This is a genomic window from Arthrobacter sp. M71 S08 (assembly GCF_059089725.1).
This window is the reverse complement of the sequence record NZ_JBNHEY010000001.1, coordinates 340030-570715: the sequence shown is the minus strand read 5'-3', so window position 1 is coordinate 570715 and position 230686 is coordinate 340030. Positions and strand designations below refer to the sequence as shown.

Annotated in this window: 210 protein-coding genes and 2 tRNA genes (1 of these 212 cut by a window edge); 97 read left to right on the top strand and 115 right to left on the bottom strand. The window is 64.3% G+C overall.

The annotated features are described in order from the left end of the window. Window positions 1-679 precede the first annotated feature (679 nt). The 7 genes from AC5RTB_RS02665 to AC5RTB_RS02635 all read left to right on the top strand — a co-directional run bounded on the left by AC5RTB_RS02665 (window position 680) and on the right by AC5RTB_RS02635 (window position 9822). Complete coding sequence (locus AC5RTB_RS02665; protein WP_494059518.1) at window positions 680-1948, top strand: glycosyltransferase; 1269 nt, start codon at window positions 680-682, stop codon at window positions 1946-1948. Window positions 1949-1972: 24 nt separating this feature from the next. Beyond that, on the top strand, window positions 1973-3001 hold the full coding sequence (gene gmd / locus AC5RTB_RS02660) for a GDP-mannose 4,6-dehydratase (RefSeq protein ID WP_494059517.1): 1029 nt from the start codon (window positions 1973-1975) through the stop codon (window positions 2999-3001). Further along, window positions 3002-4006: a GDP-L-fucose synthase family protein gene (locus AC5RTB_RS02655; RefSeq protein ID WP_494059516.1), complete on the top strand. Its 1005-nt coding sequence runs from the start codon at window positions 3002-3004 to the stop codon at window positions 4004-4006. Between the two features lie 103 nt (window positions 4007-4109). Continuing rightward, window positions 4110-5573 (top strand): tyrosine-protein kinase domain-containing protein, encoded by a 1464-nt coding sequence (locus AC5RTB_RS02650; protein ID WP_494059515.1) that lies wholly within the window; start codon window positions 4110-4112, stop codon window positions 5571-5573. A gap of 21 nt (window positions 5574-5594) precedes the next feature. Beyond that, the gene (locus AC5RTB_RS02645) at window positions 5595-7064 is read left to right on the top strand and encodes a sugar transferase (RefSeq protein WP_494059514.1); all 1470 of its coding nucleotides are present in this window, start codon (window positions 5595-5597) and stop codon (window positions 7062-7064) included. A gap of 13 nt (window positions 7065-7077) precedes the next feature. After that, a complete protein-coding gene (locus AC5RTB_RS02640) occupies window positions 7078-8979 on the top strand; it encodes a DUF4012 domain-containing protein (RefSeq protein WP_494059513.1) in 1902 nt (633 codons plus the stop codon). A gap of 243 nt (window positions 8980-9222) precedes the next feature. Next, window positions 9223-9822, top strand: a complete 600-nt coding sequence (locus AC5RTB_RS02635; protein ID WP_494059512.1) for an LPXTG cell wall anchor domain-containing protein — start codon at window positions 9223-9225, stop codon at window positions 9820-9822. Window positions 9823-9965: 143 nt separating this feature from the next. On the opposite strand, the gene AC5RTB_RS02630 is transcribed toward AC5RTB_RS02635, so the two are convergent. From AC5RTB_RS02630 to AC5RTB_RS02620, 3 genes are all read right to left on the bottom strand, one after another. Continuing rightward, entirely contained in the window at window positions 9966-10946 is a 981-nt protein-coding gene (locus tag AC5RTB_RS02630; RefSeq protein WP_494059511.1) for a ribose-phosphate diphosphokinase, read from the bottom strand. Next, entirely contained in the window at window positions 10943-12352 is a 1410-nt protein-coding gene (gene glmU, locus AC5RTB_RS02625; RefSeq protein ID WP_494059510.1) for a bifunctional UDP-N-acetylglucosamine diphosphorylase/glucosamine-1-phosphate N-acetyltransferase GlmU, read from the bottom strand. Before glmU ends, AC5RTB_RS02630 begins: the two co-directional genes overlap by 4 nt. A 127-nt stretch (window positions 12353-12479) precedes the next feature. Then, a tRNA-Gln gene (locus AC5RTB_RS02620) sits at window positions 12480-12551 on the bottom strand. 175 nt (window positions 12552-12726) lie between these two features. On the opposite strand from AC5RTB_RS02620, the gene AC5RTB_RS02615 reads away from it, so the two are divergent. Both AC5RTB_RS02615 and AC5RTB_RS02610 read left to right on the top strand, forming a co-directional pair. Then, window positions 12727-12894, top strand: coding sequence for a hypothetical protein (locus tag AC5RTB_RS02615; RefSeq protein WP_494059509.1), 168 nt, complete (start codon window positions 12727-12729; stop codon window positions 12892-12894). Window positions 12895-13114: 220 nt separating this feature from the next. Further along, window positions 13115-13255 (top strand): hypothetical protein, encoded by a 141-nt coding sequence (locus AC5RTB_RS02610; protein ID WP_494059508.1) that lies wholly within the window; start codon window positions 13115-13117, stop codon window positions 13253-13255. 359 nt (window positions 13256-13614) lie between these two features. Here the strand turns inward: AC5RTB_RS02610 and AC5RTB_RS02605 are convergent, their stop codons facing one another. The 5 genes from AC5RTB_RS02605 to AC5RTB_RS02585 form a co-directional block, all read right to left on the bottom strand. Beyond that, window positions 13615-15642: an acyltransferase family protein gene (locus tag AC5RTB_RS02605; protein ID WP_494059507.1), complete on the bottom strand. Its 2028-nt coding sequence runs from the start codon at window positions 15640-15642 to the stop codon at window positions 13615-13617. Window positions 15643-15815: 173 nt separating this feature from the next. Beyond that, window positions 15816-17414 carry a gluconokinase gene (locus tag AC5RTB_RS02600; protein WP_494059506.1) on the bottom strand — a complete coding sequence of 533 codons (1599 nt, stop codon included), beginning with the start codon at window positions 17412-17414 and terminating at the stop codon, window positions 15816-15818. Then, a complete protein-coding gene (locus AC5RTB_RS02595; RefSeq protein WP_494059505.1) occupies window positions 17411-18430 on the bottom strand; it encodes an L-idonate 5-dehydrogenase in 1020 nt (339 codons plus the stop codon). The genes AC5RTB_RS02600 and AC5RTB_RS02595 overlap by 4 nt, the downstream gene beginning before the upstream one ends. 69 nt (window positions 18431-18499) lie before the next feature. Further along, on the bottom strand, window positions 18500-19270 hold the full coding sequence (locus AC5RTB_RS02590) for an SDR family oxidoreductase (protein WP_494059504.1): 771 nt from the start codon (window positions 19268-19270) through the stop codon (window positions 18500-18502). Then, window positions 19270-20652, bottom strand: a complete 1383-nt coding sequence (locus tag AC5RTB_RS02585; protein WP_494059503.1) for a GntP family permease — start codon at window positions 20650-20652, stop codon at window positions 19270-19272. Before AC5RTB_RS02585 ends, AC5RTB_RS02590 begins: the two co-directional genes overlap by 1 nt. A gap of 91 nt (window positions 20653-20743) precedes the next feature. Between AC5RTB_RS02585 and AC5RTB_RS02580 the strand changes: the two genes are divergently transcribed. Then, the gene (locus tag AC5RTB_RS02580) at window positions 20744-21502 is read left to right on the top strand and encodes a FadR/GntR family transcriptional regulator (RefSeq protein WP_494059502.1); all 759 of its coding nucleotides are present in this window, start codon (window positions 20744-20746) and stop codon (window positions 21500-21502) included. A gap of 4 nt (window positions 21503-21506) precedes the next feature. Here AC5RTB_RS02580 and AC5RTB_RS02575 read toward each other — a convergent pair whose 3' ends face one another. The 5 genes from AC5RTB_RS02575 to AC5RTB_RS02555 form a co-directional block, all read right to left on the bottom strand. Beyond that, window positions 21507-23300, bottom strand: a complete 1794-nt coding sequence (locus tag AC5RTB_RS02575) for an ABC-F family ATP-binding cassette domain-containing protein (protein WP_494059501.1) — start codon at window positions 23298-23300, stop codon at window positions 21507-21509. A 48-nt stretch (window positions 23301-23348) separates the two neighbouring features. Continuing rightward, window positions 23349-24299, bottom strand: a complete 951-nt coding sequence (locus AC5RTB_RS02570; protein ID WP_494059500.1) for a 4-(cytidine 5'-diphospho)-2-C-methyl-D-erythritol kinase — start codon at window positions 24297-24299, stop codon at window positions 23349-23351. A 110-nt stretch (window positions 24300-24409) separates the two neighbouring features. After that, on the bottom strand, window positions 24410-24538 hold the full coding sequence (locus tag AC5RTB_RS02565) for a hypothetical protein (protein WP_494059499.1): 129 nt from the start codon (window positions 24536-24538) through the stop codon (window positions 24410-24412). A 126-nt stretch (window positions 24539-24664) separates the two neighbouring features. Further along, window positions 24665-25420 (bottom strand): hypothetical protein, encoded by a 756-nt coding sequence (locus AC5RTB_RS02560; protein WP_494059498.1) that lies wholly within the window; start codon window positions 25418-25420, stop codon window positions 24665-24667. 183 nt (window positions 25421-25603) lie between these two features. Beyond that, window positions 25604-26056 (bottom strand): hypothetical protein, encoded by a 453-nt coding sequence (locus tag AC5RTB_RS02555; protein WP_494059497.1) that lies wholly within the window; start codon window positions 26054-26056, stop codon window positions 25604-25606. A gap of 221 nt (window positions 26057-26277) precedes the next feature. On the opposite strand from AC5RTB_RS02555, the gene AC5RTB_RS02550 reads away from it, so the two are divergent. Then, window positions 26278-27183, top strand: coding sequence for an SRPBCC family protein (locus AC5RTB_RS02550; protein WP_494059496.1), 906 nt, complete (start codon window positions 26278-26280; stop codon window positions 27181-27183). 83 nt (window positions 27184-27266) lie between these two features. Here AC5RTB_RS02550 and rsmA read toward each other — a convergent pair whose 3' ends face one another. The 4 genes from rsmA to AC5RTB_RS02530 form a co-directional block, all read right to left on the bottom strand. After that, complete coding sequence (gene rsmA, locus AC5RTB_RS02545; protein ID WP_494059495.1) at window positions 27267-28145, bottom strand: 16S rRNA (adenine(1518)-N(6)/adenine(1519)-N(6))-dimethyltransferase RsmA; 879 nt, start codon at window positions 28143-28145, stop codon at window positions 27267-27269. Window positions 28146-28181: 36 nt separating this feature from the next. Further along, window positions 28182-29333: a resuscitation-promoting factor gene (locus tag AC5RTB_RS02540; RefSeq protein ID WP_494059494.1), complete on the bottom strand. Its 1152-nt coding sequence runs from the start codon at window positions 29331-29333 to the stop codon at window positions 28182-28184. 394 nt (window positions 29334-29727) lie between these two features. Continuing rightward, on the bottom strand, window positions 29728-31332 hold the full coding sequence (locus AC5RTB_RS02535) for a peptide chain release factor 3 (protein WP_494059493.1): 1605 nt from the start codon (window positions 31330-31332) through the stop codon (window positions 29728-29730). A gap of 146 nt (window positions 31333-31478) precedes the next feature. Beyond that, window positions 31479-31871, bottom strand: coding sequence for a MerR family transcriptional regulator (locus AC5RTB_RS02530; RefSeq protein WP_494059492.1), 393 nt, complete (start codon window positions 31869-31871; stop codon window positions 31479-31481). Between the two features lie 175 nt (window positions 31872-32046). Here AC5RTB_RS02530 and AC5RTB_RS02525 point away from each other — a divergent pair, with 175 nt between their 5' ends. Further along, window positions 32047-33558, top strand: coding sequence for a SulP family inorganic anion transporter (locus AC5RTB_RS02525; protein ID WP_494059491.1), 1512 nt, complete (start codon window positions 32047-32049; stop codon window positions 33556-33558). Between the two features lie 19 nt (window positions 33559-33577). Here AC5RTB_RS02525 and AC5RTB_RS02520 read toward each other — a convergent pair whose 3' ends face one another. After that, complete coding sequence (locus AC5RTB_RS02520) at window positions 33578-34513, bottom strand: TatD family hydrolase (protein ID WP_494059490.1); 936 nt, start codon at window positions 34511-34513, stop codon at window positions 33578-33580. A 200-nt stretch (window positions 34514-34713) separates the two neighbouring features. On the opposite strand from AC5RTB_RS02520, the gene AC5RTB_RS02515 reads away from it, so the two are divergent. From AC5RTB_RS02515 to AC5RTB_RS02505, 3 genes are read left to right on the top strand one after another with little or no spacing between them, the layout of a single operon-like run. Further along, entirely contained in the window at window positions 34714-35757 is a 1044-nt protein-coding gene (locus AC5RTB_RS02515) for an AAA family ATPase (RefSeq protein WP_494059489.1), read from the top strand. Between the two features lie 4 nt (window positions 35758-35761). Then, window positions 35762-37228, top strand: coding sequence for a DUF58 domain-containing protein (locus AC5RTB_RS02510; RefSeq protein WP_494059488.1), 1467 nt, complete (start codon window positions 35762-35764; stop codon window positions 37226-37228). Then, window positions 37225-39600 carry a transglutaminase TgpA family protein gene (locus AC5RTB_RS02505; RefSeq protein WP_494059487.1) on the top strand — a complete coding sequence of 792 codons (2376 nt, stop codon included), beginning with the start codon at window positions 37225-37227 and terminating at the stop codon, window positions 39598-39600. The genes AC5RTB_RS02510 and AC5RTB_RS02505 overlap by 4 nt, the downstream gene beginning before the upstream one ends. 164 nt (window positions 39601-39764) lie before the next feature. Here AC5RTB_RS02505 and AC5RTB_RS02500 read toward each other — a convergent pair whose 3' ends face one another. Beyond that, window positions 39765-41246, bottom strand: a complete 1482-nt coding sequence (locus AC5RTB_RS02500) for an NAD-dependent succinate-semialdehyde dehydrogenase (RefSeq protein WP_494059486.1) — start codon at window positions 41244-41246, stop codon at window positions 39765-39767. A 142-nt stretch (window positions 41247-41388) separates the two neighbouring features. Then, the gene (gene rsmI, locus AC5RTB_RS02495) at window positions 41389-42282 is read right to left on the bottom strand and encodes a 16S rRNA (cytidine(1402)-2'-O)-methyltransferase (RefSeq protein WP_494059485.1); all 894 of its coding nucleotides are present in this window, start codon (window positions 42280-42282) and stop codon (window positions 41389-41391) included. Window positions 42283-42358: 76 nt separating this feature from the next. Between rsmI and AC5RTB_RS02490 the strand changes: the two genes are divergently transcribed. Further along, window positions 42359-43984, top strand: coding sequence for a dolichyl-phosphate-mannose--protein mannosyltransferase (locus AC5RTB_RS02490; RefSeq protein ID WP_494059484.1), 1626 nt, complete (start codon window positions 42359-42361; stop codon window positions 43982-43984). Window positions 43985-44013: 29 nt separating this feature from the next. Here AC5RTB_RS02490 and AC5RTB_RS02485 read toward each other — a convergent pair whose 3' ends face one another. Both AC5RTB_RS02485 and AC5RTB_RS02480 read right to left on the bottom strand, forming a co-directional pair. Further along, window positions 44014-45318, bottom strand: coding sequence for a DUF1461 domain-containing protein (locus AC5RTB_RS02485; RefSeq protein WP_494059483.1), 1305 nt, complete (start codon window positions 45316-45318; stop codon window positions 44014-44016). A gap of 101 nt (window positions 45319-45419) precedes the next feature. Next, window positions 45420-46412, bottom strand: a complete 993-nt coding sequence (locus AC5RTB_RS02480) for a stage II sporulation protein M (RefSeq protein WP_494059482.1) — start codon at window positions 46410-46412, stop codon at window positions 45420-45422. A gap of 73 nt (window positions 46413-46485) precedes the next feature. On the opposite strand from AC5RTB_RS02480, the gene AC5RTB_RS02475 reads away from it, so the two are divergent. Next, a complete protein-coding gene (locus AC5RTB_RS02475) occupies window positions 46486-47289 on the top strand; it encodes an RDD family protein (RefSeq protein ID WP_494059481.1) in 804 nt (267 codons plus the stop codon). Between the two features lie 7 nt (window positions 47290-47296). On the opposite strand, the gene AC5RTB_RS02470 is transcribed toward AC5RTB_RS02475, so the two are convergent. From AC5RTB_RS02470 to AC5RTB_RS02455, 4 genes are all read right to left on the bottom strand, one after another. Then, complete coding sequence (locus AC5RTB_RS02470) at window positions 47297-48565, bottom strand: L,D-transpeptidase (protein WP_494059480.1); 1269 nt, start codon at window positions 48563-48565, stop codon at window positions 47297-47299. Between the two features lie 188 nt (window positions 48566-48753). Continuing rightward, window positions 48754-50232, bottom strand: coding sequence for an adenosylhomocysteinase (gene ahcY, locus AC5RTB_RS02465; protein ID WP_494059479.1), 1479 nt, complete (start codon window positions 50230-50232; stop codon window positions 48754-48756). Continuing rightward, a complete protein-coding gene (locus AC5RTB_RS02460) occupies window positions 50229-50561 on the bottom strand; it encodes a Trm112 family protein (protein ID WP_494059478.1) in 333 nt (110 codons plus the stop codon). The genes ahcY and AC5RTB_RS02460 overlap by 4 nt, the downstream gene beginning before the upstream one ends. A gap of 52 nt (window positions 50562-50613) precedes the next feature. Further along, window positions 50614-50997: a DUF3499 domain-containing protein gene (locus AC5RTB_RS02455; protein WP_494059477.1), complete on the bottom strand. Its 384-nt coding sequence runs from the start codon at window positions 50995-50997 to the stop codon at window positions 50614-50616. A 155-nt stretch (window positions 50998-51152) separates the two neighbouring features. Between AC5RTB_RS02455 and AC5RTB_RS02450 the strand changes: the two genes are divergently transcribed. Continuing rightward, window positions 51153-51641 (top strand): metallopeptidase family protein, encoded by a 489-nt coding sequence (locus AC5RTB_RS02450; protein WP_494059476.1) that lies wholly within the window; start codon window positions 51153-51155, stop codon window positions 51639-51641. 9 nt (window positions 51642-51650) lie between these two features. On the opposite strand, the gene AC5RTB_RS02445 is transcribed toward AC5RTB_RS02450, so the two are convergent. From AC5RTB_RS02445 to AC5RTB_RS02435, 3 genes are read right to left on the bottom strand one after another with little or no spacing between them, the layout of a single operon-like run. After that, the gene (locus AC5RTB_RS02445) at window positions 51651-53258 is read right to left on the bottom strand and encodes a DUF5719 family protein (protein ID WP_494059475.1); all 1608 of its coding nucleotides are present in this window, start codon (window positions 53256-53258) and stop codon (window positions 51651-51653) included. A gap of 29 nt (window positions 53259-53287) precedes the next feature. Further along, window positions 53288-56758 carry a glycosyltransferase family 2 protein gene (locus tag AC5RTB_RS02440; protein ID WP_494059757.1) on the bottom strand — a complete coding sequence of 1157 codons (3471 nt, stop codon included), beginning with the start codon at window positions 56756-56758 and terminating at the stop codon, window positions 53288-53290. Continuing rightward, window positions 56758-57306 (bottom strand): WhiB family transcriptional regulator, encoded by a 549-nt coding sequence (locus AC5RTB_RS02435; RefSeq protein ID WP_494059474.1) that lies wholly within the window; start codon window positions 57304-57306, stop codon window positions 56758-56760. Before AC5RTB_RS02435 ends, AC5RTB_RS02440 begins: the two co-directional genes overlap by 1 nt. A gap of 263 nt (window positions 57307-57569) precedes the next feature. On the opposite strand from AC5RTB_RS02435, the gene AC5RTB_RS02430 reads away from it, so the two are divergent. Next, window positions 57570-58283 carry a TIGR03089 family protein gene (locus tag AC5RTB_RS02430; protein WP_494059473.1) on the top strand — a complete coding sequence of 238 codons (714 nt, stop codon included), beginning with the start codon at window positions 57570-57572 and terminating at the stop codon, window positions 58281-58283. On the opposite strand, the gene AC5RTB_RS02425 is transcribed toward AC5RTB_RS02430, so the two are convergent. Beyond that, complete coding sequence (locus AC5RTB_RS02425) at window positions 58261-58848, bottom strand: GtrA family protein (protein ID WP_494059472.1); 588 nt, start codon at window positions 58846-58848, stop codon at window positions 58261-58263. The genes AC5RTB_RS02430 and AC5RTB_RS02425 overlap by 23 nt on opposite strands. A 276-nt stretch (window positions 58849-59124) precedes the next feature. Between AC5RTB_RS02425 and AC5RTB_RS02420 the strand changes: the two genes are divergently transcribed. From AC5RTB_RS02420 to manA, 4 genes are read left to right on the top strand one after another with little or no spacing between them, the layout of a single operon-like run. Next, complete coding sequence (locus tag AC5RTB_RS02420; protein ID WP_494059471.1) at window positions 59125-60294, top strand: 5-(carboxyamino)imidazole ribonucleotide synthase; 1170 nt, start codon at window positions 59125-59127, stop codon at window positions 60292-60294. Window positions 60295-60332: 38 nt separating this feature from the next. After that, window positions 60333-60845: a 5-(carboxyamino)imidazole ribonucleotide mutase gene (purE, locus tag AC5RTB_RS02415; RefSeq protein ID WP_494059756.1), complete on the top strand. Its 513-nt coding sequence runs from the start codon at window positions 60333-60335 to the stop codon at window positions 60843-60845. Further along, the gene (locus tag AC5RTB_RS02410) at window positions 60842-62416 is read left to right on the top strand and encodes an LCP family protein (protein ID WP_494059470.1); all 1575 of its coding nucleotides are present in this window, start codon (window positions 60842-60844) and stop codon (window positions 62414-62416) included. The genes purE and AC5RTB_RS02410 overlap by 4 nt, the downstream gene beginning before the upstream one ends. 16 nt (window positions 62417-62432) lie before the next feature. Then, window positions 62433-63791 carry a mannose-6-phosphate isomerase, class I gene (gene manA / locus AC5RTB_RS02405; RefSeq protein ID WP_494059469.1) on the top strand — a complete coding sequence of 453 codons (1359 nt, stop codon included), beginning with the start codon at window positions 62433-62435 and terminating at the stop codon, window positions 63789-63791. Here the strand turns inward: manA and AC5RTB_RS02400 are convergent. From AC5RTB_RS02400 to glpX, 3 genes are all read right to left on the bottom strand, one after another. Then, window positions 63736-64824: a lipid II:glycine glycyltransferase FemX gene (locus AC5RTB_RS02400; protein WP_494059468.1), complete on the bottom strand. Its 1089-nt coding sequence runs from the start codon at window positions 64822-64824 to the stop codon at window positions 63736-63738. The genes manA and AC5RTB_RS02400 overlap by 56 nt on opposite strands. 10 nt (window positions 64825-64834) lie before the next feature. Beyond that, window positions 64835-65359: a hypothetical protein gene (locus AC5RTB_RS02395; protein WP_494059467.1), complete on the bottom strand. Its 525-nt coding sequence runs from the start codon at window positions 65357-65359 to the stop codon at window positions 64835-64837. 170 nt (window positions 65360-65529) lie between these two features. Further along, window positions 65530-66567 (bottom strand): class II fructose-bisphosphatase, encoded by a 1038-nt coding sequence (gene glpX, locus AC5RTB_RS02390; RefSeq protein WP_494059466.1) that lies wholly within the window; start codon window positions 66565-66567, stop codon window positions 65530-65532. 104 nt (window positions 66568-66671) lie between these two features. On the opposite strand from glpX, the gene AC5RTB_RS02385 reads away from it, so the two are divergent. The 3 genes from AC5RTB_RS02385 (at window position 66672) to AC5RTB_RS02375 (ending at window position 69422) form a co-directional block, all read left to right on the top strand. Continuing rightward, window positions 66672-67265: a DUF4245 domain-containing protein gene (locus AC5RTB_RS02385; RefSeq protein ID WP_494059465.1), complete on the top strand. Its 594-nt coding sequence runs from the start codon at window positions 66672-66674 to the stop codon at window positions 67263-67265. A 63-nt stretch (window positions 67266-67328) separates the two neighbouring features. Further along, entirely contained in the window at window positions 67329-67943 is a 615-nt protein-coding gene (locus AC5RTB_RS02380) for a carbonic anhydrase (protein ID WP_494059464.1), read from the top strand. 51 nt (window positions 67944-67994) lie between these two features. After that, entirely contained in the window at window positions 67995-69422 is a 1428-nt protein-coding gene (locus AC5RTB_RS02375; protein WP_494059463.1) for a class II fumarate hydratase, read from the top strand. A 149-nt stretch (window positions 69423-69571) separates the two neighbouring features. Here the strand turns inward: AC5RTB_RS02375 and AC5RTB_RS02370 are convergent, their stop codons facing one another. The 3 genes from AC5RTB_RS02370 to AC5RTB_RS02360 form a co-directional block, all read right to left on the bottom strand. Beyond that, window positions 69572-75055: a rhamnogalacturonan lyase family protein gene (locus AC5RTB_RS02370; protein WP_494059462.1), complete on the bottom strand. Its 5484-nt coding sequence runs from the start codon at window positions 75053-75055 to the stop codon at window positions 69572-69574. Between the two features lie 248 nt (window positions 75056-75303). Continuing rightward, complete coding sequence (locus AC5RTB_RS02365) at window positions 75304-75774, bottom strand: NUDIX hydrolase (protein ID WP_494059461.1); 471 nt, start codon at window positions 75772-75774, stop codon at window positions 75304-75306. 5 nt (window positions 75775-75779) lie between these two features. Then, entirely contained in the window at window positions 75780-76283 is a 504-nt protein-coding gene (locus AC5RTB_RS02360; RefSeq protein WP_494059460.1) for a prepilin peptidase, read from the bottom strand. A 58-nt stretch (window positions 76284-76341) separates the two neighbouring features. Between AC5RTB_RS02360 and AC5RTB_RS02355 the strand changes: the two genes are divergently transcribed. Then, the gene (locus AC5RTB_RS02355; RefSeq protein ID WP_494059459.1) at window positions 76342-77085 is read left to right on the top strand and encodes a hypothetical protein; all 744 of its coding nucleotides are present in this window, start codon (window positions 76342-76344) and stop codon (window positions 77083-77085) included. A gap of 4 nt (window positions 77086-77089) precedes the next feature. Here the strand turns inward: AC5RTB_RS02355 and phoH2 are convergent, their stop codons facing one another. Continuing rightward, on the bottom strand, window positions 77090-78361 hold the full coding sequence (phoH2, locus tag AC5RTB_RS02350) for an RNA 5'-3' helicase PhoH2 (RefSeq protein WP_494059755.1): 1272 nt from the start codon (window positions 78359-78361) through the stop codon (window positions 77090-77092). A gap of 386 nt (window positions 78362-78747) precedes the next feature. Further along, window positions 78748-79509 (bottom strand): isoprenyl transferase, encoded by a 762-nt coding sequence (locus AC5RTB_RS02345; RefSeq protein WP_494059458.1) that lies wholly within the window; start codon window positions 79507-79509, stop codon window positions 78748-78750. A gap of 132 nt (window positions 79510-79641) precedes the next feature. On the opposite strand from AC5RTB_RS02345, the gene trhA reads away from it, so the two are divergent. Further along, entirely contained in the window at window positions 79642-80394 is a 753-nt protein-coding gene (gene trhA, locus AC5RTB_RS02340) for a PAQR family membrane homeostasis protein TrhA (protein WP_494059457.1), read from the top strand. 10 nt (window positions 80395-80404) lie between these two features. On the opposite strand, the gene AC5RTB_RS02335 is transcribed toward trhA, so the two are convergent. The 3 genes from AC5RTB_RS02335 to mca all read right to left on the bottom strand — a co-directional run bounded on the left by AC5RTB_RS02335 (window position 80405) and on the right by mca (window position 83818). Then, a complete protein-coding gene (locus AC5RTB_RS02335; protein WP_494059456.1) occupies window positions 80405-82483 on the bottom strand; it encodes a thioredoxin domain-containing protein in 2079 nt (692 codons plus the stop codon). A 3-nt stretch (window positions 82484-82486) separates the two neighbouring features. Next, on the bottom strand, window positions 82487-82828 hold the full coding sequence (locus AC5RTB_RS02330; RefSeq protein ID WP_494059455.1) for a hypothetical protein: 342 nt from the start codon (window positions 82826-82828) through the stop codon (window positions 82487-82489). Between the two features lie 72 nt (window positions 82829-82900). Continuing rightward, window positions 82901-83818, bottom strand: coding sequence for a mycothiol conjugate amidase Mca (mca, locus tag AC5RTB_RS02325; RefSeq protein WP_494059754.1), 918 nt, complete (start codon window positions 83816-83818; stop codon window positions 82901-82903). A gap of 113 nt (window positions 83819-83931) precedes the next feature. Between mca and AC5RTB_RS02320 the strand changes: the two genes are divergently transcribed. Continuing rightward, complete coding sequence (locus AC5RTB_RS02320; protein ID WP_494059454.1) at window positions 83932-84369, top strand: DUF4307 domain-containing protein; 438 nt, start codon at window positions 83932-83934, stop codon at window positions 84367-84369. A gap of 215 nt (window positions 84370-84584) precedes the next feature. Further along, entirely contained in the window at window positions 84585-85079 is a 495-nt protein-coding gene (gene greA, locus AC5RTB_RS02315) for a transcription elongation factor GreA (protein ID WP_494059753.1), read from the top strand. A 12-nt stretch (window positions 85080-85091) separates the two neighbouring features. On the opposite strand, the gene AC5RTB_RS02310 is transcribed toward greA, so the two are convergent. Genes AC5RTB_RS02310 through AC5RTB_RS02300 form a run of 3 tightly spaced genes read right to left on the bottom strand, consistent with a single transcriptional unit; the run spans window position 85092 to window position 88178 of the window. Next, window positions 85092-85685, bottom strand: a complete 594-nt coding sequence (locus AC5RTB_RS02310; protein ID WP_494059453.1) for a rhomboid family intramembrane serine protease — start codon at window positions 85683-85685, stop codon at window positions 85092-85094. Window position 85686: 1 nt separating this feature from the next. Further along, window positions 85687-86883, bottom strand: a complete 1197-nt coding sequence (gene ilvA, locus AC5RTB_RS02305) for a threonine ammonia-lyase (RefSeq protein ID WP_494059752.1) — start codon at window positions 86881-86883, stop codon at window positions 85687-85689. A 56-nt stretch (window positions 86884-86939) separates the two neighbouring features. Further along, a complete protein-coding gene (locus tag AC5RTB_RS02300) occupies window positions 86940-88178 on the bottom strand; it encodes an AI-2E family transporter (protein WP_494059452.1) in 1239 nt (412 codons plus the stop codon). Between the two features lie 116 nt (window positions 88179-88294). Between AC5RTB_RS02300 and AC5RTB_RS02295 the strand changes: the two genes are divergently transcribed. Genes AC5RTB_RS02295 through galK form a run of 3 tightly spaced genes read left to right on the top strand, consistent with a single transcriptional unit; the run spans window position 88295 to window position 91345 of the window. Then, window positions 88295-89071 carry a DeoR/GlpR family DNA-binding transcription regulator gene (locus AC5RTB_RS02295; RefSeq protein ID WP_494059451.1) on the top strand — a complete coding sequence of 259 codons (777 nt, stop codon included), beginning with the start codon at window positions 88295-88297 and terminating at the stop codon, window positions 89069-89071. After that, entirely contained in the window at window positions 89068-90225 is a 1158-nt protein-coding gene (gene galT, locus AC5RTB_RS02290; RefSeq protein ID WP_494059450.1) for a galactose-1-phosphate uridylyltransferase, read from the top strand. Before AC5RTB_RS02295 ends, galT begins: the two co-directional genes overlap by 4 nt. Then, entirely contained in the window at window positions 90203-91345 is a 1143-nt protein-coding gene (galK, locus tag AC5RTB_RS02285; RefSeq protein ID WP_494059449.1) for a galactokinase, read from the top strand. The genes galT and galK overlap by 23 nt, the downstream gene beginning before the upstream one ends. 95 nt (window positions 91346-91440) lie before the next feature. Here the strand turns inward: galK and AC5RTB_RS02280 are convergent, their stop codons facing one another. Further along, window positions 91441-92292, bottom strand: coding sequence for a Bax inhibitor-1/YccA family protein (locus AC5RTB_RS02280; RefSeq protein ID WP_494059448.1), 852 nt, complete (start codon window positions 92290-92292; stop codon window positions 91441-91443). 179 nt (window positions 92293-92471) lie between these two features. On the opposite strand from AC5RTB_RS02280, the gene AC5RTB_RS02275 reads away from it, so the two are divergent. From AC5RTB_RS02275 to AC5RTB_RS02255, 5 genes are all read left to right on the top strand, one after another. After that, window positions 92472-92768 (top strand): GroES family chaperonin, encoded by a 297-nt coding sequence (locus tag AC5RTB_RS02275; protein WP_494059751.1) that lies wholly within the window; start codon window positions 92472-92474, stop codon window positions 92766-92768. A 281-nt stretch (window positions 92769-93049) separates the two neighbouring features. Continuing rightward, complete coding sequence (locus AC5RTB_RS02270) at window positions 93050-94327, top strand: branched-chain amino acid ABC transporter permease (RefSeq protein ID WP_494059750.1); 1278 nt, start codon at window positions 93050-93052, stop codon at window positions 94325-94327. A 12-nt stretch (window positions 94328-94339) separates the two neighbouring features. Continuing rightward, a complete protein-coding gene (locus AC5RTB_RS02265) occupies window positions 94340-95323 on the top strand; it encodes a branched-chain amino acid ABC transporter permease (RefSeq protein ID WP_494059447.1) in 984 nt (327 codons plus the stop codon). A gap of 122 nt (window positions 95324-95445) precedes the next feature. Then, window positions 95446-96426, top strand: a complete 981-nt coding sequence (locus AC5RTB_RS02260; protein ID WP_494059749.1) for an ABC transporter ATP-binding protein — start codon at window positions 95446-95448, stop codon at window positions 96424-96426. Further along, window positions 96423-97223, top strand: coding sequence for an ABC transporter ATP-binding protein (locus AC5RTB_RS02255; RefSeq protein WP_494059446.1), 801 nt, complete (start codon window positions 96423-96425; stop codon window positions 97221-97223). The genes AC5RTB_RS02260 and AC5RTB_RS02255 overlap by 4 nt, the downstream gene beginning before the upstream one ends. A 166-nt stretch (window positions 97224-97389) precedes the next feature. On the opposite strand, the gene AC5RTB_RS02250 is transcribed toward AC5RTB_RS02255, so the two are convergent. Then, entirely contained in the window at window positions 97390-98775 is a 1386-nt protein-coding gene (locus AC5RTB_RS02250; RefSeq protein ID WP_494059445.1) for an ABC transporter substrate-binding protein, read from the bottom strand. Between the two features lie 245 nt (window positions 98776-99020). Here AC5RTB_RS02250 and AC5RTB_RS02245 point away from each other — a divergent pair. Beyond that, window positions 99021-99096, top strand: a tRNA-Leu gene (locus tag AC5RTB_RS02245). A gap of 13 nt (window positions 99097-99109) precedes the next feature. Here the strand turns inward: AC5RTB_RS02245 and AC5RTB_RS02240 are convergent. The 19 genes from AC5RTB_RS02240 to AC5RTB_RS02150 all read right to left on the bottom strand — a co-directional run bounded on the left by AC5RTB_RS02240 (window position 99110) and on the right by AC5RTB_RS02150 (window position 120285). After that, entirely contained in the window at window positions 99110-99427 is a 318-nt protein-coding gene (locus AC5RTB_RS02240; RefSeq protein WP_494059444.1) for a CHY zinc finger protein, read from the bottom strand. Window positions 99428-99512: 85 nt separating this feature from the next. Then, complete coding sequence (locus tag AC5RTB_RS02235) at window positions 99513-100949, bottom strand: NAD(P)/FAD-dependent oxidoreductase (protein ID WP_494059443.1); 1437 nt, start codon at window positions 100947-100949, stop codon at window positions 99513-99515. 34 nt (window positions 100950-100983) lie between these two features. Beyond that, window positions 100984-102561: a S8 family serine peptidase gene (locus tag AC5RTB_RS02230; RefSeq protein WP_494059442.1), complete on the bottom strand. Its 1578-nt coding sequence runs from the start codon at window positions 102559-102561 to the stop codon at window positions 100984-100986. Window positions 102562-102565: 4 nt separating this feature from the next. After that, on the bottom strand, window positions 102566-103510 hold the full coding sequence (locus tag AC5RTB_RS02225) for a Ppx/GppA phosphatase family protein (RefSeq protein ID WP_494059441.1): 945 nt from the start codon (window positions 103508-103510) through the stop codon (window positions 102566-102568). A 1-nt stretch (window position 103511) separates the two neighbouring features. Then, window positions 103512-104162 carry a DUF501 domain-containing protein gene (locus AC5RTB_RS02220; protein WP_494059440.1) on the bottom strand — a complete coding sequence of 217 codons (651 nt, stop codon included), beginning with the start codon at window positions 104160-104162 and terminating at the stop codon, window positions 103512-103514. Between the two features lie 52 nt (window positions 104163-104214). After that, window positions 104215-104808 carry an FtsB family cell division protein gene (locus AC5RTB_RS02215; RefSeq protein ID WP_494059439.1) on the bottom strand — a complete coding sequence of 198 codons (594 nt, stop codon included), beginning with the start codon at window positions 104806-104808 and terminating at the stop codon, window positions 104215-104217. A 203-nt stretch (window positions 104809-105011) separates the two neighbouring features. After that, window positions 105012-106292: a phosphopyruvate hydratase gene (eno, locus tag AC5RTB_RS02210; RefSeq protein WP_494059438.1), complete on the bottom strand. Its 1281-nt coding sequence runs from the start codon at window positions 106290-106292 to the stop codon at window positions 105012-105014. Between the two features lie 177 nt (window positions 106293-106469). Further along, entirely contained in the window at window positions 106470-107189 is a 720-nt protein-coding gene (locus AC5RTB_RS02205) for a MazG nucleotide pyrophosphohydrolase domain-containing protein (RefSeq protein WP_494059437.1), read from the bottom strand. After that, window positions 107186-108328, bottom strand: a complete 1143-nt coding sequence (locus AC5RTB_RS02200) for an adenosine deaminase (RefSeq protein ID WP_494059436.1) — start codon at window positions 108326-108328, stop codon at window positions 107186-107188. The genes AC5RTB_RS02205 and AC5RTB_RS02200 overlap by 4 nt, the downstream gene beginning before the upstream one ends. Next, window positions 108325-109044, bottom strand: coding sequence for a DedA family protein (locus AC5RTB_RS02195; protein WP_494059435.1), 720 nt, complete (start codon window positions 109042-109044; stop codon window positions 108325-108327). Before AC5RTB_RS02195 ends, AC5RTB_RS02200 begins: the two co-directional genes overlap by 4 nt. A 261-nt stretch (window positions 109045-109305) precedes the next feature. Then, window positions 109306-110592 carry a thymidine phosphorylase gene (locus tag AC5RTB_RS02190; protein ID WP_494059434.1) on the bottom strand — a complete coding sequence of 429 codons (1287 nt, stop codon included), beginning with the start codon at window positions 110590-110592 and terminating at the stop codon, window positions 109306-109308. Then, a complete protein-coding gene (locus AC5RTB_RS02185; protein ID WP_494059433.1) occupies window positions 110589-111077 on the bottom strand; it encodes a cytidine deaminase in 489 nt (162 codons plus the stop codon). The genes AC5RTB_RS02190 and AC5RTB_RS02185 overlap by 4 nt, the downstream gene beginning before the upstream one ends. Before the next feature lie 4 nt (window positions 111078-111081). After that, window positions 111082-112365: an ABC transporter permease gene (locus tag AC5RTB_RS02180; protein WP_494059432.1), complete on the bottom strand. Its 1284-nt coding sequence runs from the start codon at window positions 112363-112365 to the stop codon at window positions 111082-111084. After that, complete coding sequence (locus AC5RTB_RS02175; RefSeq protein ID WP_494059431.1) at window positions 112362-113666, bottom strand: ABC transporter permease; 1305 nt, start codon at window positions 113664-113666, stop codon at window positions 112362-112364. The genes AC5RTB_RS02180 and AC5RTB_RS02175 overlap by 4 nt, the downstream gene beginning before the upstream one ends. Beyond that, window positions 113663-115249 carry an ABC transporter ATP-binding protein gene (locus AC5RTB_RS02170; protein ID WP_494059430.1) on the bottom strand — a complete coding sequence of 529 codons (1587 nt, stop codon included), beginning with the start codon at window positions 115247-115249 and terminating at the stop codon, window positions 113663-113665. Before AC5RTB_RS02170 ends, AC5RTB_RS02175 begins: the two co-directional genes overlap by 4 nt. 167 nt (window positions 115250-115416) lie before the next feature. Beyond that, window positions 115417-116502: a BMP family lipoprotein gene (locus tag AC5RTB_RS02165; protein WP_494059429.1), complete on the bottom strand. Its 1086-nt coding sequence runs from the start codon at window positions 116500-116502 to the stop codon at window positions 115417-115419. Between the two features lie 269 nt (window positions 116503-116771). Continuing rightward, window positions 116772-117830, bottom strand: a complete 1059-nt coding sequence (locus tag AC5RTB_RS02160) for an LLM class flavin-dependent oxidoreductase (protein ID WP_494059428.1) — start codon at window positions 117828-117830, stop codon at window positions 116772-116774. 49 nt (window positions 117831-117879) lie between these two features. Next, window positions 117880-119085, bottom strand: a complete 1206-nt coding sequence (locus tag AC5RTB_RS02155; RefSeq protein WP_494059427.1) for an amidohydrolase — start codon at window positions 119083-119085, stop codon at window positions 117880-117882. Between the two features lie 78 nt (window positions 119086-119163). Further along, window positions 119164-120285 carry a mannose-1-phosphate guanylyltransferase gene (locus AC5RTB_RS02150; RefSeq protein ID WP_494059426.1) on the bottom strand — a complete coding sequence of 374 codons (1122 nt, stop codon included), beginning with the start codon at window positions 120283-120285 and terminating at the stop codon, window positions 119164-119166. Window positions 120286-120558: 273 nt separating this feature from the next. Between AC5RTB_RS02150 and sdhC the strand changes: the two genes are divergently transcribed. The 4 genes from sdhC to AC5RTB_RS02130 all read left to right on the top strand — a co-directional run bounded on the left by sdhC (window position 120559) and on the right by AC5RTB_RS02130 (window position 124051). Further along, window positions 120559-120939 (top strand): succinate dehydrogenase, cytochrome b556 subunit, encoded by a 381-nt coding sequence (gene sdhC, locus AC5RTB_RS02145; protein WP_494059425.1) that lies wholly within the window; start codon window positions 120559-120561, stop codon window positions 120937-120939. 3 nt (window positions 120940-120942) lie between these two features. Then, window positions 120943-121410, top strand: a complete 468-nt coding sequence (locus tag AC5RTB_RS02140; RefSeq protein WP_494059424.1) for a succinate dehydrogenase hydrophobic membrane anchor subunit — start codon at window positions 120943-120945, stop codon at window positions 121408-121410. A gap of 74 nt (window positions 121411-121484) precedes the next feature. Continuing rightward, the gene (gene sdhA / locus AC5RTB_RS02135) at window positions 121485-123263 is read left to right on the top strand and encodes a succinate dehydrogenase flavoprotein subunit (RefSeq protein ID WP_494059423.1); all 1779 of its coding nucleotides are present in this window, start codon (window positions 121485-121487) and stop codon (window positions 123261-123263) included. After that, the gene (locus AC5RTB_RS02130) at window positions 123263-124051 is read left to right on the top strand and encodes a succinate dehydrogenase iron-sulfur subunit (RefSeq protein WP_494059422.1); all 789 of its coding nucleotides are present in this window, start codon (window positions 123263-123265) and stop codon (window positions 124049-124051) included. The genes sdhA and AC5RTB_RS02130 overlap by 1 nt, the downstream gene beginning before the upstream one ends. A gap of 123 nt (window positions 124052-124174) precedes the next feature. Here the strand turns inward: AC5RTB_RS02130 and AC5RTB_RS02125 are convergent, their stop codons facing one another. Genes AC5RTB_RS02125 through AC5RTB_RS02105 form a run of 5 tightly spaced genes read right to left on the bottom strand, consistent with a single transcriptional unit; the run spans window position 124175 to window position 128263 of the window. Next, on the bottom strand, window positions 124175-125284 hold the full coding sequence (locus AC5RTB_RS02125; protein WP_494059421.1) for a YihY/virulence factor BrkB family protein: 1110 nt from the start codon (window positions 125282-125284) through the stop codon (window positions 124175-124177). Further along, a complete protein-coding gene (locus tag AC5RTB_RS02120) occupies window positions 125244-125849 on the bottom strand; it encodes a 2'-5' RNA ligase family protein (RefSeq protein WP_494059420.1) in 606 nt (201 codons plus the stop codon). Before AC5RTB_RS02120 ends, AC5RTB_RS02125 begins: the two co-directional genes overlap by 41 nt. Window positions 125850-125853: 4 nt before the next feature. After that, window positions 125854-126897 (bottom strand): tryptophan--tRNA ligase, encoded by a 1044-nt coding sequence (trpS, locus tag AC5RTB_RS02115; protein ID WP_494059419.1) that lies wholly within the window; start codon window positions 126895-126897, stop codon window positions 125854-125856. Between the two features lies 1 nt (window position 126898). Then, the gene (locus AC5RTB_RS02110; protein WP_494059748.1) at window positions 126899-127729 is read right to left on the bottom strand and encodes an exodeoxyribonuclease III; all 831 of its coding nucleotides are present in this window, start codon (window positions 127727-127729) and stop codon (window positions 126899-126901) included. Window positions 127730-127771: 42 nt separating this feature from the next. Beyond that, window positions 127772-128263, bottom strand: coding sequence for a hypothetical protein (locus AC5RTB_RS02105; RefSeq protein ID WP_494059418.1), 492 nt, complete (start codon window positions 128261-128263; stop codon window positions 127772-127774). A 189-nt stretch (window positions 128264-128452) separates the two neighbouring features. On the opposite strand from AC5RTB_RS02105, the gene AC5RTB_RS02100 reads away from it, so the two are divergent. Together AC5RTB_RS02100 and AC5RTB_RS02095 are read left to right on the top strand one after the other, a co-directional pair. Further along, on the top strand, window positions 128453-129232 hold the full coding sequence (locus AC5RTB_RS02100; RefSeq protein WP_494059417.1) for a hypothetical protein: 780 nt from the start codon (window positions 128453-128455) through the stop codon (window positions 129230-129232). 16 nt (window positions 129233-129248) lie between these two features. Beyond that, window positions 129249-129953 (top strand): class F sortase, encoded by a 705-nt coding sequence (locus AC5RTB_RS02095; protein WP_494059416.1) that lies wholly within the window; start codon window positions 129249-129251, stop codon window positions 129951-129953. Between the two features lie 16 nt (window positions 129954-129969). Here AC5RTB_RS02095 and AC5RTB_RS02090 read toward each other — a convergent pair whose 3' ends face one another. The 6 genes from AC5RTB_RS02090 to glyA form a co-directional block, all read right to left on the bottom strand. Next, a complete protein-coding gene (locus tag AC5RTB_RS02090; RefSeq protein WP_494059415.1) occupies window positions 129970-130329 on the bottom strand; it encodes a VOC family protein in 360 nt (119 codons plus the stop codon). Between the two features lie 58 nt (window positions 130330-130387). Further along, the gene (locus AC5RTB_RS02085) at window positions 130388-131224 is read right to left on the bottom strand and encodes an ABC transporter permease (protein ID WP_494059414.1); all 837 of its coding nucleotides are present in this window, start codon (window positions 131222-131224) and stop codon (window positions 130388-130390) included. Beyond that, window positions 131221-132120, bottom strand: coding sequence for an ABC transporter permease (locus AC5RTB_RS02080; RefSeq protein WP_494059413.1), 900 nt, complete (start codon window positions 132118-132120; stop codon window positions 131221-131223). Before AC5RTB_RS02080 ends, AC5RTB_RS02085 begins: the two co-directional genes overlap by 4 nt. Beyond that, window positions 132113-133054 carry an ABC transporter ATP-binding protein gene (locus tag AC5RTB_RS02075; RefSeq protein ID WP_494059412.1) on the bottom strand — a complete coding sequence of 314 codons (942 nt, stop codon included), beginning with the start codon at window positions 133052-133054 and terminating at the stop codon, window positions 132113-132115. The genes AC5RTB_RS02080 and AC5RTB_RS02075 overlap by 8 nt, the downstream gene beginning before the upstream one ends. Before the next feature lie 162 nt (window positions 133055-133216). Further along, complete coding sequence (locus AC5RTB_RS02070; protein ID WP_494059411.1) at window positions 133217-134110, bottom strand: bifunctional methylenetetrahydrofolate dehydrogenase/methenyltetrahydrofolate cyclohydrolase; 894 nt, start codon at window positions 134108-134110, stop codon at window positions 133217-133219. Window positions 134111-134268: 158 nt separating this feature from the next. After that, complete coding sequence (glyA, locus tag AC5RTB_RS02065) at window positions 134269-135564, bottom strand: serine hydroxymethyltransferase (RefSeq protein ID WP_494059410.1); 1296 nt, start codon at window positions 135562-135564, stop codon at window positions 134269-134271. A gap of 330 nt (window positions 135565-135894) precedes the next feature. Between glyA and purU the strand changes: the two genes are divergently transcribed. The 8 genes from purU (at window position 135895) to AC5RTB_RS02025 (ending at window position 144108) form a co-directional block, all read left to right on the top strand. Then, window positions 135895-136776 carry a formyltetrahydrofolate deformylase gene (gene purU, locus AC5RTB_RS02060; protein ID WP_494059409.1) on the top strand — a complete coding sequence of 294 codons (882 nt, stop codon included), beginning with the start codon at window positions 135895-135897 and terminating at the stop codon, window positions 136774-136776. A gap of 28 nt (window positions 136777-136804) precedes the next feature. Continuing rightward, the gene (locus AC5RTB_RS02055; RefSeq protein WP_490890576.1) at window positions 136805-136978 is read left to right on the top strand and encodes a DUF1737 domain-containing protein; all 174 of its coding nucleotides are present in this window, start codon (window positions 136805-136807) and stop codon (window positions 136976-136978) included. A 26-nt stretch (window positions 136979-137004) separates the two neighbouring features. Beyond that, window positions 137005-137526 (top strand): gamma carbonic anhydrase family protein, encoded by a 522-nt coding sequence (locus AC5RTB_RS02050; protein ID WP_494059408.1) that lies wholly within the window; start codon window positions 137005-137007, stop codon window positions 137524-137526. A gap of 32 nt (window positions 137527-137558) precedes the next feature. After that, on the top strand, window positions 137559-138767 hold the full coding sequence (locus tag AC5RTB_RS02045) for an ROK family transcriptional regulator (RefSeq protein ID WP_494059407.1): 1209 nt from the start codon (window positions 137559-137561) through the stop codon (window positions 138765-138767). A 130-nt stretch (window positions 138768-138897) separates the two neighbouring features. Then, window positions 138898-140436, top strand: a complete 1539-nt coding sequence (gene mmsA / locus AC5RTB_RS02040; RefSeq protein WP_494059406.1) for a multiple monosaccharide ABC transporter ATP-binding protein — start codon at window positions 138898-138900, stop codon at window positions 140434-140436. 23 nt (window positions 140437-140459) lie between these two features. Then, window positions 140460-141749: a multiple monosaccharide ABC transporter permease gene (gene mmsB, locus AC5RTB_RS02035; RefSeq protein ID WP_494059405.1), complete on the top strand. Its 1290-nt coding sequence runs from the start codon at window positions 140460-140462 to the stop codon at window positions 141747-141749. A gap of 76 nt (window positions 141750-141825) precedes the next feature. Next, window positions 141826-142917: a substrate-binding domain-containing protein gene (locus AC5RTB_RS02030; protein WP_494059404.1), complete on the top strand. Its 1092-nt coding sequence runs from the start codon at window positions 141826-141828 to the stop codon at window positions 142915-142917. A gap of 114 nt (window positions 142918-143031) precedes the next feature. Beyond that, window positions 143032-144108, top strand: a complete 1077-nt coding sequence (locus AC5RTB_RS02025) for a Gfo/Idh/MocA family protein (protein WP_494059403.1) — start codon at window positions 143032-143034, stop codon at window positions 144106-144108. A gap of 32 nt (window positions 144109-144140) precedes the next feature. Here the strand turns inward: AC5RTB_RS02025 and AC5RTB_RS02020 are convergent, their stop codons facing one another. The 5 genes from AC5RTB_RS02020 to purH all read right to left on the bottom strand — a co-directional run bounded on the left by AC5RTB_RS02020 (window position 144141) and on the right by purH (window position 152544). After that, window positions 144141-145130 carry a bile acid:sodium symporter family protein gene (locus tag AC5RTB_RS02020; protein WP_494059402.1) on the bottom strand — a complete coding sequence of 330 codons (990 nt, stop codon included), beginning with the start codon at window positions 145128-145130 and terminating at the stop codon, window positions 144141-144143. 79 nt (window positions 145131-145209) lie between these two features. Beyond that, a complete protein-coding gene (locus tag AC5RTB_RS02015) occupies window positions 145210-147324 on the bottom strand; it encodes a beta strand repeat-containing protein (RefSeq protein WP_494059401.1) in 2115 nt (704 codons plus the stop codon). Between the two features lie 85 nt (window positions 147325-147409). Continuing rightward, complete coding sequence (locus AC5RTB_RS02010; RefSeq protein ID WP_494059400.1) at window positions 147410-148480, bottom strand: hypothetical protein; 1071 nt, start codon at window positions 148478-148480, stop codon at window positions 147410-147412. Between the two features lie 157 nt (window positions 148481-148637). Continuing rightward, complete coding sequence (locus AC5RTB_RS02005) at window positions 148638-150857, bottom strand: NADP-dependent isocitrate dehydrogenase (protein ID WP_494059399.1); 2220 nt, start codon at window positions 150855-150857, stop codon at window positions 148638-148640. A 70-nt stretch (window positions 150858-150927) separates the two neighbouring features. Further along, complete coding sequence (gene purH, locus AC5RTB_RS02000; protein ID WP_494059398.1) at window positions 150928-152544, bottom strand: bifunctional phosphoribosylaminoimidazolecarboxamide formyltransferase/IMP cyclohydrolase; 1617 nt, start codon at window positions 152542-152544, stop codon at window positions 150928-150930. A gap of 193 nt (window positions 152545-152737) precedes the next feature. Between purH and AC5RTB_RS01995 the strand changes: the two genes are divergently transcribed. Continuing rightward, window positions 152738-154087: an MFS transporter gene (locus AC5RTB_RS01995; protein ID WP_494059397.1), complete on the top strand. Its 1350-nt coding sequence runs from the start codon at window positions 152738-152740 to the stop codon at window positions 154085-154087. Window positions 154088-154149: 62 nt separating this feature from the next. After that, window positions 154150-156855, top strand: coding sequence for an alpha-amylase family glycosyl hydrolase (locus AC5RTB_RS01990; RefSeq protein WP_494059396.1), 2706 nt, complete (start codon window positions 154150-154152; stop codon window positions 156853-156855). Between the two features lie 60 nt (window positions 156856-156915). On the opposite strand, the gene purN is transcribed toward AC5RTB_RS01990, so the two are convergent. Next, window positions 156916-157497, bottom strand: a complete 582-nt coding sequence (gene purN / locus AC5RTB_RS01985) for a phosphoribosylglycinamide formyltransferase (RefSeq protein ID WP_494059395.1) — start codon at window positions 157495-157497, stop codon at window positions 156916-156918. 118 nt (window positions 157498-157615) lie between these two features. Here purN and AC5RTB_RS01980 point away from each other — a divergent pair, with 118 nt between their 5' ends. Next, window positions 157616-158098 (top strand): hypothetical protein, encoded by a 483-nt coding sequence (locus AC5RTB_RS01980; RefSeq protein ID WP_494059394.1) that lies wholly within the window; start codon window positions 157616-157618, stop codon window positions 158096-158098. Window positions 158099-158138: 40 nt separating this feature from the next. Here the strand turns inward: AC5RTB_RS01980 and AC5RTB_RS01975 are convergent, their stop codons facing one another. Together AC5RTB_RS01975 and AC5RTB_RS01970 are read right to left on the bottom strand one after the other, a co-directional pair. Continuing rightward, window positions 158139-159395: a cell division protein PerM gene (locus AC5RTB_RS01975; protein WP_494059393.1), complete on the bottom strand. Its 1257-nt coding sequence runs from the start codon at window positions 159393-159395 to the stop codon at window positions 158139-158141. Between the two features lie 87 nt (window positions 159396-159482). Beyond that, window positions 159483-160235 (bottom strand): TSUP family transporter, encoded by a 753-nt coding sequence (locus tag AC5RTB_RS01970; RefSeq protein WP_494059392.1) that lies wholly within the window; start codon window positions 160233-160235, stop codon window positions 159483-159485. A gap of 40 nt (window positions 160236-160275) precedes the next feature. Here AC5RTB_RS01970 and AC5RTB_RS01965 point away from each other — a divergent pair, with 40 nt between their 5' ends. The 3 genes from AC5RTB_RS01965 (at window position 160276) to AC5RTB_RS01955 (ending at window position 163075) form a co-directional block, all read left to right on the top strand. Continuing rightward, entirely contained in the window at window positions 160276-160905 is a 630-nt protein-coding gene (locus tag AC5RTB_RS01965) for a DUF1684 domain-containing protein (protein ID WP_494059391.1), read from the top strand. A 68-nt stretch (window positions 160906-160973) separates the two neighbouring features. Further along, the gene (locus AC5RTB_RS01960; protein WP_494059390.1) at window positions 160974-162164 is read left to right on the top strand and encodes a glycosyltransferase family 4 protein; all 1191 of its coding nucleotides are present in this window, start codon (window positions 160974-160976) and stop codon (window positions 162162-162164) included. A gap of 74 nt (window positions 162165-162238) precedes the next feature. Beyond that, window positions 162239-163075 carry an MSMEG_6728 family protein gene (locus AC5RTB_RS01955; protein ID WP_494059389.1) on the top strand — a complete coding sequence of 279 codons (837 nt, stop codon included), beginning with the start codon at window positions 162239-162241 and terminating at the stop codon, window positions 163073-163075. On the opposite strand, the gene AC5RTB_RS01950 is transcribed toward AC5RTB_RS01955, so the two are convergent. Continuing rightward, on the bottom strand, window positions 163072-163791 hold the full coding sequence (locus AC5RTB_RS01950; RefSeq protein WP_494059388.1) for a PIG-L deacetylase family protein: 720 nt from the start codon (window positions 163789-163791) through the stop codon (window positions 163072-163074). The genes AC5RTB_RS01955 and AC5RTB_RS01950 overlap by 4 nt on opposite strands. Beyond that, window positions 163788-164318, bottom strand: coding sequence for a ferritin (locus AC5RTB_RS01945; protein ID WP_494059387.1), 531 nt, complete (start codon window positions 164316-164318; stop codon window positions 163788-163790). Before AC5RTB_RS01945 ends, AC5RTB_RS01950 begins: the two co-directional genes overlap by 4 nt. A gap of 328 nt (window positions 164319-164646) precedes the next feature. Here AC5RTB_RS01945 and AC5RTB_RS01940 point away from each other — a divergent pair, with 328 nt between their 5' ends. Beyond that, complete coding sequence (locus tag AC5RTB_RS01940) at window positions 164647-166062, top strand: stealth family protein (RefSeq protein WP_494059747.1); 1416 nt, start codon at window positions 164647-164649, stop codon at window positions 166060-166062. Between the two features lie 13 nt (window positions 166063-166075). On the opposite strand, the gene AC5RTB_RS01935 is transcribed toward AC5RTB_RS01940, so the two are convergent. Then, complete coding sequence (locus AC5RTB_RS01935) at window positions 166076-166987, bottom strand: phosphodiesterase (RefSeq protein WP_494059746.1); 912 nt, start codon at window positions 166985-166987, stop codon at window positions 166076-166078. 180 nt (window positions 166988-167167) lie between these two features. Between AC5RTB_RS01935 and AC5RTB_RS01930 the strand changes: the two genes are divergently transcribed. The 3 genes from AC5RTB_RS01930 to glsA all read left to right on the top strand — a co-directional run bounded on the left by AC5RTB_RS01930 (window position 167168) and on the right by glsA (window position 170277). After that, window positions 167168-167914, top strand: coding sequence for a M50 family metallopeptidase (locus AC5RTB_RS01930; RefSeq protein ID WP_494059386.1), 747 nt, complete (start codon window positions 167168-167170; stop codon window positions 167912-167914). A gap of 86 nt (window positions 167915-168000) precedes the next feature. Continuing rightward, window positions 168001-168414, top strand: coding sequence for a hypothetical protein (locus tag AC5RTB_RS01925; protein ID WP_494059385.1), 414 nt, complete (start codon window positions 168001-168003; stop codon window positions 168412-168414). A gap of 48 nt (window positions 168415-168462) precedes the next feature. Further along, window positions 168463-170277, top strand: coding sequence for a glutaminase A (gene glsA / locus AC5RTB_RS01920; RefSeq protein WP_494059384.1), 1815 nt, complete (start codon window positions 168463-168465; stop codon window positions 170275-170277). 9 nt (window positions 170278-170286) lie between these two features. On the opposite strand, the gene AC5RTB_RS01915 is transcribed toward glsA, so the two are convergent. After that, window positions 170287-170835, bottom strand: a complete 549-nt coding sequence (locus tag AC5RTB_RS01915) for a GNAT family N-acetyltransferase (protein WP_494059383.1) — start codon at window positions 170833-170835, stop codon at window positions 170287-170289. A gap of 8 nt (window positions 170836-170843) precedes the next feature. After that, on the bottom strand, window positions 170844-172382 hold the full coding sequence (locus AC5RTB_RS01910; RefSeq protein ID WP_494059382.1) for an MDR family MFS transporter: 1539 nt from the start codon (window positions 172380-172382) through the stop codon (window positions 170844-170846). Between the two features lie 513 nt (window positions 172383-172895). Here AC5RTB_RS01910 and AC5RTB_RS01905 point away from each other — a divergent pair. Together AC5RTB_RS01905 and AC5RTB_RS01900 are read left to right on the top strand one after the other, a co-directional pair. Continuing rightward, window positions 172896-173756 (top strand): transposase, encoded by an 861-nt coding sequence (locus AC5RTB_RS01905; protein WP_494059381.1) that lies wholly within the window; start codon window positions 172896-172898, stop codon window positions 173754-173756. Window positions 173757-174036: 280 nt separating this feature from the next. After that, a complete protein-coding gene (locus AC5RTB_RS01900; protein ID WP_494059380.1) occupies window positions 174037-174261 on the top strand; it encodes a hypothetical protein in 225 nt (74 codons plus the stop codon). On the opposite strand, the gene AC5RTB_RS01895 is transcribed toward AC5RTB_RS01900, so the two are convergent. Further along, window positions 174248-174754, bottom strand: coding sequence for a metallophosphoesterase family protein (locus tag AC5RTB_RS01895; protein ID WP_494059379.1), 507 nt, complete (start codon window positions 174752-174754; stop codon window positions 174248-174250). The two genes, AC5RTB_RS01900 and AC5RTB_RS01895, sit on opposite strands and share 14 nt — an antisense overlap. A 54-nt stretch (window positions 174755-174808) precedes the next feature. Here AC5RTB_RS01895 and AC5RTB_RS01890 point away from each other — a divergent pair, with 54 nt between their 5' ends. From AC5RTB_RS01890 to AC5RTB_RS01855, 8 genes are all read left to right on the top strand, one after another. Next, complete coding sequence (locus AC5RTB_RS01890) at window positions 174809-175651, top strand: SDR family oxidoreductase (protein WP_494059378.1); 843 nt, start codon at window positions 174809-174811, stop codon at window positions 175649-175651. A 152-nt stretch (window positions 175652-175803) separates the two neighbouring features. After that, entirely contained in the window at window positions 175804-176604 is an 801-nt protein-coding gene (locus AC5RTB_RS01885) for a mechanosensitive ion channel family protein (protein WP_494059377.1), read from the top strand. Window positions 176605-176647: 43 nt separating this feature from the next. Further along, window positions 176648-176848: a hypothetical protein gene (locus AC5RTB_RS01880; RefSeq protein ID WP_494059376.1), complete on the top strand. Its 201-nt coding sequence runs from the start codon at window positions 176648-176650 to the stop codon at window positions 176846-176848. 180 nt (window positions 176849-177028) lie between these two features. Next, window positions 177029-178333 carry a serine/threonine-protein kinase gene (locus AC5RTB_RS01875; protein WP_494059375.1) on the top strand — a complete coding sequence of 435 codons (1305 nt, stop codon included), beginning with the start codon at window positions 177029-177031 and terminating at the stop codon, window positions 178331-178333. Next, window positions 178330-178884, top strand: a complete 555-nt coding sequence (locus tag AC5RTB_RS01870) for a hypothetical protein (protein WP_494059374.1) — start codon at window positions 178330-178332, stop codon at window positions 178882-178884. The genes AC5RTB_RS01875 and AC5RTB_RS01870 overlap by 4 nt, the downstream gene beginning before the upstream one ends. Before the next feature lie 20 nt (window positions 178885-178904). Then, window positions 178905-179549, top strand: a complete 645-nt coding sequence (locus tag AC5RTB_RS01865) for an MBL fold metallo-hydrolase (protein WP_494059373.1) — start codon at window positions 178905-178907, stop codon at window positions 179547-179549. A gap of 117 nt (window positions 179550-179666) precedes the next feature. Beyond that, the gene (locus tag AC5RTB_RS01860; protein ID WP_494059372.1) at window positions 179667-181106 is read left to right on the top strand and encodes an APC family permease; all 1440 of its coding nucleotides are present in this window, start codon (window positions 179667-179669) and stop codon (window positions 181104-181106) included. An 81-nt stretch (window positions 181107-181187) separates the two neighbouring features. Further along, entirely contained in the window at window positions 181188-182444 is a 1257-nt protein-coding gene (locus tag AC5RTB_RS01855; protein WP_494059371.1) for a phospholipase D-like domain-containing protein, read from the top strand. A gap of 30 nt (window positions 182445-182474) precedes the next feature. Here the strand turns inward: AC5RTB_RS01855 and AC5RTB_RS01850 are convergent, their stop codons facing one another. Both AC5RTB_RS01850 and AC5RTB_RS01845 read right to left on the bottom strand, forming a co-directional pair. Then, a complete protein-coding gene (locus AC5RTB_RS01850) occupies window positions 182475-184295 on the bottom strand; it encodes a gamma-glutamyltransferase family protein (RefSeq protein ID WP_494059370.1) in 1821 nt (606 codons plus the stop codon). 38 nt (window positions 184296-184333) lie between these two features. Further along, the gene (locus tag AC5RTB_RS01845) at window positions 184334-185071 is read right to left on the bottom strand and encodes a GAF and ANTAR domain-containing protein (RefSeq protein WP_494059369.1); all 738 of its coding nucleotides are present in this window, start codon (window positions 185069-185071) and stop codon (window positions 184334-184336) included. Window positions 185072-185224: 153 nt separating this feature from the next. On the opposite strand from AC5RTB_RS01845, the gene AC5RTB_RS01840 reads away from it, so the two are divergent. Continuing rightward, a complete protein-coding gene (locus tag AC5RTB_RS01840) occupies window positions 185225-185464 on the top strand; it encodes a hypothetical protein (RefSeq protein WP_494059368.1) in 240 nt (79 codons plus the stop codon). 10 nt (window positions 185465-185474) lie between these two features. Here the strand turns inward: AC5RTB_RS01840 and AC5RTB_RS01835 are convergent, their stop codons facing one another. The 3 genes from AC5RTB_RS01835 to AC5RTB_RS01825 all read right to left on the bottom strand — a co-directional run bounded on the left by AC5RTB_RS01835 (window position 185475) and on the right by AC5RTB_RS01825 (window position 188624). After that, on the bottom strand, window positions 185475-186062 hold the full coding sequence (locus AC5RTB_RS01835) for a DnaJ family domain-containing protein (protein ID WP_494059367.1): 588 nt from the start codon (window positions 186060-186062) through the stop codon (window positions 185475-185477). A 95-nt stretch (window positions 186063-186157) separates the two neighbouring features. Continuing rightward, window positions 186158-187171 (bottom strand): GTP pyrophosphokinase, encoded by a 1014-nt coding sequence (locus tag AC5RTB_RS01830; RefSeq protein ID WP_494059366.1) that lies wholly within the window; start codon window positions 187169-187171, stop codon window positions 186158-186160. A 79-nt stretch (window positions 187172-187250) separates the two neighbouring features. Next, window positions 187251-188624, bottom strand: coding sequence for a GmrSD restriction endonuclease domain-containing protein (locus AC5RTB_RS01825; RefSeq protein WP_494059365.1), 1374 nt, complete (start codon window positions 188622-188624; stop codon window positions 187251-187253). Window positions 188625-188792: 168 nt separating this feature from the next. Here AC5RTB_RS01825 and AC5RTB_RS01820 point away from each other — a divergent pair, with 168 nt between their 5' ends. From AC5RTB_RS01820 to AC5RTB_RS01810, 3 genes are read left to right on the top strand one after another with little or no spacing between them, the layout of a single operon-like run. Beyond that, on the top strand, window positions 188793-189191 hold the full coding sequence (locus AC5RTB_RS01820; protein ID WP_494059364.1) for an excalibur calcium-binding domain-containing protein: 399 nt from the start codon (window positions 188793-188795) through the stop codon (window positions 189189-189191). Window positions 189192-189213: 22 nt separating this feature from the next. Then, on the top strand, window positions 189214-189975 hold the full coding sequence (locus AC5RTB_RS01815) for a class F sortase (RefSeq protein ID WP_494059363.1): 762 nt from the start codon (window positions 189214-189216) through the stop codon (window positions 189973-189975). Between the two features lie 45 nt (window positions 189976-190020). Then, complete coding sequence (locus tag AC5RTB_RS01810; RefSeq protein WP_494059362.1) at window positions 190021-190695, top strand: NADPH-dependent F420 reductase; 675 nt, start codon at window positions 190021-190023, stop codon at window positions 190693-190695. 23 nt (window positions 190696-190718) lie between these two features. Here the strand turns inward: AC5RTB_RS01810 and AC5RTB_RS01805 are convergent, their stop codons facing one another. Continuing rightward, window positions 190719-191510 (bottom strand): nitrilase-related carbon-nitrogen hydrolase, encoded by a 792-nt coding sequence (locus AC5RTB_RS01805; RefSeq protein WP_494059361.1) that lies wholly within the window; start codon window positions 191508-191510, stop codon window positions 190719-190721. Between the two features lie 116 nt (window positions 191511-191626). Between AC5RTB_RS01805 and AC5RTB_RS01800 the strand changes: the two genes are divergently transcribed. The 4 genes from AC5RTB_RS01800 to AC5RTB_RS01785 are packed head-to-tail and all read left to right on the top strand — an operon-like array spanning window position 191627 to window position 195029. Beyond that, window positions 191627-191803: a hypothetical protein gene (locus AC5RTB_RS01800; RefSeq protein WP_494059360.1), complete on the top strand. Its 177-nt coding sequence runs from the start codon at window positions 191627-191629 to the stop codon at window positions 191801-191803. Beyond that, window positions 191800-193263: a purine-cytosine permease family protein gene (locus AC5RTB_RS01795; RefSeq protein WP_494059359.1), complete on the top strand. Its 1464-nt coding sequence runs from the start codon at window positions 191800-191802 to the stop codon at window positions 193261-193263. Before AC5RTB_RS01800 ends, AC5RTB_RS01795 begins: the two co-directional genes overlap by 4 nt. Beyond that, window positions 193260-194354 (top strand): alcohol dehydrogenase catalytic domain-containing protein, encoded by a 1095-nt coding sequence (locus AC5RTB_RS01790; RefSeq protein WP_494059358.1) that lies wholly within the window; start codon window positions 193260-193262, stop codon window positions 194352-194354. Before AC5RTB_RS01795 ends, AC5RTB_RS01790 begins: the two co-directional genes overlap by 4 nt. 24 nt (window positions 194355-194378) lie before the next feature. Beyond that, window positions 194379-195029: a TetR/AcrR family transcriptional regulator gene (locus AC5RTB_RS01785; RefSeq protein WP_494059357.1), complete on the top strand. Its 651-nt coding sequence runs from the start codon at window positions 194379-194381 to the stop codon at window positions 195027-195029. A gap of 24 nt (window positions 195030-195053) precedes the next feature. Here AC5RTB_RS01785 and AC5RTB_RS01780 read toward each other — a convergent pair whose 3' ends face one another. Together AC5RTB_RS01780 and AC5RTB_RS01775 are read right to left on the bottom strand one after the other, a co-directional pair. Then, on the bottom strand, window positions 195054-196202 hold the full coding sequence (locus AC5RTB_RS01780; protein ID WP_494059356.1) for a glutamate--cysteine ligase: 1149 nt from the start codon (window positions 196200-196202) through the stop codon (window positions 195054-195056). A gap of 122 nt (window positions 196203-196324) precedes the next feature. Beyond that, complete coding sequence (locus tag AC5RTB_RS01775; protein WP_494059355.1) at window positions 196325-197581, bottom strand: MFS transporter; 1257 nt, start codon at window positions 197579-197581, stop codon at window positions 196325-196327. Window positions 197582-197670: 89 nt separating this feature from the next. Between AC5RTB_RS01775 and AC5RTB_RS01770 the strand changes: the two genes are divergently transcribed. Continuing rightward, window positions 197671-198126, top strand: a complete 456-nt coding sequence (locus tag AC5RTB_RS01770; RefSeq protein WP_494059354.1) for a hypothetical protein — start codon at window positions 197671-197673, stop codon at window positions 198124-198126. Between the two features lie 23 nt (window positions 198127-198149). After that, window positions 198150-198404, top strand: a complete 255-nt coding sequence (locus AC5RTB_RS01765; protein WP_309071134.1) for a DUF3072 domain-containing protein — start codon at window positions 198150-198152, stop codon at window positions 198402-198404. Window positions 198405-198462: 58 nt separating this feature from the next. On the opposite strand, the gene AC5RTB_RS01760 is transcribed toward AC5RTB_RS01765, so the two are convergent. Genes AC5RTB_RS01760 through AC5RTB_RS01750 form a run of 3 tightly spaced genes read right to left on the bottom strand, consistent with a single transcriptional unit; the run spans window position 198463 to window position 204377 of the window. Beyond that, window positions 198463-199935: a GH1 family beta-glucosidase gene (locus AC5RTB_RS01760; protein ID WP_494059353.1), complete on the bottom strand. Its 1473-nt coding sequence runs from the start codon at window positions 199933-199935 to the stop codon at window positions 198463-198465. Between the two features lie 33 nt (window positions 199936-199968). Next, window positions 199969-202356, bottom strand: a complete 2388-nt coding sequence (locus AC5RTB_RS01755; RefSeq protein WP_494059352.1) for a glycosyl hydrolase family 95 catalytic domain-containing protein — start codon at window positions 202354-202356, stop codon at window positions 199969-199971. Beyond that, the gene (locus AC5RTB_RS01750) at window positions 202353-204377 is read right to left on the bottom strand and encodes a beta-galactosidase (protein WP_494059351.1); all 2025 of its coding nucleotides are present in this window, start codon (window positions 204375-204377) and stop codon (window positions 202353-202355) included. The genes AC5RTB_RS01755 and AC5RTB_RS01750 overlap by 4 nt, the downstream gene beginning before the upstream one ends. A gap of 165 nt (window positions 204378-204542) precedes the next feature. Here AC5RTB_RS01750 and AC5RTB_RS01745 point away from each other — a divergent pair, with 165 nt between their 5' ends. Together AC5RTB_RS01745 and AC5RTB_RS01740 are read left to right on the top strand one after the other, a co-directional pair. Continuing rightward, window positions 204543-205034, top strand: a complete 492-nt coding sequence (locus tag AC5RTB_RS01745) for an FBP domain-containing protein (protein WP_494059350.1) — start codon at window positions 204543-204545, stop codon at window positions 205032-205034. Between the two features lie 22 nt (window positions 205035-205056). Beyond that, window positions 205057-205611, top strand: a complete 555-nt coding sequence (locus AC5RTB_RS01740; RefSeq protein ID WP_494059349.1) for a hypothetical protein — start codon at window positions 205057-205059, stop codon at window positions 205609-205611. Here the strand turns inward: AC5RTB_RS01740 and AC5RTB_RS01735 are convergent. Together AC5RTB_RS01735 and AC5RTB_RS01730 are read right to left on the bottom strand one after the other, a co-directional pair. Further along, window positions 205608-206612, bottom strand: a complete 1005-nt coding sequence (locus AC5RTB_RS01735; RefSeq protein ID WP_494059348.1) for a threonine ammonia-lyase — start codon at window positions 206610-206612, stop codon at window positions 205608-205610. The genes AC5RTB_RS01740 and AC5RTB_RS01735 overlap by 4 nt on opposite strands. Before the next feature lie 17 nt (window positions 206613-206629). Continuing rightward, the gene (locus tag AC5RTB_RS01730; protein WP_494059347.1) at window positions 206630-207409 is read right to left on the bottom strand and encodes an AEC family transporter; all 780 of its coding nucleotides are present in this window, start codon (window positions 207407-207409) and stop codon (window positions 206630-206632) included. A 123-nt stretch (window positions 207410-207532) separates the two neighbouring features. On the opposite strand from AC5RTB_RS01730, the gene AC5RTB_RS01725 reads away from it, so the two are divergent. Then, window positions 207533-207664 (top strand): hypothetical protein, encoded by a 132-nt coding sequence (locus AC5RTB_RS01725; RefSeq protein WP_494059346.1) that lies wholly within the window; start codon window positions 207533-207535, stop codon window positions 207662-207664. A 493-nt stretch (window positions 207665-208157) separates the two neighbouring features. Here the strand turns inward: AC5RTB_RS01725 and AC5RTB_RS01720 are convergent, their stop codons facing one another. After that, entirely contained in the window at window positions 208158-209696 is a 1539-nt protein-coding gene (locus AC5RTB_RS01720; protein ID WP_494059345.1) for a GntP family permease, read from the bottom strand. Window positions 209697-209895: 199 nt separating this feature from the next. Here AC5RTB_RS01720 and AC5RTB_RS01715 point away from each other — a divergent pair, with 199 nt between their 5' ends. Both AC5RTB_RS01715 and AC5RTB_RS01710 read left to right on the top strand, forming a co-directional pair. Beyond that, window positions 209896-210618 (top strand): FadR/GntR family transcriptional regulator, encoded by a 723-nt coding sequence (locus AC5RTB_RS01715; protein WP_494059344.1) that lies wholly within the window; start codon window positions 209896-209898, stop codon window positions 210616-210618. Further along, window positions 210615-211391: an SDR family NAD(P)-dependent oxidoreductase gene (locus AC5RTB_RS01710; protein ID WP_494059343.1), complete on the top strand. Its 777-nt coding sequence runs from the start codon at window positions 210615-210617 to the stop codon at window positions 211389-211391. Before AC5RTB_RS01715 ends, AC5RTB_RS01710 begins: the two co-directional genes overlap by 4 nt. 73 nt (window positions 211392-211464) lie before the next feature. Here the strand turns inward: AC5RTB_RS01710 and AC5RTB_RS01705 are convergent, their stop codons facing one another. The 3 genes from AC5RTB_RS01705 to AC5RTB_RS01695 form a co-directional block, all read right to left on the bottom strand. Then, complete coding sequence (locus AC5RTB_RS01705; protein WP_494059342.1) at window positions 211465-211947, bottom strand: HNH endonuclease; 483 nt, start codon at window positions 211945-211947, stop codon at window positions 211465-211467. Between the two features lie 11 nt (window positions 211948-211958). Continuing rightward, window positions 211959-212891: a DUF222 domain-containing protein gene (locus tag AC5RTB_RS01700; RefSeq protein ID WP_494059341.1), complete on the bottom strand. Its 933-nt coding sequence runs from the start codon at window positions 212889-212891 to the stop codon at window positions 211959-211961. A gap of 121 nt (window positions 212892-213012) precedes the next feature. Continuing rightward, on the bottom strand, window positions 213013-213489 hold the full coding sequence (locus tag AC5RTB_RS01695; RefSeq protein ID WP_494059340.1) for a MarR family winged helix-turn-helix transcriptional regulator: 477 nt from the start codon (window positions 213487-213489) through the stop codon (window positions 213013-213015). 88 nt (window positions 213490-213577) lie between these two features. Here AC5RTB_RS01695 and AC5RTB_RS01690 point away from each other — a divergent pair, with 88 nt between their 5' ends. From AC5RTB_RS01690 to AC5RTB_RS01655, 8 genes are all read left to right on the top strand, one after another. Beyond that, entirely contained in the window at window positions 213578-214153 is a 576-nt protein-coding gene (locus AC5RTB_RS01690) for an NADPH-dependent F420 reductase (protein WP_494059339.1), read from the top strand. An 85-nt stretch (window positions 214154-214238) separates the two neighbouring features. Further along, window positions 214239-214673, top strand: coding sequence for a DoxX family protein (locus AC5RTB_RS01685; protein WP_494059338.1), 435 nt, complete (start codon window positions 214239-214241; stop codon window positions 214671-214673). Window positions 214674-214803: 130 nt separating this feature from the next. Beyond that, window positions 214804-215226, top strand: a complete 423-nt coding sequence (locus AC5RTB_RS01680; RefSeq protein ID WP_494059337.1) for a hypothetical protein — start codon at window positions 214804-214806, stop codon at window positions 215224-215226. Between the two features lie 191 nt (window positions 215227-215417). Continuing rightward, complete coding sequence (locus AC5RTB_RS01675) at window positions 215418-216176, top strand: LamB/YcsF family protein (protein ID WP_494059336.1); 759 nt, start codon at window positions 215418-215420, stop codon at window positions 216174-216176. Further along, complete coding sequence (locus AC5RTB_RS01670; protein WP_494059335.1) at window positions 216173-217768, top strand: 5-oxoprolinase subunit B/C family protein; 1596 nt, start codon at window positions 216173-216175, stop codon at window positions 217766-217768. Before AC5RTB_RS01675 ends, AC5RTB_RS01670 begins: the two co-directional genes overlap by 4 nt. Window positions 217769-217770: 2 nt before the next feature. Beyond that, window positions 217771-219522 (top strand): acetyl/propionyl/methylcrotonyl-CoA carboxylase subunit alpha, encoded by a 1752-nt coding sequence (locus tag AC5RTB_RS01665; protein ID WP_494059334.1) that lies wholly within the window; start codon window positions 217771-217773, stop codon window positions 219520-219522. Continuing rightward, the gene (locus AC5RTB_RS01660) at window positions 219519-220178 is read left to right on the top strand and encodes a GntR family transcriptional regulator (protein ID WP_494059333.1); all 660 of its coding nucleotides are present in this window, start codon (window positions 219519-219521) and stop codon (window positions 220176-220178) included. The genes AC5RTB_RS01665 and AC5RTB_RS01660 overlap by 4 nt, the downstream gene beginning before the upstream one ends. A gap of 80 nt (window positions 220179-220258) precedes the next feature. Then, window positions 220259-221443: an aminotransferase class V-fold PLP-dependent enzyme gene (locus AC5RTB_RS01655; RefSeq protein WP_494059332.1), complete on the top strand. Its 1185-nt coding sequence runs from the start codon at window positions 220259-220261 to the stop codon at window positions 221441-221443. Here AC5RTB_RS01655 and egtC read toward each other — a convergent pair. The 4 genes from egtC to egtD are packed head-to-tail and all read right to left on the bottom strand — an operon-like array spanning window position 221440 to window position 225822. Beyond that, on the bottom strand, window positions 221440-222177 hold the full coding sequence (egtC, locus tag AC5RTB_RS01650; RefSeq protein WP_494059331.1) for an ergothioneine biosynthesis protein EgtC: 738 nt from the start codon (window positions 222175-222177) through the stop codon (window positions 221440-221442). The genes AC5RTB_RS01655 and egtC overlap by 4 nt on opposite strands. A 1-nt stretch (window position 222178) precedes the next feature. Further along, window positions 222179-223525, bottom strand: a complete 1347-nt coding sequence (egtB, locus tag AC5RTB_RS01645; protein WP_494059330.1) for an ergothioneine biosynthesis protein EgtB — start codon at window positions 223523-223525, stop codon at window positions 222179-222181. Next, window positions 223512-224819 (bottom strand): ergothioneine biosynthesis glutamate--cysteine ligase EgtA, encoded by a 1308-nt coding sequence (gene egtA, locus AC5RTB_RS01640; protein WP_494059329.1) that lies wholly within the window; start codon window positions 224817-224819, stop codon window positions 223512-223514. Before egtA ends, egtB begins: the two co-directional genes overlap by 14 nt. A gap of 4 nt (window positions 224820-224823) precedes the next feature. Then, on the bottom strand, window positions 224824-225822 hold the full coding sequence (gene egtD, locus AC5RTB_RS01635; protein WP_494059328.1) for an L-histidine N(alpha)-methyltransferase: 999 nt from the start codon (window positions 225820-225822) through the stop codon (window positions 224824-224826). A 134-nt stretch (window positions 225823-225956) separates the two neighbouring features. On the opposite strand from egtD, the gene AC5RTB_RS01630 reads away from it, so the two are divergent. Continuing rightward, a complete protein-coding gene (locus tag AC5RTB_RS01630) occupies window positions 225957-227594 on the top strand; it encodes an ABC-F family ATP-binding cassette domain-containing protein (protein ID WP_494059327.1) in 1638 nt (545 codons plus the stop codon). A gap of 7 nt (window positions 227595-227601) precedes the next feature. On the opposite strand, the gene AC5RTB_RS01625 is transcribed toward AC5RTB_RS01630, so the two are convergent. The 4 genes in view from AC5RTB_RS01625 to AC5RTB_RS01610 are tightly spaced (at most 8 nt apart) and all read right to left on the bottom strand, a layout consistent with a single transcriptional unit that may run on beyond the window. Beyond that, the gene (locus AC5RTB_RS01625; protein WP_494059326.1) at window positions 227602-228840 is read right to left on the bottom strand and encodes a sensor histidine kinase; all 1239 of its coding nucleotides are present in this window, start codon (window positions 228838-228840) and stop codon (window positions 227602-227604) included. Further along, window positions 228833-229546 carry a response regulator transcription factor gene (locus AC5RTB_RS01620; protein ID WP_494059325.1) on the bottom strand — a complete coding sequence of 238 codons (714 nt, stop codon included), beginning with the start codon at window positions 229544-229546 and terminating at the stop codon, window positions 228833-228835. Before AC5RTB_RS01620 ends, AC5RTB_RS01625 begins: the two co-directional genes overlap by 8 nt. An 8-nt stretch (window positions 229547-229554) precedes the next feature. Beyond that, a complete protein-coding gene (locus AC5RTB_RS01615) occupies window positions 229555-229947 on the bottom strand; it encodes a hypothetical protein (protein ID WP_494059324.1) in 393 nt (130 codons plus the stop codon). Continuing rightward, on the bottom strand, window positions 229947-230686 hold the 3' end of the coding sequence (locus AC5RTB_RS01610; protein WP_494059323.1) for an Ig-like domain-containing protein. Its footprint extends 1048 nt past the window's final position; 740 of the gene's 1788 nt are visible here — the last part of the coding sequence; the start codon falls outside the window, past its right edge — the gene reads right to left on this strand; the stop codon is at window positions 229947-229949. The genes AC5RTB_RS01615 and AC5RTB_RS01610 overlap by 1 nt, the downstream gene beginning before the upstream one ends.

Below are 230686 nucleotides of genomic sequence, written 5' to 3'. Positions count from 1 at the left end.
GCGGCGGACACACCCCGCCCCTGCTCCATCAAAGCCCCTCATGTTTCTCGAAGCGCGCGCCTTGATCGGATGCTGGATTCCCTCTGTAGATACGATTAGCAGGAAGATCGCCATAAATAACGCTGCCAGGCGCTAGAAGGCAAGACTTGCCGAGGCGAGACCCTCCGAGAATTATGCACCGGGAGGTCACCCAAGCGCCTGCCCCGACGCTTATAGGCTTTGTGACGAGACGCATGTCAGTGCGATGTGCATGGCTGCCCGTAGTTATAAAAGTCTCTTGGGATATTACAACGTCATGTTCGATGTGGACGTAATCCTGATTGTGTATCCAAACGCCCTCCCCGATCCAGGTTCGGTCGCCAACATTGAGCTTCCAAGGAAATTTGACCCGAGTTCTCGGACGGAAAATGACACCCATGCCGATGTGGGCTCCGAACAGCCTCAACACGCGAACGCGAAGGCCTGAACTGATTTGCCATGGATTGAAGACGAACAGAAGCTCGCAGATGGCCCACAAGTAGATGATGATCGGCGACCGGTCCCAGGCCCCCTTTTCACCCGGCGCGTCTGAAAGATCGATCACAGGAGTTTCCCTGTGCCTGATCGGCTCGCTATTTCTGTCTTCAGTCATGTTCCCCGCACGGCAGTAGTCGCGATAGTTCGGTCTATTCTTGCATGTGTGAACGAACCACCGCTTCGGGTTTCTATCATCGGTATCAACTACGCTCCGGAACCGACCGGTATCGCTCCCTACACGACTCGGCTAGCCGAGCGCTTGGCAGCTGAAGGTCACCAGATCAGCGTTATTACTGGGTTTCCTCATTACCCAGAGTGGAAGGTGAAGGAGGGGTATATCGGGTGGAAACGGCATGAAGTTATAAGGAACGTCCGGGTAAAACGACTCCGCCACTTCGTCCCCAAGCGGACGAGCGAGTGGCAAAGGTTGCATCTCGAGCTCAGCTTCGGAGTACGACTGCTGTTCACGCGTTGGAACAGCCCCGATGTGGTGCTAGTCATCTCACCAGCATTGTTCTCTAGCGCCTTCGCCTTACTCCGCGCCCGCTACGGCATACGGCGTCCGGCCACAGGCATATGGGTACAGGACATTTACAGTCGCGGACTCGCTGAAATGAACAGCGAGGGATCACTAAGCGCCCAATTGATGAAAACCATCGAAGGGTTCATACTGCGATTGGCTACTAAGGTGACAGTCATTCACGACCGGTTCAAGAGATATCTCAGTTCCTCGTTAAACGTTCCCGAAGGAGACATCGGGGTTATACGCAACTGGACGCATCTTGAGCGGTCGCGACCAGTCGATCGAGTAGCAGTTCGCTCCCGCTGGGGTTGGAAGGATGACGAGGTTGTCGTTCTTCACGCGGGGAACATTGGCGTCAAACAATCACTAGGGAACGTGGTGGAAGCTGCCCGATTGGCTGATCTCCGAGGTTCCCGTGTCCGTTTTGTGCTAGTCGGAGATGGCAACCAGCGCCGGAAAATAGGAGAACTAGCAGAAGGAGTCGATCGCATGCAATTCATTGATCCGCTGCCCACTGAGGATTTCCAAGCCACTCTAGGATCAGCTGACGTATTGCTTGTGAACGAAATGGTAGGGCTTCGGGAAATGGCTGTTCCTAGCAAGTTGACCTCATACTTCTCGACTGGTTTGCCTGTCATAGCCGCAACTGAAAGCGACAGCACAACAGCCGGCGAGATCGAGTTCGCAGGCGGCGGCATCCGCATTGAGCCCGACGCACCTGCGGACCTTCTGGAGGCGGCCGAACGACTAGGCAACGACAAAGCACTAGCACAGAAATTTGGGCAGGCGGGCGTACATTACGCCGAGAAAACTCTGTCTCAAGACGCCGCTATAATCCAGTACGCAGCATGGTTACGAGAGCTTGCGGCGTTCAAGCGCAATGCGAAGGCTGTTGCGGACAAATTTTGATCCACACAATCAGGGGGACACGCGTTGACAAAGCGCGCTTTTATCACAGGAATCACCGGCCAAGATGGATCTTATCTCGCAGAGCTCCTGCTTCGAAAAGGCTATGAGGTGCACGGCTTGATCAGACGCGCGTCCACTTTCAATACAGCCAGGATTGACCACCTGTATGTGGATCCGCACGACCCGAAGGCGCGCTTGTTCCTACACTACGGCGACCTAAGCGATGGGGCGCGTCTAGTCACCCTGCTCGCAGAAATCAAGCCCCACGAGGTGTATAACCTGGCCGCCCAGTCACATGTGCGCGTGTCCTTCGAGGAACCTGAGCACACCGGGGACACGACGGGGATGGGCTCTATCCGATTGCTCGAGGCAGTCCGTATGGCAGGCATCGAAACGCGGTTCTACCAAGCATCCTCTTCGGAGATGTTCGGTGCTACTCCCCCACCACAGGATGAAGCTACTCCTTTTTACCCCCGCTCTCCTTACGGCGCCGCAAAGGTATACAGCTACTGGGTGACGAAGAACTATCGCGAAGCTTACGGTATGTTCGCTGTGAATGGCATCCTCTTCAACCACGAGTCGCCCCGCCGTGGTGAAACTTTCGTGACCCGGAAGATCACCCGTGCCGTAGCTGCTATTAAGGCCGGCAAACAAGATGCTCTGTACATGGGCAATTTGGACGCCGTCCGCGACTGGGGCTACGCCGCGGAGTACGTTGAAGGGATGTGGCGCATGCTGCAGGTTGATGAACCCGATGATTTCGTGCTCGCTACAGGTGTAGGATATTCCGTTCGCGATTTCCTCCAGGTTTCTTTTGAGCACGCAGGATTGAGCTGGGAGAATCACGTGAAGTTCGACGAACGATACTTGCGCCCCACAGAAGTAGACGCGCTCATCGGAGACGCTTCTAAGGCCCATAGCAAGTTGGGTTGGAAAGCGACGGTCGAAACCCCCGAGCTCGCCCGAATCATGGTCGACGCCGATATCGAAGCGCTGAGGCACGCCGGCAACCACTGGATTGATGACGTCAAGCTGGGAAGCTGGGAGAACTAGGTGTCCGTCACGAACTTCAGCAGCACCAGCGCCGGAGACGATGTTGACTTTACGCCGGCTCCGCTCGATCGGCACTCCGCATTCTACATAGCAGGCCATCGTGGCCTAGTCGGCTCGGCAATCTGGCGACGGTTGGAGAGCGAAGGCTTTACACAACTTGTCGGACGGGCATCGTCCGACCTTGATCTCAAGGATCGTGACGCCGTCTTTGCATTCTTCGCTGAGACGAAACCACGCTACGTAGTGCTCGCCGCTGCGAAGGTTGGCGGCATCCTAGCCAACAAGACCTACCCCGTTGACTTTCTGAGCGAGAACCTGCGGCTGCAGGTAAACGTGTTAGATGCCGCACGAGTCCACGGAGTCGAGCGTCTGCTCTTTCTCGGATCGTCGTGCATATATCCCAAGTTCGCTGAACAGCCGATCAAGGAGGAGTATCTCCTCACCGGTCATCTCGAACCGACCAACGATTCGTACGCGATAGCGAAGATCGCTGGCATCATGCAGGTGCAGGCAATTCGGCGTCAGTATGGGTTGCCGTGGATTTCGGCTATGCCAACGAACCTGTATGGGCCCGGAGACAACTTCTCTCCGAAAGGATCGCATGTACTGCCAGCGTTGATCAGGCGCTATGACAAGGCTGTTCAACAAGGAGCGCGTACCGTCACAAACTGGGGAACGGGTTCGCCGAGGCGGGAATTCCTCCACGTGGATGACATGGCAGCGGCTTGTCTTCATCTGCTCGAAAACTACGATGGCGCGGATCAAGTCAACGTGGGCACTGGAATCGACGTCACTATCGAAGAGCTAGCTAGGATCGTAGCAAAAGCCGTCGGTTATGATGGCGCGATGGAATGGGATACCTCCAAACCGGACGGTACACCTCAGAAGTTACTTGACGTATCGAGGCTGACCAAGGCCGGATGGAAGGCACAAATCGGTCTCCGCGAGGGCATTGAGCAAACGGTTGATTGGTTCCGTGCCAACTCCGGGGGAATTCGAGGATAAACCGCGCGCCGGACGCTTCCGAGATTAGGGAGGGGTTCCCCGCGGTCAGAATTAGAGTGCTGTCGAATCACAGCCACTTGTCTCCATTAGGAAGGTCTCAACGTTGGAGCTAACAGATTATCTCAGGGTGCTCCGCCGTAATTGGTTGCTGATTACGGCATGCACCGTACTCGGGGCATTAGCCGCGGCAGTGTTCTCGCTGAGTGTCACCCCCACTTATACGGCGCAAACCAAGCTTTTCGCCGCCACCCAGAACTCCGGATCAGCGACGGAGCTGCAGCAGGGGAACTCCTTCACACAGGCCCGAGTGCAGTCCTACGCCGAAACAGCCGCAACTCCTCTTGTCCTACAGCCGGTCGTTGACAGCCTGGGACTCGATATGACTCCAGCGGAGCTCGCGAAAAATATTGAGGCCACCACCGACGCTAATACCGTGCTGCTCACGATTACGACCTCTGATCCGTCCCCTGTTCAGGCGGCCGCTATAGCGCAAGCCGTAGCGGATAGCCTCGTGGAATCCATCGAAGATCTTGAAACTACCGCCGAAGACGGAGTATCTCCAGTGAAGCTTTCGGTGGTCACCCCAGCAACAGCTCCTGCCGTCCCGTCCGCACCGAATACACGACTGAACCTCGCTCTGGGGCTGGTGGTAGGACTGATGATTGGTTTGGCCGCAGCATTGCTCCGGACGACCCTCGACACCCGGCTAAGAGGAGAGGCTGATCTCCGCAGGGTCACTGAGGCGCCGATTCTGGGGGGAATATCGTTTGAAAGTGACGCAACAAAGAAGCCACTGCTGACTCAGGTTCCAGCGCAGAGCCCTCGCGCTGAATCTTTCCGTCAGATTCGCACTAACCTACAGTTCTCCCACGTCAGCCACGCTTCCAAGACCGTCTTAGTCACCTCTTCTCTGCCGGGCGAAGGAAAGAGCACGACGGCCGTCAACCTAGCTATAGCCATGGCTCAGTCGGGTCAGTCCGTTGTGTTGATCGATGCTGATCTTCGTCGTCCAAGAGTGGACGAGTATCTAGGCTTGGAGCGTAACGCGGGCCTCACCACAGCCCTTATTGGCAGGGCGGATGTCAGAGATTTGCTCCAGCCCTGGGGTGAAGACGAGTTGTACGTTCTAACTTCCGGACAAATTCCACCCAATCCGAGCGAACTTCTGGGATCGAAGGTTATGAAGCAGCTTATAGCTGGGCTGGAAGAGACATTTGATGCGGTTGTTATCGATGCGCCCCCGCTCCTTCCTGTGACTGACGCAGCGGTGCTGGCCCAACAAGTTGGTGGGGTGGTCATGGTCGTCGGGTCCTCTAAAGTGAAGGTTCCCGATGTGCAGAAGGCGCTAGCGTCGTTGGAGATGGTAGACGCCGATGTACTGGGTATCGTTCTGAATCTCCTGCCCACCAAGGGACCTGATGCTTACGCCCACAGTTACTATTCCTATGAATCGTCGCCGGCCAAGAGCGCTAGGGAATTAAGCAACGGGTCTAAAGCGAGGGGACGCGGTCGTATTAATTCCGACTTCGATGAAAAGGTGCTGCGGGTTCGCCCCACCCAATCGTGATTCAGACGGATGGGGGACTTCTTGTTCTATGAAAATGATGGTTTTAAGCTGGACAAGACCGGCAAGGAGAATTGGGCTTCTCGCTACTCCAGACGCCTCGCTATTGTCGACGCATGTGTTGTGTTGTGGGCGACGGTCGGGGCCCTGATTGTTCGCTTTGGTGTACCCGAGTCAGAAAGCCTAAGCTCCTCAGGCCAACCTTATCTGTTCCTTTCCCTCGCGCTTGCGGCAGCCTGGTGGTTCATGCTCTATCTTCTGGGGTCTCGGGAGCCACTGGTACTGGGACACGGGACCGAGGAATACAAACGCGTGTTAGAGGCTTCCCTGTGGCTTTTCGGTCTGGTAGCTATCGTTTCCTATGCCCTGCTACTCGACACCGCACGAGGATATGTGGGAGTTGCCCTCCCCGCAGGATTAATCTTCCTCCTCTTGTCCCGCGTGATTCTTCGAAAGTTTCTCCATCTCGAACGTGAAGCAGGTAAATGTAGCCAGAAGGTCCTCATCATCGGCGGGCCGAGCAGCGCAGAACATCTTGCACGTTCCCTGCGGGGACAGCCTATGGCGGGTTACAAACCCATAGGGGTTTACCTTCCCGGAACTCCGGCGACGACCGATCTCGCTCCAGACCTGGGCCTTCCCACCATCGGCCGTGCAACTGATGCCCAGGAGATTATCGATGCAGTGAGGGATTTCGGTCCCGACGCGGTGGCTTTGTCAGGCGGTGTCCAACTGCCACCAAAGACCATCCGCGCGCTTGGATGGGCCCTTGCAGACTTCAACATCCGGCTCATCATGGTTCCTGCTCTGACGGACGTCGCAGGACCACGTATTCACACGCAGCCCGTAGCCGGACTACCCCTCATTCATGTGTCCACGCCCAATCTCGAAAAGGGTCAGCAGTTCATGAAGAGGTTGTTCGACGTCGTCGGTGCCGGCCTAATGGTGGTATTGCTAGCACCGTTGTTGATCGCTGTAGGTCTTGCGGTTCGTCGTGACAGCACGGGCCCTATCCTGTTTCGACAGGAACGTGTCGGAGCTGAGGGCAACAGTTTCAAGATGTTGAAGTTCAGGTCGATGGTCGTGGACGCCGAACGACAATTGGAAAGACTGCGTGCCAACAGTGAAGGTAACCAAGTTCTGTTCAAGATGAAAAACGACCCCCGTGTGACCCGGGTTGGTACATTCATCCGCCGCTATAGCCTCGATGAGTTGCCGCAGCTGTTCAACGTGCTGGGTGGCTCAATGAGTTTGGTCGGCCCTCGGCCTCCCCTGCCCTCGGAAGTAGAGAAGTATGACACACACGCGCACAGGCGCCTGTTGGTGCGTCCCGGAATGACGGGGTTGTGGCAGGTCAGCGGACGGTCGTTGCTCTCCTGGGACGACACAGTCCGGCTGGACCTGTACTACGTGGAGAACTGGTCTCTCATTGGGGACGTGACCATCCTCCTGCGCACTTTCCGCGCAGTGTTCAGCCGCCATGGCGCTTACTAGGGAGTAAACCATTATGACCGAAAGTGCCAACTACGGCGCTTCACCAGAGCAGCCGCTCTATGGTGAAGCCTCTGCTCTTGAGCGAAGACGCCGCCGGGCCAAGGGTCGAAGCCGGCGCATACGTATCGGGCTTGCCTTCTCTGTGGTGGCGTTGGTCGTGGCGCTTATTGCTGCATGGCTTGCGTATCGTGCACAACAGATCCAAACTAGTCTGGTTGCGACCATGGAGCTCTTGCCGCAGTTGCAAAGCCAGCTGGTCGCGGGCGACGGTGAGACCGCGCAACATACGCTAGGGAAGCTGCAGGACCAAACTGCTCAGGCTCGAAACGCTGGGACTGATCCGGTGTGGAAGTTAGCCGGGATGTTTCCCATTGTCGGCGCGAACTTCTCAGCCGTATCTGAAGCGTCTGTATCGGCAGATGACGTGGTCAACCACGCGGTGGCGCCAATGCTTGATCACTTTGACTCCCTTGACTGGCACTCACTCGCGCCCGTAGATGGCCGAATCAACGTGGCCCCCCTGCGCGAGATTTCACCCAGCATCTCGGCAGCGGCCACAACCGTGCAGCTCTCCTATGATCGCCTCGCCGGAATCGACTCCTCCCGTTTGATCCCGCGCGTGGCCACCCCGCTTGCCCAAGCCACAAACTCACTGAATCAGGCGCGTCAAACACTCAACGCGGCGTCATCGGCGGCCGAAGTTCTACCCTCCATGCTTGGTGCCGATGGCCCGCGCAATTACCTCATCTTGGTTCAAAACAACGCTGAAGTTCGTGCCACCGGGGGTATCCCGGGCGCGCTTGCCGTCGTTACTGCGGCGGATGGCGAGCTGAAACTGGCCGCGCAGGGAAGCGGCGCGGGGCTGGGTGCTTTTAGACCGCCGCTCCCTGTAGACCCGGAGCAGGAGAAGATCTATTCCGAACGACTCGGCACGTTCATGCAGAGTGTCAACCTCACGCCGGACTTCCCAACCGCCGCGCAGACGGCAAAGGCGATGTGGGAGGAACGCAATGAGGGTCCGAACATTGATGGGGTTATTGCGCTCGATCCTATAGTCCTCGCTAACATCCTGGACTCCACAGGCCCCATTGAGCTTGGAGATCTTGAGAACCCCGTCATTGCCGAACAACTGTCCCGGACAAATCTTCCAACAGCGCTCACGGCAGAAAACGTTGTGTCGACGTTGTTGTCCGATATCTACGCGGAGATCGATGAGCCCAGTGTCCAGGACGAATACTTCGCTGCCGTCGCAGGGAAGGTTTTTCTGGCTCTCACTGGTGGCGCTGGGAACAACAACCAGTTGATGCAAGCGCTAATGAAAAGCTCCAGCGAAGGCCGTGTATATGTCTGGTCCAACGTCTCGGATGAGCAAAACATCATCGGAAAGACGCCCTTAGCTGGTGCCGTGACGGGATCCACAACGGGAGGCGCATCTTTCGGCGCGTACTTCAACGATGGAACTGGTGCCAAGATGGACTATTACGTGCGACGCACGGTCCAACTACAGAGAACCTGTACAGCTGAGGGCTACCTCCAGTACACCCTGACGGCGACCTTAACGAACACGGCACCCGCAGACGCTGCCAATGCCTTACCTGATTACGTCACCGGCGGAGGAGCGTTCGGGGTTTCACCGGGCACCGTGCAAACTAACTTCGTTGCCTACGGGCCCGATCGATCGAAACTTCAGAAAGCTCGAATCGACGGCGAGTCGGTCCCTCTTGGATCCTATCTTCACGGCGACCGCCCTGTGGGCATACTGACCACATCTATCGCTCCAGGACAGAGCGCTACAGTCGAGCTGGACTTCACGAACGTTGTACAGTCCTCCGAGCCGGTGCTGGACGTCACCCCAACGATTCAACCGATGAACGAGGTCGTTCTGCCGCTACAAGGGGATACCGCATGTGACTAGCCACCGAAGATCAGGTTAACTTCGCGTTAGATGTCCGAATTTGTCACAGAAGTTTTAGAAGTCGAGGAAGTAATGAGGTAACGTCAACTGCGGAAACCCTTCGGAAGACCTGCGGGTTCGGTGTGCAGTGTGAACATCGGACGTTGATAGGGTTCTTTGTAGGGCAGTTGGGGCTGGGGGAATACATCTTCAGGTCGATCACCGCTAGAAGTCTGTCGCAAACACCTTAATTGGGGAGTCTCTATGAAAAAAGCTATCGCAGCCGTGGCAATCGCCGGCTCACTCACCTTCGTTGGAGTAGGCGCCGCGCAGGCCTATACGCCTGACAGCGCACCGGGTGTCGTCAGCGACGGAACCGTTGCTCCGGGCGAAACCGTCGTCTTCAGCAGCAACCAGGGTCTCTTCACCCCGGGCGAAATCATCGACATCACCGTTGACTTCGTCGCAGGCGAGCCAGCAGCCGGTGCTGCTGGCGGAGCAGGACGTGTCGGCGCCGCCCTCGGTGGCGCGATCCTCCCGATGGCAGTCGTCCTTACCGACACCGCAACCGCCGATGCAGAGGGTAACTTCTCCTACTCTGTCACGTTGAAGGAAGAGGGCACTTATACCCTCACCGCCACCGGTCGTCAGTCAGGCCAGACCGTTTCGTCCACCGTTGCAGTCGATGCTCCTGAAGCGTCTGTAAGCGGCGGTACGACCGGGGTTACAGGTGGCACCAGCGGCTTGGCCAACACCGGTATCGACTCCGCAATGCTCCTCTGGGGAGCAGCCGGCATCGGTGCTCTCGGCCTCGGCGCAGGAAGCATCTTCGTTGCACGCCGTCGCGTAGGCGCTGAAGCATAAGTAACACAGCAACAAACAAGAGAACCGGTTGGAGCAATGCTCCAACCGGTTCTCTTGTTTGTGGGCACTCATCCCTATGCGGGAGATAGGAAAAGCCGCTCAGTTCTGCCCACTGACCGACTTCCTCTAGTTGAATGCTGGACTCAGGTATTCCCGTCGAAGAGGCTCGTGACCGAACCGTCGTCGAACACCTCGCGGATGGCGCGCGCTATCAAGGGCGCGATAGACAGGACCGTGAGCTGCGGGAACCGCTTCTCCGGGCCGATGGGCAGCGTGTTAGTCACAACCACTTCGCGGGCACCAGACTCAGCCAGACGGCGCGCTGCAGGATCTGAGAATACCGCGTGCGTTGCCGCGATGATGACGTCCTTAGCGCCGGCGTTCTTCAGGACCGCAACCGCGCCCGAGATGGTCCCACCGGTGTCGATCATGTCGTCGATGAGCACGCAGGTACGGCCTTCAATCTGGCCAACCACGGTCTTAGATACCGCCTGGTTCGGGACGGTAAGGTCACGGCTCTTGTGCACGAATGCCAGCGGTGCTCCGCCAAGTCGCTCAGCCCACTGCTCTGCTACCCGTACGCGACCGGTATCCGGCGAGACAACGGTGACGTTATCGGCGTCAACACGTGTGCGGATGTAATCGGCGAGCAGGGGGATAGCCATGAGGTGGTCCACCGGACCGTCGAAGAACCCCTGGATCTGGGCGGTGTGGAGATCCACCGACATGAGCCGGTTCGCGCCTGCAGTCCTGTACAGATCAGCAACCAAGCGAGCGGAGATGGGTTCCCTGCCACGGCCCTTCTTATCCTGGCGGGCGTAAGGGTAGAACGGCGATACCACTGTGATGCGTTTGGCCGAAGCGCGCTTCAATGAGTCCACCATGATCAACTGCTCCATCAGCCAATTGTTCAGCGGTGCAGGGTGCGCCTGAATTACGAAGACGTCAGTGCCGCGGACGCTTTCGCCGGACCTCACGTAGATCTCACCGTTAGCGAAGTCGTAGGCCGAGATGGGTAGAAGCTCTGTGTCCAGAACCAGCGCGATCTCTTCCGCGAGCTCCGGATGGGCCCTGCCCGACGCGAGTACAAGTTTCTTTTCCCCGCGTGCCGTAATCTCGCTCATGAAGGATCGCTTTCTAACGTAGATGCAACTGAAGAGGAGGCTTTCGCGGCTGTGGCAGCCGCCGCTGTCCCGACGCGGTTCGTTTCGACCCAGCCATCCAGGTTGCGTTGCGCCGCAGCGAGGATGGCAAGCGCGCCGGCGGGCACGTTCTTGCGCACAACAGCGCCCGCCCCCGTATAGGCGCCGTCACCGATCGACACTGGTGCGACGAAGACGGTGTTCGAGCCGGTCCGGACTTCGCTGCCGATGACCGTGCGGTGCTTGTTCACACCGTCATAGTTGGCTGTTATGTTTCCGCACCCAATGTTGGTGTTCTCGCCAATCTCCGCGTCGCCGGCATAGCCGAGATGAGAGAGCTTGGACCCGCGACCGATCGTGACGTTCTTGGTTTCATAGAAGGCGCCGATCTTCCCCGACTCCCCCAGCACGGTGCCTGGACGTAGGTAGGTGAAGGGGCCCACAGAAGCTCCAGCGCCGATCCGAGTGCCGCTTCCGTGAGCGCGGATCACTTTCGCACCTTCCTCGATTACCACGTCGGTGAGCGTGCAGTCGGGGCCGACCACTGCGTCACGGGCAACCTGCGTTGCGCCGTGGAGCTGGGTTCCCGGGAGGATTGTCACATCCTCCTCGAGCTGAACATCAACATCGATCCATGTGCTGTTCGGGTCCACGATGGTCACACCGGCTCGCATCCATCGCTCGAGCGTGCGTCGGTTGAGCTCCCCGCCCAAGGCTGCGAGCTGCACCCGATCGTTCGCACCCTCAACCTGCCAGCGATCCGCTGAGATGACCGCTGCTACACGGCCACCAGCATTCCGTGCGATTGACGGAACGTCCGTCAGGTACATCTCGCCCTGCGCATTGTTCGAGTCAACACTGGTGAGGCTTTCGCGAAGCACAGCAGCGTCGAAGGCATATATACCGGAGTTGATTTCCTTGATCGCGCGCTGCTCTTCCGTGGCATCCTTGTGTTCCACGATGCCTGTTACGGTGCCGTCTTCGGCCCGAACAACACGTCCGTATCCGGTGGCGTCGTCGAGGACGGCAGTAAGGATCGTCACCGCGTTACCGTCCTGCTCGTGAGTATGCACGAGTTCCTGCAACGTTGCAGTGTCAAGCAGCGGAACATCGCCATAGGTAACCACTACTGTCCCTGCGACAGTAGATTGAGCGTCCAGGGCCTCGAGTGCAACCTGCACAGCGCGGCCGGTGCCAGGAACGTCATCCTGGTCGACGATAAGAGCCCCGGCGTCCAGTTCGGCGATGTGGGCGGCAACGCGGTCGCGCTCGTGCCGGACGACCACAGCAAGCTCCTGAGGGGCAAGCCCACGGGCGGCAGCGAGCGCGTGGCCAACCATGGAGGTGCCGCCAATGCGGTGGAGGATTTTGGGGGTCTGAGACTTCATTCGGGTCCCGGCTCCGGCTGCCAGAACTATCACTGCTGCAGGCGTTGAATTCGCCTGATGGGACTGGTTCTCGTGGCTCACGAAGGGGGCCGCTCCTTGCCTGTCTCTGACGCCTGATGGCATGCCGTTCCGCCCATAGGATTCGAACCTATACTCCACAGCTCCAAAGGCTGGGGTGCTGCCGTTACACCAGGGCGGACCGCGCGCACCCAGTTATCCCCATCAGTGCACGCGACTATCTAGTTTGCCATGACAGGACAGCATCCTGCGACTTGGCGCGCGCCTACCCGAAGGTCATCACCTCGACCAGCATTGTTGTCGGTTCGATACCGCTGAGACACCGTGGGAACGACAGGAATTGTCATACTGGATTGATGAAACCTTTGCTGATTGTCCTGGCCGTTGTCGCTCTCGTTCTTCTGGTTCTCGGAATTGCTGTGGAGACACTGAAGTTTCTTCTCTACCTCGGGCTCGCCATTCTGGTCGCGTCGGTTGTGATGCTTGTGCTCCAACGCGCCCGTTCAGGGGCCAACAGGCCGTAGTCGGCCACCGCTCAACCTCGATGCCCGCATAGACGGAGAACAGGGGCGAACCCATAGGTTCGCCCCTGTTCTGCACCTGCTGGTTGTAAGCCCGAGCTACACGAGCTGGCTCTCGTCGACGCTTCATGACGCCCCCGGAGGAGCAGCCCAAGCTAAACCCAAGCCTCTCGATGAACACTGGGGAACATCAACCCCGGTGGCGCTCGACGAGGAGCTTGACATGGGACATCTGAAGGAACGCATCCACACCTTCGTGGAGAAGCACATCATCGCTGACGACCCATGCCCGGAGTACTCGTGGCTCGACAGGCAAGAGGGAGATCTGAAACCTCCTGCAGAGGAACTTCCCGTAACTGTGTGAGAAGCGCCCGCTGTAGGAGGGAGGCGACCGGTTGGCCGGTCTTCTCGTTCGCTCGATTCCTACTCATCCAAGCACTTGGGCCGCTTCGAGCCACTGTTCCTCGAGCGACCCCGGCTCCGGCTGAAGCTCCTCGCGTCGAGACCGGCCACCTTCTCGAAATCGACCGTCGCCTTGCGGCCAGCGTCGCACATGTGCTGGTTGATCTTCTCGATCTGCGAACTCGTCTTCGTCATCTGCCGCTCAATGCGGATCAGATCCTTTTTCGCCTGACGGGCCTCCTCCGGTGACGGGCGCTAGCCGATCAGTTGAGCTGGACCTCCCCCGGAGGGGCGGCCTGGCCGGGTGAGCTGGTTGCGCTTCTAGGTTCCGGCAGCGTCGAGGGCTTGATGCAACCGGCCGGTGAGCGCCTCGGCCATCTTGTCGGTCAGGTGGTGGTTATCGCGGTACACGAGCCGGTTCCAGGCAATGGGGGAACAGACGTCCTGGCAGATCCAGTCGAGTGGTGACACATACCGGCCGCCCGCCGACTGACTTGCTTCCTGCTCGAGACGATGGACGCCGGAGTCAATTACCTCGTCCCTGGGCGCTGAGCAGTCGCTGACGTCCTCCAGATGGGTGGACAGGCACACGCTCGGTGCCACCTCCCACGCCGGAGTGTCGCCCAGAACCACGACGCGTGTGCTCGCCGGAAGAGCGTCGATTGTCTTGAGCAAACCCTTCCGCCATGTCTGTTCGAAATCACCTGTGTTCCGGCCCAGTTCACGATAGACGCTTCCATAGTTCGAGATAACCACGAGCTCGGGCTCCAGAGCGGTGATGCGTTCAAGGCTGTCTTGCCTCCACTCATCACACTGCGGATAGGTCTCGGAGATGGTGCCCTCGACGGGGATGTCCACTGAGGGACAGGAAGACTTGGTCAGACTGACGAGTTTCTTCCCCTCCGCTTTCGCGACCCCATCCATCGGCGTGAACCACTGGGCCGCATGAGAATCGCCGAATAGGACAATGCTTCCGGTACCGGCGTGGTCCCCGTACGTGCAGTCCCCGGAAGCAGTGGCGTTGTAGTCGGCATGGCACCCGTCCGCGTATATGCGAGGGGTACTGCCGGCAGCATCTTCAAGGGCCGGTGTCAGGTTGGAGGGAACGAAATCCTCAGAGACCGGGGCGGACATCAGTTCCAGGCCCTCCGGCGCCGCTACTGCCTTGCCGGAATCCAGGTCGGGCAGCTTTGTGGCACTCCAGCTGACAGCGAGGGCAACGATCGTCAGGCCGGCACCGAATGGATACGATCGCACCCCCTTGGCCCTCAATACGCGTGCATGTTGGAATTCTTGCTCAACGTGTCTGTAGGTGAGGTGGGCCAACACCAACGACAACAGGACAAGACCGGTCGCTACCCAGCCGTTGAAGTCCTCCCCAAGCCGGATTTTTGCAAGTGTGAGCAAGGGCCAGTGCCACAGGTACAGCGAGTAGGAGATGTTGCCCAGGTACTGAAGCAGTGGCGCGTGGAGAAACCGGAGCTCCTGGCCCTGCCCTCCACCGATCATCAGGGCAGCGCCGAGAACGGGTGCAAGAGCGAACCATCCCGGGAACGCGAGATCATGCGTGAAGAAGGCGATTGACATCAGCAGGATGGCCAGCCCGAGTAGTCCTGCCGCACGAGCCGTCCTTGCGTTCATCCGCACGAGGGCGGGGGCTGCCAGTGCCACCATCCCGCCGAGGCCGAGCTCCCACGCGCGGGTTGGGAGGGAAAAAAATGCCCAGGGCTGGTTGATGCCGGTAAGGACAACCCCGCCAACCAGGGACACCGCCGAGAGGGATCCGAGGACAATCGCCAGCCACGTCCTCCGCCGGGACGCGGCAAAGACCGCAACCAGCACCATGACCAACGGCCACACCAGATAAAACTGCTCCTCCAGAGCAAGCGACCAATAGTGCTGGAAGGGCGACGGCGAGGTACCTGCCAGGTAATCCGTCCCGGTCTGGGCAAAGCGCATGTTGGCCAGGAACAACGATGTGGCTACGGCGTCCTTCCCCATGTCGGGCAGCAACAGCGGTGGAACCAGAAGCTTGGCGCCCACAACCGTGGCAACCAGAACCAGAGCCGAAGCAGGAAGGAGACGCCGGATCCGCCGCGCGTAGAAGTCACTGAACGAGATGCGGCCCGAACGCTCGATCTCCCGAAGCAGCAGCCCGGTGATGAGGAAGCCCGAGATGACGAAGAAGATGTCGACGCCGATATATCCGCCCGGAAGGAACGGGACTCCTGCGTGATAAAGGACGACCGCCAGAACCGCGATTGCGCGCATGCCCTGAATGTCCGGGCGGAAGTGCTTCTTCTCCGCTATCGGTCCTGATGGGCGCGGACGGGCGAGATCAACGGACAAGGCAAAGCCTCCCAGGGTTTGTGCAGCCGGAACATTCTATCGGTACGGGCATCGGCTCCCGTCCGCGCGTCCGGAAACAGGGTCCCGGGTGGACTGAAGCCCCTACTCCCCCAGCACCTTGCACAGGCGGGCTCGCGCTCGAGTCAGCTGCCGCCGTCGTACTGGACTGCCGGTCACGCCTCCGGCGCGGCTAAATCCTCGTCGAGGTCCAGGTTGATCGGCAGCAGCGGGGAAAGCCGGCGCAGAGATGTGAAGGTCGGCACCAGCGCGTTATACAGCTCGGCGAAGACCGGCAGCAGCGAGGCATACACCGCGGCGGCGGCAGGCTGCGGCCGCACTGTTTCCTCGATCTGCACCATGTCTGTAACAACGTCGATTGACTCGATGAGGCCGAGAGCCTCCATACCCAGCAGTGCAGCACCGAAGCCGGAGCCCTCCTGCCCGCGCGCGAACTCAACCGGCATCCCGAACGTATCTGCCAGAAGCTGGCGCCACAGCGGGCTACGCATCACACCGCCGGTGGCCCGGATCCGATTCACCTCCAGCCCGGCCGACCGCATCGAATGCAACACCAGCGCCAATTGGAGACACACCCCTTCAATCGCCGCCCGCACCAGATGTTCCCGACGGTGTGCGCGCGTGAGACCGACGTAGGCGCCCCGAGGCAGCGAACTCCAGTGGGGGGCCCGCTCACTGAGCAGGTACGGGAGCATCAGCAGCCCTCCCGACCCGGGCGCTACCCGCGCCGCCAGCGCCAGCAACTCCTCCTCCGGCGGGTCGGCCAGATCGGGCGCCAGTGAATCACCAGCCCAGCCAAGCACCACTCCGCCATTGTTGATCGCGCCGCCGACCACCCACCGGGTGGCCGTGAGCGCGTAGCAGAACACTCCGCCGAGCGGGTCGACGGCGGGACGCTCCACCGCAACACGCAGTGCCCCGCTGGTTCCGATGGAGCATGCCGCCGTACCCGGCTGCACCGCCCCCACACCCAGGTTGGCCAGGGGACCGTCCGCGGCACCGACGACGACGCCCGTCGCCGCGGGCAAGCCCATGGAGGCGGCGGCGTCGTCGGTCAGTGCGGGCAGCACGGTGGTGGTCGGCACTACCTCCGGCAGCTGTTCGGGCAGTACACCCGCGATCGCGAGGGCCTCCTCGTCCCAGGCCAGGGTGTTCATGTTCAACAGACCCGTCGCCGAGGCCACGGAATAATCCACCACCAACGCAGCGCAGATCTTCAGGAGAACGAACTCCTTGATCCCGACCCAGAAGCCGATTCCCTCGCACAGCTTCGGCTCCTGCTCCCGGAACCAGACAAGCTTCGGCAGCGGCGACATGGGGTGCAGCGGCGTGCCCGTGCGTCGATGCAGCGCGAGCCCGCCAGGCGAGGCACGCAGGCGCTCCGCCTGAACCTGCGCCCGGGTGTCTGCCCAGGTGACGACGCCGGTCAGCGGATCGCCCGTTGGGGAAAGGCCGATCAAGCTGTGCATCGCGGAGCTGAACGACAGCCCCGCAACACGGTCCGCGCCCACCTCGGCTACGACCTCGCGTACGGACTCAAGCACTGCTGCCAGAATGAGCTGGGGGTCCTGCACGGCGTGCCCGGGATGCGGTTCAACCAGCGGATAGCCCGCCGAGTGAGAGGCCTCAAGAGTGCCGTCAATCCGGAAAGCCACCGCTTTGGTGCTCGTGGTGCCGAGGTCGACGCCGATCACAACGGAGCCAGTGTCCGCTGTGCCGGGAGGGGCTTGGTTCGCCTGGTTCGCGGTACTCATCGTTCGCCCTGCCACAGGGAGACGATGACTTTGCCCGAGTTCTCCGAGTCCTTTGCCATCGCGAAGGCCTCGATCGCCTGATCTGCCGGCAGTTCGTGTGTGATGACATCTTCGATGACGGGACTCTCCTTCAGCAGTTCGATTGCGCGGTCGATCTCGTCATTGAACCGGAAGGCCCCGCGGAGCTGGAGTTCCTTTGATACCAGCGGAGCGAGGTTGATCCCCCGCGGTTCATTCGGCACCATTCCCACCTGTACCACTACCCCAGCCCGGCGCGCGGCCGCCAGTGCCAGGCTGACGGCGGCGGGAACACCGGAGCATTCCAGCACGACGTCGAACGCCATGGCCGGAATGTCCTCGGTACCTACCTGGATGGTGCCGTGTGCGCCGAGGCGCCGGGCACGCTCCAGGGGGCCAGGCAGCACGTCGGTCGCTACCACCTCGGCGGCACCCTCAGCCAGGCAGGCGGCCGTGGCGAGCAGGCCGATGGGCCCTGAGCCGGACACGAGCACGCGTTTGCCCCGCACCCCACCCGCGACCGTGATGCCGTGCAGCCCCACAGCAAGCGGTTCGGCGAGGGCCGCCCGCCGTAGCGACAGGCCCTCCGGAAGCACCCGCACCATGTCCTTGTCCACAAGAAGGAACTCGCTCATCCCTCCCTGCGTGTGCGGCTGGGTCGAGGCGCTGCCGAGGTAGGCGCCACCGGGCCACAGGTGGCGGCGGTCCTCGATCCCCGGTTCGGGATTGCCGAACGTGGCCGGATGGACCGTCACCGGGGTACCCGGAGCCAGGTCACCTGACGGGTCCAGATCCACGGTCCCGGACACCTCGTGGCCCGGAACGAGGGGTTCGCGCACCACATACTCGCCGTTGGCGCCCTCGTTGTAGTAATGAAGGTCGGACCCGCAGATGCCCCCGAAGGCCATCCGAAGCCGGACCTGCCCCGGGCCGGGCTCGGGCGTGGGAAGTTCAGTCTCGACGAGGTCGAGCTTCCCATTGATCACGAGGGCTTTCATCTGGTGCCTCCTCTGGCTTCATGCGCTGCTGGTTTGATTCGCGGCGGCCATGACCGCCGGGGTGTGCGGTCAGACGACGGACGTCATCCCGCCGTCAACGAAGATGTTCTGCCCGGACACGAAGGACGATGCATCGGAGGACAGATAGATGAGCGTGCCGACGAGTTCCTCGAACTTCCCCCACCGCTGGGCGGGAGTGCGGTTGATGACCCAGGAGTTGAAGGCTTCGTCCTCCACCAGGGCACGGTTCATCTCGGTGGCGAAGTAGCCCGGGGAGATCGCGTTGACCTGAATGTCGAACCGGGCAAGGTCGGCTGCCATGCCTTTGGTGAGCATGGCTACTGCGCCCTTGGTCGCGGAGTAGGGCGCAATGGTTTGGCGGGCAAGCATCGACTGGACCGAGCCGATGTTGATGACCTTGCCCGAGCCCCGCTCGGCCATGCGCCGAGTGATCGGCTGGGAGACGTAGAAGACGCTGGACAGGTTCGTGGTGACGATGGCGTCCCAGTCGGCCGGGTCGAAGTCATTGAAGGGTGCGCGCCGCTGGATCCCCGCGTTGTTGACGAGGATGTCCGGTACTCCGTGTTCAGCAACAAGAGCCTCGATGCCTTCCGCGGCTGCCGAGGCATCGGTGACGTCGAACGTAGTCGTTACGGGCACGGTGCCGGTGACCTCACCGATCGCGTCTGCGGCCCGTGTCACGGTTTCGGAGTCGCGCCCGTGCACAATAACCCGGGCGCCGGCCTGGGCAAGGCCGGTCGCCAGGGCGTAGCCCAAACCGCGGGAGGAGCCGGTGACCAACGCAAGCCGACCGGTGATGTCGAATGTATTCACGGTCATCAGCCGATCCAGAAGACAACGAGGGTCAGGGCGAATCCGACGAGGGACTGCAGGGACTGCTGAACAGTCCAGGTCTTCAGCGTGGTCTTCACGTCCATACCCATGAGTCGGCCGACAAGCCAGAAGCCGGAGTCGTTGACGTGGCTGGCGAACACGGACCCGGCGGCGCTGGCAAGTGTGATCGCGGCGATTTGGAGCGGACTGAATCCGCCGGCGATTACGGCCGGCGCCATGAGTCCCGCCGTCGTCACCAGTGCCACTGTTGCCGAACCCTGAGCAACACGGAGGATCACGGCGACGACGTAGGCAGCCACGATGACCGGCAGGCCAACGGACTCCAGGGAGTCCGACAGAGCGTCACCGATGCCGGAGGCGCGGAGCACGCCACCGAACATTCCGCCCGCGCCGGTAATGAGGATGACCGAGCAAATCGGGCCCAGCGCGGAGTCGAGTATCTTCTCCAGAGCCGTACCGTTCTCACCCCGGCGGCGACCCAGCACGGCGGTAGCGACGAGTACGGAGATCAGCAGCGCCACGGGCGACGAACCGATGGCGGTCAGGACCTGCACCCAGACCTGCTCCTCGGCGGAGACGACGCCGGCAGCGTCCAGGAAGTCGAGGCCGGTGTTCATGAAGATGAGCACGAGCGGCAGCAGCAGCATCGCCACCACGGTGGACGCCTTGGGCGGGTTGATTGGCTGGTCGGGGTCCAACGTACCGAACAGTGCGGGGACCGGAATAATGAACTTGGAGGAAACGAACTTGCCCCACAGGTAACCGGTGAGGTACCAGATCGGGTACGCGATCAGCAGGCCGACGAGGAGCACCAGTCCGATGTTCGCCTCGTAAAGCTCGGTGGCTGCGACCGGCCCGGGGTGCGGCGGCACGAAGACGTGCATGACCGAGAAGGCCGTTGCGGCCGGGATGCCGTACAGCAGTACGTTGTCGCCGCCCATGCGCCGGGCCACGGCAAAGATGATCGGCAGCATGACGATCAGGCCTGCGTCAAAGAAGATGGGGAAGCCCATGATGAGCGACGCGAGGCCGAGGGCGAAGGGGGCACGCTTCTCACCAAACGCGCCGACCAGCTTGTCCGCGAGGACCCGCGCTCCACCGCTGTGCTCGACCATCTTGCCGAGCATCGCGCCGAGACCGATCAGCAACGCGACAGAACCGAGGGTGCCACCGAAGCTCGTCACCAGCGTGGGGACGATCTCGCTGGTAGGGATTCCGGTCACGAAAGCGGTCAGGAGGGAAACTAGTACCAGCGTGAGGAACGCGTGTACCTTGAACCTGATGACCAGGATGAGGATCAGGGCGATAGCGCCCGCAGCGATGGCCAACAGGGGCCCCGCTCCAAGTGTCTGGGTCCAGTTTTCCATAGAATTCTCCGTTGATATTCGGGCCCAGAGCAGGGCAAAGTGGCGCTTCGCCTCGTAGTCTGGCACACACTTCAAGGCAGGAGCAAGAAAGGTGACATCTTTGGGTAGCGGTGCAGCTCCAACGCCTTCCCCGTCGGTGCAGGCCGGACCCGCAGCGCCTGCCCCAGTCCTGCACAACTCAGTACTCGAGCGCGTTGGCATTGAGATTGCCCAGGGAATCCGTCCGGCGGGCAGCGTGATCACGCTTGCCCGGCTTGAGGAAGAGGCGGGCGTCTCCAGGACCGTCATACGCGAGGTGATGAGGATCCTTGAGTCGATGGGCATGGTTGAGTCGCGCAGGCGCGTCGGGATCACCGTGCTCCCCGTCAGTGCCTGGAATGTCCTGGACCCGCGGGTCATCCGGTGGCGGCTTCTGGGATCGGAACGGGTCACTCAGCTCAATCGCCTAACTGAGATGCGGTTGGCACTCGAACCGACTGCGGCCCGCCTTGCCGCAACCCGGGCAACCCCCGACGTCGCGAATCAGCTGATGGAGCTTGCCGTACGGTTACGGACGCTTGGCGAGATGGGCAAGGGCAACGAACAGCCCTACCTTGAGGCCGACATCGCCTTCCACGCGCTGCTGCTCACGGCAAGCGGCAATGACATGCTCGCCTCGCTGCATGGAATTGTGACCGAGGTGCTTGCCGGCCGCACAGATCTGGGCCTCTCACCGGCAGACCCGGCGCCGGTCTCGTTCGACAACCACGAGGGCGTTGCCCGCGCAATCCTCGAGCGGGAACCCGAAAAAGCGGAGAATTTCGCCCGGGCTGTGGTGATGGAGGTCTGGCAGGAAATCAGCCAGCTCTAAGCCCCTACTCCCCCAGCACCTCGGCCGCTTCGAGCCACTGCTCCTCAAGGGACTCCTGCTCCGACTGGAGCTCGCGCAGCTTCGCGTCCAGGCCGGCCATCTTCTCGAAATCGACCGCCGCCTTGCTGCCGGCGTCGCTCATCTGCTGGTTGATCTTCTCGATCTGCGAACTCGTCTTGGTCATCTGCCGCTCAATGCGTGTCAGATCCTTCTTCGCCTGACGGGCCTCCTCCGGTGACGGACCGGCAGACCCGGCGGCCAGCGGCGCGGCGCCCATCCCGGCGCCGGACGCCGCTCCGCGGCGCAGCTGCAGGTACTGATCCACTCCGCCGGGCAAGTCGCGGATCTTCCCGTCGCCCAGCAACGCCAGCTGGGTATCGGTGACGCGTTCGAGCAGGTACCTGTCGTGCGACACCACGATCAACGTCCCCGGCCACCCGTCCAGCACATCCTCCACGGCGGCGAGGGTATCGGTGTCCAGGTCATTGGTGGGTTCATCAAGCATCAGAACGTTCGGCTCCCCCACCAGCAGGCGCAGCAGCTGCAGACGCCGCCGCTCGCCACCCGACAGGTCACCGACCGGCGTCCACTGCCGCTGGTTCGTAAACCCGAGCTGCTCCACAAGCTGACTGGCCGACACTTCCTTGCCGCCGACCGACACCACCCGCTTCTCCTGCTCGATCACCTCGGTGACGCGGAGGTGGTTGACGTCGTCGAGCTCGCGCACGTCCTGCGACAGGATCGCCGTCTGCACCGTCTTGCCGCGCTTGAGCCGGCCCGACGTCGGCGCCATCTCTCCATTGAGCAGCCGCAGCAGCGTGGTCTTGCCGGCACCATTGACGCCGACGATCCCGAGCCGCTGTCCCGGAGCAAGGCGCAGAGTGATCCCCTTGAACAGGGGCTTCTCCCCCAGCTCCAGCGAGACGTTCTCGAGGTCCAGGACGTCCTTGCCCAACCGGGCAGTGGCGAGCTTGCTGAGCGCCAGCGAATCGCGCGGCTCCGGCACGTCCGCAATCAGCGCGTTGGCCGCCTCGATGCGGAACTTCGGTTTGGAGGTACGGGCCGGCGCACCGCGGCGCAGCCAGGCGAGTTCCTTCTTCACCAGCTGCTGACGCTTGCCTTCGATAACGTTGGCCATGCGGTCACGCTCGGCGCGCGCCAGGACGTAGGCGGCGTATCCGCCGTCGAACTGGTCCACAATGCCGTCGTGGACCTCCCACGTACGGGTCGAAATCTCGTCGAGGAACCAGCGGTCGTGGGTCACGACCAGCAGCCCGCCATCGGTGGGGCGCCACCGCTGCTTCAGGTGCTCCGCGAGCCAGGCCACGCCCTCCACGTCGAGGTGGTTGGTGGGCTCGTCGAGCATGATGACGTCGTCGTTCCCTATTAACAGCTTCGCCAGCGCCACCCGGCGCTTCTGCCCGCCGGAGAGGGAGTCCACGCGGGCGTGCCAGTCCACCTCGGCCACCAGCCCGCCCATGACGTCGCGGATCTTCGGGTTGGACGCCCATTCGTGGTCGGCCTGGTCGCCGACGATTGCGGCGCCGACGTCGAGGTCGCCGTCGAGCACGTCATTCTGGTTCAGGTAGCCCACGTGGACGTCACGGCGCTTGGTGACGCGGCCGTCGTCGGGCGTGGTGCGCTGGGCGAGCAGGCGCATCAAAGTCGACTTGCCGTCACCGTTGCGGCCGACCATGCCGATCCGGTCGCCCTCCTCCAGTCCGAGGGTGACGCCGTCCAGGATAGTCCGGGTGGCAAAGGTGACGCTGATGTTCTCAGCACCGAGGAGGTGGGCCAACGTGAATACTGCTTTCGTTATGGGTTTCTTAAGAGTAAGGAAGACGCGTTACGCGAGGTAGTCGCTGACAATCCTCGCGCCGTGGGCGGGCCCGTGCACCAGTTCGGTGGAAAGTCCCGCGGCGGACAGCAGCCCGTCGACGCTTGCCGCGTGGTCCTCGGACTCCGCGAGGAACGCGACCGTGGGACCGGACCCCGAGACAATGCCGGCCAGCGCGCCCGCGTCCGTGCCGGCGTCGAGCACGTCCTTCAGTTCGGGTGCGAGTTCCAGGGCTGCCGGCTGCAGGTCATTGTGGAGCAGTTCGGCGAGCGTGTGCGCGTCCCCGGAGCGCATGGCGCTGAGGATGTGCGGGTCGATCTCCGGAAGCTCCGGCGGTACCTCGCCCTGGGCGAGACGGAGATCATCCAGCGTCCGGTACACCGCCGGCGTGGACAGCCCGAAGGCTGAGGGAACCAGGACCCAGTGCAGCGGCGTCTTGGAGATCGCGGGCGTCAGCTGCTCCCCCACCCCGAGTCCGACGGCGGTGCCGCCGATGAGCGCGAACGGCACGTCCGCGCCGAGATCGATGGCGATCTTCGCCAGTTCGTCGCGGGAGAAGCCGCTGTTCCAGAGCGCATCACAGGCAAGGAGGGCTGCAGCTGCGTCGGCGGATCCGCCGCCCATGCCACCGGCGATCGGAACGCGCTTGGTGATGTTCAGGTGGACGCCGGTGGACTTCTCACTCAGTTCTGCCAGCAGTGCAGCCGCGCGGGCGGCCAGGTTACTGGCGTCCAGCGGGATTTCCTCCATGGGGAGGTTGAGGCTGCCCTGGCCGTCCACCGTGACGGTGATGGCGCCGTCGTCCGTGGCTGTTGCGGTGATCTCCTCATACAGGGAGACGGCGAGGTAGACGCTCGCGACGCTGTGGTAGCCGTCCTCGCGCGGAGGTCCCACCCGAAGGGAAACGTTAATCTTGCCCGGCGCCTTCACACGTACGGCACGGGGACTCGTCGCGCGCATCCCTGCCGTTCTCCCAGCCACCATGGTGTCCAACTTAGATCACGTCAGGGCTGAGGAGAAACTGTTCGACGAGGAGTTGCGTGCCCGGCGGCCAGAGAAACTCCGGTATCTCAGGGCCGCCGGTTGTCCACTGTTACGTCCGCGGGAAGGGGCTGCAGCCGCTGCGCGTTGGCCCGGCGATCAAGGATCACTTTGGCGGCTGCCGCAAGAAAGAGAACGGGCAGAGTAAGAATGGCCATGCCAATCAAGAGGTCGACGAGTTCCAAATCGATTGCACCAAGCTTTCGTTATTAAGGACGCCTCATCCAAGAACAACGTAAGCACAAAGGTGCCCGTTCTCAAATCGCTGTATTCGCCCGTGCAGCTCAGGGATTGGATGTAACGCTCACGGAAAGGAACCTTTTGCTTTCCTCGGCAGCCCAGCCTCCGCGTTCCGGCGCCCAGGTCAGGAGTACGTAGTCGCCGCCGGCCAGCGCGGGCGATATCTGAATGGTGAATGTGAAAGAGCCGTCCGGGCCTGCATACACGATGGGCTGGTCGAGCAGCTGCTGATCGGTATGCGGCCTTCCCAAGCCAACGTGGATCATCTCGCCCGGCGCATAGCCCGTCCCACCGATGGTGAACGTTCCGGGCGCAATCACGATTGATGGGCCAGGAAATCCGGGCTGAGGGTGGGCCACACTACGGCCCTCACCATTCGGGCCCGGCGTCCCCTGGTGCGGGTTGGGCTCACCGTGCGGGGGCGGAACGAAGGGGCCCGGGTTCGGTTCACCGTGGGGCGGCGGAACGAAGGGACCCGGGTTGGGCTCACCGTGCGGTGGCGGAACAAACGGGTCACCCGGCGTGGTGGGCAGCGGCTCAGGTGCGGGCGCCTCGGTCTCCGGTGCTTCCGGAGTGGGCTCGGGGCTAGGCTCCACGGAGGGTTCCTTGCTCGGCTCGACTGTCTCTTCGGGTTCGGCGCTCTCGGTCTCCTTCGGGGTCGGGGTAGCCGACGGTGTAGCGGACTCGGTCGCCGTCGTCGTCGTAGGGGCCGCGGGCGCACCGGCAGGTGTGCTTGAGCAGCCGACGAGCAGGAAGGAGGAGACCGCAGCGAAGGCGAGGACGGATGGCAGCTTAGACAAGGGCGTACTTTCGAGAAGAAGTGGATAGAAGGTGGCGAGCAATCGCCCGGCAAAAGCCCTGCAGTGCTGCATCCCCGCTCCCGACGCTATACGGCGGAGAGCCTTTGCAACAGCACGGAACGGTGACGTGAGCAAACCGTTATGCAGGGGATCATGGTGGGCCCGCGCGATCGAGACTGGTGCTCATCTGTTGGAAGCCTTCAATTGCAGTCTGAGGAGACTCGCGGCACCCGGCTCCGGGCTGTCAACGCGTAGCCGGATCCGGTGCCCCTCGTAGGTGGCGATGGCAGAGCACACGCTACTCAGGCCGACCGCGGCGTCTCGCCTCTCGCAGGTGCCGTCGACCTCGAACTCCCACCCTGACGCCTCTGACAACCGCAGGATGTCCTCAACGCTCAGTTCCCGGTCAGCCTGCAACGTGCGGCTGAGTGTGGGACACAGTTTGTCGTTGAAGCAGATGAACCGTTCCCGCTCAATCTGCTCTGAAACGACGGTCCAGGTTTCGGGGATCTCCAGTTGATCCGCGACAGATCCCATCTGTTTAGATACGGAGTCGTTGTACGTCTTGACGAGGAAGAAGGTGCCGGTCCAGGCAAGCACCATGCCGATGGAGAGCCACATCGCCAGTTTCCGCATGAATTCCCCCGCGAGACCTCAAAGTTCCCCTCAGCATATAGACGGCTCAGCTGAGCGGCAGCCGTCGTGACCAAACCGATAAGTTCAGCGTTCCTGCAACAGCCCGGGTGCCGCCGCCGTCGTCCCTTGTGCTCACCCATGGCCAGCGATAGGCTCGATGGGTATGGTAAGCATACTGATGAATTACAGATTCATCGGACTTCCTAACCGAAGGAGACGCTGTGAGCACGAGGATCGAAAAGCAGATTATGGTCAACGTTCCTGTGAGCGTGGCCTACAACCAATGGACACAGTTCGAGGAATTCCCCCATTTCATGGGCGGGGTCAAGAAGGTAGAGCAGCTGACTGATGCCCGCCTGCACTGGGTAGCCGAAATCGGGGGTGTGAAGCGCGAATGGGAGGCTCGGATCCTTGCCCAGGAGCCCGACCGCCGTGTTGCCTGGGCCGCCACTGAAGGCGCCACCAACGCCGGAGCAGTCACGTTCGAGGACGTCGGCGGCAACCAGACCCAGGTCCGCCTCGAGCTAGAATACGAGCCCGAAGGCATGGTCGAGAAGATCGGTGACAAGCTCAACGTCGTCGAGAAGCAGGCCGAGGGCGACCTTCAGCGCTTCAAGGAATTCATCGAAGACGAGGGCTACGCAACCGGCGCATGGCGCGGAGCGGTTGCCGGCGGCACCGTCGGTTCCCCGACAGTTGACGACGCCGCAGCATCACGCGGGGACAGCGGCAAGGCCGGCATCTCGGGCAAGGCAGCCGCTGCCGGCCTGGGCGTTGCCGCAGCCGCAGCAGCCGGTGTAGCCGCAGCAGCAGCCAGCGGCAAGAAGGACACCCCTGACGCGACCACCACCGATATTCCGGTCACACCGGTTGTCCCTGTTGAGGACACCACTCCGCCGGATGTCACCCCCGTGGTCGGTGCACCGGTCGACGTGTCGCAGGATGTGCCAGGCGATCGGCCCCTCGGTGAGCCGTTCGACCAGACCAACGGGCTGGCCGACCTCGACGGCGAATCCGATGGTCTCGCGGGAAGCGAAACCCGCAGCGCTGCCGAGCGCGACGAGGATGACCCGATCAGCAGGGCTGACGGTTACATGCCTCCAGGCGCCCGCCCCGGCACACCGTAGGCTCCAGCATTAGTCACGGCGGCTTCCTTCGGGAAGCCGCCGTGCTGTGTTTAACGGGTGCTGTGCTTAGCGGATGCTTCGCTCTAGGCCAGCGGAAGCTGCTTGGACTCGGCGATGCGGGCGAAGGCGTGGATGTCGAGCACCTCGCCACGGGCTGAAGGGTCGACGCCGGCACGGGTCAATGCCTGCTCCGCCAGGACACCGCTGCCGGCCCATCCCGCGAGGGCCGCACGCAGGGTCTTGCGTCGCTGCGCGAAGGCTGCATCGATCACGGCAAAAACCTCTTCGCGGGAGGCAGTGGTCTCAGGTTGCTCGTGCCGTTCGAAGGCGACAAGACCGGAGGCGATCTTCGGCGGGGGCCAGAAGACGTTCATGCCGATGACGCCGGCCTTGCGCATCCGGCCATACCACTGCGCCTTCACTGACGGCACTCCGTAGACCTTGGACCCGGGAGGTGCCGCGAGGCGGTCGGCGACCTCGTCCTGCACCATAACGAGCCCGTGGCGTAACGAGGGAAAGTGCGCGAGCAGGTGCAGCACCACGGGTACGGCGACGTTGTACGGCAGGTTGGCTACCAGCGCGGTGGGTTCGGCGGGCAGCTCGATGACCCGCATCGCGTCGGCCTGCACCACATCACAGTTCGCAGCGCGATCCGGGCGCCAACGGGCGATCGTCTCCGGGAGGCGTGCGGCCAGCACCGGGTCGATCTCGACGGCCACCACGCGCTGAGCGGCATCCAGAAGGCCCAGGGTCAGGGAACCAAGCCCGGGCCCTACCTCCAGCACCGTTTCGGCCGGATCAACGGCGGCAGCAGCGACGATCCTGCGGATGGTGTTGCCGTCGATGACGAAGTTCTGGCCGAGGGTCTTGGTGGGACGTATCCCCAGTTCCTCAGCCAGCCGGCGGATTTCAGTCGCGCCGAGCAGGGCCGGTGCCGAGGATGGGCTTGCCTTGTCTTTCACCTAGCCATCGTAGCGGGACGGGTACTACCCACTTACCTACCGAAGTCCCAGCTTCGACGCGCATGAGGGCCAGTGTCCCCAGCCGCCGTTCTGCTTGAGGACCTCGGCGGTTGCAATCTGTTCGGCGGGCGATGCCAGGTGCGGCAGCGGCGCGTACTTGCCGCCACCGGCACCGAGCCAGCTGGACTCGCTGAACTGCAGGCCGCCGTAGTAGCCGTTGCCCGAATTGATGGACCAGTTGCCGCCGGACTCGCACTCGGCGAGTGCCTGCCAGGCGCCGCTGCCGGACGGGGCCGCAGTTGCGGGCTCAGGCTTGGGTGCGGGCTTGGGCGCGGATTCCGGCTTGGCGGCGGCTTCAGCCTTGGGCGCCTTCTCTTCCGGTTCCTGCTCCGGCTCTTCCTCGCGGGTTCCGACGGCGACGATCTCCGCAACGGGTTCACGGGTCACCTTGTCGCTGACCTTCTCCCGTCTGGTCTCCTTGCCGTCGACGACGGTCACAGTGAAGACGCGCGTCCGTTCGCCTGCGACGCCGGCCTGGACGACCTGGCGTTCACCGATGAGCAGCTCCCCGGTTTCCTTCTCGGTGGAGGCGAAGGCGATGGTCTCTTTTTCGGTGACTTTCTTGCCGGTCTCGACGCGGGTGACCTTCAGGCCCATGCCCGTGATCAGCGAACTGTGGACCGGAACAGAAACGCGGTCTTCGGCCCCGAGGGTGACCTTCGTTTCCTTCAGAAGGTCCGTGACGGTGTTGCCGGTGGTTTCGATGCGGTGGAGTTTGCCGTCAACGGCGAGGGTGACCGTCTTCGGCGTCGAAATCCTGAGGGTGGAGCTGAGGGTGACAAGCCTGGTCTCGGCCGGTGCGGAGATGTCCGAGTCGCTGGCCACCCCGAGTTCGTTGACGAGCTCACCCACTGTTTCACCCGTGGTGTGGACAACGGTTTCGGCTCCGTTGAGCCGCACCTCGATGGCGGAGGCCTTGTTGACCTGAATGGCGGCGCCGTCGTCAATCGGACTTGCGAGCGCCGGGTACACGTCGTCGTTCTCGGTGACGGTGACGTCTGCCGTCTGCAGGACCTCCGCCACGGTGCCGGCAAATGTCTGGACGGTCTGTGTCTGCCCGTCGACAACCACTTCCACGCTCTTGCCGTTTCCAACGAAGGCCACGAGTCCACCAACCAGACTCAGCATGACCATCCCCTGACCGGTCAGTACAGCCCAGGCCCTAGCATCCCTCTTCGCCACAAAATCCCACATCCCGCGTCGCATCCGGGCACGGGGAAATGGCGCTCTGCAGGAGCTGGCCCGTCAATGGGCGCAGCACTTCAGTGCGCAGGCATATGAACGACGGCGGCGGGCGCTCCGGATCACCGCTTGAGTTGAGCTGTGCATGCCTGAGTAATGCGTCAATCAGGCGCGGCTCAACACCAGCGGTAATGCAAAGAGAAACCCGTCCGCAACGAACGGCATCAGTCCGAAAGCCTTCCCCGACCCCGGCTAATATCAGCTCACCGTAATCGAACCGTGATAACAGGGCAAGCCGTGCCAGAACGAGGAGGTACCGACACAGCTCATTGCACCTGGGTCACGCCGCTTCAATCAGCTCCAGAGAGAGATCCGGATACGCGTCAGTGAAGTGCCCCATTTTCCACCGGTCGCCGAAGACCGCGATGTATTCGCCGTCGGACCGGTGCAGTACCTCTCCGCCCCGGAACGCGCCCGGCAGCGTCTGGTCCGTATGTCCAATACGGCGGGCCAACGTGTAGGGCAGATGCTCCAGGGAGACCGGTGCGTTGAACTCGGTGCGCATGCGCTGCACGGCCACCTCGAACTGGAGTGGTCCAACCGCGGCGAGCACGGGGGCCTGATCACCGCGCAACTCTGAACGGAGGACCTGGACAACACCCTCGTGGTCAAGCTGCTCGATGCCGCGCCGGAATTGCTTGTACCGTCCGGGGTCCTTGGCGCGGACTGTCACGAAATGCTCCGGGGAGAAATGAGGGATCCCGGGATAGGACACCGGTTCGTCCTGATACAGACTGTCCCCGACGCGCAGACTCGCTGCGTTCACCAGCCCGACGACGTCTCCCGGCCAGGCGAGCTCCAACGCTTCCCTTTCACGCCCGAGGACCCGGTGCGCGTATTTGGTAGCGAACGGTCTGCGGGTGCGCGCATTGGTAATCACCATTCCGCGTTCGAAGACACCGGAACAGACCCGAAGGTAGGCGATGTGGTCGCGGTGGGCGGTGTCCTGGCCGGCCTGGACCTTGAACACGAACCCCGAGAATCCGGCATCCAGCCGACGGTAGGACGAATCGGCGGTCAGCCTGGGCGACGGTGCCGGCGCTGAGTCGACCAGTACGTCCAACAGCTGACTCACTCCAAAGTTCCGGGCCGCCGCAGCGAACAGGACGGGAGTCTGTTGCGCTGCTGCGAACTCTGCGGAATCGAACTCTCCGTTCGATGACGCCACCAGGCCCACTTCTTCGTTGGCGGCCTCCCACGCCAACGCGGCGTGCTCATCAAGTTCGCCCTGGTCGATGGTTGTCTCGATGGCCGGCTGCGCTCCGCCGTCGACCGCCTGCAGTGCGACCGAGTGCCCGGAGCGCATATCGAGCAGTCCCTCAAAGTGCCCGGCGACGCCTACAGGCCAGGTCAGCGGCACCGGAACCATTTCGGTGCGCTCACCGATCTCGTCGATGAGTCCGAGGGCGTCGAGGCCGGGCCGGTCCCACTTGTTGATGACCGTCACGATGGGCAGGCCACGCTGCTTGCACACTTCCAGTAGTTTCACGGTCTGCGGCTCGAAACCCTTGGCCGCATCGATAAGCATGACCGCGCAGTCGACCGCCGCAAGCACCCGATACGTGTCTTCGGAGAAATCGGCGTGCCCGGGCGTATCCACCAGGTTGAGCACGGTGCCGCGGTACTCGAGCTGAAGGGCGGCCGAACTGATGGAGATGCCGCGCTCGCGTTCCATGCCCATCCAGTCCGACACTGTGCCGTGCCGCGTGGATTTACCGTGCGTGACTCCCGCGTCCTGGATTGCATTCGCGTACAGGGCGAGCGCTTCAGTGAGCGTGGATTTGCCGGCGTCGGGGTGGGAAATCACCGCAAACGCGCGTCGCTTCAGCGCCTGCTCACTGATGGTGGAAGGGTGCACCGTAGTGGTGCCGGTTGCGCTCGTCATGACTTCTCCTCTTGCAGATAGGCGAGGAGTCCGGGTCAGAACGGGATGCCCGCATAGCGCCGGCGGACAATCCCAACCACCCCCTTACTCTACCGGAACAGGAGAATCGGGTCGGAGAGCCGCCTGCATGTCCTGAGCAAAGAGAGTCAGTACTTCTTCAGGGTGTTGATGAATTCGTCGGCGCGTTTGAGGTTCTCGGCCAGCTTTTCGCGGTGTGCAGCGGCGGCGTCCACATAGGCCGACAACCGTTGCCGAAGCGCCTCTGCATCGGTTCCTTCGGCTGCTGCGAGCCCATCCACGATGGACAGCAGATCCGTCATTTCCTCGAGCGTGAAGCCCAGGGGCTTCATCCGTCGGATTACCATCAGGCGCTCGACGTCGCTTGCCGTGTATACCCGGAAGCCGCCTTCGGTGCGGGACGACGCAGGCAGGAGTCCCACCTCGTCGTAGTGCCGGATGGTGCGCAGTGACAAACCGGTCCGCTCTGCAACCTCGCCAATATGCATGGTCACGGACGCAGTTGCTGCAACGTCACCCATCGGTAGACCTCGAATGTTTCACAAACCCTCACGTTAGGTTAGAGTTCAAAGTCGGCACACCCGCCATAGCGCACCGCCGCCCCTTGTACATTGGCGTACAGCCTACCGCCCTTACCGGAAAACCCCGGAAATACGCGGACCGCCTCGTTCACTCCCGCCTTAAAGGAACACCCGTATGCCCAAGTCCAGCACGGCCCTCACACCGCTAGAGCGCCAGTCAGTCATGAGGACACTCAAGAATCCCCGGCTGCTGAAGGTTGAGGTCCTCGCCGGGCTGGTCGTTGCCCTGGCCCTCATCCCTGAGGCTATTGCGTTCTCCATTATCGCGGGCGTAGACCCCCGGCTGGGACTGTTCGCGTCCTTCACCATGGCCGTCTCCATCGCTTTCCTCGGCGGAAGGCCTGCGATGATTTCGGCGGCGACCGGCGCGATCGCTTTGGTGATCGCACCGCTGGTGGCAAGCCACGGCGTCGACTACTTCATTGCAGCGGTCATCCTCGGCGGCATCCTCCAGGTGGTGCTGGGGCTCCTGGGTGTGGCCAGGCTCATGCGCTTCATCCCCCGCTCCGTCATGGTCGGATTCGTCAACGCGCTCGCGATCCTCATCTTCATGTCACAGCTGCCGGAACTCATCGGCGTCCCGTGGCTGGTGTACCCCATGGTTGCAGTGGGCCTGCTCATTGTCTTCGGTCTCCCGCGGTTGACCAAGGCCGTTCCGGCACCGCTGGTAGCCATCGTGATCCTGACAATCTTCGCCGTAGTGGCATCCGCCCAGGTTCCCAACGTCGGCGACAAGGGCGAGCTCCCGGACAGCCTCCCCAGCCTGTTCTTCCCGAACGTTCCGCTGAACCTCGAAACCTTCCAGATCATCGCCCCCTTCGCCCTGGGGCTGGCCGTCGTCGGCCTCCTCGAATCGCTGATGACGGCCAAGCTCGTCGACGACATCACCGACACCCGTTCACAGAAGACCCGGGAAAGCTGGGGACAGGGCGTCGCCAACATCATCACCGGGTTCTTCGGCGGCATGGGCGGCTGCGCCATGATCGGGCAGACCATGATCAACGTGAAGGCCTCCGGAGCCCGCACCCGCATTTCCACGTTCCTCGCCGGTATCTTCCTGCTGATCCTCGTGGTCTCCCTCGGCGACATCGTGGCGATCATCCCGATGGCAGCGCTCGTGGCCGTCATGATCTTCGTCTCGATAGCTACGTTCGACTGGCACAGCATTCAGCCCTCCACGCTCAAGCGGATGCCCAAGAGCGAGACCGCGGTCATGCTGAGCACCGTCATCGTCGTGGTCTGGACGCACAACCTCGCAATCGGTGTGGGCGTCGGTGTCCTGGTGGCCATGATCGCGTTCGCCCGCCGGGTGGCGCACTTTGTCACCGTGGAACGCACCGTGCTGGAACTGAACGGTGAAGAGGTGGCAACGTACGTGGTCGACGGCGAACTCTTCTTCGCATCGTCAAACGATCTCTACACCCAGTTCGAGTACGCCACCGATCCCGACAAGGTGATCATCGACATGCACGCCTCCCACCTCTGGGATGCATCAACCATCGCGGCGCTGGACGCAATCACCGAGAAGTACCACCATCACGGCAAGGAAGTGGAAGTCATTGGACTCAATGACGCTTCCGTCCTGATGCGCGAACGCCTGGCCGGCAAGCTCGGCGCGGGACACTAGCGCCCGGCGGGGTACCTGCTCAGTCCCATTCGCCGTAAGCACGGCGGGTGTTCGCGTTGATCGCCCGGCAGAGTTCCTCCAGATCGGAGCCAAGGTGCTCGGCCATGAAGCGCACCGTGTACGGGACGGTATAGCTTGCGTTCGGCTGGCCCCGGAAGGGGTGCGGCGTGAGGAACGGCGCATCGGTCTCCGTGAGCACCAGGGCCGGATCGGCGATCTCCAGCGCTTCGCGGAGTGATCCCGCGTTCTTGAACGTGACGGTTCCGGAGAAGGACATGAACCAGCCGTTGTCATTGCAGATGCGCGCGAGCTCGGCATCCCCGGAGAAGCAGTGGAAGACAACGCGAGCGGGAGGTTCCTCAGAGCGCAGGACCTTCACGACGTCGTCGTGCGCGTCCCGGTCATGGATCTGCAGGGCGAGGTCCTGCCGCCGGGCGATGTCCAGGTGCCGGCGGAACGAGTACTCCTGCCGCTCCCGCCCATCCTCGCCGGTGCGGAAGTAGTCCAGTCCCGTCTCGCCGATCGCGCGGATACGGGGGTGCTGCGCGAGGTGCTCGATCTCGGCGAGCGCGTCCTCAAGGGTGCCGGCCGCGGCGAGCACCGGAGCTTCATTCGGGTGGATGGCCACGGCGCCGAGCAGGCGCCGGTCGCTATCCACGGCGTCGACAGTGAAGCGGGAGGACTCCAGGTCCGTGCCCACCTGCACAGCGAAGCCGACGCCGACCGCTTCCGCTGCGTCCATCGCGTCGGTGGCGCTGACGGCCACCTGCCCGTCGCGGAAATCCAGGTGGGTGTGGTTGTCCATCACGGGGTAGGGAAGCGGCTCCGGGGCGGGTGGGTAGTCAAGTTTCCGGCTGCGCCCGCCCGCTTCGGGAGCGCGCGATCGCCCACCGGGTGAGTCTTCCGCCGTCGTCTCTTCCGGGCGGTACTGAACAGGGATCGAACTGGTGCACATAGTCCAACCCTAGACTTTCCTTATGAAACGCTGACGTCGGCCCTCACCGCAGCCCGTGCGCGCGGAACTTTCCGCCACGAAGCTTAGTTGTCCTAGTACTCTTGAGGTTGTTAGCAACCGTTGCACAGCACGTGTTCCACTGACGTATCCCACACTGAAGTGGTACGGCGTTCCCGAAGCAACGTTTCCGGAAGGTATCCATGGACGCCCACAATCAGTACGCCACACCCAACGGCAGCACAGCGTCCAGCGCGGAGACGGTTCGCCCGCCCATGACCGGCGAGACATTCCGCGAAACCAGCGCTCGGATCCTGAAGTCCATCAACACCGTCATTGACGGCAAGCCCGACGCCGCCCGGCTGGCGCTAACGGTCCTGCTGGCCGAGGGGCACCTGCTGCTGGAGGACGTGCCGGGCGTAGGCAAGACCATGCTGGCCAAGACTTTGGCACGGACCATTGACTGTACGGTCAACCGGATCCAGTTCACCCCCGACCTGCTGCCCTCGGACGTCACCGGCGTATCCATCTACAACCAGGACTCCCACCGGTTCGAGTTCCGGCGCGGCCCGGTGTTCGCGAACATCGTCATCGGCGACGAAATCAACCGCGCCTCAGCCAAAACCCAGTCCGCCCTCCTCGAGTGCATGGAGGAACACCAGGTCACGGTGGACGGCCTGTCCTACCGGCTCTCCGAACCGTTCATGGTCATCGCCACCCAGAACCCGATCGAGATGGAAGGCACCTACCCGCTGCCCGAAGCCCAGCGCGACCGGTTCATGGCCCGCATCTCTATGGGATACCCGGACATGAACTCCGAGATGGAGATGCTGGAGACCCACCAGTCGGTCTCCCCGTTGCGCTCGATCCAGCCGGTCGCCGGTGTCGAGGACGTTGCAGCGATGATCCGGCAGGTCCGGCAGGTGTACGTCTCCCCCGCGGTGAAGGAATACACAGTCGGCATCGGGCATGCTACGCGCGAGCATCCGCAGCTCCGACTCGGCGCCAGCCCCCGCGGACTGCTGCAGCTGCTGCGGGCTGCGAAAGCCGGCGCAGCGCTGGAAAGCCGCGACTTCGTCCTGCCCGACGACGTCAGCTCAGTTGCCGAAGCCGTGCTGGCCCACCGGCTCATCCTGGACCGGAAGGCGCTCAGCTCCGGCGAGACGCCGTCGTCAATCATTGCCGGCATCCTCGCCCGTGTGCCGGTTGCACGCGACGCCGCGAGCGCCTCCTCCCGAAACGGCTGACACCATGGCACTGGTCGAGCGGCTTCCGCGGGTTCTGACCGCCAGAGGGTGGGGACTGGCTGCTGCCGGAGTCCTCTCGCTGCTCCTCGCCCAGTTCCTCGGGCGGCGCGACCTCCTGTACCTGGGTCTCCTGCTGGTCGTCCTGCCCCTCGTTTCCGTCCTGGTTCTCCGGTTGGTCAAGCCGCGCTTCACCGTGCACCGGACCTTCGCGCCGCAGAGCATGGAAACGGGTTTCACCACCACGGTGACGCTGTCGGTCGCCTCGGACGGCCCGCTGGGCGGCTCAGTGGTGATGCGCGAGCAGCTGCCGCATCGCTTCGGTGATGCTCCCGAGTTCCACTTTCCCGCCCGCCATCCCACCCTCAGCGGTGTGAGCCTGTATGAGTATCGGCTGCGGTCGGCCGCGCGGGGAGTGTACGACGTCGGCCCCGTCACCGCCGGCTTCACCGACCCCTTCGGCCTGGGCATCTCCCGGCACACGCTCGGCGGGACCGACCGGCTGGTGGTCACGCCCAGCCCGCTCGACCTCCCGTACTCGCCGCTGACGGGCGTCCGCGGCACTGACGGCCATGCCGTAACCCGGCGCAACGCCAACCCCAGCGACGACGACGTCATGACCCGCGAGTACCGCCACGGTGACCCCATGCGCCGGGTCCACTGGGCAGCGACCGCCCGGCACAACGAACTCATGGTGCGCCAGGAGGAATCCGTCACCACCCCCGAGGCAACCCTGATCCTCGATCAGCGGCAAGCCAGTTACGGGTCCGGCTTCCTGTCCGCGTTCGGAGGTGACCCCGACGACGACGGCGGCATGCTCTCCTCCCCCACGTTCGAGTGGGCAGTCGTCGCCGCCGTATCGATCGCCGCGCACCTGCTCGAACGCAGCTACTCGCTCCGTTTCCTGGATGAGACCGGGGCTCCGGCACTGCGGCGTTCGGTCTCCGCGCCCTGGCCCGAAGACGAGGAGTTCACTGGGCAGACCGGGCTCCACGGGATAGCGCAGGGGCTGGCGGCGCTGGAGCTGCTGCCGGAACCCACCAAGCGGGCGACGGGTTCCCAGAAGCGGCGGTCGGTTCCCGCCCGGTCCGGGTCGCACCCGGTGCGCCGGTCCGGTAACGGCGGCTCCCCTCATAGGGTGCCCTTCGGCGACCCGATGCTGGACAAGCTGGCGGGCCTGAAGAACCGCGGACCGCTGATCGCCCTGCTCGGTGCCATTACCGAAGCCGAGGCACGCGATCTCGGACCCGCCGCAGAATACGGCTCGCAGGCCTTCGCCATCCTGGTCAGTGAACGTCCGCGCGACCTGCACAGAGTCATGGAGATCCTCCGGGGTTCCGGCTGGCACGTCGTCGCGGTGACCCCTAACGCGTCAGTTGCCGCAGCCTGGGCGCACTTTGACACCCCGCCCGCCACGGTGACGTCCTCCACCGCGAAAACCACACTGAGAGCCGGCACAGGAGCACAGGCATGACCGCCACCCTCTCCCGCCCCGCCCCCACCGGGCAGGCACAACGCCTCCTACCCAACCGGCCGGAGACTGCGCCGCGGAACCACTGGCACCTGCTCGTCAGCACTGCCTCGTTCGTGGCCGTCATGCTGACCTCGCTGAGCCTCTCCGGTGTGATCTTCGGCTGGACATGGTTCACGCCGGTCCTGGTGACTGTGGGTACGGTGCTATTCTTCATGGCGCTGACGCGGGTTTCACGGCTTCCGGTCTACTTTCCACCGCTTGTGGGGATCCTCGCGCTGGCGGGCTCGCTGATCTGGCAGTTCTTCCCGACGCAGAGCACGCTCGGTGTTTTCCCCGGCGACGGCTTCAGCGGCCGGCTGACCATCCTGCTGGGACACGCACAGAACACCGTGGTGTCACAGGTCGCGCCGGTGCTGCCGACGGCCGGCCTGTTCCTGGTGGTCTGTGCCGGAGTAGGGCTCATCGCTGTCCTCGTCGATACGCTCGCCAATACGTTGCGGATGCCAGCCACCAGCGGACTGGCGCTGCTGGCAATCCTGGTGGTTCCCGCCGTCGTGCGCATCAACAGCGTGGGGGTGCCGGCCTTCATCGCCGCGGTGGCAGGATTCCTGCTGCTGCTGGGCTGTGCGCACTGGCGCGAGGAGCGGCGCGAGTCCGCGTCCACGAGTGAACTGTCCGGCGCCCATGTGTCCCGCGGCCTGACGATCGGCGCGCTGGCACTGGGCATCGTCGTCGTGCTTCCGCTGGCCATTCCGGGTTTCAACTCCGGCGTCTTCCCGCAGGGAGCACGCGTGAACCTGTGGGGAACAGCAACCGGGCTGAATCCGATCGTCACGCTGGGAAATGACCTGCGGAATCCGAACGGATTCGGGCGGATCGAGTACGCGACCACGGCCGATCGGCCACTGTACCTGCGGTCGGTCACGCTGGAGGACTTCAGCGGGCAGCGCTGGGAGCCCGACCAGCGGCTCGGGCAGCGCGTGGCCGGTGTGGACGACATGGTCTCGGAGGGTCAGCCCTTCGGAGAAAGGACGCTCACGCGAATCACCACGGAGACCTTCACCAGCCCGTGGCTGCTGGCCCCCTACGCTCCGGTAAGAATCAGCGGGCTGGATGGGCAGTGGGCCTACGACCCTGGGAACCTCAGCATCCTCGCGATCGACGGCGGATCCACCGCGCAGCAGGAGTACCTGGTGGAGAGCACTGAACCGGACCTGACCAAGGAGCGGCTGGAGCGCATTGCACCAGCCAACCCGGAGTCGGTGCCCGAGCAGTTCCTCGCTCTTCCCGACTCGATGCCGAACATCATCCGCAACACCACGGCGTCTGTTGTGGACGGAATCTCCAACCCGTACAGCCAGGCGATCGCCATCCAGAGCTTCCTGCGCGGACCGTCCTTCGTGTACTCGGTGGACGCGCCGGTGGACGGCGGGTATGACGGCAACAGCCTCGACGTGATGGCCCGCTTCCTCGAGTCCAAATCCGGGTACTGCGTGCACTACGCAGGGACCATGGCGGTGATGGCGAGGCTGGCCGGGATCCCCAGCCGGGTAGCCGTGGGCTACTCCCCCGGGACGCCCACCGGCGAAGAGGTCATTGGGCAGGGCGGCACGGAATTCACCCAGTACACCGTCAACTCCAAAGACGCACATGCCTGGCCCGAACTGTACTTCGAGGGCGTCGGCTGGGTTCAGTTCGAGCCGACTCCATCACGCGGTGTGGTTCCCCAATACGCGCTGACCACCCTCAACCCGGTGGGCCCGTCAGTCAATTCCGACAACCTGAACCCGGGCGTCGAAACAGGCACTCCGTCCATTGCGACGCCGTTCCCCGACGCTGAAGAGGAAGAGACAGCCCAGGCGGGGCGTGAGAGCGCCGAGCGAAGCTCCACCCTTGGCAGCATCCTCGCGGTGCTGGTCGGAGTGCTCCTGCTGCTGCCGATGGCGCTGCGGTTCCTGCGTACCGACCGCCGTCGTCGTACCGTCACCGCCAACACCGGAGGAGTGGGGGCCGCGACGGTGGCGTGGGCGGAAACCGTCGAGCTGGCCGCGGACTACGGGATCCCGCCCCTGCCGATCGATTCTCCCCGGACCTTCGAGCGACGGCTGCGGCAGCGCGGCCAGTTCGACGACGCTGCCGCGGCTGCGCTTGAGCGGCTGCGGCGTTCCTACGAGGAAGAGGAATACGCTGAATTCGCCGGTGCGGAGACCCGGACGACAAACAGCTGGCCTGACGTCCAGACGGTCACCGACGCGCTTCACCAGTCCGCGACCCTCCCTGTGCGGGCCCGTGCCAGGTTTTGGCCCCGTTCGCTGTGGCAGCCCTTCGGAGCGCAGCGCAGCGAAGAGGTCGCCACAGCGTCCCGTTCGTGACGAGGTTTTGTCGCCGATCAGCAAAACCCCGCACGCCGCGGACCAGTTTCCCCTTCTTCTGACCATCCCGACGGCGTGTCGTGCGCGACACGCCGTCGTCAGCGGGCTTGTCCGGTCGGAAGGTGGGGAATCCGGGACGGCGGGCGAGGGCCTGGCGCCGGGTTCTAGCCGGCGGTCGGGTCCGCGATGCCGACGTACTGGGTGTAGAGGTATTCCTCGATGCCCTCGTACCCGCCCTCGCGTCCCAGGCCCGACTGCTTCACGCCGCCGAACGGTGCCGCAGCGTTGGAGATGACGCCGGCGTTGAGGCCAAGCATGCCGGTGTCCAGCCGCTCGCCCATCCGCAGCCCACGGTTCAGATCGCGGGTGAAGACGTACGCCACGAGTCCGTACTCGGTGTTGTTGGCCAGCCGGACGGCGTCGTCCTCGTTCGAGAAGGTGATGATCGGCGCGACCGGGCCGAAGATCTCCTCCTGCAGGATGCGCGACTTCTGCGGAACATCCGTGAGGACCGTCGCCGGGTAGAAGTAGCCGGGGCCGTCCAGCGGGGATCCGCCGGCAAGGACCTGCGCGCCGTCGTCGACCGCGTCCTGTACCAGCGAGTGCACGTTGTCGCGGCTCTTACCGTCGATCAGCGGGCCCAGCTTCGAGGTGTCCTCGGTACCGCGGCCCGGAGTGACGTCCTTCATCCGGGCGGCGAGCTTGTCGCCGAACTCCGCGGCGACCGACTCGTGCACGATGAACCGGTTGGCGGCGGTGCAGGCCTCGCCCATGTTGCGGAGCTTTGCGGCCATGGCGCCGGTGACGGCGGCGTCAAGGTCGGCGTCCTCGAAAACAAGGAACGGTGCGTTGCCGCCCAACTCCATGGAGGTGCGCAGGACGTTCTCGGAGGCGTCGGCCAGCAGGCGGCGGCCAACCGGCGTCGAACCCGTGAAGGAGAGCTTGCGGAGGCGGCTGTCCTTGATGAGGGGCCCGGTGACGCCACCGGCGTCGGTCGTGGAGACGATGTTGAGCACGCCTGCGGGAAGACCGGCCTCTTCGAGGACCTTGGCGAACAGCAGGGACGTCAGCGGAGTCAGGTTCGCGGGCTTGAGCACCATGGTGCAGCCGGCGGCGACCGCAGGCGCGATCTTGCGCGTCGCCATTGCCAGCGGGAAGTTCCACGGGGTGATGAGCAGGCAGGGGCCGACGGGCTTCTTGTTGACGAGGATGCGCGACTTGCCGTCCGGGGCTGTGGAGTAACGGCCGGAGGTTCGCACCGCTTCCTCGGAGAACCAGCGGAGGAACTCGGCACCGTAGGTCACTTCACCGCGGGCTTCGGCGAGGGGCTTGCCCATTTCCATGGTCATGAGGAGCGCGAAGTCGTCCGCGCGTTCGGTGACGAGCTCGAACGCGCGTCGCAGGATCTCGCCGCGCTCCCGCGGTGCGGTGCGTGCCCACTCATCCTGTGCAGCGGCTGCGGCGTCCAGTGCGGCCTTGCCGTCTTCCGGGCCGGCGTCGGCGATGCTCAGCAGCGTCTTGCCGGTTGCGGGGTCCTCGACGTCGAAGGTCTTGCCGTTCGAAGCGTCGCGCCATTCGCCGCCGATCAGCAGGCCGGTGGGGACCGAGGACAGAAGTTCTTGTTCGCGCTGTGCGGTGATAGTCATCCGGGGAGCCTTTACGATCTTCGAGGTGGGACCTGAGTCAGTACTGTGTCAGAGCTCTCACGCTAGCCCTGCGTTTCGAGCCCTGTCCATACAAATCTGCACCACGAAGTCCTCGAAGCACTGTTAGAGTGCACAATCGTGCTCAGGTTCGTGCGGCCACCACTGCGGCGTACAGTTCCCGTTTGCTGACCCTGCTGTCCTCCGCGACGGCGGCCACGGCCTCCTTGAGCCTCAGCCCCTGGCTCATGAGCTCATTGACGGCGCCGACATGGTCCTCGGGCGCGGACGGCAGGTCAGCCGGTGCACCCCCGACGACGACGGCGATCTCACCGCGGACGGCGTCGCTTTCCACCCACTCAAGCAGGTGCTGCAGTGGTCCGCGGATGACTTCCTCGTACCGTTTGGTGAGTTCACGGGTAACGCAGGCGGGCCTCTCCGGCCCGAACTCCTGGTGCAGTGCGCGGATCATGGCCTGCAGGCGGTGGGGCGCCTCGAAGAAGACCATGGTGCGGCGTTCGGTGCGAAGTTCCGCCAGGCGTGCGGCGCGTTCGCCTGTCTTGCGTGGCAGGAAGCCCTCGAAGCAGAAGCGGTCGGTGGGCAGGCCCGAGAGGGCGAGCGCGGTGAGCACGGCGGACGGTCCGGGGGCAACGGTGACCGCGATGCCCCGTTCGGCTGCAGCTTCTACGAGGCGGAAGCCCGGGTCGGAGACGGACGGCATGCCGGCATCCGTCACGAGCAGCAGGGTTGCACCCCCGGCGACGAGGTCGAGCAGTTCCGGGGTGCGGGAGGCTTCGTTGTGCTCGTGGTAGCTGAGTGTTCTACCGCGTGGTGTCACGTCGAGCGAGCCGATGAGCCGCTGCAGGCGCCGGGTGTCTTCGGCGGCAATGATGTCGGCGGTTTCAAGGAGCGAGACGAGCCGGAACGTCGCATCCCCCATGTTTCCGATCGGGGTTGCGGCGAGCACAATGCTGCCGCGCCCCGGGGTGAGCGCCTCCGGGAGGAGCGGGGCGCCGTCGTCGCTGGTTTCATCCGTCACTGCTTCAGCCTAGTTGGTGGAGGTGCCGTTGGCTCCCGCTCACCGAACTGTCAGGGCCGGTCGGTACGATGAACCGGTGAGCCAAACCACCACAGCCGCCGCCCTCCGCGAGGGGCCCGGGCGACAGTGGGTTCTTGCACCGCACACGGCTTTCTCTGAGCGGGTTCTGCGCCGGCGGCTGCTGGGCGAACGGCTCAACTTCGGGGTATGGGGATGGTTGTTACCCGTCCTGGTGGCACTGATCGGCGGTGTGCTGCGCTTCGTCCGGTTGGGCGAGCCGGATTCGCTGGTGTTTGACGAAACGTACTACGTCAAGGACGCCTACTCCTACCTGCAGTCCGGGTATGAGCGCGAATGGCCCGAGAACGCGGATGAGTCCTTCAACGCCGGCAATCCCGGCATCATCCTGGACACTCCGGATTACGTGGTGCACCCGCCGGTCGGGAAATGGATGATCGCCTTCGGGATGCTGCTGTTCGGGCCGTCGAACCCGTTCGGCTGGCGGTTCACCGCAGCGGTGGTCGGCACGCTGTCCATCCTCATCCTGGCCCTGGTTGCCCAGCGGCTGTTCGGCTCCCCCGTGCTGGGTGCTGTTGCCGGGCTGCTCCTGGCCATTGACGGGCATCACCTCGTGCATTCCAGAACCTCGCTGCTGGATGTGTTCCTCATGTTCTGGGTGCTCGTCGCCTTTGCCCTGCTGGTCCTGGACCGCCACTGGGCACGACGCCGGTTGGCGGCTCTGATGGCCGGTCTGGCCCGTGAGCACGGCCAGCCGCCGCGTCAACAACTGCTGTACGGGCCGTGGCTGGGGCTTCGGCCATGGCGGATCGCGGCGGGCATGGCACTCGGGCTGGCACTCGGCACCAAGTGGTCCGCGCTGCCCTACATTGCGGTGTTCGGGCTGATGACCGTGCTGTGGGATATGTCGGCCCGGCGTTCCGTGGGCATCCGGCACTGGGTACGCGGCGCCGTCGTGCGTGACGGGCTGCAGGCGTTCGTGTCGATCGTGCCCGTCGCGCTGCTCGCCTACCTGGCGTCATGGACGGGCTGGTTCCTGTCCAGGGACGCGTACGACCGTCAGTGGGCGGCCAGTAACCCCGACCCCCTGTGGGACTGGATTCCTGCTCCCCTGCGCTCGCTGGCCGAGTACCACCGCAGCGCGTACACCTTCCATGAGGGACTCAGCTCGGAGCATCCGTATGAGGCCACCGCGTGGTCCTGGCTGGTGATGGGCAGGCCGACGTCGTTCCACTACCAGTCGGACGGCCTGACCTGCGGCGCCTCCGACTGCTCCCAGGCTGTCAGCGTGGTGGGCAATCCGCTGATCTGGTGGGCCGCTGCGCTGTCGCTGCTGGTGGTGCTGCTGTTCTGGATCGGCAGACGCGACTGGCGTGCCGGTGCCATCCTCTCCGGGGTGGCGGCCGGGTACCTGCCGTGGTTCCTGTTCCCCGACCGCACCATGTTCTTCTTCTACGCGATCGTGTTCCAGCCGTTCCTCATCCTGGCGCTGGTCTACGTGCTCGGTCTGATTCTGGGCAGGCCACGTGACAACGTGTGGCGGCGTCAGAGCGGCATTGTGCTTGTGGGTGCTTTCGTCGTGCTGGCGGTGCTGGTGTCGGCGTTCTTCCTGCCTATCTGGACGGCCGAGACCATCCCCTACAACCAGTGGCGCCTGCGCATGTGGATGCCGAGCTGGATCTGAGATCCTGCGTGTCCGTTGAGCTGCCCGGTTCAGATTCCGCTGGTGGCGCGCCGCCGCGCATAGGCGTCAAATGACTTCTCGCGCCGGGCCCTGGTTGGCCAGGTCAAGACGAGGGTCAGTGCCGCGCCGATCAGTACGAGGGCGCCGACCGTAGCTGCCGCGTCGATCCAGAATTGGGCCGGGAAGAGTCGGATGAGGGTGTCGTCAACCCGGAAGGTCCAGGTACCGTCGGCGAAGAAGAGCGCATGGACCTGGGTGAAGAAGGTCTCCCAGGCGAGGATGCCCGCCACCGCGAGCGCTATTGCGAGGAGCAGCGTTGCAACGGCCCCGGAGAACAGTGCCCTCCGGATACCCCCGGGGTAGCGGCGTGCCAGGTAGATGCATGCGGCGATCGCGAGAAGCGCGAGAACCGTCGCGACGACGAATCCCGTTGACAGCACAGCCTTCACATCAGCCATGTGGCCGACTTCGATGTCGAGGAACAATTGGTCGCCGTCCGCGTTGACGAGTTCCCCGAGATAGCGGGCAGGAGCCCAGTTGAGGATGTAGTCCATTGCGTACGAGCCGTACGTCATCCGGTCCTCGGTGCTGAACCCGTAGCTGTCGGCAGGGAAGCCCGGACGGTGGTACTCGACCCACAGGAACAGCGGGGTTGTCACGGCTCGAACTGCTGCCGCGAGGAGGATTACCGGGAAAAACGCGGCGACAGCCACCTGCAGCACGCGTGGAAGGACGGGCTTGGCGGCGACGGCCTCATCGCGCTGGCTCGCCCGCCGCGCTACCTCATCTTCGGGAGGCCGGATGGTCAGGGAGGAAGTGTCGGGGGCGGCGTCGTCGTCGATCTTTTGGCGGTTGGAGCGTGGCTCGGCTGCGCGGACCCGTGTTGAGCCGGATGGTGTTGGGCCGGTTGTGGCTGAGTCTGCTGCTCCTGCGTCCCCGGATGTAGGAACGCTTGGTGCCGAGGTGGTTCCGCCCCCCACTGCGGTCACGGCAATCTGCCGGGTGACCGGCGAGGCCGGGTCCGCCGAAGCCTGGCCAACCGCAATCTGGTCTTCCTGCGACACATGGGACTCGGGTGCGGTTACCTCGTCAGGCACGCTTGCCCCCGCCGTCACAGGAAGGCTGACCGTTTCGACCGGCGCCGGAGCCGAAGGATCGTCTTCCTCCGGCGGATTGTAGGCCGACACATCCGGGAGCGTGCTTGCCTTCCGCATGGGGACGCCGCTCTCGCGAACGCGGGTGGAACCGACGCCGGTCTCGTCTGAGCGCAGCGCTTCGCGACGCTCGCCGCCTGCGGATGCGCCCTGATATTCGTTCTCAGCTTTGTCAGCCACGACTGTCTCCTTGCATGGAATTCCTACTTAAGACAGTACCCGGGTGGACTGACACGACCGCTGTCAACCACGCCGTGGCAACCACCCCTGCGAGCCCCGGATCAGGCCGTCGCCAGTGAAGCCCCCTGGTCCTCATCAGCGAGGTCACCGGTATAGCCCGCCTGAACGGCACGCCGCCCAAGAACCAGCGTGTACACCCAGTAAAGGGCGAAGACCAGGAAGCCGATTCCGATCCGCAACCACACGGGAAGCGGACTCGGCGTCACGAAACCCTCGACCAGCCCGGACACGAACAGCACCAGAACGAGTCCCAGCGCCACGGTGATCAGCGACCGGCCCTCCTCGGCCAGTGCCTGGGACCGGGTCCGGAGTCCGGGTGATACCCACGCCCAGAAGATCCGGAGCCCTGCCGCCGTCGCAATGAAGACGGCCGTCAACTCCATGAAGCCGTGCGGAAGGATGTAGGTGAAGAAGACGTCGAGCTTGTCATAGGACGCCATCATCCCCCCGGCCATCCCTACCGCCTGGGCATTCTGGTACAGGATGAACGGACCCCAGATGCCGGTTATGCCAAAGGCGACCGCCTGAACCGCGATCCAGGCATTGTTGGTCCACACCAGCCCGGCGAAGGATGCAGCCGGGTTCTCCGAGTAGTAGTTGACGAAGTCCTGGTCGACGTACCGCCGAATCTCCTCGTCGCTGCCAAGAGCAGCAATCACGCCGGGGGTGTTCACCACCCAGGCCCCGTACAGCCAACCAACGCCCACGAACACCACACCAACGATGGCTGTCAGCCACCGGATCCGGTAGAAGGCAGCCGGCAGCGAGATCACAAAGAACCGCGCAACGTCCTCAAGCGCGTTCGAACGCGCACCAGTGAACCTGGTCCGCGCCCGCGACAACCGCATCGACAGCTCGTTGGACAGCGCGCTCTCCGGCGCAATGGACCGGATCATCGACAGGTGGGTCGACGTGCGCTGGTACAGGTCAAGCAGCTCGTCTGCCTCCTGGCCACGCAGCCGCCGCTGCCGAGTCAGCGAATCCAGCCGGTCCCAGTCCTGGCGGTTGACTCCCTCGAATGCGTCCAGATCCACCTGCTCAGCTTAGCCCCCGGAAACCACGCCCGGACGGCGGCTAAGCTGATTTCATCCAAGGGGAGGACATCTAATGAGCTCGGTCGTCACAGGTGAAGCAGTCGTTCTCGAACTGCGTCCGGCATCATTCGGCGCACGCGCCGTGAGCCTGATGATCGACGTGCTCGCACAGATTCTGGTGATCTTCGGCGTCATCTTCGCCGTCGGCCAGACTCTCGGCGGGTCCTTTGACCCTGCACTCACCCAAGCACTTGTTCTGACGTTGGTCGTGCTGGTGCTGGTGGTCCTTCCGGTGACGGTGGAGACGGTCACCAGAGGCAAGTCACTTGGCCGCTGGGTCATGGGGCTGCGGATAGTGCGCGACGACGGCGGCTCCATCCGCTTCCGTCACGCCTTCATCCGCGGAATGCTTGCTGTCCTGGAGATCTACCTGCTGGTCGGTTCGCTCGCCTTCCTGGTGGCAGTGTTCAACGAGCGGTCCAAACGGCTCGGCGACCTACTGGCCGGCACCTATTCCATGCATGAGCGCGTTGTCGTCAAGAGTCGAACACGCGCGGTGTTGCCGCCGTCGTTACGGGACTGGATCGCCACAGCCGACGTCGCACAGTTGCCGGATGCGCTCTCCCGCAGAATCTCGCAGTTCATCGGACAGGCGAGCCGCCTCACGCCTTCGGCCCGAGCATCCCTCGCCGTCGAATTGGCCACCGAAGCGTCGGCGTTCGTCTTCCCTGCACCGCCTGCCGGAACGCTGCCGGAAGACTTCCTGAACGCCGTCGTGTCAGAGCGACGCGACCGCGACTACGCCCGGCTCATGAAACAGCGCGAACGCACATCCCGCACCGCCGAGCAGCTCCACAAGCTGCCGTTCAGTTCCTGACAGGGAGCTAAGCCTGCTGGGATGTCCACTCTTTCCAGGACAGGTTCCAGTCGCCGAAGCCGTCCCAGACCTGCACGGGACCGGTGTCGGTGTTGCGGATCTCCAGCATGTCGCCCGGACCGAACGTGTCGTAGAAGTACTTGGCACCCTCGGGGCTCATACCCACACAGCCGTGCGACACGTTCTCCAGCCCCAGCACGGACTGCGCAGCGGGAAGCGCCTCATGAACAAAAGCGCCGCCGTTGGAGATCCGGCTCGCCCAGTTCACGTCGGTCGCCTCGTAATACGCGGGATCGCCCGGCTTCAGGCCGATGGACTCCGCCGAGAACCTGGTCCGCTCGTACTGCTCCATCACGGTGTACAGGCCGTAGAAGGACGGCCATTCCTCGGTACCGAGGGTCACCGGGAAGGTCCGCTCGAGTTTGCCGTCGATGAAGACCTGCATCTCCTTGGTGGTGTTGTCCACCACTGCGAGACGGTTGTTGTGCGTCTTGAACGAGTAGGTGTCGTTGAAGTTGCCGATCATGCCGTTGCCGAAATCCACACCGAACAGCTTCATGTCGACGGTGATGGTGCTGTGCGGCTTCCAGTACTCCTGGGGCCGGTAACGCACCTCCGTGTCGTTCAGCCAGTAGAACGCGCCCTCCTGCCCGGAAGTGCTGGTGATCGTGATGGCCTTCTCGACTGTGTCCTTGTTGAGCACCGGCTCGCTGAACGTGATCTCGATGGTCTGCCCAGTGCCCACGGTGGAGCCGGGCTCCGGATACATGAACGCATCGGCTTCGTTCTCGGGCTGCACCGTGGTGAAGGTCTGCTCCTGCTGATGCTCGCCGCCGGCAGCATCGACGAGTACGAACTCGAACGAGTACTCCGTGGCGAAGGCAAGCGGTCCATCGGCCTTCCAGGAGGATCCGTCCTCCGAAACCTTCCCCGGTACCGGCTCCCCGCCGCCCACCGGCGCAAGCACCACGTCCTTGACCGTTGCCTTCTCCGCGCGGATCTCAGGAGGGGTTCCCGGATTCACGCTGACGGCGCCGTCGGTGGGAGTGACCCCGAACGTGAATTCTTCTGCCTCGGGCTCCTCGGCCGCCGGCTTCTCGGAGGGAGAAGCGGACGACGACGGCGCTGCCGCCGGCTCATTGCCGAAATCGGCCCAGCCCGGGGCGGTAATCGCACCAACGGCACCGCCGCCGACAACCAGCAACCCAGCGACAATGAGCGCACCGATCTTCCAGCCCCGCCGCCGCGGCTGATCCTCCTGGGAGAAGTCCGACATGCTCAATACCCTGCCTACTAAGTTGCTGTCCAGTTGAAATTTTACGCTCGCGCGCGGAGCAGCCCGCTATTGGACACACGAGGGTCCCGGTCACGATTTTTCGACCACGATTCGTGGCTATAGGTAAGGGTTGGGACCCCGGAAGGATCCCAACCCCGAATCGACCGGCAGCAGCCGGACGGTTGTGCCTAGTAGCGATAGTGATCCGGCTTGTACGGCCCGGCCACATCAATGTCCAGGTACTCGGCCTGGCTCTTCGAGAGTTCCGTGAGCTCGACACCCAACGCGCCGAGGTGCAGCCGCGCGACCTTCTCGTCGAGGATCTTCGGCAGCACGTAGACCTGCTTGTCATACTCCGGCGAGCCGTCCTCGCGCGTCTGTCCATGCTTGGTGAACAACTCGATCTGGGCGATGGTCTGGTTCGCGAAGGAGTTGCTCATGACGAACGACGGATGCCCGGTGGCATTGCCAAGGTTCAGCAGGCGGCCCTCCGAGAGCATGATGATGCTGCGCTGCTTGTCGGTTCCCGAGTCGAAGACCCATTCGTGGACCTGCGGCTTGATCTCGACCTTCTTTACACCGGAGATCCGTGCGAGCCCGGCGATGTCGATCTCGTTGTCGAAGTGACCGATGTTCCCAACGATCGCCTGGTGCTTCATGCCCTCCATGTGGTGGGCCATGATGACGTCCTTGTTGCCGGTGGTGGTGATGAAGATGTCACCCTGAGCGAGCACCGACTCGAGCTTCGCCACCTGGTAGCCGTCCATGACGGCCTGCAGTGCACAGATCGGGTCGATCTCGGTCACGATCACGCGTGCACCCTGGCCGCGAAGCGCCTCGGCCGCGCCCTTGCCGACGTCGCCATAGCCACAGACGACGGCGACTTTCCCGCCGATGAGGACATCGGTTGCGCGGTTCAGGCCGTCCGGCAGCGAGTGGCGGATTCCGTACTTGTTGTCGAACTTGGACTTCGTCACCGAGTCGTTGACGTTGATGGCCGGGAACAGGAGCTTGCCCTGCTCGGCCAGCTGGTACAGCCGGTGGACACCCGTGGTGGTTTCCTCGGTAACACCCTGGATCGACGCAGCAATGCGGGTCCAGCGCTGGGGGTCCTCGGCGAGCGAGGCACGCAGCACGTCAAGGATGACGGTGTATTCATGGGAGTAGTCGACGTCGTCTTCCGCCGGCGCCGCGGGCACAGCTCCCGCGGCTTCGAACTCCGCGCCCTTGTGCACCAGCAGCGTGGCGTCGCCGCCGTCGTCGAGAATCATGTTGGGCTCGCCATCCGGCCACTGCAGGATCTGCGTGGTGGCCCACCAGTACTCCTCCAGGGATTCGTTCTTCCAGGCGAAGACCGGAACACCGGCCGGTTCTTCAACAGTTCCGCTCCCGACGACGATGGCCGCCGCTGCTTCATCCTGCGTGGAGAAGATGTTGCAGGAGGCCCAACGCACCTCGGCGCCAAGAGCCGTCAGGGTTTCGATGAGGACCGCGGTCTGCACCGTCATGTGGAGGGACCCGGCAATACGGGCGCCCTTGAGCGGCTGGCTCTCACCGAACTCGCGCCGCAGGGACATGAGCCCGGGCATCTCATGCTCGGCAAGCCGGATCTGGTGGCGACCTGCTTCGGCCAGGGAGAGGTCGGCTACCTTGAAGTCGAAAGTCATGATGAAGGGGTTTCCTCTGCGGTGGAAGCGGGCGTCGGAGTAGCAGCAGGAGTCTCCTCCGCTGCTCTGAGTTCGGGACGGAGCAGCACGGGGATTGACTCGTCGATCGGGTATTCAACGAAATTGCCGGCGGAATCCGGAGCGGATGAGCGAAGGACTTCGCCCTCCTGCACGAGTGCGGATCCCGTTACAGGGCATCGAAGGAGGGCCAACAGATCAGGAGCGATATTGGGCAACGTGATGCAGCCTTTCGAGGATTCCGGATGCAGCGTGCGTGCCCGCCCAAACAGCTGGGACACGTGGTGCGGTAACTCAAGAGTATCGCGCACGGCATCCGCTCCGGGAATCGATGTGGATAAAGCGGTGACGGCGGCGCGGAGCCTATCGGTCCCGCAGGGCCCGCAGGTGACCGCGACGTGCACCGGATTCACCGGGCGGCGGCGTCAGAGGAGTCTTCGACCCGTGCGGAGCCGGCGGCTCCGGGGCGCTGCGGTCGACTGCTGCTTCCCTGACCGCATTGGCGAGGGCCAGCAGGTCATCCGGATTGGGTTCCGGTGGGCCCGTCGGGAGCGCCAGGCGTACCACTTCCCAGCCTCGAGGGACCGTGAGCTTTTCGGCGTGCGGCGCACACAGATCATAGGAGTGAGGCTCCGCGTAGGTGGCCAGTGGGCCGAGCACCGCGGTGGAATCGGAATACACGTAAGTCAGCGTTGCCACAGCAGCACGCTGGCACGCTGAACGCGAACATTGCCGGATCGATCCCACGACTGATGAGCCTACCGTGTGAACTCACCGACGCGTGGACGACGCCCCGGCCGACTCTGCTTTGGTGGCTGAAAACCCGGGGAAGGCACCACACCGTAAGCGAAGCGCAACCCGAAGGTGATGCAGCGGGAACGGGTTCGGACTAGAGTTTCCCCATGCGGGATAGCTCTTTTTCCATTCGCCTGGCTGTACCGGATGGGCCAATCGGCCAGCAGTCCCGATACGCCAGCCGGCGGCGTGACCGCCATGGAAGAGGGCTGCGCGGTGAACTCATCCCGTCGCATCTGCCCGGTGCCCGCACCCGGTCCGAACGTTTCGAGGACTGGGTCATGGAATCCGCCCAGCGTCTGGAAAGGCTCTGGGGCGACAAGATCCAGGACGTCCAGATCATCGTGCAGGAGATCCCCGACGGGCTGGAGCAGATGGCGCCCGAAGCCGTGCGCGGGCTGCTCGGTTCGTCCACGCCCGCCGCGGAGAAGCGTCCGGCAACCATCACCGTGTACCGGCACCCCATTGAGATGACCGCGAAGGGCTACGTTCCCACCAACGAACTGGTTCACGACGTCGTGGTCGAGCAGATGGCAGAGCTCCTGGGCATGGCGCCCGAAGCTGTGGACCCCGCCTACGGCCGCTCACGGGCCTGAGGTAACCGGCTAGAAACCGATATCCACCGGAACACTCTGCTGGCCCGCGCTGCCCTCCGGGATGGGAGCTACGGAAATTCCGGGGGTATCGCCGTCGAGCGTTGCCACCTGCGCGCCATATGCCGGATCCCCCGAGACGCCGATCAGGGCCGCTACCGTCCCTTTGCCGAGGTCGGCGGCAGGCACCGTGACTGTGGTGCCGCCTGCGACGTCGAACATTTGCTCCTCGCCCAGCGCGCCCTCGGCGGTGACCGGCGTGAGGCGGACCTCCGCCCGACCCGCGGGTGCGCTGAAGACGAAGGCCGCATCCGCTCCGGTTGGCAGGACCGAAACGTGCTGGCTCCCGAGGCGCGCAGCTGACGGCACGTGGGCAAGATCCAGCGGCTTCTTGGGCGCCGTACCGCTGGAAATCCGAGCCGACGCGGAAATGAGGACGTCTGAACTGATGACGGCCGAGTAGTTTCCCTCGGGCAGGAATTCCAGCGGAATCGCGGTCACCGAACCCGCGGTGGCAGTGATGACTCCCCCATCGGGCAGCTCCACCTCTCCGTTCGAACCGAATACGCGGACGTCCAGGACTGCGTCTGTCCCGCCCGGCACCGCAACGTGCAGCGACGGCGCGGCACCGGCATAGCCTTCCTGCGCCACGATCGCGTCCGCCACGTCCGGCGTTCGGATCTGGATGCCCGGGACCACCTGCGTCGAGGCGCTCGGGGCGGAGGCCTGAATGAGATCGACTCCCCCCGGAGTCAGCCCACGCAACACGCTCTGCTGGATGAATCCGCTGATCCTCCCGCCGTCGCTGCGAACCCGGATGGCAACGTTCTCCTCGTTCGCTGCGAGCCCCGCAACCACAATCGACTCCGACTCCCCCGGAGCAATAAGGATCCCCCGGCCACCCGGAGCGTCGATCACACCCTTCGACCCGAGGAGATCCAGGTCGACAGTCGCCGGTGACTCCGCCGGGTTATGCAGGTTCAGCACCGCCGTTGCACCGACAGTGGTGACCGCACCCACCAACCAGAAGTCATTGGACGGAACCTGGCAGTGCGCTACCGCCAGGCCCGCAAGATCACCGTCCGTTGCGGTGTAGGTGAAACCGGCACCGGCGGTTGCCCTCTGTTCGCCGAGGGCCTGCGCCCGCAGAACCGACACGCCTTCGACCGCCTGCCCGGACGCGACGCCGGTGAGCCGGTTGGTGAGCCCGTCCTCATTGCTGACCTGCAGGTCTTCCTGCTGGGACTCCGGTACCTGATCGGCGATGACCGCAAGCGGATCGCCTCCCGCAAGCGGCGTGATCGCGGAACCGGGAACAGTACCGCTCAGGTCGCTGAGCGTCATGGCGCTGACCTGCGTACGAGCCGTCGCGGACACCGGGCTGAACTCCGGGTCCCCACCGTCCACGGCGCCCTCAAGCAGGCGCAGGGGCTCGGGACAAACTGCCGTGTATTCCCCGGCCGGGACCACCGCGGCCGGTACCGGGAAAGCCTCGGCCGCGCCGTCGAAATTCTGCATAATGCTCGCCCCTGCCAGCGCGCCTGTTGCTGATACCAGTACGACGCCGGTCGCAATGCCCGCAGCGCCGCGCACCCAGGCACCCTTCCGCCCGGCGGGCACGGCTGACTCCTTCTTCGTCGCGCCCACCCTCAGGTACCGGCCCTTCCGCTGCTCAGCGCCGGTTCATGAGCCGGGTCTTTTTCATCATTGGACTCCGCATCGGCGCTGGCCGATACGGCAGCCGTCGGGGGTGCTTCGAATGCGGTGCGGCCGGTCGAAGCGGGCCCCGCAGCGGTTCGGCTTCGCCCTTGCGGGACGTGCACAAAGCGCGGCCGTGCCGGGATTGGGACGGCCAGCAGGAGCGTCAGGGCGAACACGATGGCCTGGGCAATCCCGGCCCAAGGCTCCCACGCCGTCACGTAGTGGACCTCGAGAGCGCCCCCGGTTGCGGGCAGCGCGTAGGCCTGGTTCCAGCCGGAGGATGAGGGTTCGAGCCGCTGGCCGTTGAGCGTCGCTTCCCAGCCGGGTGCGGAGCGCTCAGTAAGCACCAGGGTCCGGCCCTCGGGGCCGGCGGGAATGCGCGTTGCAGCCGTTGTCGCATCCGAGTCGAGCACGCTCAGCGTCGCACCGGACTCATCGACAATGCGGAGGCGGCCAACCTGCGCTTCGGCCGCGGACGCGCCGGATGCCGCCATCTCGACCCGCCACAGCCAGCCGGCTTCCGTGCTGCCCACGGAGACGAGGCCGGGTACGGAATCGATCTGGCTGGCGAGCACCTCGGCCGCAGAATCGGACTGCTGCAGCACGACGAAACTGACACCCAGCCGCTCCAGTTCCTCGCGTGGATCCACACCGGTCCCGGCCACCAGGGTGGCGACCGTCCGGCGGACGTCGGCCATCGCGTCGTCGTCCTCCCGCAGCTGGGCATCCAGCAGGGAGCCGTGGAGCTGACGGGCGGCGTGGATCTGCGACAGCGAATCGAGGGTGGTGCCGCTGCCCCGCATGAGGGACGCGCTGACGTTACTGTCACCGTCGATATTCATGACCAGGGTGGTGCTGCGCTGACCGTCGGTACCGCGGTCAGCGGCGGTCGCCGGAAGGGTTCGGGCGGTGCTCGGGGCCAGTACCGATTCCGTACCGAAACCCGTTGCCTCGACCGCCGCATCCGGGATGCGCAGCTGCGGAACCAACCAGACGGTGAGGCTTGTCGCCGGCCCGAGGGCTAACACCAATGCCGCAGCCGTCAACCAAACCGTGGCGCCGCGGACCGGTCCGGCCGCGCGCAACCGACCGGAATGAAGCAACTGCAACAGCCACTCGCCGCCGAGCAGGGCAGCCGCCAGAAGGGCCAGGGAGAGAACCGAGACCCAGGGACCGGTGAACGGCGTAATCAGCGTCGAGGAACCAACCGCAGTCACCACCAGCGAACTGCCCAGGCTGCCGAGAAGCGCCAGCAACGCCAGCACCCACAGCACCCGCGCAGCTGCCCGGCCCTTGCCGGGCAGGAACAGCGCCGTTGCGGCAAGAAGGAGCACCGGCAGCCCGACAATCAGCGAAACAACCAGCGGCCAGGGGCCCTCAGACAGCTGCGGGAGCGCGGCAAGCCGGCCGAAGGATGGGAAGGAGACCGGGTAGCCCAGCAATTGCTGCCACAGCGGCGCGGCGTCGAAGGGCAGCGGAAGGCCCGGATCTCCGAAGACCCCGTGCGGACGCTCAACAGTGGACGCCGCGAACGGTATGAACAGTGCCAGCGGAGGGAGCAGTGACCACCAGACGGTCTTGGCGCGGCGTCGGGCCACGAGGGTGATCATTACTACCGCAAGCACGAAGAACAGCAGCAGTGACGGTGCGGAAGAAACGACGACGGCGAGCAGCAGCCCTGCTGCGGCGGCTGCGGTCCAGCTCGGAACACCGTTGATGCCCGGCTTCAACATCAGCTGAAGCGAACGCTGGCGGGTGGAGGAGTCCGCGGGATCATTGCTTTGCGCTCCCGGGCGACCCGGGGCCTGTCCGACCGCGCGAATGAGAGCCAGTGCCACGAACGGCAGGAGGATGTGCACCAGGAGCGCGCCGAGCCTGCCGCTGCCGGTAGCGACCTGCAGAACTGGCAGGGATCCCCAGAAGAATGCGGCCCACAGCCGGAGGGATCGGCTGCGGACAAACGCGCCGGATCCGAACCACGCGCTGAGTCCTGCGAGCGGGGCAGCACACAGCATCAGTACGACGACGGCCGCGTTGCCGTTTCCGAGGCCCAGTACGGACAGCAACCACAGCACGTAACTGAAGGGATCCCCGTGGCCGGCGAAACCAGCGCCGAGGTCGATCCACCAGCGTGAGGCGTTGGACCAGATCTCTGCCAGGTCGGTCGACAGGGGCAGAAGGGAGCCGCCGGCAAGAGCAGAGGCACCGACAAACCGGTGCAGCGCGACCAGCGAGACGCCGAGCAGGAGAAGGGCCGCCGCTATGGCGCCCCAACCCAACCAGATCCGGGATGGCCCTTCGAGCGCCGCGAAGTCATCGTTGGCATCTCCGGAGGGAACGTCGGCGGCAGTGCTCTGCGCAAAGGACTCGTCCTCGAGCCCGCGGGCGGAGAACGCCTCCACGACTGATTTCCGGTGTGACCAGACCTCGCGGCGCTCGGTGCGCAGGGCGTTCACCACCGAGCGCGGCAGGCGCCGGGTCCGTGCGGCGGAACGCCGCGACCGGTACAGGTCGAAGGGCTTCAGTACTGCAGCGATGCTGGCGGTGAGCTGCGCGACACCGTACCCGGGATCCTTGGCGAGCAGGCCGAGGACAAACCGGGCGAGACCACCAAGAACGGCTCCCGCTGCGAGGAAGGGCACCGTCCAGAGCGGTGAGTGCTTCAGGCGCAGATACACTTCGGCGCGCCGGGCAGCCCCCAGGGTGGCAGCGTGATTGTCGCGTGAGCCCGCGTGCCGCATGACTGCGCGGGGCACCACAACCACGCGGTGGCCGGCGAGGCGGTTGCGCCAGCAGAAGTCGACGTCGTCACCCGTTCCGGGCAGTGCCGGGTCGAAACCGCCCAGCTTGTCCCAGATATCGCGACGGATCAGGATGCCGGCCGAGTTGACCGCGAACATGTCGCTTCGGACGTCATACTGGCCCTGATCCAGTTCGTCCACGTCGATCAGCGTGAGCCGCTCGGCCCAGCGGCTGATGGACAGCCCGACATCGACCAGTTTCCGACGGTGATCCCACTCCACCTGCTTGGCGCCGGCCACCGTCACCGACGGGGCGAGCTCGACTGCATGAAGGAGCTCCTGCAGGGCAGCAGGCTCCGGAGCGGAATCGTCATGCAGGAGCCAGAGCCAGTCGTGGACAGCGCTGGCAGGGTCTGCCCGGCGGCTGGCCGGAATCTCCGCGAGACCGGTTCGGACGGCGGCACCGAATCCGCCGCGGCCGGCTGCGCCCACTACGGGCGAACCCACCGGAAGTTGCAGTTGCAGCAGTGACGCCGATTCATCAGTTGAACCGGCGTCGACTCCTACATGGAAATCCGGGGGTCGGGTCTGCTGACCGAGTGCCTCGAGCGTGTCACGGAGATACTCGGCGCCGTTGTGGGCTACTACAACAGCTGTGACCCGTTGTTGGTGGTGAATCAGACCGCTCGCTTCCGTAGCCGGCGACGCTCACGCTCGGAGAGACCTCCCCAGATACCGAAGCGCTCATCATTCTCCAGCGCGTACTCAAGGCACTGTGCCTTGACGTTGCAGGCGCCGCAGACCTTCTTCGCGTCCCGCGTGGAACCGCCCTTCTCAGGGAAGAAAGCCTCCGGGTCAGTCTGTGCGCAGAGTGCGTCCGCCTGCCAGCCCAGTTCGCCTTCGTCGTCGAAGTCGGAGCCGATGCCTGGAAGACCGATCCATACTGCCTGCTCGACGCGCTCCGGAGTTGCCTGCCGGCGGGGAGCCGACTTGGGGTCGACGTCAAGAAAATTCTCGACGCCGGCACCCTCGCTCAGTGCCTCATGCGCTGCAAGGAAGGCTGTTGCCTCATCTTCCAACGGCTGCGTCTGCTGCCTGTACCTCTCTGCAGCGTCCGGGTCTGCCGGATCAACGAACCAGTCCTGCGGAACCCCGCGCGATCCGTAGCGCGCAGACGCCTGGGCCGCGATGGACCTGCGGTCCTGAATGTGCTCTGCTTGCCCCATACCAGCCTCCCGGTGTTGCAGCTTCGGCCAGAAACTAGTGTGGGAGACGTGCTCCCAGCAAGTCGCTGAAAACCCCGAAATCCCGTCCGCCGAAGCAAATCCGATGACCTAATTACACGCGTGTAAGTCGCATCGAGTCAAGCGGCGGGGGAATCTTATAGAGTGAGTTTCTCGGATCGTGGCACGCCACGCGCACCGCGCCTCACAATTGTGCAACTGAATCCGCAGGTCAGCACGCTTACCACCCGAAAGGCAGGCACCCGGTGGCCGCATCCCCATCCGTTGCAGGATTACTCGACTCATTCCGATCAGCCACCGGCGCGCCGCGCCTCATCTGGTACGGACCCGACCATGAACGCGTTGAACTCTCCGGTCGGGTGCTCGAAAACTGGGTCGCCAAGACGTCGAACATGCTCGTGGAGGAGCTCGACGCCACGGCCGGCACCGCCGTCGCCGTCGATATGCCACCGCACTGGAAGACGCTTGTCTGGGCGCTGGCGTGCTGGCAGGTCGGCGCCGTGACCCTGCTCGACGGCGAAGCGCCCGCGGACCTGCGGCTCGCCATGGAAGCTGCCGACGACGGCACGCACCCGGAGCGGGATGGTGAGGTGCTGGTGCTGGTAGCGCCCGGCGCGCTCGACATGCGCTGGTCCGGCGCTCTCCCCGGCGACGCCGTCGACTATGCGGCAACGGTTCGCTCGTTCGGTGACGTCTACCTGGACGAGCAGGCGGCTGAGGGAGCTGAGCTCCTTCAGGCGGACGGCGCAAGCTACACCTTCACGAGCCTGCTGGGTGAAGAAGGCGAACACGCACCCGGCATCTGGCTGGTCCCGGCGTCGTTGCCGCTCCTGACCGTACTCACCGCTGCAGTCCGTATCTGGGCCAACGGCGGAACCGTGGTGCTCGTCCACCCCAGCGTTGAAGTAACCGACCGGTTGCTGGAGGGTGAGCGCGTTACTGGTCGGTTGGCTGCTTAGCTGACGGAGCCTGGTCCGTGCCCAACGAACCGGGCGCGGCCTGCTTGGACGGAGCGGCGCCCGCGGAGCTGTGTGCGTGCGGGTGGATCAGTTCATGGTCGTGAGCGAACGCGGGCTCTGCGTCGAGTTCCTCATTGAAGACCCAGAACCGGTAGGCGATGAACCGCACGGCCGTTGCCAGCACCGTGCCCATCACTCCTGCAACGAACAGCCCCGTACGGTCCGAGATGTCGAGCGGGTACTTGGCCAGCCACACAAAGCCGGCCGCGATTCCCAGACCGATCGCGTTGATCAGCAGGAACATCACCAGCTCGCGGAGGACGTTGGCCTGACGGCGGTGGCGGAAAGTCCAGTAACGGTTGGCAATCCAGGAGAAGACCGTGGCAATGGCAGCCGACACCACCTGCGCTTTCACCTCGCTGTTCGCCATTGCACCGTGGATGAGCAACCAGAACAGGCCCTTGTCGATGACAAACGCCACACCGCCCACGGCACCGAACTTCGCCAGCTCCCTCCAGAAGAGAGAGGCGAGAGCCCGCGACCGGTCGACAAGCGTGGTGATCATGACCCTCCGGTCTCTAGGACTATTCGCCGTAGCAGGACATCGCCGGAGCGAAGCTGTTCAGCAGGTACTGCAGGCGCAGAACCCCACCGGCCAGCATAAAGACATTCCGACGAACACTACGCCTGCAGGGCAGACAACCTGAAACATCAGCACCGCAATTTCAGCACGACAGCCGAGGGTCCATTTTACCGAGCGACACTGGGTTCTTCCTAGGAAGCCGCCGTTGCGAACGGGTCACGTCCAAGGGACCCCATCGGCAATAGGTACCCTGAAGGGGTGACTTTTCCCGTAATTGGTGTGGTGGGCGGTGGCCAACTCGCCCGCATGATGGCACCTCCAGCTGTCGAACTTGGCCTTGAACTGCGCGTACTGGCGGAGGGCCCCGATGTCTCGGCGGTGGCCGCGGTCGCGACTTCCACGGTGGGTGACTACACCAGCCTGGAGGATCTGACGGCCTTCGCGAAGGGTGTGGATGTTCTCACCTTTGATCACGAACACGTACCCGAACAGCACCTCCGCTCTCTTGTGGATGCCGGAGTGAACGTTCAGCCCCACCCGGACGCGCTGCGCCATGCACAGGACAAGCTGGTGATGCGGGCGGCCGTGGATCGGCTCGGGCTGCCGAATCCCCGCTGGAGCGCAGTCTCGTCTGTAGAGGACCTGCGGGCCTTCGGCGAAGAAATCGGCTGGCCAGTAGTCCTGAAAACGCCTCGCGGAGGCTATGACGGCAAGGGCGTGCGGATCATCGATTCACCCGACGACGCCGAGGAGGCCGCAGACTGGTTCACCGGCTCCGCGCTGCTCGCCGAAGAAAAGGTGCCCTTCACACGCGAGCTGTCGGCACTCGTTGCCCGCTCCCCCCGTGGCGAGGCACGGGCCTGGCCTGTGGTCCATTCGATCCAGGTCAACGGTGTCTGCGACGAAGTGATCGCGCCGGCGCAGGACCTGTCCGCAGGCCTGGCCCGAGCCGCGGCCGAAGCCGCGCTGCGTATCGCCGAGGAGCTTGGCGTCACCGGCGTCATGGCGGTCGAGATGTTTGAAGTCGCGGACAGCGATGCGGGATTCCTCATCAACGAACTGGCAATGCGGCCCCACAACTCCGGCCACTGGACCATGGACGGCGCCGTGACGGGGCAGTTCGAGCAACACCTGCGCGCCGTTCTGGGCCTTCCCCTTGGAGACACGTCCCTCGCCTCAGGCGTGGTGGTCATGAAGAACATCCTCGGTGGAGAGAACCCCGAGCTGTATAGTGCCTATCCGGCGGCGTTGGAGGCAGAGCCCGCCGCGAAGATCCACACCTACGGCAAGAGCGTGCGGCCGGGCCGGAAGATCGGCCATGTCAACGCTATTGCCCTGCCAGGTGACACAACGGCACAGGTCAGGGAGCGCGCCGAGCGCGCTGCGGCTATCCTGCGGGACGGTCGCGATCCCCGGAAGGAAACATAGTGAATAACTCACCCGCCGGTGCCCTCGTCGGCCTGGTCATGGGCTCCGACTCCGACTGGCCGGTCATGGAAGCTGCCGCTCTCGCCCTCGAAGAGTTCGGCATTCCGTACGAGGCCGACGTCGTCTCCGCACACCGCATGCCCGAAGACATGGTGGCGTACGGACGCGAGGCTGCCGGCCGCGGCCTGAGGGTGATCATCGCCGGCGCAGGCGGGGCCGCCCACCTGCCCGGGATGCTGGCATCGCTTACGTCGCTGCCCGTCATCGGCGTTCCTGTGCCGCTCAAACACCTCGACGGCATGGATTCCCTGCTCTCCATCGTCCAGATGCCCGCCGGCATCCCGGTAGCCACAGTGTCGGTCGGCGGCGCACGCAACGCAGGACTCCTGGCCGTTCGCATCCTCGCCTCCGGTGACGGGCAGCACGCTCAGGAGCTCTCCGACAAGCTCACCGAGTTCGCGCAGGGCCTGCGGCAGACAGCGCTCGACAAGGGCGCGAAGCTCCGGGCGCGGGCCGGGACCCGCGATTCCCTCCATGAAGGCGGCGCATGAGCCGGGCGGTTCACCCCGGCAGGCCCTCTCAACGGACCATGCTCACCGATCCGGTGCGATACCCGGAGTCGGCGCCGTCCGGCGTGCGTACCAGGCGCGCCTTCCTGCTCCTCCTGCTCACCCTGCTGATCCCGGGAGCCGCACAGATCGTCGCCGGGGACCGCAAGCTCGGCCGCCGTGCGCTTCGCGTCACGTTCACCGTCTGGTTCCTGGTGATTGCCGCCGTCGTCATTGCAGTAGTGAACCGGCAACTGCTGGTGAATCTGCTCGCCAACGAGGTGTTCTCCCTCGTGCTGATCGCGGTGCTCGTGGCACTTGCAATCGGCTGGGCGCTGCTCTTCCTCAACACCCTCCGGGTCATCCGCCCGCCCTTGCTGGACCGCGGAATGCGTCCCGTTGTCGCCGCCTCGCTGGCACTGCTGATGCTCCTGACCAGCGGCAGCCTCGGCTACGCCGCCTACCTGCTCAACGTCAGCCGCAACACCTTCGGCAACATCTTCCAGACCGGCCCCGCTTTCGACCCGGTCGACGGGCGCTACAACTTCCTTCTCATGGGCGGCGATGCCGGTGAGGACAGGTCAGGCCGCCGTCCTGACAGCATCTCGGTTATCAGCGTGGACGCCGACAGCGGCGCCACCGTCACCTTCAGCATCCCCCGGGACTTCCAGAACGCGCCGTTCTCCGAGGACTCACCGCTCCGGCAGGTCTGGCCCGACGGTTACAACTGCGGTGACGCCTGCATCATCAACAGCCTCTACACCGAAGTCACCGAGTCCCATGCCGACCTGTATCCGGAGTCCCAAGACCCCGGAGCCGAAGCCATGATGGACGCCGCCAGCGGCATCCTCGGCATTGAGGTCCAGGCCTACGTCCTGGTGGACATGGAAGGCTTCGAACAGTTGATCGATGCCATGGGAGGCATCACGATTGACGCCGGCGGGTGGGTTCCCATCACCTCCATCGAGATCCCGGGCACGGATCCGAAGCGGTTCTACCCGCCGTCGGAATGGATTGCACCCGGCGTGCAGAGGCTCGATGGGTATCACGCGCTCTGGTACGCCCGTTCCCGGGAGTACGCCACGGACTACGCGCGCATCCAGCGCCAGCAGTGCGTGCAGGCGGCGATGATTGCCCAGCTCGACCCCGCAACCGTTCTGACCCGCTTCCAGGAGATAGCCGCTGCGGGGACAGAGATTGTCGAGACCGACATCCCCCGGGACCAGCTCGGCAGCTTCGTGGACCTTGCCATGAAGGCGAAAGATCACGACGTCGCCCGCCTCACCATTGGAGCGCCGGACTTCGGCGAGCCCGGCGACCTGTTCTCGACCTTCCCCGACATCCCGCTGGTTCACCAGAGGGTGCAGGAGACACTTGCCGCCGCCTCCGGCGATGCCCAGGCCGCGCCCGCCGGCGTACTGAAGGTGGATCGTGCCGGGCTGATCGGCGCCCTGCCGGCGCAGACCGGCACAGGAGAAATCACCGAAGAGTACCTTCACCAGCTCGCGGTCAACCAGGACTGGACCACGCTCGAAGCACTGTTGGCCGACAACGGGGAATGCACCCCCGCCTAACGAACGGACACTCGCGATGTACCAGCTGGACAATCCCTTGCGCCCCTACCAGTGGGGATCCACCACGGCCATCGCGGAGCTGCTGGGCCGCACTCCGTCCGGCGGTCCGGAGGCCGAACTGTGGATCGGCGCACATCCTGACTCCCCCTCGACAGTGCAGGGCCACGGGGACTCGGGGACACCGTTGGACGCGCTGATCGACTCGGATCCTGACCGCGCGCTCGGCGCTCTCACCCGCGAGGCGTTCGGCGACCGCCTGCCGTTTCTCATGAAGGTCCTTGCGGCCGCCGCGCCGCTCTCCCTGCAGGTTCACCCCAGCCCGGAGCAGGCGCGCGCAGGGTTCGACCGTGAGAATGCCGCCGGGGTCCCCCAGGACGCTCCGAACCGGAACTACCGCGACGCGTTCTCCAAACCCGAACTGATCTTCGCCCTCACCGACTTCGACGCGCTGTGTGGTTTCCGTGCGCCTACCGAAGCCGCACAGGTCTTCACCGCACTCGCAGGGCTGGTCGAGAAGCAGAGGGGGTGGGCGCCGGCCATTCTGCAGTCCGTCATCGCCGACCTCGGCATCCCCGATGAGACCGCAGCGCTGCGCGAAGCCTTCACCCGGCTCCTGACCGGTGGCGCCGAGACGCGGGCAGCCGTCGAAGCCCTTATCGAGGTCCTGGAAAACGACAGCCTGACCGCCTCAGAGGACAACCTCCTGAGAGCATCGGCCGCAACGGTGCTGCAGCTCAACGGACACCACGAGGGCGATCCCGGCGTGCTGGTCGCGCTCCTCCTCAACCGGGTGACCCTGCGGCCGGGCCAGGCGCTGTACCTGCCGGCAGGCAACGTTCATGCCTACCTCGAGGGTCTCGGCATCGAGGTCATGGCGTCCTCGGACAACGTGCTGCGCGGCGGGCTGACCACGAAGCACGTAGACACCGGCGAGCTCCTGAAAACAGTCGACTTCGCGCCTCTGGCCCTTCCGCTGCTCGACCCGGAGTCCACGCCGCTGGGCCAGGAACTCTACTGCCCGCCATTCGACGAGTTCCAGCTGCAACGGCTCGAGCTGCCCGTGTCCTTCGGTGACGACGCCGCCTCAGCTGACATTCCGCTCGCCCAGAACGGACCGACGGTGATCCTCGTCGTGTCAGGAACGATCGTGCTCGACTCCCCCAAGGGCGACCTCATCCTCCACCGCGGGCAAAGCGCCTTCATTCCGGCGAACGAATCGCCCGTCATGGCGCGGCTCGCGTCGGACACCACCGACACCTCAGACGACGACGGCGGCACCGCCGTCGCCTTCGCGGCGACCGTGGGTGCCGCCGGAGACGCTAATCCTGGCGGGTTAGGGCCCGTGCGCGGCCGGCACGAAGAGACGCAGCCTTAGCACGGAGAGCCGGCACTACCTTGGTTCGGACGGCGTCCACGGCGACGCGCGCCCCGGACAGTCCGCGCCGGGCCAGCGGCATCGCTGTGGCGTAGGCGGGGTAGAGCGGCGACAGCGGCTTGTCCCAGGTGCCCGTCAGCAGGTCCTCGTGATTCGCCCAGCCCATCTTGAACTTCGAGACGCCGTCGTTCAGGAGTCCGTTGAAGTCATACCGCTGGACTCCGCGTTCCTTCATCGAGCGGATTGCCAGCCACTTCAGGGCGTAGTTGGCGCGCAGCCGCTCGCCCTCCTCGGTCATTCCGCCGTAGAGCTCGAACGCGGTGGAGTCACTGGCCGACAGCCAGAGGAACGCCACCACCGTTTTGCCCTGGAATGCCGCGTAGACGGGGGAGGCAGCGCCGAGGTTGTTGTAGATGTCGACGTAGTACCTGTCCTCGTGGATTCCGAACCCGGCGCGCTGGGCCGTTTCCCTATAGACCGAGAGGCAGTCCGCCAGTTCGTCCCTGGTCACCTCGCGGAACTCAAGCTCTTCCCGTCCGGACTTGCGGATGTACTGGCGGTGCTTCTTTGACATGTCCGCCAGCAGCTCATCCTCGGTGCGCATCAGGTCAAGGATGAGGGTACGCGGGATCAGGATGGTGTTCTGGGTGGGGCGGAACCCTGCTTCACGGACCGCGCCGGCGAAGTCTGACTCCGAGTCCCAGTCAGGTTCGATGCTGAGCACGGTGCCTGCGTAGGCGTCACGGGCGTACCGGGCGAGTTCCTCAAGTACCTCCCGGGCATCCTCGGCGCGGCACACCGGCCCGCGCGGAACGTAGACCAGGGCACGGAACGGCATTGGCAGCCGGCGGATGAGGATCTGTGCACAGGCAATGGTCTCGCCGTCCCGGGTCAGGAGAAGCCGTTCAGTCCGCCAGCCGTGGTCGGCCTTCGTCTTCCCCCAACCCCAAAGCTGCTGCGGATGGCCGTTCAGACGGTTGACTACGGAATCCCATTCGGGCGCGTTCCAGCACGGAGCGATGACGAGGTTCATGGTGCTAAGCCTATCGGCAGGGCCCCGGTGCGAGCGCAGCGAGCGCTGGGGGCCGATAGGCGCTACTGGCCGAGGGGCCCGCGCCGAGCGCAGCGAGCGCCTCGATATATGTGGCGACCTCGGCTTTGGTGAGCGGGGCGGCACGGCGCTCGGAAATGAGCGGCGCCGGGTTGAGCAACCGGTCCATCACCGTTACCGCCCACGGGAAGTCGTAGCGCAGGGCGAGATCAATCGCCGTCTGGATCTTCCCGGTTACAACGAAGCTACCAATCAGGGGCAGTCCCCACAGGAAAGCCGCGGATTCCTCGGCAAAGAGCGGCGCGGTGTTCGCCGTACGGAGCACCGCACGAAGGGTCACCCGGTACTGCTGGTCCGCATCGAGTGCCTTCCACTCGCCGGCGTCGACGTAGCAGCCCCGCCGGATCCGGACCAGGCTCCCCCGCTGGGCGCCTCGAGCAAGCCTGCGGGGCCATTCGTCATCGAGGGGACGGTCCGCGCTGCGCTCAGGATTGCCGGGAGGTTCACAGGTATTCACCCTGCCGTCCGGGGCATCGGCGCGCCACGGCAGGGGCGGGATCTGTGGATAAGCCGGGCGACGTCGTCGTACTGGGATGCCGTGCGCACCCCCCACCGGATAGCAGTTCGGCCAGGCGATAGGGGTCAACCGCTATCGCCTGGCCGAAGTGCTATCGGGGCGCTATGAATCTAGCTGAGGCGAGCGTAGCTCTCCCACTTGTGGGCCTGGTGCTCGCCGTCGACCACGCGGATGGTGCCCGACTTCGAGCGCATCACGATCGACTGGGTGAGCACCTTGCCGCCGTGGTAGCGGACGCCTCGCAGCAGGTCGCCGTCGGTGATGCCGGTGGCGGCGAAGTAGCAGTTGTCGCTGGTCACGAGGTCATTGGTGGATAGCACGCGCTCAAGATCGTGGCCGGCGTCGAGTGCTTTCTGCTTCTCGTCGTCGCTGGTGGGCCACAGCCGGCCCTGGATTACGCCGCCGAGCGACTTGATGGCGCACGCGGCAACAATGCCTTCGGGAGTGCCGCCGATACCCATGAGCGCGTCGATGTCGGTGCCTTCGCGGGCGGCCGCGATGGCCCCGGCGACGTCACCGTCCATGAGGAACCGGGTGCGGGCGCCGGCGTCGCGAATCTCCTGGACCAGCGGGCGGTGCCGGTCGCGGTCGAGGATCATGACGTTGATCTGGTTGACCTTCTTGCCCTTGGCCTTGGCAATCAGGTGCAGGTTCTGCTTCACGGGGAGGCGGAGGTCGACCATGTCCGCGGCTTCCGGGCCGGTAACCAGCTTCTCCATGTAGAAGACGGCAGAGGGATCGAACATGGTGCCACGCTCAGCCACAGCCAGGACCGCAAGCGCGTTGTTGATGCCCAGCGCGGTCAGGCGGGTGCCGTCGATCGGGTCAACCGCGACGTCGCACTCGGGGCCGCTGCCGTCACCCACGTGCTCGCCGTTGTAGAGCATGGGCGCTTCATCCTTCTCGCCCTCTCCGATGACAACGACGCCGTTGAAGTGCACGGTCGAGAGAAGGGAACGCATGGCGTCAACGGCGGCACCATCGGCCTTGTTCTTATCGCCGAAACCGACCCAGTGCCCGCCGGCGATGGCAGCGGCTTCGGTGACGCGCACCAACTCCAGCGCGAGGTTGCGGTCCGGTTCGTCATCTCCAACAGCGAGTGCCGGTGAGAGGGTGGAATACTGCGCTGCTTTTGCGGTGTTGGACACGTTTACCTCATCGTTGAATTAGCGGTTCCTTCTATGGCAATCATAGTGCGGGGCGGCTGTCCGGCCATTTCCGTGACGCGACCGGCGTAAGGGACAATGGGAGCGTGAGCAGCACCCAGGAGAACCAGCAGGACGCACCGGCAACCCCGGTGCTCACGCCCAAGCAGGCAAAGCGCGCCAATGCCTCATCGATCGGCATGTTCATTGCCACCGCCGTCACCCTGGGACTGGTTCTCTTCGTGGTCCTGCTGAATCCGACCCACACGGCTGACACCTATACGCGCGACGTCGACGTCGCCACCGTCGCCTCGCAGGCCGAAGATGCCGCCGGCTACGTGCCCGTGGCGGCTGACCTGCCGGAAGGCTGGACTTCCAACTACGCCCGCTGGACCGGTTCCGCTTCCGCTTCCGACGGCGTGGCCTTCTGGGAAGTGGGCTATCTCACGCCTGATCGCGAGTTCATCCAGGTGACACAGACCGATGATTCGAACCCCACCTGGCTCTCGCAGCGCCTTGACGGCGCGCAACCATCCGGACAGCGAGTGATCGACGGCGTCACCTGGGAACTGCTCGACAGCACCTCCGGCGATGCTTTCCTTACAACCGAGCAGGATGGCTTCACGCTCATCCTCAACGGGACAGCCGACCTCGCCCAGTTCGACGTCCTCGGAAGCGCTGTACTCGACGAAGTGAAGTAGCACTCCTCAACGTAGAGTCACCAAGCGGGCCAGCCGGCGCCGGCGCACAGTAAAGTGACACACGTGACAAAACAACTGACTCCCGCTGAAGCCTGGCAGAAACTGTGTGACGGAAATGCGCGGTTCATTTCCTCCTCGTCATCACATCCAAACCAGGACGCCTCCCGGCGCGCATCGCTGGTGAACACGCAGGATCCGTTCGCCGTTATCTTCGGCTGCTCGGACTCCCGCCTTGCCGCCGAGATCATCTTCGACGTCGGTCTCGGCGACATTTTTGTGGTGCGTACGGCCGGCCAGGTCATCGACGACGCCGTCCTCGGCTCGCTCGAGTACAGCGTGGGCGTCCTCAATGTGCCGTTGATCGTCGTCCTCGGACATGACTCCTGCGGCGCTGTCACGGCAACCGCGAATGCGATTGACTCCGGCACCATGCCGACGGGATTCATACGCGACCTCGTCGAACGCATCACTTCGTCAGTGCTCACCTCGCGCCGCAACGGCTCCACCGACATCAACGACGCCGTCGAGGAACACATCCGGCAGACGACGCAGCGGCTGGTCGATTCGTCCCGCGTCATCGCGGGCGCTGTCGAAAAAGGATCCACCGCCGTCGTCGGTGTGACCTACCGGCTGGATGAAGGCAAGGCCGACCTCGTGTCGGAACTCGGCACTCTCTAATTTGTGGCGCTGTGATTTGTGGCGCTCTGCGCCACAGGTCAGAATTGGCGCATGACAATTGATTCCCAGGAGAACGTCGACTACCGCATAGAACACGACACCATGGGCGAGGTTCGGGTTCCCGCAAACGCCCTCTACCGCGCGCAGACGCAGCGCGCCGTGGAGAACTTCCCGATCTCCGGCAAAACGTTGGAGCGGACGCACATCGAAGCCCTGGCACGGATCAAGAAGGCGGCCGCCACGGCCAACGCCGAACTGGGTGTGCTCGACGAAGAGCTCGCACGCGCCATCGAGTCCGCTGCGGACGAGGTTGCCACCGGGAAGTACGACGGCGACTTCCCCATCGATGTGTTCCAGACCGGGTCGGGAACGTCCTCGAATATGAACACCAACGAGGTTCTCGCCGAACTCGCCACCCGAGCCCTGAAGGACGGCGGCAGTGAGAAGGTGGTCCACCCCAACGACCACGTCAACGCCTCGCAGTCCTCGAATGACGTCTTCCCGACCTCGGTCCACGTCGCCGCGACGTCCGCCCTGATCAACGACCTGATCCCCGCGCTGGAGTACCTGGCGGAGTCGCTGGAGCGCAAGGCCGAGGAATTCAAGGGCGTGGTGAAGTCCGGCCGTACGCACCTCATGGACGCCACCCCCGTCACCCTGGGACAGGAGTTCGGCGGTTACGCGGCGCAGGTACGCTACGGCGTCGAGCGCATCAATGCCTCTCTCCCCCGCGTCGCCGAGGTTCCCCTGGGCGGCACCGCCGTCGGAACAGGCATCAACACTCCCGCCGGCTTCTCGGCGCGGGTCATCGAACTGCTCGCCGAGGACACCGGCCTGCCGCTCACCGAGGCGCGCAACCACTTCGAGGCGCAGGCCAACCGCGACGGACTCATCGAGGCATCCGGGCAGCTGCGGAACATCGCGTACTCGTTCATGAAGATCAACAACGACCTGCGCTGGATGGGGTCAGGCCCGAACACCGGTCTCGGTGAGATCGCCATCCCGGACCTGCAGCCGGGATCCTCGATCATGCCGGGCAAGGTCAACCCCGTGATCTGCGAGGCAGCGATCATGGTTGCCGCCCAGGTCATCGGCAATGACACAACGATCGCGCTCTCTTCGACCAACGGCGCTTTCGAGCTCAATGTCGGCATCCCGGTCATGGCTGCCAACCTGCTCGAGTCCATCCGCCTGCTCTCCAACACCAGCCGGGTCATGGCGGACAAGATGATCGACGGTCTCACCGCCAACGAGGAGCGTGCGCGCTTCCTCGCCGAGGCATCGCCGTCGATCGTGACGCCGCTGAACAAGTACATCGGCTACGAGAACGCAGCGAAGATTGCCAAGAAGGCCGTGGCCGAGGGACTCACCGTCCGGGAGGCCGTCGTCGCACTCGGGTACGTGGAGCGCGGCGAGCTGACGGAAGCGCAGCTGGACCAAGCACTCGACGTGCTCTCCATGACGCGACCGCCGCAGTAAGCACGCCGCCTTACAGAACGAGCGAGGACCCGGACGGTACACAACCGTCCGGGCCCTCGCTCATTCTTGACGTTGTCCTCCGCGAGTTGGCAGGACACGCCCCTTATGACTGGGCGTTCGGGGCGTGTCCTGCCAACTGAACGAGGGGGTTAGCGGCCCGGGCCCACCACCTTCAGTCGATCCCAGCCCAGCAGCTCGGAACCGGCGGTGTGGATCACGACGCGGTTGTCTCCCGGGCGGGTGTCTTCCGGCGTCGTAACCGTGACGGCGCCGTCGTCGTTCACCAGGTGCCAGCCGAGGGCTGCTTCGCCGAGGTAGACGTGCACCCATTCACCCGCAGGCAGGTTGGAGAGGACAACCTCCGAAGCTCCACGCGGGAACTTATGCTTCGCCAGGCCGAGATCCAGCTGGTTCTCGTCCGTCAGGTCATCCTTCACCGGTGCCTCCGGACTCTCCGACGGCTTGACGAGCTCACCCGCTGCCGGCTCCTCACCGGTGTAGGCGATGCTCGGCGCCTTCGGCTGCTCCATGCCTTCCCCGAGGAAGTACGAGGTGTGCGGAGGCTGGTTGTAGGAGGTGTTCTGCCAGGCAACGCCAAGGCGGTAGACCGGGTCGGACTGCAGGGTACGCAGCCTGTGGTCCGTGACGTTCACCGTGGTGGCGATGCGCAGGGCGGTCGAATCGTCGGTGCGGGTAACGATCTCCTCGCGCCAGTCCCCGAACAGGTCCGCCTGCAGTGCCGGCGTGCCCTTGGTGTCGTTGTTCGTCAACGTTCCCTCGGCCCGGTAGATCTCCTCCTCGGTACTGATTTCGTAGTTCCACTTCGAGATCGTCGGTACGCCGGTCCGTGTTTCGTTGTTCCAGTCGTGGTCCGTGATCTCACGAAGCAGGTCGCCGTCCCACCAGGTCAGGAAGTTCGCCGCCGGGATCTGCTCAGCGATCAACTCACCGTTGCTCGCCCGCAGCTGACCCACCGGCGAGTTCCATGCAGCGTCGCCGCCGACGGCCCAGCCCTCGGCTCCTGGATGCCGCGGGTCGATATCGCCCATGACAGCTCGGCCCGTGTCCTTGGTTGCCGGGATGGACCAGATCAGCTCGCCGGTCGCAGCGTCGCGGAACGTCGCGCCCTTGTTGCCCGACGCGCCCATGTCCTCGTGGGACGCGAACACCTCGAGACCCTCTCGTGTCGGATCGAAGTTCGAGACGTGCAGGGAGTCGCCGTGGCCGAGGCCGGTGTTGTAGAGCGGCGTTCCGTCATCGTCGATGGTCATTGACCCGAAGATGATTTCGTCCTTCTGATCACCATCGACGTCGGCAACCGAGAACTGGTGGTTGCCCTGTCCGCGGTACTCGTCCCCGGCTTCGTTCGAGTCGAAGGTCCACCGCGGTGTCAGCGAGGTGCCGTCGAAGTCGTACGCGGCGATCACCGTGCGGGTGTAGTAGCCGCGGCTGAACACGACGCTCGGCTTCTCGCCGTCGAGGTAGGCCACACCGGCCAGGAACCGGTCAACCCGGTTGCCGTAGGTGTCGCCCCACGAACCGACGTCGCCACGTGCGGGGATGTAGTCGGTCGTGTCGACCGCCGCACCCGTCGCGCCGTTGAACACCGTGACGAACTCCGGACCGGTCAGGACGTACCCACCGGAGTTCCGGTAGTCGGCGCGGGCGTCGCCGATGACAGCGCCCGTTCCATCCACGGTCCCGTCGGCGGTCTTCATGGTGACTTCAGCTGTGCCGTTGCCGTCCAGGTCGAACACCTGGAACTGCGTGTAGTGAGCACCGGCCCGGATGTTCTTGCCCAGGTCGATCCGCCACAGGCGTGTCCCGTCCAGCTTATAGGCGTCAACGTAGACGTTTCCGGTGTACCCGGCACGCGAGTTGTCCTGCGAGTTGGTCGGATCCCACTTGAGCACGATCTCGTACTGCCCGTCACCGTCGAGATCGCCGATGGAGGCGTCGTTGGCACGGTAGCTGTACGGCTGGCCGTCCTTGGTGACACCATCGGCGGGCTTGTCCAGCGGAATGTCCAGGGTCTGTGAATCCCAGACCGTGAACTCCTCAGTGGCCCATCGTTCGGTTCCGTTCACCACGGTGCTGATGCGGTACGTGGAATCGGCCAGACCGTCGGCGTCGAGCAGGTTGGTGCTCGAGGTAACCGGCTCCGTGGTGATGCGCTCACCGTTGCGGTAGACGTGGAACCCGATCTCTTCGGGATCCAGGCCAAGCATGCGCCAGCCAACGTACACGCCGCCGTCGGACACAACGGCCACCGGCGAACGGTCGAGGCGCTCGGCCTGCCGCGCCAGCGTGGTGACTGCCGGCGAAGTGACGGTCTCCGACTTCGCGGAGACACCGCCTGCGTTCACGGCAGCCACCGCGTACACATACTCCACAGTGGTGAGCACGTCGGTGTCGGTGAAGGTGGGCTCATCAGCCCGTCCCACCAGCTGCAGCTCGCCAGCCGAACCGTCCGCGAGCGGATCGGCACGGAAGACATGGTAGAAGAGCGCGCCCTCGGAGGGCTTCCAGCTGATCGTGACGTCGTTCTTGTTCACCGCGCCCAACGTCAGGCCGGTGGGGACCGGCGCCTTCTCGACGTCGGGATCCACCGTGGTCAGTTCGACGGCGTTGGAGGGGACAGACTCGGCCCCTGACGCATCGAGCGCGACGACGGTGTAGGTGTACTCGAGCCCGATGTCGGCCGTCGTATCCACGAAGGAGGTGCCGTCGACGTCGCCGATAGCCTCAGCCTTCGTGGCACCGGCTGACTGCCGGTAGACACGGTAGCCAACCGCGTCGTCATTGCCGGTCCAGCTCAGTGACACAGCCACGTCGCTGCCCTGGATTGTGACGTCGTCAGCGGCAAGCGCGGTGGGCGCAAGCAGCAGCGGGGTGATCTCGATGCCGTTGAGGCGCGACGAGCTGCCCGTCATCACGAGGTTGATCTGTCCGTCCGTCACAAGGACAGGCTGGCTGATCTTCTCGGATACCGAACCTCGTCCGGCGTTCGACGAACCGAAGTCCTTCCCCTCGATCTGCACGTTGGAGCGGCTGGTTCCAATCCAGTCGCCGTTGTACGTCTTGACTGCGTAGGTGCCGTTCGGAACGTCGACCGCGAATACATGGTCAGGAGTCGGGAGCAGGAAGTCACGCTCCAGGTCGTTCGGCGCAGGATCGAAATTGGTACCGCGGTCACGGCCTGCCATGCCATCGGAGGCCAGCCAGCCCCAGCCGATCTCCGGTGTGTAGACGGAGGCCGCGCTCACTTCGGTGTAGCCCGGCATCAACGGATTTCCCGCCACCTGCACGTCGAACTTGAACAGCGGCGCCTTGGTGGTGATACGGACAGCGTCCGACGGCGCGGAGTCACCTCGCCCGTTCACAGCCACCACGCGGAGGTCGTATGACTTGCCCTCTTCGAGGCCGCCGACCGAAGCCAGCGGCAGCGTGGAAGTGGTGATGAGCGCGTAAGCGTCCTCCCCAGCTTCGGCGTCCTTGCCGAACACCTTGTAGATGTCAGCACCCTCGACCGCGTTCCACGTCAGCTGCGCTCCAGCATTTGAAACACTGCCTGCAACAACGCCGGTCGGTGCGGCCGGCACCTCGGCCGGCGGCTCGACGGACTGGACCTCCGAGGCAAGCGGGATGTCCAGCTTTGCGACATCGGTTGCCACGAGCCGCGCCATCTGGATGGCTCCGTACTCCTGGAAGTGGGTGTCGTCGACGGTGCCGTTCGGCCGGTTCGCGTAAACGCCGGCCGGTACGTGCAGGAAGACGGACTTTGCTGCTTCCGGCCCAATCTCCGTGAGGTAGGCGCGGCTGGAAGCGGAAAGGTCAACGAGCGGAGTTCCGGTCTCAGCAGCGAGCTTCGATGCTGCTTCGACGTAGGCCGGGAAGGAAACGTTCGCCTCACCGGTCTGTTCGTTGTAGGACCGGCGGGACACCGGCGTCACAATGACCGGCGTGGCACCGCGCTGGGTGGCGCCGTCAACGAAGGTGCGCAGGTACTCGTAGTAGTCGCCCGGCGCTGCCCAGCGGTCGTCGACGCCGTAGCTGTTGTCATTGTGGCCGAACTGGACGAAGAGGTAGTCCCCCGGCTTGATGTTCAGCAGCACCTCGTCCAGCCGTCCCTGGCTGATGAAGTTCTTGGAACTGCGTCCGCCGATGGCCTTGTTCTCGATCGTCACGTCATCCGAGAGGAAGCGCTCGATCATCTGCCCCCAACCGGCCTGCGGCACGTAGTCGGCGGTGTAGGTCTGCACGGTCGAGTCACCGGTAATCCATGCCGTCGGTTCCGAGCCTGCCTGGTTGGGCGTCTTCTGCGTGATCACGAGCGAGTTCAGGTTCGCCGCGGCGCCCGCGAATTCGAGGTTCAGCTGACCGTCCACAATGGCAATGTTGAAGGCCATCTCGAGGTATTCGCCGGCGAGCTTCTCGGTGCGCTGCACCTTTGCCATCTGCTCTGCCGTGACGGCGATGTCGGTGCCGCCCTCAGTGTCACCGGCAATGAGATCCACCGTGTAGTTGCCGTTCGGCAGGTCGACTACGAGCTCGGTGTCCCCGACGGTTACGAAATCCGACTTCGCGGCGTTCTCCCCGCCCCGGTCGGTGGCTGTGACCTGTGCAACGTCGACGAAGCCCACGCGGTTCCCGGTCGTGTATGTCGTTGTTTCGTCAATGCGTACTGCACCGGCGGCCGTCTGTCCGTTTCCGAAATCGAGTGAGAGCACGCCGTTGTCGGGCAGTGCCGGTGCTTCGGTGCTGAGGCTGGAAACCGCAACCGCCGACGGCGCCGAGAGGCCGTCCGCCCCGCGTGCCTGCACCTTGTAATAGTGCGCTTTGGTGGTGTCCACGGGATCGGTGACGTGCACGACCCGTTCCGCTGTTTCGGCGACCCTGGTGTAGGTGCCGTCGACCTTGTCGGACCGGCTCACAACGTAGCCCGTTGCTCCGCTGACTTCATTCCAGCGCAGCGTCACTGCCTCCGAAGTCACATGCGCCATGCGCACGGACTGGGGGGCGGCGAGAGCTGATACCGGTTCCTCCGGCTCAGGCTGGGGCTCCGGTTCAGCCGAAGGTTCGACCTCCGTAATGACGATGCCGTTCACATAGGCGCCGGCTCCCTCTCCGGCGAGGTCTACGGTCAACTGGCCGTCCTCGACGGTTGTCTGCCAGGTCTGCTCTGATACAGCCTGGCGTGACTGTATGGTTCCCGCAGGAACACCTTCGAGGCTCACGCTGGTCTTGGTAGTGCTGGTTCCGGTGAGTTCGTCACCCGACAGCACGCGCACGCTGTAGCTGCCGTTTGGAACGTCTGCGACAAATCCCCACGCCGTGCCGAGGACAAAGTCGTTGGCTACGGGGTCAGCAGCAGCGGATGTCCTGTAGCGGGATATCGGGGCTACTCCTTCGACCGGCACAATGCCGTATCCCGCCGCAGCGGAGTAGCGGGTGCCTTCGGAAACTCCGGTCCAGCCGTCCGCAACAGGGCTGCTGGAGGTACCGAAGTCGAAGGACCGGGAGAACGGCTCTTCAGCCGCTATGGCCGGCGTCGTCGCCGAGCAGAGACCGACAATAGCGGTTCCTGCGATAAGAGCGCGCACCGGATGCGGGCGCAGATTTCCGGGGGTCATGGCATCACACCTTGCAGTTTCGACAGTGAAATTCGGGGTGGTTCATGGGCCGACCGAGAGATAACAAGCTCAAGGACACATGGGTAATCCAGACGAGACAATGAAACGATTCACGGAGACCAACGAAGTCAGCCTAATGGTGAGAACAGTCACATTCAAGAACTTTGGACATATTTCGGAAAGCGTTTCCCCATTGTGACTTTCACACTCGTGAGCGGTGGTTCCCTGCGAGGAAGCGCGCCGCAGGGCTACCGCACGAAGTCGGGGACACCCGTCGAGTAGCGCGCATTCTCAGCATGGCGTCGGTGCAGTGGGTTCAACTCCGGCAGATCGTCAGGGCTGAACCACGCAACGTCCAGGGACTCGTCGTCATTCACGCGGGCATCACCGGAAACGTAACGGCACCGGAACACCAGGCTCAGGAAACTACACACGTCCTGATTCGGGAAAGTCATGGGTCCGACGACGTCGACACTGACCAGATGCTCAACCTCGACCGACACTCCGGTCTCCTCCTGCACCTCACGCACAATCGCCTGGGCGGGGTGTTCGCCGGGATCGATGATTCCGGTGATGAGCGTCCACCGGCCGTTGTCGGCGCGGCGTCCGAGCAGGACGCGGCCGTCGTCGTCGTACACCACGGCGGCAGCTCCGGGGAGCCATAGCGGATCGTGACCGATCCTCGAACGCAGAGACTGGACGAAGTCTGGAGTGGGCATGATTCTCAGCCTAACGCGAGGACCAGACCCGCCCCGATGATCATGAACGGCCCGAAGGGGATGGCCGATTTGGCGGTACCCCGGCGGCTGACGATGAGGATGACCCCCCACAGCCCACCGAGCAGGAAAGCCGCGAAGGTGCCCCACAGCAGGAATGACCACCCCACGAAGCCGAGGTACAGGCCGAGCACCCCTGCCAGTTTCACGTCCCCAAAGCCCATCCCCGCGGGATAGATCAGCCGAAGGATGAAGTAGAACACCCACAGCGCCGCCGCTCCCCCGGCAAGGGACACCAGCCGGCCCCAGTCCCCGGCTGCGAGCGCCGCAGCGGCGAGGAGTACGCCTGCGGCCGGGTAGGACGGAAAGATGATGCGGTTGGGCAGGCGATGGCTCAGGATATCGATCACGCTGAGCCAGATCCCGACGACGCCGAGCAGCGTCAGCGCGACCGCGCATAGCCAGAATGCGATGGGCGCGGTGTCCCAGTACTCCCCCATCAGCGCCAGCATGTGCCTACCGTAGCCGAATCCCGGTTCGGAACTGACATGCCGGGATTACACTGTGGATATGTCCGCCTCCAGCGGTTCCAATCCGGCGAGCCTCTTCCGATCCCTGTGCCGTTCTTCACCGTGGCGCTGGGAAACGGTCCGGTTTTCAGTGTTTTGGATCAGCACGGATGGAGAGTCGGATCCCCTGCGTGCCTGGGTGCGTCGCCCGGCAGCGCTCAGAGTGGAAAAGATCGACGGCACGCTCCTTCACAGCAGTACCGGCAACGAGCACTCCCGTGACGCCTTCTACGTCAGCGCAAGCAAGAACTCATGGCTCGTGGCTCCGAACCTGGTCACCCCCGTCTATAACGAAGTGGGCTATGTCCACCGCCGCCCGAAGGCCGCCTACGGTGAACCGGCCTTCGGCGATCCGCGATGGGCCGCGATGCTCGACCCTGTGGAGCTCGCCGGTGACGCGCCGGTCCCGTACGAGACACCGTTCGCGAACCGGGTCGAGCTTGAGGACATCACCGAGGAGGTCCATGAGGGCCGCCGTGTACTTGCCGCCACCGCCACCCCGAACGTTTCCTACCAGCCGTTCACGCCCGGCCGGCCGCTCATCGGGTCAGGGCGCACCCGGGTGATGGTCGATGTCGCCACCGCCATTTGCGTTGCAACCACAGCACTCGACGGCGATCTTGAAGGGTGCGGTCACCGGCTGGCCATCAGCGGCGTGGACGAGTACATGGTTGACGATTTGTTCACCGATGCACCGCCCACGCTCACTGATGTGCGCGAACATATCCCGTGGCAGGTCGGGTGACCCGCTAGACTTCAGCGCCCTCCAGCAGTTCGGTGACGAGCGCCGCGATCGGCGAGCGCTCGGAGCGCGTCAGCGTGATGTGCCCGAACAGCGGATGACCCTTCAGCGTCTCGACGACGGCGGCGATGCCGTCATGGCGGCCGACCCTCAGGTTGTCCCGCTGTGCCACATCGTGGGTGAGGACGATCTTGGAGTTCTGGCCGATCCGGCTCATGACGGTGAGGAGCACATTCTTCTCGAGCGACTGCGCCTCATCCACGATCACGAAGGAGTCGTGCAGTGACCGTCCGCGTATGTGGGTGAGCGGCAGGACCTCCAGCATGCCGCGGTCCATGACCTCCTCCACAACCTCCTGGGAGACCAGCGCGCCGAGGGTATCGAAGACGGCCTGAGCCCAGGGGTTCATCTTGTCGCTCTCGCTGCCCGGGAGGTAGCCGAGTTCCTGCCCACCCACCGCGTACAGCGGCCGGAACACCACAACCTTGCGGTGCTCGCGCCGCTCAAGGACCGCCTCAAGGCCCGCGCACAGCGCCAACGCCGACTTGCCCGTGCCTGCACGGCCACCGAGTGACACGATTCCCACCTCGGCGTCCAGCAGCAGGTCGATCGCAAGCCGCTGTTCCGCTGACCGCCCGTGCAATCCGAAGACGTCCCGGTCACCACGCACCAACCGCACCTGCTTGTCAGCACCGACGCGGCCGAGTGCTGAGCCCTTTCCGGAGTGGAGGATGACGCCGGTGTTGGCGGGCAGTTCCGCTGCGGCCGGCATGAAAACCGGTTCATGCGCATAGAGGGTGTCGACGTCGTCGTCCAGGGTGTCCAGCTCCGCAACTCCCGTCCAGCCGGAGTCCTTCACAAGCTCGTTGCGGTATTCATCGGCCTGCAGGCCCATCGCGGAGGCCTTCACGCGCATCGGCAGGTCCTTGGACACCACGGTGACGTTGCGGCCCTCGTCGGACAGGTTCTTTGCGACCGCGAGAATCCGGGAGTCGTTGTCCCCGCTGCGGAAACCGACGGGCAGCACCTCGGTGGAGACGTGGTTGAGCTCGACGCGCAGCGTTCCGCCCTCGGGCCCCAGCGGGATGGCCTGGTTCAGTCCGTTGTGTTTCACCCTCAGCTCATCGAGGAGGCGCAGGGCCTTGCGGGCAAAATAGCCCAGCTCGGGATCATGGCGCTTGCCTTCGAGCTCGGTGATCACCACGATCGGCAGAATCACCTCGTGTTCGGCGAAACGGGTGATGGCCCGCGGGTCCGACAACAGCACGGAGGTGTCCAGGACATAGCTTCGGCTGCCGAGGCTTTCGACAACAGAAAGGCCCGCCGCTGCGAGAACTTGTTCGTCCTGCGCTGCCGGGCGGGCCTTGGAGATGTCGGTTGCGGATCGCTGGGTTGTGCGAGATGTGGCCACTTCAACTCCACTTCCCTGGGCGACGCACGCCCGAGAATTATCTAGGGCTTGGGTGAGGCGGGCCGGCCAGAAGGCCGCGCACGGCCTCCCCTTTTCAGTGCATGTGCTGTTGGGCACGTTGCCTGCATAGGTGGCCTCCCCGTTCGGCCTGCGGGTGCGGGCCGATGCAACAGACATTACGCCCGGACGACGACGGCGGCGTGCCCTTCCGCTGCGTGTCGAGTGAATTTGCGGTGAAGAAACGGGAAGCAGCGCTAGCAGCCGAAGCGCCGCTGCCTGCGTCCGTAATCGCGAAGGGCGCGGAGGAAGTCGACGCGGCGGAAGTCGGGCCAGAGCGCCTCGCAGAAATAGAACTCGCTGTACGCGCTCTGCCACATCAGGAATCCGGAGAGACGCAGCTCCCCTGAAGTACGGATCACGAGGTCCGGGTCAGGCTGACCCCGCGTGTACAGATACTCGGAGATCTGCCCTGCCGAGAGGTTCTCCGCGACATCCGCGAGCGAGGATCCTTCAGAGTCGGCATGCCGCAGGAGTTCCTTGACGGCGTCGACGATCTCGCGACGGCCGCCGTAACCGACCGCGACATTGACGTGCAGTCCTTCGATGCTTGCTGTGCGCTCGGCAAGCTCGGTGACCTTGGACGCGAGGTGCTCGGGAAGGAGGTCGAGCGCACCGACCGGCTGCACCCGGACCTTCCGCGTCTCGCCGAGGCGGTCGAGCGTGTTCCCGATGATGTCCAGCAGCTGCTCGATCTCCTCCGCCGAGCGGCTCATGTTGTCAGTGGAGAGCATGTAGAGCGTGACCATCTCAACGCCGAGCTCGCGGCACCAGCCAAGAAACTCGAGAATTTTGTCCGCACCGGCCTGGTGGCCGTGCTGCGTCGGTGCGCCGGCAAGTTTGGCCCAGCGCCGGTTGCCATCGACCATGACCCCGATGTGGTGGGGAATCCGGTCAGTTGCCAGGGACCGCTGGAGTTTGCGTTCGTAGAAGTTGTAGGCAAACCACGGAAACATCACGCCAGCGCCCACCTGTCCTTCCGATCAGTAGCAGGGATTCATGTCCTACCGTACCGGCACCCATCCCCGGGTAAAGCGTATGTCTTTGTTACCCATTAGTAACTTATGCTGGCTTCCGTTAGAATTCCGGTCATGAGCCGAAGCGTTTCCCCACCGCCCGGGGCGCCCAATTCCCCGCAAAATCCGGACGAATCGGCTCGTGTTGACGGCCCGCTGGAAACCGCCGTCGAACGGGCCGCAGATGCACTGGACATCAAACCCAAGTGGCGCGGGTGGATCCACCTCGGTGCCACGCCGCTTGCCATCATCGCCGGAATCGTGTTGATTGTCCTCGCCCCAACCGCCGCGGGAAAGATCACCTCGGCCATCTACGCGCTCACCGGCATCCTGCTCTTCGGCGTGAGCGCCGTGTACCACCGCGGAAACTGGCAGCCACGCACCAAGGTGGTCCTCAAACGGCTCGACCACACCAACATCATGCTGGTCATCGCCGGCAGCTACACGCCGCTCTCCTGGGCGCTGCTCCCCCAGGACAAGGCGGTCCTGCTGCTCTGGCTCATCTGGTGCGGCGCCATTGCGGGAGTCCTCTTCCGTGTGCTGTGGGTCAACGCGCCGAGATGGCTCTACGTCCCCATCTACATAGCGCTGGGTCTCGCGGCACTGTTGTACCTGCCCGATTTCCTTGCCGCCAGCGTTCCGGCCACTGTCCTGATTTGCGTCGGCGGAGTGTTCTACATTGCCGGTGCAGTGATCTACGGGCTCAAGCGGCCGAACCCCAGCCCCCAGTGGTTCGGCTTCCACGAACTGTTCCACGCGTTCACCGTGGCCGCATTCGCTTCCCACTTCATCGCGATCGTGATCGCGGTTCTGAACCCGGTCCGCTAACCGCCCGCGCTCACCCGCGCAGCAGCGCGGTCAGCTCGTCCACGTCCGCGACCGGCCGCCGGCACACCATCGCCTCGCACACATAGGCGAGCGGCGCGCCGTCGTTCCCTGCCGTCCGACCGGCCAACAGGGGCACGACGCCGTCACTTGCCTCCTCGGCATCCGCCACCGCCAGCACGACGCCGGCCTTCGCCTCACGCCGCACGGTTGCGACGAGCGCGGCCCGTTCAGGACCCGCGCTCCCGACGACGGCGACCTCCTGCGGACCGTTGACCACGGCCTGCGTGACGGCGAGCGCCCACCCCGCCACCTGCGGCACCCGCGGTGCCAGCAGCGCGACGTGCGCGAGAAGGGCTTCGGCGCGGGCACTCCGCTCAGCCGACCCTGTGTACGCGGCGGAGGCCACCAGCGCTCCGGCCAACAGCGCGACGCCGGAGGGCGACGCATTGTCGAACGGGTCTGCGGCGCTCTGATCGGCCTGCGCCAGGCGCAGCGGGGCGTCCAGGTCCGCTGCGTCAACCACAGTGCCGTCAGCCCGGACGAACTTCTCAAGCGTGACCGCCAGGATGTCCTCGGCTGCCTGGAACCAGTCGGCATCTCCCGTCGCCGCGTACAGCGCCTGCAACCCGTCGACGACGCCGGCGTGGTCCTCCAGCAAGCCGTCCAGCGTGGCGGCATGTCCGTCGTGGGAGACCCGGCGCAGTCCGGCGCCGTCCCAGTGGACGCGCAGCAGGTAGCGTGCGGCGCCTTCGGCCATCTCCAGCATTCCGGCGTCCCCGAGAAGAGCAGCGGCCTCCGCGAGCCCGCCGATGGCGAGGCCGTTCCAGCAGGCCACCACCTTGTCATCACGGGCCGGTTGCGGCCGCTCCCGGCGCGAGGCCAGCAACGACGGCGCCACTTCTTCCCAGAGGCCCTGTTCCGGGGGTGTCCACACGCGGCCGGCATGCAGGGTGAAAGCACCGTCCTCCACGTGGCCCGTATGCGGATCGAAGAGCTCCACGACGGACTCGGTGCGGGCACCCAGTACAGCCCGCAACTGCTCTACGGTCCAGGTGTAGGTTCCGCCCTCGACCCGCCTGCCGTCCATCACCGTGTCGGCATCGAGCGAGGAGGCAAACGCGCCGCCGTCGACCGTGAGCTCCGTCCTGAGCCAGTCCACAATGCCGCGGGCGGCCCGCTCTGCCAGCGCCCGGTGACCGGGTTCCTCAGCCTGGATTGCCCAGCGCGCGTAGACGCGGATCAATTGCGCGTTGTCGTAGAGCATCTTCTCGAAGTGCGGCACTGCCCAGGCCGCGTCCACGGCATAGCGGGCGAATCCCCCGCCTAGGACGTCATGCATTCCCGATACCGCCATGGCTTCCAGGGTGCGGGCGGCCAACGTGGCGGGGGCGCCGCCGTCGTCGCTTGAGCGCGCTCTGGCAAGCAGGAACGAAAGAACCGACGACGGCGGGAACTTGGGCGCTCCGCTAAAGCCGCCGTGGGCGGGGTCTTCCTGCGATTCGAGCGTGGCCACCGCTGTGGTGAGGGTTTCCTCGAACGCGGGGCCGCCGTCGTCGATTCTGACACGCAGCAATCCTGAGCTGCGGCGCTGGGCATCACCCAGGCTCTCGGCGAGCTGTGCAGCGCTGTGTTCAACTTCCGCGCGGCGTTCGGTCCAGGCTGCGGTGATCGCTTGCAGGAGCTGGCCAAAGGATGGGCTGCCCCGGATCGGGATCGGCGGATAGTAGGTTCCCGCGAAGAAGGCCCGTCCGTCCGGGAGCGTGAAGACGCTCATCGGCCACCCGCCCTGTCCGGTCATTGCCTGCGTGGCGGCCATGTAGACGGCGTCGACGTCGGGGCGTTCCTCACGGTCCACCTTGATGGAGACAAAGTGATGGTTCAGGTATTCGGCGGTAGCGGCGTCCTCGAACGACTCGTGCGCCATGACGTGGCACCAGTGGCACGCGGCGTAACCCACCGAGACGAACACCGGGACGTTCCGCCGGGCAGCCTCCGCGAAGGCTGCCTCCGTGAACGGCCACCAGTCGACGGGATTGTCGGCATGCTGACGCAGATAGGCAGAGGCCTCGGTGCGCAGCCGCTCAGCCATGGCCTATGGCGCGTCGGGGCCGTACGTGCCGCCGGGGCCCCGGCGCTGAGCCGGATCTCCGGGCGGGGTTTCCGCCGCGTTGTCGCGAGCGGCCCCGTGATCCGCTGGTTCTTCACCGGCTGCCGCCTGCTCAGCCTCAAGGTTCGCCATTTCGCGGTAGCGCACGCGGCGGATCCGGCGGGTCATGTCACGGATCAGGAAGATCACCGCGATCACGAGGAACAGTGTGGCGAGGAACCCAAGGAGTCCAGGAGTAACCTGCGTGGGGTCCAGCCCGGGGCGCAGTGAGGCGTCATCACCCGGCGTAGGCGTCACGTTTGCGGCCAGGTTCAGCAGGGAGAACACTCCGGTGCACCACTTTCAGGATGGTCTTCACGAGGATTTTCACGAGAATCATGGCGGAAATCCGCCATGAAACTATTCTATGCCCGCGAAGAAGTCCGTTTCAGGAAGTTGCTGCGGCACGCGCGACTGGATCAGGGAGTAATCCTCCCAGGGCCATACCTTGCGCTGCAGGTCTGAGGAGACAGCGAAGAAGAAGCCGGCCGGCTCAACCTGAGTACGGTGGGCCAGCAGCGCGCGTTCCCTGTGTTCAAAGAAGTCGCCGCAGTCAATCTGCGTCGTCGTGGCATGGGTCGGTCGCGCAGGCTGGTGACCTTCGGCGTCGGCTTCCAGCCAGGCGGCGATCCGCTCGGCGTAAGGCGACTGCAGGCCCGCTTCCTCCAGCGCGAAGTGCAGGGCGCGGAACCGCTCGGGGTTGAACGCGCGGTCATAGTAGAGCTTCGAGGGACTCCACGGCTCACCGAGGCCAACGTAACGGGAGGGGTCTGGAGCAGCTTCGTACGCTTCCACCGCTACCCGGTGCGCCATGATGTGGTCGGGATGCGGGTAACCGCCGTTCTCGTCGTAGCTGAGGATTACGTGCGGCCGGTATTCGCGGACCAGCCGAACCAGCGGCGCGGCGGCACGCTCAAGCGGCTGCAGCGCGAAGCATCCCGGCGGCAGCGGCGGCAGCGGATCACCCTCGGGCAGACCGGAATCGGCAAAGCCCAGCCAGCGGTGTTCAATGCCGAGCGCAGCGGCCGCCTCGGCCATCTCCAGCCGGCGCAGTCCGGGGAGGTCGCGCAAGGCGTGCGGAACGTCGGCCATCTGTGCGTTAAGGATGTCACCGCGCTCGCCGCCGGTGCAGGTCGCCACCATGACGGACACCCCTGCCGCAACGTAGCGGGCCATCGTTGCCGCACCCTTGCTCGACTCGTCATCCGGGTGTGCATGCACTGCGAGGAGGCGGTAGCCGCCACCGTCCGCTGCGCGTGCTGAAGGAGTGTCTGGAATGTTCTCCGGGCTGGGCACTGAATGCTCCTGAATCTTTCCTGGTCTGACGAGACCCACGGTCCCGGCGGGGACACTGGCCATTGACTAAAGTACCGGTTGGTAAACTGGAACCGATGAGCACCGACCACGCGCCAGTACCAAGAGTAGCCAATCGCTACGGTGCCCCCAAGCCGAAGCAGTCCGCCCCGGGGGGTCGTCGCTGGCTGATCTGGGCGGTGCTCACGGTCGCCGTCGTTGCCACCGGTATCTTCAGTTTCTTCGCCGGGACACCGGAGGTCTCTTCCAAGGACGTGGGCTTCAGCATCGAAGGTCCCGCCGCGGCGCGGGTGGACTATGAAGTCACCAAGGATCCCGCGGCAACCGCGCAGTGCGCTGTGCAGGTCCTGAGCGAGTCCTACGCCGTCGTCGGCTGGAGGGTTGTGACCATCCCGCCGGCCAATGCAGAAGCGGGCGGAGACGGCCGAACCACTTCCCACAGCACCACGGTCCGCACCGAGTCCCAGGGTGTGAGCGGCGGGGTCAACGCCTGCTGGATCGAGGGAGAATCCTAGCCCCTGCCTGCTCCTGATCCGCGCCGTTATTGGGTTATTGAGGCATGCTGACTATAATGGTCTGATACGTTCCGCCCCGCCCCGCCATTGGTTCTTTCTGGGTACTCCAGAACTGAGGCCATCACGCAGGCGGGGTCTTTTGCTTGTTGATGCACACATCACGGGCGAAGACCGCAGCCGAATCCCGCACAGGGCTTCGACGTACCTAAGGAGATATCGTGTCCACGAACAGCACATCCGTCGCCTGGCTCACCAAGGAGTCCTACGACCGCCTCAAGGCTGAGCTGGACCACTTGTCCGGCCCCGGCCGCACCGAGATTGTTGCCCGCATCGAGCAGGCACGCTCGGAGGGCGATCTCAAGGAGAACGGCGGCTACCACGCAGCCAAGGAAGAGCAGGGCAAGGCCGAAGCCCGCATCCGACAGCTCACCGAACTGCTGAACAACGCACACGTCGGCGAATCACCCGCGGACGACGGCATCGTTGAACCAGGCATGCTGGTCGAGGCGAATATTGCCGGAGACAAGGAGACATTCCTTCTCGGCAGCCGCGAGGTTGCGGGCGACACCGACATCGACGTGTACAGCGAGAAGTCTCCCCTAGGCGCAGCGATTCAGGGCCACAAGGCCGGAGACACCGTGAAATACACCGCACCCAACGGCAAGGAAATCACCGTCGAGGTCCTGTCGGCCAAGCCGTACGCGGGCTAACGCGTCCGGTCCCTAGCGCTGATGCGGTAGACGGCGGTCGGTCCCGGCAGGGGTCGGCCGCCGTCTCAGTATCAGCGCCGCGAGTACTCCCCCGAGTGCGCCGAAAAGGTGGGCCTGCCAGGAGATGTTGGTTCCGAACTGGGGCAGCACACCCCAGAGCAGCGAGCCGTACATCAGGAAGAGCAGAACGGCGAGCAGGATCTGCTTCCAGTCCCGGTTATAAAAGCCGCGGACCAGGAGATAGGCAAACAGTCCGAAGACCAGGCCGGACGCCCCGATGGTCACCCCGCCGCCGAAGATCCACACGCCAAGACCCGAGGCCAGCCAGCTCATGCCCACCGCGATGGCGAAACGCTTTGCGCCTTCGAGGAAGGCCAGGAATCCCAGTACCAGCAGCGGCAGGGTATTGCTGAAGAGATGGCCCGCATCCGCATGCAGCAGCGGCGCGAAGATCACGCCGTCGAGCCCTTCAACCTCGCGCGGCACAATGCCCAGCAACCGGATCAGGAAGAAACCGGTGGCCGCGTTGACCAGGTGCACGACCCAGAGCACAGCGGCGAAGACCACGACCGTCGTCAACGCACTCTTTGCCCTCTTCGCCAACATGTCAGCCCTGGATGACGACGGGCTGGAAACCCTCCGCGCGCAGGTTGTTGAGTACCTGCTCGCAGTGCTCCTCGCCCTTGGTCTCCATGTTGATCGTGATCGCGACGTCTCCCATGCTGATGGAGCCGCCCACCCGCGTATGGTCAACGCCGGTCACGTTGGCGTCGGACTCGGCGATGATGCGTGAAATCGTGGCCAGTGAACCTGGACGGTCATCGAGCAGCATGCGCACAACCAGGTACCTTCCTGCGGCGGCCAGGCCGCGCTGGATCACCTTCAGCATCAGCATCGGGTCGATGTTGCCGCCCGAAAGCACGACGGCGGTGTTCCCCGGGTTGGCACCGTTCTCGGTGAGCTTGCCGTCCAACAGCGCCGCAACACCCACCGCGCCGGCGGGCTCCACCACCATCTTGGACCGTTCCAGGAGGAAGATCAGGGCGCGTGCCAGCGAGTCCTCGCTGACGGTGACGACGTCGTCCACCAGCTCGCGGATGATCGAGAACGGAAGCTGCCCCGGCCTGCCCACCGCTATGCCGTCGGCGATCGTTGAGACCTTCTTCAGCGGGACCAGGGCATCGGCGGCAAGCGACGGCGGATAGGCGGCCGCGTTCTCGGCCTGCACGCCGATCACCCGGATTTCGCGGCCCAGTTCCCGGGCACGTGCCTTCACCGCGACGGCAACGCCGGCCAGCAGCCCACCGCCTCCCACCCCCATAAGAATGGTGTCGACGTCGGGCACCTGCTCGAGGATTTCAAGGCCGATGGTCCCTTGCCCGGCAACGACGTCCACGTTGTCGAACGGGTGCACAAAAACTGCGCCATGCTCATCCGCGTACCGCTTGGCCTCGGTCAGCGCTTCATCAACGTTGTGGCCGTGGAGCACCACCTCAGCACCGTGCCCCCGGGTTGCCGCGAGCTTCGGCAGTGCCACGCCGAGAGGCATGTAGATGCGCGCCTTGATCCCGAGCCGGCTGGCCGCCACAGCAACACCCTGTGCGTGGTTACCGGCCGAGGCGGCCACGACGCCGCGGGCCCGCTCCTCAGCGGAGAGCCGGGCCATCCGTACATACGCTCCGCGCACCTTGAAGGATCCGGCACGCTGCAGGTTCTCGCATTTGAGCGAGACTTTGGCGCCCGTCAGCCTGCTGAGCGCTCGCGAATCCTCGATCGGCGTGTACGCAATGACGCCTTTGAGCATTTTCTGTGCTTCGAGGACGTCCTCGAGGGTCACTGCCAGCTGGGCGAGATTGGTGGTCACGTTGAGGCTTCTTTCGTGGAGGGTGCCGGTCCGGTTGGTTCACCGGCCGGCGGAGGGTTGGAGGAGGCGGGGACGCCGGAATCGGGTTGTCGGTCAGGCGAGCCGAGGGCGGGATCGGTTTCCCAGCCTCGGGCCGCGATATAGCGCACGACGGTGTTGAGGATCGCCAGCACCGGCACGGAGAACAGCGCACCGGCGACACCAGCCACCAGTGAGCCGCAGGCAACGGCCAGCACCACGGCGAGCGGGTGCAGCTTCACTGCCCTGCCCATGATGAACGGCTGCAGGATGTGCCCTTCCACCTGCTGCACAAACAGCACGATGGCGAGCATCACCAGGGCATTGACCCACCCGTTGGCCACCAGCGCCAGCAGGACGGCCACCATCCCGGTGAACAGCGCGCCGAGGATAGGAATGAATGAGCCGAGGAACACCAGGACTGTCAACGGAAGGACCAGCGGGACGCCAATGATGGCGGCTCCAAGTCCGATGCCGACTGCGTCAATGAAGGCGACGAGAATCTGCACGCGGACGTAGTTCGCCATGGAGGTCCAGCCCTGCTGGCCGGCGCCCATCACGGCCGCGCGCGCACGCCGCGGCGCGAGGCCGGCGACGAAGCGCCAGATCCTTTCGCCGTCGTGCAGGAAAAAGATCAGCGCGAACACTGTCAGCAGGAGTCCGGCCAGGAAGTAGCCGGCGCTGCTGCCAAAGGAGATGGCTCCGCTGACGATCATGCCGCTGTTGTTCTCCACGGCAATGACAATCTCGTCAACGAAGGTGTCAATCTGCGCCGCGGTGAGATCCAGCGGACCCTGGGAAAGCCAATCCTCCGCCGCGTCGATCTCCGCGCGCGCCTGGTCCCAGAGAGACGCGAAGCCGGCGGCGAGTTGCTGCCCGACGAGTGAAAGGGTAGCTGCGACGGCCAGCAGGAATCCGACGACGACCATGGCCACCGCCAGACCGCTGGGAACCTTGAAGCGGCACAGGAATGTCACTGCCGGTGTGAGGAGGCTGGAGAGCAGACCCGCGATCATCAGGGAAATGACGAGCAGCGAGATGGGGCTCAGCATCCATACCAGCGCAGTCGATACGACGAGGACGAGCCCAACGCGCCACGCCCACGCCGCAGTGATGCGCAAAGCGTAGGGGACGTCCTCACTCGTGGAGCGCCCCGCGGGCGCAACGGAACCACGCTGGAAGGCCTGGTGCGTTTCCCGCCGCGAGGGTGGCGTCATAGACCAATCTTTTCACAAGAGACTGGGAGCTCCGCTTTCAATCACTGTTTGAATATGTGCGAAAGCGTTGTATTTTGTTAAGGGTCCTTTCCGCGCCTCCCAGACCGGAGTTCAACATGCTCGCTGCCGACCGGCATGCCGCGATTCTCGCGAAGCTCGGGACCCAGCGCACCGTCCGGGTCAGCGAGCTGGCCGAGAGCCTCGGAGTATCGGAAATGACGATCAGGCGCGACATCGACGGGCTCGACGCGGCCGGCGCGCTCACCAAGGTTCACGGCGGGGCGGCGTCCCGAACAGCCCTCAGCGCGCTGGAGCCGGGATTCGGCGCCAACGCGGACCAGCGCACGGACGCGAAAGAGTCCATAGCGGCGACAGCTGCAGCACTCGTACAACCGGGAATGACACTGGCACTCACCGGCGGAACCACCACCTACCGCCTTGTCGACCATCTGTCCGGACCCCTGACGGTGCTCACCAACTCCCTGCCCGCCGCGGAAAAGCTGCACCGAACCTGCCCGCCCGGCGTGACGGTCCTGCTGACCGGAGGCGAGCGCTCCCCCTCCGAGGCGCTGGTGGGGCCCATCGCCACTTCGACCGTCCGGTCCTTCAACGTGGACCTGTGCTTCATGGGCGCCCACGGCGTTGATGCCGACGCCGGCATCACCACACCCAACCTCGCCGAGGCCGATACCAACCGGGCGTTCGCCGAGCAGTGCGGCCGACTCGTCGTTCTCGCGGACTCCACCAAGTTCGGCACCGTTAGCCTCGCCCGGATCGCGGGGCTGGACCAGGTTCACTGCATCGTCACCGATTCCCGGCCCGCCGACCCGCGCTACCCCCGCACCACGGGCATTCTTACTCCCACCGCTACCGACCTCCAGGACAACCGATGACCCAGGTAACCCCGACCCGCCTCTCAGACGGGCGTGAACTGCTCTACTTCGACGCCACAGCGCAAGCGGCGGCGCTGCACCGCGACGCGGCCGCCGTCGTCGACCATCGCGGCCTGCCGCCGCGCGGCGGCACAGGCGACGTGCGCTACGACCCGCTGACCGGTGAATGGACTGCCGTGGCCGCGCATCGGCAGACGCGCACCCACCTCCCGCCGGCCGACCAGTGCCCGCTCTGCCCTTCCACCCCCGAGAACCTGTCCGAAATTCCGGCCTCAGACTATGAGGTGGTGGTGTTCGAGAACCGCTTCTCCTCCTTCGGCCCCGATCTCGGTGAGCTTCCGGGCCCCCAGCACGCAAGCACAGGCTGGGGTACGACGACGTCGGCTTTCGGACGGTGCGAAGTGGTCGCCTTCGACTCCTCCCACGAAGGCTCCTTCGGGTCCCTGCCGCCGGAGCGGGCGCGTACCGTCATCGACGCGTGGGCCCAGCGGACCGAAGCACTCTCGGCGATGGACGGCATACGTCAGGTCTTCCCGTTCGAGAACCGGGGCGAGGACATCGGCGTGACGCTCCTGCACCCGCACGGTCAGATCTACGCCTACCCGTTCGTCACCCCGCGCGCGGCGGTGATGGGCCAGGCGGCCCGCCGGTACTTCGACGCCGTGGACGGGCGTGAAACGCTCATGGGATCGGTGCTGAAGTCCGAGCGGGATGCAGGCGAACGCATGGTGCTCGAGGGCGAACACTTCAGCGCGTATGTGCCGTTCGCCGCGCGCTGGCCGCTCGAGGTGCATCTGGTGCCGCACCGCCATGTGCCCGATATCGCCGCCCTCACCGGTGAGGAAAAGGACGAGCTGACGATGCTCTACCTCGACCTGCTGGCCCGCGTTGACGGCATCTACAGCACACCCACCCCGTACATCGCCGCCTGGCACCAGGCACCCCTGGTCCCGGAACTGCGCGAGGCCGGCTACCTCCATCTGCAGCTGACCTCACCCCGCCGGGCCGAAGACAAGCTGAAGTTCCTGGCCGGTTCAGAAGCAGCGATGGGCGCATTCATCAACGACACCACTCCCGAGCAGGTCGCCGCGACCCTGCGCGCCGCAACCCCCGGAGGGAAGGAAACACAGCATGACTCTCGCGCAGCAGTTTGAGGATCGCTTCGGCCACACACCCGTCGGCGTCTGGGCAGCACCCGGCCGCGTGAACGTGATTGGTGAACATACCGACTACAACGACGGGTTCGTCCTGCCTTTCGCGATCGACCGGGCCACTGTCGTGGCGGCCTCGGTGCGTGCCGATTCCACCGTCCGGGTCAGCTCGACCTTCTCGGACTCCGACGAGATTGTGATCAGTGACCTGGACGAACTGGATGCCGGCGATGTCGAGGGCTGGGCCGCCTATCCGGTGGGAGTGCTCTGGGCCCTGCGGCAGGCCGGCCATCCGGTCAACGGTATGGACCTTCTTATTGATTCCCAGGTACCGGTGGGAGCGGGACTCTCCTCCTCCGCGGCCATCGAGTGTGCGGTGGCCGTCGCGGCCAATGACCTGTTCGGACTCGCCCTGACCGGCTCCGAGCTTGCGCTCATTGGCCAGCGTGCCGAGAACGAGATGGTCGGCGCGCCGACCGGCCTGATGGACCAGTCGGCGTCGCTGCTCGGCAAGCACGGGCACGCTGTCTTTCTCGACTGCCGCAGCCGGCACGCCGAGCTCGTCCCCCTGCCGCTGGAGGAGAATGGTCTTGCCCTCCTGGTGATCGATACCAAGGTCAGCCATTCACATGCGACCGGTGGCTATGCTGCCCGTCGCCGTGCATGTGAGGTCGGCGCAGATGTGATGGGCGTTTCGGCGCTCCGCGATCTCACCGAGGATGATCTTGAAGAGGCTTCGGGACTACTGGATGAAGAGACTTTCCGGCGGGTACGGCACGTGGTCACAGAGAACGCCCGTGTGCAGGCCGCCGTCGAGCTTCTCCGTACCGAAAGCCCCCAGGCCATTGCACCACTGCTGGACGCCAGCCACGTGTCGATGCGGGACGACTTCGAGATCTCCTGTCCGGAACTCGACCTAGCGGTCGAGGCCTCCCGCGATGCCGGTGCGCTGGGGTCCCGCATGACGGGCGGCGGCTTCGGCGGCTCGGCCATAGCACTGGTAGCGGCCGATGACCTTGACCGCGTGGCCTCAGCGGTGACAGCGGCGTTCGCCGACGCAGGATTCACTGAGCCGGCCGTCTTCGCGGTGTCGCCCGCTGACGGCGCCGGCAGGGTTTCCTGAGGGCATCACCCAAGAACTTTCGGACGAATTCAGCCAACGAAGAAGGCCCCCGGCAATCGCCGAGGGCCTTCATCATGCATACGTTGAAGCGACGGTTACTCGCTGCCGCGCAGGATGGCGATGATACGGAGGAACTCGATGTACAGCCACACCAGGGTGACCGTCAAGCCGAAGGCCGCCGTCCAGGAGTACTTGCGTGCAGCGCCGTTGCGGACGCCCTCGCTGATCATAGTGAAGTCGATGACCAGGGAGAAAGCGGCAAGGCCGATGGCCAGCACGCCGACCAACACACCCAGCGGGATACCGAAGATTTCTACGCTCGTGCGCAGGCCCCACGGGTCGTTGTTAACGCCGAAGACCATCAGGCCGAGGTTGACCAGGCTGAACAGTGCATAGCCGATGAGCATGATCATGAAGATCTTCATGGCTTTCGGAGTGGCACGGACCTTGCCGCTCCTGAACAGCAGCAGGGTCACAGCGAACACTGACAGGGTGCCCAGAAGCGCCTGCATGGCGATGTTCGGGAATTGTGCCTCGAGGAACATGGTGAGGCCGCCGAGGAACAGGCCCTGAAGGAAGCCGTAGGCGAGGATCAACGCCGGAACGGGTTCACGCTTGAAGGCGTTCACCAGACCCAGCACGAAGCCGCCGATCAGGCCGACGATCATCAGGAGCGGCGCCAGCCCCGGGAACAGGAACACCGGAACCGCCGCGCCGATCAGCACCATGCCGATGGTGGCGATGGTCTTGACGATCACGTCGTCGAAGGTCATGCGCCCCGTCTCTGCGGGACCTGCCGAAGGCTGGTTGTAGAGGTGCTCCAGCTGCTGCTGGTTCATGACCGTCTGACCGGCCAAAGCTGTTGAACCGTACGCTGCCGGATTGTCGCCGCGGGCAGCGGTACGGAAGTTCTTACCGTTGAAAACCGGGTTACCGCCGAGTGCCATTTTTGTTGTAGTCCTCCAATAGGGGGCTGAGATGTTTCAACCCTACCAATATCAACGCATCCGGAGCTGTTTTGTTCCTGCTACGCGACGCCGGTACCACCGGAAAGACCGGGTCCCGACGGTAGACTGTCCGGGTGCCGAAACCACCAGCCACTCTGCCCGACGCGCTGCCCCTGAAGATGCTTCATGACCGCCTCCTGGTGATCCTGGACAAGGACAGCAGCGAGCGGCGATCGTCGTCGGGCATTGTCATTCCCGCCACCGCGGTGATGGGCAAGCGACTGGCCTGGGCGGACGTAGTAGCCGCCGGTCCCAGCGTCCGTCAGGTTTCGCGCGGTGACCGGGTGCTCTTCGACCCGGAAGACAAGTCCGAGGTCGACGTCGGCGGCACCGACTACATCCTCCTCCGCGAGCGGGATATCCATGCGGTGGCGCAGCCGGAGACCGACGACGCCGGCACCGGGCTCTACCTCTAGTCGCACCCTGCTGACGGGGAATCGTGAGCCGGCGGGCGTGCGCTACCCACCGGTAACCCGAGCTGACCAGTTGTTATGCAATCGCTATCTTCGAGCTTCCATATGGCGAAAAGTGGCAACACGGCGCAGGTAACATGATCTCCACACTGCGTGACTTCGATCACAGGCTGTAGGGCCGTCGTAACCTCGACGGACAAGCCACCATCGTGGAGGTTCATAACTTGATAACCAAGCCGACGCCGGCATGGCACAGGAGGCTACTCCTCCTGACCGCCGGCCTCATGGCCGCACTGTTCATAAGCGCACCCGCAGCAGGAGCCTCAATACACGCTGCAGGAACCGCCGTGAACCTGCAGGCCCCCGCCTCCGTCCAGGCCGGGGAATTCGAGAACCGGATCAGCGGCGTCCTCAGGGGCGCCGACGGTCCACTTGCAGACGTCCGGATTACCGTCACGGGTGAAGGGTTCGAAGGCGAGACCACATCGAACGAGAATGGATCCTGGAGCATCGGGGTGCCGGAGCAAGGCACTTACGAGGTAGAGCTCGACGAGTCCACGCTTCCAGAAGGCGTTGAACTGGCCGAAGGCCAGCAGAACCCCCGCGACGTCACGTTCGCCGGAACGACCAACATCACCACGCTCTTCCTCTTCGGCGAGGGCATCGTCGCAGGGACCAGCAACTTCATCGACGTCCTGGTCGACCGGGCCGTCGCCGGTCTGAGCTTCGGACTGCTCCTGGCGCTCAGCGCCGTTGGCCTGTCCCTGATCTTCGGCACAACCGGCCTGACCAACTTCGCCCACGGCGAGATGGTCACGGCCGGCGCGGTGTTCGCATTCGGGTTCGCCGCTTTGGGCCTGCCCGCAATTGTTGCCATCATCCTCGCGGTCCTGGCCGGCGCTGCACTGGGCTTCGTCCAGGACGCCGGACTCTGGAAACCCCTGCGCAAGCGTGGCTCCGGCCTCATCCCGATGATGATCGTCAGCATCGGCCTGGCCCTCGCCCTGCGCTACATCATCCAGTTCAACTTCGGCGGCGCCACCCAGCAGTTGCCCGGCGCGCAGGGCCAGATGCTGAACTTCGGACTCGTGTCCATCACCCGGAACAACCTGAACTCGCTGGTCACAAGCCTCATTGTCATTCTGTTGATCGCGTTCCTTCTCCTGCGGACGCGCGTTGGAAAGGCGACCCGCGCGGTCGCAGACAACCCCGCCCTCGCTGCGGCGTCCGGTATCGACGTCGACCGCGTCATCCGGCTGGTCTGGGTGGTCGGCGGCGCACTGGCAGCCCTTGGCGGCATTCTGTGGGCGTACTACCGCCCCGGCGTCTCCTTCAACATGGGCCAGCAAATTCTGCTCCTGATCTTCGCCAGTGTTGTGCTCGGTGGACTGGGCACCGTCTTCGGCGCACTGATCGGCGCCATCATCGTGGGACTCTTCGTGGAAGTCTCCACCATCTGGCTGCAGGCGGACCTCAAGTACGTCGGTGCGCTGCTCATCATGATTCTTGTACTGCTCTTCCGGCCGCAGGGCATTCTGGGCCGCCGAGAGCGCGTAGGTTAGGGGCTATCTGATATGGACTTTGGAAACATTCTTTCCCTCGCCTTCGGCGAGATGATCAGCCCGACGACGGCGGCCTACGCACTCGCGGCGCTCGGCCTGGCCGTGCACTTCGGCTACACCGGCCTGCTCAACTTCGGCCAGGCCGGATTCATGGCGATGGGCGCCTATGGTTATGCCATCTCAACACTGACCTTCGGCGCTCCGGTTCCGGTCGCCATCCTGGTGGCGCTCACCGCCTCGGTGATCTTCGCCGTGGTACTGGGTATTCCTACCCTCCGGCTCCGGGCCGACTATCTGGCCATCGTGACCATCGCGGCTGCGGAAATCATCCGCTACATCGTGACAACCAACGGTCTCACCGAGGTCACCGGATCGGCCAACGGCCTTGCCGGCGGCTTCGAGCGGGGCTTCTTCGCGCTGAACTTCGTGCCCGAGGGGACCTACAACATCGGCCCGGTCAGCATGAACCAGAACGGGCTCTACATCCGCATTGTGGCGTGGACCATCGTCGCGCTGGCCTGCCTGACCGTGTGGCTGCTCATGCGCAGCCCGTGGGGGCGCGTGCTCAAGGGAATCCGCGAAGATGAGAACGCCGTACGGGCACTCGGCAAGAACGTGTACGCCTACAAGATGCAGGCACTCATCATCGGTGGTCTGATGGGCTCCATGGCAGGCATGATCTTCACGATCCCCCGAGGCGCAGTCCAACCGGCCAACTACGCTACTGAGCTCACGTTCTTCCTTTACACGGTTCTGCTGCTCGGCGGCATGGCCACAGTACTGGGCCCGGTCATCGGGGCGATGATCTTCTGGGTTGTCCTCTCGCTGACCCAGAGCCTGCTTTTCGGCGCCATCGAGACCGGCGCCATCACATTCCTCACCAACGTCCAGGCCGGTCAGCTCCGGTACATCCTGGTGGGTGTTGCGCTCATGCTGCTCATGATCTTCAGGCCGCAGGGCGTTCTCGGTAACAAGAAGGAGTTGGCGTTCGCATGAGTGACCCTACTGCGGATCCTGCAGCACAATCCCAAGGAAAACCAGTCGGCCGGCGTGCAGCTCACGCTGTTTCCCAGTCAGCGGAACCGGCCGCCGCCCAGGCGGCTGACGGCATCGACTACATGACCGATTCACGGCCCATCACCGAGGACACCCCCGGACCGGGCTGCCGCAAGCGCGATCCGATCGTCACGGTGAAGAAGGTCACCCGGAGCTTCGGCGGCGTTAATGCCGTCGATGTCGACTACCTCGAGATTCCCCGGAACAAGATCACCGCGCTCATCGGGCCCAACGGAGCGGGAAAGACCACCCTGTTCAACCTGCTCACCGGGTTCGACACTCCGCAGAGCGGCGAGTGGGACTTCGACGGGAAGTCCCTGACAGGCGTCCCGCCCTACAAGGTGGCGCGTCTCGGCATGGTTCGCACCTTCCAGCTGACGAAGGTGATGGGCAAACTCACGGTCATGGAGAACATGCGCCTCGGCGCGACTGACCAGCCCGGTGAAAGCCTGGCGCGCGCCCTGTTCAAGGGCCTATGGGGACGCCGGGAAAAGGAAATCACCGGACAGGCAGAGGTCCTGCTCAGAAAGTTCAAGCTCGACACGAAGACTGATGACTACGCAGCGTCGCTCTCCGGCGGTCAGCGCAAACTCCTGGAGATGGCGCGGGCACTTATGGTCAGGCCGCGCCTGGTAATGCTCGACGAGCCGATGGCCGGCGTAAACCCGGCGCTCACGCAGTCCCTGCTCGACCACATCAAGAACCTCAAGGCAGAGGGCATGACCGTCCTCTTCGTCGAACACGACATGCACATGGTCAGGCACGTTGCCGACTGGGTGGTGGTCATGGCGGAAGGCCGCGTGGTGGCGGAGGGAACTCCCGACGTCGTCATGAAGGACAAGGCAGTGATCGACGCCTATCTCGGTGCCCACCACGACGTCGACCTCGGCGACTCCCACGGCTTCGAGGCCCTCGAAGCCGAACTCTCCCACGACGAGCAGTCGGTCGTCGGAACCGGAGACGCGGGCATCCTGGACCATGCCAAAATCACTGAAATTGAGGGCACGCAGCCAGACACAGGAACAGAGGAGAAGCGGCCATGAGCGAAGCATCAGAAACCGCAGGATCACACCGCGCCACTGGGACCGGTGCAACGGGGGCCACTGCGGCCCAGGGAAAATCCGTCGTGAAGGTCACGGACCTGGTGGCCGGCTACCTTCCCGGAGTGAACATCCTGAACGGCTGCTCGATCGAAGCGCGGTCGGGTGAGCTGATCGGGATCATCGGCCCCAACGGTGCCGGCAAATCGACCCTGCTCAAGGCAATGTTCGGACTGGTGAAAGTACATTCCGGCACGGTGGTGGTGCGGGACCAGGACATCACCGGTTTGAAAGCGAACAAGCTGGTCAGCAGGGGCGTGGGGTTCGTCCCCCAGAACAACAACGTCTTCGCTACCCTGACCATCGAAGAGAACCTCCAGATGGGCATGTACCAGCGCCCGAAGGACTTCAAGGAACGCTTCGACTTTGTCACCGGCCTCTTCCCCGAACTCGGCAAGCGGCGTGCCCAGCGGGCGGGATCCCTCTCGGGCGGCGAGCGCCAGATGGTGGCGATGGGCCGGGCGCTGATGATGGAACCGGCGGTTCTGCTCCTTGACGAGCCGTCCGCCGGCCTCTCCCCCGTCAAGCAGGACGAGACGTTCCTGCGGGTCCACGAGATCAACCGGGCAGGAGTCTCGGTCATCATGGTGGAGCAGAACGCCCGCCGCTGCCTGCAGATCTGCGACCGAGCCTATGTTCTGGACCAGGGCAAGGACGCCTACACCGGTACCGGACGCGAGCTCATGAAGGACCCCAAGGTCATTCAGCTCTATCTGGGGACCCTTGCCGACACGGCGTAGGCGCAAGTTTGCAGGAACGCCGTAGAGGCTCTCTCCGCTCAGGAGAGGGCCTCTACGGCGTTCAGGGCCCTGTACACGCGGCGACGTCATTCCCGGACACAGAGGAGCCCCTCCCGGCTGGGAGGGGCTCCTCTGTGTGCCTGTGACTCAGGTGGTGCGGAAGTTCTTAGAGCTTGCCCGACTCGGAGCGGTAAGGCTGCGGGACGTTGTTCTCGTCGAACTCGTAGATGCCGATGAAGGCTTCGGTCGGGTCACCGTTCTCATCGAACGTGATCGGGCCGGAGATGCCCTGGTAATCGATATCTTCACCGTTGCGCTGCAGGGTGACGCAGCCCGCGTAGTCGAAGCACTCTGTGCCTTCCTTGGAGACTGCCTCGAGTTCCGCAGCGATTGCGGCTCCGTCAATGCTGCCGGCTGCGTCTGCGGCCAGGGCAATGAGGTTTACGGCGTCGTAGCTTTCACCCGCGTAGTTCCAGACATTCAGGCTGTCGTCGATCTCGGCTAGATCTTCCTTGAACTGGTCGCCTGCGAAGGAGCCGGGCTGGGTGCCCTGCGCGCCTTCGAGGGTGCCTGGATCGAGGTCCGCGCTGTAGTCGGCGGTGTTGCCGTCAACGAAGAACATCGCGTTTGGATCAACGCCCTGACCGGTCATCAGCGGGATGATGCTGTTGGCCTGGTCGAAACTGATGACCACGTAGGCGTCAGGTTCGGCTGCGACGAGCGCATCCACCTGGCTGCTGAACTGCGAGTCGCCCTCGTTGAAGAGCTCCTCCGCCACAACCTGGCCGCCGGCGCCCTCGACGGCTTCCTTGATGCTGGACTGGAGGCCGGTACCATACGCGTCGTTGAGGACGATCATACCCACGGTCTGTGCGCCACAGGCCATGATGTAGTTACCGAGGACTCGACCCTGGAGTACATCGGATGGCGCGGTACGCCAGTACAGACCGTTGTCATCCCAGTCCGTAAAGTCCGGCGATGTGTTGGCAGGCGACATCTGGATAACGCCCGCACCGGTGATCTGGTTGATCACCGTCTGCGATACGCCCGACGACGCCGCACCGACGATGGCGCTCACGTCCTGCGACAGGAGGTCGGTGACGGACTGGGTTGCGATGTCAGTGGTGGTGTCGCCGGAGTCGCGGTGGATGATTTCAACGTCCTGGCCCAGCACACCGCCGGCCTCGTTGATTTCCTGGACTGCCAGGTTGACACCCGCGATTTCAGGGGGACCGAGGAACGCGAGAGCGCCCGTGGTGGGCAGGAGGGACCCAAGTACAAGCGGATCTTCGGATGTGGTTTCCGCCTCGGGTACTGAGCTCGGGTCGCCCTTCTCACCGGGCTCGGGGGCTTCGCCACCCTGACTCTCGGGACAGGTCAGTCCCGACCCTGCCGCTGCCGAAGTTGTTTCGCCGCCTTCTCCTTCGGGTGTGGGATTGCCACCGCAGGCAGATGCGAAGAGTGCGACGCCCAGGCTGAGGGCGGCAATCTTCGCTGCGCGCGGAGCAGTCTCCCCGATGCTGATCCGCGCGGAGTTACGTGTTGCTGTCATGAAATTTATCTCCTCGATCGAAAGGCTCGGTCAGCCTTTGATGCGATCACCAGGTGTTCCTGATATATGAAAAAGCTAGTGCAAAAGCGTGTCTAAGATAAGCAAATCTGGTTACATCCTTGTAACGCTGGTCACAGGGGTTTTCTCCTGCTTCGGCGCTGAACGGTTCGGCGTGCGCAGGGTTCGCGTATTCTTGATGGGACGCTCAGGCGGTGCACCCGCCCGTCAGCCGCGTCGGAAGTTACGCCCCAGTAGCCCAATGGCAGAGGCAGGAGACTTAAAATCTTCACAGTGTGGGTTCGAGTCCCACCTGGGGCACCATCGCGTACGCGAATCAGTTCGTGGCGAAGTACAGGTGTTTATGGAGCCGGCAGCCCGGGTTGAAGGGCGCCTGGCACGAGGAACAGTCGTCGGCGTCGAGGTAGTCCAGAATTGTCATGGTCTCGCCGCAGACTCCGCAGAGAATCGCGCGCGTATCCTGCTCCCCCTGTGGCCACACGGACGCCTCATGGCCGGCCGTTTCCTCATGGCAAAGGTGGCACGGGTAGAACTCGCCGCAGCATTTGAACCGGATGGCGACAACGTCGAGGTCGGTCCGGTAGTGCACGCATCGGGTCTGGTCGTCGACTGTCTTGCCGAGGACATTGATCACGATCCAGAACTATAGCCGCTTAAACAACGACGGCGGCACCCGTCCGGGTGCCGCCGTCGCCTGCACAACTTCGCCTCAGCAGATTCTAGGCCTTGGCGTTGATCTTCTCCGTGTCCTCGGAACGATTCGCATCGAGGGACGGGGTTACCTGCTTCTTCGGCGGAGGGGTAGCAGCCTCGCGGAACTGGCGACGCGGGGTCTGCAGGTCCATCAGCTGCGTGGTGTCACGTCCGAAGACAAAGCCGATGACCCAGTTGCCCACCACGCGTGCCTTGCGCTCGAACATGGGCATTGCCATGCCGTGGTAGCCGCGGTGGGCGAGCCACGCAGGCAGACCGCGCATGCCGAATCCCATGATGTTGGCGACGCCCTTGTACTGGCCGAACCCGGCAACCGCGCCCAGGTTCTTGTGCTTGTACTCTCGGACGCGGCCGACGCCGTACCGTTCGGCGTAGATGTTATCGGCGAGAAGCTTGGCCTGGCGTACAGCGTGCTGTGCGTTCGGGACGCAGAAGCCGCCGACACCGCCACCGGAGAGGTCAGGCACGGCAGAGACGTCGCCGGCAGTCCAGGCACCGTCCAGCGGGCCGTCGTCGCCGGTGATGCGCAGTTCAGCGCTGGCGCGGACACGGCCGCGCTCGTCGATCGGGAAGTCGGTGTTGCGGACAACGGGGTTGGCCTGCACGCCTGCGGTCCAGACGAGGGTGTCGGTCTCGAACTCATCGGCCGCGGACTTGTCCGGCATGTTGATGAGCTTGAGCCTGCCGTCCTTGGCGCTGGCGAGCGAGGTGTTCAGCATGACCTGCACGCCGCGTGCTCGCAGGTGCTCCACGACCCACACGGCCTGCTCTTCGGTGACCTCGGGCATGATGCGGCCCATGGCCTCCACGAGCACGAAGCGGATGTCGGAACGCTTGAGACGGGGGTTCTTCTTGACGGCAGCACGTGCCAGGTCTTCCATTTCGGCGAGCGCCTCGATGCCGGCAAAACCGCCGCCGACAACGACGAAGGTCAGCGCGCGGTCGCGCTGAGCGCCCGGCTCCATGAGTGAGCCGGTCTCGATGCGCTCCAGCAGCTGGTTACGCAGGGCGACGGCTTCCTCGATGGTCTTGAGGCCGATGCCCTCCTCCGCGAGCCCCTCGATCGGGAACGTGCGGGTGATAGCACCGGCAGCAATGACGACGTCGCGGTAGGTGAGCTCGAACGGCGCGCTGCCGTCTGAGGGTTCAACGGTTGCCGTGCGCGAGGAATGGTTCACGCCGGTCACCTTGCCCGTGATGAGCTCGGTGTCCGTGAGGTGCATGCGGTGGGAGACGACAGCGTGACGCGCCTCGATGTTTCCGCCGGCCACCTCGGGGAGGAAGGGCTGGTAAGTCATGTAGGGCAAAGGGTCAACGAGCGTGACGATGCCGCCGTGATCCTTCACCTTCTTTTGCAGCTTGTGGGCTACGTAGAGGCCAACGTAGCCGCCGCCGACAACAAGGATCCGGGGACGATCAGAAAACTTGGAGGTTTGAGCCATGAGGCCAGCGTACCGGACTTTGTGAAAATCTTCACTAGCGGGGGTTGGAGGTTGTCGACCCAGTAGTGTCCGTCTCTCCCGACGCCGGATCTTCACCCGCAGTGCCGGCGGTTTCCGTCCCGTCCGGCGGCTGGTGGCCGTGACCGTTTGCCGCGCGGCCATCCCGGTATACCCGGACCACCTGATACGTCCCGCCGAGCAGGATGAAGAGGATCAATCCTCCGAATCCGAACACGATGACGCCAGGCAGCGAACTGGCGGTTGCGGTCCGCTCCTGGGCTACCGGCACGGTAGGTTCAGGGATATCGGGCAACGGCTCCTCGGCGGGGGCAGGTTCCGGCGGCGGAGGCGGAGGCACCTCGCCGCGGCGGTACGTCTCGATGTACTGGGCCATGCTCACCACACCGCCGGCGCCCAGGAGGCGCTCCTCGGGTACAGCGAGTTCCGCGTTGACCGCAGCATCGGCGTCGAGGATTCCGTGGCCGTAGATGGTGTCCTTGCCCGGTATCCCGGCATCGTGCGCCGTCATGATGATCCGGTTGATCACCTGTGCGGCCGTCAGGTCCGGATACTTGGCGCGAATGAGCGCCGCAACCCCGGAGACCAGTGGCGCAGCGCCGGAGGTTCCTGACCATTTGCTTGCGTAGAGCCCACCCGGCAGGTTGCCGACGAGGTTCTCGGCCGGGGCCGCGATTCCGATGCTGATGCCCTCGGAGGAGGATTCACGACTCGCCACTCCAGTGGTGTCGAGTCCGCCCACCGCGAGAACACCGGGCATGGTGGCGGGGGCGCCGACCTGCACCGATCCTCCGGCGCGGTTGCCTGCAGCGGCGACGATGACGACGTCGTTCTGTTCCGCATAGAGGAACGCTTCATCCCAGCTCTCCGGCCAGGTGGGCGACGTGCTGCCCAGCGACATGTTGATCACTGAGGCACCGTTGTCCACGGCCCAGCGGACGGCTTTGGGAATCTGTTCGTCGATGCTCACCCCTGCCGGATTGGGGCCGCTGGACTCGCCCCCGATCCAGAGCGATACCGCAAGCAGCTCGGACTCAGGTGCGACGCCGATGACGCCGTCCGGTCCGCGTCCCGCAGCCTGAACCGCGGCCTTTCCCGCTTCCTCCGCCTCCCTGGAAGCCTCAACCGCGGACTTCGTCTGCGATGCGGACTTCGTCGGGGAGGCGGCAGCGGATGGAGAAGCAGAAGCAGACGGGCTTTCAACCGGTTCTTCTGCTTCATGTCCACGGCCCGCAAGCAGGCTGGCCACGAGCGTGCCGTGTTCGGGCACCTCACCGATGCCGCGCTGCCCGTTAGGCGCTCCGGCACCGGAGACATCCGTACCTCCCGTAACCACTCCTCCCAGATCGGGGTGGCTTCCGTCGACGCCGCTGTCGATCACCGCGACGGTCACACCTTCACCTTTGGTGTCTTTCCATGCCTCGGTGACGCCGTATTCCTCAAGCCAGTATTGGCTGTCCCGGATCTCCGCGCCGTGCGCGCCGGCGCTGTCAGCCGGACCGACGACGGCGGTTGCAAGCCCCAGCGACACCGCGACGACGGCGGCGACGGACCTGGGAACGAGAGTGCGATGATGCAGGGCGGGCACTGTCATTGCGTCACTTCCGGGAGGCGGCGCTGAGGGCAATGCCGTCGAGAATGTCGTGTTCGCTCGCGACCGCACTGCTAACGCGCCCTTCAGTGGTCTCGGTGACGCGCTGGACGATGGTGCGCCAGATCAGGGCGCCCGCGCCGATGACGTCCACGCGTCCGGGGTGCATGTAGGGCAGGGCCTTGCGTTCGGAGCGCGGCAGGTGCAGCAGTGAGGTGGTGGCGCGGTCGATCTCTTCAACGCTCAGCTCGGAGCCGTGGATACGCTCGGACTGGTACTCCGGAAGCTTCAGCGCATGTGCGGTAACGGTGGTGATGCTGCCCGCCACTCCGATGATGCCCTGCACAGAGGCCAGGTTCACCTCGGCATCCGCCTTGTCTATCATCCTGCCGATCTCTTCCTCGGCAGCGGCAACTTCCTCCTCCGTCGGCGGGTCGGAGCGCAGGAACCGCTCGGTGAAACGTACACACCCCATGTCCATGCTGCGCGCAGCGATGACCTGGTTGCCGGTACCCACGACGAACTCTGTGCTTCCGCCTCCGAGGTCCACCACAAGCACGGGAGCGTCGCTTTCGCCGGCGAGGACGCTGGCGGCTCCCGAGAACGACAGTTCCGCTTCCTCGTCGCCGCTGACAACCTCCGGTTCAACCCCAAGGCGGTCGCGCACACCGGAGACAAAGACGTCGCGGTTGCTCGCGTCCCGCGTGGCCGAGGTCGCCACGAAGCGGACGCGCCCGGCGCCGTGCTCCTTGATCAGTTCTGCGTATTCATCCACGGCCCCGAATGTCCGCTCCAGCGCCGCGTCGGAGAGCCTGCCGGTCGCGTCAACGGCTTCCCCGAGACGCACCACGCGCATCAGGCGAACGACGTCGGTGAGACCGGCACCGTCCTCAACATCCGCGATCAGCAGGCGAATGGAGTTCGTTCCACAATCGATGGCTGCAGTACGCATGTCAGGCCTTCCCTTCACCCGTTCGACGTTCGGCACGTTTCCTGTCCAGTTCATCTGGGCTGAGTCCCTGTGTCTTCACATGACGGCTGAGGTCGCGATTCGGCGCGTCACCGCTCACGTCCCACGCGCCTTCGCAACGGCACTCCCCCGCCGTCCACCACTCCGAGATGTCAGCCAGCGCCTCATCACCGAGCGGGTTCACTCCGGGACCCGCGGCGAGGGAATGGCCCACCAGAACATGGAGGCACTTCACCCGGGTGGGCATTCCGCCTGCGGACACCCCGTCGATCTCCGGCACCGGACCGATGCCGCTGCGTTCCCCGATCTCGGCGCGCGCTCGCAGGTACGCTTCGTGTGCCCGACGATAGCGGGCGGCCAGCTCGGCGTCGTGCTCAAGCCGCTCCGTCATGTCAGTCATGGTCCCGCCGGCTTCAAGGCGGGACACCGCAGCGGTGATGACCGGGTGCGTCAGGTAGTAGGTAGTGGGAAAGGGGATGCCGTTGCTGAGCCGCGGGGCTGTGGTGGCCACCAGCGGATTGCCGCAGACACACCGGGCGCCGATCTCGACGACGTCGCGAACCGGGCGCCCCAACTGCCGGCTGAGCGTCTCCAGATCAGCTGGTGTGGGTGCAAGCGGGTTGCCTTCCGTCACTGCGGTCCTTCCTGTCCCTTGATGCGCTGGGGAAATCCCCGCGCAATCAAGGTTAGTCGGTGGCAGCGCGCTCCACTGATTCCCAGAGCGCATCCGCCCACGGCAGATCCTCCGGCGAAGCGGCTGACTGCTGCTCTTCGGACGACTCGACGGCTGTCCCGCCCTTGACCAGGTACCGGGTTTCGCCGGGCATCACCAGAAAGAGCCGGTCACGTGCCTGCTGCTTGATGTAGGCGGGATCTTCCCAGCGGGCGATCTGCGTTTCGAGGGCGTCCTGCTCCTGCTGCAGGGCGGTGATGCGGTCCTGCAGGGCAGCCGTCTCAGCCTGCTGCTGCAGGTAGGTGCGTACGGACGGCGCCAGCAGCACCGTGATGGTGACAAGCACGACGGCGAGTGCCAGCAACCGTCCGGAGAAGGCTTTGGCGGGAATCGGCTCGGCGTCCTCCGCCGGAACGATGATGCGCTCCGATGAACGGCGGAACGGAGAACTCGCGGTTCGGATGGCTCCGGCGAGCTGGGAACGTTCCGCCGCCCGGGCCTCGGACGGCGATGTTTTCTTCCGTGGCGGGGATGCCGCAGAGGACTGCGTCCGGGGAGCGTCCTGCTTTTCCGTCTTGTGGCTCGCGGTGGAGGGCGTCGGACGCACTGAAGCGCCCTGGGTACCAGGGCGCTTCAGTGGCGGTGTCGGCTGCCTCTGCCCGTCCGTACGCGCTCGTGTTGTGCGCGGAACGCTGGGGCGTCGGGTGGACATCGGACTCCTCGCTCAAGCTTCGTTAGGCCGCCGGGCCGGGCGAAAGCCCGAGGTCGGCGGTTACCTGCTTAACGAGGGTAACGCCCGATGCCCGGTGATCAGGCAGTGAAACGCGGGAACGCGGAACGACCGGCGTAACGCGCGGCGTCGTCCAGTTCCTCTTCGATGCGCAGCAGCTGGTTGTACTTGGCAACACGCTCGGAACGTGCGGGGGCGCCCGTCTTGATCTGGCCGGCGTTCGTTGCGACGCAGATGTCCGCGATCGTGGTGTCTTCCGTCTCACCGGAGCGGTGTGAGGTGATCGTGGTGTAGCCGGAGCGCTGGGCCAGCGAGATGGCGTCGAGCGTTTCGGTGAGCGTACCGATCTGGTTCACCTTCACGAGCAGGGAGTTGGCCGTGTCGGCCTTGATGCCGCGCTCGAGACGGACAGGGTTGGTGACGAAGAGGTCGTCGCCAACGAGCTGGACCTTGCCGCCGAGGGAGTCGGTGAGTGCCTTCCAGCCTTCCCAGTCTTCCTCGTCCAGCGGATCCTCGATCGATACCAGCGGGTAGTCGCGTACGAGCTCTTCGTAGTAGGCGCGCATGGCCGCGGAATCGATCGCCTTGCCCTCGAAGTGGTAGGCGCCGTCCTTGTAGAACTCGGAGGCGGCGACGTCGAGAGCGAACGCGATGTCGGTGCCGGGGGTGTAACCGGCGCGCTCGATGGCCGAGGTGATGAGGTCGAGGGCGTCCCGGTTGGAGGGCAGGTTGGGAGCGAAGCCGCCCTCATCGCCGAGGCCCGTGGCCAGGCCCTTCTCGTTCAGGACCTTCTTGAGCTCGTGGTAGACCTCAACGCCCCAGCGCAGGCCCTCGGAGTAGGACTCAGCGCCCAGGGGAACGATCATGAACTCCTGGATGTCGACGTCGGAATCGGCGTGCGAGCCACCGTTGAGGATGTTCATCAGTGGGACGGGCAGGACGTGCGCGTTGGGTCCACCCAGGTAACGGTAGAGCGGCAGCGCGGAGGATTCGGCGGCTGCGCGGGCGATCGCCAGGGAAACGCCGAGCATGGCGTTGGCTCCCAGGTTGGACTTGTTCTCGGTGCCGTCCAGGTCGATCATGGCCTGGTCGATGGCGCGCTGGTCGCCGGCATCGAAGCCGAGTAGTGCGGGCTGAATCTGTTCGATGACGGCTTCAACGGCCTGGAGGACGCCCTTGCCGAGGTAGCGGTCCTTGTCGCCGTCGCGGCGTTCGTTCGCTTCGAAGGCGCCGGTGGACGCACCGGAGGGAACGGCCGCGCGGCCGAAGGTGTCGTCGTCGAGCAGTACCTCGACCTCAACCGTGGGGTTGCCGCGGGAGTCAAGGATTTCACGTGCGTGGATGGCATCAATAATTGCCATGGAATGCTCCTGTTCATCAAGGGTGTACGAAGGTTCTTCATACGGACAGCGGAAAACGTGCTCAACCCGGACGGGCTGATGCGTCTACGCGGGGATTCGTACTCAGCCTAATTCAAAGCGGCGGTCAATGACTGTCCGTGACGGCGGGCTTTCAATCAGGGATAGTCGGAAACCCCGTCAGGAGTGGGCCGCAGTCTCCGTGGGGATGCTCTCCCCGGGGTATGCCAGGTGCGCATCCTGGTACTTTCGCACCGCAACGCGGAGCGCCCGCTCCGGATCCAGACCGGCGTCGACAGCCTGTCCGACGACGGCGAGCAGCACCTCACCGAGCTCCTCCTCCGATGCCGGGTCCGCCTCGCCGGCACGCACGACGGCGCCGGACGCCTCCCGTCGGATTGCTCCGTCGCGTTTGGCCCGCTTGAGGGTTTTCGCGGCCTGAGCGAGCGCCGGAAGACCGTGCGGGATGCTGGCGAACGGCGTCGAATCCCCCGGTCGTTCCCGCCGCTTGATGCTGTGCCAGGCCGCCTCGATTTCCTCGACGGACGACGGAAACGTCTCCCGCAGTCCGCCGTCGGCAGTGAAGACGTGGGCGTTCCGCCGGATCATCTTGTCGGTGAGACCGTCAATGACCTCGGCCATCGCGAATGAACCGCGTTCCTCCTGCAGGCGTGCGTGAAGCACTACCTGCAGAAGGACGTCGCCCAGCTCGGAGCGCAGTTCGTCGGCACCTGCCGGCCCTTCCAACACGTCGAGGAGTTCGTAGCACTCCTCGACGAGGTACTCGGCGAGCGACTCATGCGTCAGCGCACCCATCCAGGGGCAATGCTCACGCAACTGTCGAATCACCTCGAGCAGCCGCTCAAGGGAAGCGCCTGCGTGCTGGGCGCTTCCGGTCATGCTCCGCCGGTGCCGTCGTACCCCTGCGCAATGAGCTCGGCGAGCGCGGTGCGGCTGTCGAGGGGCAGGAACGCGGCCTCGACAGCGTTGAGGGTGAGCTCCAGGAGGTCATCGAGATCATAATCGAAGGTTTCGACGAGAAGCTCGAATTCGTCCGTGAGCGTTACACCGCTCATCAGGCGGTTGTCCGTGTTGACCGTGACGTTGAAGCCGAGCTGGTAGAGCAGGTCGATCGGGTGGCTGGTGATGTCCTTGCCGAATGCCTCGATCGCTCCGGTCTGCAGGTTCGACGACGGGCAGACCTCCAGCGGAATCCCGCGGTCACGGACCCAGGCGGCCACCTGGCCCAGGCTGGCCATTCCGACCGGGGAGTCGGAGCCGCCGTCGTCATCGAACTCCACGGTGATGTCCTCGGCGATGCGCACGCCGTGGCCTAGCCGCTGCGCCCGACCATTCACGAGTGCGTCCACGATGCTCTCGACGCCGGCAGCCTCACCCGCGTGGACCGTCGCCGGGAACTGGTGCTGTGCGAGATAGGTGAAGGCGTCGGCGAACCGGGCAGGTGGGAAGCCGTCCTCGGCGCCGGCGATGTCGAAACCGACTGCGCCGCGGTCACGGTGCCGGACAGCCAGTTCGGCGATTTCCTGGCCGCGGTCAGCGTGCCTCATCGCCGTGATGAGCTGGCCCACCTGGATGGTGCCCCCGCGTGCGGCGACGGCCTCCACGCCGGCGTCGAGGCCTTCCTGCACTGCCTCGACCGCCTCGTCGAGGGAAAGCCCCCCGGTCAGGTGCTGCTCAGGAGCCCAGCGCACCTCGCCGTAGACCACTCCGTCATCGGCAAGATCCTCCACGAACTCCTGTGCAACGCGGGACAACCCTTCGCGGGTCTGCATGACCGCAATGGTGTGGTCGAACGTTTCCAGGTAGCGCACCAGGGAACCGGAATCGGCCGAGTCGCGGAACCACTGGCCGAGCGCGACCGGGTCCGTCGAGGGGAGCTGGTGGCCAACCGCTTCGGCGAGCTCGATGATCGTCGCGGGCCGCAGGCCACCGTCGAGGTGATCGTGCAGCGACACTTTCGGCAGGGCGCGAATGTCGAAGGAGATATCGGTGGCAAGGGAAGTCATTGGTTCAGTCACAGGCCAAGACTACGCGAGGCCAGGGGCTCCACTGCAGGTTCCACAACACTGTCCAGTTTGACGACCTGTGGTTGCAGCGGCTCGGGACGCGGCCTCGTCGGGGTCGATCCGCGGACGGCGCTGATGATGCGGTCCACGATGAAACCGAGGATCACTGCAACCGTGATCGCGACGGTGACACCAAGCAGGTGATTGTCCGCGAACCAGGCTCCGGCGAGGGCACCGATACCCACGGAATAGCTGCCCCACGCTATTGCCGAGATGCAGGTCAGCGCGAGGAACCGTCGTCGTGAGTATCCGGTTGCGCCGGCGGTGAGGTTGACTGCAACCCGCCCGAACGGCACGAAACGCGCGACCAGGATCAACGAGGCCGCGCGCTTCTCTAGCTCGTACCCGGCCCATTCGAAAGCCTTCTGCGAACGCGGGCGGCGCATCCAGCGGAACCGCTGTGTGCCTACACCCCGGCCCATCGCATAGGCCACGTTATCGCCGACGAAGGCTCCGAGGGCGGAGACCAGCATCAGCAGCCATACGTTGGGCACCCCCTGGGTGATCACCAGTGAAGCGAGACCCACCACCACAGACTCGCTCGGAAAGGGCGGAAAGAACCCGTCTACGGTGCAGCAGATGAACACCAGCAGGTAGACCCACGGCTGTTCGGCGGTACTGAGGATGAACTCACTCAGTCCATTCGTGACAGCATTGATGGCGTCCACTACCTGTGCTCCTTGGATTGTACGGATCGGCTCACGAATGCCGCCGTATCAGGTGGGTCAGTGACCACTTAAACCATGCCAGCAGCGAATCGAAGGGGTCCATGGGGTATACCCCTGTTGCACCCCTGATCCAAGCTTTTTCCAAGGTTATGGTGCGGCGGGTCCCGAACGCGTCGCCCGAAGGGCTGATCTTCCCCCGGGCCCTCTCCGCCCCGGGTACTAGGGGAGGTCCCTCCGTTAGTAGGGGATGCCCCTTACGGGTCAGGCGATGCGGTCGATGATGAGCTGCTGCGCCGGGCGTGCACCCTCCGGAGCAATGACGACGGCGGTTTCCAGTGCCTCGCGCGCCCGGTCAAACTTCTCGGGGGTGTCGGTGAGCAGGGTCATCAGCGGTTCGCCCGCGCGGACCACCGCTCCCGGCTTGGCGTGGAGCCGCACACCGGCCCCGGCCTGGACCGCGTCCTCCTTGCGGGCGCGGCCGGCGCCGAGGCGCCAGGCGGCAACTCCAACGGCCAGTGCGTCAAGCTCAACCAGGACACCGTCGGCCGGCGCGTAAACGGTCTCCGACTCCCTGGCCACGGGAAGCGCTGCATGCGGATCCCCGCTCTGTGCACCGATCATGCGGTTCCAGACATCCATGGCCCGTCCGTCCTTGAGCGCCTCCGCAGGGTCGGCATCGTTGACACCGGCGGCGCTCAGCATTTCTTCCGCGAGCCGGACGGTCAGTTCGACCACATCCTGCGGACCCCCGCCGGCGAGTACCTCCACGGACTCTTCCACCTCGATGGCGTTGCCCGCGGTTAATCCGAGCGGCGTGGACATGTTGGTCAGCAGCGCGACGGTCTTCACTCCGGCGTCCGTTCCGAGGGCGACCATCGTCTCGGCAAGTTCGCGGGCCTGCGTTTCCTTCTTCATGAACGCGCCGCTGCCAACCTTCACGTCCAGGACGAGCGAGCCCGTCCCTTCCGCGATCTTCTTGCTCATGATCGACGAGGCGATCAACGGAATGGCTTCCACCGTTCCGGTGACGTCCCGCAGGGCGTACAGCTTCTTGTCCGCCGGAGCCAGCCCGGCACCGGCTGCGCAGATAACCGCGCCGACGTCGGCCAGCTGCGCCATCATCTCGTCATTCGAGAGCTGCGCACGCCAGCCCGGGATCGACTCGAGCTTGTCCAGGGTGCCCCCGGTGTGGCCGAGGCCGCGTCCGGAGAGCTGCGGCACCGCGACGCCGAAGACGGCGACAAGCGGCGCGAGCGGGAGGGTGATCTTGTCGCCCACTCCCCCGGTGGAATGCTTGTCACTGGTCGGCTTCCCGAGGGAGGAGAAGTCCATCCGCTCGCCGCTGGCGATCATGGCCGCCGTCCACCGGGAGATCTCTTCACGGTCCATGCCGTTGAGGAGGATCGCCATGTTGAGGGCTGCCATCTGCTCGTCGGCGATGGCGCCGCGGGTGTACGCGTCGATCGTCCAGTCGATCTGGGCCGGGCTCAGCGTTCCCCTGTCGCGCTTGATACGGATGATGTCGACGGCGTCGAACTGCTCGCTCATGTGGTTTGTCCTGTCCGGGCGGTGCCCGTCTCTGCGAGATCCTGCGGACCAAACGCGTCCGGCAACACCTCGTCCATGGTCTTGATACCGCTCACCGTCATCAGCAGCATGCCCGGAGCGCGGAATTCGTAGAGCAGCTGCCTGCAGCGGCCGCACGGCATCAGCGCGTTGCCGTTGCCATCCACGCAGCTGAACGCAACCAACCGGCCGCCGCCGGTCATCTGGAGCTGACTCACCAGCGAACACTCCGCGCACAGAGTGAGCCCGTAGGAAGCGTTCTCCACATTGCAGCCGGACACTATCCGTCCGTCCTCCGTGAGGGCCGCAGCCCCTACCGGGAAGTTGGAGTACGGGACGTAGGCCTTCCGCATGGCTTCAGTAGCGGCTTCCGCGAGCCCCGCCCAAGGTAGTTCCGGGGCAGAGTCGGCGGGCGCCGTCGTCGTGGGAGTGGTTTGGGTTGTTTCGGATTCATCAGATGCGCTCATGGTGCTACTCCTTGACGTACGGGATGCCGCCGGCAGCCGGCGGACGGGCACGCCCGACCAGGCCCGCAACCGCCAGGATCGTCACGATGTACGGCAGCATGGCCAGGAACTGGCTCGGGACGTCCGTACCGATGATCGAAAGGACAAAACGCAGGTTTGTCGCGAAGCCGAACAGCAGCGCGGCGAAGAACGCCCCGATCGGGTTCCAGCGGCCGAAGATGAGTGCGGCGAGGGCAATGTAACCCTGGCCGGCCGTCATGTCCCGGGTGAAGGTGCTCACCGAAACCAGCGTGAAGAACGCACCGCCGAATCCGGCGACAGCGCCGCCCAGAAGGACGTTCCAGAACCGCGTGGCGTTGACCTTGATGCCCATCGTGTCGGCAGCCTGCGGGTGCTCGCCGACGGCGCGAACCCGCAGCCCCCACTTGGTGCGGAAGAGCCCGACCCAGATCACGATCACGGCGATGTACATGAAGTACCCGACAATGGTCTGCTGGAACAGGATCGGCCCGATCACGGGGATGTCCGCCAAAAGCGGAACGCGGATTTCAGGCAACCGCGGCGGGGAGTTGAACGTTGCCGAGTCACGGCTGAGCAGCGTGGACGCGAGGAACCCGGTCAGTCCGGAAACCAGTACATTCAGAACCACCCCGACAATGATCTGGTTCACCAGGTACTTGATGCTGAAGATCGCAAGGATCAGCGAGACCAGCATGCCGGCAAACGCAGCCGCGAACAGTCCGACGTAGACGTTGCCGGAGACAGAGGCGGCGACGGCGGCTGCAAACGCGCCGGAGAGGAGCTGGCCCTCGATCGCGATATTCACGACGCCGACGCGCTCGCACAGCACACCCGAGAGCGATCCGAAGATCAGCGGGATGGCCAGCGTGACCGAGCCTGCAACGAGGCCCGCCAGCGAAATGGACGGCCGGTCGGCGATCCCGACCACCCAGGTCAGGAATCCCGCGACGAAGAACACCGCGTAGACGATGCCGGCCCAGCGGTTGATCCTCTCACCACGACGAACCTGCAGAAACGCGTAAGCCGTGATTGCGATCAGCACGAGGGCTACGACCCAGCCGACCACGTTCGCCGGCAGCTCGAGGTCCGCGAGCCGGAACCGGTCGGAATCGTCCGAGACACGGAAGACAGCGGTGGTGGCGGGTCCCCCGAGGGCGAAGACGAGCAGCGCCACGAGCGCGCCGAAGCCAAAGCCGATCGGTGCCTTCCAGCTCCGGCCGGACGGTGCTGTGTCCAGCGTGTCGGTCACGGTTGTTGCGATGCTCATGCTGCACCTCCGGATGCGGTGACCTTCTGGTCTTTGGCCGGCTTGCGCTCTTTGCGGGACTTCTTCTTCCGGTCAATCCGGAAGATTGCCTTGACCAGCGGCGGCGCAGCGATAAAGAGGACAATGAGTGACTGGACCACGAGGACGATGTCGATCGGGGTCCCCGTCAGGGTCTGCATCTGCACGCCTCCGGCACGGAACGCGCCGAACAGGACTCCCGCGAAGAACACGCCCCACGGGTGTGAGCGGCCCAGCAGTGCAACGGTGATCGCATCGAACCCGAAGCTCGCGGCGATGCCGCTGGTAAGCACGCGCTCCGTTCCGGCGACCTGCGCAACACCGGCGAGGCCGGCGAGGCCGCCTGCAAGCATCATGACGACGACGTAGCCCTTGGTGACACTGATACCCGCCGTGCGTGCCGCGAACGGGTTGGCCCCGACCGCCCTCAGCTCGAAACCGATCGTGGACCGCTTGAGCAGCCACCAGACGCCGTAGGTGGCGGCCACCGCAATGATGAAGCCGAGGTGCAGCCGGAACTGGGGACCGAGGATCTGCGGAAATATCGCCGTTTGATCCAGGCGGGGGCTGATCGGGTTCGATGAGCCGGGGTTCTGGAACGCGGGCGTGGTCAGGAGGAAACCGACCAGATAGATGGCGATGTAGTTCAGCATGATGGTCACAATGACCTCGTGCGCGCCGGTTCGGGCCTTGAGGATGCCGGGAATGAAACCCCACAGCGCGCCGCCCACGAATCCGGCGATCACCACGAACACCAGGTGCAGCCCGAACGGCAGCTGCCAGGAGAAACCGATCCAGCCGGCGAAGGTGGCGCCAAGGATGATCTGCCCCTGCGCGCCGATGTTGAACAGTCCTGCGCGGAACGCCACTGCCACACCCAGACCGGCGAGAATAAGCGGCGTGGCCACGGTGAGCGTTTCGGTCAGCGGCCGGAACATCAGTGCGAGGGAGTCGGCGCGCGGGTTGAACACAGCACCCTGGAACAGGGCCACGTAGGCCCCGCTTGCCGCTTCCCATGCAGCCGCGAGCGTGTCCCCTGGACGGCTGAAGAAGTACGACGACGCTGCCGCCACGTCCTCATCAGTCAGGGCAATCAGGATACCGCCGAGAATTATCGAGAGCACGACGGCGAGAACCGCCACGAGCGATGATCCGGTGACAATGCTCTTCAGGATGCCGCGGCCACGGTCCTCTTGATCTGCGGGGGCCGGCGTTGTGTCGCCCGTTCCCGGACTGGGCGGCGGGGCTGCTGACTCAAGGTTGGGCCTGTCGACGGCGCTCATCGGTTTTCCTCCCCGGCAAGCCGGTCCTCATCGGTTGCCCGTCCGCGTTCTGCCTGGGCAGAGGCGTCCTGCCGCAGTGCTTCCTCAGCCGTCATGCCGGCCATCATGAGACCGAGCACGTCGCGGGACGTGTCTCCGGGCACCACGCCCATGAGCTCTCCTCCATGTAGGACCGCAATGCGGTCCGCAAGTTCACTGATTTCATCGAGTTCAGTGGACACAATCATGACCGGTGTGCCGCCGTCGCGCTCGGTGATGATGCGCTTGTGCAGGAATTCAATCGATCCCACGTCCACGCCACGGGTGGGCTGTGAGGCAATGAAGAGGTTCAGCGGCCGTGAGAGCTCACGGGCGAGGACCACCTTCTGCTGGTTGCCGCCGGAGAGCGTGCTCACGGGCGCTTCCGCGCTCTGCGTTCGCACATCGAACTCCGCGACCTTTTCACGCGCATTCCTGAGCACCACGGAGGGCTTCATGGCGAGTCCCCTGGCGTAGGGAGGCTCGTTGTACCAGTTGAGGATCATGTTCTCCGCGATCGAGAAGCTGCCGACCAGTCCGTCCACTTTGCGGTCTTCGGGGACGAAGCCCACACCTTCGCGGATGATGTCCTTGACCTTCATACCGAGGAGTTCCTTACCGTTCAGCTGCACTGAACCGGATGCGTGCGGGTGCAGCCCGAGGATGGCCTCGGTGAGCTCGGTCTGGCCGTTGCCCTGCACTCCGGCCACCGCGAGGATCTCCCCTTCGGAGATGTCGAAGCTGACGTTGTCCACGAGGTTCTGCCCGCTGGGCCCGGGGACCGTCAGGTTCCGGACCTTGAAGGTGGTTTCACCGGGAGTGGCCGGGGCCTTGTTGAGGTTCAGGCTGACCTGCCGCCCGACCATCATGGAAGCCAGGTCACTTGTGCTGGCGGTGGGTTCAACGGTTCCGACGACGGCGCCCCTGCGGATCACCGTGATGACATCGGACACTGCCTTCACTTCGCGCAATTTGTGGGAAATGAAGACGATCGCGGTGCCACCGGCCTTCAGCTCCTCAATGATCTGGATCAGCTCGTCGGTTTCCTGCGGGGTGAGCACGGCGGTGGGCTCGTCCAGAATCAGCACTTCGGCTTTGCGGACGAGCGCCTTGATGATCTCCACACGCTGCTGCACTCCGACGGGGAGGTCCTCCACGAGTGCATCGGGATCGACGTCGAACCCGTAGCGGTCGGAGATCTCACGGATACGTGCGCGGGTCTTGTCGAGGTCCAGAATCCCGCCCGCCTTGGTGTACTCGTCACCGAGCGCGACGTTTTCAGCGACGGTGAAGACCGGGATCAGCATGAAGTGCTGGTGCACCATGCCGATTCCCGCGGCCATGGCATCGCCGGGTCCGCGAAAGGTAACGGGCCGTCCGTCAATGAGGATGCGTCCGTCAGTCGGTTCATAGAGTCCATAGAGGACGTTCATGAGCGTCGACTTGCCGGCACCGTTCTCGCCGAGGAGGCAGTGCACCTCACCTGGATTCACAACCAGATCAATATTGTCATTGGCAACTAGGGAGCCAAACCTTTTGGTGATTCCCTGCAGTTCGAGCTTCACAACCCCAACCAACCTGTCTTTTGTGGGAGCCGGCGGTCAGCGATCGGGCACTTCCTGCCCGTTCACACGCCGGCGGATACAGATTCAGCTCAACCGTAACGCGAACACGCCGCCCGCTCCTCAGGACGGTGGATCCATTCTGGGAGCGGGCGGCGCGTTACACCTGGTTATTGCTGGGGGCTTGCCTCAGACTCGACTGCAATTTCGCCTGAGATGATGCCTGCCTTGATCTCATCGAGTTCAGCAGTCATCTCGTCCGAGACGGCTTCTTCCTGATCGTGGAACGGCGCAAGTGCAACGCCGCCGTTTTCGAGGGTGCCGACATACGGCTCGTTGCTGAAGTTGCCTTCAACATCTTCGGTGATGACCTGCTCCACTGCCTCGCCCATGAGCTTCATGACGGAGGTGAGGATGTACTCGGTTCCGCTCTCAACGGTCTCGTAGCCGTCGGAGTCGACCCAGATCACCTTGTTGGTGCCGCCGCCCGCGTTGGCTTCTCCAACGGCCTCAATGGTTCCGAGACCTACAGGGCCAGCCACCGGCATGATGATGTCTGCACCCTCGTTGAGGAAGTTCTGGGTGTTGGTCTTGCCTGCAGCCTGATTGGAGAAGTCACCGACGAAGGTGCCGGTCTGTGCTTCCTTGTCCCAGCCGAGCAACTGGACGTCAGCGTCCTTCTGCTCGTTGTAGTAGGCGACGCCGTCCGCGAATCCGTCCATGAAGATGGTCACGGTCGGAATCTGGATACCGCCGTAGGTTGCGACCCTCCCGGTTTCGGAGGTTCCGGCGGCCAGGTAGCCGGCCAGGAAAGCAGCCTGGGCCGTGTCGTAGATGATCGGCTTCACGTTGGGAAGATCAATCTGGTTATCATCGACGATCGCGAAGTTGGTGTCTGGATTGGCTTCCGCAGCTTCGGCCGTGGTGGCGGAAAGCAGGAACCCCACAGTGACGATCAGGTCGCAGCCGGCCGAGACCATGGAATTGACGTTCGGTGTGAAGTCGGTCTCCGCCTGGGACTCGGCCTCGCGGACCTCAATCCCGAGCGACTCCTCCGCAGCCTGGATTCCCTCATAGCTGGACTGATTGAACGACTGATCATCAAACCCGCCCTCATCGGAGACGATGCAGCCGGTGTAGTCGGTGTAGTCGGTACCCTCGGCAGCGGGATCGGATCCGCCACCTTCCGTCTCCGCCGGCGGTGCACCGCAACCGGCGAGGATAAGGGCTGCTGCTCCCAGTGCTGCAACGGACATGCCGGTGCGGCGCCCTATCAAGCTCCGTGAATTCTTCAATGTTCCTCCGATAAGAAGTAAGCCCACGATCAAGAGATCAATGAGTGTCCGTTTGCGATCCCTTACCCGGAATACAAGCTCTGTTTTCATTGACGTTCGTGGCGCCGGTCCCGCCTCAATTCGGGACTCGATGACGATGCTTACTCTAGCGCCGGAGTGACCGGGCACACTACAAAAGCGCCGACCGGTTTCCACATTGTTCAGGTTTTGTTACCAACGGGTAGGTTGACCTACCGGACGCCGGATGCGTCAGCCTTCATGGCTTCCTGCGGCTGGCGCCAGGCGCCCGCGAGTTGAGTCAGGGAATCAATCCGGGAGCCGACGTCGTACGTGGTTCCTGTGACCATAAGTTCCTGCACCCCGGTATGTTCCACCAGCTCTTCAAGACGTGCGGTGACCTGGTCAGGCGTGCCGACGGCCTTGATCGCCGGCAGGTGCTCAAGCATCAACTGCTCCTGCTCCGTGAACGAACGCCTTGCGACCTCCTCGGGTGACACGATCGGTGCGAGTCGGCCCGACCGCAGCGAAAGTGCCATCACCTTTGCCGGACCGGCCAGGTACTCGGCCTCCTCCGCCGTGCCTGCCGTGAGGGCAGAGGTGGCCAGCATGGCATAGGGCTCGGCGAGCGCAGTCGAGGGCTGGAAGTTCGAGCGGTAGAGGCGCATGACCGCCGCCGGGTCTTCGTTTCCGAAGTGGTGCGCGTAGCTGTACCGCAGGCCGAGCATCCCGGCCAGCTGAGCGGAGTAACCGCTCGAGCCCAGCAGCCACACCTCAGGGAACGACGACGGCGACGGCGTCGCTGCCAGCCGCACCACCCGGTCAGGTGTCCGGTTGTCGCCGAGGAGGGCAAGCACTTCGAGGACGTGCTGGGGGAACTCTTCCACGCCGAGCCCGTCGACCTGCCGACGCAAGGCCATGGCGGTCATCTGGTCGGTGCCCGGCGCGCGACCGATGCCGAGGTCAATCCTGCCCGGATGCAGCGCCTCCAGCAGAGCGAATTGCTCAGCGACCACGAAGGGCGCGTGGTTGGGGAGCATAACACCGCCCGAACCCAGCCGGATCTGCTCGGTATGGGCGGCCAGATGCGCGATCAGCACCGCAGGACTGGTCGATGCGACGGCGGGCATGTTGTGGTGCTCGGCAACCCAGAAGCGGGTCAGTCCCATCTTATCGGCGGCGTGCGCGAGCCTGGTGCTGTCGGCGAGTGCATCCGAACTGGTGCGCCCGGACCCAACAGTGGCGAGATCGAGGACGGACAGGGGCACGCGGGGGTTATTGGAGCTGCTCACGCAGATAGGCAACCGCCGCGGTCACGCCTGCATTCCCGACTGCTCGCAGCTAGTGTCGCAGGCCGAGAATGGCGCGCATCGCTGCAGCGGCCATCACACGCACACCGCATCCGATGGCCTGCTCATCGGGGCGGTAGTCGCCACGGTGGAGGTCATAGGTTTCCCCGCCGGGGGTGCGCGTCCCGAGCCGCATCATTGCGCCGGGCACCTTCTGGGTCATCCAGGCGAAATCTTCACCGCCCATGGACTGGGGGGTGAGCACTACGGCATCCGGTCCCAGTTCGGCCCGGGCTGCGGCCTCGATCAGTCCGGTCTCCGCTTCGGTGTTCACCACGGGCGGCACTCCCCTGGTGTGTTCGAGCTTGACGTCCACACCGAACGGAGCAGCGAGCTGCCGCACGGTCTCATCCATCAGGTCACCTGCCGCTTCCCACGCCTCACCGTCGAGGCAACGCATGGTGCCGGACATGAATCCGTGGGCCGGGATGGCGTTGGGAGCCGATCCCGCGTGCATCTGTCCCCAGACCACGGAGACGGCGCTGCGCACGTCGATGCGGCGGGACAGGACTGCCGGGACGTTGGCCGCAATATGTGCCAGCGCAAACACCAGGTCTTCCGTGACGTGCGGACGGGAGGTATGCCCGCCGCGTCCGCTCAGCTCGACGCGCACGGTATCGGAGGCGGAGGTGATGGCGCCGATGCGGGTTCCCACGAGACCGACGTCGATGCGCGGGTCACAGTGAAGGGCGAGGATGCGGGGAACCTCATCCAGTACCCCCTGGGCGATCACGTCCAGGGCTCCACCCGGCATGGTTTCCTCGGCGGGCTGGAAAATGATCCGCACCCGCCCGTCGAGGGGAGATTCAGTGTCGATGTTGGAGAGCACGAGGGCAACGCCGAGCATCACCGACGTGTGGATGTCATGACCGCACGAGTGCGCTATGCCAGTGGAGGTGGAGGCATAGGGCAGCCCGGTCTCCTCGAGAACGGGAAGTGCGTCGATGTCCGCCCGGAGGGCGATCCTGATGTCACCGTCTCCAACGTCCACGTACAAACCCGTGTCCTGGAGCCGCTTGGGCTTCAGCCCCGCCGCTTCCAGTTGCTCAACAAGCCGGTCGGTGGTGCGGTATTCCTTGTGGGACAGTTCCGGATGTGCATGAATATCGCGCCGAAATCTCGTCAGCTCATCCAGCAGCGGAGTGACCCACACGCCCATATGTGGGACGACGGGAGCTTCGGTGGTAGTTTTCTGCACGACACAAGCCTAACGAACCTGCGTGCGGCCGCTCTAACCGGACGTCATTGAGCGACTCGCGGGCCCGTCAGCGCAGGCCTAGAGGACGTCGACGTCGCCGCTTGCCCGCAACGACTCGACCGCTTTTTTCACTTCCTGGGCATGTTCCTTGGTGGTCACCAGAAGCGCGTCGGGAGTATCAACGATCACGACGTCGTCGATACCGATCAGTGCGATGACACGCTTGGTATCGGACACCACAATGCCGGAGGCGTTTTCCGAGAAGACGCGCGCGCCCTCCCCCATCACCGTGAGCTCGCTGTTTTCCATGGCTGGGTTCAGCCGGCCGATCGCGGCGAAGTCGCCGACATCGTCCCAGCTGAAGTTTCCGGGAATCATGGCAACATCACCGGCTGCGGCGGCCGGTTCGGCGACTGCATAGTCAATGGCAATCTTCGGCAGGGTGGGCCACACGCGACGGGCCACCTCATTGCGGGAGCGGGTGTCCCAGGCCGCGGCGATCTCCATGAGTCCCCCGTAGAGGACAGGCTCGTTGGCCTCGAGGTGCTTGAGCATGAGTGCCACCGGCGCAACGAACATGCCCGCGTTCCAGCTGTACTTCCCACTGTCGATGTATTCGCGGGCGACCGCTACCGACGGCTTTTCCACGAACTCGATGACCGAGTGCGCGCTGGGAGCGCCTGCAATATCCAGGGGCTCACCGGCGCGGATATAACCGAAACCGGTGGACGGGTGAGTGGGCAGGATACCGATGGTCACGATGTAACCCTCCGCCGCTGTATGGACAGCCTCACGCACCGCAGCCTGGAAATCCTCCACAGGCGCAATCACCTGATCCGCGGCGAATGACCCCATGATGATCTCCGGATCGCGGTGGTAAAGAATCGCCGCGGCGAGGCCGATAGCCGCGCCCGAGTCCTTCGGCTCGCTCTCCAGGACGAGGTCGGAGTCCTTCAGCTCCGGAAGCTGCGCCAGCACAGCCCGGCGGTGTGCCTTGCCAGTGACTACCATGATCCGCTTGCCGCTGAGCGGGTGGAGCCGCTCGTACGTTGCACGGATCAAGGTGCTGCCGGAGCCGGTCAGGTCATGCAGGAACTTCGGGGCCGCTGCACGGGACAGCGGCCACAGTCGGGTGCCGGTTCCGCCTGCCGGGATCACGCCGTGAAAGCGGTCCAGGGGGCTCTGCTCTTGAGTAGTCATCGCTCCCACATTAACAGCAGCGATTAACACAGCGGTGTTATGCGGCTTGCAAGGCCCGCAGGTTTCGAACAGAGGGGTTCGGAATCGGACGGATCAGACGGCGGAAGGGCCATGCGGAGGCCCTCATGTTAACAAGGTCACAGTGTAGGGCGCCCTAAATTGAACCCCCCAACAGCCGCACCTAGATTAGGCTTGATGAAAGAGTGCTCTCGCGGGGCGACATTCCAGCGTTGAAGACGCGCTAACGCCTCCGCGACACAGGGAGGTTTTTCAGTGTCGAAGACACCAGCAGGCACCCTCTACCGTGGCCGTGAAGGCCAGTGGTCCTGGGTTGCGCATCGTATTACAGGCGTCGTGATCTTCTTTTTCCTACTGGTGCACGTACTCGACACCTCGCTGGTTCGGGTATCCCCGGAGGCATACAACATCGTCATTGAGTCCTACAAGAACCCAATCATGGGTCTCGGAGAGCTGGGACTGGTAGCCGCAATCGTCTTCCACGCCTTCAACGGCCTCCGTGTAGTCCTCGTTGACTTCTGGAAGAAGGGTCCCAGGTACCAGCGGCAGATGCTGTGGGCCGTCATCGGACTCTGGGCAGTCACCATGATCGCTTTCTCCATCCGCCATCTCTCTGTAGTTTTCGGAGGTCACTAAGCCATGGCTACTCCCACCGTTGAATCTCCCCGCTCGGGCCGCATCTCACCGCAGTACCTGCGCAGCGGCGGCTCCAAGGGCAACTTCGAGATGTTCGCGTGGCTGTTCATGCGGCTCTCCGGCGTGGTCCTGGTTGTACTGATCTTCGTGCATCTGTGGACCAGCATGGTCGCCGGTGAGGGCATTAAAGGAGTTGACTTCGGCTTCGTCGCGGGAAAATGGGCGAGCCCGCTGTGGCAGGTATGGGACCTCGTGATGCTGTGGCTGGCGATGCTGCACGGGACCAACGGCGTCCGTGTGATCATCAATGACTACGCCGAGAAGGACTTCACCCGGTTCTGGCTCAAGAACATCCTGTACCTTGCGGCGACCGTCATCATCGTGCTCGGCACGCTGGTGATCTTCACCTTCGATCCCTGCCCCGTAATCGACGGCGTTCCGCACGTCGCGGACTACTGCCCCGCACCCTAGGTCTCAAGGCGACTAGTCGCGCGAGCAACAGATTCGGCTAGGTACATCTTTAGATTCAACAGAAAGAGCACAGTATGCAGGTCCATAAGTACGACGTCGTTATTGTGGGCGCAGGTGGCGCCGGCATGCGCGCCGCGATTGAATCCGGCCAGCGCGCGAGGACGGCTGTACTGACCAAGCTCTACCCCACCCGCTCGCACACGGGTGCGGCGCAGGGCGGTATGTGTGCTGCCCTCGCCAACGTCGAGGAGGACAACTGGGAATGGCACACCTTCGACACCGTGAAGGGCGGCGATTACCTGGTTGACCAGGACGCCGCCGAGGTCATGGCGAAGGAAGCGATCGACGCGGTGCTTGACCTCGAAAAGATGGGTCTGCCGTTCAACCGCACGCCCGAGGGCCGCATTGACCAGCGTCGGTTCGGCGGTCACACCCGCGACCACGGCAAGGCCCCGGTCCGCCGGGCCTGCTACGCCGCTGACCGCACCGGACACATGATCCTCCAGACCCTGTACCAAAACTGCGTGAAGCACAACGTCGAATTCTTCAACGAGTACTACGTGCTCGACATGCTCTCGTTCGACGAAGAAGTGACCGTTGACGGCGTCACGCGCATTCAGAAGCGGGTTGCCGGCGTCGTCGCCTACGACCTCGCTTCCGGCGAACTGCATATCTTCCAGGCCAAGTCGGTTGTGTTCGCTTCCGGCGGCGTCGGCAAGGTGTACAAGACAACCTCCAACGCACACACGCTGACCGGCGACGGCATGGGCATTGCCTTCCGGCGCGGCATCCCTCTCGAGGACATGGAGTTCTTCCAGTTCCATCCGACCGGCCTCGCCGGTCTGGGCATCCTGCTCTCCGAGGCTGCCCGCGGTGAAGGCGCAATTCTGCGTAACTCCGAGGGTGAGCGTTTCATGGAGCGGTACGCCCCCACCATCAAGGACCTCGCTCCGCGTGACATCGTTGCGCGCTCGATGGCCAACGAGGTGCGTGAGGGACGCGGCGCCGGGCCCAACAAGGATTACGTCCTCCTGGACCTCACCCACCTGGAGCCTGCGCACATCGACGCGAAGCTGCCCGACATCACTGAATTCGCCCGCACGTACCTCGGTGTGGAGCCGTATACCGAGCCGGTGCCCGTCTTCCCGACGGCGCACTACGCGATGGGCGGCATCCCCACGAACGTCAAGGCGGAGGTGCTGCAGGACAATGACACCGTTGTCCCGGGTCTCTACGCCGCTGGTGAAGTTGCCTGTGTCTCCGTCCACGGCTCCAACCGACTCGGAACCAACTCGCTGCTGGACATCAATGTCTTCGGCAAGCGGGCCGGAATCGCAGCAGCCGAGTACGCCGCCACCGCAGACTTTGTTGAGATTCCGGAAAACCCGCTTGTGGAGACCCAGCGTCTTCTCGACACGATGCGCAGCTCCGAAGGCGGCGAGCGTGTTTCCCAGATCCGCCAGGAGCTGCAGGACATCATGGACGCCAACGTCCAGGTGTTCCGCACCGAGCAAACCCTGAAGGAAGCCCTCGAAGTCATTGACAAGCTCGAGGAGCGCTACACCCGCGTTACCGTCCAGGACAAGGGGAAGCGATTCAACCTTGACCTGCTTGAAGCCGTGGAGCTCGGCTTCCTGCTGGACATGGCCAAGGTCATGACGGCAGCTGCCCTGCACCGCAAGGAATCCCGCGGTGGCCACTTCCGCGAGGACTACCCCGAGCGTGACGACACGAATTTCATGACCCATTCCATGGCCTACAAGGATCCCTCCGCTATCGAAACCAGTGGCGTGCGCCTTGAGACCAAACCGGTAGTCTTCACTCGTTACCAGCCCATGGAGCGTAAGTACTGATGAGCACCCCAACTGTCGAAAAAGAACCGGCCTCGAAGGTCGACCTCGCACCCGGCGTAGGCGGCGGCGGTGAGATCCCCACCTTCGACATCACCCTGAAGGTGCGGCGCTACAACCCGGAGGTCTCTGACGAGGCTCACTGGGATGAGTGGAAGCTCACCATGTACGGCACGGACCGCGTGCTCGACGCCCTGCACAAGGTGAAATGGGAGCACGACGGCACTGTGTCGTTCCGGCGCTCCTGCGCCCACGGTGTGTGCGGCTCCGACGCCATGCGCATCAACGGCCGCAACCGCCTGGCCTGCAAGACCCTCCTGAAGGACCTTGACACCTCAAAGCCCATCCTGGTGGAACCGATCAAGGGCCTGCCGGTGGAGAAGGACCTCATTGTCGACATGGAGCCGTTCTTCCAGTCCTACCGGGAGATCATGCCGTTCCTCGTCAACCGCAGCCACGAGCCCACCCGGGAGCGGCTGCAGTCCGCCGAGGAGCGCGAGCGTTTCGACGACACCACCAAGTGCATCCTGTGCGCGGCATGTACCTCGTCCTGCCCGGTCTTCTGGACCGACGGACAGTATTTCGGCCCTGCCGCGATCGTCAATGCGCACCGTTTCATCTTCGACTCACGCGACGATGCCGGCGACATGCGTCTCGAGATCCTCAACGACAAGGAAGGCGTATGGCGCTGCCGTACCACCTTCAACTGCTCGGAGGCTTGCCCCCGCGGCATCCAGGTCACCCAGGCAATCGCCGAGGTCAAGCAGGCCATCCTGTCGCGCAAGCTCTAGCGGCCTGAGTTCTACCACCAACGCACGAAAGCGGCGCGTGGCCACCGGAAGGTGGCCGCGCGCCGTCGCCGTTCTGGGGGTTCACTTATCAGTAGCACGCCGTAAGTGCGCAGGAGTGCCCCCTCAGGCGCTCGTTGCTTCCGTAGTGCGAGCGGCCCTGCTGCGCTGGCGCAGCGACCGGGCACGGCCTCCACGGGCTTTGGAACGGGCAGACCTGGCGTCGGCGGCGCCGATCGCACCCCACGCCGTCGCCAGCAGGTAGACCTGGCTCAACAGGAAGAACCAGACGAACAGGCCGAGGATGACCGCGAAGGGCGCAAGCAACGGGTTGCGGTCCACGCCGGCCAGCAGGACTGTACTGAAGGTACGAAGGATGGTGCTGCCCACTCCGGCGATCAGGGCAGATTGAAGCAGCACCACTCGCGGCATCTGGACTGCAGACGCAGCCCGAAACAGAATTACCGCCACGAGCGTGTCGAGAAGGAGGGTGACCACGCTTCCGGCGATCTGCGTCAGTGGCCTGGCGGCACTATCCAGGCCCAGCCACGGGAGAACCAGGTCAAGGATCGTGTTGGCAACGACCCCCACCACGGTGGTCACAACGAGCGCCACAGCGAGAACCAGCAAGATCACCAGATCCTTGAGCTTCATCAGGATTGGATTTGTCTGGACGGGCGCCACGTCGAAAATACCGCGCATGCCTTCGCGTACGCCGCCGATCCATCGCAACGAGGTGAACAGCATGATCACCGTGGAGATGAGCAGCGTGACACTGAGGCTGGCTTCCAGGTCGAACAATTCCTCAGGGGTGACCAGGCCGTTTCCACCTCCCTCACCGTCGGTGTCGATGAGACCGGGGGTGGTTGAGTCCACCGCGCGCACAATCATCTGCTGCAGATCCGTGTTCCCGGCGACCACCAGCCCGACGATCGAGAACCCGACGACCAGCAGCGCGGCGATGGCGAAGAACATGTTGTACGCAATGCCGGCGGCCATCAGCGGCCCGTGGCGCCTCAGGTAGAGCTGAAAGGCCCGCACGGGACGGAAGGAGTTCAGCTTGGCAATCAGGTACTGGACGGTGGCCAGGAGAACGGGAACTCCCCCGCCTTTCTCGCGCCTGATGCGGCCGAGTTCGCGGCGGGCCCGCAGCACCTGCAGTTTGAGCTTTACCCGTTCCGTGGGGAACGGTGTATCAGGGCCCTGTTTCTTCGCCGGCGGCAGCGTTCTGGCCAAAAGTGAGCTCTTCCCGTAGTTTCCACACACCTGTGACGTCGTGCTCGTACAGTCCCATGGTACGTACGGAGAAGGTGGCCTCGAAGTCATCCAGTTGCCGCTCTGCCGAATCCATGTTCGTTTCGCTGACATCGTGGGCAACGGTGACATGCGGGTGGAAGGGGAACTCCAGCTCACGCGCGAGCGGTCCTGCCTGCAACCGTTGGTGCAGGTCCACGCAGGCGTCGAACCCCTCGGTCACGTTGACGAATACCACCGGGGTGAGCGGCCGGAAGGTACCCGTGCTCTTCAGGGTTACCGTGAACGGGCTCTGCGCAGAGGCAACCTCGCGCACATGGCGAATAGTCGACTGCCAGTCGGTCGAAGGGGTAGTGGTGATCAGGGTGATGTGGGGCGGGACGAGGTCAGCCATCGGATCTCCGAAGGAGGCACGCCAGCGCTCGAGTTCTCCGGCGATTGGCTCGGGAATGGCGATGACCACTCCTACGAGCTTGCCCTCCACAGCACGCCGGCCTACTACGTAGGTCGGTTGGCGCTGCTGGGTATCGCTGATGGGGTGGCTCATGATTCTAGAGGGCACCCGCCGGTCCGCGGCCCTGCGCTGGGAGAAACCCTACTTTTGAAAACACATCAGCCAGCGTAACGGATGCGATCTCCCGAGCCTTGTCGGCGCCGACCGCGAGTAGCCGGTCGAGCTCCGCGGGGTCGTCAAGCAGCTCCAGTGTCCGGGCCCGAACCGGCTCCAGACGGTCAACCACGATTTCTGCCAGCTCAACCTTGAGGTGTCCGTACATGCGGCCCTCGAAGTGCCCGACGACGTCATCCATGTCCTTGCCCGTCATGAGCGAATAGATGGACAGAAGGTTGGATACACCTGGCTTCTCCTCGCGGTCGAAGCGGATCTCGGTGCCGTCATCGGTCACAGCGGACTTGATGCGCTTGGCCGTGATCTTCGGCTCATCCATGATATTGATCAGGCCGGCGGCAGAGCTGGCTGACTTGGACATTTTGGCGGTGGGGTTCTGCAGATCGTAGATCTTCGCCGATTCCTTCTGGATGAACGGTTTGGGCACGACGAACGTCTCACCGAAACGAGTGTTGAACCGCTGAGCGAGATCCCGGCTGAGCTCGATGTGCTGGCGCTGGTCCTCGCCAACGGGAACGCCTTCCGGCTGGTACAGCAGGATGTCCGCAGCCTGAAGGATGGGATAGGTGTATAGCCCGACGGACGTGGAGTCGGGGCCCTGTTTCAGCGACTTGTCCTTGAACTGGGTCATACGGGACGCCTCGCCGAAACCGGTGATGCAGTTGAGGACCCAGGCCAGTTGGGCATGTTCGGGGACGTGGGACTGTACGAATAGCGTGCATTTGTCCACGTCCACCCCGCCCGCAATGTACTGGGCCGCAGTGAGCCGCGTGCGCTCAGCGAGCTCCGCCGGATCCTGCGGAACCGTAATCGCGTGCAGGTCCGGAATGAAGTAGATCGCGTCATAGGCGTCCTGCATCTTCACCCACTGCACAAGGGCACCCAGGTAATTCCCCAGATGAAGGGAACTACCGGAGGGCTGCATACCGGACAGGACTCGCTGGCGAGCTGTGGTGGAGGTGGTCATATCAGTCCTGGGGTTGGGAGAGCTGGTAGTCGACGACGAGCGGTGCGTGATCCGAGAATCGGGCGTCCCACGAGTGCGCGCGGTCGACGACGGCGGAGGTGGCGGCTGCAGCCAGTTCGGGAGTGGCGAGGTGGTAATCGATGCGCCAGCCGGCGTCGTTATCGAAGGCCTTGCCGCGCCACGACCACCAGGTGTACGGGCCATCGACCTCTCCGGCGAGATCGCGGTGCACGTCAACCCATCCAACGGCGTCGCTGAAGAAGTGGTCAAAGTAGGCCCGTTCCTCGGGCAGGAAGCCGGCCTTCTTCAGGTTGCCCTTCCAGTTCCGTATATCCAGCGTGGTGTGGCCGACATTCAGGTCTCCGACCACCAGCGCATGGTCCCTGGTACTTCGAAGTTCGGTGAGGCGTGCCGTCATCAGTTCGAGGAACCGGTATTTGTCCTCCTGCTGCGGCGACCCTGCCTCCCCCGAGTGTACGTACGCACTGACGACGCTCAGCGTGGTCCCGTTCAGATCGAAATCGGCTTCCACCCAGCGTCCTGACGACGCGAAGTACTCGTCGCCGATGTGCTCACGGGTTTCGGTGGGCGCCATTCGGGAGGCAACGGCGACTCCGGCACGGCCCTTCGCCGACGCCTCAGCGTGCAGGATGTGCCATGAATCACCGAGCAGGTCGCGTACCACCTCGTCCGGCGCACGCACCTCCTGCAGGCACAGGATGTCGACGTCCCTGCCCACCAGCCACTCCTGCATGCCGCGCCGGTACGCGGCGCGGATACCGTTTACGTTCACGGTGGCAATGCGGAGTGCTTCGGGGTGCTTGCTGCTCATCAGGGTTGGTGCCAAACTCACCCGATCAACCTTACCGGAGCCTTAATCGACGACCGTGCCTTCGACCGGGCCGTCGTCATTGTTTTTCATCATGCTTCTGGCGTTGTGGGAGGTGATCTCGATGGTTTCCAGCGCACGGTCCACCATGCCCTGGTCCTTGCCGAGGTGATCGCGGATGACACGCGCCTGCACCTGGACGATCTTGAAGCTGTGGTCAAGCTTCTCGTCCCGCATGGCGGAACTGGTACCGGCCGGCCCCCTACCGGCCATGCCGCCCCCGGCGGCCCTGTTGAACTCCTCGATCCTGGCGCTGGCCTTCCGCGCTGCAGAGCGAACCGTGAAGACCACGAAGCTGAAAACCAGCAGCCAGCCAAGGGAGATGATGACTACGAGCCAGCCAACGACGTCGTTCTCATTGGCCGCGAAGACCACGGCTACCAGGAACACGACCAGCATGATGGCCATCCCGACGCCGCCCATCCGCAGGCTCAGACCCTTGCCCGCGGTTTTTCCAGAAGTTCCCAGTGGTTGCATCCCTCTATTGTCGCAAACCGACGGGACCGGCTCGGCTGCTTCCACCACCGGCGAAAGCTCAGATCGACACCCCACCGAAAACTGGGAGAAAAATAAATCAATCCCGCGCCCATCCGTGACGTACCCCACGTCGAACTAGGGTTATGCGTGCCTCTCCGGCTCGCGTCCCATTCGCTCCATGGAGGAATCATGAACAAGAAAGCTCTTTTCGCAGTCCCCACTCTCGCTATGGGTTTGCTCGCAATGGGCGGCGCTCCCGCCATGGCTGACGGCCACGCAGCCGACGGCACATACTCCTCAACCCTCGGTCAGCTGAACGGCACCACGGGTACCGGCTCCATTACAGTCGATGTGAAGGGCAACGAGGCCACAGTAGACCTACAGGTTTCCGGTCTTGCTGAGACGTTCATGGATGGACCTTACCCGCACGTCCAGCACATCCACGGTGGCGCTCAGGGCACCTGCCCCACCCCCGAGTTTGACGAGAACGGCGACGGCATCGTCTCCACCACCGAAGCGGCCAGCCTGTACGGCGGGATCGTCACCACCCTCTCCACCAGCGGCGACACCAGCCCCGCCGCCGGTCTGGACCTCACCCTCGGCGGCCAGGGCGGCTCTTACACAGTGTCCCGCACCTTCGAAGTGAACGAGGAAACCAAGGCTGCGCTTGAGGCCGGCACCGCCGTCGTCGTCGTTCACGGTCTTGATCCCGCGACCGCCGGCGTCAGCGAGGAAGTCTTCGGCTCCCCCAGCGATCTGAACCCGGATCTGCCCTTGGGCGCAACCTCACCCGCTCTCTGTGGCACCCTCGTTGCTTCCCAGATGGGCGCCATGCCTGAAGGTGGCGCCGACACCGGTGTAGCACAGCAGACCGGCTCCAACCTGGGCATGATCGCCCTCGGTGGCGGCCTGGTTCTCGCAGCAGCAGCAGGCGGCACCTACGCCGTCCGTCGCTCAACCACCAAGTAGGGACTGACCTGATCTCATGATCAGCTCGAACTCCGGCCGTCGCAGAAACTTCGCGGTTTCTGCGGCGGCCGCCCTTCTGATCCTGACCGGTTGCGGCACCGGCACCGGCAGCGAGGGGGCTCAGGCCCCCACAACGACGACGGCGCCCTCCGCTGCCGCGTCGGCCTCGCCAAGTGCTTCCCCGAGCCCAAGCGCTTCGGCGAGTCCAAGTGCTTCGGCGTCCGTGTCGGCTCAACCTGCGCCCAAACCGTCGCTTCCACCTGTTCTTAAAGCCTCTGAACCGGTTTCATTTACGATCCCGGCCATTGGTGCCGGATCCGATTTGCTCTCGCTCGGCCTTCGGGAAAACGGCAGCCTGGAAGTACCACCCGATGGCCCAGGTGCTCCAGCCAGCTGGTATAACCAGTCCCCCACTCCCGGCGAGCGCGGACCGTCAGTACTGCTCGGTCATGTCAACGCCACCGACGGCGGACCCGGCGTCTTCGCTGATCTGCGGAGCCTCAAGCCCGGCGACCTTATCGAGGTCACGCGCGCGGACGGGTCGACCGCCACCTTCGCGGTGACCGTCGGCGAACAGTATCCCAAGGACGAATTCCCCACCCAGAAGGTCTACGGGAATACCGAAGGAGCCGAAATTCGCCTCATCACCTGCGACGGCTACGACCCGGCAACCGGAGAGTTCGACGACAACTACGTCATCTACGCTGAACTCGTCGTCTGATCCCCTGTTCCGGACGTCACCAGGAAACCAGACAGAATGGATGGCCCGCCGGGTCCACGTACACCCTGAAGGTTTCCGTACCCGTCTCCATGCTGGTGGCTCCCAGCGCGAGCACCTTCTGTTCCGCCACGTCCAGGTCTTCCACCCGAATGTCCAGGTGCATCTGCTGTGGGATCTCCTGGCCCGGCCACTTGGGCGGCGTGTACCCGTCGACCTTCTGGAAGGCAAGCGCCGGACGGTCCGGGGCATCACCAATGGTGATCCATCCGTTGTCCTCCTGCTGGACCCGGATCATGCCCAGCAGGTCCTCGTAGAAGGACGCCAGTTGGTCTGGATTTGAACAGTCGAACACGGTCGCGTGCCATTTCCCGATCATGGTTCCAGTATCTTCCCCTGGGTGCAGCGCTGGAAAGGAAACCAGGTCAACGACTGTCCTACTTCAGGAACAGTTTCCGCAGACGCGTGGTGGTCAGGACCATCCCCACGAGGATCATCACGAGGTAGTAGGCGACGTGAATCATCGTCGCCGGAGTGAAGATACCGACGCTGAGCTGTCGGAGCAGCTCCACTCCGTGCCAGAGCGGGAGCGCCTGGATGAACCACTGGATGGCCTGCGGGTACACGCTGAGCGGGTAGAAGGTAGCCGAAAACAGGAACATGGGCAGCATGACGAAGTTGATCCAGTCCATCTGCTGGAAGGTCTTCATATAGCTCGTGATCCCCATGCCGAACGAAGCGAATCCGAACGCGATGAGCACCGACGCCGGCACCATCAGCAGCGCCCACGGCGTCGTGATCAGCCCCATCAGTCCCATAACGACCGTGAAGCCGGTGGCATAGAGCGCACCGCGAAACAGTGCAAGGAAAATCTCGCCGATCGCGACGTCCAACGGCCCGAGCGAGGTGTAGAGCATGCCCTGGTACAGCTTCGCGAAGTTCATCTTGAAGAAGACGTTCCAGGTGGAGTCGTAGACCGCGCCATTCATGGCGGAGACCGCGAGGAGGGCCGGCGCGATGTAGGCGGCGTAACTGATCTCCTGTCCGCCGGGCCCGACGACGGTCCCCACCAGGGCACCGAGTCCCACTCCCATGGAGATGAGGTAGAGCACAGGCTCAAAGAATCCGGATACCATGACCAGCCAGTTGCTGCTCTTGGTCGCCCTCAGGCCTCGGGCGATTACTGCTTTGGCGTTGCGCGCGTACAGCGCACTGAACGGGCGGTTCTTAACCTGCACCCGGTAATCCTGCTCGGTCAGCACGTTATTGCTCACTGGCCCAGCCTCCGTTCATACACGCGGCGGGCCATAACCCAGCCGAGAAGCGCCAGCCCCACCAGGTACAGCACGTGGACCGCCGAGAGCCAGATAGGCTCGGCGTAGCCGTAGGTGAGGACCCGTCCCAGCTCAGTGCCGTGCCACAACGGGGAGATCCAGCCGATCCAGCGCAACCCGATCGGGAGAGCTTCCAGCGGGAAGAAGGTGCCGGAGAACAGAAACAGCGGTGTCACGATGAAGCGCATGACCAGCGCGAACTGGCCCTTGTCCTCGGTGATGCTCGCCGAGTAGGCCATGAGCGGAAGGCCGAACGACAGTCCACAGACCACGGCGACGACGATGGCCCCCGAACCCCATGCCGACGGGGACGCACCGAAGGCCGCGACGATCGCGAAGTAGATCGCCGACATCAGAAAGAGCCGCAGCGAGATAGCGATGATGTATCCGTTGACGATCTGGTGCACACCCAGCGGCGAAGCGTGCGGACCGTAGTAGACGCGCCGCCACTTGAACCCGTCCATCACCGGATAGGTGAACTCGGTGGCCGCCGCCATGATCGTCGCAGAAGACAGGAGCGCCGGGGCGATGAAGACGAGGTAGTTGACGCCGCCGAACGCACTCTCGGCGCTGTTCCTGTCCACGAGCGTGGCCAAACCGACGCCCATCGCGAAGAGGTACATGACCGGGTTCCCCACGCTGTAGGCGAGGATGGTCCACCGGTAGCCATTCATCACCTTCAGAGCGTGCTCGGCGTAGTACCAGGAGCCGTACTTCCGGGCGCGCTGCGCCGAGACCAACGGTGAGTGGGCGGAGAGGGTGCCCGACGCCGACGGTTGCGTTGTCTTGTGACCCGTCGCCGGTTGATCCGGCGTGCCGGTGTGCTGGCTAGTCAACGAGGCTCCTGCCGGTCAGGCGCAGGAAAACGTCCTCAAGCGAGGACCGGCGCACCAGGGATGTGATCGGATGCAGGCCGCGGGCGGTGACCTGCTCGAGGGCGGACTCGCCATCGTGGGTGTAGATCAGGACGCGGTCGGGCAGGGGCTCAAGACGCTCACCGATTCCGGCGAGGTCCGCTGCCACGGTCGTGTTGCGCTCGGACCCGAAGCGCAGCTCAAGCACCTCGCGGGTTGAGTGCTCGCGGATGAGCTTGGCGGGAGAACCCTCGGCCATGATCTGTCCCTTGTCAACGACGACGAGGCGGTCGCAGAGCTGCTCGGCCTCATCCATGTAGTGGGTTGTGAGGATCAGGGTAACGCCGGACTCCTTCAGGCGGAACAGTCGGTCCCAGAGAATGTGCCGTGCCTGTGGATCGAGACCGGTGGTCGGCTCGTCCAGGAGGAGGATCTTCGGTTCGTTGATGAGCGACCGGGCGATGGTTAGGCGCCTCTTCATACCTCCGGACAGCGAGTCCACCTTCGCCTTTGCCTTGTCCGTGAGCTGTGCGAACTCAAGCAGCTCATCGGCTTTGGGCTTGAGGTAGCTCATCGGGAGCCCGAAGTAGCGGCCGTAGACCAGGAGGTTGTCCCGTACCCTGAGTTCCTCGTCCAGGTTGTCCTGCTGGGGTACGACGCCCAGGTGTGCCCGTACCTCCGGACCATGCTCCTCCGGGTCCAGCCCCATGATCGTCAGCTTTCCCGATGTGCGCTGGGAGACGCCGCCGATCATTTTCATGGTCGTGGACTTGCCGGCTCCGTTAGGGCCGAGCAGCCCGAAGGATTCACCCGCGGGAACGTTGAAGGAAATGCCGTCTACGGCGGCGAAATCACCGTAGTGCTTGGTCAGCTTGTCGGCAGAGATAACGTAGCTCGGATTAGTTTGGTTGGGCACCCGATTAGCCTAGAGGATTACTCTAATTGGCAAAAGCCAATCACTGACGTTCGAGGACAGATGATGTCCGTGTCCTCATCCGTGTGCTTCAACGCCGGCCGGTTAACGCAGTCGGCCGCCGCCCATGCGGGCAGCGGCCGACAAAAAACCCGTCGTCGGGAACTAGGAGCCGGCGATGCCCGCCTGGCGCTCTGCTGCCTCGACGACGTTGGCCAGCAGCATGGCGCGCGTCATGGGTCCCACTCCCCCGGGATTGGGCGAAAGCCAGCCCGCGACGTCGGACGCGTCGTTCGCCACGTCACCGCGCAAGGTGGCCTTGCCCGTATCGGGGTCGACCACCCGGGTGACGCCGACGTCGAGGACGATGGCGCCCGGCTTGAGATCTTCAGCCGTAATCATGCCCGGCATGCCGGCAGCTGCAACAACGACGTCCGCCTCGCTGAGATGCCTCGGCAGGTCCACCGTGCCGGTGTGCGCGAGCGTGACCGTCGCGTTGATCGCGCGGCGGGTGAGCAGCAGGCCGAGCGGTCGGCCCACGGTCACGCCACGGCCCACGACGAGCACGTTCTTGCCCTTGAGCTGAATGCCGTGACGCAACAGCAGTTCGACGATGCCGTGCGGGGTGCAGGGCAGCGGCGAATCCATCGTGGCGCTGACATTCAGGACGAGCCTGCCGAGGTTGGTCGGGTGCAGCCCGTCGGCGTCCTTTTCCGGCGCCATCCGGCCAAGGATGACGTTCGCGTCAAGATGCGCAGGGAGCGGCAACTGGACGATGTAGCCGGTGGTGGCGGCGTCGTCGTTCAGCTCGTCAATGACCTTCTCGAGGTCCTCCTGCGTGATGTCGCCCGGGAGGTCCCGGCGGATCGAGTTGATACCTACCTGCTGGCAGTCGCGGTGCTTCCCGGCAACATAGGAATGGCTCCCCGGGTCGTCACCGACCAGCACCGTACCCAACCCGGGAGTGACCCCCTGGGCCTTCAGGGCACTCACGCGCTCTGTCAGTTCGCTGCGAATTACGGCCGCTGTTGCCTTGCCGTCAAGAATTTGTGCGCTCATCTACGCGGCTCCTTTATCGAGCTGTCCGGCATCCAGCTGTTCCAGCAAGTACGCCTTGCCGCGGTCACAGCACCCTGTGAAGCAGCATTCATCCGTGGGTATCTCATATGCATCTGAGCGGGCCGCTTCCGATTCCAGCGCTCCCGGTGGGAGGTCTTCTACCATTCCTCATGTCCGGGGTAGAGCGGGAAGTCGGCAGCCAGGCGGGATACGCGACCACGCAGCGCCTCCACGTCGGCTCCGGGCTTCAGCACCGCTGCGATAATCTCGGCAACCTCGGTGAACTCTGCGGCTCCGAATCCGCGGGTACCCAGCGCGGGCGTACCGATGCGGAGGCCCGAGGTGACCATCGGCGGGCGCGGGTCGTTCGGAACAGCGTTGCGGTTGACGGTGATGCCGACCGAGTGCAGGAGGTCTTCGGCCTGCTGGCCGTCCAACTCGGAGTTGCGGAGGTCAACAAGCACCAGGTGCACGTCGGTGCCGCCGGTAAGGACCGATACGCCGTGTTCGGTGACATCGCCGGCCATGAGACGCTCTGCGATGATGCGTGCACCTTCGAGGACGCGCTCCTGTCGCTCCTTGAACTCAGCTGAACCGGCGATCTTGAAAGCTGTTGCCTTGGCTGCGATGACGTGCATCAGCGGTCCGCCCTGCTGGCCCGGGAAGACGTTCGAATTCAGCTTCTTGGCCCACTCTTCCTTGGCGAGGATCACGCCCGAGCGAGGACCGGAGAGGGTCTTGTGCACGGTGGAGGTGACAACGTCGGAGTGTGGAACGGGGCTCGGGTGCAGGCCGGCTGCAACGAGACCCGCGAAGTGCGCCATGTCGGTCCAGAGCAGCGCGCCGACCTCGTCGGCGATTGCGCGGAACGCTGCGAAGTCGAGGTGGCGGGGGTAGGCAGACCAACCGGCGATGATGACCTGGGGCTTTTCAGCGATGGCCTGCTCGCGGACGCGGTCCATATCGAGGCGGTGGGTGTCGCTCTCCACGCCGTAGGCTGCGACCTCGTACAGCTTGCCGGAGAAGTTCAGTTTCATGCCGTGCGTGAGGTGACCGCCGTGGGCCAGCGAAAGGCCCATGATCTTCTCGCCGGGCTTGATCATGGCAGCGAGGGCGGCGGCATTCGCCTGGGCACCCGAATGAGGCTGCACGTTGGCGTACTCAGCGCCGAAGAGGGCCTTGACCCGCTCGATGGCAAGGCTCTCTGCGACGTCAACGTGCTCGCAGCCACCGTAGTAGCGGCGGCCGGGATAGCCTTCCGCATACTTGTTGGTCAGGACCGACCCCTGCGCTTCAAGGACTGAGCGGGGTGCGAAGTTCTCTGACGCGATCATCTCGAGAGTGTCGCGCTGGCGGGCCAGCTCGTTGTTGAGGACCGCAGCGATTTCCGGGTCCACCTCGGACAGCGGTGCGTTGGTGACGGACTGGGTCACGGAAGGAGAGGATGAAGTCACGGGAGGCTCCTGGTGATGAGAGAAGGCGTTCTACAGGTCAGGCTACCTGTTGACCGGGACACACCCGAAGTTCCGGGGCGCGAGCAACAGAGCGGGGACTTGACCCACGGCCCAGGCGTGCGATCCGTGGTCGGCGCTGCGCGCCGTCGTCGTACTTCTTTTCTTTCCGTGAAGCCGGCGACAGTGCATGCCGCTTCCTGGTGGTTGCCCCACCTAACGCCAGTCGCGACCTTGCCATTCTAGTCGGTGGCCGGCCAGTGCTTTCGACTGTGTCGGACGGTGACGGCCGGACGGGGCTTTCGCCGTCTTTCATCCCGGTAACCTTGGAGCGTGACTGAAGCTGCACAGGCCGGTGTTCCCGGTAACGAGCCGTCGTCGTTCATTCTGACCCTGTCGTGTGATGACCAGCCCGGTATTGTCCACGCCGTATCGGGCGCACTGGTGGCGGCTGACTGCAACATCACCGAATCCCAGCAGTACGGCAGCCCGGATTCCGGGACGTTCTTCATGCGCGTGGCCACCACCACCCGGTCCGGTCGCAACGCCGTGGAGGCACACCTTGCCCCAGTTGCCGAAGCGTTCGGGATGACCTGGGGACTGTACGTCGAAGGAACTCCCGCGCGAACGCTGATCATGGCGTCCAAGTCCGCTCACTGCCTCAACGACCTGTTGTTCCAGCAGCGGGCTGGGATGCTGCCCATCGAAATTCCCGTCATCGTCTCGAACCACACGGATCTGGCCGACCTCGCTGAGTTCTACGGCATCCCTTTCCACCACGTTCCGGTCACGGGTGACGGAAAGGCCGCGGCGGAGGAACGGCTCCTTGAGTTGGTTGATGAGCATCAGATCGAGCTCGTGGTTCTGGCCCGCTACATGCAGGTGCTCAGTGACCGCCTCTGCTCCCAACTCATGGGACGGGCGATCAATATCCACCACTCGTTCCTGCCGTCATTCAAGGGTGCACGTCCTTACCACCAGGCGCATGCCCGTGGCGTGAAGCTGATCGGCGCGACTGCCCACTATGTGACGCCCGCACTGGACGAGGGCCCGATCATCGAGCAGGAAGTCATTCGGGTGGATCACGCCCGCACCGCCCCTCAGCTGGTTGCGATGGGCGCCGACGTCGAGAGCCGCACGCTGGCGCAAGCTGTGAAGTGGCACGCTGAACATCGCGTCCTGCTCGACGGCACGCGGACCGTTGTCTTCAACTGAAATATCCCATTTTGTAGGAGAGAGACCCATGAGCGACGAAGCACCCCTGCGTTACCGCGTACTGACCGGCCCCGATGACCGCGCCTTCTGCGCCCGGGTCAGCGAGGCACTGGAGAGCGGATACAAGCTCCACGGCTCCCCTACTGTGACGTACAACGGCGAGCGCGTGATCGTGGCCCAGGCGGTAGTACTCGAGGACTGACCGGCCTCGGGGGCTAGGCTGGATGGATGGGACACATCATCGAGTTCGGCGGCCATACTCCCTCGATTCCGGAGTCGGTCTTCGTGGCACCGACCGCGTCCGTCATCGGACAGGCAACGTTCGGAGAAAACTCGAGTGCCTTCTACGGCGTCAGCGTTCGCGCCGACACCGAGGCCATCTCCATCGGCGAGGGGACGAACCTGCAGGACAACGTCGTCGTGCATGCAGATCCGGGATTTCCCGCCACTGTCGGGAACCGCGTCAGTGTCGGGCACAGCGCCGTCGTCCACGGATGCACTATCGAAGATGACTGCCTCGTCGGCATGAGTGCAACCATCATGAATGGCGCCACCATCGGGACGGGTTCCCTGGTGGCTGCCGGCGCGGTCGTGCTTGAGGGGACGCAGGTTCCGCCGCGTTCGCTGGTGGCCGGCGTCCCGGCGAAGGTGCGCCGCGAACTGAACGAAGAAGAACTGCAGGGTGTCCGGGACAACTCTTCCCACTATCAGGAATTAGCCGCGGCACATCGAGTTGCGTTTACTTCTTGACGGCAACTACCTCCATGTAGGAATGTGTAGGCATGTCCGTTGACTCCGCCGTGCCGTCGCGGCCCACCCGCCACAGGGGTGCTCCCAAACCGGGCTCGCAATCGGCGCTTCGGCGGCTGAACGAGCAACGTATTGTGCAGGCCCTGGCCACCGGCGGCCCACAGACCCAAGCTGAGCTGGCCCGCCAGACCGGGCTTTCGACGGCGACCGTGTCCAACATCGTCCGTGGCATGGCCGACTCGGGCGCAGTGACCACCAGCCCCACCACGAGTTCGGGCCGAAGGGCTCTCTCCGTTACCCTCAACGACAACGGCTCGGTTGCGGTGGGCATCGACATCGGTCGCCGGCACCTGAGGGTTGTCCTGGCCGGGCCGGACTACCGCGTTCTGCGCGAGGAAGCCATCCCGCTTACGCCGGGACATACCGCCAGAGAAGGACTCGACGCCGCTGCGGATCTCCTCGATCAGCTCCTCACCGATTCCGGCACTCCACGAAGTGCGGTGCTGGGTGCGGGCATCGGAATCCCCGGCCCGATCGACCGCCGGACCGGAACCGTCGTGCAGGGAGCCATCCTCCCCGAATGGGTAGGGATCAACATCCTGGAGACCTTCGGTGAGCGGCTCGGTATCCCGGTATTCATCGACAACGACGCTAATCTTGGCGCACTGGCGCAGGTCACCTGGGGTCCGCACAGTTCGGTGGACAACCTCATCTTCCTCAAGGTGGGATCGGGCATTGGAGCCGGACTGATCCTCAACGGCGCCCTGTTCTACGGCAACGTCGGAATCACCGGAGAACTGGGCCACACCACCATCGACGAGCACGGTCTCATCTGCCGGTGCGGCAACCGCGGCTGCCTTGAGACCGTCGCCTCGGCATCGACCATGATCAGTCTGCTGGAGCGCACCAGCGATCGTCCGCTCACTGCGCCGGACATCGTGCGGTTGGCCCTGCGGGGCGACACAGCAACGCTTCGCGTGATTGACGACGCCGGCCTCGCCATCGGACGCGCCGTCGCCCATGTAGCGAACCTGATCAACCCGGAACTGATTGTCATCGGCGGCTCCCTCACCGGGCTCGGCGACATCCTTCTCGACCCGATCCGCCGCGGGCTGCTGCGGCACGCGGTCCCGGTGGTCGGAGAGTCAACCACCGTCTGCATGGGGTCACTCGGGGATCGGGCTGAGGCACTCGGAGGCGCCGCCGTCGTTCTTTCCCAGCCGAACCTGGTCTCAAGATAGCTTCTAGATTCCCCTCACTTCGCCTAAATTTTGCGTTCAAGACTTGACTGCAACACACTTCTGAGTGTTAACTTTTCTCCGGGTCGCTTAGTGCCCGGAAGACAGCGCAGTCGTTTGCGGGAAGGCCTTCATGGATAACCACACCATCCTCGAGATGCAGTCAATCACCAAGGAGTTTCCCGGCGTGAAGGCGCTGGATAACGTCTCCCTCTCCGTGACCGCCGGTGAAATTCACGCCATCTGCGGCGAGAACGGTGCCGGCAAGTCGACGCTCATGAAGGTCCTGTCCGGTGTCTACCCGCACGGAACCTACGAGGGACGGATCGTCTTCCAGGGCCAGGAAGTCCAGTTCAAGGACATCCGCTCCAGCGAGCACGCCGGCATCGTGATCATCCATCAGGAACTCGCACTGATCCCCGAGCTGTCCATCGCCGAGAACATCTTCCTGGGCAACGAGCCAACCCGCTTCGGAGTCATCAACTGGGACAAGGTCAACTCCGACACTCTTGAACTCATGGCACGCGTGGGGCTGCGCGAGGAACCGACCACCAAGATCAAGGACATCGGCGTAGGCAAGCAACAGCTCGTCGAAATTGCCAAGGCCCTGAGTAAGTCGGTCAAGCTGCTTATCCTCGATGAGCCGACGGCGGCGCTGAACGAATCTGACTCCCAGCATCTGCTGGACCTGATGGCCGGTCTCCGCTCGAAGGGGATCTCGTGCATCATGATCTCCCACAAGCTCAACGAGATCGAACAGATCGCCGACTCGATCACCATCATCCGCGACGGCAAGTCCATCGAAACCCTCCACGTGAAGAACGACGGTGTGGACGAGGACCGAATCATCCGGGGCATGGTGGGTCGCTCCCTCGAATCCCGCTTCCCCGAGCACACCCCGAACATCGGCGAGGTCTTCTTCGAAGTCCGCGACTGGACGGTCGGCCACCCGGCTGTCGCCGATCGCCTGGTCTGCAAGAACTCAAACTTCACGGTCCGCCGCGGGGAGATCGTCGGCTTCGCCGGACTGATGGGTGCCGGACGCACAGAGCTGGCGCGCTCGATCTTCGGCCGCTCGTACGGCAACTACAAATCAGGCAAGATCTTCAAGGACGGCAAGGAGATCCAGCTTCGTAACGTAGCCCAGGCCATCGAGCACGGCCTGGCTTACGTCACCGAAGACCGTAAATCGCTGGGCCTGAACCTCCTTGATGACATCAAGGCAACCACTGTGTCAGCCAACCTCGAGAAGATCACCAAGGGACTCGTGGTCGACCGGGACGAGGAGTTCGTGGTCGCCGAGCAATATCGGAAGTCGCTGAGGACGAAAACCCCGAGCGTCAACGAGGGTGTTGCCAAACTATCCGGCGGAAACCAGCAAAAGGTGGTGCTCGCCAAATGGATGTTCACTGACCCGGACCTGTTGATCCTGGACGAGCCGACCCGCGGTATCGATGTCGGCGCCAAGTACGAGATCTACGGGATCATCCAGCGGCTGGCCGACCAGGGAAAGGGCGTCATTGTCATTTCGTCAGAACTCCCCGAGCTGCTCGGGCTCTCCGATCGCATCTACACCATCTTTGAAGGGGCCATCACCGGCGAGCTGACCCGTGAAGAAGCCAGCCAGGAATCCCTGATGAAACTCATGACCGCCAGCAGGAAATCTGCCTGAAACCGCTGCCTAGGACTAGAACTATGAATTCACTCAAAAAGCTCTTCGGCGGAAACACCCGCCAATTCGGGATGATCTTCGCGTTGATCGCCCTGGTCCTCTTCTTCCAGTGGCAGACCGGCGGAAAGACTCTGACGTCCGCGAACATGATGAACCTGTTCAACGGAAATTCCTACATCCTCATCCTTGCGATCGGCATGGTGCTGGTGATTATCGCCGGCCATATCGACCTGTCTGTGGGGTCGGTGGCGGCGTTCGCCGGCATCGTGGTTTCTATTGCGATGCGTGACTGGGGCTTGCCCTGGTACATGGGCGTCCTCGTCGGGTTGGCTCTTGGTGCGCTGATCGGAATCTGGCAGGGCTTCTGGGTTGCCTACGTCGGAATACCCGCGTTCATCGTCACGCTCGCCGGGATGCTCCTGTTCCGCGGCGCCAACCAGTTCGTGGGCAAGTCGAACACGGTTCCGGTGCCTCAGGAGTTCCAGTACATCGGCTCCGGTTACCTGCCTGAGGTCGGTCCCGTTACCGGCTACAACAACCTCACTCTTCTGCTCGGTTTCCTCCTGGTCGGCGTTGTCATCTACAACGAACTGAAGAACCGCAAGCGCCTGGAACGGGTTGGTGCCGAGACACCCGAGATGTGGATCTCAATCCTCAAGATCGCGCTCGTTTCCGCAGCCATCCTCTACGCCACCTACCTCTTCGCCACCGGCCGCCCGGGCACCTCTTTCCCGATCCCGGGCCTGATTCTCGGTGTCCTGGTCATCATCTACGGTTTCGTTTCGAACAAGACCATTGCCGGTCGTCACGTCTACGCCGTCGGCGGTAACCGCCACGCGGCTGAGCTCTCCGGTGTGAAGAGCCGGCGGATCAACTTCCTGGTCATGATGAACATGTCGATCCTGGCTGCACTCGCGGGCATGATCTTCGTTGGCCGCTCCACCGCGTCGGGTCCGTTCGACGGCGTTGGCTGGGAGCTTGACGCGATCGCTGCTGTGTTCATCGGCGGTGCAGCGGTGACCGGCGGCGTCGGCACCGTTGTGGGCTCCATCATCGGAGGCCTCGTCATGGCGGTCCTCAACAACGGCCTTCAGCTGCTGGGCATCGGCGCCGACATGACCCAGATCATCAAGGGACTCGTGCTGCTCGTGGCCGTCGCCTTCGATGTCTACAACAAGAGCCAGGGCAAGCCGTCGATTACCGGTTTGCTTGCCCGCGGCTTCGGCGGTGGTCGAGGCAAGCCCGACCAGCCGGTCGCACCGGAAGAGAACCCGGCAGAGCGGGAAACCGTCGGAACCAAGCAGGTCCTCTGACACCACCGCCTCAAAGGCCCTGACTATCAAGATTTCCATTACCAACAACAGCAAGATGCAACAGAAAGAGAATGGAATGCGCAATTTCGCAAAATCCTTCGCAGCCATCGCTGCAATATCAGCGCTTGCGCTGACCTCCTGCGGCCGTGAAGACCCGGGCACGGGCACGGAGGGCGGCGAAGCTGCCGCCGGTTTTGAAGAGGGCGCAGCTATTGGTGTTGCTCTGCCTCAGAAGACCTCGGAAAACTGGGTGCTTGCCGAGCAGCTGTTCAACGACGGTCTCACCGAAGCCGGTTACGAACCCGACGTACAGTTCGCCAACGGTGGCGTCTCCGAGCAGCAGAACCAGATCAGCTCAATGATCACCAACGGTGTCGAGGTTCTGGTCGTCGGTGCAATCGACGGCGCCCAGCTAGGTACCCAGCTTGCGCAGGCCAAGGATGCCGGCATCACCGTCATCGCGTATGACCGTCTTCTGACCAACACCGAGGACGTCGACTACTACGTGGCCTACGACAACTTCCAGGTTGGCGAGCTCCAGGGCCAGGCGCTCCTGGACGGAATGGCTGAGCGCGGTGAGGGTCCGTACAACGTCGAGCTTTTCGCGGGATCCCCTGACGACGCCAACGCCCAGGTCTTCTTCGACGGTGCGATGAGCATCCTTCAGCCCAAGATTGACGACGGCACGCTGAACGTCGTCTCCGGCCAGACCGAGTTCAACCAGGCCGTCACCCAGGGCTGGAAGGCCGAGAACGCCCAGCGCCGCATGGACACGCTCCTGACCGGCAACTACACCGACACCGAGCTTCACGGTGTGCTGTCCCCCAACGACACCCTCGCCCGTGCCATCCTGACCTCCGTCAAGGCTGCGGGCAAGGAGCTGCCGGTTGTCACCGGACAGGACTCCGAGGTTGAGTCGGTCAAGTCGATCATGGCCGACGAGCAGTACTCCACAATCAACAAGGACACCCGCAACCTCGTAGACCACGCCATCACCATGGTCGAGGATCTCGCCGCGGGTCAAGAGCTCGAGGTCAATGACACCGAGTCCTACGACAACGGCGTGAAGGTTGTCCCGGCGTACCTGCTGGAACCGCAGATCGTCACCAAGGAAAATGCAGCCGAGGCCTACGCCAACGATCCCACCCTGTCTGAGATCGTCAAGTAACCAGCTCGACAGAGGAAATCCCCCGGCCGTAATACTGCGGCCGGGGATTTTCTTTTGGCGCAACGAACGCCGTAACGGGTGGACTGGCCCCCGCGCATTGGGAAGTATGAGGGAATGACGACAAACCTCCGCTTCCCCGTGCCTCCATGCGTCGCGCCTGACGCGCCCTCACCCTTCACCGCCACCGGCGCTGCCCTGCGCTGGGGCGTGGTTGCCACCGGCAGAATCGCCCAGAAGGTGACCGAGGACATTGCCCGGTTGGAGGATGCCGTCCTGCAGGCGGTGAGCTCGCGGCTGGAGGAGCGTGCACGCGCATTCGCCGACACGTATGGCTTCGCCACCGCTCATTACGACGACGGCGGCTCCCGCGGTTTTGAGCTGCTGGCCCAGGACCCCGACGTCGACGTCGTGTACATCGCGACACCGCACGGTCAGCACTACGAGGTGTGCAAGACGATGCTCTCGGCCGGGAAGCATGTCCTGTGCGAGAAGGCATTCACCGTCAACGCGCGTGAAGCGGAAGAGCTGATCAATCTGGCGCGGGAAAAGGGTGTCTTCCTCATGGAGGCCGTGTGGACCCGCTTCCTGCCGAGCGTGAACCGGGCCTGGGACATTATTCACTCGGGCGAGCTCGGCGAGATCCGCTGGGTACAGGCGGACCTCGGCTTCCCTGCGGTCTACAGTCGGGAAGCCCGCCTCTGGGACCCGCTCGCCGGCGGCGGTGCGCTCCTGGATCTCACCGTCTACCCGTCCACGTGGGCGCTGGGCGCCCTCGGCTTCCCCACCTCTGTTGTCGCTGAAGGCACACTGAACGACGACGGCGTCGACGCCCAGAACGCGCTGACCCTCACCTATGCAAGCGGCGCGCACGCCCAGCTATCGTCGTCGTTATTGGCCTCCGGGCCCAGCCACGCTACCGTCGCCGGCACCAAGGGCTGGCTGCGCACCTCCGCTCCGCTGCACAATCCGCGGACACTGTACGTGCACCCTCACGGCGGCGAAGCGCGCGTTGAGGAGTTCGACCAGGCCGGCAACGGGTACTCCTACGAGCTGCGCGAAACGACCCGCTGCATCCAGGAAGGTCTGAAGGAAAGCCCGACCATGTCGCTGCAGCACACGCTCGACACCATGCGCATGTTCGACGGCGTCCGGGCACAGCTGGGCGTGCGGTACGCGAACGACGACCGGTAGGACACGCTGAGGACGACCTTTTAGCCGCTGGGCTAGCTGGCGACGTTTGCTTCCGGTGCCGACTGCACTTCATCGGCCAGGCCGCGGCGTCGCCAGTAGGCTGCCAGGAGCGAACCGGAGACGTTGTGCCAGACCGAGAAGATGGCCGCGGGAAGAGCTGATTCCGGCGTCATGTGCGTCCGTGCCAGACCGGCGGCGAGACCGGAGTTCTGCATCCCGACCTCAACTGAAGTGGTACGACGCGACGAAATCGGCAGCTTGAACAGCCGCGCTGCGGTGTACCCGAGGGCGAAGCCGAGGCTGTTGTGGAGGACCACTGCCAGCAGGACAAGCAGGCCTGCTGAGAAGATGGCCTCGGCGCTCAGGCCTACTACAGCCATGACTACGAGCGTGATCGCAGCGACCGATACCCAGGGTAGAACGGGCAGCGCCGCCGCCACGAGGCGAGGAAGGAACAGCCTGGCGGCCAGTCCGAGCGCTACCGGGATCAAGACGATCTGCACGATGGACCATGCCATGGAGCCGGCGTCGACCGGAAGGTACTGCCCGGCGAGCCAGAGGGCCAGCAGCGGCGTCAGCACCGGCGCGAGCAGCGTCGAGACGGTGGTCATCGCGACAGACAGCGCTACGTCGCCCTTCGCGAGGTAGGACACCACATTCGATGCGGTACCGCCGGGGCAGCATCCGACCAGGATGACGCCTGCTGCAAGAGCTGCCGGAAGTCCAAGAATCGAAGCGATGAGCAGTCCCAGCAGCGGCATCACCACATACTGCGCAACAACGCCGATCACCACGGGGACCGGCCGCTTCGCAATCACCGCGAAGTCCGGCGGGGTCAGTGTGAGACCCATTCCGAACATGATCACTCCCAAAAGGGGGTTGATCGCTGGAGCCAATCCCGTGAAAGCTGTCGGCATCATCAGAGCTATGGCGCCACCGCCCAGAACAAGCAGCGGGAATATCGTGACTGCGATGCGGGCGTTACGTTCCTCGGAGGATGCAGCGGGGTGTTGCGATTTCATGCATCTAGGAGTAGCACGAGCGCTTCTTCCCCGCTGCATCCAGCCCGGAACTGTTACGAGAGGCACCTATTCTGTGCGCTTACGGGCAACCTTTCACCGTTGCGCGCGTTGACCTTCCAGCGCTCAGGGCAAGTCCCGCAGCGATCAGGAGGCCCGCGAACCCAACGAAAAGGAGAAGCGAGCCAGAGCCGGTCTGGGCAAGCTCGCTGAGGTGCGCGGCATGAGGCGTCCCACCTGGTTCCGAAGCGCCGTGAGCAGCAGCAGTCACGATAGTTCCGCTGCTGGCCACAGTAACCACGGCCGGTTCATTGCCTCCAGGAACACCGGCACGGTTACCAGCACCGCCCTGGTCTCCGGTACCCGCAGTCGGACCTTCGGCGCCGCCGCCGATGCCATTGGCATCATCGTCGGACGTTCCAGGTGCGCCGGGCCCACCGGGCACGGCTGGTGCGGCAGGTGCGGCAGGTGCGGCAGGTGCGGCAGGTGCGGCAGGTGCGGCAGGATCGCTGGGTATTGCAGGCTCTTCAGTCGTACCCGGAACAGCAGGAGCACGGCCGGTGTCACCGGGGGTTTCACCGCTAATGCCCGAGCCAGAGCCGCTGGTCGAGGAATCGCCAATCACCGAAACCGCGTTCCCGCCAACATTCACCGGCGCGACGACGTCAAGGTCACCAACAACGTCACCACCAGTGCCCGCACCACCTGACGTCGAACCGTCAGCACCGGAGTCAGAGCCACTGGTGGAGGAATCACCAATCACCGAAACAGCGTTGCCGCCAACATTCACCGGCGCAACCGCGTCAACGTCACCAACAACGTCACCACCAGTGCCAGCACCGCCCGACGTCGAACCGTCAGCACCGGAGTCAGAGCCACTGGTGGAGGAATCGCCAATCACCGAAACCGCGTTGCCGCCAACATTCACCGGAACAACCGCGTCAACGTCACCAAAAACGTCACCACCAGTGCCAGCACCGCCCGACGTCGAACCGTCAGCACCGGAGTCAGAGCCACTGGTGGAGGAATCACCAATCACCGAAACCGCGTTCCCGCCAACATTCACCGGAACAACCGCGTCAACGTCACCAACAACGTCACCACCCATGGCAGCACCGCCCGACGTCGAACCGTCAGCACCGGCATCGGCACCACTGGTCGAGGAATCACCAACCACCGAAACAGCGTTCCCACCAACATTCACCGGAACAACCGCGTCAACGTCACCACCCATGGCAGAACCGCCCGACGTCGAACCGTCAGCACCGGAGTCAGAGCCACTGGTGGAGGAATCGCCAATCACCGAAACCGCGTTCCCGCCAACATTCACCGGAACAACCGCGTCAACGTCACCAACAACGTCACCACCAGTGCCAGCACCGCCCGACGTCGAACCGTCAGCACCGGAGTCAGCGCCACTGGTGGAGGAATCACCAATCACCGAAACCGCGTTCCCGCCAACGTTCACCGGCGCGACGACGTCAAGGTCACCAACAACGTCACCACCCATGGCAGAACCACCTGACGTCGAACCGTCAGCACCGGAGTCAGCGCCACTGGTGGAGGAATCACCAATCACCGAAACCGCGTTCCCGCCAACGTTCACCGGCGCAACCGCGTCAACGTCACCAACAACGTCACCACCAGTGCCAGCACCGCCCGACGTCGAACCGTCAGCACCGGAGTCAGCGCCACTGGTGGAGGAATCACCAATCACCGAAACCGTGTTCCCGCCAACGTTCACCGGCGCGACGACGTCAAGGTCACCAACAACGTCACCCACCAGACGATCACCCGAGGGAACCCCAGCGGGATCACCGCTGAGGGTCACACCGGCTGATGCATCCACACCAATCGAACCCGTATCCCCCACAACGGCGATCAGGTTCCCACTGACGTCCACCGGCGCCACAACTTCGACGCTGGCGGTGACATCACCGACCAGGGTTCCTTCTGAACCGGTCGACTGTGCCGGGACACTGGTGTCCCCGGCAACTGCATCCGATGACGACGACGACCCCTCAGAGGAAGCGTCCCCAATCACCGAGACAGAGTTGCCGCTTACATTCACGGGCGCTACGACATCGCCCAGTACCGCTGTGCCGGTCACATCGGCTGATGCCGCCCCGGCGCCGAGAACGAGAATGCCCCCGGCCAGAAGGAAAACCTTTATTCCTCGTTGTATGCAGATATGCATGATTGTGTCTCCTGATTGAAATTGATGTCACGCCCATGGCGCGACGAGGCCCGTATATGCCGCCACGAGGGCAGCATGGGGCCGATCAATCAGGAGTTGAGCCAGGGTCGAACGCTGGACTTTGCAGCAGCGCGTTGGCTGCCTCGATGAAGTATGGGTTGCCGGAGATCAGCATGATGCTCCAGCCTGGTATTGCGTCAGCTGTCGCCGGGCCACCCGGACCTGCGGTACTCGCAGCAGAACCGGGAGCTGTGGCCGGCAGGGCGCCGCCAGCAGGGTTACCGATTGTGTCTCCGGGCGCAAGCGTGGGCAGTTCCTGCATCGTGAAGTAGGCGCTAACCAACGACGCCCCAGCCGCCTGCGGCAGCAGAACCTGCGTACCAGCATCGCCGGAAGGACTGCGCTCCTCGTCTTCCGAGAGCGCTGACCCGGCAGTTGCGGCCACCACGCTCTCGGTGGCCGCCACCCCAGTGGCTGCCGGCTCCTCGGAAGCACCGCGCGCGGCGGGTTCACCGGCAGTTTCGGAAGAAAGCGGTTCAGGGTCCGCCACCGGAACCACCGGCTCCAGAACTGTCACCGGTTCGGGAACCTCTACGGGAACCGGTACTGCCGGCACCACCGGCGCAACGCCTGAGTCGACGGTTTCAGCAACCGGATCAAGTACTTCGACAACGGGCGTCAGTGATTGCTCGACCGGCGCAAGAACCGGAGCGAGTCCTGAATCAACTGTCTCCAGCACCGGCTGGGTGATGGCTGTGGTTGGGTCGGCAGGAAGCACCTGATTGACCACCGGTACCTGCGATGCTGTCGAATCAACGATCTCAGTCACCGGCGCGACTATTTCCGCGGCGCTGAGGCTCCCGACAACTTCAGGGACGCTTCCGATGAGGTCTGAAACCGACGGCTGAACTGCGCCCGACGTTTCGGGTGCAGGAGCTTCTGGTCCGGACGGAGGAAGATGACCGGCAATGCCCTCGACGGGTGCTGTTGCAGACTCAACCACGGAGGTTACGGGACCGGTGAGAGTGTTATCTGAAACGACGTCGTCCGCGGTCGCTGTACCTGCAGACAGTGCAAGCAAGCCCAAAGCGCCACCAACGCTGATAAGTGAAACGCGCACAGTGGTGGCGATTGATCGGCGAACACGCCCGCTCATCCCCACCCCCACGGTCATTTTCCTACTGGGTTATAGGAAAGCATGCTGACCAATCGGATGTAAACAGCCCACTGACTACTCGGCGATGCGTTTACATACAAAAAGCCCCGCACCTGCGCCGAACGGCGCAGGTGCGGGGCTTCCCAGCAGGCGAGGTTTAGCCCAGAGTCGACAGAACCTCGGTGAATTTCTTCGACGGGCGCATCACGGCCACGACCTTCTCGATGTCAGGGTGGTAGTAGCCGCCGATGTCCACGGGAGATCCCTGGACGGCGAGCAGCTCCGACACGATGGTGTCTTCATTGGAGGTCAGCTGCTCTGCAATCGCGGAGAACGCCGATGCCAGTTCGGCGTCCTCGCTCTGCCCGGCCAGCTCCTTCGCCCAGAACTGCGCCAGGTAGAAGTGGCTGCCGCGGTTGTCGATTTCGCCGACCTTCCGGCTCGGCGACTTGTTCTCCAACAGGAAGGTTGCCGTGGCGCGGTCCAGGGTGTCCGCAAGGATCTGCGCGCGAGCGTTTCCTGCGGTGGTGGCCAGGTGCTCGAAGCTGACAGCGAGCGCAAGGAATTCACCCAGGCTGTCCCAGCGCAAGTGGTTCTCACGGACAAGTTGCTGCACGTGCTTGGGAGCGGAACCGCCCGCACCGGTCTCGAAGAGGCCGCCGCCGTTGATCAGCGGAACGATCGAGAGCATCTTGGCGCTCGTCCCGAGCTCGAGGATCGGGAACAGGTCGGTAAGGTAGTCGCGCAGAACGTTACCGGTGACCGAGATGGTGTCCTCGCCCCGACGGATCCGCTCCAGCGTGAACGCCGTTGCCTTTACCGGCGAGAGGATTTCGAGCTGGAGACCCTCGGTGTCATGCTCCTTGAGGTACTCGTGCACCTTGGCGATGAGATTGGCGTCGTGTGCACGCTCCTCATCCAGCCAGAACACGGCCGGCGTTGCTGATGCCCGCGCACGCGTGACCGCAAGCTTGACCCAGTCGCGGATGGCGATGTCCTTCGTCTGGCACGCGCGCCAGATATCGCCCGGCTCGACGTCGTGCTCGATCAGAACGTTTCCGGAACCGTCGACAACCTGGACCGTGCCCGGCGCGTCGATCTCGAAGGTCTTGTTGTGGCTGCCGTACTCCTCGGCTGCCTGGGCCATGAGGCCGACGTTGGGCACGGTTCCCATGGTGGTGGGATCGAATGCACCGTTCGCACGGCAGTCGTCAATCACTACCTGGTAGATGCCCGCGTAGGAGCTGTCCGGCAGTACCGCAAGGATGTCTGCCTCTTCTCCGTCCGGGCCCCACATGTGGCCTGAGGTGCGGATCATTGCGGGCATGGAGGCGTCCACGATGACGTCGCTGGGCACGTGCAGATTGGTGATTCCCTTGTCGGAGTCCACCATGGCGAGCTTCGGGCCGTCCTCGATGCCCTTGCGGATGGCCGCTTCTACCTCTTCACGGGTTCCCGACGGCAGTTTCTCAAGGCCACTCAGAATGGAGGCAAGACCGTTATTCGGGCTGAGGCCGGCGGCCTGCAACTGCTCACCGTAGGCCGAGAAGACCTCGGGCAGGAACGCACGAACGATGTGACCGAAGATGATCGGGTCAGACACCTTCATCATGGTTGCCTTCAGGTGCGCGGAGAACAGGACGTCCTCGTTCTTTGCCCGCTCCACCTGCGCGGCGAGGAATTCATCCAGCGCCGCTGCCCGCATGACTGTTCCGTCGATGACCTCACCGGCGAGAACCGGGAACGCCTTCTTCAGGACGTTCACGGTGCCGTCCTGGCCTACATGCTGGAGGGTCAGCGAGTCATCCGACTGCATGACGACCGACTCCTCGTTGGACCGGAAGTCGCCGTCGCTCATGGTCGCGACGTTGGTCGTGGAATCCGATGACCAGGCACCCATGGAGTGCGGGTTCTTGCGGGCGTAGTTTTTCACCGACTGGGGGGCGCGGCGGTCGGAGTTGCCTTCGCGGAGCACCGGGTTGACCGCTGAGCCCTTGATCTTGTCGTACCGCGCACGGACGTCGGCTTCCTCGTCGCTTGAGGGGTTGTCCGGGTAATCGGGAAGGGCGTAGCCCTGCCCCTGGAGCTCCGCGACAGCCGCCTTCAGCTGGGGCACGGAGGCGCTGATGTTCGGAAGCTTGATGATGTTGGCTTCGGGCTTGGTGGCCAACTCCCCCAGCTCGGCCAGCGCGTCACCGATGCGCTGATCCTCGGTCAGGTAGTCGCTGAACGTTGCGATGATGCGGCCGGCCAGCGAAATGTCGCGGGTTTCCACCTCCACACCCGCCGTCGACGCGAAAGCCTCGATAATCGGTAGGAACGAATACGTGGCCAGCATCGGCGCTTCGTCGGTGTGGGTATAGATGATTTTAGCCATTGTTAGGCGTCTCCCTGGGGCTCTTCTTTTGCTGAATCTGTTGGTGCTTCAACGTCTCTAACGTACCGGTTTAGTGGAAGAAGTGGCGCGCCCCAGTGAAGTACATGGTGACGCCCGCCGCATTTGCGGCGTCGATAACTTCCTGGTCGCGTACAGACCCTCCCGGCTGGACAACCGCACGTACACCGGCGTCGATCAGTATCTGCAGACCGTCAGCGAACGGGAAGAACGCGTCCGACGCCGCCACCGACCCGCGAGCGCGCTCGCCGCTCTCACCCGCGAGCGTGTTGGCCCGCTCCACCGCGAGCTTGCAGGAATCCAGACGGTTCACCTGTCCCATTCCGACGCCGACGGCGGCACCATCGCGGGCGAGCAGGATTGCGTTGGACTTCGCCGCCCGGCACGCGGTCCAGGCGAAGGCGAGGTCCGCCAGCGTTTCATGATCCGCTGCCTCGCCTGCCGCGAGCGTCCAGTTCTCCGGATTGTCACCGTCGGCGTTTACGGTGTCGGTGACCTGGATAAGGACACCGCCGGAGACCTGGCGAATCTCGGTCGGGTAGCGGTCATAGCCCTCGGGAAGGGCAAGCAGGCGGATGTTCTTCTTCTGGGAGAGGATCTCCACGGCTTCGGGCTCGAATCCGGGAGCGATGACAACCTCGGTGAAGATGTCCTGCACCGTCCGGGCCATGCCGGCAGTCACGGTGCGGTTGGCTGCAATGACCCCGCCGAACGCGGACACCGGATCGCACGCGTGCGCCTTGGCGTGGGCGTCAGCGATGGGGTCAGCGGCGTCAGATGAACCTATAGCCACACCGCACGGGTTGGCGTGCTTGATGATGGCGACGGCCGGCTCACTGAAATCGAAGGCAGCACGCAGGGCGGCGTCGGCGTCGACGAAGTTGTTGTAGCTCATTGCCTTGCCATGCAGCTGGTCAGCCTGTGCAATTCCTACGGGTGCAGCCTTATCGACGTACAGCGCTGCCTGCTGGTGCGGGTTCTCGCCGTAGCGCAGCACTTCGGAGCGCTCCAGCGCGAGGCCGGCGTAGGCAGGCCAGTCGATGACGCCGTCGTCATCTTCGTCCTGGAACTGGGTTGCAGTCCAAGTGGCGACCGCGTTGTCATAGGCAGCGGTGTGCGCGAACGCGCGGGCGGCCAACCGCTGGCGGGTCTTCAGATCGAAACCACCCTCCCCGGCGGCGCGGACAACGTTGCCGTAGAACGACGGATCCACCACGATGCTCACCGCGGCGTGATTCTTCGCGGCGGAGCGCACCATCGCCGGACCGCCGATATCAATCTGCTCGACGACGTCGTCTGCCGAGGCACCCGACCGCACGGTCTCAACGAACGGGTAGAGATTGACCACGACCAGGTCGAAGGCCTCTATCTCCATCTCGGACAGAGTGTCCATATGAGCGGCGACACGGCGGTCAGCGAGGATTCCTCCGTGCACGCGCGGGTGCAGGGTCTTGACCCTGCCGTCGAGCATCTCGGGAGAACCGGTGACTTCCTCGACCTGCTGCACGGGTATGCCTGCTGCAGCGATGGTCTTCGCAGTGGACCCGGTGGATACGATTCGCACGCCGGCGCCATGCAGCCCCTGAGCGAGTTCCTCCAACCCGGTCTTGTCATAGACGGAGATCAGCGCGCGGCGGATCGGAACACGGTCAAGGTTGGTTAGTGTCACGCAGGTCTCCAAAGGAATGAGTGCTGTGGGATCGTCCCCAGTCTAAAACACCGCAGCCTTGAGACCTTCGGCGCCGCAACTCGGTTACGGGCTGTCTGCATCGGCGTAAGCCGCTCGCGGCAGCGGCGGTATGGTGTTCGAGTTATTCGCAACGAGCGAGCCCGCGCCAAGGCGGCGCTGTCAGGACGGAATTTTGAGCACTTCTACCGATCTTCCCACCGGCGACCAGGTGGTTCAGGACCTGCCGTGGCGATGGCGTGTGCAGGGCAAGATCTTCCTGATCGGCGGCCTCGGGTTCATGTTCGACGCCTGGGACGTCACGCTGAATGGCTACCTCATCCCGCTTTTGTCGGAGGAATGGGGACTGACGCGGGGTCAGGCTGCGTGGGTTGGGACCTCCAACCTGATCGGCATGGCCGTGGGTGCTTTCGCGTGGGGCTCAATTGCAGACATCATCGGTCGGAAGAAAGCCTTCACGGCAACGCTGCTGATCTTCTCCATCTTCACAGTGCTCGGTGCGCTGTCCGGGGACCTCGTGTGGTTCTGCATTTTCCGTTTCATCGCGGGCTTCGGTCTGGGCGGGTGTATCCCCGTGGACTATGCACTGGTCGGAGAGTTCGCGCCGCGGAAGCACCGCGGCCGTGTGCTTACCGCCATGGACGGATGGTGGCCCATCGGCGCGGGACTGTGCGGTGTAGTCTCAGCGCTCCTGATTGCGGCGTTCGGTGACTGGCGCTACCTGATGCTGGTCATGGTGCTGCCCGCCCTGCTCGTGTTTTGGGTGCGCCGCTCGGTTCCTGAGTCGCCGCTCTACCTCGTGCAGCGGGGACGAACCGCGGAGGCGAAGCTCGTGATCGACCGGCTCGTTGAGAGCACCGGTGCAACCGTGCGCGAGTGGCGGCTGCCTGCCGCCGTTGATGATCCGCGGCTCACCCTCGGTGGACTGACGGGCCAGTTCACGGCACTCTGGCGCTTCAACTGGCGTATCACCCTCGCCGCCTGGGGCCTGTTCCTGTCGATCCTTCTGGTCTACTACGGCGCCCTGACGTGGATGCCGCAGATCCTCATCGCATCGGGATACCGCCAGTCCGTGGCCTTCCTGACGACGGCAGGCATGACCGGAATCGGGTTCCTCGGGGTCGTTGCTGCCGCGCTGCTCGTTGAGCGGGTGGGAAGGAAGTGGATCCTCGCGGTATCAGGCCCGCTGTCCGCCGTCGTGTTGGTGATCTTCGCCCTGACCGTCGATCTGCCTGCCGTGGCAACCGGGTGGCTGCTGGCATTCGGCTTCACCATTCAGGTGGCGATTCCGGTGCTCTACACGTATGTATCCGAGCTGTACCCCACGGAGCTGCGCGGGTCGGGGTTCGGCTGGGCTTCGACCGTGTCACGGGTGGGTGCAGGTCTCGTGCCGCTGATTTTCGGGTCCCTGCTGTGGCCCTATCTCGGGCTGCCGCTGACCTTCGCGGTCACCGGTTTGCTGGTGCTTGTCGCCGTGCTCTGGATGGCCTTCAACGCACCGGAAACCCGCGGAGCCCGCATTTGATTTGACACCTAAATGTGATCTGAGACACGCTATGAGGGTTCTTCACTCTCCCTGGAGGTCTCATGATTGCCCGCAACGCCACTGCCGTCGTGCTTGCATCCCTGCTCGCCGCCACCGGCACCGCCCTACCCGCACAGGCGAAACCCGCCCCAGCTGACACCGCCGAAGCTCAGCAATCGCTGCGCGCGCCGGTCACAGACGAAAACTTCTACTTCGTGATGGCTGACCGGTTCGCGAACGGCACTACAGCCAACGACGACGGCGGCCTCGGCCCCGACCCGATGGTGTCCGGTTTCGACCCCACCCGAAAAGGCTTCTACAACGGTGGTGACCTCAGGGGCCTGCTGGATCGGCTCGACTACATCGAGGGCCTGGGCACCACCTCCATCTGGCTGACACCCAGCTTCAAGAACAAGGCCGTCCAGCCGGAGGACGCCTCAGCCGGTTACCACGGCTACTGGATTACCGACTTCACGCAGATCGACCCGCACCTCGGCAGCAACGAGGACCTGAAGGCGCTCATCGATGAGGCTCACGCCCGCGGCATGAAGGTCTACTTCGACATCATCACCAACCACACTGCTGACGTCATCGGCTACGAGGAGGGTGCGCGCAAGCCGTACGTCTCCAAGGACGAGGTTCCCTACCGCACCGCAGCCGGGGAACCGTTCGATGACCGCGACGTTGCAGGCAGTGACAGCTTCCCGGCACTCGATCCGTCGGTTTCCTTTCCCTACCAGCCGGTGCTGGAACCGGGCGAGGAAGACCTGAAGGTTCCGGACTGGCTCAACGACCCCACGCTCTACCACAACCGTGGTGACACAACCTTCGCCGGTGAGGACGCCTACTACGGCGACTTCTTCGGCCTGGACGATCTCTTCACCGAGCACCCGGTCGTGGTGGACGGTATGAAGGACATCTACCAGACCTGGATTGCCGACTTCGGCGTCGACGGTTTCCGCATCGACACGATGAAGCACGTCAATGACGAGTTCTGGCAGGAATTCGGACCTGACGTCCTCCAGTTCGCCCATGAGCAGGGCAAGAGCGAGTTCTTCATGTTCGGGGAGGTGTACGACACCACGAAGGACTTCACCTCGCAGTACACCACCCGCAACTCCATGCAGTCCGTGCTCGACTTCCCGTTCCAGGACGCTGCCCGCAGCTTCGCCTCCCGCGGTGCCGACGCACGGCAACTGGAGCAGTTCTTCATCGGCGACGACTGGTACACCGATGCCGACTCCAACGCGTACAGCCTCCCCACCTTCCTGGGCAACCACGACATGGGCCGCATCGGCGGGTTTGTCGCCGCAGACAACCCCGATGCCGCGGAGGATGAACTGCTTGCCCGCGATGAACTGGCGCATGAGCTCATGTACTTCTCGCGCGGCAACCCCGTCATCTACTACGGCGACGAGCAGGGCTTCACGGGTCCGGGCGGCGACCAGGATGCCCGCCAGACCCTGTTCGCCAGTCAGGTGCCCGACTACCTTGACGATGACCTCCTGGGCACTGAGGCAACCCACGCGCAGGACAACTTCGACACAGAGCACCCGCTGTACCAGACCGTCAGCAGCCTCGCAACGATCACCGGGGACCACCCGGCGCTGCGCAACGGAGCACACCAGCACCGTTACGCGTCCGAAGGAGCCGGAATCTACGCCTTCTCGCGGATCGACACCGAGCGCCAACGCGAGTACGTCGTCGCGCTGAACAACAGCGAGGAAGCACAGACCGCCGAAGTCCCGACCTACATGCCCTCACGGACGTTCAAGTCGATCTACGGCGAGGGAGAGAACCGGGTGAAGTCGGCGCGGAACGGCAATATCACCGTCACCGTTCCGCCGCTGTCTGCCGTCGTCTATGAAGCATCCGGCCGCATTCCGGCGTCGAAGGACGCACCCGGGATCAGTCTCACCCAGCCGGCCCCGACGGCAGACGACAACGGGCGCATGCTCGTTAAAGCCGACGTCGACGGTTCCTCCTTCTACCAGGTTTCCTTCGAAGCGCGCACGGCGGGCGGGGACTGGACTCCGATTGGAACTGACGACAACGCGCCGTACCGCGTCTTCCATGACGTCGCCGCTCTTGATCCCGGCACGCCGCTCGAGTACCGCGCTGTCGTTCTGGACAACAGGGGCCACACCGCCGGCAGCGGCGTCGTGGCCGCTGAAGCCCCCGCACCGGTCGTCACCCTGCAGGCACCGGAGGAAGACGGCCGCGTACGCGATTCGGTGGAGCTGAGCGCTGTGGCGGACCCGGAGAAGGCTACCCATGTGGTGTCCTTCGAGCGCAGCGTGGACGGCGGCGAGTGGGAGCAGATCGGTTCCGACAGCTCCTCCCCCGCATACACCCTGACCGATGACATCTCAGCCCTCGGCCTGCCTCATGACACGCAGCTGCAGTACCGGGCGGTGCTCGGTGGGTCGGTCAGCAATGTACGGACGGTCACCGTCGGCGAGCCCGAGGTTGTGCAGCCCGGCGCTGTGTCCGTGCCCGGCAGCCTCAACTCCGAGATGGGTTGCGCGGCTGACTGGCTGCCCGATTGCGACCTGGCGCAGATGACGCTCGGCGAGGACGGCCTGTGGCGGCTCACAGTGGACCTCGTTGCCGGCACCTACCAGTACAAGGCAGCGATCAACAAGGGCTGGGATGAGAACTACGGGGAGGGCGGCGTCCGCAACGGCGGCAACCTGAGCCTTGTGCACGACGGCGGCCCGGTCACATTCACCTACGACCACCGCACGCACATCATCACCGTGGAGTAAGTTCCCTGCTCCTCCGGCGTCGAGTCGGCGGGGATGACCGGCTTTCCTGCGGGATTCCAGTCATTTCCGCCGGCTCGACGGCGTTAGGGCGAGATCGCGGAGGGTCTCAATGAGCAAGGCCCGCTCCTGGACCTTGATGCGTTCGTGGAGGGTGTCCTCGGTATCGTCATCGAGAACCGGCACCGCCACCTGCGCGAGGATGGGACCCGTGTCCACCCCGGCGTCGGCGATCATCACCGTGCAACCGGTGACCTTCACACCGTAGGCAAGCGCGTCGCGTACTCCGTGGGCACCGGGAAAGCTGGGAAGCAGAGCCGGGTGCGTGTTGAGGTACCGGTTGGGAAACCGGTCGAGGAAGCTCTGATCCACGATTCGCATGAACCCCGAGGAGATGACGTAATCGGGTTCGAAAGCGGCCGTGCGCTCGGTCAGTTCCGCATTCCACTCCGCACGGCTGCCGTACTGCTTGAAATCCACCACGAAGGTGGGGATGCCCGCTGCCGCAGCCCGTTCCACCCCGTAGGTTCCCGGCCTGTCCGCGCCGACGGCAGCAATCTCCACCGGCAGATTCCCGGCCTGCACGGCGTCGATCACCGCCTGCAAATTGGAGCCTGTGCCGGAAACGAGGACAACGATGCGCATGCATCCAAGCCTACTGGCCGAGAGACCCGCGCCGGGGCGAAGCGGGGTGTGGGAGGGCCCGGAGGCGCTACTTGCCGGTGTGGACGCGGTGGCACTGCCACTGTTCTAGGGTTGAAGCATGAAGAAACGCCCTTCCTCCGATCCTGCGGCAAGGCCTGCAAAGCCGTCGCAGCAGTCTCCACCGCCGTCGGAGAAGGAGATCGCGTCGACCCGCACCCTGCTGCGCGCCTTCATCCTTCTACTCTTTGGCTCCCTCCTAGGCTCGAACTTTCCGCTGCCGTGGAAGGTGCTCGGGCTCGTCTTTGCGCTGGCTGCCCTGACCGTCGGCATCATCGCAATGGTGGGAGTAGTGCGGCAGAAGGCCCCCGCCCTGGTTCGGATGTCGACGACGGTAGGCCTGATTGCCGCGCTCATGCTGACCATCGGCACCGGTGCCGCCATTGCGCTCTGGCCCATCACGGAGCGCTATGAGAAATGCATGGCAACAGCGCTCACGTCCAAGGCGCAGCAGCAGTGCGAAGACGACCTGCGTAACCTCAGCGGCCTGCTGGAGCCGCGTTCGCTCACCTCCGACCAGGAAAGCCGCTGGTCGACGTCCTAGCGTCCTAACAGCGACAGCGATCCCCGGAACAGGCGGGCGGCTACTGCCGCTCCCGCTCCAGCAGCGGACCGGCCGCATAACCGACGACGACGCCGACGCCCACTTCCGCAGCGATCCACAGTCCAGCCCACAGCGGGTCCGGACCGATATCGACGAAGCGGCCAACGCCTACGGAGGCGCGGGAAAGGAGTGCGAGCACGGCCGTGCCTGCTCCGGCCAGCACTCCTACGAACAATCCGAGCGCAAGGGTTGATCCCGCCGCGGTGAACCAGCGTGTATCCACCTTCAGTTGAAGCCACTCATCAAAATGGTTTTCACCCTCGCGGAAGAACCACCAGCCGGCCAGTATGCCCGCCACAACCGGCAGCGCGAGCGCGGCCATCCCGTAGTCGAGCGGGCCGGACGGAACGGCTCCAAGGATGGGCAGCGCCGGAAGCGGTCCGGCAGTCGTCGCCAGCGGGCTGATGGAGCTTCCGGTTCCCAGGGCGAACCCGGCGCCGGAAGACCAGGCAAGTGTCCAGACCGCGAGGTTGGGGAGGAAGCCCAGTTGACCGATGGTGACGACGGCGCCGCCTACTATGCCCGCATCCAGCCTCTGGTAGATGGTGGCGATTGCGGCCCAGTGAAGCGCCAGCGTCACAGCGAGCAGGAGTGCAGACAGGCCCAGCGCGGAGATCACGGCAAGGCACGCCGCACGCACCGCAGACCACACATAGGATCCCGCCCACCGGGAGTGCTGGCTTGTGGTGGCGATCCACTCCACCAGGTCCACGCCGATCAGGCGCCCCCACGATCCGGCCTCACGGTACGCGCCGATGATCAGGCCTGCTCCGGCCGCGATGAGCGGCACACAGGCGCCGGCCGCAAGCGGTGCCGAGGTGGCGCCGTCGTCCGCCAGGTAGGCGGCGCCGACACCGACAAGGGCATAGACGGCCAGAGCTCCGAGGAGTGCCTGCCACAGCTGGTCCGTGTAGGAAGCGCGTGCCAGGCGTCGGCCCGCGCGCCAGGCGAGGAGGAACGGAATGAGCGTCAATCCGAGGGGAACCGTCCACAAAAGGCCGATACCGCCGTCGGGAAGTGCGAGGTGAAGCGGCACACCGTGCAGCACCAGCCAGGCCTGGGCAGCGAGCTGCAGTGTTCCGGTCGCGTCACGTCCGGCGAACCCGCCCGTCAGCCACACTGCGCCGAGAGGGACCAGGACGATCAGCGCGGAGATCACCGCAGCCTGTCCCAGTTCGAAGACGCCCTGCAGCCACAGGGGCATAGGCAGCGCACGGAGCTTTGTGGGGAGTTTCATCCCCTCCATCGTGCCATCGGCGGCGGCACCAGCCTCTGAACGACTCGGCGAGGTAGCTCACGCTCGAGCCCGGCGAGCGCCTGAGGCTCAGGCAAGCAGCTCGACGAGACCCTTGATCAGTGCCGTTGCCGCGCCGAGGAAGGCGATGACGATGACGGCGAAGCGGGCGTGGCGATCATGGATATACGAAGCCAGCCGCTCCGCCGTGAAGATTCCGATGACGATCGACACCGGGATGAGAAACCACATCCAGGTCTCCAGCGGGGGCACCTGGCCGGGGTCGATGAGGAGCTTCACAAGCACCGTGACCGAATTGACCACGGCGAAGAACGGCTGAAGCGTTGCGGCGAAGGAGCGTTGCGGCCACCGGGCCATCAACGCATATGCGCTGATGGCAGGCCCGCCGACGCCCGCCATGGAGTTGGTCAGGCCCCCCGTGAAACCGGCTACGACTTTAGAGCGGTTCCCGGTGGCCACCACCGAGGAGCGCTGGAGCAGGAGCGAGACAGTGAGTCCGGTGAGCACCACGGCGCCGACCGTCGCCGCGAGCGGCGCGCTCGGCAGCGCGGCGGCCGCGAATGAGCCGCCCACTGAACCAAACACTGCGGAAATGGCAAGCCAGCGGAACATGCTCCAGTCAATGTTCTTCCACACCCGCGGAACAATGAGGGTGGCCGACACCACGCTGCAGATGTTGACCAGGAGGATGCCCTCGTGCGGGCCGAGGATCAATACCAGAAACGGCGAAACCAGCAGCGCGAACCCCAGCCCGGCGATGCGCTGGGCGACTGCTCCCACCACAATGAGGCCGAGCACCAGGATGAACAGCGCGATTGTCACCCTAGATACAGTACGTCGGGCAACAGTTACGCTGGTGTCCATGTCGCATGCAGCAACAGCCCTGGACACCGCTGATTGGCGCCGTCAGGTGTTCGCGCTATACCAGGAAGTCCGTGATGCGGCGGCCGCTGGTTCTCCCGCGCTTGCCCACGCCCACTGGCGCACCGGCCGCGACAGACTTTTCTCCGGCCACCCGGCGTCACCGCTTTCTCCCTCGGTACAGCAGGGTTTCGCCGGCCTGAGCGTCGCGCCTTACAACGCGGACTTCCGCTTCGAGGCTGACATAGACGACGACGGCGCCGGCCAACTCATGGAGGTGCCCTCGGGTACCGACGGAGTGGTGCCGTTCGAACGGCTCGGCACCGCGGCGCTCGACGGCGTCGGCCGCCTCGCGCTGTGGCGGCTGAGGTCCTACGGCGGCGGGCTGTTCCTTCCGCTCCGTGATGGCTCATCCGGTGTAGAGGGCGGAAGCTACGGCGGCGGCCGGTACGTGCTCGACACCATCAAGGGTGCGCACCTCGGCGAGCGCGGCGGACGCCTGATCGTGGACCTGAATTTCGCCTACAACCCGTCGTGTGCCTATGACGAGGCTTGGGCGTGCCCGCTCCCCGGAACCGACAACCGGCTCGAGGCTTCCCTGCCGGTCGGCGAGCTGTACACCGCCTACTGAGCCAGAGTTCACCCGGGCGCAACCTCCCGCTCGCCGCGTGCACAGACCGCGGTGCCAGCATCGGTGGCGTGAGAGTTGCCGTGGTTGCCGAATCGTTCCTTCCGCACATGAACGGGGTGACCCACTCCCTGTTGAAGGTGCTGGCCCACCTCCGAAGCCGGGGTGATGACGTGCTCGTGATCGCGCCGTCGTCGTCGTGGTTGGACAAAACCGGGTCCCCGGGAAATGAAGCGCCCGCCTCGGTGGAGGGCTTCCCCGTGGTCACGCTGCCGTCGGTTCCGCTGACGGGCTACGCAAATGTGCGGCTCGCGGCCGGGACCGTGGCCAGGGTGCGGCGGATCCTCGCCGACTTCGCGCCCGACGTCGTCCATGTGGCCTCCCCCTTCGTGCTGGGCTGGCGCGCGGTGCAGGCGTCCGCGCAGCTGGGCCTGCCAACCGTGTCCGTGTACCAGACGGAGATTCCTGCCTACGCCGCCCGGTACGGTGTGCCGTGGCTGGAGAACATGCTGTGGCAGCGCGTCGAGAACATTCATCAAGCGTCGACGCTGACGCTCGCGCCGTCGTCGTTCGCGCTGAACCAGCTCGACTCGCGGGGAATCCCCCGGCTGCGGCTCTGGCGCCGCGGTGTTGACACCGCACGATTCACGCCTGCCAAGCGCGACGACGACTGGCGCCGCAGTGTCCTGGCGGGACGGACGTCCCGCTCGAAGATCATCGGCTACGTCGGCCGGCTTGCAGCCGAGAAACAGGTCGAGGACCTCGCAGGCCTCGACGCCATCCCGGGGACGAAGCTGGTGATCATCGGGTCGGGGCCGGCGAAGGAGTCGCTCCAGCAGAAACTTCCCGGCGCGCACTTCGCAGGGTTTCAGTCCGGGGACGCGCTGGCGCGGATGATGGCGTCCTTCGACATCTTCGTCCATCCGGGCGAATCGGAGACGTTCTGCCAGACCATCCAGGAGTCGATGGCGTCAGGAGTTCCGGTTGTCGCCGTGGGGCGCGGCGGGCCGCTGGACCTGGTGGATTCGTCCAGGACCGGCTGGCTGTATCCGCCGCGTGAACTGGACCAGCTTCACGCCGGGGTCATGGACCTGCTGGGTGATGACACGAAACGTCGGGCCTTCGGCCGCGCGGCCTACTCCGCGGTCCAGGGCCGTACGTGGCCGGTACTATGCGAGCAGCTTCTGTCCTACTACACGGAGGCAATGGAGGTGCACCGCCGGACGCCGGTGAGCCGGCGCGGCACCTACGCCCTCCGCTAAGGGGCCCGGCAGAGCAGGCAAACGAGGTATCACACGCCAGGAAGCGGGCTTGGCGAATGTGGCACACTGGCCGCATGCAGACCTTCCTGCCCTATCCCGACTTCGCCGCCAGCGCCGCCGTACTTGATCAGGCCAGGCTCGGCAAGCAGCGGGTTGAGACACTGCAGATCCTGCGTGCCCTGGTTCTGCCCGACTACGGCTGGCGCAGCCATCCGGTTACCAGGATGTGGATGGGATACGTACCCGCGCTCACTGTCTACGGGCTGGCGATGGTCCAGGAGTGGGTCTCGCGCGGTCACGCTGACAGCACGGCGGCGCTGATCAGCGAGTTCGCCCCCGATTCCGCCGCAGCGTTCCAGGCGGGCACGGGACCCGAACCTGCCCTTCCCCCGTGGGTCGGGAACCCTGAGGTCCATCTGAGTCATCAGTCGAACCTCATCCAGAAGGCGCCCGGGTTCTACCGGGAACGTTTCCCGGGCGTCCCCGAGGACCTGCCCTACTCCTGGCCGGAGCCGGAGCTTGAACTCATCCCGGTCGAGCCGATCGGTGAGCGGCTCTGGATCTGGCACGGTCCCCTGGACACCTCCGACGGCGATGCGCTGCTCCTTCCCGGACACCCGCCGGCCGGCCGCGCCGTGCCGAAGTGGTCCCGCCAGTACGCCGCCTTCACTGAACTTGCCCGCGAAGGGGATGCCGCCGCCGTCGTGGTGGAGGGCGGTGCCCGCCTGCAACGCGGCACGCTCGGTCCGCTGACCATCGAGAACGCCGCGGACGACGACGACGCACCGGGAACGGCGCGTCGCCCCATCTCCCTCTCGGGCTGGCTGCGGCGGAGCGACTTTGAGTATCCGGCGCTGCTGCAGGATCCCCGCCGCTTTTATGCGGTCGAGGCAATGGCTACAAGGGGTTAGCTGTACGGGAGGCCGTACAGCTCGAAGCCGACCGCAGGGCCCCCTTTGCCTCCGGAGTTCCGGCTCGTGGCAGAGCGGACCTGCTCGGTGGCCTGTTCCTCCACCGGCCGGCTGTCCAGGGCTTGCAGGTACTTCGAGTGCGCGGCCAGGGACAGGATGGCTTTCTCAACGCTTTGCTCGCTGACCGGCATGGCATGCGTCGGATTCATGCTCAGGATGGCAGTCCATTTCACCTGGTGTCGCGGGCCCTCCAGATCTGGAAAGATCCATTCGTTGGCCGCGTCTGAGACGGCGTTCAGGACCGACCTGCCCAGCGCCCGGTGATCCTCCGAGTTCCACATTCCCGGTCCCCACGTGTCGCCATGGTTCAGCGTCACGATGCCGTCGGGCCGGTGCCGGCGGATGGCCCCTGCCAGATCGCGGCGAAGATCCAGTGACTCCGTCAGGCGCCCGTCCGGGTAGTCAAGGAATTCCAGAACGTCGACACCTACCCGGTCACACGCCGTGCGCTGCTCGCCCTCACGCAACGGCCCGCTCTCCTGCGGCGGGAGCCCCGCAATCCCGGCCTCACCACGCGTTGCCAGCACATAGCGGACCTCCTTGCCCTGGGAGATCCATTCGGCCACCGCGGCGGAGGTGCCGTACTCAGGGTCGTCCGGGTGTGCCATGAGCACAAGCGCACGCTGCCAGTCAGTCGGGAATGGCCTCAGAGTCACAGGGCGCCTCCGGCCGTGGGCGGCATATTCGGGTCCTTGCCTGCGTCGCCAACGGTTTCGCGGGCAAGGTAGTTCTCGACGTCGAACAGGTTGTCCGCTCGCTCAACGATGGCCAGGAGGGTGGACATGGAGGCGACCTCCTCCACCTGTTCCTTCAGGAACCAGAGCATGAACTGTTCCCCGAGTGCGTCGGTCTGTGCCCGGGCCTGGGCGAACATCGCCTCGATATCGGCGGTCACCTGCTTCTCCTGGGACAGGGCGAGCGCGATCGGCTCGACGACGGACGTGAAGTCATTCTTCACCGGTTCCACGCCCGGGATCCGCACATCGTGGCCCCGGTCAAGCATGTACTGAACCATCATCAGGGCGTGGTTCCGCTCCTCCAGCGACTGCCTGTAGAAGTGCGCGGCGAGGCGCGGCAGATCCTGTCCGTCGAACCACACTGCGATCGCCAAGTACTGTTGCGAAGCCGCAAACTCGTTTCCAATCTGCCGGCTCAACAGTGCAGTGAAAGTCACGTCTGCCATGGTGTCCTCCTTTGCAAGGCACCCGCGTGAGGTGCGTCAGGATAGGTCGGGGTCCCTCTAGGCAGGCTTATCATTGGAGCAGCAGCCGTGCAAGCAATCTGCGAATGCACCGGCATCACCGCCTTTGTGACAACCGTTGGAGGATCCCATTACAGATACTGCCGCCCAGCATGATGTGTACTTCGGCGCCCCGGAAGCCGAGAATGACACCGAGCTGCTCGAGTCCGCCTCCAGCGCTGCCGTTGCCAGACTGAGCGACCGCGATGACATCACCACAGTCAAGCGGAGATTCGCCCTCATCAACACGGATACAACGCCGCACCAGGCAATGGTGGAAGACCTGCTGTTTGTCCGGGAGGCGCTGGAGCGCGCCGGCATCGAGTACCTGCTGGTCCGCGGCAATGATGAACGCCCCGTCGTCGCGGTTGACCTGAAACACCGCGAGCGGCTGCGGGAGGCACTCGTGGAGGCGTGCCGCAACGAGCCGTTCTACTCGCGCACCGTGGACACGAAGCGGCGGACCACGCTGCTGGTGGCTGACGGCGCCCTCTCCCCGAGCGAGAAGGCCCGGATCTTCCGGTTGTTCCGTCCCCGGATCGAACCGATCGGCGGACTGACGTTCGGTCCTTCTGCAGGTGTGCAGATCGAACTCTGGTCCCTCGACGGTGACCGCATCGAGCTTCCCATGGAGAACTCCCTCACGCGGCGCACCCTGCCCTCGAATGAAGTGGTGCGCGGCTCCGTAACCCGCCACGGGCTGGTCTGGCCGACGATCGACAACATGTTCGCGGACCACGCGACGGACATCGATTTCGAGATCGACCTGGTCTTCACCTGGGTCGACGGAAGTTCACCCGAGTACCTGGCAGCACGGGCTGCCCGCATGAAGAACGCCGTCGTGGGCGAGGGAGATGATCACGAGGCGCGGTACCGCCAGATCAACGAACTCAAGTACGCGCTGCGTTCCGTCTACATGTTTGCGCCCTGGATCCGCCGCATCTTCATCGCCACAGACTCGGAGCGTCCGGAATGGCTGGCGGACCACCCATCGGTGACGCTGGTCCCTTCCGAGGAGCACTTCAAGGACCCATCAGTACTGCCGACCTACAACTCGCAGGCGGTCGAGTGCCAGCTGCACCATATCCCGGACCTGTCCGAGTACTTCCTCTACTCCAATGACGACATGTTCTTCGGACGCCCGGTGGGACCGGACATGTTCTTCTCCCCCGGCGGCATCACGAAGTTCATTCAGGCGGACACGCGCATTGGGCTCGGCGAGAACGACGCCGAAAGGAGCGGATTCGAAAACGCTGCCCGTGTGAACCGTCGGCTCCTCCACGAGCGCTTCGGGCGGATCACCACACGCCATCTCGAGCACACGGCGGCTCCGTTGCGCAAGAGCGTTCTGATCGAGATGGAAAACGAGTTCGAGGCCGAGTTCGCGGCGACGGCCGCGTCCAAGTTCCGCGCCAAGGACAACATCTCCGTCACCAATTCGCTGTACCACTACTACGCCCTATTGACCGGCCGTGCCGTGACACAGGAATCGGCGAGAGTGAAGTACATCGATACCACCATGCGCTCCGGGCTGCGAAAGCTTCACAAGCTGCTGGACAAGCGCAATATGGACCTGTTCTGCCTCAATGACGGCAGTTTCCCGGAGATCCCGGCCGAGGAGCGTGCGCATGCTGTCACGGACTTCCTGGAGAAGTACTTCCCGGTGAAGGCTCCCTGGGAGAAATAGGCGGAGAAGCCGGTCAGACGCTGGTGAACGCTTTCGCGGGCGATGCCTCAGCGATCTGCACTCCGGCTGTTTCCAGGCGTCGGCGCGTTTCCTCGCGGGGAACGGTCTCGCCGACGGCGCTGTACGTCCCGACGGGGACCACCGAGTGCACCACGGTGTCCTCATACACGTGCACCAGGTTGTAGGCCTGGGCGCCGTCGCGACCGCGGGTGCCGCCGTCGTCGTACGTGAGGTCCTGCGTGTAGCAGGTGGCGGACGCCACCGACACCGGGATGCCCGCGAACAGCGCGCTGGTTGAGTAGTGCAGGTGCCCGGCGAGGATGGCACGGACATCGGTCCCGCGGATGACGCCGGCAAGCCGGCTCTGATCCCGCAGTTCCACCAGGACGGCAAGATCCTGCACACACGGGACCGGCGGATGGTGGAGAGCGAGGATCGTTCCGAAGGGTGCCGGGGTGAGGAGTTCGTCGGCGAGCCAGACAAGCTGCTCATGGCTGATTTCGCCGTGGTGGTGTCCCGGCACGGTTGAGTCGAGCGTGATGATCCGCAAACCGTTGATCATGTAGCTGCGGTCAAGCGGAGCGGTGTCCGCCGGCTCGCTGAGCAGTTCCGTGCGGAGCGTGGCGCGGTCATCATGGTTGCCCATGGCCCAAATGACTTCGGCGCCGAGCTTGTGGGCTGCGGGGTCAACGATGTCCCGGAGCTTTGCGTAGGCTGCGGCTTCACCTTTGTCCGCGAGGTCGCCGGTGAAGACGATCGCGTCCGGTCGCGACCCGGACGCCTCAAGGTCGGAGAAGATCTCCTGGAGCCGCGCCTCGCTGTCCACCGCCCCGTACAGGGGTTCCGGACCGCCCACCAGATGGGTGTCGCTCATGTGCAGGATGAAATGTTGCGGCCGTGGGTGCTCAGCCGTCCGGAAGTTCATGATCGCCTTGTCGATAGCTCGAATAGCTTTCACTTCATTTACCTTCATCAAAGCAGAGGCATTCCTGCCCCGAGATGAACGCCATACGGCGAGTCTGTAAATACTTTCCCGTCCGTGATGAGTCTCTACGGAAGCTATTCGTAGAGACTCAAAGGCAGGATGGGACTGTACCATCCCAAGGTGGAGTTAGTAGCGCAGTGGTGGGATCGGATCGTGGCCGGATTCAGCAGGAGTCAGCCGCCGGACCTGGCGTTAACCGAGGTCGTGATCATCCTCCTGGCGGCCGCTGCACTCTCCGTCCCCAACGCAACCTGGCGGTACTTCGGGCTCTTCAGCACAATCGTCCACGAGCTCGGCCACGCTTTCGCCGCGCTCCTGACGGGGAATCGGCTCACCGGCATCCGGCTCAACTTCGACCATTCCGGACTGACGACGTCGTTCGGGCGCCCAGGCTGGCGCACGGCCTGGACGACATTCTGGGGGTACCCGGTTCCAGCCGTCGTCGGGGCGGTTCTGATCTGGGCGGGTTTCGCGGGCTGGGCGCCCGCAGCCCTCTCCGTCGGTGCGCTGGTACTGCTGCTCTCCCTGCTGTTCATCCGCAATGCCGGCGGGGTGCTCATCCTGCTGGGTACAGTGGCGGTCTCCACCGTGCTGGTGGTCGCTGTTCCCGCCGAATTCGCCGGGCACGCAGTGGTTGCCCTTGGGGTGGCGCTGCTGGTGGGGTCCGTCCGCGACCTCGGGAAAGTGGCCACCGTCCATATCCGGCGACGGCGGAACCGCGGCCAGTCCGACGCCTATCTCCTCTATCGCTCAACCGGAATCCCGGCGGCGGTGTGGCTGTCCCTCTTCACTGCGGTGATCGTGGCGTCGTTCACCTGGGCATGGACGGTCGTCAGCGCAGCAGTCGGGCTACCCTCCGCTGTCTAGTCCGTGCCGCTGGAAGCTATGGCGGCGGACGCGAGAGTGGACGTAGGCTCGAAGCAGTCCCATCCACTGTTCTCAAAGGAGCTCCGATGAAACTCAGCCACATTCCCCTCCGCCTCAGCACCGGCGCATTCATCCTTAATTCCGGTCTGAACAAGCAGGAGATCGACAGGGATACTGCTGCCTACCTGCAGGGGATGGCTGTCAACGCCTTTCCGCAGGTCAAGGAGCTGGATCCCCAGAAGTTCGGCAAGGTGCTCTCCGCCGTCGAGATCGGGCTTGGCGCTGCGCTACTGCTGCCCTTCATCCCGAGCCGCCTTGCCGGCCTGGCCCTCGCAGGGTTCTCCGGCGGGCTGCTGGCCATGTACGTCCGTACTCCCGGGATGACCCAGGAGGACGACATGGACATCCGCCCCACCCAGGAGGGAACGCCCGTTGCCAAGGATGTGTGGATGCTCGGAATCGCGCTCTCGCTCATCATGGACAGCCGCCGGAAGCGCTGAACCGGACGGAATTGAGCGCCGCTCACAAGTCGCCATAGTCTTGCTCCTATGGAATCTCCAATCGAAGGCTACCTTGCACGGATTCACCGGGAGATTTCGGAGCTGAAGGACGGAAAGCCGTACAGCACCATTCCGGCCATGGCCAACGTCAATCCCGATAACTTCGGGATCTGCCTCACCACGGTGGACGGGTATATCTACGAGATCGGCGATACCCGGGAAGAATTCAGTATCCAGTCCATCTCGAAGCCCTTCACCTATGGTCTTGCGCTGGCGGACCTCGGGCTGGAGAAGGTGGACGAGAAGGTCGATGTCGAGCCTTCAGGGGATTCCTTCAACGAGATTTCCCTCGCCGAAGGAACAGGACGGCCGGCGAACGCGATGATCAACGCCGGCGCCCTCACGGCAACCTCCCTGATCAAGGCATCGGGCGGCAACACCCGGATCAAGCGCATCGTCAATACGTACTCAGCCTTCGCGGGCAGGCAACTATCCATCGACGAGGAGATCTTCTCCTCCGAACTGGAGCATGGTCACCGGAACCGGGCCCTGGCGTACCTGCTGCGCTCCTTCGACATCATCGAGAATGATCCGGTGCCCGTCATCGAAGACTATTTCCGCCAGTGTTCCGTCCTCGTGAACTGTCTGGACCTCTCGCTCATGGCGGCGACCCTCGCCAACAGCGGTCGGAACCCCCTGACCGGAAAGCAGGTCATGGAGATCGTGCCGGTGGAGCGGGTCCTCTCGGTCATGACCACCTGCGGAATGTATGACGACGCCGGCTCCTGGATCAGTACCGTCGGGATGCCCGCAAAGAGTGGAGTCGGGGGCGGGACCATCGCCGTGCTCCCCGGGCAGGTGGGGTTGGCTGTCTATTCCCCGCCGCTCGACGAGCATGGCAGCAGTGTCCGCGGCATGGCGACCAGCCAGCGGCTCTCGCAGGACATGGAGCTCCACTTTGTCCGCGCGGCACGCGTCGGCAAGTCCGCCATTCGCTCGACCTACGATATTTCGGCGGTTCCCTCGGGTATCCGCCGTGGCGACGAGGCTATGGACCTCCTCCGCGACCATGGTCACCGCGCCCGGGTGGTTGAGCTTAACGGTGACCTCCTCTTCGCGGGTACGGAGTCGATGGTCCGCGAACTGAGCAATCTCACCGAGGAGGTGGAGCTCATCATCCTCGACCTGCGCCGTGTGGATGAGGTTGCTGACGTATCGATGCGCCTCCTCGCTGAGGTTCGTGAAAACCTGGTCGCCGATGGCCGGGAGCTGGTTTTGATAGATGCAGAAGGCACGCTTGCCGATGCTTTCAGCGACGTCGACCGTAAGGTTCCGACTTTTGACACCCGGACGGCAGCTGTCGAATGGTGCGAGAACCGACTGATCGAGACCTATGGCAGCGAGCTGGATCTGCCGAGCCGGGTCGACATCTCGCAGTGCCCTGCCCTGAGTCCGCTCAGCGATGAGGACATCCAGAAGCTCGCCGACCGGATGGAAGACCGAACCTACAACGACGGCGATGTCATCCGCCGCATCGGTCAATCCTTCGGCGGAGTGTTCTTCATCCTGTCCGGCGGCGTCACCACCTCGGTGGTCGGTCCCACCGGCCACCGCGTGAAACTGACGACGCTGAGTGCGGGCATGACCTTCGGAGAACTCGCGCTGGGCAGCGATGATCGGCAGGAAACCACCGTGAAGGCCGCGGGGAAGGTCACCATCAAGCTCCTCACAGCCGACGCGATAGCGCGGTTGGAGTCGGAGGACGAGCGGCTTGCGCTCGAACTATGGAAAGCCCTGACACGGGACGCCTACACCCGGGTGGATCTCTACCTCAGGGAAACCGCAGTACGCATCCGCGACTGATTCCTGCGGCTATTGACGCCGGTCCGATGGGAGCATCCCCATCACTATGGCGTCGAACCACTCACCCTCCCAGTGCAGGGCGTCCCGCAGCCGTCCTTCGACCTGGAATCCGCACTTCTCATAGACCCGTTGCGCCCGCGGGTTGAACGCGTACACCTCAAGACTGATGCGGTGCACCCCGATAACGTCGAAAGCGTAATCGACTACGGCGCGGGTCGCCTCGGTCCCATAGCCCTGCGCAAACCTGGAATCCGCGTTCAGACCAATCCGGAAGCTGATGGAACTGTTGTGTGCGTCGTAGTCGTTGAGCACCACTTCGCCGATGTGGATCCCGCCGGAGTCCAGAATGATCGCCCAGTCGGCCCGCCCGTCTGTGGTCGCCAATCCCGCGAGCCAGGCCGCGACCTGAGGTCGGGTGAACTGCGCATGGGTCCCGGTGAGGCGCATTGATTCCGGATTCTGCAGCGCAATCCAGGTTCCCTCAAGATGTTCCGGACCCAACGGTTCGAGCCTCAGCCTGGGTGTGGTCAGGACCTGCGGAGGCGTAAATATCGACATCGGCGACCCTAGTGTGCCAAGGGAGCGGCAGCTACGTCGTCGTCGTCATGCAGCGACGGTGACGTTGCTGATGGGGACTCCTCGTCGGCGGTCGCCGGCCTGCGGATGAAGAGCGCCGCGACGACGGCGAACAGGAAGATCACTGCCCCACACATGAACGCCATGCGGATTCCCCCTGCCAGCGCAGGAACTTCTGCCGCGCCGGCGGCCATGAGCGCACCGGTCTGCAGCGTCATGACGGAGACAAAGAGCGCAATGCCCGCGGCCCCTGCCAGCTGCTGCATGGTTCCAACCACAGCACTCGCGTGGGAGTACAGCTGCGGGCGGACGGACCCGAGCGCCGAGGTGAAGAGCGGAGTGAACATCCCGGCCAGTCCGATGCTCAGGACCACATGGCAGGCAAGCACCAGCGGAACCGGAGTGGAAGCGTCAACGAGCGTGAGCGCCCAGAACGCGGAGGCAACCAGTATCGATCCCGGAACTACGAGGACGCGCGGGCCGTGCCGATCGAAGATCCGTCCCACCACAGGTCCGAGGAGTCCCATGGCCAGTCCCCCGGGCAGCAGCATCAGTCCGGCGGCCGCAGGTTCAAGGCCGAGTACGTTCTGCAGGTAGATGGGGAGCAGGATGATCGTGCCGAACAGCGCCATCATACTGATGGCCAGTACGAGGATTGACACGGTGAAGGTGCGCGATTGGAAGGTCCGCAGGTCAAGCAGCGCGCGGTCGCGGCGCTGCAGCACGATCTGCCGCGCAATGAAGCACGCCAATCCTGCAAGTCCGACGGCAAGGGGTGCCCATCCCGGTATGCCTGATCCGCTTGCGGCGGCCTCGCCGAACTGACTCAGTCCGTAGACAATCCCACCGAACGCAAACGCGGAGAGGATGACGGAGAGTAAGTCGATCGGTGTGCGGCGGGGCGTCGTCACGTTCTGGATACGGATGCCGCCGAGCACCAGCGAACCGATCGCGATGGGAAGCACCAGCCAGAACATCCAGCGCCAGTCCAGCACGCTGAGGATGATGCCGGAGATCGTTGGACCGATTGCGGGCGCAACGGAGATGACGATCGAGATGTTGCCCATGATCCTGCCACGGGACGACGGCGGCACAAGGGTCATGACGGTGGTCATCAGCAGCGGCATCATGATGGCAGTTCCGCCGGCCTGGATCACGCGGCCGACGAGGAGCATATCGAAGTCGGGTGCCATCGCCGACACAAGGGTGCCGAGGCTGAAGAGTGTCATCGCGGCGAGGAAGACCGGCCGCGTATTGAAACGCTGGATAAGGAAGCCGGTGATCGGGATGACGACGGCCATGGTGAGCATGAACGCCGTGGTCAGCCACTGTCCGGCGGAGGCAGTGATTTGCAGGTCATCCATGAGGCGGGGTAGTGCGACGCCCATGATGGTTTCGTTGAGGATGACAACGAAGGCCGAGACCAGAAGCAGGGAGATGACCAGCCTGTCGCGGGGTGAAATCTCACCGGGCTTGTTCTGTGCGGTGCCGTCGTCGGCATGTGTGCTTTTGTCCGTCTTTTGCGGCACGAAAATCCCCCTGAAGGTACTCAACGGCGCGCAGGAGTGTGCGCAGCCAGAAGTAAAAGCACCCGGCCCCACTGCTTATTCCCGCCCCGCCTCCTCCGGCGTACTGTTACTCATGAGCCCCAACCGATGGAGAGAAGGTCGCTGGAATGTCCACCCCGCCCCATGAGCCGCATCCGGATCCCTCTCAGCCGCGACCCCCGGGGGAACCTGCGCCGGAACCGCAGCCCTCGCCGTCGCCGTACCCCATCCCCGACCCGGGACCGGGCACTCCGGGCGTTCCGCCCGAGCCTGAACCAGGGCCCTCGCCCGACCGGCCAATCCCGGAACCGGGTCCGACCATTCCGCCCCTGCCCTGATTCTTCCGCTCAGCAGCGAGTGTCCTTCTGCTCAACAGCGAGTGGGTCGGCGGTACTGTTGCTCCTGAGCGCCCAGTGAGCGCCGGTCGCGCGGCAGACAGCTCGGCGTCGCCTGACTGGACAGCGTAGCCTCCGACCAGATGGAGCCTGTTTCCCAGTGACTGACCTCGCCGACATCGCGTCCGAGCTCTACTCGCGGCCCCTGGATGAATTCACTTCTGCCAGAAATGACCGTGCGAAGAGTCTCGACGACAAGGCGCTGGCCAAGGAAGTCCGTGCGCTGCGCAAGCCATCGGCTTCAGCCTGGCTGCTCAATATGATGACCGCGCACCGCGGCTCGGAGCTGCGGGAAGCGCTGAAACTCGGCGCAGCGATGCGCGAGGCTCAGGAACAGCTCGATCGGGGCGAGCTGAAGAAGCTCGGCACACAGCGTCAGCAGCTTATATCGGCGCTGGTCAAGGACGGCGTCGCGCTCACTGAGGAACTGGGGCATCCGGCCAGTCCGGCAGCTGCCCTGGAGGTGGAACAGACCCTGCGGGCGGCGATGGCCGACGCCGGTGCTGCCGCGGCGGTCTCGACCGGGCGCTTGATTCGGCCGCTGGAAGCCACGGGCTGGGAAGCCGTGGATCTCACGGGCGCTGTGGGCGGACCCTTCGAGGCCGGCAGCAACGGAGCGGAGTCCGGTGCGGACGAGCCCGGACATGCCGAACGCGAGCCCGACCCAACCGCCGAAGCGCGCGCCGAGCTGGAGGAAGCAGAGGACAGGTCCGAGGAAGCCGACGCTGCACTCAAGCGAGCCACGGCCCGCGTTGACCAGCTTGAGCGCGACCGCGAAGCACTCGTATCCCAGGTGAGGGATCTGCGGAAGAGGATCCGCGCGCTGGAGCAGGACATCGACGTGGTCGATGACGACGCCGATGACGCCGTTCGCGAGCGCACGGAAGCTGAGCGCACGGCGAAGGAAGCCACCCGCGAAGTTGAGCGCGCACGCAAGGCGATCGAGAAGCTCCGGCGATAACGCCGCCATAACGATCCGAACCCGCCTACAAAGGGGACGGCGCTCGGGAAGTGCTCCGCCGTGACAGAGGTTCTGGGTACGGCAAACGATTTCCCGCAGCAGACCTCCGGCAGCACAATCCGGTCTCTCGACCGACCAATCGATCACGGACGGGTTAAGGGACGTTGCGGGTTCCCCGGGCCCGGTTTAGCGTCGAAGTTGGCGCTGGCGGTTACGGCCGCCAGCGGCCGCCACTCATAAGGTCAAACGATCAGGCTTGAACAGTTGCGAACGGATATCCATGGCCAGGATTCGAGCAGACAGGCACAGGCACGCGGCAGCAACCGGTCCGGGCGACGGTAAGTCCCGGCGCCGCATGACCTGGCCGATCGTCGCAGCAGCCGTCGTGTCCGTGGTCTCGCTGGCGCTCGGTTGGCTGCAGCTGCAGTCCGCGCAGCGTGCCGTCGGCGTACCTCTCCCCGACCTGATGGTCGGAAGAACCGTCCCCGGACCTATCGCGCTGTGACGTTGCGCAGGCGCACATCGGTGAGGGCGCCGTCGTCGGCTTGTGCGGTGAGGAAGGTGCAAATGGGCTGCCGTCGGCGGTCCGTCGGCGAGCCGGGGTTGAGCAGCCGCATTCCCTTCGGTGTGGTGGTATCCCATGGAATGTGGGAGTGCCCGAAGACCAGCACATCGACATCGTCAAACGCGGCATCCATGCGCTTTTCGCGGCCGGCGGCGGCACCGGTTTCGTGAATCACGGCGAACCGCACCCCGTCCATGCTCACCCGGGCGACTTCCGGCAGCCGCTCCCGCAGCTCCGCGCCGTCATTGTTCCCAAAGACGCCGATCACCCGCTGCGCGCGGCGTTCGAGCTCGTCGAGCAGCTCTACGCTCACCCAGTCGCCGGCATGAATCACTACGTCGGCTGCCTCCGCCGCGTCCCAGACCTCCGGCGGCAGGCGCCGTGCACGTTTCGGCAGGTGTGTGTCGGCGATGATCAGTAACCGTGTGGCCATGGCCCCAAGTCTGGCACGACGCTTCCGGCAGGTCCCGTATGGGAAGCTCGGAGAATGACTGTATTGATTGCGGGATGCGGAGACCTCGGCACACAGGCGGGACTCTATTTTGCGGCCGGCGGACGGCGGATTGTGGGGTGGCGGCGGTCCGCTGAGAAGCTGCCGCCGCAGATCGAGGGGAAGTCCGTCGACCTCAAGGGCGAACTGCCGCCCATCCCCCGGGACACCGACGTCGTCGTCATCGCGTTGACCGCTGACGGGCGAAGTGAGGCCGCCTACCGGGCCACCTACTACGACGGCACAGCGAACCTGCTCGCGGCCCTTGACCGGGATAGGGTTGCGCCGCGACGGATTGTCTTTGTCTCGTCGACGGCTGTGTACGGCAACGACGACGGCAGCTGGATTGACGAAAGCACCCCACCCTCACCCTCGACCGCCACCGGTGCGGTACTGCGGGAAACGGAGGAACTGCTGGGCAACCGGGCGCCTCAGGCGGTGCTGCTGAGGCTCTCCGGCATCTATGGGCCCGGCCGCACCCGGCTGATCGACCAGGTGCTGAACGGGACGGTGCGGGGAGGTAACGCACCGCACTGGACCAACCGGATACACCGGGATGATGCGGCTGCGGCCATCGTACACATCGCAGGACTTGAGGCGGCGGCCGGGGTTCATCTTGGCACAGACCATGAACCCGCTGTGCTTTCCGACGTGCAGAAATTCCTTGCGACGGAACTGGGTGTTCCTGGTCCTTCTGGGAGTGTCGCCTATTCCGCGCCGGCGACGGGAAAGCGCTGCAGCAACGCGCGGCTGACGGCGAGCGGATTCACGTTCATGTACCCGACCTACCGGGAAGGGTACCGGGCAGTTTTGCAGGGAACGGGCTTCCGGCACCCCTGACTACCCGTGGCCCGGTTCGGCAGGCTCAGAAATGAAATACTAAGCCTCCTTCCTATTTTCTCAATGTGTGCTTACTGTTGGAAACGTGCAACCCGGCGGGCAGCCGTCACGCCGACCCGGCAGCTTCGTGAAGCCATATTGATGGAGGTTCCATGGAAGAAACACTGAGAAGCGGTCTCGCTTCGGTCATCGAGTTCGTACCAAAGCTGTTGCTGTTCCTCGTCATCCTGATCGTCGGGCTACTCATCGCGAAGGCGATCTCCAAAGCGCTGGACAAATTGCTCGAACGCGTGGGTTTTGACCGGGTCGTAGAACGCGGCGGAGTCAAGAAGGCACTCGCCACGTCGTCGCTGGATGCCAGCGACATCATCGCGAAAATCGTCTATTACACGCTGGTGCTGTTCGTGCTCCAGTTCGCATTTGGGGTCTTCGGGCCTAATCCGGTCAGCGATCTCCTCGAAGGAATCATCGCCTTCCTCCCGAAGATCATCGTGGCAATCATCATCGTCATCATTGCTGCCGCCATCGCATCAGCGGTGAAGAGCCTGATCCAGAACACCCTCGGAGGACTTTCCTACGGGAAGATCCTCGCCAATATCGCAGGCATCTTCATTCTCGGCATCGGCATCATCGCAGCTCTCAACCAGGTGGAGATTGCAACGACCGTAACCACTCCGATCCTCATCGCCGTCCTGACTGCGGTTGTCGGCGTCATTGTGGTCGGCGTCGGTGGCGGGCTCATCAAGCCCATGTCCCAGCGCTGGGAGCACTACCTCAATAGGGCAGAAGAAGAAGCGCCGCGAATGAAGGCTGAGATCCAGTCCTCGCCGTCGGCCTCGGAACAGCTCAAGGGCGCAGCTCAGGGAGCCAAGGCACGCACCCAGACCACGGAGACCACCGGCAGCACGCAGGTGAATCATCCTGAGGATCCTGCCGCGCCGCGGTTCCGCTAGTCCCCACCCCTCGTAACGAAGTCACCAGTAGATAAGGAAACCCATGAATATCGACAAGCAGCAGATCATCGACCTCCTGAAGAACCAGGGTAACCACGACAAGGCCCAGCAGGCTGACCAGGAACTGCCGAACCAGGTGGACACGGAACGCGACTCCGGCCTGCTGGAAAAGCTCGGCATCAACCCGGCGGACCTCCTCGGCAAGCTCGGCGGCGGCGGTGGCCTGGGCGGCCTGCTCGGCTGATTCCTGGAACTGGAATGGAGGCTGCGCGGCGCGCACCCTCCATCTTTTTGTGAGTTCCACGCACGCCGTCCCCTGGAGATGAGCGTGTCATGAGAACCTGACCGGGCCGCCTTGCACCGGGCAGACCGGTGACGCTTTCATGAAAGCACAGGTACAGCGGAGAATGAGGAGGTGCCTGACATGCAGCTTCCCCCTCCGCCCGACAGAATGCCTACCCCAGCCGTCGGGCCGAAACCCGGCGGACGCGTCGGAGATGCCGCCGGTGAAGTACTCGACGGACGCTACCTGGTTGGAGACCTGCTCGGCCGAGGTGGCATGGCGGAGGTCCGCAGAGGCTACGACCAGCTGCTCGACAGAGACGTTGCTATCAAGCTCTTCCGCGGTCAGCCCGGGGCACGGCTGACCGAGCGCGAGCGCGTCGAAGCCCAATTGTTGGCCAGCCTGGATCACCCGGGCCTGGTCAAAGTGCACGACGTCGGCAACTCCGCCACCGCCGGTTGGGTGGTTATGGACCTCGTCGACGGGCCCGATCTTCACCGCTTACTGCACAACGGACCCCTGGAGGCCGAACAGACCTGGGCCATCGGACACGACGTCGCCCGGACCCTCGCCTACGTCCACGCGAAGGGCATCACTCACCGCGACGTCAAACCGTCCAACGTCCTGACCCGTGATGCCGAGCCTTCGTCCGGCCGCTTCGGCTACGTCCTGACGGACTTCGGTATCGCCCGGCGCGCGGACGCTGACCGGCTCACCGCAACGGGTGAAACGATCGGCACTGCCGCCTACTTCAGCCCCGAACAGGCCCGCGGTGAAGCGGTTGGGGCTGCGACCGACATCTACGCCCTTGGCCTGGTACTGCTGGAATGCCTGACGGGCGAACCCGCATTTGAGGGCCGCGGAATAGAGACCGCGCTTGCACGCCTGCACCGCGGCCCGGCAATTCCCGCCTCCGTGAATCCCGCGTGGCGCGACCTTATTGCTCACATGACCGCGGGTACGGCCAACGCGCGCCCCACCGCGGCCGATGTCGCGGGACTGCTGGCCTCCAGACGGAATGCTTTCCTCGCTGACCACCACCCACACGAGGACGCAGGTCCCGAGACCACTGTGCTGCCAGGCGCCGATTATTCCTCTGACTCCACCCGCCGCGCTTTCGTTCTCGGACTGAACGACGACGACGTCACCAGCACAGCGGGAGGCGGCGATCGCCGGACGTCTGTCGACGGCTCGGCCCCTCAGCCGGAACCGACGAAGCGGTCGGCGCGGGTGGAGCGTCCTGCCACGCCCGTAAGCGGGAAGCCGGTACAGCGCAACCGGCGCTGGTGGGCGGCGGCAGCCGTCGTCGTTGTGCTGGCACTGGTGGTGCTGGGTGTGATGCTGTCGGGCATCCTTACCCCGGCGCCCGGCCCGGAACCGTTGCCGTCCGTGCCCGGCATACCAGGGGAAAGACTGTCAGAACTATACGAAAGTGTGCAGCCATGAGTTCGAAGCGATGGGTTCTTGTCCTGGCGCTCGCTGTTCCAGGCCTGGGAGCATGCGGAGGGCCTGAAGCCATTGAGCCGGGTACCGCCGAATCACTTCAGCAACAGGTGAGGGAACTGGCAGCCTTCACACAGCAGGGAGACTTTGAGCTCGCGCTCGTTCAGGCGGAGGAACTGAGAGCCGACGTGCAGCGGGCTGAGGGCTCGGGCGCAGTGACCCCCGGGCGGGCAGATCAGATCGAGGACAACATCAACGCCTTCATCGAGTCCATCCAGCCGGAGGAGGCACCCGCGCCAGTGGAACCGCCTGCTCCGGTCGAACCCTCGACCGAGCCCGCTCCCCCTGCAGCCACGGTGCCGGTTGTGCCTGAAGACAGTGCGGACCCGGAGAACACCCAGACGGAGGATGAGAGGGAGGCCGAGGAGGAAGCGGCCAGGGAAGCCCAGAAACAGGCCGAAAAGGAAGCCGAGGAAGCCCAGAAGCAGGCGGAGAAGGACGCCGAGGAACAACAGAAACAGGAAGAGAAGAACCGTGAGGGCGAGGATGACTAGCGGTAAGACAGAGGTACTGTATGCGCACCATCTCGGGTAACTGCTACCAGTTGCAGCGCTCCAAGGGCGCCAATGGTTACCTTCTGCGGACGTCCGGGCACACCGTCGTCGTCGACCCGGGCATGGCGAGCGGTTACGACGCCGTTCTGGGCGAATTGCGCGACGCCGCGCCGGTCGTCGGTCAGGTGACCGACATTCTGCTCACGCACTATGACGCCGACCACGCACAGGTTGCGCTGCGGCTCCGGCGCGAACTGGAGGCGACGGTGTGGCTGGGTGCGGCAGATGCTGCGATCCTGCGTCGGGAGGTCCCTCCTCCCACCCGGATGCGCCGTGTGCTCCTCCAGGTCGCGCCGGTAGAGGCGCCGGAACCTCTAACCGAGCTCGACGGCGAACGCGAACTTTTCGAAGGCCTCACCGCGTTTCCCATTCCGGGACACACCCCCGGCCAGATGGCCTTCCAGCTCGATGATGTCCTTTGCACGGGCGACGCCGTGCGGGTTGGGCGGGACGGAACGATCAAGCGGTTCTACCGCGCTCTGAACGGTGATAACCCGTTGGCCGCGCGCACGACAGCCGAGTTGCAGCGGCGAATCGATGACGGAGGGATCAGTTGGATCTGCCCAGGGCACAACCCACCCACCCGGGTTGCGGCACTGTCCTAAAGGCGCTGTCCAGAAACACTTGCCTGAAATCTGTCCGCTCGGGTGGCTGTGGGACTACGCTCATCTCACACCAACATAGAGCCGGATAAACCGGCCATGGCAAGAAGGGTGACGCTCATGGCAGAGCAGCAGATTTCCAAGGGCGCGGAGGACACTTCACTGCTGAAGGTCCTGGGTAATTGGGACGCCCTGGCGCTCGGGTTCGGGGCAATGATCGGTTTTGGCTGGGTGGTGCTGACCGGCGGTTGGATCGGTTCTGCCGGAACCATGGGTGCGGCGTTAGCCATGGTCACCGGCGGCATCATCATGGGAGTGGTTGGCCTGACATATGCGGAGTTGACAGCCTCGATGCCCAAGGCGGGCGGTGAGCACAACTTCCTCCTGCGCGGCATGGGGCCCCGCTGGTCCTTCATCGGTTCCTGGGCGATCACCGGCGGGTACGTCACGATCGTTGCATTCGAGGCTGTGGCACTGCCACGAACTGCGCTGTACCTGTTCCCGGGTCTGAACCAGATACCGCTGTGGGAAGTGGCCGGAAGCCAGGTGTACCTCACCTGGGCCCTTGTCGGTGCGATAGCCGCCGTCGTGATCACCGCGATCAATATCCTCGGCGTGAAACTCGCCGGCGTCGCTCAAACCTTTGTGGTGCTGTTCCTCCTGCTCATCGGCCTCATCCTCATTTTCGGGTCCTTCACCGGAGGCTCCACTACCAACATGGAACCGTTCTTCGCGGGTGGACTCGGTGGGTTCTTCGCCGTGCTCGTTGTGGTGCCCTTCCTTTTCGTCGGTTTCGACGTGATCCCCCAGTCGGCGGAGGAGGTGAACATCCCCGCCCGACAGATCGGCAAATTAGTCGTAGTCGCCGTATTGCTCGCAACTATCTGGTACGTCATGACCATCCTGACCACATCCTCGGCCATGCCCGCGGATGATATTGTCCAGGCGGACATCGCCACCGCAGATGCCATGGGAGCCCTCTTCGGAAGCGACCTGATGGCCAAGATACTCATTGCCGGCGGTATCGCAGGAATCCTCACCTCCTGGAACTCGCTGCTGCTGGGCGCCTCACGGCTGATGTACTCCATGGCCCGCTCCGGCATGCTTCCCCGTTGGTTCGGCAAACTACATCCGAAGTACCGCACGCCCGCCAATGCGCTGATGTTCATCGGCGCACTGTCCTTCCTTGCACCGTTCTTCGGCGTATCGATGCTCGTCTGGCTGGTTGACTCAGGCGCCCCCAGCATTGTGATTGCATACATTCTGGTGGCGGTGGTTTTCGTGATCCTGCGTCGGCGGGAGCCTTCCATGGACCGGCCGCTTCGCATCGGCGGATCCGGCAACGGCGGCCTGGTCATCGGGGTCGCCGCTGCAGTTCTCTGCGTGGCCCTGCTGAGCCTGTACCTGCCCGGGATGCCGGCGGCGCTTACTCCCCCGCCCTGGATCCTGTTCGGTTTCTGGTGGCTGCTCGGAATGTTCTTCCTGTTCCGGATTCCGCGCGGAATCGAACCGGGCGAGGACGCGGAGCACCGGCTGCTGGCGGCACTGAACAAGCGTTAGAGACCGCAGCGGCTTGCGTCGGCGACCGCCGGGGCTCGCCGGCGGCAGGTGCAGGTTCCTTCGCCTACTAGGCTTACCTGCATGCGAACTCTCCGCCGCCTGCAGTTGCTGGACCTGACCCGTTCCCTGCTCTCGCGGGCGGCCATGGCGTTCGCAGCCGTTCAGGCGATGGTGATCGCCGTCATCGTTCTTGTTGATGCGGTGCAGAAGAAACGCCGCAGCAAGCGCCCCGGGTTCCCACACCCGGGTATCTTCGAATCCGAAGTGGCTGGGTCTGCGACCACAGTATTCACCTATGGGCACGACCTCTACGAAGACATGCTCGCCTCCATCCGGAACGCCCGGCACACCATCATGCTGGAGACCTACATCTGGAAGGGCGACGCGATTGGCCGCCAGTTCAAGGACGCGCTCAATGAGGCGGCCGGCCGCGGCGTGGACGTGTATGTGATCTATGACGGTTTCGCCAACCTTGTGGTGCCGCCCACCTTCTACCGTTTCCACCCCAACGTGGCGGTGTTCCGGTTCCCGGTGCTGCGCCCGTCCATCGTGTTCACCAATATCCGGGGCACAGGATTCGACCACCGCAAGATCCTCGTCGTAGACGATTCCGTTGGGTACGTCGGCGGTTACAACATCGGCTCCGTTTACGCTTCCAAATGGCGGGACACGCACCTGAAGCTTGAGGGGAAGTCGGTCTGGGAACTCCGCCAGGCATTCGTGTCGTTCTGGAACGCCGCGCCCAACAAGCGCCACCGCCCGCTCGAGGAAAAGAGCGCCGAGTTCTGGGAACCGCGGTTACGGGCCGTCAACAACATTCCCGCGAACCTCGTCTTTCCGATTCGCGGCGTCTATCTGGACGCCATCAACCGCGCTCACAGCCACATCTACATCACTACGGCCTACTTCATCCCCGACCAGCAGATCCTTGACGCGCTCCTGCGGGCCAGCAAGCGCGGCGTCGATGTGAGGGTTATCCTGCCCGAAGACTCCAACCACGTGGTCTCCGACTGGCTGTCGCGTGGTTTCTATTCGGCGCTACTGCGCGACGGCGTCAGGATCCTCCTGTACCAGAACGCGATGATTCACGCCAAGACCGCCACGGTCGACGGCGAATGGTCCACCGTAGGAACGGCCAACATTGACCGCCTCAGCCTAACCGGGAATTACGAGATCAACATCGAACTGTTCGACGAGAAGCTTGCCGCCACCATGGAGCGCATCTACGAGATCGACAGCAGCAACTGCCGGGAACTCCCCCTCGAAGAATGGGAAAGCCGCCATATTGTGGCCCGTGTCAGCGAAGCGATCCTCGCACCGCTGCGTCCGTTCCTCTAGCCGGCAGCGGCCGCGCGCAGTACATCGTGTTCAGCGTCCCGCTGCGTAGCCCTGCGCTCCGCGCGGGTTAGCGGCGGCCATCAGGACGCCGGTGGAGGGGTCGCGGACAACCGAGGACAGACGTCCTAGTGCCCAGTCCCCTGCCCGCGTGATGACGTGTCCGCGCTTTTCGAGATCGGCGATCACGTCCTCGCCCAGCCGGTCCTCAACGACGGCGCCGCCCGGCTCCCAGGTGCGGGGGAAGAACGAGCCCGGAACCGACGTCGTATGCAGGGATGGAGCGTCTATTGCCTGTTGCGGCGAGTATCCACCGACGATGGTGCGCAGTATGTAGAGCAGCTGCCACTGGTCCTGCTGGTCGCCACCCGGTGAACCGAGCGCGGCAACCGGCTGGCCGTCCTTGAGGATGAGGGTTGGCGTCAGTGTGGTGCGGGGCCGCTTCCCGGGCTGCAAGGACGACGGCGCACCCCCCTCGAGCCAAGTCATCTGCAGCCGCGAGCCCAGGCAGAATCCCAGCTCCGGGATGGTCGGGGACGACTGGAGCCAGCCGCCCGACGGCGTCGCGGAGACCATGTTGCCCCACTGGTCGACGACGTCGATGTGGCAGGTGTCGCCGCGCGTCTCACCACTGCGGGAAACGGTCGGCTCCCCTACGCCGGCGAAGCCGTCCTTGCCTGCCAGCGCGGGCGGCGTGTATTCGGTGCGCAGCGGCGGAATGAAGGGTTCGTGTCCGGGAACCGCGCCTGGACGGAACTCGGTGGACGCCTTATCCGTGATCAGCGCCCGGCGCTGCGCCGCGTACTCTTCGGACAGCAGATAATCCATGGGCACCGAAGTATCACCGTAGTAGGCCTCGCGGTCGGCGATGGCGAGTTTTTGGGCTTCCAGGATGGTGTGTGCGCCGACGGCGGTGGACGGGTCGAGGCGGTCGTCGTCGAACCCGTCCAGGATCGCGAGGGTCTGCAGCAGGGCGGGTCCCTGTCCCCAGGGGCCGGTCTTGGCGATGGTGTATCCGCGGAAGGTGAGAGTGGTTGCTTCCTCGTAGCCCGCCTGGAAGTTCGCGAAATCCTCGAGACCCATGGCCCCTGCGTGGTCCTGCCCTGAGGAGTGGCGGTGGGGAGCCTTGATGAACTCGACAGCGGCCTGAGCGACGAAGCCTTCACGCCATTCGCGCCGCGCAGCGTCAATGCGCTGTTCGCGTGTGGAAACGACACCATCAGCACTTCCGGCCTCGATGAGCCGGTCGAGGACCGTGGCGTACGCCTCGTTCCTGACGATGTCTCCCTCCTCGGGGATCGTGCCGTCCGGCATCCAGAGCGCCGCCGAGGTGGGCCAGTGGTCAGTGAACAGATCCTTCACTGCGTTGATGGTCGCTCCAACGCGGCCGACAATGGGGTGCCCGTTCCGGGCGTAACCGATGGCGAAGGCCAGCACATCGTTCAGTTCCCAGGTTCCGTGGTCGCGCAGCAGCAGAAGCCAGGCGTCGACGGCGGCCGGAACGGCGGCTGCCAGCGCACCTGCGCCGGGCACCAGTTCAAGACCCTCGGCGAGGTAGTGCTCGCGCGTGGCGGCCGCCGGTGCCGGGCCCTGACCCATCAGGATCACGGGTGCGGAAGGGTTATCAGCGGTCGCGAAGACACCGGTCATGTCTCCGCCGGGTCCGTTGAGATGAGGTTCTACAACGTGCAGGACAAAGGCACCCGCGACCGCGGCGTCGAAGGCGTTGCCGCCGCGTTCCAGAACGGCCTGTGCTGATGCCGTTGCGAGCCAGTGAGTCGAGGCCGTCATGCCGAAGGTGCCCTGCAGCGTCGGGCGCGTGGTGAACGAATCGGGTGTAACGAAAGCAGTCATCGAGGTCCATTCATCGTGGCGTTGGCTGCGGTCCCGCTCTAGGCGTCGAAGTGTGTTGTCGCGCTCGACTGGTTGACCGATTCAACGACGGCCGCCGCCACGGCATGGAGTTTGACGTTACGTGCGCTCGAAGCTGCCTTGAGAATGTTCACGGCTTCTTCCTGCGTGCAGCGGTTCTGACCCATGACAATTCCGATTGCCAGGTCGATCGTGGTGCGGGTTTCCATTGCGACGGTGAGGTCATTCCGGTGGTCCATCAGACCGGCGATCCGGACAGCGAGTCGAAGCGCGTTGGACGCATTGGCCGCAAATCCTTCGGCGGCCGCGATCACCTCGGGGGTGAAGACCATCGGCTTTTCGCAGTACAGATTGAGTCCGGCGTCCGCGTTGTCCTGGAGCAGTATGGGTACGCCGAGGGTCGAACGGATGCCGTGCTGTTCGATGGCCTTCCGGTAGTCACCGAACCGGCTCTCTTTTTCGTAGTCCTGGATCACTACTGTGTAGTGCTCACGGGCGGCACGAAGGCAGGGGCCGTCGTCGAACGCGTACTGCACCTCGTCCATGTTCCTGGCTTGGTCGCTGCTGCTGGCGACGGTCGCTGCCCGTTTGGGACGCAGGAGTGTCACTGCGGAATAGACGGTGCTCCCGGTGGCTTGCGTGAGTTCGCGCGACGCGATTTCCACCATGCCGTTGAGGAAGACGTCGATCTCTTCACCGTTGAGGATCAGGTCCTGCAGTTCGCTGCGAACTGAATCCTCACCGATATCACTACTCACGCCCGCACCCGTCTCTAATCCAGTAATGTCCCTGCACATTATCAGGGCAGAAATTGCGCACTATCTCTATGACAGGATGAATCGCTTGTGGCCCCGAGTCCAGCCCCGTAGCCTGAAGATGATAAACAGTCTACTTACTGTTGGAGGCCGGTTTTGAACATCAGCGACGTCAAGTGGAACGAACAGGCCCGCGAGAAGATCCTTTCGGATGCGGACAAGGCGCTGCAGGAAGCAGTGAAAGAAGCTGCGGCCACACAGTCCGGCGGTGAACCGGACAAGGTTTATAAGTTCCTGTTTGAGAAACTTCAGCCGCAGTTCGTCGACTTTGAGCCCGGCCCCGACCTCAGTAAGTATGCGGATGCAATAGCCGACGGCGAATTTTCCGCGGAGTAGCAGCTGAAAGCTAACGACGACGGCGCCACCACGGTGAGCGCTTCGTCTCCTCCTGCGGGGCGGCTTCCTCCGCAGCCCGGGCGGTCCGTGCCGCGCGGCGTTCGCGCCAGCGCTCGAGTTCCTTCTCCACGTCCCGGGTCTTCGTCACGACGGGCGGTCCGCCGAGGAGTTGTCTTCGCGCGTCTATGACCTGCCGGTTGAAGTCCTCGAGAATCTCGCGGGCTTTGCTTTCCATGTACTGCCGGTCCAGCTTGTCGTCGAGTTCGGCGTCTTCCTTGCGGAGGCGGAAGGGCGCCGGTGCAATGCCGGAGAGCTGCTCGCGTTCGATCAGTCCTTTGACCCACCAGTCGGGGTCAAGTGTTGCGCCCAGGCCGGGGATGGGTTTGCCCGCATACTTCAGGTTGTCGAAGTCGCCTCTTGCCGTGGCCTGCCGGATCTCGAAATCGGCCTTGGCAGCGAAATCGGTGATCAGCGGCTGTTCTTCTTCGTCATCCTCAACCTGCTCGATAGCCTCCGAAGCGCTGCTTCCGGACCGGCGGGCGGCACGGTATTCGGAGACCCGCTGCATGCGTCGGGCGCGCTCGCTTCTGTCGTTCATCAGTACCCCGCTCTCCCTGCTTCCGCTTCCAGTATTCCGACGTTCCGGCGGGCGGGGCAAGCGGCTTCCTTGACCGCTTAGGGGCGGGTTTAGTGCTAGTCGCGCAGTCTCCGCAGGCGATACGTCAGCTTTGCGCGTCTGTTGCGGTCGTGGCCCAGTGGCTGGGTTTTGTCGATGTGCTCCTGGCCGTAACGGACAAGCAGAAGATCGTCTGCGGCGCGGACGTGGCCGGGCGCAAACTTGTACTGGACCTTGCGTGCAATGTCGTCCCAGTCGGCAGAAGCGATCAGCTCTGAGGCCTGGGCAACCGTTGTGATGCCATGTGCCTCCAGGAGTCCCCGTAACCACTCATACTGTTCAACGCGACTGCGCGGGTTGTTGGGGAGAGCCTGTTCGAGGATGCGTTCAAGCGCCTCGCTCGTGAGGTCCACCGGCAAAAGGTTGGCCGATTCCTCAGGGTTGGCTTTCTCCATCGCGACCACGTTGCTGATGGTGCTGAACTGGTTGTCGGCCAACTCGATCAGCCCGGACGCCAGCGTGAATGCCCGATTGACTTCGGGTGGCACCGGGCCGGCGCTCTTGTAGCGGATGTCGTGCTCGAACTCCGCCCAGGCGTGCTGGAGGATGGTCCGGAACTGCACTTCGAATCGTTCGCCGATGTGGTTGCGGCAGCCGTTCGGGGCAGCATCCTCGCTGATTCGCAGGATCAGGTGCTGACCGGAGTAGCCGAACTCGCCCTTCTCACGCTGTTCGGCGGTCTTGTCCACGTGGGTGATGACCTCGAAAGAGTTTCGCAGTGCAGTTATAGCCCGCTCAACGTCCAACTGGAGGTATGTGATGACCCGGACGCCGATGACGTCGTCGATGTCGTTCAGGCCCTCCGCATACTTCAGGCTTCCGTCAGGATTACAGCGCCGGAGCTTCAGTTCGAGCGACTGGTGGTCTTTCACCCTGTACTCGATGGCGTGATAGTTGAGCCCGTCGTCGTCGAGGCGTGCAGCGATGGCGTCCTGTATGGCGTTCGCGGCTGCCCGCTTCTGGTGCTGGGATGCGGCGTACTCATCAAGCCATTGGTTGATTAGCCGGTCGTGAGTGGGATCCGGGTCCATACGCCTCCTGCCTGCCCGCGAGTCGGTGAGTCCTTCTAATGTAGTGCCGCCGGACCGTCAATGGGCGGGTGAGCTAACGCTACTCGCAGCCGACGCCGTCGCCGTCCCTGTCGAGATGGGCCCCGTATCCGGGCTGTCCGACGTGAACCGGAGCTGCGCCTGCCGCGCGCGCGGCTGCACAGTTCGGGTAATAGACCGCCGCTGGAGCGGGTGCGGGAGCTGGAGCAGGTGCCGGCGGAGGGGCAGGTGCCGGAGCAGGGGCTGGTGCCGGAGCAGGGGCAGGTGCCGGAGCGGGAGCCGGCGCAGGGGCAGGGGCAGGAGCCGGCTCGGGTTCGGGAGCGGGGGTGGGCGAAGGCTGACTGGTCGGTGCAAGAGTATCCGAGCAGTTGGAGAGGACCTTGGCCATCGCGTCGTGCTCCGCCTGGGTGACCCAAAGGCTGTAGGTCGCCTTGACCGAGATCTGCCGGGCAACGTATTCGCATCGGAAGGAACGGTTCGGCGGGAGCCAGGTTGCGGCGTCGCCTGCGCCCTTTTGGGCGTTTGTCGGCCCATCCGTTGACTGGAGGTTCAGAGGGTCGTTGGCGAAGGCGACGCGCTGATCGTAGGTGAGCTGCTGGGCGCCCTTCTGCCAAGCGTCCGCGAGCGCAACCATGTGGTCGATCTGCACGTCGCTGCTGGTGTCCTGCCCTCGGAGGAATGGAATCGTGGTGCCCGTGTAGGGGTCCTGGAGCGTGCCGGACCGAACCTTGCACGGCACGGAGTTGATATGAACGATGTCGCGGAGGTCCCGGTTGAGCATGTCATTTCGGGTGTCGCAGCCGTTGCGGTCGACGTCGAGCCATGCCTGGCCAAATTCTTCCCGGTCGTAGCCGGTCTTTGGGGCGCGGCCCTTGATCGGCAGCGTCTCCAGGAGGGCGAGTGCCCTGATGCCGTACTCCGGCTGTTCCTGGGGCGCGTCCGGGTCGCCTTGCGCTGGTGCAACGGTTTCGCTGTCGACGGGGGCGACGTCGGGACTTGCCGATGGTTTCGGCGTAGCGGAGGGTGAAGCCTTGGGAGTTGCGGACTCGGTGGGCTGCGCGGACGGCGCCGGGGTAGCGTCCGCCGTTTGCTCAGCGGTCGCTGTCGGGACGACGTCTCCCGCGGGAGGCAGCAGAGCGCCACCGACCATCATGGCGACGACGCTGGCGGCCGTGACGATGGATCCGGCCTTTCGGCCGGCTAGCCTGGCCCAGGACGGCCGGCCCGTCACAACTGTGTAGATCCCGGTGAATAGCGCAAGGGCTGCGGCCATAACGACGGCGCCACCAATGCCGCCCGAAATCATTCCGACGGCGAGGAGAAACAGACCGAACCCGCCGATGACCAACGTTGATTTGTTGGTCTTGTCCTGCTTCTGACCCCACGCAGGGTTTTGGGCAGGCGGTAGCGGCGGCTGATTCAAGAGTGTCCCCACGAAGTACGAGTAATTGTCGTTACATCGTATCGGGGGCAGCTAGCACAATCCGCAAGGTTTGTGCAGTCCTTGGATAAAGATGTGGATATCCTTGACGGTCCATCAAGCCCCTGCCTAGTCTCATGTGACCCGCGTCTCATCACTCGCGGATCTACATGAGGGGAAACCATGAAGAAGACAACAGCAGGACTAGCAGTAGCAGCAGCGGCAGGTCTCGTCGCACTGTCAGCAACGCCGGCATCGGCGGTATCTCTGCCGTTCGAGAATTGCTCCGAGGCAGCTTCGGTCGGCGTGTACAACATCCCGGCAAACACCCCGGGATACGCTCTTCACCTCGACAGGGACCGTGACGGCTTCGGCTGTGACGCATCCGGAACGCCTGCGTACGACGCCAGCATCGTCGCCGGCCTCGTGGGACAGCAAGTGACCCACGTCCCCACGGGCGGCGCCGAGACCGGCGTCGAGGTTGCCGCCACCGACGACACCGCGGCCCTCGCACTGGGCGGAGGACTGGTGCTGGCCCTGGCGACCGGCGGAGCGTACGTCGTCCGTCGTCGGGCGGCGTAGCGAGGCGAGGCATTTCCTACACATGACTAGCCGATTCAGGGACCGTTGCGGAAGCCTGCCGGCTGCCGCAACGGTCCCTCTGCTACTCCTCGCCGGCTGTGCCGCGCCGAGCCCTTCTGACGCCGCCGGAGCACAGCCAACTTTCACTGTCGCCGCGCTGTCCACCGCCCCGGAGAACGAGCCGACGACGGCACCCACCCGATCCGCCGCGCCGGCAGGGCCTGCACCGACGGAGTCCAAACCGGCGGAAGCACCCCAGCCGGAACCCACTACTTCGGAAACGCGATCCGCCGAACCCGCAGCTCCCACCGAGATAAAGCCGCAGGTGTTCGAGCGTTCTCTGCCTATCACGCTCTCCATGCCGGCCCACGGAGTCCAGTCCGGCCTGTTACATCTCGGCCTCCAGCCGAACGGATCCCTTGAAGTGCCGCCCGGGCAACCCGGTGCGCCCGCAGCCTGGTACCGCAACTCCCCTACCCCGGGTGAGCCCGGGCCTTCCGTATTCCTTGGGCACGTCAACGCCAGCGACGGCGGACCCGGTGTATTCGCCTGGATCAAGCAACTCAATCCGGGTGACACCATCGAAATGACCCGTGAGGACGGCACTGTGGCGGTATTCGCCGTCGAACGGGGTGAGCAATACTCAAAGCACGCATTCCCGACGCAAGCCGTCTACGGGAACACCGAAGGTCCCGAGCTGCGCCTCATCACCTGTGACGGCTATGATCCGGCGACCGGCACCTTCAATGACAACTACGTGGTCTACGCCAGGCTCGTTGTGTAACGGATATCTCAGGAATACCCGGGCCGCAGATCGGTTGTACTCGCCATGGAAACCAGTGCAGAATCAGGCGTTCAAACCATCGGCTTCATCGGCAGCGGCCACATCGGGTCACAACTTGCACGGCTCGCCATCCAGAACGGGTACGACGTCGTTCTGAGCAACTCCCGAGGACCGGAAACCCTCATTGGTCTTATCGACGAACTGGGCGATCGCGCGCGGGCGGCAACACCGGACGAGGCAGCGGAAGCCGGTGACGTCGTCGTCGTAAGTGTTCCGCTCAAAGCGATCGATACGTTGCCGGTTGCCCCACTCAGGGGCAAGACGGTGATCGACACCAACAACTACTACCCGGTACGGGACGGCAACTTCCCCGAACTCGACGACGAATCGACCACCACCAGCGAGCTTCTCCAGCAACGGCTCCCCGACTCCCATGTGGTGAAGGCGTTCAACAACATCTATGCGGCCCACCTCACCAGCAAGGCAGCGCCGTCTGGCACACCGGGGCGCCGCGCGCTTCCCATCGCCGGAGACGACGACGGCGCGAAGCAGACCGTTGCGTCGCTGATCGACCAGTTCGGGTTCGATGCGGTCGACGCCGGCCCACTCGCAGAAGGATGGCGGTTTCAGCGCGATACGCCTGTGTATGGACCGGAGTACGACGCTGACCAGGTACGCGAGGGTCTTGCTCAGGCGAAGCGTTACGCCGAAATGGATTAGCTCGTCAGTGTCGGCTGAACGGGTCAGAGGTCATCACGGAAGTCACGCAGGTAAGTGTTGATGCGGCGTGCTCTCTGCACCTCCGATGCGTCGACTTGAGCGAACAGCATCGATTCCTGGCGGTCAGCCTCCGCGAGGACATTCCCGTGCGGACCTGCGATACAGCTGAGTCCGGTGAAGTCTGGTCCCGCATGATTCGCGTACGCGATGAACACTCCGTTCTCCATGGCCCGGCACGGGACCATGAGCGTGGAGATTCGGTCGGCGTTGTACGTCCGGTTTGTTGGCAGCCCGTCGACGTCTCCTGTTGTCGGTACGGCGGTGGGTATCAGCAGTGCCTCTGCCCCGCTGCGCGCTGCGCCCCTCACGAATTCAGGGAACTCGACGTCGTAACAGATGCCGAGCGCTACACGCAGTCCGGCAAAGTCGATGACCTCAGGTGCTGAGGCCCCGGGCCGGAAAACGGACCGCTCCTCCTCACCGAATAGGTATGACTTCCGATACCGCGTTTTTTCAGTGCCTTCCGCGTCGAAGAAGGACGCGCTGATGAACCGCTGGTCTCCGTCACGATCGACCGTGGATGCAACCAGAGCCAGACCGGATGTGCGGGCGATGTCCGCTAGTTGGTCCCGGATGGACTCACCGTCCGAATCGAACACCTGCCCTGGAGCATACCCGGTCGAAAACAGCTCAGGCGTGACTAGAACGTGGACTCCTTCGTCGCTCGATCTGGACGCCGCTGTTGCCAGGCGTTGCAGGTTTCCCTGTAGATCCCCCACCACTCCAGTGGCCTGCCACGCTGCAATGCGCACCACTCTTGCCTCCTTTTGCCGACGGTTTTCCTGCTCGCCGTCTCTGTTGACAGAGCACCATCCTAGGCAGAAAATCATTGCCTGAACCGAAAGGTATTCGGTTATGTGGCGAGGAGGCCATGATGAATCGTGACGCCGATTTGGTGCAGCGAGAGCTGCGCCGACGGATCGAGACAATCAGGACGGAAGAGGCAGGGGATCCGGGACGGCGGGCACTGTCGAACCGGGACTTGCTTGTTTACGTCGGCACAACGGTGCTTATGTGCCTGCTCGGGGTGTTGGTGATGGCCCTGTGAGCGGCTCAAAGAGCACTGCGGTGGAGGAAGTCGAGCACGCGAATACTTTCGGATCGCTGCCGCTGCTGCGGTCAGAGCGAGTCTGGAACGCTGTGGACTTCAGCTGGGTCAACGTTGCCCTAGCGATTGCCACCTGGGCCTTCCTCGTTGGTGGTGCAACGGCGTCGTTCGTCGGCTTCCAGCAAGGCGTCGCGGCGATGATTATCGGCAACGCGATTGGCCTGTGTTTCATGGTGCTGGCGAGCACGGTTGCCAGCCAGCGGTACGGGGTTGAGCAGTACACCATCCTGCGACCGGTCTTTGGTGTCGTCGGCGTCGGCGTGCTGGTCTTCACCGTGGTTCTCATCACCGAGATGGGCTGGTCTTCCCTCCTCGGCATCATGGTGGGTCGCGCAACCACGCAGGTGGCGAACGTTGCAACGGGCGCTGATTTCGGCGAGTACGGCGTGATGGTCATCATCGGTGCGCTCGCTGCCATTGCAGTGGCCTGGTTCATTTTGTCCCGTGGCCCGGTGACTATTGGCAGGCTCAACAAGTTCATCGGACCGGGGCTGCTGGTCATTACCGCGCTGCTCATGATCTTCCTCGTGATTAACACATCGTGGGCCACATTGCTCGACGCGGCCCCTCTGGCTCCCTTTGATGACCCGCAGCTGAACTTCGCCATAGCGGTCGAGTTCAACGTGGGTGTGGGCGTTTCCTGGTATCCCGTGATGGGGTCCCTTGCGCGCATGACCAACTCGCCCCGGGCAGCCATCTGGCCAGCCTATGGCGGACTGCTCATCGCCACGCTGCTGGCACAGGTTGTCGGCATGGGTGCTGCGCTGACCTTGGGCGACTCGGATCCTACGGTCTGGATGATCCCCTTCGGAGGCCCCTTGCTCGGCGCTTTCATCCTGCTGTTCATCTGCTTCGCCAACATCACCAGCATGTCCTCAATCGTCTATTCCACCGTTCTCGCTTTGCGTCAATCGAGCGGAACCTTGTTGCGGGGCCTGCACTGGAAGTGGCTGTGCGCCGCATTCTTCGTGCTGCCCGCGGCACTGGCGTTCTTCCCCCAGTTCATGTACGAACGCTTCGTCCTGTTCGTCACGCTGAGCGGTGCCTTCCTGGCGGCTATGTGCGGTGCGATCATCGTTGATTACTTCATCCTGCGCAAGCAGCGCATCGATCTGGCGGAGTTGTATGCCCCTGGATCGAGCAGCGCTTACCACCTGTCCGGTGGCGTCAATTGGGCAGGTATGGCGGCCGTCGTCGTCGGTGCAGCCTTTTACCTCTGGCTGTACAACCCGATCACGCTTGAAACGCAGCCCGCATTCAACGTCATCACGGCATCGCTACCGGCCGCCATCGTCGGCGGGCTGGTCCATTGGGTCCTGGCGACAGTCCTGTACAAGAGGCGTGGTTTGGGTGCATTCGGTACCGGAGAGCCGGTCACTGCGAAAGGAACTGGCAAGTGAGTCTTCTGTCCCGCGCTGCTATCCATCGGAGTGGCCCCCGGCTGGAGATCAGCGAGATAGAGGTCGCCGAACCCGGCCCGGGAACCGTTCTGGTGCGTCTGGGTGCCTCAGGTGTGTGCGGTTCCGATCGGCACGTGCTCGACGGTGAGTGGGAATTGCCGTCTCCGACTGTCATGGGCCATGAAGGCGCCGGAGTCGTCGAGGCAATCGGCGAGGGTGTGCAGGACGTGCAGATCGGGGACCATGTGGTGCTCAGCTGGTTCTACCCATGCCGACGCTGCACCGCGTGCCTATCGGGTCGGGCTTTTGTCTGCACCGGCAGCCGCTCCGAAGAATGCCTGTTGCCGGACGGCACCACACCACTCTCCCTCAACGGTGCCCGGGTCTATCCCTATCTCGCGGTGGGCTCCATGAGCGAGTATGCGGTCGTTCCGGAGTCGGCAGCAGTGAAGATTCCCTCGGAGGTTCCCTTCGACGTCGCATCGCTCCTCGGGTGCTCTGTTGCTACCGGTGTGGGCGCGGTCGTCAATGATGCCGCGGTCTCCCCCGGCAGTTCCGCCGTCGTGGTCGGCGCGGGAGGCGTGGGGTTGTCCATCATCATGGGCCTCAAACTCGCCGGCGCTTACCCGATCATCGCCGTGGACCTCAGCGAAGAAAAACTGGAACTGGCCGCAACGTTGGGAGCCACCCACACGGTGGTAGCGGACGCCAATACGCAGCAGGAAATCCTGGGGATCACCGACGGCGGGGCAGACTTCGCTTTCGAGGCGATCGGCAGGAAGCAGACAATCGAATCGCTTCCAGGCTTGCTGGTGCGCGGTGGCACTGCCGTTCTTGTGGGACTCCCGCCAGCTGATCAGTTGATCAGCTTTGACGGGCTCGCGTTGGCCGAAGGAGGCATTCGGATCATCGGTTCCAACTATGGCTCCACAGTTCCAGGGAGGGATTTTCCCCGCTTGGCTGCGCTGTATCTGGCGGGGAAACTGCCGGTCGATGAGCTGATCTCTGATCGCATCAGTCTGGACGACGTCAATGAAGCATTCGACGCCATGCGTCGTGGTGAGCGCGCCCGTAGTGTGGTTGTCTTTTAGCTTCCATCCAGACGAGGGAATTCGATGGTCCGGCCAACCAGCCCACTTCTGACGTCACAGAAGATCCACCGGGCTGCACTCGACCTGTTCGATGAGCAGCGCGGGTTCTCGATTCCCCGCCTGGCCAAAAAGCTGGGGGTGAGCCCGTCTTCCCTTTATCACCATGTGAAGGGGGGACGGACCGAAATCATCAGGGGCATTCGGTCGCTGATCAGTCAGGACGCCACTAGTCGCGGGGATTTTCCTCCGGGTGAAGGCACCTGGCAGGAGCAGGTTCGTCGTTGGGCCGTGAACTATCGAGATGCGATGCAACGACATCCCTTGGCTATTCCCGCGTTGGTGGGAGAGCCGGTAGATGACGATGCAACGCTGGATATTTATGAGAGCCTCGCGCAGGTCCTTGCGTCAGCAGGGTTCGAGGGGACTTCCCTGCTTGGCGGCCTGATGCTGGTGGACGTTCTGGTCCTGGGTGCTGCTATCGACGCCGCATCGCCTGAGCCGCTCTGGTCGGCATCTGAATCGCGCCATCCGGCACTTGCAAACGCACTCACCGCCCAGCCAGCAGGGAGGCGTCAGGATATCGCCTTCGAGCTGGGCCTCGACGCCGTGGTCACAAAACTGGAAGCGATGCTGGCCGCTGCAACCGGACCTGAGCGCGGTGCTCCGCCCGGTTGATCAGTTCCAACCTGATAAAACCCTTCAGATGCGGTGCAGTTCATCGCCTCTCATGTGGAAGCACCCGCGGCTTGCGTGCCGTTCATGCAGCGAGCCCTGGCCGACGTTCGTCAGGAAGACAGCGTCTGAGACCACCTCGGCCAGGCTCCCGGTTCGCGCGTAGACGGCGCGCTGGCGGTTGCATCCCGTTCCGCGGATAAGGGTTTGACGGAGGAGGGACTCGACGGTGAGCTCCTCCCCCTGCTCTTCCAGGACCGGACGGACGTACTCGAACAAGGCGCGAGCCACCTGTCGAGCGTCGCGGAGGACGTTCAGTTGCGGATCGAGCAGTTGACCGTCCAGCCCGAAGCGGCTTGCACGCCAGGCGGCGAGCCGCAGCTGGGCTGCAGGCATGGGAATGGGCGGAACGCCATCGGCCCATTCCCTCGCCGCCGTCTCCACGAGCGCTCTAGTGAGCGCAGCCTGCAGGAGAGCATCATCGGCCTGTAGGCAGACGTCGGCAACGCGGACTTCCACGGTCGGATGGTGGCGACTCAGCCGGGCGTCAAAATAGATCTGGCCCTCGTCGATCGGCACCTCACTGGCGAGCAGGGTTTCAACGAGGTCACGGTAAGCCGCAGCCGAGCCGAAAATCTCGTAGACACCCGCAGTCGGCCAGCGGCTCCACGCCTGGATTCGGTAGCTCGCGTAGCCGGAATCCTCACTGTTCCAGAACGGCGAATTCACGCTCAGGGCCGCCAGCACGTGAAGCCAGACCCGGATCCGGTCGAGGATGCCCACGCCTTCTTCATCGGACTCCACTCCGACGTGGACGTGACAGCCGCACGTCAACTGATCACGAAGAGTCGAACCAAACTGATCCTGCATCTCCAGGTAGCGCGGCTCAGGAGTAACTTCCGTGCTGGTCACCATCGGTGAGGTTGCGAGGGCTGCTATTCGGACGCCGGCGCGGGACGCTGCATCATCGGCAATTGAGCGTTGACGCAGAATATCCGCGCTCAGAGCCTCCAGAAATGTTTGCGGCTCTGTGCCTGTCTCGATCTGTTCCTGCTTGCACTCCCGTGTCAGCTCGCCGCCGCGCGCGGCGAGGAAGACGGCTTCGGCTGCTGGTTCAGGACACAGCAACCTCGGATTGATCAGGAGGAATTCCTCCTCGACACCAAAAGTCCGCACGGCAATCACCCGTCCATGAATTCGCCCCAGAAGAGATACATGGCTCGCTGCTGAACTACAGTCAGGATAAGCAATGGACAGTTTGCTTATCAATAGGCGTTGGTGCCGATCCTCCCTCCTGCCTAAGCGGACAGGGGCCGTGCGGTGCGCATCGTCGTCGCACCCGCGACGATGAGCAGCACCAGCAGACCTGCCGCCCAGGCAAGTCCGGAGTAGCCCACCATTGCCAGGACAACGCCCGCCGCTGCTCCGCCGAATGCGCCGGCAAGGTTCATGGTGAGGTCGGTGCGGCCCTGAATGCGTGCGCGTGCGGTACCGGTCGCGAGGTCGGTCACCAGCGCAGACCCGGAGACGGTGGACGCGCTCCAGCCGAGACCGAGGAAGATCAGGCCGATTGTCACCATGACAGGGCTGGCTTCCCCGAAACCGACGAACGCCAACGAAATCACGAACAGCACCTGACCCATCAGGATGGTTCCCACCCGGCCAACACGGTCACTCAGCCAGCCGAAGGCCGGCGACAGTGCGTACATGCCGGCGACGTGCAGGCTGATGGTGAGCCCCACGATGGTGAGAGTCACGCCGTGGTTCACCAGATGCACCGGCGTCATGGACATGACGGAGACCATCACCGCGTGGCTGACCGCGACTGCCCCGATGGCGAAAAGGAGGGCTCCCCTGCCGCGTACTATTCCGGGGGCCTCATCCTTGGGGTCCGAGGGCCTTGAACGGCTGATGATGTAGGGATCCGGCCGCAGTGCGGTCAGGTACACAGCCGCTGCCGCAATCTGCGCGACGACGGCAATGAGGAAGGAACCGGTCAGGTCCGGAAGGTCGAACGTCTCGGCAACCACCTCGCCGGGTCCGAACAGGTTCGGGCCCAACACCGCTCCCACCGTGGTGAACCACACCACGAGTGACAGATCGCGTCCCCGGTGTTCGCGGCTTGCTACGTCCGTGGCGGCGAAACGGGACTGTAGATTGACGGCAGTGCCCACGCCGAGGAGCGCGAACCCGAGGAGCAGGAGCGGGAAGGCCCCGAGGCCTGCCGCGGCGATGACGATGGCGGACCCCGAGGCGGCGAGAAGCGCTCCCGTTGTCAGGGCCGCCCTGCGTCCGAGTCGCTGCGCGAGCCGCGCAAGGGGGATGGCGCTGGCTGCGGCGCCCAGGGTGCTGAAGGTGGCAGCGGTCCCGGAGAGCGCTTCGGACCCGGAGATTTCGGCGGCCAGGACAGCGCCGATCGAGAGGGTCGAGCCGATGCCGATCCCACCGAGGATCTGGGCCACGATGAGCACCCGGACCGTGTGGCGCTGGATGGCCGGGAGGTCCGGGGCCGTCGTCGTGCTTTTGGCAGCCGGAGACCTGCTGGAAGTGGGCATGGATTCAGGGTATTCCGGCGTCCCCCATCGGTATAGGGCCACGCGGAAGATCTGCCCATGAGAAGCTCCTGCTGTATATGGTAAGCAGTATGACTATCTCAGGATCGGACGGGCCGGACAGCAACCACCAGCGGCCCGCATCGGCTTCGGACAAGACAGTAGAGGCGCTTGGGAAACTCTCCGAAGCGCTCGAAGTAGTTGAGCACGCCCGCGGACTCCTGTACGGGTTCCACCGATTGACGGGCACAGCAGACCTCGCCCTGGGCGAGGCTGTGGAGCTGTTGCGGGAGGCAGGGCATGACTCACTCGCGGACGAGGTGAACCGGGACGTTGTGGGCCGGAACGTCATCGAGGGCAGGTGGACATTCCAGATCGTCGAGGACTATGACGACCACTACTACGCGGAATTCAAGAAGCTCGAGAAGCGCGCCCGCGACGAACTCGTGGAGGGCAAGCGCCACCTGTTCGAGGCGGAGATGAAGGAAGACCGCCGGACGCATGGCCGCCCCCACCACGAAGCACTGCCCCCGGAAGCAAGCCAGTAATTCCCCGAACGAAGGAGCACGTTATGTCTGATGAAACTTTGGGAAGCCCGACGCCGGAGCCGCAGGGCGGTTTTGCACGTGACCCTGAGGACTGGGTCACGGGGGATGAACCCATGACCGACGCCCAGCGCAGCTACCTGGACACTCTTGCGCGCGAGGCCGGGGAGGAAATCCCAGCCGACATCACCAAGGCACAGGCCTCGGAGCACATCGACCGGCTGCAGAAGTCGAGCGGCCGGGTGTCCGGTGGAAGCGACGAGGCACAGACCGGCGGTTAGCCGCTGCGCAAGGATGTGGAGGAGGGCCAGTCAGGACGACTGGCCCTCCTTCTGTCCTTTAATCCACCGGCGGGATGCGCCTGTCCCGGATCAGCTTCGAATACCAGCGCGAGCTGTCCTTCGGTGTGCGCTCCAGCGAGTCGTAGTCGACGTGCACGATGCCGAAGCGCTTGGAGTAGCCGTAGCCCCACTCGAAGTTGTCCATGAGTGACCACACCTGATAGCCGCGAAGGTCAACGCCACGGTCCATCGCCCGGTGGGCAGCGGTGAAGTGGCGGCGCAGGTAGTCGATACGTTCGGAGTCGCGAACCCGCCGGGTTCCATCGGCATCGACTTCGACGGCGTCGGGGAACGCCGCGCCGTTCTCGGTGATCATTAGCGGCAGCTCAGGCCAGCTTTCATGCAGCGAGACGAGTAGGTCCTCGAGCCCGGACGGGTCGATGTTCCACCCCATCTCGGTGTAGGGACCGGGCTGCTGGAGGAACTCGACCATGTCTGCAGCCGGCCAGGCCGTGCCGGCGGCTTCACCGTGCCCGTCGGCGTTCTCCTTTTCGCCTTCGCCGTCCCACATGCGCACGCGGTTCGTGGAGTAGTAGTTCACACCGAGGATGTCCAGGGGCTGACGGATGAGGTGCAGATCGCCGTCCTGCACGAAGGACCAGTCCGTAAGGCTAGCGGTGTCCTCTAGCACGTCCTCGGGGTAGACGCCCTTCAGCAGCGGGTCCAGGAACAGCCGGTTGGCGAGGCCGTCCACCCGCCGCACAGCTTCGGGGCCGGTCTCCCCCTCCGGGCGGAAGACGTGCAGGTTGAGGGTGATCGCGAAGTCGGGGTCATTGGTGACAACGTCCCGGAGCGCCAGGACGGCCAGGCCGTGGGCGAGATTGAGGTGGTGTACGGCGGCGAGCGCGGCTGCCGGTTCGGTCCGCCCCGGTGCGTGCGCACCGGATCCGTACCCGAGGTAGGCGCTGCACCACGGCTCGTTAAGCGTGGTCCACAGTGCGACCCTGTCGCCGAGACGTTCGCCGACGATGCAGGCGTAATCACCGAAGGCGAACGCTGTTTCCCGGTTGGTCCAGCCGCCGTCGTCCTCGAGTGCCTGCGGCAGATCCCAGTGGTAGAGGGTGACGATCGGCTTGATGCCCCGGGCGAGCAGTCCGTCGACCAGCCGGTCGTAGAAGGCGAGCCCGGCCTCATTGGCGGGGCCGCGACCGGTGGGCTGGATGCGCGGCCACGCGATCGAGAAGCGGTAGGACTCCAGACCCAGGTCCTTCATCAGGTCCAGGTCGGATTCGAGTCGGTTGTAGTGGTCACAGGCGACGTCGCCCGTGTCGCCGTTCCACACCTTGCCCTCGGTGTGGCTGAAGGTGTCCCAGATGGAGGGGCCGCGGCCCTCGGCCTCGTGGGCGCCTTCGATCTGGTAGGACGCGGTAGCGGATCCGAAGACGAAGTCGGGTGGGAACTCCAGGCCGACGTCGCGGTAATCCGGGCTCCCCGTCACTCGGGTGCCTGTCTCTTCACTGTGTTGGGTCATGGCGTAAACACTGCCTTTCCGTTGGCGGTAATGCTAGTCATGGTCTGTTGTTGAAAAGTCGATGGTGCCGGTTGTGGAGTTCCGGCGCAGCGTGGTTCTTCGCCCAAATGTGAGGGTCACCGGTTCGACAGCGCCGCTGACGGAGATCAGCCGCTCCCCCGCCGCCTCGGCACGCTGCGGGCTAAGCACGGCTTCGCTGACCAGGCCGTCCTTCCAGGTCACGTCAACGGTGATGCCGGGTCTCGCGACGAGACCACGAACGCTCCCGCTCTGCAACTCCGCGGGCACAGCCGGGAGCAGGCGGATGACCCGGGAATGGCTTTGCACGAATGTTTCGGCCAGTGCTCCGATATATCCCAGGTTCCCGTCGATCTGGAACGGCGGGTGAGCGGCGAAGAAGTTGTTGTAAAGGCCGCCGGCGTGTGGGCCGTTGGTTTCGTCCGCCGGCCGGAACATCAGGCGGAGCAGATCCGCGACCTTCCCGCGCTGTTCCAACCGTGCACGCAGGCAGATCTTCCAGATCAACGACCAGCCGGTGGAATCGTCACCGCGATGGTCCAGGGTGAGACTGACGGCGTCGGCGAGCTCCGGCGTCGGGCCGTTGCCGGGGTAGGCGAAAAACAGGTGCGAGAGGTGCCGGTGATCGGGCTCCGCCTCTTCCGCCGGGTGCCCCCACTCGAGGATCCTGCCGTCGGTGCCGACCCTTGGCGGCGCGATTCGCGGTAGGGCCGCGCGTGCCTCGTCCAGGATGGGGTGTGTGGTTTGCCCAACAAGCGGCGCCAGCCCGAGTAACGTCTCGAACAGTTCACTGATGAGGGTGCGGTCCATGGCAGTCGACGTGGCGACGGCGGCCCTTCCCTGAGCGCTGAGATAGCAGTTCTCCGGCGAGGTGGACGGTCGCGTTTCCAGGTGGGCACCGCCGTCGTCGATCAGCCAGTCGCAGAGGAATTGCGCGGCGCCGACCGCCAGGTCCCACAGCCGCTCGACCTGGTCAGGGGTAGCCGACCCGAAGCGACGCTTTTCGTCGAGTTGCCGCACCAGCCATGGTCCGGCCATCGGCCATTGGGACCAGCTGGCGTGCCCGGCGGTCGGCGAGCTGTAGGCCCACGCATCGGAGTTGTGATGCGCCACCCATCCTCGTGCGCCATACAGTATTTCGGCGGTACGCCGACCATGGTCGGCGAGTGCTTCCCCGAGGTCGAAGAGCGGGTCGTGGCATTCGGGTAGGGCAGCCGCTTCCGCACCCCAATAGTTCATTTGAGCGTTGATGTTCAGCGTGTAGTTCGAGGACCACGGAGGGCGCATATCCTCATTCCAAAGGCCCTGCAGCGTGGCCGGAAGAGTGCCGGGACGCGAGGAAGCGAGCAACAGATACCGCCCGTAGTCGAACAGCAGGGCAACGAGCGCGGGATCAGCAACAAGCACGCCGGCAGCATGGGCGTTCGCCTCCCGCAGCCGTACATCTGCCGGCACGTTGTCGCGGTCCGGCAACGCATCAGGACCGGGATTCAGGGTGACCGTGGCGCGGTCGAACAGCTCGCGGTGAGCCTCGGTGTGCGCGGCATGCAGCGCTTCCCAGCCCTTGTCGAGCGCCGCGTGCGCACGACGGCGCGCGGTCTCCGCGCAGGTCCCCGAGGAGCCTTCCGGTGCACGGCCGATGCCGGTGAACGTGGTCTCGGTCGTGACCACCATCACCAACTCGCTGATGCCGGTGAGTACGGTTTCTCCTTTGTCCCTCCCCGTCGCGATACCGTCGTGCCTCACTGCGACGCACAGCGCACCTTCAAGGGGCTCGATGCCGTCGAGTTCCATCTGGAGCGCCGGTTCGTCCGGTTCGTGCCCCGGCGCCACGTCGGCGGGCAGCCGCAGTTCCAGCACGACGTCGTCGGGCCGGGTTGCTCTCCCGGTTTCCCTCAGCGGCGTGGAGACGGCGACGTCGACGTCAACCGATGCGGTCGACCCAATCCGGTGGACGAGCACCCCGTCCACCGCACTGATGAACGTCTCCTGCGTGATGCTGCCTCCGTTTGTCCGCCCAGTGGTGCGGTGAGTTGCGTCTGAGAGAGACAGCCTGCGTTCCTGCAGTTGGGTGGGGCGCTCCACCGAGATGACGACGTCGGCGAACGGCAGGTACGACTGGGAGTAGCTGGACTGCAGCCCTTCCAGGCTTCGTTCGGCGTCGACCGGCCTCCCCTCCGAGATGGCAGTCCTTGCCTCTGCGAGCACGCGCGAGGCCGTCTCCGCTGAGATGCTGCCCCGCCGTTGCTCACTGGCGGGGCTGCCCGACCAGGCTGTGCTGTCGTTCAGCTGCAGCCGCAGCGTCTGCCTGTCTGCCAGGACCATGGCGCCGATCCGGCCATTGCCCAGCGGCAAGCCGTCCAACCAGGTGCGTGGCGGGCTGGTGTAGAAGAGGGTGCTCACTGTTCTGAGTGCTCGCGCACGATCAACGCGGTGCCGGGAGTCAGCGTGGTGGTGCCCTGGACCGTTGTGTCGGTCAGGAGATCGTGCCCGTGGACATCGACGTCGACCGCATCCTCGGAGTGGTTGAGGAGGAACAGGTAGCTGGAGTCACCGGCATGGCGGCGAACTGCTTCGATGCCGTACCCGGCTGCCGGGTGGTCCGGCTGAATGCCGGCGTTGTCGAGGATGCGGCGAAGGTGTTCGCGCAGTGCGTCTTCGCCCAGTCGGGTGGCGATGTAGTGCGCTGTGCCTGAACCGAACCCGTGGGTGGTGACTGCGGGACGCCCCAGGAGCGGGTATTCGGTGAAGTCTGCAACGCTTGTCGCGCCGACGAGTTCCACACTTTCTGCCCAGCAATCAGCGGTCGAACCGTCGCTCAGCTTCAGGGCCGTCTCCGCGAGCTGGGGGAAGTGCTCCTCGACCCGGATGCCTAGGAGATCAGCGAATGCTCCAGTGAACCCACCGAGGCGCACGTTGAGGTTCTCGTCGGCGCTGCCTGAGAAGTACCAGATAGCGGTATGTCCGCCGTCTGCGACGAAGCCCCGAAGCGCTTCGGCCTCAGCATCCGAGGCAACCAGTTTGCTGGGAACCAGGATGAGGTTGTAACCGGCGAGGTCCTGATCGAGCCGGACAAAGTCGGCGTTGATTCCAAACCACCACAGCGCGCGGTGTACTGACTTCACAGCGGGCAGGAACGCGACGTCGGTGGACGGCAACGCCGCGGTGTCCACCGACCACCAGGCATCGGAATCCCAGACAATCGCCACCCTGTTTTGATTCACGCGGCACCCTGCCGCGGGCGGCTGTGCGAGTTCACGAAGCCCGGTAAGACTTGTTCCGAGCTCTACGATCTCGCGGAACGTCCGGGAGTTCTCGCCAACGTGCGGAACCATCGGCGAGTGAAAGAACTCGGCGCCGGCGCGCGGCGACCGCCACTGGAAGAACAGGGACCCCGTAGAGCCGCGGGCAAGGTACTGGAGTGTGTTGAACAGGAGTTTTCCCGGATCCCGTGCGAGGATCCGCCCCTGCGCATAGTTGTAGACCATGGTGGTGGCCTGTTCCATGAGCACCCAGGGACGTCCGCCGTTGAAGGAGCGTGCAAGGTCACTGCCGAAGGCGACCTGAACGTCACCTTCAATGCCTGACGTGTCCGGGTAATGGTCGACGGAGACGTCGTCGATCTCAGCTGCCAGGTCCCACTGGTCGTAGTGGTTCCAGCTGGGAAGCATGAAGTTGGTGGTGACGGCTACGTCGGCTCGGACGCTCCGGACTATCTCGACCTGCTCCCGGAGACAATCGCGCAGCAGATCGGCCGAGAAACGCTTGAAGTCGAGTATCTGGGAAGGGTTCGGCAGGTACTGCGTGGCCTGTGGAGCGAAAATCTCCTCCCAGCTGCCGTAGCCCTGGGACCAGAACGCCGTATTCCAGGTGACGTTCAGCTGCTGCAGGGTTCCGTACTTTGTGCGGAGCCACTCGCGGAAAGCTGCATCAGCCTCCGGCCCGTAGGAGACCGTCCCGTACTCATTGTGGAGGTGCCACATCTTGAGGGCGGGATGAGAGGAGTATCGCTGCGCCAGGGCTGCGGTCAGGCGCTTTGCGGCGGACCGGTACGCGGGGGCCGCTGGGTTGTAGGTGTCCCGGCTACCGTGGATTAGGCGGACTCCGTCGGTGGTGACCGGGAGGGCTTCGGGATATGCCAGCGAAAACCAGGGCGGCGGCGAGGCGGTGGGCGTGGCAAGGATAACGCCGATGCCGTTCTCGGCCATCAAGTCCATGATCCGGTCCAGCCACCCAAACTCGTATTCACCTTCCCGCGGCTCGATGGACGACCAGGAGAAGACGCCGATGGTCACCCGGTTCACACGAGCCTGTCGCATGAGGCGCACATCTTCGCGCCACACCGACTCCGGCCATTGCTCCGGGTTGTAGTCGCCTCCGAACATCAGTTCATCGCTAGACCGCAACGTCTCGTCAGTATGCATGGAGCGAGTCCCCTTTGAGCTGGCTGGTAATTGTCGAAGCGCTTCGACAACCTTATGGCTGTGTGAGGTGACGCGCAACACTCTTCCTCGGCAGCTTTGCTCTAGACCCCGCTCTTTGCGAAGATGCAACCGCACTACACAGTCCACATGCAAAGCCGAGCCCACATGGAAAAAATCAGCGACCGCGAAATCCGGTCATCATTCATCAACGCCTCCCGCTCCGAAATCACAAAGCTCAACCTGCCGCCCGACTTCGATGTCCTCGACTGGGAGAATCTCGAGTTCCTCGGTTGGCGTGACGAGAAGATGCCGCTTCGCGCGTACCTCGTAGTACCGACTGAACGCGGGCTGACCGGTATCCTCCTGCGCGCACCCGACGGGGGCGCGAAAAAGAACCGATCGGTGCTCTGCGAGATGTGCCGGGACGTCTTCTCGAAGGAGGACGTGCTGCTCTGGGTCGCCAAGCGCGCCGGACAGGCTGGACGCATCGGGAACACTGTCGGGACGCTCATCTGTGCCGACTTCATCTGCTCTGCCAACGTGCGCAAGGCGCCGCCGGCCAACGAGATCAATCCGGATCCCGCCGTCGTCGTGCGTCGCCAGATCGCAGAGCTACGCGTCCGGATCGGGAAGTTCATGAACCGGGTGGCGGAGTAGCAGCCCGTGAAAGGATCCGAAGATGACAGCCAATCCGAGAATCAAGCCCATAGAGCGGGCCACCAACCGGTCGTGGGATGAATGGCTCACGTTCCTGGACGCCGTCGGTGCGAAGGATCTGGACCACAAGGACATCGCACTGAGGGTGTATGAGGAGCTTGAGGGCACCGTGGACTCGGCCGGCTGGTGGGCCCAGTCCGTGGCGGTGGCTTACGAGCACCACATCGGACGGCGTATTCCGGGCCAGCGTTCAGACGGGACGTTCCAGCTGAGCGTCAGCAGGTCCACTTCCCTCGGCCTGGAGGAGCTCATGGCGCGGTGGGAGCAGTTTGCGTCGGCGAACGACGCAGTGCAGGAGCTCCTGGCCGAGACTCCACGGATCAGCGGAGGCGATCAACGGATCACCTGGCGGGCGAAGGCGGCGGATGGTTCTTCCGTCGTCGTCACGAGCGAGCTGAAGAGGAACGGTACCGCGTCGATCGTGGCAACACAGGTGGGGCTTCCCACTCCGGAAGCGAACGACGTCGCGCGCGAGCAGTGGGTGCGACTGCTCACCGATTTCCTCGAACGGCTCTAGCCGGCCTGCAGCACCTTCGCCAGAAGGACCGGATCCACCGATCCACCGGAGACGACGGCGGCGACTGTGCCGCCGTCGTTTTCGTTGGTGCCACTCGGCACGAGATCGTGCATCCACGCAGCGGTGGCGACAGCGCCGGATGGTTCGACCACGAGCCGGCCCGCGAGGGTGAGGTGGCGCATGGCTGCCAGGATCTGCTCTTCGGTGACGGTAATGACGTCGTCGACGTAGCGCTTCACGTGCTCCCACGGGTGCACTCCGAGGGCGGGCGTCCGCAGCCCGTCGGCGATCGTGCGGTAGGTCAATTGCTGTTCCCAGGTGATGCGGCGGCCTTCGCGGAAGCTCTGGGCGGCGTCGGCGGCCAGCTCAGGTTCGACGCCGATCACCCGCGTTTCGGGGTTGAGTGCCTTGACCGCCGTCGCGATGCCGGAAATGAGGCCGCCGCCGGAGATAGGGACGAGGACGGTGTCGACGTGGGGTAGTTGCTGCATGATCTCGAGGCCGACAGTCCCCTGTCCGGCGATGATGCGCGGATCGTCGTAGGGCGGGATGTGGATGTACCCGTGTTTGGCGACAAGTTCGTGGGCGCGGACGTCGCGCAGAGCGGATGGCACCACCTGGACTTCGGCGCCGAGCGCACGGACGGCGTCGATCTTGGTGTGCGGGGCTGCCTCCGGCATGACGATGACCGCCCGCAGGTTGAGGCGGTGTGCCACCCAGGCAACGGCTCGGGCGTGATTGCCGGAGGATTGAGCGACGATTCCGTGTTCGCGTGCCTGATCCAGTACCTGCGCGATGGTGTTGTAGGCGCCGCGCAGCTTGAAGGCGCTGGTGGGCTGGAGTGATTCGGCTTTGCAGTGGAGGATCCCGTCCGGACGCTGCGGGTGCGGGAGCTGAATGAGCGGTGTTCGCAGGACCAGATCGCTGATGCGTTCAGCGGCGGCTTCGATGTCGCTGAGGGTGACGAGTGTGGTCTCTGCGGCAGACTCCCGGGTTTCCATGGCTCGATCCTAGCGATCTACATCAGCACCGTCAGCGCGATGAGGATCCACGATGGCAGCACCACGCCTGAGATGACGGTTTGCGCTGCGGTGATCTGTGCCATGAGGGAGGCGTCGCCGCCCAGCCGTCGGGCGAAGACGTAGGAGCTTGTTGCAGTGGGTAGCGCCTGGAACACCACGCAGACCACGGCAGCGGGGCCGCTGAACCCGAGCAGGATGCACAGTCCCAGCGTCGCTGCCGGCACAGGAAGGAACCGCAGCAACAGTGCCGCAATTACGGGACGCAGGGACTCGCTTGGGAAGAATCGTCCGCGCAGTCCGGCGCCTACACAGAAGAGCCCGACCGGCAGAGCCGCTCCCCCGAGCAGTCCCAGAACCGCAGCCATGAGCTGTACGACGGCGGCTGGTACCGGAGCATCGAGCGCGTCGCTTACGCCTGGTGCGGAGCCGATGAGATTCGCGGCAAGTCCGGCCGCGCACGCGAGGATCAGCGGGTTTCCGAACACGGCGAGGACCAAGGCGGAGCCTCGGAGTTTGTGGTGTCCGTAATGCGCGAGGGCGATGGTGGACGCGAGGTTGCCGAACGGCACGAGGACGGCGTTGGCGAGTGCTGCGATGGCGATGCCGTCGGAGCCGAAGAGTGCGGCCGCCGTCGTTACGCCGATGTAGGTGTTGAAGCGGACAGTGCCCTGGAAAACGGACGTGAACGCAGGGCCATCGCTGCCTGTTGCTGGGCGGCGGGCAGCATAGGCGAGCAGGGTCGCGAACGTGGCGGAGGTTGCCAATACGAGAACCATTGGTCCGGGCTCAATCGATGCGAAGTCGGCTCCGGCGAGGCCGATTGCGAGCAGTGACGGCAGAAGTACGAAATAGGTCAGCTTTTCGAGCCCAGACCAAAACTCTGCACTCGGGATGAACTTGTGCCGGAAAATCGACCCCAGACCGATAAGAACGACGGCGCCGACAAGGGCTATGACAACGTCTATGTCGATGACGCCACGCCCGATCGTGGTGTCGCAGGAATGCCGTCAGTGGCGCTGATGCTCACGTGAGGAGCGTAGCAATCGCGGGTCGAATGGGTGCCCGGCGTAAGGCCTGGTGGACGGACCCGGTTGGAAGCACACACAAAAAATGCCCCCACACCATCGGTGTCAGGAGCATTCCTAGCTCACCTATCCCGTGCCTTCAAAAACGTCAACGGCAGTCCCGATGCAGCGAAGGATGCTTTGAGCACGGCCTGGATCACGGCACTTCGTGACCCTGCTCTGCCTGGGAAGAATGGCATCAGCCTCGCCGCGTTCGGCTCAGCAGCGACTCCACTGGTCAAGGCGAAGCATGAGTCGGTAAGAAAGCTCGTCGGTATGCAATTGGCCAAGTGGTGTCTTCTTCAAGCGGAGCAATCGGGCCTGAAGGCGATGGCTGTTCCCGAGAACCCATCCAACATCCGGCTTCGCTGGTACCGAGCCTTTCCTGAACAGCGAACCGCTCCCCGGAAGTGTCCCGGGGAGCGGTTCGATTCGAAGCGTCGGCGTACCTTCTAAGACCTCAGCCCAGGATCGCGTTCGCGATGAACAGGAGCGGAATCGACCCGGCCCAGACCGCCGTCGTAATACCGGACCAGCCCTTCAAGGCCGCCGTCCCATCCAGCCCGGCGAAGCGCGTGACTACCCAGAAGTAGGAGTCGTTGAAGTAGCTGAACACCATTGAACCGGCGGTGCAGGCCAGGGCGGCAACGACCGGGTCGATGCCGAGCGAGGTCACCAGCGGTGCCGTTACCGAAGCCGCCGTGATCATGGCAACCGTGCCTGAGCCCTGCGCAATCCGGACGAGCGTGGCGATGAGGAAGGGAACAAGGAACGCGGGCAACGGGGTTGCGGCGATAGCCTCTGCGAGGGCGTCGCCCACCCCGGAACTGCGAAGAACCTGACCAAGTGCGCCACCGGCGCCAGTGATAAGCAGGATGAGCCCAGCGGAAGCAGCAGCTTCTCCAAACCAGCCCTGTACCTTCGAGCGTGGTGTCCAACGCGGAAGCAGCATGTAGACCGCGAGGATGACGCCAATGACAAGCGCAACCACCGGGTTACCGATGAAGGCGAATGGCACGACCCACGCTGAGGGCTCGTACTCTCCCGTTCCAACCACACCCTGGTTGTTCTGGTCGATCGCGCCGGTGACCGTGTTCATGATGATAAGCAGCAGCGGAACGAGCAGCGGCAGGGAAGCGACGAACGCCCCGACTTTGTGCGGTTTGGCCCCTGCCGGCGGAGTGCCGAGATCAGCGTTGTCGACCTCGACAGACGATCCCTGGTGGACGTTTTCGGCGTCGGCGTCTCCGAGTGCGCCGTGGTCGTCTGTGCCTGCGCGGCCCGAACGGTCGTCGCCGTGGTCTACGACCGTAGTGCTCGTCCTGCCGACTGTCCGCGCGGTGGAGGATCCGTAGACCATTTCGCGGACGGTTTCATTCATACCGGGCTCGATCCTGGGTCCGATCCAGCGTGCATAGAAAACTACGATCGGCAGCAGGAGGACCGTGAAGACGAGGCCCGTCAGGATGAGAGCGCCCAGGTCAGCCTCGAGTATGCCCGCCACTGCGAGCGGTCCCGGGGTCGGTGGGACGAGGTGGTGGGTGAGCGTCATACCGCAGCCCAGAGCGAGCGCCAGCGTGATGTAGCCCGCGCGTTTCACCCTGGCAATCGAACGGGCCAGCGGGTTCATGATGACGTAACCGGAATCGCAGAAGACTGGGATGGACACAAGCGCACCGACGCTCCCCAGCGCCCAGGGCTCGCGTCCCTTCCCGAAGAGCTTCAGGAATGCCAGCGCCAAAGAATTGGCGGCACCTGAGACCTCGAGGATCTTGCCGATACCGACACCCAACCCAATGACTATGCCGATGGAGGCCAAAGTATTGCCGAATCCGGTTGTAATGGCCGAGACGATGTCCAACGGAGCCTGCCCCGCCACAATGCCCGTAACCAAGGCCGCAATGAGCAGGGCAACGAACGCATCAAGTCGCGTTCTCAGCACAAGAATGATGATCGTGGCGATTCCAAGAACCAGCGCCAGAAGTAGTTGTAGATCCACGTAGTACTCCTCGTCAGCTAAGCAAGCCTCGTTGCCTTCTTAGATCTGCACTTGCCCGCAAAATGCGTTGACGAGCAGTGTGCTGGATGTCACACTAGCACCGGACATATGACATCTGACAAGCTTTCGGCGAAGGAAATTTTGTACTGAGGATGGTGGTAGCGGCGTGCTTACTGCCGGTAAACGGGAGGTGTTCGCGATGCCACGCACTTCGCTGTCCGAGTCGGTGTTTGAGGACATCCTTGAGCGCGTTATCAGCGGAGTCTATGCACCCGGTGAGTCGCTACCCTCGGAAGGTGAACTGGCTGCTGCCTCGGATGTGAGTCGGCTGACTGTGCGGGAGGCCCTGAAGAAACTTCAGGCGCAGAACATCGTGCAGGTCAAGCGGGGTCTCGGAACATATGTGAATCCCAGTGCGCAATGGAGCGATCTGCAGGCCATCCTGAGATCTGCCTCCGCCGCCTCCTCCTCCCCCGACGTCTCGCTCCGGCTACTTGAAATCCGTCGCATGGTCGAGATTGGCGCCGCCGAGTTAGCGGCCGTGCATGCCACAGAAGAGGACTTCCGCCGTATGGAGTCTGCCAATGAGGCGTTGAGCCGTGCACACGAAGCGCGTGACCTCGACGCCGTTACCGCCGCGGATCTTGCCTTCCACGACGCCGTCTTCCGCGCCTCCGCCAACCCCTTCATTCCCGTGATTCTCGGCCCGCTGAGCAAGTTGCTTTACACGATGCGGCGGGAAACGTCGTCGTTCCTGGAAGTGCAACGGCACGCCATGACGCACCATGCGCTGGTACTTGATGCCATCCGCACCGGCGATCCGGAGGTGGCCGGCAAGGCCATGCAAGCCCACATCAACCAGACCTACGACGACTATGAACACTTCATCCACCACAACGATCAGCACCAGGAGCAAACGTGACCGAACCAGCAGCCTTCCCCTCCGACCGCACGGCCGTACTCACCGGCGCAGCGTCCGCCCGCGGCATCGGTCGGGCCACCGCGGATCGATTGGCCGGCGAGGGATGGCACATTGCGATCCTCGACATTGATGGCAGCGCTGCCGAAGAAGCAGCGGCGGATATCGCGCAGCGCCACGGCGTCAAGGCAATCGGTGTCGCGACCGATGTCTCCGATGAAGCATCCGTCGACGCGGCTATCAGCCGCGTCGAAGCCGAGCTGCCGCCCATCGTCGCTTTGGCCAACCTTGCGGGAATCAGTTCGCCCACTGAGTTCATGAAGGAGACGAAGGAAGCCTGGGAGCGCGTGTTTGCAGTGAACATGACCGGCACCTTCTTCGTCACGCAGCGTGTTCTGCACGGAATGATCGACCGGAAGCTGGGTCGGGTGGTAAGCATCTCGTCCATCTCGGCGCAGCGCGGCGGCGGCACGTACTCCAAGGTTGCCTACAGCGCCTCGAAGGCAGGAATCATCGGATTCACCCGCGCCCTCGCCCGGGAAATGGGTGAACACGGCATCACCGTCAACTGCATCGCGCCGGGCCCTGTCGACACCGACATCATGGGCGGCACGCTCACCGAGGAGCGGAAGCGGGAGATGTCGAAAGACATCCTGGTTGGCCGCGTGGGAACGGTGGACGAAATGGCCGCCCTCATCGCCTTCCTCGTCGGTCCCGACGCTGGTTTCATCACGGCCGCCACGTACGACATCAACGGGGGCCTACAGGTGTCCTGAACCAGCCCACGCCCCAGGAGAACCGGACCGGAAGTCAGCACGCCCGTCTCAGTACCGCTCGTCACGACCCCGATCAGAACGGCGGCGGCACCTGCGTATGGGGATGGGTATGCGCACGGGCATGGACTGGTTCGGGCACCGTGGTGTATGTCTTTCCCGCGAAGGATGTGGACTGCATAGTTCCCTCAACCGGCTGTCTGTGTTTCCAGAAGCCCAATGTCTTGAACATGTGGTGCTTCTTGCAGAAGGCCGCCAGGTTTCCCGCGCGTGTTTCTCCACCCTGGGACCAGGGTGTCGTGTGGTCGATCTCGCAACCCGCAGCCACTCGGTTACAGCCGGGATGACGACAGGTCTTGTCACGGACCCGAACCCAGTCCTGAAGGTCTTTGGGCGGCTTGTACCTTGTCCTACCGACCGACAGGACTGCTCCGGTTTCCGGATGAGTCAGCAACCGCGTGAACGACGGCGCGTGCCCGGCCAGCCTCCTGGCTGTTTCCGCATCGATTGGGCCGTAGCCGTCCAGCTCCGCAGGTTCCTCACCGCCGAGCAGGGTCATCACCGGCACGGTCACGAACACGCGTGCTGCAACGCCCCGATAACCCTCTGATACGGAGCGAAGGGTGAGGGACCTGAGGGCGAGGGCTCGGCACTGAACGACCCGGACGGAAGCGACGCTACTTGACCGCCCGCAATGCTCGTCGTCGGGTCCGTGCCACAGGTATGCGTCATCAGGTCAGAAAAAACATCTACACGCAGCTGGCTCAGTGTTCGTTGCTCGTCGGGGCATTGCAGAGCCCTGGCTGTCACATCGATACGGTGTGCAATCCCATAGGCCTCTTCAGCGGGCAGGTAAGCGCTCAACCAGGCCATGCCGTCACGGTCGGGCTCCACGGTGACGGCTCGCTCACGGACTTTCTTCTCCCGCCGCACGGCCAGCGACTGCGGGTGCAGGCGCTCACGCAGTCGGCGGGCACGGCTACTCAGCTTCGCAACCGTTGTTCGCTGTGCGATGCAGAGCAGCTTCTCTTCGAAGTCCGGAATGTCACTCTCAGGAACACCGCAGCACTCCTGGGAGACGGCTACAGCATGCCGACGCGAGATTCTCCCGAGCTGAAGCGCTTCCACGGTGGAGGGGAAGAAGTTCACCAGCAACTTCGACTGCTCAATGAGCTGCCCTGCCGAGCGGTCCGGAATTCGCAGCATCGCACCAATCTCGGCTGACGCGAGGCTCCCTCCATACTCCTCGGCGACGAGACCGCCATAGCCCTGCTCGACGATGGCCCCGACGGAAAGTTCCGAAATACGAGCCACCAGCTTGGCTTCCTGAGCATCCAGCCAAGCCCGCAACGAAGCAAGCTCCCCCAGACACTCGAGCGACGCCTCCAGATCCCGATTGACGACCGGGTGATGCGACAGCTGACCAGCCAACGGGCCCATGACGGAATCCGACGCCCACAGCGCCGTCTCCTCAGAAACCCAGGTTGAATGATTCCCCGCCATGAATACATTCGATCATCCGGGTCTGACATTTCTGCGGGCACGGCATCGAGCGACGGACACGGGCGTCGAGAGACAAGGCGAAGAATGGAGACGGAAGTTTCTCGCCGGCACCGGACACAAACTAGTCGGCCGAAGCGAACATCCGTCCCTCAGGGTCAAGTGTTTTGAGCAGCTGCGCTGCTATCGCGGACAGCTGCGATACCTGCTCGGGGGTGAGCTGATCAAACACCAGCCTTCGTACGTTCTCGACGTGACCCGGTGCGGACTTCACCACTTTGTCCCACCCTGCGCTGGTGAGCGTCACGTTCTTCGCGCGGCGGTCTTCACTGCACTCGCTACGCTCCACAAGCGACTTCTTCTCCAGCCCCGTCAGCACACGGGATATCCGCGGCAGCGTTGCATTAGTCATCGATGCCAGACTTGTGATGCGCAGGGTGCGCCCGGGAGCTTCAGACAACGACGCCAGCACGAAGTATTCGAAGTGTGTCAGGTCCTCATCGCGCACCAGCTGACCGTCCAGCGCTGCGGGCAGCAGCTCGAGCACGGCCGCTGTACGGATCCATGCTGTCTGTTCATCATCACTGAGCCAACGGGTCATATCCCTATTCTACGCAACAGTTGCAGCTATAACTAATTGCTGCTAGTTTGATTGTTGTACCTACAACCATCCTCTCAAAGGACCTCACATGACTTCGTTCACCATTTTCGGCAAGGGCAACATGGGCAGCGCCATTGCAGGCGTTGTTGCAGCAGGCGGCGCTTCCGTCGAACACATCGACTCTTCGAGTAACGGTGCCACCGTCAACGGCGACGTCGTAGTGCTCGCGGTCCCCTACCCCGCGCTAAGGGACATTGTCACGAAGTACGGTGAGCAATTGGCCGACAAGATCGTCGTCGATATCACCAACCCGCTGAACTTCGAAACGTTCGATTCGCTCGTTGTTGCTTCAGACAGCTCCGCCGCCGCCGAACTCGCGTCTGCTCTGCCGTCGTCGAAGGTCCTCAAGGCTTTCAACACCAACTTCGCCGCCACACTCGGTTCGAAGAGTGTCGGCCAGAACCAGACCACCGTGCTCATTGCCGGTGAGGACACCGATGCCAAGAACACCCTCGCCGAGGCCGTCAAGGCCGGCGGAGTGGACGCCGTCGACGCAGGCCCCTTGACCCGTGCACGTGAGCTGGAAGCCATCGGCTTCCAGCAGCTGACCCTTGCGGCCAGCGAGAAGATCCAGTGGACCAGCGGATTCGCTCTCGTCCGCTGATTACCCGCACGACGCCGGCGCACGCCTGAGCGCACAGCGGCGTCGCTCTTGCTTCCCCTGACTGACACACCCGAACGGAATACCCATGAACACCACCACCTTGACCACCATTGCCCGAACAATTCTTCGCGTCGTCGTCGGCTTCATTTTCGCCGCACATGGCTGGCAGAAGTACAACGAGTGGACCATCGCAGGCACCACCGCCGCCTTCGGTGACATGGGCATTCCCATGGCCGAAATCACCGCTCCCGCGATCGCCACCCTTGAGTTGGTAGGCGGGATTGCGCTGATCCTCGGCCTTCTCACCCGTCCGGTCGCCGCACTGCTGACCCTCGACATGCTGGGCGCCCTGGTTCTGGTCCACCTTCCTGCCGGTATCTTCGTTGCCAACGGCGGCTACGAGCTCGTACTGCTGCTCGGTGCTGCGTCGCTTGCCCTCGCACTGGTCGGCCCGGGCCGCGCTTCTGTCGACCACGTGCTGTTCGGCCTCCGAAATTCCAAGGTGAGCGTACTCGCGTAAGAGTCAAGGGCCTGAACGAGGGAGGGGAACCTGCGAAGGTTTCCTCCCTCGACGATTTTCACCACCGCGCCGAGCATGAGTCCTGGCCGACGCAGCCAATACCCCGCTCTGCCTGCGACATCCGGAGCGGGTGCGGAGCTTCCTATCCCTCGCGGTCCCGCACCACTACATGCAGTTCAGCGCCCGGATGATTCCCTCCATGCGCCGCGCCTGGTATCAGCTGCCGATCGTGACGCCGGGGATCAACAGGCGGGTGCTGAGCAAGGGAAAGCAATCACTGCCGCGGCTTCTCCTCCGCGCCTACGCCTCCAACTCCGCACCCTGGGACGACGCCGACATCGAGTTCTTCCTCGCACCTCTCCGCAACCGGGACCGGGCTCGTGCGGCACCGAAACTGTACCGGCACTTCATTCAGCCGGAGGCCAAGGCCATCATGACCGGCGCCTACCGGAATCAACGGTTACCACGCCCACGCATTTACTGGTGGGTGCCGACGATCCGGTGGCAAAGGCCGAGTTCCTCGGCGGCTGGGAAGGCTTCGCCGATGACATAACAATCGAAACCGTCGACGGCGCGGGCCCACTGGATCGCTGATGAGAGTCCGGACGTCGTGGTGCAGCGAGCGCGGGACCTTTTTGCCAGATCCTGACCAGGCGCCGCAGATTGGCGTTCCAGCCACATTGTTGAACAATCCTTGATCCTCGTGCATGCTGAAGGGACCACATAGATGAGACGAGGATCACTATGGCTTTCATCGACCTCAACAGCGACGTCGGCGAGTCCTTCGGCAACTGGACCATGGGCGACGACGCCGCAATCTTCCGCTCGGTTTCCAGCGCCAATGTGGCGTGCGGCTTCCACGCCGGTGATCCGTCCACTATCGCCCAGACCTGCCGCGACGCTGTTGCTGCCGGCGTCACCATCGGCGCCCACGTGGGCTACCGGGACCTCGCCGGTTTCGGACGCCGCTTCATCGACTGCTCCCCCACAGAACTGGCCGACGACGTCCTTTACCAAATCGGCGCACTCGACGCGATTGCCCGCGCAGCCGGCGGCACCATCCGCTACGTCAAGCCGCACGGCGCCCTCTACAACACCATCGTCACCCACGAGATCCAGGCGAAGGCAGTGGTCGACGCCGTCAAGGCTTTCGGCGGTGACCTCCCCATGCTGCTCCTGCCGGGCTCAGTCGCGCTCCAAAAAGCCGAAGCCGCCGGACTCCGCGGGGTGTCGGAAGCCTTCGCCGACCGCGCCTACAACCCCGACGGAACCCTGGTCTCCCGCCGCGAGCCCGACGCCGTCCTCCACGATGAGGACGCCGTCGCCGCCAACATGGTCCGCCTTGCCACCGAAGGTACGATCGTCGCCCGCGACGGTTCCACCATCAAGACCAACGCCGAAAGCATCTGCCTCCACGGCGACACCGACGGCGCGGTAGCGATGGCCGCCGCCGTCCGCCGAGAACTTGAAGCGGCCGGCGTCGGTATCCGGAGCTTCGTGTGAGCTCTGGCGTCCCCCAGGAAAGCATCAGATGGGCCGGGCCGCGCGCCCTGCTGATCGAGCTTGAGTCCCTCGAATCCGTCCTCGCCGTGCACGCACACCTGGTGGAGCACCCGCTCGCCGGACAGGTGGACGTGCTTGCTGCAGCGCGGACGGTCCTGGCCGTCTTCGACTCGCGCGCCCACGCCCGAGCGGCGCGCGCCGCCGTCACCGCTCTCGACACGACCCCGGCCGTAGACGGGCTTGCATCCGGTGCCCCGGTGCGGATCGAGGTGGTGTACGACGGCGATGACCTCACCGAAGTCGGCCGCCTCACCGGCCTCGGACCCGACGCGGTCATCGAAGCCCACACCAACCAGCTATGGACGGCAGCGTTCGGCGGTTTCGCCCCCGGGTTCGCCTACCTGGTCGGCGAGAACGAGTCCCTCAACGTGCCCCGCCGCGACACACCGCGCACAGCCGTGCCCGCCGGATCGGTGGCGCTGGCGGGCAACTTCTCGGCCGTCTACCCGCGGCACTCCCCCGGCGGTTGGCAACTGATCGGCCGCACCGCAGCGCGGATGTGGGACCTGGATCGCGAGCAGCCCGCCCTGCTGCGTCCCGGCACCACGGTTCAGTACGTGGCGGTGCGCGAGCTGATCGAGCTCAACGAAGAAAAGCACGACGACGGCATTCCCCACCTTGCGGTTGGGTCACCATTCATTGAGGTCCTCATCCCGGGACCGCAGTCCACCATCCAGGACTTCGGACGGCCCGGGCTCGGTGACCTCGGCGTTTCCGCCTCCGGCGCCGTTGATACCGCGAGCGCCCGGCAGGCCAACCGACTGGTCGGCAATGAGCCGGGCGACGCCGTCGTCGAAAGCGTGCTCGGCGCACTCGCCGTGCGGGCTCACGGTGAGCTGACGGCCGCTCTCGCGGGCGCCCCGGTAACGGCCGAGATCCGCAGCGAAGAGGGCAACAGGCCCGCCCCGATGTACGCGCCCTTCGCCCTGCACGGCGGCGAGAGCCTCCACCTCGATGTGCCCGACGCCGGACTGCGCACCTACCTCGCGGTGCGCGGGGGAATCGGTATTCCCGCGGTGCTCGGCAGCCGCGCGACCGACCTGATGTCCGGAATTGGCCCTGCCGTCCTTGAGCAGGGCACGGTGTTGCCCGTCGGCGAGGTAGAGCGCGGCCACATTGTCGGCACGCCCGAACCCTCGACGCTGCCGAACGAACTCCTCCAGGCAGGCAACGAGCCGGTGCAACTGCGGATCACCGCCGGCCCGCGCCAGGACTGGTTCACACCCGAATCCCAGGCAGCACTCACCCAACAGGTCTGGAAGGTCACGGCCGAGTCCAACCGCATCGGCGTCCGCCTCGCAGTCCACGTAGGCAAGCCCCTCGAACGCGCGGTCTCCGACGAACTGCCCAGCGAAGGTGTGGTGGCGGGATCACTGCAGGTGCCGCCGTCGGGCCTTCCCGTCCTGTTCCTGACCGACCATCCGGTGACCGGCGGGTATCCGGTGATCGGCGTCGTCGTGCCCGAGGATCTCCCCATCGCCGCGCAGCTGCCGCCCGGTACCACCGTGCGTTTCACCGAAATGGAGCCCTAGCCATGAAGAAGGTCCTGATCGCCAACCGCGGCGAAATCGCCGTCCGGATCGCCCGCGCGTGCGCCGATGCCGAGTTGGTTTCCGTTGCGGTGTACTCCGATCCTGACGCCGATGCGCTCCACGTCCGCCTCAGCGACGAGGCCTACGCGCTCGGCGGCTCCGCAAGCGCGGACACGTACCTCAATATCCCGAAGCTGCTCGACGTCGCTGCGCGTGCCGGCGCGGACGCCGTCCACCCCGGCTACGGTTTCCTCTCCGAGAACGCCGACTTTGCGCAGGCAGTGCTCGACGCCGGACTCACCTGGATCGGCCCGTCGCCGGACGCGATCCGCTGCCTGGGAAACAAGGTCACCGCCCGCGAGATCGCGGTCCGCGCCGGGGCCCCGCTGGTCCACGGGTCCGATGGCCCGGTTGCTGATGCCGACGAGGTCCGCGCGTTCGCCGGGAAGCACGGCGTCCCGGTGGCTATCAAGGCCGCATTCGGCGGCGGCGGTCGCGGGCTGAAGATCGCGCACCGCCTCGAGGACATCGACGATGCCTTCGGCTCCGCGGTACGCGAGGCGACCATGGCGTTCGGTCGCGGCGAGTGCTTCGTCGAGCGTTTCCTCGACAAGCCGCGGCACGTTGAGGCGCAGGTGTTGGCGGACACCCACGGGAACGTCGTGGTGGTCGGCACCCGGGACTGTTCGCTGCAGCGGCGCAACCAGAAGCTCGTGGAGGAGGCGCCCGCGCCGTTCCTGACCGATGAGCAGCGCACCCGCATCCACGAGTCCGCGCGCGCGATCTGCCGCGAGGCCGGGTACACCGGTGCGGGCACGGTCGAGTATCTGGTGGCGCCCGACGGCGTAATCTCCTTCCTCGAGGTCAACACGCGCCTGCAGGTGGAGCATCCGGTGACCGAGGAGACCTCGGGCGTCGACCTGGTCCGCGAGCAGTTCCGCATCGCCGCCGGGCTGCCGGTGTCCATCACCGAGGACCCCGCGCCACACGGCCACGCCATCGAGTTCCGGCTCAACGCCGAAGACGCCGGCCGTGGTTTCCTGCCCTCTCCCGGGCCGGTCGACGTGTTCGAAGCGCCCACCGGGGCCGGGATCCGCGTCGACACCGGCGTCCGTTCAGGGTCGAGTGTGCCCGCCGAGTACGACTCCCTGGTGGCCAAGCTGATCGTCCACGGCGAGGACCGCGCACAGGCACTGCGCCGCGCCCGCACCGCCCTCGACGAGCTGCGGATCGAAGGCGTACCCACCGTTGTCCCGTTCCACCGCGCAGTCGTGCGGGACCCGGACTTCACGCAGACCGACCGGCTCGGTGTCTACACGACGTGGATCGAGTCCGAGTTCTCCGAGCGCCTCGCAGCCTCTCTCAAGAGCGGACTCACCGGTCCCGTCGCCCGCCGGGAAACACTCACCGTGGAGATTGACGGCAAGGCTGTCCAGCTCGGGCTGCCAGGCCCGGTGTTCGCGGCCTTGATGAGCGGAGGAGGTGCCGCCGCCGTGCCCTCGTCCGTCACGGAAACACAAGATGACGACGGCGCCGTCACCGCTCCGATGGGCGGCAATCTCGTGAAATGGCTGGCCGACGACGGTGCCCAGGTGGCAGCCGACCAGCCCGTCGCCGTGCTGGAGGCGATGAAGATGGAGACCGTGGTGTCCGCTTCGTCCGCCGGCACCTTCCGGCGCGGTGGGCAGGAGGCCGGTGCCGCCGTCGTACGCGGTGAAGTGCTGGGCACAGTGGAGAGTGCGGTGCACTCGTGAGCTCCGAGGTAGCGCGGGCGGCTGAGCACGCGCATACGACGGCGTGGATCGCGTCAGTGCTGCGGGCACGGATTGCCTCAGGCCAGCTGACGCCTGGTTCGAAGCTTTCCGAGCAAGCGCTCGCGGAGTCGCTGGGTGTCTCCCGGAATACGCTGCGGCAGGCGTTCACCACATTGGAAAGCGAATCGGTCGTGACGCGGATTCCGAACCGGGGCGTCTTCGTGGCATCCCCCAGTGAGGAGGAAGTGCGCGAGATCTACAGGGTCCGGCGGACAATCGAGCCTGCGGCGGTGCTGTGGTCTGAGCCCTCAGCGGAGGAACTCGACGCGATGGAAGCCATCATCCGGCGGGCAGAAGCCGCGCGGGACACCGGATCGGTCGCCGACATGGCCAACGCGAACCAGGCCTTCCACGAGGCGGTGGTGGGGCTGACCAAGAGCGAAACGCTACAGGAGCTCATGGGCCGTGTGCTCGCGGAGATGCGGCTCGTGTTCCACGCCATGGCTTCCGCGCCGGACTTCCATACGCACTACGTGGACCGCAACGCACAGCTCGTGACGCGGCTTCGCGCGGGGGAGAATGAAAAGGCCGCTGCCGAGCTGCGCGCCTACCTCGATGCAGCCGAAGCTGAGCTGCTGGGGCACCTCGAAGAGTAACCCGGAATTTTGCGCACTTCCGGCGACTTCAACCAGCCGCGAGCCACCGGAAGTGCGCAAAGTTTTGGCAGGATGGGTCAATGCCCCTCGATGTCGACCAGCTGCGTGCAGACACCCGCGGTGCCGAACGCGTCACTCACCTGAATAACGCCGGCAGCTCCCTGATGCCGCGGCCGGTGGCAGACACCGTCGTCGCGCATCTGCGGCGCGAGGAGGAAACCGGCGGCTATGAGGCGGCGGCGGAAGCGTCCGACCGCAGCGAGCGGGTGTACGACTCCCTCGCGCGGCTCGTCGGAGTGGATCCCAACCAGATAGCTCTGATGGAAAGCGGGTCCAGCGCCTGGACCCATGCAGTGTCCGTACTCCCTTTGGCAGGGCCCAGAATTCTGCTCGGCCGGACCGAATATGCGGGCAACGTAGCAATCTTGCGCGAACTGGCACGCCGGCGCGGACTCCAGCTGGTGATCCTTGACGACGACGACGGCGGCCGGGTGAGCGTGGACCACCTCCAGCAGGAGCTGGACCGGGACGACGTCGGACTGGTGGCACTGACACACGTTCCGATGGCGGGCGGGCTGGTGAATGACGCCGCTGGAGTGGGCCGGCTGTGCCGGAAGGCCGGGGTGCCGTTTGTCCTGGATGCCTGCCAGTCTGTGGGCCAGCTGCCGCTGGACGTGCGTGAACTGCAGTGCGACATCCTCGTCGGCACCGGCCGGAAATTCCTTCGCGGCCCGCGCGGGAGTGCGTTCGTCTACCTCGATGGGGCCATGCTGGAGAAGGCCGCCCCTGCACTGCGCGACCGTCGCCCCCTCTTCCCACAGCTCGACGACGGCCGGCCGTCCGCGCGGCTGCTCGAAAGTCGGGAAGCGAGCATAGCCACCAGGCTGGGCCTCGGGCGGGCGGCGGACTACGCACTGGAGTTGGGGATGGAAGACATTCGGAACCGCATCCAGTCCCTGGCGGACGGGATGCGCGGGCAGTTGGCGGAGGTTCCCGGCGTCGGACTGCATGGTGGTGAACAGACCGGAATTGTTACGTTCTCCGTGCATGGAATGACAGCCGAGCAGGTCAAGGACCACCTCAGAGTGCACGCCATCAACGTCTCGACAGTGCCGCTTCCGCCCGCCACGCCCGACTCCGTTCTCCAGGAAACCCTGCTGGACGCGCCGACAGCCGTCCGGGCGTCAGTGCACTGCTACAACACCGCAGCGGAGATTGATCGGCTGGTTGCAGCGATCCGCAAGCTGATCAGCGCCTCAGGCTAAGCGATGGGCCGCACCTCAACACCGTCCGCTGTCGCGATAAGCACCGAGTTATCCGGAACGCTGTGCCAGCCCGGACGATCGTCGGACGGCTCGCTGGCCACGAAAACCCCTTCCGGACCGGAGCGCCAGTACAGCGAGTCCCCCACAACCGTAGCCGTGATGGTTTTGCCGTCCGTCAGCAGCAGGTTCAGACGCGCGTCGGCATGCTCCAACACTGTCCGGGCGCTGCCGGCGAGCGCCTCACCCGGCCTCTGTCCGGCCGCAAGGAACTCCAGCACCAGCGCCCAGACCAAAGCTGAATCGACATGCGCCTCCATGGTCAGCAGACGGGACGCGGGAATCGCGTCAACGATCCTTTCCACGGATGCGGGCCAACCGTCGATCCGCCCGTTATGGCTGAAGAGCCACGTGCCGTCGGCATAGGGAGCCGACGCCGATTCGTCCTGGGTGGTGCCCACGGTGGCGGACCGCACCGCGGCGAGCGCCGCCGTCGTCGTCGTTACCCGGGCGACGTCCGCGAAAGAAGGATCGGCCCACATCGGTACTGCGCGGCGGTAGCGCGCAGGTTTGGGGTCGCCGTCCGCGTACCAGCCGACACCGAACCCGTCAGCGTTGACGGTGCCGTACTGCTGGAACCGCGGCGCCCAGGACTGCTTCAACAGGCCGTGCTCAGGCGCGAGCAAAAGCGTGGCGAGCGAGGTGGGCGGCCCCAGAAAGGCCAAATGCCGGCACATGCTAGGCAGTCTCCGCTGGCCGGGCGTCGCGTGCGGTCCGGAAGCCCGAGAAGATCTGCCGGCGGATGGGATAGTCCCAGTTGCGGAAGGTCGCCCGGGCCGCCGCTGGGTCGGTGGCCCAGGAACCGCCGCGAAGGACTTTGTAGTCGCTTCCGAAGAACACCTGGCTGTACTCCTCGTAAGGGAAGACAGTGAAGCCCCGGTACGGCTGGAAATCGCTCGCAACCCACTCCCACACATCCCCGATAAGCTGCCGGACACCCAGCGGCGACGCACCCTCGGGGTAGGAGCCGGCGGGTGCTGCACGCAGGGCCGTTCCGGCGAGGTTGGCATGCTCAGCAGCAGGCTCCTCATCTCCCCACGGGAACCGGCGGGACCGGCCGCTTGCAGGGTCAAAGCGCGCGGCCTTCTCCCATTCGACCTCAGTCGGAAGCCGCCGGCCGGACCACCGGGCGTAGGCATCGGCTTCATACCAGCAGACATGCTGGACGGGCTCGTCCGCCGGGACGGGCTCGACTGCGCCGAACCGCCTGCGCATCCACTGACCGTCGGCGTGATGCCAGTATTTTGGAGCCTTCAGGCCTACCTCATTCCGGTGCCGCCATCCCTCCGGGTGCCACCAGACAGGATCGTCGTAACCTCCGGCCGCAATGAACTGCTCATACATGCCGTTGGACACCGGTGTCGTGTCAACCCAGTAGGCCGGTAAGTCCACCGAGTGTGCGGGTCTTTCGTTGTCCAGCGCCCACGGTTCGACCGAGGTGCCCATAGTGAACGGACCGGACGGGATCAACACTTCGCCGGGTAGCGGCAGCCGCCCACGGGTATCAGGCAGCGGTGTCTCCGGGAGGATCCGTTCACCGTCGCGGATCTGGTGGGTTGCGAGCATGGTTTCGGCGTGCTGCTGCTCGTGCTGGACGATCATGCCGAACGCGAACCCGTTCTCCAGCAGCGGCTTGCCCTCCAGCTGGGTACGGTCCAGGATGTCCATCGCCTTGTCCCGTACCTCAGCGATATAGCGTCGCGACTCGGCGGGCGAGAGCAGCGGAAGCGTGGGGCGTGTGCTCCGGGGATGCTGGAAAGCGTCGTACATTTCGTCAAGGTCGCAGCGCAGGGGCGGGCGTCCACCCACGTCGCGCACCAGCCACAGCTCCTCCTGGCTGCCCACGTGCGCCAGATCCCACACCAGGGGCGACATGAGGGGCGAGTGCTGCTTGACCAGTTCGCCGTCGTCGTAATTCGTCAGCGCCAGCGTCCGGTTCCGTGCGCGCTCAAGCCGCCGAGCCAACTCCATCCGGAGCTGCTCGGTGTCTCGAGGTTCAGCTGCTACTGTTTCAGCGATGCTCATGGAGTCGCTCCTGAGGGTGATCGGCTGGGTTCTCCAGGGTGAATGCCGGAACGCGGCCAGTGCGTTGCCATTCAGCGAGCGACACGTCCGCGGGGCTGAGGCCCCGGGCGGTATATCTCTCAATGAATGCGGCTACCCGCGCCCGCGTTTCGAAGTCCGATCCGAGCCGGGGCAGGGCATCCCACGCCGCCTCGGCGCACGTCAGCGCGGCCTCGGCAAGCTCCGGGCGGGACAACCCTTCGCGGGCGGCGGTAAGCGGCGATCCCGCGTCAGCGGGAAGAGCGCGGCAGGCCTCGTCCGCCAGCGCAGCAGCGTAGGGGTCCTCGACCAGGGCGGCGACGACGGCGGTTGGCACCTCCCAGTCCCCACCTGCCTGCGCGTCAATCACCCGCAGTTCGAGGAAGCCGCGGGGCCGGACCGGTGGGAACAGCGTGGTCAGATGGTAGTCGAGGTCCTTCAATGTCACCGGCCGGGGACCGGCTCCACGAAGCCAGTTCCGGAGAGTCAGCGCCCGAGGGACGTGCCAGCTCCCGTCGTCGTTGTCAGGTCTGATGCACAGGACGTTGGCGTCGAGCGCGTAGCGTGCCCAGTCGTGTCGGGGATCATCCGCGAGCGGCGCCGGCGCTGCGGTGCGGGTCGGGTCAATAGCGAGCCAGGCGGCCTGGCGGGTACTGCGCCAGCCGCTCGGTTTGCCTCCGACGAACGGGGAGTTCGCAAACATGGCAGTCAGCAGCGGCGCAAGGAGATGCAGGTGGCGCCAGCGTTGGATTGCGCTGCCGGGACCTGTGCCGTCGGTGCCGGCGTCGAGCGAGATCTGGAGGGAAGCGGTGGAGCACATCATGGTGCGGCCGGCTGGGCCGCTGCGGTCGAACTGCTGCTCCATCGCTGCATAGCGGGGTTGTTCCAGCGTGCGCCGCGGCGGCCGGAACGGGTCGAGTGCCAGGTCTCCGAGAAGGAGCCCTGCATCCGCCAGCAGTTTGACGACCCGGCTGAGATCGCTGCGCGTGGACGAGACGGCTTCCGGGAGGCTCGCTGCACACGCTGAACTGATTTCCAGCTGGCCGCCTGGTTCGAGGGTGATCAGCCCACCGCCGGGAAGTGGCCCCTCGACGCTGCCGACAGCGTCGCGGACCTCTGGTACCGGAACCGGGACGGCGCTGTCCTCGATGCGATGGACCGTCCGTTCAACTTCGATGCCGATCTTTCCGGGAGGACCCGTCTTGAAGCAGACGGATGCAACGTAGATCTCCGCCTCTTCCTCCGAAAGCGGCTTCACCGTCTGCGCGGATCGCATTTGCCTACACCGCCTTGGCCACCGTGACCGCATAACGGTCCTGGGAGTCGCTCCATTGGCCCGCGATGTGGAAACCCGCAGCCTCGAGTTCAACTGCGATAGCGTTCCGGCTGAACTTCGTGGAGATTTCGGTTCTCAGTTCCTCGCCGGCAGCAAAGTGGACCTGAAGATCAACGCCGGGCAACGTCACATCCATGGCCTTCCGCGCGCGCAGACGCATCTCAATCCAGCTCTTGTCCGGGACCCACTCCGCGACATGGTCGAATTCATCGACGTCGAAGTCCGCACCCAGTTCACGGTTCAGAACCCGTAGGACGTTCTTGTTGAAGTCCGCCGTCACACCCTGGGAATCGTCGTAGGCAGGCACCAGTACATCAGCCGGTTTCACCAGATCGGTTCCGACCAGCAGGGACCCGCCTCCGGGTCCCAGCAGTGCGTGGATATTCTCCAGGAACCGCGTGCGCTGTTCCGGCTCGAGGTTGCCAATGGTGCCTCCGAGGAATGCGACCATACGGTGGCCTTCCCGCGGCAGCACATGGAGTTGATGCTCAAAGTCCGCAGCGACGGGGCTCAATTCCAGCTCCGGGAATGTCTCGGAAAGGTGGTCCCCCGCACCCAGCAGCGCGCCGTCGCTCACGTCAACGGCGACGTACCGCTGCAGGTGGCCCTCCTCCTGCAGCGCCGATAACAGGAGGGGCGTCTTGCTGGAGGAGCCTGAACCGAGCTCGATCAGCGTTTCCGCGGGAGCTGCCGCGGCCATATCCGGCGCATACCGCTGCAGGATCTCACGTTCGGCACGAGTGGGGTAGTACTCCGGCAGTTCGGTGATCTGCTCGAACAGGTGGCTCCCGCGATCGTCGTAGAACCATTTGGGTGGAAGCCACTTCGGCGTCGCGGTCAGACCGGTGAGCACATCCTCGCGCAGCGCGGATTCCAGATAGTGCGGCGGCAGGTAATGAGCGATCTCCGCAGGTCCGTGCACCGCGTCTTCAGCGCCTGTCAACAATTGATCACCTTCCAGCCGCACCAGTGGGGTTGAAACTACCGTAGAGCATTTCCACCGCCGCTTTGCGTGGGCGAGGCAGTTAGTTTTCTGTCAGTGTCTTCACCTCCGTCGTCGGCTTCTAGACTGAATCAATGACTGCAACACTCGTGGCCAAGGCTCTCTCCGGCGGCCACGCCCACCGCACACTGTTCTCCCACCTGGACCTGACCGTCACGCAGGGAGACGTCGTCGGAGTGGTGGGAGCAAACGGTGCAGGCAAGTCCACCCTGCTGCGGCTTCTGGCAGGGGTCGATGAGCCGCTGGCCGGCACTGTGATGTGCTCGCCGAAGGACGCCTTCGTGGGCTGGCTCCCCCAGGAGCACGAGCGCACTCCGGGCGAGACCGTGGAAACCTACATCGCCCGCCGGACCGGCGCCACCGCCGCCACTGAGGCCATGGAGAAAGCGGCTGAGGAGCTTGGCACAGAGATCAAGGGAGCCGACGACCGCTACGCCACAGCGCTGGAACACTGGCTCGCGTCGGGCGCAGCGGATCTGGAGGACCGCCTCCCAGCCGTGCTGGCCGACGTCGTGCCCGGCGTCGCACCGGATGCGCCCGTCACCGGCCTCTCCGGCGGGCAACTGGCCCGGGTTGCCCTTGCCACGCTGTTACTGAGCAGGTTCGACATCGTCCTCCTTGATGAGCCGACCAATGACCTGGACCTCGATGGGCTCGCCCGTCTGGAGGCCTTCATGCGTAACCTGCGCGGTGGAGCGGTGCTCGTCTCCCACGACCGCGAGTTCCTGGCGCGCTGTGTGACCACGGTGGTGGAGCTTGACCTGGCGCAGAACCAGGTCGCCGTGTACGACGGTGGCTACGACGCCTACCTCGAAGAACGCGCCGTCGCGAAGCGGCACGCCCGCGAAGCCTACGAGGAGTACGCCGAGAAGAAGCAGGACCTCGTCTCGCGGGCCCGGACGCAGCGCGAATGGAGCTCGCAGGGCGTCCGGAACGCCATGAAGAAGAACCCGGACAATGACAAGATCCGCCGTCGCGCCAGCATGGAGTCGTCGGAGAAGCAGGGGCAGAAGGTCCGGCAGATGGAGTCGCGGATTGCCCGGCTTGAGGAAGTCGAGGAGCCGCGCAAGGAATGGCAGCTGCAGTTCAGCATCGGCTCCGCCCCGCGCTCAAGCTCGGTGGTCGCCACGCTGAACGGCGCCGTGGCGAGGCAGGGCGACTTCACGCTTGGGCCGGTGTCTGTGCAGATCAACGCCGGTGACCGCATTGGCATTACCGGCCCCAATGGCGCCGGCAAGTCCACGCTGCTGCGCCTGCTGCTGGGGCACCAACCGCCCGACGACGGCGCCGCCTCGCTGGGAGCCAACGTCGCCGTCGGTGAAATCGACCAGGCGCGCTGTCAGCTCGCCGAGGAGGAGACGCTGGCCGCAGCCTTCGAGACCGCGGTGCCGGAGCTTGCCCAGGCCGAGGTCCGCACGCTGCTGGCCAAGTTCGGACTCAAGGCCGAGCAGACCTCCGCGCGCGTCGGCATGCTCTCCCCCGGCGAGCGCACGCGGGCGGGGCTTGCGCTGCTGCAGGCCCGCGGGGTGAACCTGCTGGTGCTCGACGAGCCCACCAACCACCTTGACCTTCCCGCCATCGAGCAGCTCGAGGAAGCGCTCGAGGACTATACGGGGGCGCTCCTGCTGGTCACCCATGACCGCAGGATGCTGGCGAACGTCCGCCTTGGCGCGCGGTGGGATGTCGACGGCGGTCAGGTGCGGGTGCAGTAGCGGGCTCCTAGGACAACTCCCGCTTCGGCAGCATGAGCTTGAAGGTGGTGCGATCTTCGGGCCCAAGGACCAGGTGGCCGCCGATTGCCTCGGCGAGTTCCGACGCCACGGCAAGCCCGATTCCCTCACCGTCCGAGCCATGAGCGGCCCTGCGGGTGAAGAGACCGCTCCCGGGCGGCCGGGCTCCGTCGTCGCTGACGATGAGGTTGAGGTGATTACCGGCGTCGACTGCTTCCACGGAGATGGTTCCTGTGCCGTGGTTGATCGCGTTCTCGATGAGGACGTCGAGGATCTGGTTCACGGGGCCGGGGTTGATGAAGGCGGGAAGGGTTCCGTCGTGACTGAGGATTTTCCTGCCGCTGGAAGCAACCTGTTTCTCCCAGCGTGCTGCGGCCTGGGCAGCAACAAGACCCAGATTCACTTCCCGCGCGGCGGTGAGCCGCTGGCCCCGGGCCAGGTCCAGCAACTCGCTCACCGCGGTCGAGAGCCGGTCGATTTCTCCCAGGGAGTGCGTCAGCTGCGCGGCTACGGACGGTGGGGTCTCCTTCCACAGGGTCAGGTCCTCGAGTTCCAGGCGCAGTGCGGTGATGGGCGTGCGCAGCTGGTGCGACGCGTTCGCGGCGAACTCACGTTCCCGGCGAACAAGCTCCGACAGTGCCCGGGAGCTGCTGTGAAGGGCGGTTCCAATCTCCTGCGCCTCCGGTACAGCGTACTTCTTCTCCTCCAGGTCGAACTTCCCGTTGCCCAACTGCTCGGCGGCCACGGCGAGTTCTTGGAAAGGCCGCGACAGCAGCCGCGCGAGGATGAACCCGGCGAGCGCCGAAAGAAGAATCAGTGCCACACCGATGACCACCACGGGCATTACTGCGTTCGCGACGCGGTCGGCCACGATCGCGCCGGACCGCTCCAGCGTGACTGAAGTGCCGTGGTCGAGCGTGCGAGTGAAGCTGATGTCATCATGATGGCCGGTCAGGGGCGGACCGGCTGACGCGATTACGACGTCGGTTGTGTCCCGGTACTCAACCCGCTCACCTGACTGCAGCAGACCGTCAAGGTAGGAATCGGAGATGGTCATTCCGGCTGCCACGCCAGGCAGGAGGCTGGCGAGTAGCTCGGTTGTGCGTTCGACCTTGCGCTGTTCCGACTTCAACGCCTGGTCGGCCACGATGTAGGCACGCGGCACCCCGTACAGGGCGACGACAGCGATGGCGAGTCCGACGAAGGCCGCGATCAGCCGTTCACGCATCCTCCGAACCGTCCTCCAACCGGAAACCCACCCCGCGAACGGTGACTACCTGCACCGTTCCGCCGGACTCCTCGAGTTTTTGCCGCAAGCGACCGACCGTGACGTCGAGGGTTTTGGTGGAGCCGAACCAGTTCTCATCCCAAACCTCGTCCATGAGCCGTTCCCGGGTCACCACCGCTCCCCTATCCTTGTCGAGCAGGGACAGAACGTCGAATTCCTTGACGGTCAGCGGGAGTTCAGAGCCGTCCGAGTAAGCTCTGCGGGATTGCCGATCGACTCGAAGAAGTGGGGCAGCCACGTCGGGCACGGGAACTTTCACCGGCGCCGGTTGCGCTGCCGGAGCGGCTCGGCGCAGCAGGGCGCGGGCACGCGCAAGTAACTCGGCAAGGCCGAATGGCTTGGCCATGTAGTCGTCGGCTCCGACGTCAAGGCCCACCACCCGGTCGATCTCGCCGCCCCGCGCCGTCAGAATGAGGATTCCACCGGTGTAGCCCGCCTCGCGCACACGGCGGCACACCTCCAGGCCGTCGATATCCGGAAGGCCAAGGTCGAGCACGATGAGGTCGAACGGTTCCTGCTCCACGAGTGTGATGCCCGGAGATCCCTCCGCCACCCGACGGACCTCATAGCCCTCCCGCTCGAAGGTGCGGATAAGCGGGAGGGCAATGCCGTCGTCGTCCTCGACCAGCAGTATCTTGTGCCCCATGTCACGAATCATACCGGGGCTCCACTGTCGGTCGGTGCATTGGAGAAGAAGCGCGGAAGTAGCATCAACAGAACCAGGAGCGCCAGCGTAAGGGAGATGACGCTGAGGATGGCATTGAACCCGGACCACAGATCCAGAGCGGATCCCGGCAACCCGACGGTGAGGGACAGAATGTGCCCGATGGCCGTCGCGATCGCGATCATTGCGAGTGCGAACCGGGATTCGAAACAGTTGTCACGCCACAGCTTGGCGCTCGCGAGCATTCCGAAGAAGCATGCGAGGAACAGCAGTACGGAAAGGTACGGGGCTAAGCCGAGGTACTGGAATCCAGCGACACCCTGCACTACGGCCAGGGCCAGCGAGGTTACAACCAGCAATCGTGGGCGTGACAGCTGCCGCATCAAAAGTCCCTGTCCAGCGGCCCCGACTCGATGACGGGAGTCGTCGAGGTGCGGTTGCCTGCCAGATCAGTCACTGCACCATTCGGGGTCCAGATCATGGTTCCGGCGACCGTGACGTTGCGGAGACCGCTGCCGTTGGGAGGAGCACCCAGCGTGACGGTGACGACGGTACGCAAGGTTCCATCGACCGTGACGGTGGACGCCGTCATGGTGGCGGCGAAGTTGACTACCTTTCCGGCTCGGATAAAGTCCTGACCCAGGTTCACGATACCGAGATTTACGACGCTACCGCTGCGCTGGACTTCGATGGTGTCGCCCGTGGCGTTGTCCGCTGCACGCGCTGTTACAGCCAGAGGTGCCCCGTTCCAGCCGGGGGTGATCGTCGCGATGTTCACCTGCTGGCTGTAGGTGTAGGTCAGCGTATCACCGGCCTCCAGACGCCCGGGTGTGGTGGAACCGTTGGCACTCTGTATGTCATAACCGCGCAGCGCGATATTGTCCACCTGGCGGGCAGAGACAACGGCGGAAATGGTTTCCTTCGTGGTCCCGTCCACCAGGACTGCACTGAAGTCGTAGAGTCCGTCTGTAACGGTGGCGCTGTTCCAGTCGCAGGTATACGGCGCACTGGTTCGTGAGCACAGCGTGGTCCAGCTGGTGGTGCCGGTCGGCGCAATCTGGATGCGCACCGATGTGACGCCAGCGGTCGAGGACGCGTTGGCCGTCAGCGACGCAGTACCAG

Bases quoted from the DNA above. Each gene is read 5' to 3' on its own strand.
- AC5RTB_RS02640 (WP_494059513.1), top strand. From the start codon at position 7,078: ATGACCGAAAGTGCCAACTACGGCGCTTCACCAGAGCAGCCGCTCTAT.
- AC5RTB_RS02635 (WP_494059512.1), top strand. From the start codon at position 9,223: ATGAAAAAAGCTATCGCAGCCGTGGCAATCGCCGGCTCACTCACCTTC.
- AC5RTB_RS02630 (WP_494059511.1), bottom strand. From the start codon at position 10,946: ATGAGCGAGATTACGGCACGCGGGGAAAAGAAACTTGTACTCGCGTCG.
- glmU (WP_494059510.1), bottom strand. From the start codon at position 12,352: ATGAAGTCTCAGACCCCCAAAATCCTCCACCGCATTGGCGGCACCTCC.
- AC5RTB_RS02615 (WP_494059509.1), top strand. From the start codon at position 12,727: ATGAAACCTTTGCTGATTGTCCTGGCCGTTGTCGCTCTCGTTCTTCTG.
- AC5RTB_RS02610 (WP_494059508.1), top strand. From the start codon at position 13,115: ATGGGACATCTGAAGGAACGCATCCACACCTTCGTGGAGAAGCACATC.
- AC5RTB_RS02600 (WP_494059506.1), bottom strand. From the start codon at position 17,414: ATGAGTACCGCGAACCAGGCGAACCAAGCCCCTCCCGGCACAGCGGAC.
- AC5RTB_RS02595 (WP_494059505.1), bottom strand. From the start codon at position 18,430: ATGAAAGCCCTCGTGATCAATGGGAAGCTCGACCTCGTCGAGACTGAA.
- AC5RTB_RS02590 (WP_494059504.1), bottom strand. From the start codon at position 19,270: ATGACCGTGAATACATTCGACATCACCGGTCGGCTTGCGTTGGTCACC.
- AC5RTB_RS02585 (WP_494059503.1), bottom strand. From the start codon at position 20,652: ATGGAAAACTGGACCCAGACACTTGGAGCGGGGCCCCTGTTGGCCATC.
- AC5RTB_RS02570 (WP_494059500.1), bottom strand. From the start codon at position 24,299: ATGCGCGCGACGAGTCCCCGTGCCGTACGTGTGAAGGCGCCGGGCAAG.
- AC5RTB_RS02565 (WP_494059499.1), bottom strand. From the start codon at position 24,538: ATGGCCATTCTTACTCTGCCCGTTCTCTTTCTTGCGGCAGCCGCCAAA.
- AC5RTB_RS02555 (WP_494059497.1), bottom strand. From the start codon at position 26,056: ATGCGGAAACTGGCGATGTGGCTCTCCATCGGCATGGTGCTTGCCTGG.
- AC5RTB_RS02540 (WP_494059494.1), bottom strand. From the start codon at position 29,333: ATGCTGAGTCTGGTTGGTGGACTCGTGGCCTTCGTTGGAAACGGCAAG.
- AC5RTB_RS02535 (WP_494059493.1), bottom strand. From the start codon at position 31,332: ATGACGAGCGCAACCGGCACCACTACGGTGCACCCTTCCACCATCAGT.
- AC5RTB_RS02530 (WP_494059492.1), bottom strand. From the start codon at position 31,871: ATGGGTGACGTTGCAGCAACTGCGTCCGTGACCATGCATATTGGCGAG.
- AC5RTB_RS02525 (WP_494059491.1), top strand. From the start codon at position 32,047: ATGCCCAAGTCCAGCACGGCCCTCACACCGCTAGAGCGCCAGTCAGTC.
- AC5RTB_RS02520 (WP_494059490.1), bottom strand. From the start codon at position 34,513: ATGTGCACCAGTTCGATCCCTGTTCAGTACCGCCCGGAAGAGACGACG.
- AC5RTB_RS02515 (WP_494059489.1), top strand. From the start codon at position 34,714: ATGGACGCCCACAATCAGTACGCCACACCCAACGGCAGCACAGCGTCC.
- AC5RTB_RS02510 (WP_494059488.1), top strand. From the start codon at position 35,762: ATGGCACTGGTCGAGCGGCTTCCGCGGGTTCTGACCGCCAGAGGGTGG.
- AC5RTB_RS02505 (WP_494059487.1), top strand. From the start codon at position 37,225: ATGACCGCCACCCTCTCCCGCCCCGCCCCCACCGGGCAGGCACAACGC.
- AC5RTB_RS02500 (WP_494059486.1), bottom strand. From the start codon at position 41,246: ATGACTATCACCGCACAGCGCGAACAAGAACTTCTGTCCTCGGTCCCC.
- AC5RTB_RS02475 (WP_494059481.1), top strand. From the start codon at position 46,486: ATGAGCTCGGTCGTCACAGGTGAAGCAGTCGTTCTCGAACTGCGTCCG.
- AC5RTB_RS02470 (WP_494059480.1), bottom strand. From the start codon at position 48,565: ATGTCGGACTTCTCCCAGGAGGATCAGCCGCGGCGGCGGGGCTGGAAG.
- ahcY (WP_494059479.1), bottom strand. From the start codon at position 50,232: ATGACTTTCGACTTCAAGGTAGCCGACCTCTCCCTGGCCGAAGCAGGT.
- AC5RTB_RS02450 (WP_494059476.1), top strand. From the start codon at position 51,153: ATGCGGGATAGCTCTTTTTCCATTCGCCTGGCTGTACCGGATGGGCCA.
- AC5RTB_RS02435 (WP_494059474.1), bottom strand. From the start codon at position 57,306: ATGGGGCAAGCAGAGCACATTCAGGACCGCAGGTCCATCGCGGCCCAG.
- AC5RTB_RS02425 (WP_494059472.1), bottom strand. From the start codon at position 58,848: ATGATCACCACGCTTGTCGACCGGTCGCGGGCTCTCGCCTCTCTCTTC.
- purE (WP_494059756.1), top strand. From the start codon at position 60,333: ATGGGCTCCGACTCCGACTGGCCGGTCATGGAAGCTGCCGCTCTCGCC.
- AC5RTB_RS02410 (WP_494059470.1), top strand. From the start codon at position 60,842: ATGAGCCGGGCGGTTCACCCCGGCAGGCCCTCTCAACGGACCATGCTC.
- manA (WP_494059469.1), top strand. From the start codon at position 62,433: ATGTACCAGCTGGACAATCCCTTGCGCCCCTACCAGTGGGGATCCACC.
- AC5RTB_RS02400 (WP_494059468.1), bottom strand. From the start codon at position 64,824: ATGAACCTCGTCATCGCTCCGTGCTGGAACGCGCCCGAATGGGATTCC.
- AC5RTB_RS02375 (WP_494059463.1), top strand. From the start codon at position 67,995: ATGACAATTGATTCCCAGGAGAACGTCGACTACCGCATAGAACACGAC.
- AC5RTB_RS02370 (WP_494059462.1), bottom strand. From the start codon at position 75,055: ATGACCCCCGGAAATCTGCGCCCGCATCCGGTGCGCGCTCTTATCGCA.
- AC5RTB_RS02365 (WP_494059461.1), bottom strand. From the start codon at position 75,774: ATGCCCACTCCAGACTTCGTCCAGTCTCTGCGTTCGAGGATCGGTCAC.
- AC5RTB_RS02360 (WP_494059460.1), bottom strand. From the start codon at position 76,283: ATGCTGGCGCTGATGGGGGAGTACTGGGACACCGCGCCCATCGCATTC.
- AC5RTB_RS02355 (WP_494059459.1), top strand. From the start codon at position 76,342: ATGTCCGCCTCCAGCGGTTCCAATCCGGCGAGCCTCTTCCGATCCCTG.
- trhA (WP_494059457.1), top strand. From the start codon at position 79,642: ATGAGCCGAAGCGTTTCCCCACCGCCCGGGGCGCCCAATTCCCCGCAA.
- AC5RTB_RS02335 (WP_494059456.1), bottom strand. From the start codon at position 82,483: ATGGCTGAGCGGCTGCGCACCGAGGCCTCTGCCTATCTGCGTCAGCAT.
- AC5RTB_RS02320 (WP_494059454.1), top strand. From the start codon at position 83,932: ATGAGCACCGACCACGCGCCAGTACCAAGAGTAGCCAATCGCTACGGT.
- AC5RTB_RS02310 (WP_494059453.1), bottom strand. From the start codon at position 85,685: ATGTTGGCGAAGAGGGCAAAGAGTGCGTTGACGACGGTCGTGGTCTTC.
- ilvA (WP_494059752.1), bottom strand. From the start codon at position 86,883: ATGCTCAAAGGCGTCATTGCGTACACGCCGATCGAGGATTCGCGAGCG.
- AC5RTB_RS02300 (WP_494059452.1), bottom strand. From the start codon at position 88,178: ATGACGCCACCCTCGCGGCGGGAAACGCACCAGGCCTTCCAGCGTGGT.
- AC5RTB_RS02295 (WP_494059451.1), top strand. From the start codon at position 88,295: ATGCTCGCTGCCGACCGGCATGCCGCGATTCTCGCGAAGCTCGGGACC.
- galT (WP_494059450.1), top strand. From the start codon at position 89,068: ATGACCCAGGTAACCCCGACCCGCCTCTCAGACGGGCGTGAACTGCTC.
- galK (WP_494059449.1), top strand. From the start codon at position 90,203: ATGACTCTCGCGCAGCAGTTTGAGGATCGCTTCGGCCACACACCCGTC.
- AC5RTB_RS02280 (WP_494059448.1), bottom strand. From the start codon at position 92,292: ATGGCACTCGGCGGTAACCCGGTTTTCAACGGTAAGAACTTCCGTACC.
- AC5RTB_RS02275 (WP_494059751.1), top strand. From the start codon at position 92,472: ATGCTTCATGACCGCCTCCTGGTGATCCTGGACAAGGACAGCAGCGAG.
- AC5RTB_RS02270 (WP_494059750.1), top strand. From the start codon at position 93,050: ATGGCCGCACTGTTCATAAGCGCACCCGCAGCAGGAGCCTCAATACAC.
- AC5RTB_RS02265 (WP_494059447.1), top strand. From the start codon at position 94,340: ATGGACTTTGGAAACATTCTTTCCCTCGCCTTCGGCGAGATGATCAGC.
- AC5RTB_RS02260 (WP_494059749.1), top strand. From the start codon at position 95,446: ATGACCGATTCACGGCCCATCACCGAGGACACCCCCGGACCGGGCTGC.
- AC5RTB_RS02255 (WP_494059446.1), top strand. From the start codon at position 96,423: ATGAGCGAAGCATCAGAAACCGCAGGATCACACCGCGCCACTGGGACC.
- AC5RTB_RS02250 (WP_494059445.1), bottom strand. From the start codon at position 98,775: ATGACAGCAACACGTAACTCCGCGCGGATCAGCATCGGGGAGACTGCT.
- AC5RTB_RS02235 (WP_494059443.1), bottom strand. From the start codon at position 100,949: ATGGCTCAAACCTCCAAGTTTTCTGATCGTCCCCGGATCCTTGTTGTC.
- AC5RTB_RS02230 (WP_494059442.1), bottom strand. From the start codon at position 102,561: ATGACAGTGCCCGCCCTGCATCATCGCACTCTCGTTCCCAGGTCCGTC.
- AC5RTB_RS02225 (WP_494059441.1), bottom strand. From the start codon at position 103,510: ATGCGTACTGCAGCCATCGATTGTGGAACGAACTCCATTCGCCTGCTG.
- eno (WP_494059438.1), bottom strand. From the start codon at position 106,292: ATGGCAATTATTGATGCCATCCACGCACGTGAAATCCTTGACTCCCGC.
- AC5RTB_RS02205 (WP_494059437.1), bottom strand. From the start codon at position 107,189: ATGACCGGAAGCGCCCAGCACGCAGGCGCTTCCCTTGAGCGGCTGCTC.
- AC5RTB_RS02190 (WP_494059434.1), bottom strand. From the start codon at position 110,592: ATGAGCGAGCAGTTCGACGCCGTCGACATCATCCGTATCAAGCGCGAC.
- AC5RTB_RS02185 (WP_494059433.1), bottom strand. From the start codon at position 111,077: ATGAGCGCATCTGATGAATCCGAAACAACCCAAACCACTCCCACGACG.
- AC5RTB_RS02180 (WP_494059432.1), bottom strand. From the start codon at position 112,365: ATGAGCATCGCAACAACCGTGACCGACACGCTGGACACAGCACCGTCC.
- AC5RTB_RS02175 (WP_494059431.1), bottom strand. From the start codon at position 113,666: ATGAGCGCCGTCGACAGGCCCAACCTTGAGTCAGCAGCCCCGCCGCCC.
- AC5RTB_RS02165 (WP_494059429.1), bottom strand. From the start codon at position 116,502: ATGTCCGTTGCAGCACTGGGAGCAGCAGCCCTTATCCTCGCCGGTTGC.
- AC5RTB_RS02150 (WP_494059426.1), bottom strand. From the start codon at position 120,285: ATGACTACTCAAGAGCAGAGCCCCCTGGACCGCTTTCACGGCGTGATC.
- AC5RTB_RS02140 (WP_494059424.1), top strand. From the start codon at position 120,943: ATGGCTACTCCCACCGTTGAATCTCCCCGCTCGGGCCGCATCTCACCG.
- sdhA (WP_494059423.1), top strand. From the start codon at position 121,485: ATGCAGGTCCATAAGTACGACGTCGTTATTGTGGGCGCAGGTGGCGCC.
- AC5RTB_RS02130 (WP_494059422.1), top strand. From the start codon at position 123,263: ATGAGCACCCCAACTGTCGAAAAAGAACCGGCCTCGAAGGTCGACCTC.
- AC5RTB_RS02120 (WP_494059420.1), bottom strand. From the start codon at position 125,849: ATGAGCCACCCCATCAGCGATACCCAGCAGCGCCAACCGACCTACGTA.
- trpS (WP_494059419.1), bottom strand. From the start codon at position 126,897: ATGACCACCTCCACCACAGCTCGCCAGCGAGTCCTGTCCGGTATGCAG.
- AC5RTB_RS02110 (WP_494059748.1), bottom strand. From the start codon at position 127,729: ATGAGCAGCAAGCACCCCGAAGCACTCCGCATTGCCACCGTGAACGTA.
- AC5RTB_RS02105 (WP_494059418.1), bottom strand. From the start codon at position 128,263: ATGCAACCACTGGGAACTTCTGGAAAAACCGCGGGCAAGGGTCTGAGC.
- AC5RTB_RS02100 (WP_494059417.1), top strand. From the start codon at position 128,453: ATGAACAAGAAAGCTCTTTTCGCAGTCCCCACTCTCGCTATGGGTTTG.
- AC5RTB_RS02095 (WP_494059416.1), top strand. From the start codon at position 129,249: ATGATCAGCTCGAACTCCGGCCGTCGCAGAAACTTCGCGGTTTCTGCG.
- AC5RTB_RS02090 (WP_494059415.1), bottom strand. From the start codon at position 130,329: ATGATCGGGAAATGGCACGCGACCGTGTTCGACTGTTCAAATCCAGAC.
- AC5RTB_RS02070 (WP_494059411.1), bottom strand. From the start codon at position 134,110: ATGAGCGCACAAATTCTTGACGGCAAGGCAACAGCGGCCGTAATTCGC.
- AC5RTB_RS02055 (WP_490890576.1), top strand. From the start codon at position 136,805: ATGAGCGACGAAGCACCCCTGCGTTACCGCGTACTGACCGGCCCCGAT.
- AC5RTB_RS02050 (WP_494059408.1), top strand. From the start codon at position 137,005: ATGGGACACATCATCGAGTTCGGCGGCCATACTCCCTCGATTCCGGAG.
- AC5RTB_RS02045 (WP_494059407.1), top strand. From the start codon at position 137,559: ATGTCCGTTGACTCCGCCGTGCCGTCGCGGCCCACCCGCCACAGGGGT.
- mmsA (WP_494059406.1), top strand. From the start codon at position 138,898: ATGGATAACCACACCATCCTCGAGATGCAGTCAATCACCAAGGAGTTT.
- mmsB (WP_494059405.1), top strand. From the start codon at position 140,460: ATGAATTCACTCAAAAAGCTCTTCGGCGGAAACACCCGCCAATTCGGG.
- AC5RTB_RS02030 (WP_494059404.1), top strand. From the start codon at position 141,826: ATGCGCAATTTCGCAAAATCCTTCGCAGCCATCGCTGCAATATCAGCG.
- AC5RTB_RS02025 (WP_494059403.1), top strand. From the start codon at position 143,032: ATGACGACAAACCTCCGCTTCCCCGTGCCTCCATGCGTCGCGCCTGAC.
- AC5RTB_RS02020 (WP_494059402.1), bottom strand. From the start codon at position 145,130: ATGAAATCGCAACACCCCGCTGCATCCTCCGAGGAACGTAACGCCCGC.
- AC5RTB_RS02015 (WP_494059401.1), bottom strand. From the start codon at position 147,324: ATGCATATCTGCATACAACGAGGAATAAAGGTTTTCCTTCTGGCCGGG.
- AC5RTB_RS02010 (WP_494059400.1), bottom strand. From the start codon at position 148,480: ATGAGCGGGCGTGTTCGCCGATCAATCGCCACCACTGTGCGCGTTTCA.
- AC5RTB_RS02005 (WP_494059399.1), bottom strand. From the start codon at position 150,857: ATGGCTAAAATCATCTATACCCACACCGACGAAGCGCCGATGCTGGCC.
- AC5RTB_RS01990 (WP_494059396.1), top strand. From the start codon at position 154,150: ATGATTGCCCGCAACGCCACTGCCGTCGTGCTTGCATCCCTGCTCGCC.
- purN (WP_494059395.1), bottom strand. From the start codon at position 157,497: ATGCGCATCGTTGTCCTCGTTTCCGGCACAGGCTCCAATTTGCAGGCG.
- AC5RTB_RS01980 (WP_494059394.1), top strand. From the start codon at position 157,616: ATGAAGAAACGCCCTTCCTCCGATCCTGCGGCAAGGCCTGCAAAGCCG.
- AC5RTB_RS01975 (WP_494059393.1), bottom strand. From the start codon at position 159,395: ATGAAACTCCCCACAAAGCTCCGTGCGCTGCCTATGCCCCTGTGGCTG.
- AC5RTB_RS01965 (WP_494059391.1), top strand. From the start codon at position 160,276: ATGTCGCATGCAGCAACAGCCCTGGACACCGCTGATTGGCGCCGTCAG.
- AC5RTB_RS01955 (WP_494059389.1), top strand. From the start codon at position 162,239: ATGCAGACCTTCCTGCCCTATCCCGACTTCGCCGCCAGCGCCGCCGTA.
- AC5RTB_RS01945 (WP_494059387.1), bottom strand. From the start codon at position 164,318: ATGGCAGACGTGACTTTCACTGCACTGTTGAGCCGGCAGATTGGAAAC.
- AC5RTB_RS01940 (WP_494059747.1), top strand. From the start codon at position 164,647: ATGGTGGAAGACCTGCTGTTTGTCCGGGAGGCGCTGGAGCGCGCCGGC.
- AC5RTB_RS01935 (WP_494059746.1), bottom strand. From the start codon at position 166,987: ATGAACTTCCGGACGGCTGAGCACCCACGGCCGCAACATTTCATCCTG.
- AC5RTB_RS01925 (WP_494059385.1), top strand. From the start codon at position 168,001: ATGAAACTCAGCCACATTCCCCTCCGCCTCAGCACCGGCGCATTCATC.
- glsA (WP_494059384.1), top strand. From the start codon at position 168,463: ATGGAATCTCCAATCGAAGGCTACCTTGCACGGATTCACCGGGAGATT.
- AC5RTB_RS01915 (WP_494059383.1), bottom strand. From the start codon at position 170,835: ATGTCGATATTTACGCCTCCGCAGGTCCTGACCACACCCAGGCTGAGG.
- AC5RTB_RS01900 (WP_494059380.1), top strand. From the start codon at position 174,037: ATGGCCAGGATTCGAGCAGACAGGCACAGGCACGCGGCAGCAACCGGT.
- AC5RTB_RS01895 (WP_494059379.1), bottom strand. From the start codon at position 174,754: ATGGCCACACGGTTACTGATCATCGCCGACACACACCTGCCGAAACGT.
- AC5RTB_RS01890 (WP_494059378.1), top strand. From the start codon at position 174,809: ATGACTGTATTGATTGCGGGATGCGGAGACCTCGGCACACAGGCGGGA.
- AC5RTB_RS01885 (WP_494059377.1), top strand. From the start codon at position 175,804: ATGGAAGAAACACTGAGAAGCGGTCTCGCTTCGGTCATCGAGTTCGTA.
- AC5RTB_RS01880 (WP_494059376.1), top strand. From the start codon at position 176,648: ATGAATATCGACAAGCAGCAGATCATCGACCTCCTGAAGAACCAGGGT.
- AC5RTB_RS01875 (WP_494059375.1), top strand. From the start codon at position 177,029: ATGCAGCTTCCCCCTCCGCCCGACAGAATGCCTACCCCAGCCGTCGGG.
- AC5RTB_RS01870 (WP_494059374.1), top strand. From the start codon at position 178,330: ATGAGTTCGAAGCGATGGGTTCTTGTCCTGGCGCTCGCTGTTCCAGGC.
- AC5RTB_RS01865 (WP_494059373.1), top strand. From the start codon at position 178,905: ATGCGCACCATCTCGGGTAACTGCTACCAGTTGCAGCGCTCCAAGGGC.
- AC5RTB_RS01860 (WP_494059372.1), top strand. From the start codon at position 179,667: ATGGCAGAGCAGCAGATTTCCAAGGGCGCGGAGGACACTTCACTGCTG.
- AC5RTB_RS01855 (WP_494059371.1), top strand. From the start codon at position 181,188: ATGCGAACTCTCCGCCGCCTGCAGTTGCTGGACCTGACCCGTTCCCTG.
- AC5RTB_RS01850 (WP_494059370.1), bottom strand. From the start codon at position 184,295: ATGACTGCTTTCGTTACACCCGATTCGTTCACCACGCGCCCGACGCTG.
- AC5RTB_RS01835 (WP_494059367.1), bottom strand. From the start codon at position 186,062: ATGAACGACAGAAGCGAGCGCGCCCGACGCATGCAGCGGGTCTCCGAA.
- AC5RTB_RS01830 (WP_494059366.1), bottom strand. From the start codon at position 187,171: ATGGACCCGGATCCCACTCACGACCGGCTAATCAACCAATGGCTTGAT.
- AC5RTB_RS01820 (WP_494059364.1), top strand. From the start codon at position 188,793: ATGAAGAAGACAACAGCAGGACTAGCAGTAGCAGCAGCGGCAGGTCTC.
- AC5RTB_RS01815 (WP_494059363.1), top strand. From the start codon at position 189,214: ATGACTAGCCGATTCAGGGACCGTTGCGGAAGCCTGCCGGCTGCCGCA.
- AC5RTB_RS01810 (WP_494059362.1), top strand. From the start codon at position 190,021: ATGGAAACCAGTGCAGAATCAGGCGTTCAAACCATCGGCTTCATCGGC.
- AC5RTB_RS01800 (WP_494059360.1), top strand. From the start codon at position 191,627: ATGATGAATCGTGACGCCGATTTGGTGCAGCGAGAGCTGCGCCGACGG.
- AC5RTB_RS01785 (WP_494059357.1), top strand. From the start codon at position 194,379: ATGGTCCGGCCAACCAGCCCACTTCTGACGTCACAGAAGATCCACCGG.
- AC5RTB_RS01775 (WP_494059355.1), bottom strand. From the start codon at position 197,581: ATGCCCACTTCCAGCAGGTCTCCGGCTGCCAAAAGCACGACGACGGCC.
- AC5RTB_RS01770 (WP_494059354.1), top strand. From the start codon at position 197,671: ATGACTATCTCAGGATCGGACGGGCCGGACAGCAACCACCAGCGGCCC.
- AC5RTB_RS01765 (WP_309071134.1), top strand. From the start codon at position 198,150: ATGTCTGATGAAACTTTGGGAAGCCCGACGCCGGAGCCGCAGGGCGGT.
- AC5RTB_RS01760 (WP_494059353.1), bottom strand. From the start codon at position 199,935: ATGACCCAACACAGTGAAGAGACAGGCACCCGAGTGACGGGGAGCCCG.
- AC5RTB_RS01750 (WP_494059351.1), bottom strand. From the start codon at position 204,377: ATGCATACTGACGAGACGTTGCGGTCTAGCGATGAACTGATGTTCGGA.
- AC5RTB_RS01745 (WP_494059350.1), top strand. From the start codon at position 204,543: ATGGAAAAAATCAGCGACCGCGAAATCCGGTCATCATTCATCAACGCC.
- AC5RTB_RS01740 (WP_494059349.1), top strand. From the start codon at position 205,057: ATGACAGCCAATCCGAGAATCAAGCCCATAGAGCGGGCCACCAACCGG.
- AC5RTB_RS01735 (WP_494059348.1), bottom strand. From the start codon at position 206,612: ATGGAAACCCGGGAGTCTGCCGCAGAGACCACACTCGTCACCCTCAGC.
- AC5RTB_RS01730 (WP_494059347.1), bottom strand. From the start codon at position 207,409: ATGGTTCTCGTATTGGCAACCTCCGCCACGTTCGCGACCCTGCTCGCC.
- AC5RTB_RS01715 (WP_494059344.1), top strand. From the start codon at position 209,896: ATGCCACGCACTTCGCTGTCCGAGTCGGTGTTTGAGGACATCCTTGAG.
- AC5RTB_RS01705 (WP_494059342.1), bottom strand. From the start codon at position 211,947: ATGACCCTGCTCGGCGGTGAGGAACCTGCGGAGCTGGACGGCTACGGC.
- AC5RTB_RS01700 (WP_494059341.1), bottom strand. From the start codon at position 212,891: ATGGCGGGGAATCATTCAACCTGGGTTTCTGAGGAGACGGCGCTGTGG.
- AC5RTB_RS01695 (WP_494059340.1), bottom strand. From the start codon at position 213,489: ATGACCCGTTGGCTCAGTGATGATGAACAGACAGCATGGATCCGTACA.
- AC5RTB_RS01690 (WP_494059339.1), top strand. From the start codon at position 213,578: ATGACTTCGTTCACCATTTTCGGCAAGGGCAACATGGGCAGCGCCATT.
- AC5RTB_RS01685 (WP_494059338.1), top strand. From the start codon at position 214,239: ATGAACACCACCACCTTGACCACCATTGCCCGAACAATTCTTCGCGTC.
- AC5RTB_RS01675 (WP_494059336.1), top strand. From the start codon at position 215,418: ATGGCTTTCATCGACCTCAACAGCGACGTCGGCGAGTCCTTCGGCAAC.
- AC5RTB_RS01665 (WP_494059334.1), top strand. From the start codon at position 217,771: ATGAAGAAGGTCCTGATCGCCAACCGCGGCGAAATCGCCGTCCGGATC.
- AC5RTB_RS01655 (WP_494059332.1), top strand. From the start codon at position 220,259: ATGCCCCTCGATGTCGACCAGCTGCGTGCAGACACCCGCGGTGCCGAA.
- egtC (WP_494059331.1), bottom strand. From the start codon at position 222,177: ATGTGCCGGCATTTGGCCTTTCTGGGGCCGCCCACCTCGCTCGCCACG.
- egtB (WP_494059330.1), bottom strand. From the start codon at position 223,525: ATGAGCATCGCTGAAACAGTAGCAGCTGAACCTCGAGACACCGAGCAG.
- egtA (WP_494059329.1), bottom strand. From the start codon at position 224,819: ATGCGATCCGCGCAGACGGTGAAGCCGCTTTCGGAGGAAGAGGCGGAG.
- AC5RTB_RS01630 (WP_494059327.1), top strand. From the start codon at position 225,957: ATGACTGCAACACTCGTGGCCAAGGCTCTCTCCGGCGGCCACGCCCAC.
- AC5RTB_RS01625 (WP_494059326.1), bottom strand. From the start codon at position 228,840: ATGCGTGAACGGCTGATCGCGGCCTTCGTCGGACTCGCCATCGCTGTC.
- AC5RTB_RS01620 (WP_494059325.1), bottom strand. From the start codon at position 229,546: ATGGGGCACAAGATACTGCTGGTCGAGGACGACGACGGCATTGCCCTC.
- AC5RTB_RS01615 (WP_494059324.1), bottom strand. From the start codon at position 229,947: ATGCGGCAGCTGTCACGCCCACGATTGCTGGTTGTAACCTCGCTGGCC.